This window comes from Trichococcus alkaliphilus, assembly GCF_003008695.1.
Taxonomy (GTDB): Bacteria; Bacillota; Bacilli; order Lactobacillales; family Aerococcaceae; genus Trichococcus; species Trichococcus alkaliphilus.
This window is the reverse complement of the sequence record NZ_PXZT01000001.1, coordinates 173,015-349,939: the sequence shown is the minus strand read 5'-3', so window position 1 is coordinate 349,939 and position 176,925 is coordinate 173,015. Positions and strand designations below refer to the sequence as shown.

At 46.6% G+C, this 176,925-nt stretch carries 162 protein-coding genes, 1 tRNA gene, 1 other RNA gene, 1 pseudogene, 1 riboswitch and 3 other annotated features; of the genes and pseudogenes, 148 read left to right on the top strand and 17 right to left on the bottom strand.

Annotation, left to right across the window (positions count from 1 at the left end; genetic code table 11):
* On the bottom strand, positions 1 to 959 hold a 959-nt coding region (locus tag C7R73_RS01595), incomplete at its 3' end, for an ISL3 family transposase (RefSeq protein WP_106448812.1).
* A 385-nt stretch (positions 960 to 1,344) separates the two neighbouring features.
* Here C7R73_RS01595 and C7R73_RS01590 point away from each other — a divergent pair.
* From C7R73_RS01590 to C7R73_RS01570, 5 genes are all read left to right on the top strand, one after another.
* A complete protein-coding gene (locus tag C7R73_RS01590) occupies positions 1,345 to 2,298 on the top strand; it encodes an ABC transporter permease (protein ID WP_106448811.1) in 954 nt (317 codons plus the stop codon).
* On the top strand, positions 2,295 to 3,257 hold the full coding sequence (locus C7R73_RS01585) for an iron chelate uptake ABC transporter family permease subunit (protein ID WP_106448810.1): 963 nt from the start codon (positions 2,295 to 2,297) through the stop codon (positions 3,255 to 3,257). The genes C7R73_RS01590 and C7R73_RS01585 overlap by 4 nt, the downstream gene beginning before the upstream one ends.
* A complete protein-coding gene (locus tag C7R73_RS01580; protein ID WP_106448809.1) occupies positions 3,254 to 4,015 on the top strand; it encodes an iron ABC transporter ATP-binding protein in 762 nt (253 codons plus the stop codon). The genes C7R73_RS01585 and C7R73_RS01580 overlap by 4 nt, the downstream gene beginning before the upstream one ends.
* A gap of 18 nt (positions 4,016 to 4,033) precedes the next feature.
* Positions 4,034 to 4,996, top strand: a complete 963-nt coding sequence (locus C7R73_RS01575) for a siderophore ABC transporter substrate-binding protein (protein ID WP_106448808.1) — start codon at positions 4,034 to 4,036, stop codon at positions 4,994 to 4,996.
* Between the two features lie 81 nt (positions 4,997 to 5,077).
* A complete protein-coding gene (locus C7R73_RS01570) occupies positions 5,078 to 5,710 on the top strand; it encodes a DUF1054 family protein (protein WP_161525842.1) in 633 nt (210 codons plus the stop codon).
* A 124-nt stretch (positions 5,711 to 5,834) separates the two neighbouring features.
* Here C7R73_RS01570 and rpsD read toward each other — a convergent pair whose 3' ends face one another.
* On the bottom strand, positions 5,835 to 6,446 hold the full coding sequence (gene rpsD / locus C7R73_RS01565; RefSeq protein WP_086628311.1) for a 30S ribosomal protein S4: 612 nt from the start codon (positions 6,444 to 6,446) through the stop codon (positions 5,835 to 5,837).
* A 415-nt stretch (positions 6,447 to 6,861) separates the two neighbouring features.
* On the opposite strand from rpsD, the gene C7R73_RS01560 reads away from it, so the two are divergent.
* The 21 genes from C7R73_RS01560 (at position 6,862) to C7R73_RS01460 (ending at position 27,697) form a co-directional block, all read left to right on the top strand.
* A complete protein-coding gene (locus C7R73_RS01560; protein WP_106448806.1) occupies positions 6,862 to 8,580 on the top strand; it encodes a septation ring formation regulator EzrA in 1,719 nt (572 codons plus the stop codon).
* 174 nt (positions 8,581 to 8,754) lie between these two features.
* Positions 8,755 to 9,891 (top strand): cysteine desulfurase family protein, encoded by a 1,137-nt coding sequence (locus tag C7R73_RS01555; protein WP_106448805.1) that lies wholly within the window; start codon positions 8,755 to 8,757, stop codon positions 9,889 to 9,891.
* A 29-nt stretch (positions 9,892 to 9,920) separates the two neighbouring features.
* Complete coding sequence (thiI, locus tag C7R73_RS01550; protein WP_106448804.1) at positions 9,921 to 11,135, top strand: tRNA uracil 4-sulfurtransferase ThiI; 1,215 nt, start codon at positions 9,921 to 9,923, stop codon at positions 11,133 to 11,135.
* Between the two features lie 85 nt (positions 11,136 to 11,220).
* Positions 11,221 to 11,715 (top strand): thiol peroxidase, encoded by a 495-nt coding sequence (gene tpx, locus C7R73_RS01545; RefSeq protein WP_106448803.1) that lies wholly within the window; start codon positions 11,221 to 11,223, stop codon positions 11,713 to 11,715.
* 44 nt (positions 11,716 to 11,759) lie between these two features.
* Positions 11,760 to 11,984: a binding site (T-box leader), on the top strand.
* Between the two features lie 63 nt (positions 11,985 to 12,047).
* Positions 12,048 to 14,696, top strand: coding sequence for a valine--tRNA ligase (locus tag C7R73_RS01540; protein WP_106448802.1), 2,649 nt, complete (start codon positions 12,048 to 12,050; stop codon positions 14,694 to 14,696).
* 90 nt (positions 14,697 to 14,786) lie between these two features.
* Positions 14,787 to 16,097 (top strand): bifunctional folylpolyglutamate synthase/dihydrofolate synthase, encoded by a 1,311-nt coding sequence (locus C7R73_RS01535; RefSeq protein WP_106448801.1) that lies wholly within the window; start codon positions 14,787 to 14,789, stop codon positions 16,095 to 16,097.
* Between the two features lies 1 nt (position 16,098).
* Positions 16,099 to 16,758: an HAD family hydrolase gene (locus C7R73_RS01530; RefSeq protein ID WP_106448800.1), complete on the top strand. Its 660-nt coding sequence runs from the start codon at positions 16,099 to 16,101 to the stop codon at positions 16,756 to 16,758.
* 59 nt (positions 16,759 to 16,817) lie between these two features.
* A complete protein-coding gene (radC, locus tag C7R73_RS01525; protein ID WP_192875229.1) occupies positions 16,818 to 17,507 on the top strand; it encodes a RadC family protein in 690 nt (229 codons plus the stop codon).
* Positions 17,508 to 17,697: 190 nt separating this feature from the next.
* Positions 17,698 to 17,898, top strand: coding sequence for a cold-shock protein CspD (gene cspD, locus C7R73_RS01520; protein ID WP_086628303.1), 201 nt, complete (start codon positions 17,698 to 17,700; stop codon positions 17,896 to 17,898).
* Between the two features lie 290 nt (positions 17,899 to 18,188).
* On the top strand, positions 18,189 to 19,202 hold the full coding sequence (locus tag C7R73_RS01515) for a rod shape-determining protein (protein ID WP_106448826.1): 1,014 nt from the start codon (positions 18,189 to 18,191) through the stop codon (positions 19,200 to 19,202).
* A gap of 45 nt (positions 19,203 to 19,247) precedes the next feature.
* Complete coding sequence (gene mreC, locus C7R73_RS01510) at positions 19,248 to 20,102, top strand: rod shape-determining protein MreC (protein ID WP_086941787.1); 855 nt, start codon at positions 19,248 to 19,250, stop codon at positions 20,100 to 20,102.
* Complete coding sequence (gene mreD, locus C7R73_RS01505; protein WP_106448799.1) at positions 20,102 to 20,626, top strand: rod shape-determining protein MreD; 525 nt, start codon at positions 20,102 to 20,104, stop codon at positions 20,624 to 20,626. Before mreC ends, mreD begins: the two co-directional genes overlap by 1 nt.
* A 79-nt stretch (positions 20,627 to 20,705) precedes the next feature.
* Positions 20,706 to 20,956 (top strand) — a binding site (T-box leader).
* Positions 20,957 to 21,060: 104 nt separating this feature from the next.
* On the top strand, positions 21,061 to 21,858 hold the full coding sequence (locus C7R73_RS01500; RefSeq protein WP_106448798.1) for an amino acid ABC transporter substrate-binding protein: 798 nt from the start codon (positions 21,061 to 21,063) through the stop codon (positions 21,856 to 21,858).
* Positions 21,859 to 21,888: 30 nt separating this feature from the next.
* Positions 21,889 to 22,689: an amino acid ABC transporter substrate-binding protein gene (locus C7R73_RS01495; protein WP_106448797.1), complete on the top strand. Its 801-nt coding sequence runs from the start codon at positions 21,889 to 21,891 to the stop codon at positions 22,687 to 22,689.
* Between the two features lie 32 nt (positions 22,690 to 22,721).
* A complete protein-coding gene (locus tag C7R73_RS01490; protein ID WP_086941783.1) occupies positions 22,722 to 23,357 on the top strand; it encodes an amino acid ABC transporter permease in 636 nt (211 codons plus the stop codon).
* Positions 23,358 to 23,372: 15 nt separating this feature from the next.
* Positions 23,373 to 24,053 (top strand): amino acid ABC transporter ATP-binding protein, encoded by a 681-nt coding sequence (locus C7R73_RS01485; RefSeq protein ID WP_106448796.1) that lies wholly within the window; start codon positions 23,373 to 23,375, stop codon positions 24,051 to 24,053.
* 191 nt (positions 24,054 to 24,244) lie between these two features.
* Positions 24,245 to 24,318 (top strand) — a sequence feature (ribosomal protein L21 leader region).
* 16 nt (positions 24,319 to 24,334) lie between these two features.
* Positions 24,335 to 24,643 carry a 50S ribosomal protein L21 gene (gene rplU / locus C7R73_RS01480; protein WP_086628296.1) on the top strand — a complete coding sequence of 103 codons (309 nt, stop codon included), beginning with the start codon at positions 24,335 to 24,337 and terminating at the stop codon, positions 24,641 to 24,643.
* Between the two features lie 14 nt (positions 24,644 to 24,657).
* Complete coding sequence (locus C7R73_RS01475) at positions 24,658 to 24,993, top strand: ribosomal-processing cysteine protease Prp (RefSeq protein WP_086985390.1); 336 nt, start codon at positions 24,658 to 24,660, stop codon at positions 24,991 to 24,993.
* A gap of 34 nt (positions 24,994 to 25,027) precedes the next feature.
* Positions 25,028 to 25,312, top strand: a complete 285-nt coding sequence (gene rpmA, locus C7R73_RS01470) for a 50S ribosomal protein L27 (protein WP_068560128.1) — start codon at positions 25,028 to 25,030, stop codon at positions 25,310 to 25,312.
* A gap of 130 nt (positions 25,313 to 25,442) precedes the next feature.
* A complete protein-coding gene (locus C7R73_RS01465; RefSeq protein ID WP_161525841.1) occupies positions 25,443 to 26,456 on the top strand; it encodes a class I SAM-dependent methyltransferase in 1,014 nt (337 codons plus the stop codon).
* A gap of 50 nt (positions 26,457 to 26,506) precedes the next feature.
* Positions 26,507 to 27,697 (top strand): acetate/propionate family kinase, encoded by a 1,191-nt coding sequence (locus C7R73_RS01460; RefSeq protein WP_106448794.1) that lies wholly within the window; start codon positions 26,507 to 26,509, stop codon positions 27,695 to 27,697.
* Between the two features lie 66 nt (positions 27,698 to 27,763).
* On the opposite strand, the gene C7R73_RS01455 is transcribed toward C7R73_RS01460, so the two are convergent.
* The 4 genes from C7R73_RS01455 to C7R73_RS01440 form a co-directional block, all read right to left on the bottom strand.
* Positions 27,764 to 28,231 (bottom strand): universal stress protein, encoded by a 468-nt coding sequence (locus C7R73_RS01455; protein WP_086628292.1) that lies wholly within the window; start codon positions 28,229 to 28,231, stop codon positions 27,764 to 27,766.
* Between the two features lie 98 nt (positions 28,232 to 28,329).
* The gene (locus tag C7R73_RS01450; protein WP_106448793.1) at positions 28,330 to 28,632 is read right to left on the bottom strand and encodes an Asp23/Gls24 family envelope stress response protein; all 303 of its coding nucleotides are present in this window, start codon (positions 28,630 to 28,632) and stop codon (positions 28,330 to 28,332) included.
* A 114-nt stretch (positions 28,633 to 28,746) separates the two neighbouring features.
* Positions 28,747 to 28,937, bottom strand: a non-coding RNA gene (ssrS, locus tag C7R73_RS01445) — 6S RNA.
* A gap of 104 nt (positions 28,938 to 29,041) precedes the next feature.
* Positions 29,042 to 30,313, bottom strand: coding sequence for a replication-associated recombination protein A (locus C7R73_RS01440; RefSeq protein WP_106448792.1), 1,272 nt, complete (start codon positions 30,311 to 30,313; stop codon positions 29,042 to 29,044).
* Positions 30,314 to 30,502: 189 nt separating this feature from the next.
* Here C7R73_RS01440 and gshAB point away from each other — a divergent pair, with 189 nt between their 5' ends.
* The 22 genes from gshAB to C7R73_RS01330 all read left to right on the top strand — a co-directional run bounded on the left by gshAB (position 30,503) and on the right by C7R73_RS01330 (position 55,033).
* Entirely contained in the window at positions 30,503 to 32,794 is a 2,292-nt protein-coding gene (gene gshAB, locus C7R73_RS01435) for a bifunctional glutamate--cysteine ligase GshA/glutathione synthetase GshB (protein ID WP_106448791.1), read from the top strand.
* Positions 32,795 to 32,805: 11 nt separating this feature from the next.
* Positions 32,806 to 33,897, top strand: coding sequence for a hypothetical protein (locus tag C7R73_RS01430; RefSeq protein ID WP_106448790.1), 1,092 nt, complete (start codon positions 32,806 to 32,808; stop codon positions 33,895 to 33,897).
* A gap of 30 nt (positions 33,898 to 33,927) precedes the next feature.
* A complete protein-coding gene (locus tag C7R73_RS01425) occupies positions 33,928 to 35,070 on the top strand; it encodes a cysteine desulfurase family protein (RefSeq protein ID WP_239992545.1) in 1,143 nt (380 codons plus the stop codon).
* 55 nt (positions 35,071 to 35,125) lie between these two features.
* On the top strand, positions 35,126 to 35,473 hold the full coding sequence (locus C7R73_RS01420; protein WP_106448788.1) for a cysteine desulfurase: 348 nt from the start codon (positions 35,126 to 35,128) through the stop codon (positions 35,471 to 35,473).
* A 271-nt stretch (positions 35,474 to 35,744) separates the two neighbouring features.
* Positions 35,745 to 36,521, top strand: a complete 777-nt coding sequence (locus C7R73_RS01415) for a formate/nitrite transporter family protein (RefSeq protein WP_086628425.1) — start codon at positions 35,745 to 35,747, stop codon at positions 36,519 to 36,521.
* A 265-nt stretch (positions 36,522 to 36,786) separates the two neighbouring features.
* Positions 36,787 to 37,362: a xanthine phosphoribosyltransferase gene (locus C7R73_RS01410; RefSeq protein ID WP_106448787.1), complete on the top strand. Its 576-nt coding sequence runs from the start codon at positions 36,787 to 36,789 to the stop codon at positions 37,360 to 37,362.
* Between the two features lie 150 nt (positions 37,363 to 37,512).
* Positions 37,513 to 38,805, top strand: a complete 1,293-nt coding sequence (locus tag C7R73_RS01405; protein WP_106448786.1) for an O-acetylhomoserine aminocarboxypropyltransferase/cysteine synthase family protein — start codon at positions 37,513 to 37,515, stop codon at positions 38,803 to 38,805.
* 115 nt (positions 38,806 to 38,920) lie between these two features.
* On the top strand, positions 38,921 to 39,514 hold the full coding sequence (locus C7R73_RS01400; protein WP_106448785.1) for a TraX family protein: 594 nt from the start codon (positions 38,921 to 38,923) through the stop codon (positions 39,512 to 39,514).
* Between the two features lie 137 nt (positions 39,515 to 39,651).
* Positions 39,652 to 40,776, top strand: coding sequence for a tRNA 2-thiouridine(34) synthase MnmA (mnmA, locus tag C7R73_RS01395; RefSeq protein WP_106448784.1), 1,125 nt, complete (start codon positions 39,652 to 39,654; stop codon positions 40,774 to 40,776).
* Between the two features lie 124 nt (positions 40,777 to 40,900).
* On the top strand, positions 40,901 to 43,399 hold the full coding sequence (recD2, locus tag C7R73_RS01390; protein WP_106448783.1) for an SF1B family DNA helicase RecD2: 2,499 nt from the start codon (positions 40,901 to 40,903) through the stop codon (positions 43,397 to 43,399).
* A 211-nt stretch (positions 43,400 to 43,610) separates the two neighbouring features.
* Positions 43,611 to 44,717 carry a DUF7278 family profilin-like fold-containing protein gene (locus C7R73_RS01385; protein WP_106448782.1) on the top strand — a complete coding sequence of 369 codons (1,107 nt, stop codon included), beginning with the start codon at positions 43,611 to 43,613 and terminating at the stop codon, positions 44,715 to 44,717.
* 320 nt (positions 44,718 to 45,037) lie between these two features.
* Positions 45,038 to 47,689 (top strand): alanine--tRNA ligase, encoded by a 2,652-nt coding sequence (alaS, locus tag C7R73_RS01380; protein ID WP_106448781.1) that lies wholly within the window; start codon positions 45,038 to 45,040, stop codon positions 47,687 to 47,689.
* Positions 47,690 to 47,901: 212 nt separating this feature from the next.
* Complete coding sequence (locus C7R73_RS01375; protein WP_086628278.1) at positions 47,902 to 48,171, top strand: IreB family regulatory phosphoprotein; 270 nt, start codon at positions 47,902 to 47,904, stop codon at positions 48,169 to 48,171.
* A complete protein-coding gene (ruvX, locus tag C7R73_RS01370; protein ID WP_106448780.1) occupies positions 48,168 to 48,584 on the top strand; it encodes a Holliday junction resolvase RuvX in 417 nt (138 codons plus the stop codon). Before C7R73_RS01375 ends, ruvX begins: the two co-directional genes overlap by 4 nt.
* 86 nt (positions 48,585 to 48,670) lie before the next feature.
* The gene (locus C7R73_RS01365) at positions 48,671 to 49,009 is read left to right on the top strand and encodes a DUF1292 domain-containing protein (RefSeq protein WP_106448779.1); all 339 of its coding nucleotides are present in this window, start codon (positions 48,671 to 48,673) and stop codon (positions 49,007 to 49,009) included.
* Between the two features lie 276 nt (positions 49,010 to 49,285).
* Positions 49,286 to 50,458, top strand: coding sequence for an endolytic transglycosylase MltG (gene mltG, locus C7R73_RS01360; RefSeq protein WP_106448778.1), 1,173 nt, complete (start codon positions 49,286 to 49,288; stop codon positions 50,456 to 50,458).
* Between the two features lie 42 nt (positions 50,459 to 50,500).
* Positions 50,501 to 51,130, top strand: coding sequence for a uridine kinase (gene udk / locus C7R73_RS01355; RefSeq protein ID WP_106448777.1), 630 nt, complete (start codon positions 50,501 to 50,503; stop codon positions 51,128 to 51,130).
* Between the two features lie 251 nt (positions 51,131 to 51,381).
* Complete coding sequence (gene greA / locus C7R73_RS01350; protein ID WP_106448776.1) at positions 51,382 to 51,861, top strand: transcription elongation factor GreA; 480 nt, start codon at positions 51,382 to 51,384, stop codon at positions 51,859 to 51,861.
* A 286-nt stretch (positions 51,862 to 52,147) separates the two neighbouring features.
* On the top strand, positions 52,148 to 52,882 hold the full coding sequence (gene liaF / locus C7R73_RS01345) for a cell wall-active antibiotics response protein LiaF (protein ID WP_106448775.1): 735 nt from the start codon (positions 52,148 to 52,150) through the stop codon (positions 52,880 to 52,882).
* Positions 52,879 to 53,949, top strand: coding sequence for a sensor histidine kinase (locus tag C7R73_RS01340; protein ID WP_106448774.1), 1,071 nt, complete (start codon positions 52,879 to 52,881; stop codon positions 53,947 to 53,949). Before liaF ends, C7R73_RS01340 begins: the two co-directional genes overlap by 4 nt.
* Positions 53,950 to 53,993: 44 nt before the next feature.
* Positions 53,994 to 54,626 carry a response regulator transcription factor gene (locus C7R73_RS01335; protein ID WP_106448773.1) on the top strand — a complete coding sequence of 211 codons (633 nt, stop codon included), beginning with the start codon at positions 53,994 to 53,996 and terminating at the stop codon, positions 54,624 to 54,626.
* Positions 54,627 to 54,724: 98 nt separating this feature from the next.
* Entirely contained in the window at positions 54,725 to 55,033 is a 309-nt protein-coding gene (locus tag C7R73_RS01330; RefSeq protein WP_106448772.1) for a HesB/YadR/YfhF family protein, read from the top strand.
* A 61-nt stretch (positions 55,034 to 55,094) separates the two neighbouring features.
* On the opposite strand, the gene rnjA is transcribed toward C7R73_RS01330, so the two are convergent.
* Positions 55,095 to 56,771 (bottom strand): ribonuclease J1, encoded by a 1,677-nt coding sequence (gene rnjA, locus C7R73_RS01325; RefSeq protein WP_106448771.1) that lies wholly within the window; start codon positions 56,769 to 56,771, stop codon positions 55,095 to 55,097.
* The gene (locus tag C7R73_RS01320) at positions 56,768 to 56,986 is read right to left on the bottom strand and encodes a DNA-directed RNA polymerase subunit epsilon (RefSeq protein WP_086628267.1); all 219 of its coding nucleotides are present in this window, start codon (positions 56,984 to 56,986) and stop codon (positions 56,768 to 56,770) included. The genes rnjA and C7R73_RS01320 overlap by 4 nt, the downstream gene beginning before the upstream one ends.
* 371 nt (positions 56,987 to 57,357) lie before the next feature.
* Between C7R73_RS01320 and C7R73_RS01310 the strand changes: the two genes are divergently transcribed.
* The 5 genes from C7R73_RS01310 to C7R73_RS01285 all read left to right on the top strand — a co-directional run bounded on the left by C7R73_RS01310 (position 57,358) and on the right by C7R73_RS01285 (position 62,303).
* On the top strand, positions 57,358 to 59,088 hold the full coding sequence (locus C7R73_RS01310) for an ABC transporter ATP-binding protein (protein ID WP_106448769.1): 1,731 nt from the start codon (positions 57,358 to 57,360) through the stop codon (positions 59,086 to 59,088).
* Positions 59,085 to 60,866 carry an ABC transporter ATP-binding protein gene (locus tag C7R73_RS01305; protein ID WP_106448768.1) on the top strand — a complete coding sequence of 594 codons (1,782 nt, stop codon included), beginning with the start codon at positions 59,085 to 59,087 and terminating at the stop codon, positions 60,864 to 60,866. Before C7R73_RS01310 ends, C7R73_RS01305 begins: the two co-directional genes overlap by 4 nt.
* 14 nt (positions 60,867 to 60,880) lie before the next feature.
* The gene (locus C7R73_RS01300; RefSeq protein ID WP_239992544.1) at positions 60,881 to 61,663 is read left to right on the top strand and encodes a Cof-type HAD-IIB family hydrolase; all 783 of its coding nucleotides are present in this window, start codon (positions 60,881 to 60,883) and stop codon (positions 61,661 to 61,663) included.
* 69 nt (positions 61,664 to 61,732) lie between these two features.
* Positions 61,733 to 61,805, top strand: a tRNA-Ala gene (locus C7R73_RS01295).
* 273 nt (positions 61,806 to 62,078) lie between these two features.
* A complete protein-coding gene (locus C7R73_RS01285) occupies positions 62,079 to 62,303 on the top strand; it encodes a hypothetical protein (protein WP_106448766.1) in 225 nt (74 codons plus the stop codon).
* 343 nt (positions 62,304 to 62,646) lie between these two features.
* Here C7R73_RS01285 and C7R73_RS13760 read toward each other — a convergent pair whose 3' ends face one another.
* Together C7R73_RS13760 and C7R73_RS01275 are read right to left on the bottom strand one after the other, a co-directional pair.
* A complete protein-coding gene (locus C7R73_RS13760) occupies positions 62,647 to 62,784 on the bottom strand; it encodes a hypothetical protein (protein ID WP_106448825.1) in 138 nt (45 codons plus the stop codon).
* Positions 62,785 to 63,271: 487 nt separating this feature from the next.
* The gene (locus C7R73_RS01275; RefSeq protein WP_106448765.1) at positions 63,272 to 64,183 is read right to left on the bottom strand and encodes a DNA/RNA non-specific endonuclease; all 912 of its coding nucleotides are present in this window, start codon (positions 64,181 to 64,183) and stop codon (positions 63,272 to 63,274) included.
* Positions 64,184 to 64,328: 145 nt separating this feature from the next.
* Between C7R73_RS01275 and C7R73_RS01270 the strand changes: the two genes are divergently transcribed.
* From C7R73_RS01270 to panD, 4 genes are all read left to right on the top strand, one after another.
* Positions 64,329 to 65,336 carry a hypothetical protein gene (locus C7R73_RS01270; RefSeq protein ID WP_106448764.1) on the top strand — a complete coding sequence of 336 codons (1,008 nt, stop codon included), beginning with the start codon at positions 64,329 to 64,331 and terminating at the stop codon, positions 65,334 to 65,336.
* Between the two features lie 538 nt (positions 65,337 to 65,874).
* Positions 65,875 to 66,645 (top strand): 3-methyl-2-oxobutanoate hydroxymethyltransferase, encoded by a 771-nt coding sequence (panB, locus tag C7R73_RS01265; RefSeq protein WP_414718254.1) that lies wholly within the window; start codon positions 65,875 to 65,877, stop codon positions 66,643 to 66,645.
* 15 nt (positions 66,646 to 66,660) lie between these two features.
* Entirely contained in the window at positions 66,661 to 67,503 is an 843-nt protein-coding gene (gene panC / locus C7R73_RS01260) for a pantoate--beta-alanine ligase (RefSeq protein WP_106448762.1), read from the top strand.
* Between the two features lie 15 nt (positions 67,504 to 67,518).
* On the top strand, positions 67,519 to 67,905 hold the full coding sequence (gene panD, locus C7R73_RS01255; RefSeq protein WP_086628237.1) for an aspartate 1-decarboxylase: 387 nt from the start codon (positions 67,519 to 67,521) through the stop codon (positions 67,903 to 67,905).
* A gap of 71 nt (positions 67,906 to 67,976) precedes the next feature.
* On the opposite strand, the gene C7R73_RS01250 is transcribed toward panD, so the two are convergent.
* Complete coding sequence (locus C7R73_RS01250) at positions 67,977 to 68,936, bottom strand: lactate/malate family dehydrogenase (protein WP_106448761.1); 960 nt, start codon at positions 68,934 to 68,936, stop codon at positions 67,977 to 67,979.
* Positions 68,937 to 68,939: 3 nt separating this feature from the next.
* Positions 68,940 to 69,653, bottom strand: a complete 714-nt coding sequence (locus tag C7R73_RS01245; RefSeq protein WP_161525840.1) for an HAD family hydrolase — start codon at positions 69,651 to 69,653, stop codon at positions 68,940 to 68,942.
* A gap of 199 nt (positions 69,654 to 69,852) precedes the next feature.
* Positions 69,853 to 70,007, top strand: a riboswitch (Lysine riboswitch).
* A 192-nt stretch (positions 70,008 to 70,199) separates the two neighbouring features.
* Here C7R73_RS01245 and C7R73_RS13945 point away from each other — a divergent pair.
* Positions 70,200 to 71,878, top strand: a pseudogene (locus C7R73_RS13945) (ABC transporter substrate-binding protein/permease).
* A 22-nt stretch (positions 71,879 to 71,900) separates the two neighbouring features.
* Positions 71,901 to 72,638, top strand: a complete 738-nt coding sequence (locus C7R73_RS01230; RefSeq protein WP_106448757.1) for an amino acid ABC transporter ATP-binding protein — start codon at positions 71,901 to 71,903, stop codon at positions 72,636 to 72,638.
* Between the two features lie 55 nt (positions 72,639 to 72,693).
* On the opposite strand, the gene def is transcribed toward C7R73_RS01230, so the two are convergent.
* Positions 72,694 to 73,254: a peptide deformylase gene (gene def / locus C7R73_RS01225; protein WP_106448756.1), complete on the bottom strand. Its 561-nt coding sequence runs from the start codon at positions 73,252 to 73,254 to the stop codon at positions 72,694 to 72,696.
* 220 nt (positions 73,255 to 73,474) lie between these two features.
* Here def and gdhA point away from each other — a divergent pair, with 220 nt between their 5' ends.
* The 22 genes from gdhA to holA all read left to right on the top strand — a co-directional run bounded on the left by gdhA (position 73,475) and on the right by holA (position 99,482).
* Positions 73,475 to 74,821, top strand: a complete 1,347-nt coding sequence (gdhA, locus tag C7R73_RS01220) for an NADP-specific glutamate dehydrogenase (RefSeq protein ID WP_106448755.1) — start codon at positions 73,475 to 73,477, stop codon at positions 74,819 to 74,821.
* Between the two features lie 613 nt (positions 74,822 to 75,434).
* Positions 75,435 to 76,544 carry a pyruvate dehydrogenase (acetyl-transferring) E1 component subunit alpha gene (gene pdhA, locus C7R73_RS01215; RefSeq protein WP_106448754.1) on the top strand — a complete coding sequence of 370 codons (1,110 nt, stop codon included), beginning with the start codon at positions 75,435 to 75,437 and terminating at the stop codon, positions 76,542 to 76,544.
* A gap of 2 nt (positions 76,545 to 76,546) precedes the next feature.
* Positions 76,547 to 77,524 (top strand): alpha-ketoacid dehydrogenase subunit beta, encoded by a 978-nt coding sequence (locus C7R73_RS01210; protein ID WP_106448753.1) that lies wholly within the window; start codon positions 76,547 to 76,549, stop codon positions 77,522 to 77,524.
* Between the two features lie 106 nt (positions 77,525 to 77,630).
* Positions 77,631 to 79,289: a 2-oxo acid dehydrogenase subunit E2 gene (locus C7R73_RS01205; RefSeq protein WP_106448752.1), complete on the top strand. Its 1,659-nt coding sequence runs from the start codon at positions 77,631 to 77,633 to the stop codon at positions 79,287 to 79,289.
* Positions 79,290 to 79,298: 9 nt separating this feature from the next.
* On the top strand, positions 79,299 to 80,705 hold the full coding sequence (lpdA, locus tag C7R73_RS01200; RefSeq protein WP_106448751.1) for a dihydrolipoyl dehydrogenase: 1,407 nt from the start codon (positions 79,299 to 79,301) through the stop codon (positions 80,703 to 80,705).
* A gap of 102 nt (positions 80,706 to 80,807) precedes the next feature.
* A complete protein-coding gene (locus tag C7R73_RS01195; protein ID WP_106448750.1) occupies positions 80,808 to 81,086 on the top strand; it encodes a UPF0223 family protein in 279 nt (92 codons plus the stop codon).
* Between the two features lie 48 nt (positions 81,087 to 81,134).
* Positions 81,135 to 81,908 carry an inositol monophosphatase family protein gene (locus tag C7R73_RS01190; protein WP_106448749.1) on the top strand — a complete coding sequence of 258 codons (774 nt, stop codon included), beginning with the start codon at positions 81,135 to 81,137 and terminating at the stop codon, positions 81,906 to 81,908.
* A gap of 468 nt (positions 81,909 to 82,376) precedes the next feature.
* Positions 82,377 to 85,088, top strand: coding sequence for an aconitate hydratase AcnA (acnA, locus tag C7R73_RS01185; protein WP_106448748.1), 2,712 nt, complete (start codon positions 82,377 to 82,379; stop codon positions 85,086 to 85,088).
* A gap of 53 nt (positions 85,089 to 85,141) precedes the next feature.
* Positions 85,142 to 86,290: a citrate synthase gene (locus C7R73_RS01180; protein WP_106448747.1), complete on the top strand. Its 1,149-nt coding sequence runs from the start codon at positions 85,142 to 85,144 to the stop codon at positions 86,288 to 86,290.
* Positions 86,287 to 87,561, top strand: coding sequence for an NADP-dependent isocitrate dehydrogenase (gene icd / locus C7R73_RS01175; RefSeq protein WP_106448746.1), 1,275 nt, complete (start codon positions 86,287 to 86,289; stop codon positions 87,559 to 87,561). The genes C7R73_RS01180 and icd overlap by 4 nt, the downstream gene beginning before the upstream one ends.
* A gap of 367 nt (positions 87,562 to 87,928) precedes the next feature.
* A complete protein-coding gene (gene typA, locus C7R73_RS01170; RefSeq protein ID WP_106448745.1) occupies positions 87,929 to 89,767 on the top strand; it encodes a translational GTPase TypA in 1,839 nt (612 codons plus the stop codon).
* 217 nt (positions 89,768 to 89,984) lie between these two features.
* Entirely contained in the window at positions 89,985 to 90,284 is a 300-nt protein-coding gene (locus tag C7R73_RS01165; RefSeq protein WP_086628219.1) for an Fpa/YlaN family protein, read from the top strand.
* A gap of 8 nt (positions 90,285 to 90,292) precedes the next feature.
* On the top strand, positions 90,293 to 91,462 hold the full coding sequence (ftsW, locus tag C7R73_RS01160; protein WP_106448744.1) for a putative lipid II flippase FtsW: 1,170 nt from the start codon (positions 90,293 to 90,295) through the stop codon (positions 91,460 to 91,462).
* A gap of 183 nt (positions 91,463 to 91,645) precedes the next feature.
* Complete coding sequence (locus C7R73_RS01155) at positions 91,646 to 92,689, top strand: CAP-associated domain-containing protein (protein ID WP_161525839.1); 1,044 nt, start codon at positions 91,646 to 91,648, stop codon at positions 92,687 to 92,689.
* Positions 92,690 to 92,765: 76 nt separating this feature from the next.
* Positions 92,766 to 93,209: a YlbF/YmcA family competence regulator gene (locus C7R73_RS01150; RefSeq protein ID WP_106448742.1), complete on the top strand. Its 444-nt coding sequence runs from the start codon at positions 92,766 to 92,768 to the stop codon at positions 93,207 to 93,209.
* Positions 93,210 to 93,213: 4 nt separating this feature from the next.
* Complete coding sequence (locus C7R73_RS01145) at positions 93,214 to 93,534, top strand: YlbG family protein (RefSeq protein ID WP_106448741.1); 321 nt, start codon at positions 93,214 to 93,216, stop codon at positions 93,532 to 93,534.
* Between the two features lie 43 nt (positions 93,535 to 93,577).
* The gene (gene rsmD, locus C7R73_RS01140) at positions 93,578 to 94,144 is read left to right on the top strand and encodes a 16S rRNA (guanine(966)-N(2))-methyltransferase RsmD (RefSeq protein ID WP_106448740.1); all 567 of its coding nucleotides are present in this window, start codon (positions 93,578 to 93,580) and stop codon (positions 94,142 to 94,144) included.
* Positions 94,145 to 94,148: 4 nt separating this feature from the next.
* Positions 94,149 to 94,664 carry a pantetheine-phosphate adenylyltransferase gene (coaD, locus tag C7R73_RS01135; protein WP_106448739.1) on the top strand — a complete coding sequence of 172 codons (516 nt, stop codon included), beginning with the start codon at positions 94,149 to 94,151 and terminating at the stop codon, positions 94,662 to 94,664.
* A gap of 158 nt (positions 94,665 to 94,822) precedes the next feature.
* Positions 94,823 to 95,518 (top strand): helix-hairpin-helix domain-containing protein, encoded by a 696-nt coding sequence (locus tag C7R73_RS01130; RefSeq protein WP_161525838.1) that lies wholly within the window; start codon positions 94,823 to 94,825, stop codon positions 95,516 to 95,518.
* Positions 95,519 to 95,578: 60 nt separating this feature from the next.
* On the top strand, positions 95,579 to 96,088 hold the full coding sequence (locus C7R73_RS01125; RefSeq protein ID WP_106448737.1) for a ComE operon protein 2: 510 nt from the start codon (positions 95,579 to 95,581) through the stop codon (positions 96,086 to 96,088).
* 137 nt (positions 96,089 to 96,225) lie between these two features.
* Entirely contained in the window at positions 96,226 to 98,424 is a 2,199-nt protein-coding gene (locus C7R73_RS01120; protein ID WP_161525837.1) for a DNA internalization-related competence protein ComEC/Rec2, read from the top strand.
* Positions 98,425 to 98,447: 23 nt separating this feature from the next.
* Complete coding sequence (gene holA, locus C7R73_RS01115; RefSeq protein ID WP_106448824.1) at positions 98,448 to 99,482, top strand: DNA polymerase III subunit delta; 1,035 nt, start codon at positions 98,448 to 98,450, stop codon at positions 99,480 to 99,482.
* Between the two features lie 303 nt (positions 99,483 to 99,785).
* On the opposite strand, the gene rpsT is transcribed toward holA, so the two are convergent.
* Complete coding sequence (rpsT, locus tag C7R73_RS01110; RefSeq protein WP_106448735.1) at positions 99,786 to 100,040, bottom strand: 30S ribosomal protein S20; 255 nt, start codon at positions 100,038 to 100,040, stop codon at positions 99,786 to 99,788.
* 261 nt (positions 100,041 to 100,301) lie between these two features.
* Here rpsT and uvrB point away from each other — a divergent pair, with 261 nt between their 5' ends.
* The 8 genes from uvrB (at position 100,302) to cls (ending at position 111,650) form a co-directional block, all read left to right on the top strand.
* The gene (uvrB, locus tag C7R73_RS01105; protein ID WP_106448734.1) at positions 100,302 to 102,293 is read left to right on the top strand and encodes an excinuclease ABC subunit UvrB; all 1,992 of its coding nucleotides are present in this window, start codon (positions 100,302 to 100,304) and stop codon (positions 102,291 to 102,293) included.
* Between the two features lie 138 nt (positions 102,294 to 102,431).
* Complete coding sequence (gene rpsO / locus C7R73_RS01100) at positions 102,432 to 102,701, top strand: 30S ribosomal protein S15 (RefSeq protein WP_086628176.1); 270 nt, start codon at positions 102,432 to 102,434, stop codon at positions 102,699 to 102,701.
* 223 nt (positions 102,702 to 102,924) lie between these two features.
* Positions 102,925 to 105,033: a polyribonucleotide nucleotidyltransferase gene (gene pnp / locus C7R73_RS01095; RefSeq protein WP_106448733.1), complete on the top strand. Its 2,109-nt coding sequence runs from the start codon at positions 102,925 to 102,927 to the stop codon at positions 105,031 to 105,033.
* A 480-nt stretch (positions 105,034 to 105,513) separates the two neighbouring features.
* Complete coding sequence (gene citX, locus C7R73_RS01090; protein WP_161525836.1) at positions 105,514 to 106,077, top strand: citrate lyase holo-[acyl-carrier protein] synthase; 564 nt, start codon at positions 105,514 to 105,516, stop codon at positions 106,075 to 106,077.
* 235 nt (positions 106,078 to 106,312) lie between these two features.
* Entirely contained in the window at positions 106,313 to 107,353 is a 1,041-nt protein-coding gene (locus C7R73_RS01085) for an aspartate-semialdehyde dehydrogenase (RefSeq protein WP_106448731.1), read from the top strand.
* Positions 107,354 to 107,738: 385 nt separating this feature from the next.
* Positions 107,739 to 109,418: a ribonuclease J gene (locus C7R73_RS01080; RefSeq protein WP_106448730.1), complete on the top strand. Its 1,680-nt coding sequence runs from the start codon at positions 107,739 to 107,741 to the stop codon at positions 109,416 to 109,418.
* Positions 109,419 to 109,478: 60 nt separating this feature from the next.
* Complete coding sequence (locus tag C7R73_RS01075; protein WP_161525835.1) at positions 109,479 to 110,081, top strand: energy-coupled thiamine transporter ThiT; 603 nt, start codon at positions 109,479 to 109,481, stop codon at positions 110,079 to 110,081.
* Between the two features lie 120 nt (positions 110,082 to 110,201).
* Positions 110,202 to 111,650 carry a cardiolipin synthase gene (cls, locus tag C7R73_RS01070; protein WP_106448728.1) on the top strand — a complete coding sequence of 483 codons (1,449 nt, stop codon included), beginning with the start codon at positions 110,202 to 110,204 and terminating at the stop codon, positions 111,648 to 111,650.
* 100 nt (positions 111,651 to 111,750) lie between these two features.
* On the opposite strand, the gene C7R73_RS01065 is transcribed toward cls, so the two are convergent.
* Complete coding sequence (locus tag C7R73_RS01065) at positions 111,751 to 112,095, bottom strand: hypothetical protein (protein WP_106448727.1); 345 nt, start codon at positions 112,093 to 112,095, stop codon at positions 111,751 to 111,753.
* A 535-nt stretch (positions 112,096 to 112,630) separates the two neighbouring features.
* On the opposite strand from C7R73_RS01065, the gene C7R73_RS01060 reads away from it, so the two are divergent.
* From C7R73_RS01060 to C7R73_RS00970, 19 genes are all read left to right on the top strand, one after another.
* On the top strand, positions 112,631 to 112,951 hold the full coding sequence (locus C7R73_RS01060) for a hypothetical protein (RefSeq protein ID WP_106448726.1): 321 nt from the start codon (positions 112,631 to 112,633) through the stop codon (positions 112,949 to 112,951).
* On the top strand, positions 112,938 to 114,902 hold the full coding sequence (locus C7R73_RS01055; protein WP_106448725.1) for a V-type ATP synthase subunit I: 1,965 nt from the start codon (positions 112,938 to 112,940) through the stop codon (positions 114,900 to 114,902). The genes C7R73_RS01060 and C7R73_RS01055 overlap by 14 nt, the downstream gene beginning before the upstream one ends.
* Positions 114,903 to 114,930: 28 nt before the next feature.
* Positions 114,931 to 115,407 carry a V-type ATP synthase subunit K gene (locus C7R73_RS01050; RefSeq protein WP_414718253.1) on the top strand — a complete coding sequence of 159 codons (477 nt, stop codon included), beginning with the start codon at positions 114,931 to 114,933 and terminating at the stop codon, positions 115,405 to 115,407.
* Positions 115,408 to 115,457: 50 nt separating this feature from the next.
* The gene (locus C7R73_RS01045) at positions 115,458 to 116,048 is read left to right on the top strand and encodes a V-type ATP synthase subunit E (protein WP_106448723.1); all 591 of its coding nucleotides are present in this window, start codon (positions 115,458 to 115,460) and stop codon (positions 116,046 to 116,048) included.
* Positions 116,049 to 116,060: 12 nt separating this feature from the next.
* Complete coding sequence (locus C7R73_RS01040; RefSeq protein WP_106448722.1) at positions 116,061 to 117,068, top strand: V-type ATPase subunit; 1,008 nt, start codon at positions 116,061 to 116,063, stop codon at positions 117,066 to 117,068.
* Positions 117,058 to 117,369, top strand: coding sequence for a V-type ATP synthase subunit F (locus tag C7R73_RS01035; RefSeq protein WP_086985312.1), 312 nt, complete (start codon positions 117,058 to 117,060; stop codon positions 117,367 to 117,369). Before C7R73_RS01040 ends, C7R73_RS01035 begins: the two co-directional genes overlap by 11 nt.
* A 16-nt stretch (positions 117,370 to 117,385) precedes the next feature.
* A complete protein-coding gene (locus C7R73_RS01030; protein WP_106448721.1) occupies positions 117,386 to 119,170 on the top strand; it encodes a V-type ATP synthase subunit A in 1,785 nt (594 codons plus the stop codon).
* Positions 119,163 to 120,539, top strand: coding sequence for a V-type ATP synthase subunit B (locus C7R73_RS01025; RefSeq protein ID WP_106448720.1), 1,377 nt, complete (start codon positions 119,163 to 119,165; stop codon positions 120,537 to 120,539). Before C7R73_RS01030 ends, C7R73_RS01025 begins: the two co-directional genes overlap by 8 nt.
* 6 nt (positions 120,540 to 120,545) lie before the next feature.
* Positions 120,546 to 121,181 carry a V-type ATP synthase subunit D gene (locus C7R73_RS01020; RefSeq protein ID WP_106448719.1) on the top strand — a complete coding sequence of 212 codons (636 nt, stop codon included), beginning with the start codon at positions 120,546 to 120,548 and terminating at the stop codon, positions 121,179 to 121,181.
* 204 nt (positions 121,182 to 121,385) lie between these two features.
* Positions 121,386 to 121,997 (top strand): guanylate kinase, encoded by a 612-nt coding sequence (gene gmk / locus C7R73_RS01015; protein WP_068562164.1) that lies wholly within the window; start codon positions 121,386 to 121,388, stop codon positions 121,995 to 121,997.
* Between the two features lie 6 nt (positions 121,998 to 122,003).
* A complete protein-coding gene (gene rpoZ / locus C7R73_RS01010; protein ID WP_086628158.1) occupies positions 122,004 to 122,219 on the top strand; it encodes a DNA-directed RNA polymerase subunit omega in 216 nt (71 codons plus the stop codon).
* Positions 122,220 to 122,359: 140 nt separating this feature from the next.
* Positions 122,360 to 124,765 (top strand): primosomal protein N', encoded by a 2,406-nt coding sequence (gene priA, locus C7R73_RS01005; protein WP_275658082.1) that lies wholly within the window; start codon positions 122,360 to 122,362, stop codon positions 124,763 to 124,765.
* 11 nt (positions 124,766 to 124,776) lie between these two features.
* Complete coding sequence (fmt, locus tag C7R73_RS01000) at positions 124,777 to 125,730, top strand: methionyl-tRNA formyltransferase (protein ID WP_106448718.1); 954 nt, start codon at positions 124,777 to 124,779, stop codon at positions 125,728 to 125,730.
* A complete protein-coding gene (gene rsmB, locus C7R73_RS00995) occupies positions 125,720 to 127,084 on the top strand; it encodes a 16S rRNA (cytosine(967)-C(5))-methyltransferase RsmB (RefSeq protein ID WP_106448822.1) in 1,365 nt (454 codons plus the stop codon). The genes fmt and rsmB overlap by 11 nt, the downstream gene beginning before the upstream one ends.
* A 27-nt stretch (positions 127,085 to 127,111) precedes the next feature.
* Positions 127,112 to 127,879 carry a Stp1/IreP family PP2C-type Ser/Thr phosphatase gene (locus C7R73_RS00990; RefSeq protein ID WP_106448717.1) on the top strand — a complete coding sequence of 256 codons (768 nt, stop codon included), beginning with the start codon at positions 127,112 to 127,114 and terminating at the stop codon, positions 127,877 to 127,879.
* A complete protein-coding gene (pknB, locus tag C7R73_RS00985) occupies positions 127,858 to 129,900 on the top strand; it encodes a Stk1 family PASTA domain-containing Ser/Thr kinase (protein WP_106448716.1) in 2,043 nt (680 codons plus the stop codon). Before C7R73_RS00990 ends, pknB begins: the two co-directional genes overlap by 22 nt.
* A gap of 105 nt (positions 129,901 to 130,005) precedes the next feature.
* Positions 130,006 to 130,908 carry a ribosome small subunit-dependent GTPase A gene (gene rsgA / locus C7R73_RS00980; RefSeq protein ID WP_106448715.1) on the top strand — a complete coding sequence of 301 codons (903 nt, stop codon included), beginning with the start codon at positions 130,006 to 130,008 and terminating at the stop codon, positions 130,906 to 130,908.
* A gap of 13 nt (positions 130,909 to 130,921) precedes the next feature.
* Complete coding sequence (gene rpe, locus C7R73_RS00975; protein ID WP_106448714.1) at positions 130,922 to 131,581, top strand: ribulose-phosphate 3-epimerase; 660 nt, start codon at positions 130,922 to 130,924, stop codon at positions 131,579 to 131,581.
* On the top strand, positions 131,571 to 132,233 hold the full coding sequence (locus C7R73_RS00970) for a thiamine diphosphokinase (RefSeq protein WP_161525834.1): 663 nt from the start codon (positions 131,571 to 131,573) through the stop codon (positions 132,231 to 132,233). The genes rpe and C7R73_RS00970 overlap by 11 nt, the downstream gene beginning before the upstream one ends.
* A gap of 118 nt (positions 132,234 to 132,351) precedes the next feature.
* On the opposite strand, the gene rpmB is transcribed toward C7R73_RS00970, so the two are convergent.
* Positions 132,352 to 132,540 (bottom strand): 50S ribosomal protein L28, encoded by a 189-nt coding sequence (rpmB, locus tag C7R73_RS00965; RefSeq protein WP_068562155.1) that lies wholly within the window; start codon positions 132,538 to 132,540, stop codon positions 132,352 to 132,354.
* Between the two features lie 342 nt (positions 132,541 to 132,882).
* Here rpmB and C7R73_RS00960 point away from each other — a divergent pair, with 342 nt between their 5' ends.
* From C7R73_RS00960 to C7R73_RS00765, 40 genes are all read left to right on the top strand, one after another.
* Positions 132,883 to 133,245: an Asp23/Gls24 family envelope stress response protein gene (locus tag C7R73_RS00960; RefSeq protein ID WP_086941655.1), complete on the top strand. Its 363-nt coding sequence runs from the start codon at positions 132,883 to 132,885 to the stop codon at positions 133,243 to 133,245.
* 45 nt (positions 133,246 to 133,290) lie between these two features.
* A complete protein-coding gene (locus C7R73_RS00955) occupies positions 133,291 to 134,961 on the top strand; it encodes a DAK2 domain-containing protein (RefSeq protein WP_106448712.1) in 1,671 nt (556 codons plus the stop codon).
* A 98-nt stretch (positions 134,962 to 135,059) separates the two neighbouring features.
* On the top strand, positions 135,060 to 137,120 hold the full coding sequence (gene recG, locus C7R73_RS00950; protein WP_106448711.1) for an ATP-dependent DNA helicase RecG: 2,061 nt from the start codon (positions 135,060 to 135,062) through the stop codon (positions 137,118 to 137,120).
* A 27-nt stretch (positions 137,121 to 137,147) separates the two neighbouring features.
* Positions 137,148 to 138,188 carry a phosphate acyltransferase PlsX gene (plsX, locus tag C7R73_RS00945; protein WP_106448710.1) on the top strand — a complete coding sequence of 347 codons (1,041 nt, stop codon included), beginning with the start codon at positions 137,148 to 137,150 and terminating at the stop codon, positions 138,186 to 138,188.
* 111 nt (positions 138,189 to 138,299) lie between these two features.
* A complete protein-coding gene (gene acpP, locus C7R73_RS00940; protein ID WP_106448709.1) occupies positions 138,300 to 138,539 on the top strand; it encodes an acyl carrier protein in 240 nt (79 codons plus the stop codon).
* A gap of 209 nt (positions 138,540 to 138,748) precedes the next feature.
* The gene (locus C7R73_RS00935; protein WP_106448708.1) at positions 138,749 to 139,762 is read left to right on the top strand and encodes an ABC transporter ATP-binding protein; all 1,014 of its coding nucleotides are present in this window, start codon (positions 138,749 to 138,751) and stop codon (positions 139,760 to 139,762) included.
* 1 nt (position 139,763) lies between these two features.
* Positions 139,764 to 140,705: an ATP-binding cassette domain-containing protein gene (locus C7R73_RS00930; protein ID WP_106448707.1), complete on the top strand. Its 942-nt coding sequence runs from the start codon at positions 139,764 to 139,766 to the stop codon at positions 140,703 to 140,705.
* A 2-nt stretch (positions 140,706 to 140,707) separates the two neighbouring features.
* A complete protein-coding gene (locus C7R73_RS00925; RefSeq protein ID WP_106448706.1) occupies positions 140,708 to 141,670 on the top strand; it encodes an ABC transporter permease in 963 nt (320 codons plus the stop codon).
* A gap of 156 nt (positions 141,671 to 141,826) precedes the next feature.
* Positions 141,827 to 142,663, top strand: coding sequence for an ABC transporter permease (locus tag C7R73_RS00920; protein WP_414718252.1), 837 nt, complete (start codon positions 141,827 to 141,829; stop codon positions 142,661 to 142,663).
* 15 nt (positions 142,664 to 142,678) lie between these two features.
* Positions 142,679 to 144,451, top strand: coding sequence for an oligopeptide ABC transporter substrate-binding protein (locus C7R73_RS00915; RefSeq protein ID WP_106448704.1), 1,773 nt, complete (start codon positions 142,679 to 142,681; stop codon positions 144,449 to 144,451).
* Between the two features lie 199 nt (positions 144,452 to 144,650).
* Positions 144,651 to 145,340 (top strand): ribonuclease III, encoded by a 690-nt coding sequence (gene rnc, locus C7R73_RS00910; RefSeq protein WP_106448703.1) that lies wholly within the window; start codon positions 144,651 to 144,653, stop codon positions 145,338 to 145,340.
* A 31-nt stretch (positions 145,341 to 145,371) separates the two neighbouring features.
* Positions 145,372 to 148,932 carry a chromosome segregation protein SMC gene (gene smc, locus C7R73_RS00905; RefSeq protein WP_414718251.1) on the top strand — a complete coding sequence of 1,187 codons (3,561 nt, stop codon included), beginning with the start codon at positions 145,372 to 145,374 and terminating at the stop codon, positions 148,930 to 148,932.
* A gap of 14 nt (positions 148,933 to 148,946) precedes the next feature.
* The gene (gene yidA, locus C7R73_RS00900) at positions 148,947 to 149,759 is read left to right on the top strand and encodes a sugar-phosphatase (RefSeq protein WP_106448701.1); all 813 of its coding nucleotides are present in this window, start codon (positions 148,947 to 148,949) and stop codon (positions 149,757 to 149,759) included.
* Positions 149,760 to 149,791: 32 nt separating this feature from the next.
* The gene (gene ftsY / locus C7R73_RS00895) at positions 149,792 to 150,805 is read left to right on the top strand and encodes a signal recognition particle-docking protein FtsY (RefSeq protein WP_106448700.1); all 1,014 of its coding nucleotides are present in this window, start codon (positions 149,792 to 149,794) and stop codon (positions 150,803 to 150,805) included.
* Positions 150,806 to 151,028: 223 nt separating this feature from the next.
* Complete coding sequence (locus tag C7R73_RS00890) at positions 151,029 to 151,376, top strand: putative DNA-binding protein (RefSeq protein WP_086628138.1); 348 nt, start codon at positions 151,029 to 151,031, stop codon at positions 151,374 to 151,376.
* Between the two features lie 20 nt (positions 151,377 to 151,396).
* Entirely contained in the window at positions 151,397 to 152,809 is a 1,413-nt protein-coding gene (gene ffh / locus C7R73_RS00885; RefSeq protein WP_106448699.1) for a signal recognition particle protein, read from the top strand.
* A 92-nt stretch (positions 152,810 to 152,901) separates the two neighbouring features.
* On the top strand, positions 152,902 to 153,174 hold the full coding sequence (gene rpsP / locus C7R73_RS00880) for a 30S ribosomal protein S16 (RefSeq protein ID WP_068560440.1): 273 nt from the start codon (positions 152,902 to 152,904) through the stop codon (positions 153,172 to 153,174).
* Positions 153,175 to 153,187: 13 nt separating this feature from the next.
* Positions 153,188 to 153,433 (top strand): KH domain-containing protein, encoded by a 246-nt coding sequence (locus C7R73_RS00875; protein ID WP_086628136.1) that lies wholly within the window; start codon positions 153,188 to 153,190, stop codon positions 153,431 to 153,433.
* Between the two features lie 159 nt (positions 153,434 to 153,592).
* Complete coding sequence (gene rimM, locus C7R73_RS00870; RefSeq protein ID WP_106448698.1) at positions 153,593 to 154,108, top strand: ribosome maturation factor RimM; 516 nt, start codon at positions 153,593 to 153,595, stop codon at positions 154,106 to 154,108.
* The gene (gene trmD, locus C7R73_RS00865) at positions 154,108 to 154,863 is read left to right on the top strand and encodes a tRNA (guanosine(37)-N1)-methyltransferase TrmD (RefSeq protein WP_106448697.1); all 756 of its coding nucleotides are present in this window, start codon (positions 154,108 to 154,110) and stop codon (positions 154,861 to 154,863) included. The genes rimM and trmD overlap by 1 nt, the downstream gene beginning before the upstream one ends.
* A gap of 157 nt (positions 154,864 to 155,020) precedes the next feature.
* On the top strand, positions 155,021 to 155,374 hold the full coding sequence (gene rplS / locus C7R73_RS00860; RefSeq protein ID WP_106448696.1) for a 50S ribosomal protein L19: 354 nt from the start codon (positions 155,021 to 155,023) through the stop codon (positions 155,372 to 155,374).
* A gap of 126 nt (positions 155,375 to 155,500) precedes the next feature.
* On the top strand, positions 155,501 to 155,935 hold the full coding sequence (locus tag C7R73_RS00855; RefSeq protein WP_233442740.1) for a hypothetical protein: 435 nt from the start codon (positions 155,501 to 155,503) through the stop codon (positions 155,933 to 155,935).
* 36 nt (positions 155,936 to 155,971) lie between these two features.
* Positions 155,972 to 156,781, top strand: a complete 810-nt coding sequence (locus C7R73_RS00850) for a Cof-type HAD-IIB family hydrolase (RefSeq protein ID WP_106448695.1) — start codon at positions 155,972 to 155,974, stop codon at positions 156,779 to 156,781.
* Positions 156,782 to 156,813: 32 nt separating this feature from the next.
* On the top strand, positions 156,814 to 157,572 hold the full coding sequence (locus C7R73_RS00845; RefSeq protein WP_106448694.1) for a prolyl oligopeptidase family serine peptidase: 759 nt from the start codon (positions 156,814 to 156,816) through the stop codon (positions 157,570 to 157,572).
* A gap of 64 nt (positions 157,573 to 157,636) precedes the next feature.
* Positions 157,637 to 157,981 (top strand): metal-sulfur cluster assembly factor, encoded by a 345-nt coding sequence (locus C7R73_RS00840; protein WP_192875228.1) that lies wholly within the window; start codon positions 157,637 to 157,639, stop codon positions 157,979 to 157,981.
* Positions 157,982 to 158,112: 131 nt separating this feature from the next.
* Positions 158,113 to 160,734 carry an ATP-dependent chaperone ClpB gene (gene clpB / locus C7R73_RS00835; RefSeq protein WP_106448693.1) on the top strand — a complete coding sequence of 874 codons (2,622 nt, stop codon included), beginning with the start codon at positions 158,113 to 158,115 and terminating at the stop codon, positions 160,732 to 160,734.
* A 160-nt stretch (positions 160,735 to 160,894) separates the two neighbouring features.
* The gene (locus tag C7R73_RS00830; protein ID WP_106448692.1) at positions 160,895 to 161,497 is read left to right on the top strand and encodes an NfeD family protein; all 603 of its coding nucleotides are present in this window, start codon (positions 160,895 to 160,897) and stop codon (positions 161,495 to 161,497) included.
* Positions 161,494 to 162,480: a flotillin-like protein FloA gene (gene floA / locus C7R73_RS00825; protein WP_106448691.1), complete on the top strand. Its 987-nt coding sequence runs from the start codon at positions 161,494 to 161,496 to the stop codon at positions 162,478 to 162,480. Before C7R73_RS00830 ends, floA begins: the two co-directional genes overlap by 4 nt.
* Complete coding sequence (locus tag C7R73_RS00820) at positions 162,477 to 163,130, top strand: hypothetical protein (protein ID WP_153060327.1); 654 nt, start codon at positions 162,477 to 162,479, stop codon at positions 163,128 to 163,130. Before floA ends, C7R73_RS00820 begins: the two co-directional genes overlap by 4 nt.
* Before the next feature lie 21 nt (positions 163,131 to 163,151).
* Positions 163,152 to 163,907: a sugar phosphate isomerase/epimerase family protein gene (locus C7R73_RS00815; RefSeq protein WP_106448689.1), complete on the top strand. Its 756-nt coding sequence runs from the start codon at positions 163,152 to 163,154 to the stop codon at positions 163,905 to 163,907.
* A 142-nt stretch (positions 163,908 to 164,049) separates the two neighbouring features.
* Complete coding sequence (tgt, locus tag C7R73_RS00810; RefSeq protein ID WP_106448820.1) at positions 164,050 to 165,195, top strand: tRNA guanosine(34) transglycosylase Tgt; 1,146 nt, start codon at positions 164,050 to 164,052, stop codon at positions 165,193 to 165,195.
* A 77-nt stretch (positions 165,196 to 165,272) separates the two neighbouring features.
* Complete coding sequence (yajC, locus tag C7R73_RS00805; RefSeq protein WP_106448688.1) at positions 165,273 to 165,620, top strand: preprotein translocase subunit YajC; 348 nt, start codon at positions 165,273 to 165,275, stop codon at positions 165,618 to 165,620.
* 34 nt (positions 165,621 to 165,654) lie between these two features.
* Complete coding sequence (locus C7R73_RS00800; RefSeq protein WP_106448687.1) at positions 165,655 to 165,936, top strand: post-transcriptional regulator; 282 nt, start codon at positions 165,655 to 165,657, stop codon at positions 165,934 to 165,936.
* A 558-nt stretch (positions 165,937 to 166,494) separates the two neighbouring features.
* Positions 166,495 to 169,098, top strand: a complete 2,604-nt coding sequence (gene adhE / locus C7R73_RS00795) for a bifunctional acetaldehyde-CoA/alcohol dehydrogenase (RefSeq protein ID WP_106448686.1) — start codon at positions 166,495 to 166,497, stop codon at positions 169,096 to 169,098.
* 178 nt (positions 169,099 to 169,276) lie between these two features.
* On the top strand, positions 169,277 to 169,921 hold the full coding sequence (locus C7R73_RS00790; RefSeq protein WP_106448685.1) for a metal-dependent transcriptional regulator: 645 nt from the start codon (positions 169,277 to 169,279) through the stop codon (positions 169,919 to 169,921).
* Positions 169,922 to 169,946: 25 nt separating this feature from the next.
* Positions 169,947 to 171,077, top strand: a complete 1,131-nt coding sequence (gene dinB, locus C7R73_RS00785; protein WP_106448684.1) for a DNA polymerase IV — start codon at positions 169,947 to 169,949, stop codon at positions 171,075 to 171,077.
* A 43-nt stretch (positions 171,078 to 171,120) separates the two neighbouring features.
* Positions 171,121 to 171,942 (top strand): ZIP family metal transporter, encoded by an 822-nt coding sequence (locus C7R73_RS00780; protein WP_106448683.1) that lies wholly within the window; start codon positions 171,121 to 171,123, stop codon positions 171,940 to 171,942.
* Positions 171,943 to 172,099: 157 nt separating this feature from the next.
* The gene (locus C7R73_RS00775; RefSeq protein ID WP_106448682.1) at positions 172,100 to 172,780 is read left to right on the top strand and encodes a metal-dependent hydrolase; all 681 of its coding nucleotides are present in this window, start codon (positions 172,100 to 172,102) and stop codon (positions 172,778 to 172,780) included.
* 23 nt (positions 172,781 to 172,803) lie between these two features.
* On the top strand, positions 172,804 to 174,126 hold the full coding sequence (locus tag C7R73_RS00770) for a DRTGG domain-containing protein (RefSeq protein WP_106448681.1): 1,323 nt from the start codon (positions 172,804 to 172,806) through the stop codon (positions 174,124 to 174,126).
* A gap of 11 nt (positions 174,127 to 174,137) precedes the next feature.
* Complete coding sequence (locus C7R73_RS00765; protein ID WP_106448680.1) at positions 174,138 to 175,100, top strand: DHH family phosphoesterase; 963 nt, start codon at positions 174,138 to 174,140, stop codon at positions 175,098 to 175,100.
* 65 nt (positions 175,101 to 175,165) lie between these two features.
* On the opposite strand, the gene zwf is transcribed toward C7R73_RS00765, so the two are convergent.
* The gene (gene zwf / locus C7R73_RS00760) at positions 175,166 to 176,686 is read right to left on the bottom strand and encodes a glucose-6-phosphate dehydrogenase (protein WP_106448679.1); all 1,521 of its coding nucleotides are present in this window, start codon (positions 176,684 to 176,686) and stop codon (positions 175,166 to 175,168) included.
* Between the last annotated feature and the right edge of the window lie 239 nt (positions 176,687 to 176,925).

The following is a 176,925-nucleotide window of genomic DNA, read 5'->3' as shown; positions in this document are numbered from 1 at the left end:
TCGACTACATCTTTATCGCACATGCCCTTTTTGAAGAGTCTATGGTAGCGGAAATTGGTAAAGTCCAGCTTGTCTTGGTCCATAAGCAGTAATTTCCAGTAGTTCTTCAATTTTGTATAATCGCGACGATCTTTTGATTCGGATGCCTTCCTAAGGCCATTCATCACTTGAATACGGGTTTGATTTAACGCGCGATTCACCTGCAGAATAATGTGGAACCGATCGATGATAATCTTGGCGTTAGGAAAGACTTCCTTAACTAAAATCATGTACGGAGAATAAAGATCGGTCACAACCGTCTCTACACGAGCCCGTACTTCATAAGGGAAACGGAGGAAGTATTCTCGTAATTTGAATAACCGCCTATCCGGAAGGACATCAAACAACTGATGTGTCTGCGAATCACAACAGACAAAACTCATCGCCCCAACACAATCCTTTACCGACTTGAATTCGTCGAAACAAAGATGCTTCGGCAAGTAATGATAGCCTTGTTTGAAACTGTTGTAAGAATTTTTGAAGACACGGCTGGTTGTATTCGCGGAGACATGATGAATGGCAGCGATGTCCTTTTCTGAAATGGTTTTCCTTGCGTATAGGGCAATCGAAACCTTTGTGGCCCTGGAAATAAAACAATTTTTCTCCACGATATTTGTTTGCGCGCTAAAGGTAGACGAGCATTCCCTACAAAGGAACCGCTGTTTATTCAAGTCGAGGAAGGCTGGATAGCCAGAAACCTCTGGTAAAATGATCCTGGATTTCTTGGTTCCATTTTTTACGATTGACTGCTGGTTTTCCATCCCGCAGTTAGGGCACCGTAGTGCCTCGAAGGTCAAGACGGCAGAGAAAACTTTCGCAATTTGGCCCTTGATTACGACATCCTGGCAACAATTTTCTCCGAAATGGATATTAAGGTCTTTTATATTCAACACATTTCGCATATACTTTGATATAGACAAATGAAATCACTCCTTAAAATATCTGGCTTAGTCACCTTTATTTTAACAGAGTATTTCATTTGTCCTTTTTTATGCACTTTTCACAAAAAAAGGCGTTGATGAAATTTACTTCATCAACACCATTTATTATAGAACCAAAAAATAAAGACAGACCGAAAAGACCAGTCCCACACAAGGGCTGGCCTTTTTGGTTTCTTTTTTTGGATGAACTGAAGACATGAAAACGCTCCCCTTGGAGCTACTTACTTTTTTTCATGAAAATCTCATATTTGGTATTGTGTTTTATTTCTGCATCAAGTAGAATAGCACCTATACCATTAATTGAGAATGATTCTCAATTAGAATCGTTATCAATAAGGAGTTGTTTTTGGAAGATGGTGAATAGATGTTGAAGAAATTACTGCTTGTTCTGGCGTTGGCAGGAGTGATCGTGCTTTCCCTCGGAGTGGGGACTGCTGCTTTTTCGGTGGAACAGTTTCTGGTCGGGAGCAACACGGACCGCCTGATATTGTTGTCGTCACGGCTGCCGAGGACGATTACGGTTCTTTTGGCAGGAGCGGGTTTGTCCTTATCCGGCTTGATCATGCAATCATTGACGCAGAACCGATTTGCCGCTCCCGATACAGTCGGCACGGTGGATGCGGCAAGGGTAGGCATGCTGTGCGGGATGATTTTCTTTCCGGGCTTATCGGTTGTGGGGAAGATGACTCTTTCCTTCCTTTTTGCGGCGGCGGGGACGTTCCTGTTTTTGGTTGTCGTGAATCGCTTGCCTTTCAAGAGCCAGATGACGATCCCTTTGTTGGGTCTGATGTACGGAAATATTTTGGGAGGGATCGCCAATTTTTTTGCCTTCCGCTTCAACGTTACGCAAAATCTTTCCGCCTGGATGCAAGGGGATTTTTCATTGGTCATCAAAGGACAATATGAGGGAATGTACCTTATATTCCTGTTGTTTTTGGCACTTTATTTTTTTGCCGATCATTTTACGATTGCCCGCTTCGGGAAAGACGCTGCCAAAAACCTCGGCCTGCCTTTTGAGACAGTCTTGTTCATCGGGACGCTGTTCGTATCTTTGGCTGTGGCGGTCATCCTGAGTACAGTCGGCAATCTGCCGTTCTTGGGAGTCATCATCCCGAACCTCGTCTCGTTGCGCTTCGGCGACAACATCCGCAATACACATGGCAAGGTAGCGATGTTCGGAGCGATTTTCTTGTTGCTGTGTGATGTGTTCTCGCGTCTGGTCATTCCTCCATACGAAATACCGGTGGAAACGGTATTGGGTGTTTTCGGCGGCGGCTTGTTCCTGTGGCTGTTGCTGAAGGGAGGGCGGACAGCATGAAAAACGTGTTGAAAAACCGCATCATCATGAAACGGTTGGCTGTGATTGCACTGGCTGTGGCTTTTGTTTATTTTTTTTGGAACCAAGGCAACGGTAATCTGTTCATCATGAAGTTGCGGAGCGCGAAGCTTTTGACGTTTGCGGTCATCAGCACCAGCACCGCCTTTGCAACTGTCAGCTTTCAGACTGTCGTGCACAGCAATTTTTTGACCCCCAGCATTCTTGGGGTCGAATCATTCTATCGCCTCCTGCAGACAGTGTTGATGTTTTTCAGTTTCTCGCTGTTTGGCAGCCAAATGAATGCTGAATGGCAGTTCATTTTCCTGTTGTTCCTGATGCTTGGCAGTTACTTTTTGCTGTACCGGCTTTCGTGGAACCGGAAAAATTACGATATGCAGGTCATCCTGATGATTGGGCTCGTCATGGGGACCTTCTTCAACAGCATCAGTTCTTTCATGCAAGTGCTGATGGACCCGAATGAGTACGACAAACTGCAGACAAAGCTGTATGCCAGTTTTCAGAACATCAATGATTCCGTACTTATATTGGCTGTTCCGATCGCCGTGTTTTCGATCATCAGTTTGTGGCGCAAGCGGAAGGTATTGGAAGTTTTGGGACTGGGTACACAAACGGCCAAAAATTTAGGGGTCGCCGTCGAAAAGGAGACGAAGCTTACCTTCATGCATGTCATCCTATTGATGACAGTCTCCGCGGCGCTCGTCGGACCGATGATGTTTCTCGGGTTTGTGGCGGCGAACATCGCTTATCGGCTATTCAGGACGTATTCTTTGAACTACCTGTTGCCTGGTGCGAGTCTGCTCAGTTTTGTGATGGTCGTGGCCGGACAATTCGTGGCTGAAGAAGTCTTCAAGCTGCAGACGAATTTGAGTATTCTGATCGAACTGTTCGGAGGAATCTATTTCTTTTGGTTATTATGGAAGGAAAGGAGCAAACTATGAAAATCACTAACGTCAGCAAAGCCTATGAGGATGAAAAAGTACTGGATGACATCTCTTTGGCGATTGAGAAAGGGAAAATCACGGCTTTCATCGGTCCGAATGGGGCAGGCAAAAGCACTCTCCTTTCGGTCATCAGCCGTCTGTTGACAAAGGACGAGGGGATATTGACGATACACGGGAAAGAAATCGAGGCTTGGCAATCCGATGAACTGGCGCGGGAGCTTTCGATCCTGAAACAACAGAATGCCTATCAAGTGCGCATGACGGTCCGCGAACTGGTCTCGTTCGGCAGGTTCCCCTATACGAAGGGCAGGCTGAATGATGAGGATCATGCCATGATAGATAAGGTTTTGGGCTATCTGAACCTGGTAGAATTCTCAAACCGCTATTTGGATACTTTGTCTGGGGGGCAACTCCAGCGGGCGGCCATCGCGATGATACTGGTGCAGGACACGGAGTACATCTTATTGGATGAACCGCTGAACAATCTCGACCTGAAACAGAGCATCGTGACGATGCAAACCATCCGGAATCTGGCTGATGAATTGGGTAAAACCATTCTGGTCGTCATCCACGACGTCAATTTCGCTTCCGTTTTTTCAGACAACATCATCGCCATGAAAAACGGAAAGGTGTTCCGGAGCGGCACGGTCGAGGAAGTCATCCGGACACAAGTTTTGCAGGAATTATATGAAGTGCCATTGGAAGTCATCACGACTGCGGATGGAAAAAAACATTGCACGTATCAAGCAATTTGACATAGAGGAGAATGGGAAATGAAAAAATGGCAAAAAACAATCATCAGTTTGGCTTCAATCTTCACCCTGGCGGCTTGCGGCGCCCAGGAAGGGGCTGCCGATGCGGCAGATTCAACAACAGCGACTGCGGAATCCGAAGCAACGGTGACCATCGAGGATGCACGCGGCTCCGTAGAAGTGCCCAAAGACCCCAAAAACGTGGCTGTTTTGGATTTTGGGCATTTGGATACATTGATCGCATTGGGTAAAGAGGATGCAGTCACGGGTACAGCGACCGAAAACATGCCGGCTTATCTGGCGGATAAGGCAGATCAATTCGAGAATGTAGGGACACTTAAAGAACCGAATGTGGAGGCGTTGGCGAATTTGGCGCCGGAGCTCATCATCATTTCGAACCGATTGCTGGACTTTGCGGAACAATTGGAGGAAATCGCGCCTGTGGTCGTGCTCAGTGTCGATTACACGGATTATTGGGGTTCGGTCCAGAAGAACATCACTACCTTAGGGACTATCTTTGACGAAGAGGCTGCAGCCGATGAAGCCATCGCTACCTTGAACGATGAGATTGAGGCCGTGCAAGCGAAGACAGCCGGAATCAGCGAGAAAACATTGACGTTGCTCTTGAACGATGGCAGCATGTCCGCTTTCAGCACAGGCTCACGCTTCGGCTTCATTTACGATACATTGGGCTTCACGCCTGTCGATGCAGCGATCGAGGATTCCACACATGGACAGTCCGTCGGCTATGAAGGGTTGCTGGAAATCAATCCGCAGATCTTGTTCGTCGTCGACCGCACAGCGGCAATCGGAACAGCGTCAGATGAAAATGCGGCGTTGTTGGAGAATGATTTCGTCTATCAAACGGATGCTTATAAAAATAATAAAATCATCAACTTGTCCTCTGACTTGTGGTATCTTTCCGGAGGCGGGATAGAATCGATCCACCTGATGGTCGAAGAGGTCGCAGCGGATTTCCAGTAATCATAAGCGGAATCAAAAGATTGTCCATCTGCTGTTTTTTTCTCTATAATAATGGAAGGAAATCAGAAAGAGGTGCACGGTTTGGAAGGTAATCACTTCAGTAAGGAAGACTTCGACGTTTTTGACATTCAGGGACTCGATGAGAGGATGGCAGGCATCCGTGAACGGATCCAACCCAAGTTCCGGCATTTCGCGGCAGCGGGGGTCCGTCTCATCGTTTCGGAAAAGGATGCTGAGTCGGTGCCCGTGCCCGTGCATGTCGCTAAGCATCTGCGCCGCACGAAACATGCGCCCGAGAATACTTGGTGCGCCATCGGAGGGGATTCGAGGGGCTACAAAAAGTATCCCCATTTCCAGATCGGGATTGCGAAAGAGGGAGTCAGCTTTTATCTTTGCCTGATCGATCAACCCGTCAAAGAAAAAGAGATGGCTGCTGCTTTATTGGGACGGATTCCTGACTTGGAGCAGTTACCGCGTGATTACGTAGTTTCGGTCGACCATACCGTACCGACTGTGCAGCCGATAGAGGCTGTCAATTGGCAGCCTGTCCTGGTCCGACTGCGGGATGTGAAGAAGGCTGAACTGCTGATCGGCCGCAAGTTGGCGCCAGCCGATCCGCGGTTAGCGACGGAAGCAGGCACTCTGGCAGTGTTGGAGGAAACGCTGCGTGAACTGCTGCCGATCTACCGGGCCTGTATGGAACAGTATCGCTAAACGCGTAACCCAAGACAAAGCAAAAAGGACTGAACAGCGGGATTGATCGCTGTTCAGTCCTTTTCTTTGTACAAAAAAACGGCAAATTGCTTTGCCGTTTCATTGAAGCTGATCTCCGGGGAGATTAACCTAATTTGTTGTAGTATTCTACTACGAATGACTCATCGATTTCAGCTGGCAATTCTTCGCGAACTGGCAGACGGTTCAATGAACCTTCGAATGTTTCTGTGTCGAAGGTGATGAAGTCCGGACGTCCGAACAAAGCTTCAGCAGCAGCTTTAACAACTACCAAGTTTTTAGATTTTTCGCGCAAGCCGATTACTTGGCCGACAGATACTTCGTATGAAGGGATGTCAACACGTTTGCCATCGACAGTTACGTGACCGTGGTTAACTAATTGACGTGCTTGACGACGAGTAGAAGCTAAACCTAGACGGTAAACTACGTTATCCAAACGTTGTTCCAATAAGATCATGAAGTTAACACCTTGTTTACCTTCTTTGATTTTACCAGCTTTTTTGAATAAAGTTGCGAATTGACGTTCGTTCATGCCGTACATGTGACGCAATTTTTGTTTTTCTTGCAATTGCATAGCATATTCAGATAATTTTTTACGGTTGTTAGGGCCGTGTTGACCTGGAACGTATGGACGACGCTCCAATTCTTTACCTGTTCCCAAAAGGGAGATGCCTAAACGACGAGCCTGTTTCCAACTTGGTCCTGTATAACGTGACATAATAAAATTCCTCCAATAAATGTTTGATTTTTGGAGTAAAATAAGAATGATAAGTCAGCAATGCGTGCAGTTGATCCTTCAATCTTCACCTTATGCAGCCGCAAGGGTACGCAATTGAACCATCTAAAGATGGCGATGAACTGTTGACGCGGGTGCTTCTTTCTCGCTGCATTATTTTACACAAAGGTTATTGTACCAAACAACAGAAGTTAATGCAATGAAAAGGTGATATTTGACGGACTTTGCCCAGCAGCGGAACGCTTTCACTGTTCCAAGTAAAGGAATTCAGTTCCCTTATTATTTTCTGGTTTCTGATTGGTTCTTTCTATGTTATACTAAAAAATGAGATATATTGGGCGTTTTCAATTTTAAGATCAAATAAACGAAATTGTCGGAATAGGTGGAGGATTTATTGATGGAGTTTATATACTGGTTAGTAGCGATAATATTGTTAGTGTTGATCGGGTATGGTGCGATCATGTATTTGACGAGGCAACAAGCGAATCGGATCAAGGCAATCGATGAGAAGAAACAAAAAGCGATGGCCATACCTGTGGCCGATAACCTGTTCACATTGAAAAATATGAATTTGACAGGCCAAACGAAGCGCACGTATGAAAGTTGGCAGGCTACTTGGCAGACCATCACGCGTTTTCAGTATCCTGAAATCGAGGCGGCGCTGGTCAGTGCCGAACAATACATCCAACGCATGAATTTCATCAAGGCGAAGCAAGCCATTTCGCAAGCGGATCAACTGATCGACGAAACGAAAAACAGTGTTGAGAAAGTGAACAAGGCACTCGAAAAATTATTGGAAAGTGCACAGGAAAACCGCAAAGAGTTGGAAGAAATCCAGGAACGCTACAATAAAATCCGCAAACAGCTATTGGCGCACAGCTTTACATTCGGTCCAGCCATCGAAACGTTGGAGAAGAACCTGAATTACATGGAGTTGGATTTCACAAAATTCAATTCATTGACGAACGAAGGCGACCATATGGAAGCCAAAGAAATCTTGTCGCGAATCGAGCAGGATCTGCTTATTATGGAAGAAGTCGTTGAAAAGATCCCTCAGCTGAACGAAAAAATCAAAACAGAGTATGAAGAACAAGTGAATGATATGAAAGACGGCTACCAACGCTTGTTGGATGAAAAGTACATTTTCGAAGGTGTGGATGTCTCCTTTGAGATAGCTGCTGTCGAAAAAGAAATCCAGGAAGCTAAAGATTCCATTGGCCTTGCTGATATCAATGAAGCAGGCAAGAAGATGGATAAGGTCGAACGCGATATCGAAGCGGTCTATGCCATCATGGAGAAGGAAATGGAAGCCAAGGATTTTGTGGGCCGTCATACGGCAAATCTGCAGAAGAAAATGGATCATGTCCTGCAGAGCAACCGCTATGTGCTGCTTGAAATCGACCGCGTTTCTCAGAATTATTTCTTGAACAAGAATGAATTGGGCCGCGCGCAAGAGTTCGAAGAGCAGTTGCTGAAGGAAAATGAAGCTTTGCGTTATTACGATAAGATGATGAAGGAACATGAAATTTCCTACTCGGTTGTCCGCGAATATTACGAAAAAATCAGCCAGCGCCTTTCCGAAATCGACAAGGAACAGTCTGAATTGGTCAGCAACCTCAGTGATCTGCGCAACCGCGAAAAAGAAATCAAGGACAGCATCGATCTGTACGAGTTGGATATGCGCAACATGAAGCGGACCATCGAAAAATACCATCTGCCTGGTTTGCCGAAAATCTATTTGGATCTTTTCTTCTCAGTCACGGATCGCATCGAGGATTTGGCTTCCAAGCTGAACCGCGTGAAGATCGACATGGACGAAATCGATGCCATTTCCAAGATGTGCGAAGAGGACATCGAAATGTTGGATAACCAAACGCAAGCGATCGTGGACAATGCGATGCTGACTGAATATATGATCCAGTACGCAAACCGTTTCCGTCATTCGCATGTGGAAATCGAAAATGCCATCAACAAAGCTTTGGTGCTTTTCCATCGCGAATATGACTACGAAGGTGCGTTGGAGGCTGTCAAAATCCCGCTGAATCGCGTCGAAGCAGGTGCTGCCCGCAAAGTGGAAGAATCCTACCAGGAAGAAAAAAATCGTCGCTACTATTAAATACAGAACAAACAAAACGCAAGGGTCGGGACATTGTCTCGGCCCTTTTTTGGACACTTATTTATGAGAAGGAAATAAAATTCAGCCGTATGCTTTTAATGGTCAGGCATTTTCTATATAATGGATAGGATGTCCCGATGAGAGTGCAAAGTTATTAAGGAAGTGTAGATAAAGATGATTTATTTTGACAACAGCGCAACAACAAAAATGTATGCGGAAGCTTTGGATACTTACCGGAAGGTCAACGAACAATTTTTTGGTAATCCTTCGAGTCTGCACAGATTAGGCAATGAAGCCGATGCTTTGCTTCAGCAGTCGCGCAAACAGATTGCGCACTTACTGGGTGCCCAGCCGGATGAAATTTTCTTCACGAGCGGCGGTACGGAGAGCGACAACTGGGCGATCAAAGGCACCGCGATGGAGAAGTTCGCTGCAGGGAAACACATGATCGCTTCTTCCGTTGAGCATCCTGCCGTCTCAAAGTCGTTGGAGCAACTGGAAAAGTTAGGCTTTGAAATCAGCTACTTGCCTGTCGACGCGAACGGAATCGTATCCATCAAGGAGCTCGAGAAAACCATAAGGAAAGATACGATCCTGCTGAGTGTCATGGCCATCAATAATGAAGTCGGCAGCATCCAGCCGATCGAGGCTATCGGCGAGCTGCTTGAAAATTATCCTTGGGTCCATTTCCATGTGGATGCCGTGCAGGCAGTCGGTGAATGCGAGCCGCTGATCCGACACCCACGAGTGGATCTCCTGTCGCTTTCAGCGCATAAATTCCACGGCCCCAAAGGCGTAGGCATTCTCTACAAGAAACATGGCAAGCGGATTGCACCGTTGTTGACGGGAGGCGGGCAAGAATCCGGCATGCGCAGCACGACGGAGAATGTCGGGGGAGTCGCAGCGATGGCGAAAGCCCTGCGCATGACTCTTGAAGGCAGCGAATCCAGCCGAAAACAAGAACGGCTGGTCCGGAGTAAGTTGGTTGCGGCCCTTTCGGAATATGAAGATGTCCGGATTTTTTCACCTGAAGATGGCGCCGGCCATATCCTTTGTTTTGCCATGAAAGGCGTCAGGGGAGAAGTGATGGTCCATGCTTTCGAAAGTCAGGATATCTTCATTTCAACTACCAGCGCCTGCTCAAGCCGAAAGAAAGGCACGCCCTATACGTTGGGATCGATGGGCATACCCGTTTCCTGGAGCCAGTGTGCGGTCAGGATAAGCCTTTCCGGCGAGAATACGGAGTCAGAAGCGGAAGCCTTCATTGAACATTTCCGGACGCTGCATGAACAATTCAAAAAGATACAATAGAATAACTGACAGATAGGAAGAGAACATAAATGGAAACGCACATTCAAATCCGCTTTGGCGAATTGTCGACCAAAGGGAAAAATAAAAAACGTTTTGTCCAACAGTTGGCGCAAAATGTCAGGATGGTCACAAAGGATCATCCGCAGATCAAAATCAAACCCGAGCACGATTTTATGCTGTTGGATCTGAACGGAGCTGACGAGGCCGTCATTATCGAACGCCTGCAGCATGTGTTCGGAATCCAAAACTATTCACCGGTCTATTTGGTTTCGCGTGATCTCGATGAAGTCAAACGGGTTTTGGTGGAGTTGCTTGCCAAAATGGAGACTGCCGGAAAGACATTCAAGATAGCTACGCGTCGCGCGGATCACGCCTACGAGCATGACACGACCTTCATGAATGCCGAGCTGGGAGCCACTGTGCTGGATGCTTTCCCAGGTATTTCAGTCAAGATGAAGCAACCGGACATCCTTGTGCGTGTAGACATCAAAACCAACGGCATCATGCTGAGCACGCAAACCTGTCAAGGACCTGGCGGATTGCCTGTCGGCTCCAGCGGCAGAGGCATGCTTATGCTTTCCGGAGGCATCGATTCACCGGTAGCCGGTTATCTTGCCATGAAGCGCGGCGTGAAGATTGAGGCGGTGCATTTCCACAGCCCACCTTACACAAGTCCGCAAGCGTTGCAGAAAGCCAAAGATTTGGCTGCCAAATTGACTAAATTCGGCGGTGAAATCCAGTTCATCGAAGTGCCGTTCACGGAGATCCAGGAAGAAATCAAAGAGAAAATTCCTGCGGATTATCTGATGACGATCACGCGCCGAATGATGCTGCGGATCACCGATGCCATCAGAGCCGAACGCAAAGGGCTGGCCATCTTTAATGGGGAATCTTTGGCCCAAGTCGCTTCCCAGACGCTGGAGAGCATGATTGCCATCAACGATGTCACAACGACACCGATCATTCGTCCTGTCGCAACAATGGATAAATTGGAAATCATCGATTTGGCACAGAAAATCGATACCTTTGATCTGTCGGTGCAACCTTTCGAAGACTGCTGCACGATTTTTGCGCCACCGTCACCCAAAACGAAACCACATTTGGACAAGGCCAGACGTTTTGAAGCGATCCTTGATGTGGAACCGCTCGTGGCACGCGCGGTTGCGGGTATCGTAGTATCAAGCATAACCGGCCGCGAAGATACAGCCAGCCAAGACGAAGCGCTCTTTTCGGATTTGCTGTAACCTGCCAATGCAAGAGCGTATCCTTACCATAAATCACCGCTTATCTGTATAATGAGAGTACTATCGGATAAGGGGGAATGTTTTCATGCAAGTGACATTAAAAGGTGAGATTGTTGAAGTTTTAGGGAATCAGCCCGTAGTTGGGGAGAAGGCGCCGGCATTTTCGTTGTACAACACTGAAGACGAAAAGGTATCTTTGGATGATTTGCGCGGTTCGGTTGTTCTGATCAGTGTGTTCCCGGACATCAACACAAGCGTCTGCGACAAACAAACACGCAAATTCAACGAGACGGCAGCGAATATCGAAGGCTTGACCTTGTTGTCGGTTTCGAAAAATACAAAAGAAGAATTGATCAACTGGTGCTCGGCAAATGGCATCGATATGCAGATGCTGCATGACGATGAAGGCGAGTTTGGGGAAGCTTATGGACTGAAAGTGCCCAAATTAGGCAACAAGTTGGCCCGCAGTGTATTCGTCATCGACAAAGAAGGCGTCCTTTCCTACATGGAGATCGTACCTGAAATCGCGACGGAACCAGATGAAGCAGCGGCATTGACAGCTGCAAAAAATTTACTTTAATCGCATTGAGATTTCAATCAAAAGGTGCTAAACTAGTGAAGTATAAATAAGCGTCGATCAAGAAGAGTAGCTTACCCGGAACCACACAAGAGAGAAAAGCGTTTGGTGAAAGCTTTTTTGGGGAAGGAAAGTGAAGTAGCTTGTGAGCAAGTTGTGTGAAGGTCCGTGGACTGGGTAGCGCAGCTCGGAGTATTCTCCGTTATCAAAAAGAGAGACAGGGATCCGATTCCTGTAATTTAGGTGGTACCGCGATTCATATCGTCCTGCATATTCGTATGCAGGGCGATTTTTTTTCGCAACAAATCAATGTAAAAGAGAGAGGAAGTGGCTGAATGTCTAAAACAGACGCAATGCCGACAAAGTATCAACCCCAGCAAGTAGAAGCAGGGAAATATCAAAAATGGGTGGAAGCGGGGCTGTTCAAACCTAGCGGCGACAAGAGCAAAAAACCGTATTCGATCGTAATTCCGCCTCCGAACGTAACCGGCAGACTGCACTTGGGCCATGCCTGGGATGTGACGCTGCAGGATATGTTGATCCGCCAAAAACGCATGCAAGGATTCGATACGCTGTGGTTGCCTGGGATGGACCACGCCGGCATCGCCACCCAAGCCAAGGTTGAAGCGAAATTAGCCGAGGATGGACTTACCCGCTATGACCTGGGCCGGGAAGCCTTTGTCGACAAGGTATGGGAATGGAAAGAGGATTACGCTAGCGTTATCCGCGAGCAATGGGGAAAAATGGGCATTTCCGTTGATTATGACCGCGAGCGTTTCACGCTGGATGAGGGTCTGTCGGATGCGGTCCGCAAAGTCTTCGTCGGCTTGTACGAAAAAGACTTGATCTACCGCGGCGCCTACATCATCAACTGGGATCCCAAAGCGAAAACGGCCTTATCCGACATTGAAGTCATCCATAAGGACGTTCAGGGAGCCTTCTATCACTTCCGCTATCCGATGACGGATGGCTCAGGCTACCTGGAGTTGGCGACTACCCGTCCGGAAACTATGTTGGGCGACACGGCCATCGCAGTTCATCCGGAGGATGCAAGATATCAACAGTTCATCGGCAAGACCGTGACTTTGCCGCTGGTGAATCGGGAAATTCCGGTCATCGCTGATGATTATGTCGAGATGGACTTCGGGACTGGTGTCGTTAAGATCACACCCGCTCATGACCCGAACGACTTTGAAGTCGGTTTGCGCCATGATTTGCCGCAAGTGAACGTCATGAACGATGATGCGACGATGAACGAAGCAGCCGGAAAATATGCAGGAATGGACCGTTTTGCAGCGCGCAAAGCGATCATAAAAGATATGGAAGAACTGGGCTATTTGGTCAAAATTGAAGAAATGACCCACAGCGTCGGACATTCGGAACGCACAAACGTTATTGTGGAACCGCGCATCTCGACGCAATGGTTCGTCAAAATGCAACCATTGGCTGAGCGTGCGGTCGAAAACCAATCCGCAGAAGAAAAAGTTTCCTTCTATCCTGAACGATTTGAGAATACTTTCCTGACTTGGATGGGCAACGTCCATGACTGGGTCATTTCTCGCCAATTATGGTGGGGACATCAAATCCCGGCTTGGTATCACAAAGAAACCGGCGAAATGTACGTAGGCATGGAAGCTCCGAGCGACAGCGAAAACTGGACGCAGGATGAGGATGTTCTGGATACGTGGTTCAGTTCAGCACTTTGGCCGTTCTCGACGATGGGCTGGCCGGATGAAGATGCGGAAGATTTCAAACGTTATTTCCCTACCAGCACGTTGGTTACCGGATATGACATCATCTTCTTCTGGGTAAGCCGGATGATCTTTCAGAGTCTGGAGTTCACCGAAAAGCGTCCGTTTGAGAATGTGCTGATCCATGGTCTGATCCGTGACGAGCAAGGCCGCAAAATGAGCAAATCGCTCGGAAACGGGATCGACCCGATGGATGTGGTCGAAAAATACGGGGCGGATGCCTTGCGTTGGTTCTTGGCTAACGGTTCCGCACCTGGTCAGGATGTCCGCTTCAGCTATGAAAAGATGGATGCATCCTGGAACTTCATCAACAAAATCTGGAATGCAAGCCGTTATGTGCTGCTTAATTTAGAGGATCTGACTTTCGACGCTATCGACATCTCAGGGGAAAAGACGATCGCCGATAAATGGATCCTTTCCAGCCTGAACAAGACCATCACTAAAGTGACGGACCTGTTCGAGAAATTTGAATTCGGTGAAGCAGGCCGTTTGTTGTACCGTTTCATCTGGGATGATTACTGCGACTGGTATATCGAAATGTCCAAAGAAGTTCTGCAAGGGGAAAATGAAGAGGCAAAACAGACAACCCGCAGCATCTTGGCGTATGTTTTGGATAATGTCTTGCGCTTATTGCATCCGGTCATGCCTTTCGTCACCGAAGAGATTTGGCAAAATGTACCGCATCAAGGCGATTCCATCGTGACGGCAGCCTATCCGGAAGCGGATGACAGCTATATCGATGAAGCAGCTGAAGAAGCGATGGAAAAACTGATTGAATTGATCCGCGGCGTCCGCAATGTCCGCGCAGAAATGAACACACCGTTGTCCAAGAAAGTTCCGATGCAGCTGAAAGTGAATGACGAGGCAACCGAAGCGATTTTCCGCGCCAACGAATCGTACATCTTCCGTTTCTGCAATCCGGATACGCTGGAAATCGGTCTACACATCCAGGCAGCCAGCGATGCTGTCACCGCAGTTTTCTCAGGCGGAGAGGTGTACATGCCGTTAGCCGGTCTGATCAAATTGGAGGATGAGATTTCCCGTCTCGAGAAGGAAGCGGAGAAATTGACCAAAGAAGTCGATCGGGTGGAAAGCAAATTGAATAACGAAAAATTCATCAGCAAAGCACCGCAGGCTGTAATCGACGGGGAGAAACAAAAAGAAACAGAATACCGCGAAAAATTGGCGGCCGTGGAAGAACGCATCGCTGCCCTAAAAGAACAGCTAGCTTGATAAGAGAATCGAATTGAACAGGAAGAACCCTATTAGCAAGCTCCTTTGTGGATAGGGTTCTTCTTAAATGGAAATGGAGTGAAGAGGTAGATGTTTGCAACTTATGAAGAGGCGATGGAATGGATCCATACCCGCAAAGGCATGGGCCCTAAGCCGGGGATAGTCCGGATGAAATGGTTGATGGAAAAATTGGATCACCCGGAACGTAAATTCAGATCCATCCATATTGCCGGAACAAATGGAAAAGGATCGAATGTTGCTTACTTAAGAAGTCTGTTCATGGCGGCTGGCTATACGGTGGGAACCTTCACCTCTCCGCATATTGTCAGTTTTAATGAAAGGATCGGCGTGAATGGAGCGAACATCCCTGATGAAGACGTGCTGGAGCAAGCGAACATTCTGCATGCACTCTATGAGGAAATCAGCCTGACGGATATGGGTCCGCTGACGGAATTCGAAGTTGTGACCGCCATGATGTTTTCCTATTTTGGTTCACACCCTTGCGATGTCGTATTGTTGGAAGTCGGTTTGGGCGGGCTTTACGACAGCACGAATGTTGCCGAGCCGGACTTGTCGCTCATCACAACGATAGGAAAAGACCACAGCAACATTCTCGGGAATACCCTTGGGAAAATCGCCTATCAAAAAGCCGGAATCATCAAGAAAGGGACTCCTGTCGTCATCGGAAGATTGCCTGAAGAGGCTTTGTCGGTGATGCGGAACACTGCAGAAAAAAAAGCAGCGCCTTTGTATGAATTCGGCCCGGATTTCAGTATCGTCAATTGGCATGAGGGTTCTGATTACCATGAAGTCTTTGATTTCTCATCCCCATTGGGCAGCTTTGAAAACCTTGAAATTACCTTGATGGGCGGCCATCAAGTCGATAATGCGGCTACAGCGTTGCAAGCTTTCTTGCTGTTCTGCAAAAAATACGCTTTAAGCTACTCGGAGACCACAATCAAAGCAGGGCTTTTGGGGACAGCTTGGCCAGTCCGGATGGAGATCGTTTCGCAAGAACCGTTTGTCATGCTGGATGGTGCCCATAATATCCCGGCTATGGAAGTGCTGACTGAAGCGATCAAGAAGAAGTTTTCCGATAAAGATATCACCATTCTGTTGGCGGCGTTGGCGGATAAGGACTTGGAGGAAATGGGCCAGTTGATCAAGTCGATCCCTGACAGCAAGCTGTACGTGACCAGTTTCGATTTCCCAAGGGCGGCATCTGTCAAGGAACTGTGCGAGCGGATGGACGTATCAGAAGCTGCAGCCTATGAAGATTGGCGCTTTGCGATCGATGATTTGAAGGCGAAACAATCCGAAGATGGCATGTTATTGATTACAGGCTCACTGTATTTTCTTTCCGAAGTAAGACATTATTTATTGAAGGATAAGGAGTTTTGAGATGCGTAAAAAAGCGGTCATTTTTGATATGGATGGATTGATGTTCGATACGGAAACGTTGGGCTATCAGGCACAAGGTGAATTGGCGGAAGAGCTGGCCTTGCCGATAGCGTTCGACTTCGATTATTACCTGAAACAAGTAGGGCGATCCGATAAGGATGTGATGCCTGAATTGGCATCCGACTTCGGCGACGCTGAACTGGCGGAACGATTCCTGCGGAAAATGAAGAAGAGGCAGACAGACATCGCCTCCGAGCAGGGGCTTCCGATCAAAAAAGGTCTTTATGATCTGTTGGCCTTTCTGAAGGAGGAAGGCGTGGTGTGCGTCGTTGCTTCCAGCAGCCGGAGGAGAGAAGTCAGCTTCTACCTCGAATTGGCTGATATTTCGCAGTATTTCCGCTACCAAGTCTGCGGGGATGAAGTATCCTTCGCCAAACCGGATCCGGAAATTTTCCTGAGCGCCTGGAAACCCCTTGGCATTCCGAAAGAGGACTGTCTGATCCTGGAAGATTCGCTTAACGGCATCCGTGCGGGCTATGATGCGGGCATTGAAGTGATCATGATTCCGGATCTGATCGTTCCGGATGACGAAGCGAAAGCAAAAACGATTGCCATTTTGCCGGACCTGCATGCGGTCATGGATTGGCTGAAAGAGAAATAACCTGTTCCGCTCCTTCCTGCGTATCTATTGAGTAGACGGAAGGAAAGGGGTAAAACAGGATGGTGCAAGAAACAAATCTGCTGATGGAGGTTCCGAAAGCCTCGCGCCCGCGTGAAAGATTGGATCAATTCGGAGAAAAAGCCCTGGCGACGCATGAATTATTGGCGATCATACTGCGGACGGGACCCAGGGACAGCAATGTCATGCAGTTGGCATTACGGGTGCTGAATGAGTTCGAGGATCTCCATTCCTTGAAGTTGGCCTCGCTGGAAGAGTTGACCTTGATCAACGGGATCGGCCGTACCAAAGCAATCGAGATCAAGGCCTGTGTCGAATTGGGAGTCCGCATCGCCAATGCGACGCAATTGAAGAGCGGAACGATCACCTCGACGCAAAGCGCCGGAACGCTTTTGCAGAAAGAGATGCGCGATCTCCAGCAGGAGCACGTAGTGGCGGTCTATCTGAACACAAAGAACGAAATCATCAAGAAGAAGACGATATTCATAGGCAGTCTGAACAGTTCGGTTGCGCATCCGCGCGAGATTTTCCGTGAAGCGGTAAGGTTTGCTGCTGCTCGGATCATCCTCGCGCACAATCATCCTTCCGGGAACCCCGATCCCTCGGAAGCTGATCTGGTCTTCACCCGCAGGATGGTGGAATGCGGAGAGATGATGGGGATCGAAATCCTTGACCATTTCATCATCGGGGTCGATGACTATCTCAGCCTGCGGGAATACGGCATCATTTAGTCTCTATTGCCGCCAATATTTCCGCAGACAAAAATGAAAATCTGATGGCAAAAAACTTGCAATATCGGAAAACCTGATATATCATTATATTAGTGTTTTTGTTTGGTAAAGAAAAGATTGTCTTGAACATTCCTATCGTACCAAAAGCAAGAATCACATTTTTAGTGCTTTGCACGAGGAGGAATTTTTCATGGAAAAAGGAACAGTAAAATGGTTTAACGCAGAAAAAGGTTTTGGATTTATCGAACGCGAAAGCGGAGACGACGTATTCGTACATTTCTCAGCTATCTTAGGCGACGGCTTCAAATCATTAGAAGAAGGACAAGCAGTTTCATTCGAAATCGTTGATGGAAACCGTGGACCGCAAGCTTCTAACGTAGAAAAAATCTAATTTTCCTTAACTTAAACGATCAAAGGGTCCGGGACACTGTCTCGGGCCTTTTTAAATGCCGACCTGCTGGAGGGGACGTTGTGGTTCGTGTAGATATATTGTGTCAATTAGGGTGAGTTGTTTACGTCAGCATTACTGATCGACGGCATTCCTGTCAAATAGATTAATTCTTTCTTTTGTTTGTTACATTGATGTTTTTCTTGTTCCGGTTTGTGGTAAAATAGAAAAGAATTTGTTTGTGGGAGAGTTTGTAGTCAATCAGACGGAAGGATGAGAAGTACTTGGTAAGTTTGAATTTTAAGGGTAAAAACATCGGAATTGATTTAGGTACGGCCAATACAATCGTCTTCATAGCCGGCAAGGGCATTGTGATCAGAGAACCTTCTGTCGTCGCCAAAAATATCCATACGGGGGAGATTCTGTCCGTTGGGGAAGAGGCCTTCCAGATGCTTGGCAGGACACCCGGCACCATTGTGGCATCCCGCCCGATGAAGGAAGGCGTCATTGCGGATTATGATACAACAGTCGCAATGATGAAATATTTCATCAAAAAAGCGACTGGAAATGCATTCATCAAACCATACGTGATGGTCTGCGTACCAAGTGGAGTGACGGAAGTCGAGAAACGGGCAGTTCTTGATGCTACACGGACAGCCGGCGCCAAAGAAGCTTTCATCATAGAAGAGCCTTTTGCTGCCGCGGTGGGTGCCGGACTTCCCGTGCATGCGCCTACAGGCAATATGGTGGTGGACATCGGTGGCGGGACGACGGATGTCGCGACAATTTCGCTTGGAGGAATCGTTACGAGCCGTTCCAGTACAGCCGCTGGCGATCGTATGGATGAGGCAATCATTCAGTTCATACGCAAAAAGTACGGTCTGTTGATCGGCGAGCGGACTGCCGAGAACATCAAAATAACGATCGGTTGTGCCGACATCGAAAAGGCAGCTTCCTACGGCTCCATGGAAATAAGGGGCCGGGATATGGTCAACGGCCTGCCCAAGACTTTGGAAATCTATGCCGAGGATATAGCGGTTGCGATTCATGATGTGGTCGAGAACATCATCCTTTCCGTGAGGGAAGTGCTGGAAGAGACTCCTCCCGAAATATCTGCTGACGTAATCGATCATGGCATCGTTTTGACAGGCGGCGGGGCTTTGTTGAAGAACATTGCTGAAGTCATTTCGGCGGAAGCGGAAGTTCCTGTATTTATCGCCAACGATCCATTGGATTGCGTTTCCATCGGGACAGGCGAAACATTGAAGAATATCAACGTGTACAAGCGTAAAAATTTAAGGCATTAAGATAATGAATGTAATTGAAAGTGATGTACGAAAAGAGGTGTCAATGTGAATCAGTTTTTTAACAACAAAAAATTGATTATCCTATTGATCAGTGTGATCACCTTTATCAGCTTGATAGCATATTCTCTCACCAACAACAGAGAAGATACATCGATACCGCAACAAGTAGGGAACGATGTGACGGGCTCCATTGCGAGAATATTTTCTAAGCCAGCGGAAGTAGTGGCGAATTTTGTTGATTCAGTCGATAACCTGATGAATACGTATGAAGAAAACCAATCTTTAAAAAGTAAAATTGATACCGTTTATGAGTTGCAAGTGAAAGTCTATAATCTGGAGCAAGAAAATGCACGGATGCAGGAAGAACTTGAACTAAAAAGCACTTTATCAGAATATGAACAAATCAATGCTTCTGTGGTATCCCGCAACCCTGACAGTTGGCTGAACCAGATCGTCATCGATAAAGGATCCCAGGACGGGGTAGAGGTCGACATGTCGGTGATGGCCGGAAACGGTCTGATTGGCCGTGTATCCGAAGTCAATTCCACAAGTGCGAAAGTGCTTTTGTTGACCACTTCAAACGATACGACCAACCGCGTGTCAGCTGAAATCCAAACGGAATCCGGACCTGTTCATGGCATCGTCAATGGCTATGATGAGGACACGAAGATGCTTTCCATGTCCCAGATTGCCCCGGATGCAGTGATCAATCCGGGCGACAGTGTGATCACATCAGGATTGGGCGGCGTTTCGCCAAGCGCCTTGCTGATCGGCACCGTCAAAGAAGTATCCATGGACAGCTACGGCCTCTTCAAACAAGTGACGATCGAGCCTGCCGGAGAGGTTTATAATATCCGCTTCGTGACGGTCATCAAACGGCTGAGCGGGAGTGGTGAGTGATGGTGCAGAACAGATCTTTGCATCACACTTATTTCATCCCCGTGATGCTTTACTTGCTTTTGATTTTGGATGGCTTTTTGATCAATGCCTTCCCTGGCCAGTTCGTCAGTGAAGAGTATATCCTTGTGCCGCACTTGGCGCTGTTCGGATTCGTGCTTTTTGCCTACTACTTCCCCAAACAGCCGATGCAGTTGTACGCAGTTCTGTTCGGGCTGTTGTTCGACAGTTATTACAGCGGCATTTTGGGCGTATACGCAGTGGCTTTTGCGGTGATTGTGTATTTCGTGAAGAAAATGCAGAAATATCTGACGGAAAATGTTTTCGTGTTGGCCCTGTTGTTCATCATGGCAATTGTAGCGGTAGATTCATTCGTTTTTGGCTTTTACAGCTTGATGGACATTACGCAGCTTGATTTCAGCGCTTTCGCTTCAGAACGTCTGGGACCGACCATCGTGTTGAACATTGTGCTGTTCATTGTAATTTATTACCCATTGTTTAAACTTGTGGGCTGGATGTACGACTGACCATGATGAGAAATGAATGAGATCTTTTTTAATGAAATGCTTGCATTTAACGAACGCTGTGGTATTATTGTCTTAAATTCTAAATGCAATGAAGAGAAAAAGTAACTTTTGCCTATTTCCAGAGAGTTTGCGGGTGGTGTGAGCAAACAATAGCATTCAGTGAAATCACGTCTCTGAGCAAGAATGCCGAAAAGACAGCATCCGCTGTTCTCAGTAGGTTGACTCGGTTGTGCCCGTTACAGCACTGACGTTTCGAATGGAACGTTATGAGGCGGTTTCTGTGAAGATGCCGCAAAAAAAGGTGGAACCACGACTTCAATCGTCCTTTAACTTTCAGCAGGAAGTTAAAGGGCTTTTTTTATTGGAAACGGATTGATGAGGGGCCACCACAGAATACGGTAATAAAAAGTACACATATATAGGGGGAGAAGAATATGAAAAAATTAGCATTAATGTTGTTGGCATCTACAAGTTTATTGGCTGCATGTGGTGGAGGAACTTCTGAGGATTCTTCAGCAACAGGATCGGAAGATTCAGGAATCAAAGATACATTGGTGATGGGTCTGGACGATACTTTTGCACCGATGGGCTTCAAAGATGAGAGCGGCGAAATTGTCGGCTTCGATGTCGACTTGGCGAAAGAGGTTGCTGAACGCTTGGATGTTGAGATCACTTTCCAACCGATTGATTGGGCAATGAAGGAAACTGAATTGGATTCCGGTAACATCGACATGATCTGGAATGGTTATACCATCACGGATGAGCGCAAAGAGAAAGTGCTTTTCACAGAACCTTATCTGAACAACAGCCAAATCATCGTCACAATGGCAGACAGTGATATCGAGACAAAAGCCGACTTGGCTGGGAAAGTCGTATCGACGCAACAAGGATCTGCAGCTTTCGATGCCATCAACGCCGACGAAACGGGAATTGGCGCTGAGTTTGATGGGGGCGCGGCTATTTTGTATCCTACCTTCAATGACGTGTTCAACGACCTGGAAAGCGGCCGCAGTGATGCAATCGTAGTTGATGAAGTGTTGGGCCGTTACACAATGAAGCAGAAAGGTGAGGAAAAGTATGTCGTTCTTACCGATAATTTTGGCGATGAAGAATATGGTGTGGGTCTCCGCAAGGAAGATGTCGCACTGAAAGAAGCGATTGACGGAGCGCTGAATGACATGCGTGAAGATGGAACGTACGATGAAATCTACACAACTTGGTTCGCTGAATAACATTATTGTTTGTTGAAGGAGGAAAGCCGCATGTTGGATAAGCTAAAAAAAGCTGCCTTGATCGGAACTGGTTTATTGTTGTTGGCTGGATGCAACGTCGGGACTGCTGATGACGCTTCGGACAGCTCGGAAGCTGTTGCCGAGGAAACGCTGATTGTAGGTTTGGATGACACGTTTGCGCCGATGGGATTCCGTGATGACAATAATGAAATCATCGGATTCGATGTCGATCTGGCGAAAGAGGTCGGTGAACGGATCGGAGCCGAAATGGTTTTTCAACCGATTGATTGGGCAATGAAGGAAACCGAATTGGATTCCGGTAACATCGACATGATCTGGAATGGCTATGCCATCACGCCGGAACGGGCCGAAAAAGTCCTCTTGAGCAAACCGTACATCGTGGATGCGCAATCCATCATCGTTTTGAAGGACAGCGACATCCAAACGAAAGCGGACCTGGAAGGGAAGTTGGTTTCGACACAACAATCTTCCAGTTCTGTGGATAAGATTATGGAGGATGCATCAGGGATATTTGAAAAATTGGGCGGGGATCTGGTACTTTATCCTTCCAATAATAATTCCTTCAGCGACCTGGAATCAGGCCGCGTGGATGCCATCGTTGTCGGTGAAGTCTATGGGCGTTATTACATGAAGCAGTCCGGCAAAGACATCTACCGTGTCCTGGAGGATAACTTCGGGGAAGACGAGATGGCGGTTGCCTTCAAAAAGGATAACACTGACTTGCAGGAGCGTGTCGATGCAGCTTTGGCCGACATGAAGGAAGACGGAACCTTCGATGAAATATACGACAAATGGTTCTATAGTGAATAACGAAAATAAAGGGTAAGAAAGAGGTTTATGAAATGGACTTGATACAGACGATACTGCCATCATTGCTTGACGGCTTGAAGATGACGCTTACGTTGTTCTTCATCATAGGGATCTCCAGCATTCCGTTAGGATTTCTGATTGCCGTCATCCGGGTTTACGGACCCAAATGGCTGGGTTTTCTGATCCAGATATATGTCTTCATCATGAGAGGGACGCCATTGCTGTTGCAATTGATGTTTGTTTTCTTCGGATTGCCGCTGATAGGCATTACATTGGATCGTTTTTCGGCAGCAATTTTGGCGTATATGATCAACTACGCCGCCTATTATGCGGAAATCTTCCGTGGAGGTATCACTGCTGTCCCGAAAGGACAGTTCGAGGCCATTTCGGTGTTGGGTATCGGTAAGGTCAGAGGTTTTTTCAAAATCATCATTCCGCAGGTCACCAAGATCGTGTTGCCATCTGTAGGGAATGAAGTGATTGCGCTAGTAAAAGATACATCTTTGGTTTATGTCATCGGCCTCGGGGAGCTGTTGCGCGCAGGGCAGATTGCTGCGAATACGTATGCCTCGTTAGTGCCTTTCTTGGCAGTGGGTATCGTCTATTTATCCGTTACGGCTGTCATTACGGTGCTGCTGAATAAACTTGAATCCAAAGGGAACTTTTAGGGGGGAGCGGCAATCATGTTATTAAATGCGATGAATTTAAAAAAGACTTACCATGACATAACCGTTATCGATGATTTTTCATTCCACATCGATTCCAACGAAATCGTTGTACTTGTGGGACGTTCCGGAACGGGTAAGACAACTTTGATGCGCTTACTCAACAATCTTGAAAAAGCAGACCAAGGCACCATTTCTATCGAGGATGCTGTCTTATGCAAGCAAGGATTGAAGGGCGCAGAATATGCGGACCGCAAGCAAAGGCGTCTCTACCAAAATAAAATCGGCATGGTGTTCCAGGACTACGCGTTGTTCCCGAACCTTTCTGTGCTGGACAATCTGCTTGAGGCGCCGCTTGCGCAAAAATTGGGCAGTCGTGAAGAGTTGACGGCGAAGGCAGCTGGATTATTGGAGCAAATGGGATTGGAAGACAAATTGAATGCGATGCCGTCGACGTTGTCCGGAGGCCAGAAGCAAAGGGTTGCGATCGCCCGGGCGATGATGCTGAATCCGCGCGTGCTTTGTTTTGACGAACCGACTTCTGCGCTCGATCGTGAATCTTCCGACAGCATCGGCAAGCTGATCCAGGAAATTGCAGCAGGAGGAACCGGCATCCTGATCGTTACGCATGATACCGAGTTCGGGCAACAATATGGTACCCGGATCGTATCCTCAAGTGAATTCGTCAAGAACCGTTAAGGATATTGTGAAGACTAGGACATGTCCGCAGAAAATTGGACAGTCCAAACAAGAAACAGGGCAGCTGCCCTGTTTTTTTTACCATTTTTGGTCCTCAGTGAGGTAAATGGCGCCTTATTTGACGAATGTTTTGATTTGGGTTGACTTGAGGCTTGATTTTTGATAAGCTATTAATGTTGTAAATGTGCGCACCACGGCTACAACCGCACGAATGGGAGTCATAAGACCTTAAAGGGCACTTCGTTTGGCGAGTCTAAGTAAAATAAGGAGGTGCAGAGAATATGTACGCAATTATCGTAACAGGTGGTAAACAATTAAAAGTTGAAGTTGGACAAGCGATCTACATTGAAAAATTAGATGCTGAAGCTGGTGATAAAGTAACTTTTGATGAAATCGTATTTGTAGGTGGAGAAGAAACCAAAATTGGCGCTCCATTCGTAACAGGTGCTTCTGTAGAAGGCACTGTTGAAAAACAGGGCAAAGAAAAGAAAGTAACTACTTTCAAATACAAGAGAAGAAAAGATACACACCGCAAGCAAGGTCATCGTCAACCTTATACAAAAGTAATCATTGACGCAATCAAAGCATAAGAGTGTGAATAATCATGATTGAAGTGAAATTTAAAGAAGATGATCATGGCAACCTGCTTTCTTTCGAGATTACGGGACATGCCGGGTATGGGGTAGCAGGTGAAGATATTATCTGTGCCGCTGTTTCTGTACTGGCCATCGAAACTGTGAATAGCGTTGAACGTTTAGCCGGTTACCAGATGCTTGTTGATGAAGCAAATGATGAAGGCGGGTATCTCTATGCAGAAATACTTTCCGAAAGGGAAGCGGAACAGCAATACATTACGCAGATTTTACTGAAGCATCTATTCTATTCACTGGAAGATGTCGCTCAGACATATCCAGATTATGTGACCATAAAAATGCAATAAAAACTGTACTACTTAATAAGGAGGTGCAAACCACATGTTGAAATTGAATCTACAATTGTTCGCCCACAAAAAAGGGGGCGGATCTACTACCAACGGACGTGAGTCCCAATCTAAACGTTTAGGCGCTAAACGTGCAGACGGACAAACAGTAACTGGCGGATCGATTTTGTACCGTCAACGCGGAACAAAAATCCATCCAGGTACTAACGTCGGTATCGGTGGAGATGACACTCTATTTGCAAAAGTTGACGGTGTCGTTCGTTTCGAACGTTTAGGCCGTGACAAAAAACAAGTTTCTGTATACCCTACAGCTAAATAATACTTGTACTTTTGCCGATCAACCAATTACATACACACAAAAAACCTTGCGGGGGCAAATGATTAGTCACTTCCTTCGCAGGTTTTTTTGTTTTTTACAGAACAACAAAAAGTAAGGGACGGTGAACGACTTGAAAGCAACAAATGTTGAGAGTCTTTTCGGTTTAATGGATGAAGCAATCAAATTACTTCAAACGGAAGCTGAACTATCATACATAGAAGCGTTGTCCGAAACGCTGGAAAATCTTTCCTTTGAAGGGAAAGCACAACAAGTGGAAGGTTTGCCCTCAAATGAGGCAATCGAGCGCCTGAACAGCCTCTACAAAAAGATGAATTTGGAAGCATTGGACAAAGAAATCATCCGCAAGAGCATACAACTGACTTTCATCAAAGCTACGAAAGAAGACAAGCTCCAGATGAATCATCAAATGACTCCGGACACGATTGCGTATCTGATCGCTTATTTCATCGGAGAAATAAAAAAAGATAAGACAGAAAAACTGCATGTTTCAGACTTGGCAGCAGGAACAGGGAATCTTCTCAATATCGTTCTGGCGCATTTGGCAAGCAGAGGCAATGAAGTGACTGCGGAAGCAGTTGACAACGATGACCTGTTGATCAGTGTCGCGGCCAACAGCGGATCCTTGATGGGATTGTCCGAAAAAATCCATTATACCCATTCAGACAGCCTGCAGGAACTGTTGATCGAACCCTCGGACATCATGGTGTCGGATTTTCCAATCGGATATTATCCAGTAAACGAGCGTGCAAAAAACTACAAAACAGCTTTTCCGGAAGGAAATTCTTTTGCACATTTCCTAATGTTTGAACAAAATGTGAACTATCTGAAAGAATCCGGTTGGGGGATTTTTATCGTTCCGTCCGACATTTTTGAAACAGATAAAACATCTGTATTAATGGGGTGGTTGAAGGAAAACGTTCATATACAGGCGTTTTTGAGCCTTCCGGAAGATCTGTTCCACAAAAATGGAATGAAAAAATCAATCATTATTGTTCAAAAAAATGGTGAAAAATCGATTCAAGCCGAACAAGTGCTTTTGGGGGAAATTCCAGATCTTAAAAACGCACAAAAGATGCAATCTTTCCTGGATATTTTCCACAATTGGAGCGCAAAGATGATATAATATTTATTAGAGATATAAGAAAAATCAGTCAATTTAAAGGAGAGAAAAAAATGTCAAAAATCATCGCTATCAATGCTGGTAGCTCAAGCTTGAAATTTACATTATACGCTATGCCTGATCAGGAAGTTCTTGCAAACGGAATTATCGAAAGAATCGGTTTGAACGATTCCGTCTTCACAATCAAACACGGAGAAGGCGAAAAATTCCAAGTAACGGAAGATATTGCGAACCATGAGATCGCGGTACATAACTTACTGGATCAATTATTGGCACTAAACATCATTTCAAGCTACGATGAGATCACTGGCGTCGGCCACCGTGTCGTTGCCGGCGGCGAAATCTTCAAAGATTCCGCGCTTGTGGATGATCTTGTCCTGGAACAAATCGAAGAACTGGCTGAATTGGCGCCTTTGCATAACCCAGCGAACGCTACCGGAATCCGTGCGTTCAAAAAATTGTTGCCTGAAATCACAAGTGTTGCTGTATTCGACACCTCTTTCCATACAACAATGCCGAAAGTAAATTACCTTTACAGCATCCCGATGGAGTACTATGAAAAATATGCTGCAAGAAAATACGGCGCACACGGAACCAGCCACAAATACGTAGCTGAACGCGCTGCCGAAATGTTGGGCAGACCGATCGAAGAGTTGAAGATCGTTACATGCCATATCGGTAACGGCGGTTCCATCACTGCTGTCGAAGGCGGAAAATCTATCGACACATCCATGGGCTTCACGCCATTGGCTGGTATCACGATGGGAACTCGTTCAGGAGACATCGATGCATCTTTGATTGCGTATTTGATGGGCAAACTGGGCATCACGGATATCAATGAATTCGTTGACATCCTGAACAAAAAATCAGGTCTGTTGGGACTTTCAGGCGTATCAAGCGACATGCGCGATGTTGAGACAGAAGCTGAAAAAGGCAACGAGCAAGCTCAAATTGCATTGGATATCTTCCACAATCGCATCATAAAATACATCGGACAATACGTTGCAATCATGAACGGTGTGGATGCGATCGTCTTCACTGCCGGCGTCGGAGAAAATTCTGCGCCTACCCGCAAAATCATCATCGATGGCATGTCTTGGTTCGGTTGCGAAATCGACGATGAAAAGAACAATGTCCGCGGCGTTGAAAGAATCATTTCGACTGACGATTCAAAAGTTAAAGTATTGTTGATCCCTACAGATGAAGAGCTGATGATCGCTCGCGACGTCGTACGTTTCAGCTAAAAATATTCAATCTAAATAAAAATTCCGTTATGCCAACTGTTGGCATAACGGAATTTTTTTTCTTACTTATTTTTTTGGTTTTGGTTTATTCTCTAGGTCGGTCCGGACGACCAGCACATCGCAAGGTGCGTTGCGGATGACGTACTCGGATACGGAGCCGATGAACAGTCTTTCGACGGCATTCAGGCCGGTCGCACCGATCATGATCAGATCCACGCCATATTCGGCAGGCAAATCTTTTGCGATGATGGCTTTTGGTGAACCATATTCGATGACGGTATGAACATCGGTTATGCCTTCATTCGTAGCATAGGTTTTGTATTCTTCCATCAACGTTTTGGATTGGCGAACGATTTCATCCGTGAAGCTGCCTTCAAAACCTGTAGGGGTCTGGATGGCTCTTGTATCGATAATATGAGTAATGATGATGGCTGCTTTATTCCGTTTGGCCACTTCCACTGCTTTACGGAAGGATAATTCTGATTCTCTCGATCCGTCAACCGGTATCAAAATTTTCTTATACTCTTGAAACATATTAACCACTCCTCTAAACTAGTATCGCTTACAAGTTTATTTTACTTCACTTTACATAAAAATGAAAGCGCATGCGATTCTTTCCGGGAATTTATTGGTCAGCGGCCCTGATCTTTCATCATGCCGGCCAGCCGGATGCTGAAGAGTGCTGTATACCCTGAAGCTATCAGTACGGCAAATGCATAAAGCAAGGTACTCCTGAAGAAAATCGTCAGCAGGCAGAGAAAACCGATCAACATGTACAGGGCTCCGCCATTACGGAAAAAGAGCCAGATCTGATGGCGTTGCTGTTCGGTGATCCGGTCCGGAGCCAACACGAAGACAGTGGGGCCTTTCAATGTCATGAAAAGTCCGGTCGAAACCAGCAATAATGAAAAAATGGCAATCAACAATTCTACCAAAGTGCGTCCTCCTCAAGGAAATTGCGGGATAATGGCTCAAGAAGTGCTTTCCCGTGCTTTCCAGTCTGCAAAAAAAGCTGCTCAAAGAGCAGCTCCAAAAGTATAAAACTTTATTAGAAATCCGATGGTGCCGGTGAGTTATATTCTACTAGTTTTGAACCCGCATATAAGCAGGTGGGCTCCAATATCCAGTCTCTAACTACCAAATGATAAGGCGTGTTATCCACCGGAATAAACAGGATCCCAAGGTAGTAATAAATTGTTCGGTCAACACATTGAGAATATGTCGAACACCTCAGAAATCTATATACGTATAGTAGCATACTAATCAATCGTTGGCAAGCAAAACACAAGAGTTTCAATCCGGAAACAGTACAGCAGCAACAGGTTAAACGCTGCCAAACAATCTTCAGGAATCTTTATTGAAGCGGTGTTGCAATTGGTTGGCCAAGGCTTGTTCATATTTTCCGGTCGAAGCGGGCTCGTAGTAGCGGCGATCTTTCAGCGAATCCGGCAAATATTGTTGTTTGATCCAGTGATCCGGGAAATCGTGCGGGTATTGATAGCCGATGCCGCGGCCCAACTTATTAGCACCGCTGTAATGAGCATCGCGCAGGCTATCCGGTATGTCGCCGGACTTTCCGGCGCGCACGTCGGCGAGAGCACTGTCCAAGGCCAGATAGGCCGAATTGGATTTCGGCGAAAGGGCCAGATCGACGACAGCGTTGGCCAAGGGAATGCGGGCTTCCGGCAAGCCTAATTTTTCAGCAGCCTGAACGGCCAAAACGGTCCGGGATACTGCCTGCGGATTGCCTAAGCCGATGTCTTCGTAGGCACAGACCATCAAACGTCTGCAGGCAATCAGCAATTCGCCGGCTTCCAGCAGCCTGGCCAGATAATGCATGGCCGCATCGACGTCGCTGCCGCGGATCGATTTTTGGAAGGCTGATATAACATCGTAATGGGCATCGCCGTTCTTATCGTGGACCAAAGCCTTCTTTTGGACACACTCCTCGGCGATGTCCAAGGTGATATGGATGGTGCCATCTGCATCCGGTTTGGTGGATAGGGCAGCCAATTCCAAGGCGTTCAGCGAGCCACGCACGTCGCCCATCGTGCTTCTGGCGAAATGAAGCAAGGCATCTTCGTCGATCACGATCTTTTCTTTCCCCAAACCGCGTTTTTCATCCGCAATGGCCCGTTCCAGCGCCAATATGACATCCTGAGTGGTAAGGGACTTCAATTCGAAAATTTGGGTCCGGCTCCGGATAGCGGGACTGATGCTGATGTATGGATTTTCGGTGGTGGCGCCGATCAGGATGACCTGGCCGCTTTCAAGGTGAGGCAAGAGAAAATCCTGCTTGGGTTTGTCCAACCGATGCACCTCATCCAACAAGAGGATGACCTGGCCGGAAAATTTGGCTTCCTCCACGACTATCTGCAGGTCTTTTTTTGTGTCGGTGGCGGCGTTCAATTGGCGGAAAGCCGAATGCGTCGATCCGGCGATGGCGCTCGCAATGCTGGTTTTGCCGATTCCTGGTGGGCCGTACAGTATCATGGAAGAAAGCATCTTGGCATCGACCATGCGGCGGATGATTTTATTCTCGCCGACCAGATGGCTTTGGCCGATGACTTCGTCGATGTGGACGGGACGCATACGGTATGCTAAAGGTTGTTTCATTGATCTCCGCTCCTTTTTCTCTACCCATTATATGCCATCTGATAAAAAGGAACAAACATTCGCCCGGTTATTTTTTGCGGATTTCTGAAAATTGATTGAAAAGAAAGGCAGGCAACATCTTTACTATTTACAAGCAGAAAAGCTATAATGAATACATTGAAAATTGGAAGCAGAAAGTGAGAGTATATAATGACAGATTTCAAAGAGATTATTTTAACACATAAATTATCGGCATTATTTTCGAAAGCCTCTTTTGGAATCGAAAAAGAAAGCCAACGGATAACGGGTGCAGGCACGATCGCGAAGACAAACCATCCTACAATATTCGGGAATCGCAGTTTCCATCCTTACATCCAGACTGATTTTGCGGAAAGCCAACCGGAATTGATCACACCGCCGATGCAGTCGATAGAGGAAACGCATGAATGGCTGACGGCTATCCATGATGTCGTACTGCGGTCCTTGCCGGAAGATGAATATCTGTTGCCTTGCAGCATCCCGCCGACCATGCCGGCGAGCGAAGAAATTAAAGTAGCCAAGTTGGACAGCGCGGATGATGTGGCGTACCGGGAGTACTTGGTCTCTGTTTACGGGAACAAAAAGCAGATGGTCAGCGGCATCCACTTCAACTTCGAGTTGAATCCTGCCCTCATCAAAGAACTTCATCAGCTTTCCGGGTCTGCGGGGACGCTTAAGGCGTTCCAATCGGATGTCTACTTGAAGATGGCACATAACTTCATCCGTCACCAATGGATCATGACCTATCTTATGGGAGGATCCATATCCGCCGACAGCTCCTACTTCGAAAAAGAAACACAGCACGATTTGCCTCTGGACAGGTACACAAGAAGTATCCGCAGCAGCAAGTACGGATACGTCAATAAAGCGGACGTGCATGTTTCTTTTGAATCGATTGATGCCTACGTGCAGGATATCGAAGAAATGGTGACAACCGGCAAGCTCATTGCCGAAAAAGAATTTTATTCCACTGTCCGCTTCAGAGGGGCCAACAAAGCGCGTGATTTGCTCACGAACGGAATCGCCTATCTTGAATTCAGGCTGTTCGATCTGAACCCGTTTGCTGAGTTCGGCATGCATAAAGAGGATATGTACTTCATCCATTATTTCCTGCTCTATTTATTGTGGATCGAGCAAGATGCCAGCGAAGAAGAGATGAAGATCGGGAAAGAAATGAATTACAGCACTGCTTTGGAGAATCCTTTGCAGCCATCCGCATTCCAAGTTGAAGGGCTGTCCGTCCTGGAAGGGATGCTGCAGATGCTGGAAGCGATCGGCGCAGAAGAGAAAATCAGCGCAATCGTCAAAGAAAAAATCGAAGCATTCCACAATCCTGAGAAAACAGTGGCGGGTCAGATGGTCAAAGCAGTGGACGCGGCAGAGGACAAAACGGCTTGGGCCGCATCTTTGGCCAAAAAATACAAAGAAGCTGCCTGGAAACGTCCGTATGCTTTGAGGGGCTTTGAGGACATGGAACTCTCCACGCAGATCCTGATGTTCGATGCTATCCAAAAAGGTTTGAAGATCAACATGCTTGACCGTTATGACCAATTCATCTCGCTGACCTACAAGAACCATCGCGAATACGTGAAGAACGGCAATATGACGGCAAAGGACAGCTATATCGGCCCGCTCATTATGGAAAACAAAGTCGTCACCAAAAAAATACTGGCGGAGAACGGATTCGCGGTTCCGGATAGCGGAGAATACCATTCTGTGGCTGCAGCTCTGCGCGACTATTCTATCTTTTCCGGGAAAGGCATCGTCGTCAAACCAAAGTCAACGAACTACGGTTTAGGGATTTCCATCTTCAAGAACGGCGCAACATTTGAAAACTACGAAAAAGCGGTACGCATCGCATTTGAAGAGGACGAAGATATATTGGTCGAGGATTTCTTGGCCGGAACCGAATACCGATTCTTTGTCATCGGCAATGAAACAAAAGCTGTATTGCTGCGTGTGCCCGCCAATGTGGTTGGCGATGGCAGCCACACGATCCGTCAATTGGTTGAGGAGAAGAATAAAGACAGCCTCCGCGGGAAAAATCACCGCTCCCCATTGGAACTGATAGCAACCGGTGAGCTCGAAAAATTGACGATCCAAGGCCAAGGGTATACTTTCGACAGTATCCCACCTGAAGGCACGACTGTCCGTCTGCGGGATAATTCAAACATCAGTACCGGCGGCGATTCGATTGATTTTACGGATCAGATGGACGACAGCTACAAGCAATTGGCTGTGCAGATGGCAGCCTCACTGGGGGTTGCTGTCTGTGGAGTGGATATCATCATCCCGGACCATTCAGTCCCGGCCACGAAAGTGGAACCAAACTACGGGGTGATCGAGGCGAACTTCAACCCAGCCATGCTGATCCACATTTATCCGTACCAAGGGAAAAGCCGACGTTTGACGATGGAAATCCTGCGCTTGTTGTTCCCGGAAATGCAGCTGGAGGAAGAGTAGGGGGGAACTTCATGAAAAAGTCATTTCTGAGAATTGCCAGCCATATTACAATTGCCTTCATCATGCTGTACGGATACCTGATTGCGAAGGGATTCAAAAATTGGGGGCAACTGTTGTCGTTTGATCCGATCCTCATTCCCATATTGTTGGTCGGCCTGTTCTTATCCATCTATGTGCACATCTTTCTTCATGAAGCGGGACATTTTCTGTTCGGAAAACTGAGCGGTTATCGGCTGGTCAGTTTCCAAGTCAGACGTTTCAAGTACAGCCAAGCGGATCACAGTCTGCATCATATGCAGGCTGCCTCCCCGTTGCTGGCGGGCCAATGCTTGATGGCGCCGCCGAAAGGGGACTATGCAGAATTGCCTTACCGCGGTTATCTGCTGGGTGGCATTTTGGCAAATGCTTTGACGGGGGCAGCCTTGTACAGCTCGGCTTTTTTGATGGAGCCGAAATTAGGCTCCCTGTTCGTTTTGTTCAGTTTTGTGCCTGTCTGGATGGCTTTAGCGAACCTGCTGCCGAAAGGGCAGAATGATGGAGCCGTGCTGAGGGAAGTGAGCCGATCTTTGCCCGCGCGCAAGCTCCTGTTTCAGCAATTGAAAATGGCGCGGCTTATCGAAGGCAAAGTCCCTTTTTCGGACATACCGGACGCTTATTTCGAAGGCTTAAAAGAGGCTCAGTATCAAAAAACCTTTCTGGTTGACTACTTCTACATGGTCGCGTATGTCCGCGCTTTGGGGGAACTGGAATTTGAAGAAGCCGATAGCCTGCTGCAGACTTTTTCAGCCAGTCGCCCAGTCAAAGAGTCGGTCTATTGGCCCATTTATGTGATGGAATCTTTATTTTGCGATGCGCTGTTCGGTCGGCTCACTGATGCAGAGGGAAAATACATCCAAATACAAGCTCATCCATTATTGAAAAGATACTGGTACGCAAACAACAGAATAAGAGCGGCCTATGCGTTTTTCTGTCTTGTCGATATTGAAGCAACGAAGAAATTATTGGGACAGGGTCCGGTAACTGCCCAGGATTCCTCGAAGGAAATGGAAATCAGCATCGAGCTGCGCCTGTACCGTTGGCTGAACAGTTATTTTGAACACTAGAAAGACTTGCGACAGAAAGAAGGTAACAAATTGATTTATTTCGACCATGCCGCTACGACCCCGGTGCGACCTGAAGTTGTGGCGGTCATTCAGCAATCGCTTATCGAAGATTACGGGAATCCTTCCAGCACCTATGCTCTGGGAAGACGAACAAGACAGCATATCGACGAGTCACGCAGGATTTTTGCGGCTTCCATCCAAGCAGACCCGGCTGACATCATCATCACAAGCTGCGGCTCCGAATCCAACAATACAGCGATCATACCGACTGCGTTGGCTCTGAAGGAAAAGGGCAAACACCTGATCACTTCGGCAGCGGAACACCATGCAGTCCTGCATCCGATGCATTATCTGGAAACGTTAGGCTTTGAGGTGACCTATCTGCCGGTGGACGCTGCCGGAAAAGTAACCTTGCAGTCCGTGAAGGATGCGATTCGCGAAGATACAATCCTTGTCTCATTGATGTATGCCAACAACGAGGTGGGAAGCATCAATCCGATCGCTGAAATCGGTGCATTTTTGGCCGAGCAGAACATCCTTTTCCATACCGATGCCGTTCAGGCATATGGCAGCGAGGCAATTGATGTCGGGCAACAGCACATTGACCTCCTGTCCGTTTCCGCGCATAAAATCAATGGGCCCAAAGGCATCGGATTTTTATACCGCAAAAATAGCCTGCATCTGCCTAATTTCATCCATGGCGGCAGCCAAGAGAACGACCACCGCGGCGGTACGGAAAATACGCCCTACATCAGGGGGTTTGCTGAGGCAGTCACTCTGATGGAAGCAGAACGCAAAGAAAGCAACCGCAAGAAGCGTGAGCTGGGCGATTATTTACTGAGCGGACTTGAAAAGAGCGGCATCCCATTCGAATGCAACGGCGTATATCCTGAAGGGTTACCGCACATCTTGAACATCTGGCTGCCCGGCATGCGCTCCGATAAAATGCTGATCCAGTGCGATCTCAAAGGGATCATGCTGGCGGCCGGCTCCGCCTGTACAGCCGGCAGTCTTGAACCGAGTCACGTATTGGCAGCGATGTACGGTAAGGGGAATCCACGCGCAACCGAATCCTTGCGCATTTCTTTCGGACCGGATAACACTACCGATGAAGCCGACACACTGATCGCATTGCTGGAAAGCATCCACAATAAGCAATACAAGAACGGCTGAACGAAAGAAAAAAAGTATGTTATGATAGAGAAAACGTTATCTTGGAGGACTGCATATGGCATTCGAAAAAAATGTATCTTTAAAAGGATCCGGAAAAACCTTTCGATTGAATGAAGAGGTAAAACGCTATACTTTGCGCGACAATGGTTTTGAAGAAACCAAAAACGGCAATTTCCAAATGGTCCGCGATTTGGACAGCAGCGTGCTGCATAAACAAGGGATCAAAGTGAAAATTGTCGTCGCTGCCGATCTGAAAACATTGAAAGTTTCCACAACGACGAGCAACGGATTGCAGACAGTGGATGTCTACGGCAAGGCAACCATGTCAGCTGCGAAAGAGCAGTTGGAATACATTTTGGACAGCCTGGTAGAAAACGGCGTCCTGGCTGAAGTTTCGGAGTGAGCCAAACTTATTTACGATATCTGAAAACAACGGACCGGTACTGTGAGAGTTAATCTTACGGCCGGTCTTTTTTGCATTAAATTGAAAAACGTAACTTGCTTAGATGCATGTGCACCAAAAAAACACGATGCACACTATAAGTACATTAATATAATTATATAAACCGTTATTTTTTTCATTCCAATTCCTATGAAATATGATATACTTATTCAGAATCGCACAAACAATTCGGGAGATGAAGAAAGTGGAACAAAAATATCAAGGCGCAGCCATGACTACAGTTGATAAAAGCGCCCTCAAGAAGTCACATTTATTTGAGACTTCACAAGTAAAATATTTCATCAGATGTATGCTTGCCGGTATGTTTTTGACGTTGGGTACATCAATCGCCGTTATGGTCGCTGAAAAAGCAGAACATATGCTGCCCGGTAGCGGGAAATTTTTCTACTCATTCATGTTTGCATGGTCTTTGGTAATGATCAATTACATGAACACAGAATTGGGTACATCCAATATGATGTACATGACAGCAGCCATTTACCGCAAGGTGCTGGCACCAAAAAGAGCTTTAGCAATTTTATTCGCTTGTATCCTATTCAACCTTATCGGCGGCACAATCGCTTCATTCGTCATGTCATTCACGAACATTTTCCAAGATTTACCGGCTGAGCACTTCCTTTTCCATGCAGTTGAAGGCAAGTTGCTCAAAACACCTATCCAGATGGTAGCCGAAGGTATTTTCGCAAACGTCATCGTAAATACGACTGTATTTGTGAGCGCGCATATGAAGGATGACGCCGGCAAGCTTTTCTCGACCATTTTCATCATCTTCATCTTTGCATTTTTAGGCTTTGAGCACGTAATCGCCAACTTCTCGTCCTTCAGCCTTGCGTTTTTCGCATTCGGCGGCGCTTTGCCAGGGATGACGGTCGGCAGCGTTCTGACGAACTGGTTCTTCGCTATGATCGGCAATTACATCGGCGGCGGACTGATCATCGGTTTGCTATACGCATGGATGAACAAAGATTCCGAAGTATACGTAGACTAAGCTTCACAACTGAAAACGAGAAGGGTCCGGTAGCCGGATCCTTCTCGTTTTTTCTTCTACGGATAAAAAACTGTCCGAATGAAGATTTGTTCGTTTTTCCGGGTGGATGCTTGCCCCAATCGGCGATAACGCTTACGGACGGTTGACAAAAGCGAAGATTATCTGTATTGTTTTACTGTTATTTGTTAACGGAAATAAGTCATGCTAGCCGATTGTAGCAAGCGGCTGATAGATAGAACGAAATGTGACCAAGGAGGATTTTTTTATGAAATTGCTGGAGGAACGCATACTGAAGGACGGCATCGTTTTGGGGGACAACGTGTTGAAGGTGGACAATTTCTTGAACCATCAGATCGATCCGGTATTGATGCAACAATTGGGGGATGAATTTGCAAGGTATTTTGCTGCCAAAAAAATCACCAAAATATTGACGGTGGAGACATCCGGCATCGTGCCCGCAGTATTCACAGGTTTGGCATTGGGAGTGAAAGTTGTTTTTGCAAGAAAACAAAAGAGTTTGACGATGAAAGATAATCTTTATTCGGCCACCGTGTACTCTTTCACAAAAGATGTCACCAACGAAATTACAATTTCCAAACAATATCTTGACGAGAACGATACTGTCCTCATCATCGACGACTTTTTGGCGAACGGACAAGCCACCAACGGCTTGATGGAGATCTGCAAGCAGGCTGGAGCGGAGATCGCGGGTGTCGGTATCGTCATCGAGAAATCCTTCCAAAAAGGCAGAAAAATTCTGGAAGAGCAAGGCATGGATGTCTATTCATTGGCGCGCATCAAGGCTTTTGAAAACGGTACGGTACAGTTCATCGAAGAATAGCAAGTCCGGAAGACAGACACGCTCTGTCTTTTTTTGTTCCTCAGGATCTTTCAATTTCGCCTCAACATCTCCACAAAGCCTTTTGGAATTGTGGTAAAATGTTAAATATATATGAGATTATGAGCGTTATCTTAATGAGGAGGGTCAATGATGAGAATTGAAACACAATGTTTACACGAAGGGTATCACCCAGGGAACGGTGAGCCAAGTGCGCTTCCGATTTACCAAAGCACCACGTACAGATATGACTCGACGGAGCATATCGGTAAATTATTCGACTTGACGGCTGCCGGACACATGTATTCGCGCATCTCCAATCCTACTGTTGCGGCCGTGGAAGAGAAAATTGCAGCGATGGAGGGTGGCGCAGGGGCTTTGTGCACAACTTCCGGACAGGCAGCCACCATGATCAGTTTGATGAACATCCTGAAGGAAGGCGATCATTTCATCAGCACCGCCTCCATTTATGGCGGAACCATCAATCTGTTTGCCGTGACTTTGAAGCGATTCGGAATCGAATGCACATTTGTCGATCAAGAACTGCCTAAGGAAGAAATCCAAAAAATGTTCAAACCGAACACGAAAGCTGTATTCGGCGAAACCATCGCAAACCCCGCTTTGTCCGTTCTGGACATCGAAAAATGGGCAGCGATTGCTCACAACAACAACGTGCCTTTGATAGTGGACAACACGTTCCCGACGCCGTACCTTTGCCGACCGTTCGAGTTTGGAGCAGACATCGTGGTCCATTCCACCTCTAAATACATGGATGGCCATGCTGTGCAGATGGGCGGGGTCATTGTCGACAGCGGCAATTTTGACTGGAAGAACGGCAATTTCCCAGAATTCACCGAACCGGATGAATCCTATCACGGCATCGTCTATACGGAAAGCTTCGAGAACGCTGCATACATCACTAAAGCACGGGTACAGATGATGAGGGACATGGGGGCATACCCAAGCGCCAATGCTGCCTTCTTGTTGAATCTGGGGCTTGAAACACTGCCTGTGAGGATGGACAGACATTGCAGCAATGCCTTGAAAGTCGCTGAATATTTCAAACAATCCGAAAAAGTCGAATTTGTGAATTATCCTGGCTTAGAAGGAGACAAGTACCACGAATTGGCAAATAAATATCTGCCGCTCGGAACGTGCGGCGTCATTTCGCTTTCGATCGAAGGAAGCAGAGAAAATGCCATCAAATTCATGGACAGCCTGAAGTTGGCGTCCAATGAAGTCCATGTGGCCGACATCCGGACTTGTGTGCTCCACCCGGCAAGTTCGACCCACAGACAGCTTACCGATGAACAATTGGCGGCAGCAGGCATCACACCAGGCCTGATACGCTTTTCGGTAGGGCTTGAAAACGTTGAAGACATCATCGAAGATATCGAGCAAGCTTTGGCACACCTGAATCTGGATGCTAAGCCTTATACAGTCTGATCGAAAGTTTCCCTGAAAATGAAGCAGAAATCCTTCCAAGGTTTTCTGCTTTGTTTTCTTTATTGCAAAAGTTTTTTGGCAATCCATACAATTCAAGAAGATCGGAAGTGACGGAATGGCGTACAACAACAAAACGGCACTCATCAAATGGATTGCGATCCTCACCATGACGATCGACCATATCGGCTATTATCTGTTTCCCTCACTGCTTTTTCTGCGTGTTGTCGGACGCATCGCTTTCCCTTGTTTTTTGTATACCACCGTGAAAGGGGTAAGGGAAACGCGTGATTTTCGCAAGTATCTGCTGCGACTGGTCCTTACCGGGCTGATCAGCATGCCGATAACCGCCCAAACAGGGAATGTATTCAATATCCTGTTCACCTTGGCACTTTTTGCCTTATCGATCAAAGACTACCGTTTCATCTTGCCGGCAATTTTTCTGGTCAAGTTTACGGAATACGGCTTGTATGGCTTGTTGATGGGGTGGACAATCTATGTGCTGTCGGAAAAACATGTCGCAGCGGGAATTGCCCTGTTTTTGTTGGTGAATGCTTTGCAATTCCCCTCGTTGCAGGCACTCGCTGCAGTGGCGCTCATTCCCATGCTTCTGCCGGTTGATTTCCAGATCAGACCGCTGCCGAAATGGGCCGGTTATGCCTATTATCCTATCCATCAAGTTATCCTGATGCTTATCGCCAGGCTGATGTGACGGTCGGGCTGTATGCGGACAGGCAAGAAAGCTTGAAATATGCGCCGGGATGGTGTAAACTGTTTTTTTGTATCGGGTTTAACTTATATATTGTAAGAAGTGATAAAATACACAAATCAAGTAAGGGTGTGATAGGCATGCAAGACAATTCAAAAATACGCGTGGTGGTCGGAATGAGCGGGGGCGTTGATTCTTCTGTCACAGCGTTGCTTTTGAAGGAACAAGGCTACGACGTCATCGGCATTTTCATGAAGAATTGGGATGATACGGATGAATTCGGATTCTGTACGGCAACCGAAGATTACAAGGATGTGCAAGCCGTTGCGCAGCAAATCGGTATTCCCTATTATTCCGTCAATTTCGAAAAGGAATACTGGGATAAGGTCTTCCAATATTTTCTGGACGAATATAAGAAGGGCCGGACGCCGAATCCGGATGTCATGTGCAATAAAGAAATCAAATTCAAGGCTTTCTTGGATTATGCGATGGAACTGGGGGCGGATTATGTCGCAACCGGGCACTATGCGCAAGTCGTCCGTGACGAAGATGGCACCGCTCATCTGCTCAGAGGCGTGGATGACAACAAGGACCAAACCTATTTCCTGAATCAGCTTTCCCAAGAGCAACTTTCCAAAACGATGTTTCCGCTGGGCGGAATCAAAAAGCCGGAAGTGCGCCGCATCGCTGAAGAAGCGGGTTTGGCGACAGCCAAGAAAAAAGATTCGACAGGCATCTGTTTCATCGGTGAGAAGAACTTCAAAGAATTCTTGACGAACTTTCTGCCGGCGATCCCGGGCAAAATGGTCACTTTGAGCGGCGATGTGATGGGTGAGCATGCCGGATTGATGTACTATACGATCGGGCAAAGAAAAGGATTGGGAATAGGCGGCGGCGGGGAATCCGATGATCCTTGGTTCGTAATCGGCAAGGACCTGACTACCAACACACTCTACGTGGGCCAAGGCTACCATCACGAGAACCTGTATGCCGACAGTCTGGATGCGACCGATATCCATTTCACCTCCGAAGGCAAGAAACCATCCGTCTTCACCTGCACGGCTAAATTCCGTTATCGCCAACAAGATACTGCGGTCACTGTCTACCTGAACGAAGACCAAACGACCGCCCGTGTGGAATTTGCGGAACCGGTCCGCGCCATCACACCAGGCCAAGCAGTCGTATTTTATGACGGCATGGAGTGTCTGGGTGGGGGAACAATCGACAAGGCTTATCAAGCCGAACGTACCCTGCAGTACATCTAAACAATAAGCGAGAGGCCGGTTTTTTTCTCCGGCCTCTCTTTAATTTGGTCGGGAATTGTGGTATCGTTCTTAAGGAATCTTGTAACAAGTCTGTATAGTCAAAAAAAGGGAGGGGATCATCCGGATGGATACAGAACAAGGCTATATCGTTGGAGAAATCAAAGCGATTTTCTTTGAAAACGCGAGTAATTTCTACAAAGTCATGCTGATTTCAGTCAGTGAATCGAATCTCCCGCAAAAGCATGATGAAATTGTCGTCACGGGAAGCTTCGGGCAGATAACCGAAGATACAGCCTACCGTTTTTTTGGTGAGGTCGTGGAGCATCCAAGATACGGGGTCCAATTCCAAGCCAATTCCTATCAACAGGAAAAACCAACCTCCAAGAATGGGTTGATTGCATTCTTGTCAGGGGAACGGTTCCCGGGCATCGGTAAACGGACTGCTGAAAAAATCGTCGAGACTTTTGGCGAGGAAGCGGTCGACGTCATCCTTGATGACCCGGAGGCGCTGAAAAATATCAGCGGTATGACACCCAAAAAAAGGGAAATGATGCGCGATGTCCTGATGCAGACGCAAGGGACCGAGAAGATCCTGATTGCATTGGGGAATTATGGTTTCTCCAATAATCAAGCAGCGAATATCTTCCATTTTTACCGCACCGAAACGCTGACTGTCCTTAACGAAAATCCTTACCGACTGCTCGAGGACATCGAAGGCATCGGCTTCAAGAAGGCCGATCAATTGGCGGAGGAGTTGAATTTCGCTCCGGATCACACTAGCCGGCTGAAGGGTGGCTTGTTTGCGACGTTGCAGGAACTTTGCCTCTCGAACGGGGATACATATGTCGACGGGACAGTCTTGCTTGAGCGGACGATCCACTTGCTTGAGCAAAGCCGCCGCTTCATCATCGAGGATGCGCCCGTCATTGAGGCGCTGATGGAGATGGTGATGGACATGAAAGTGGTCGAGGATCACAGCCGTTTTGCCATCCCATCCCTTTATTTCGCAGAAGAGGGCATCGCATCATCGATCGATAGGCTTCTGAAACGAAAGACGAAAATTGCTTACCCGGGAGTGGATTTGGATCTGGAAATCGAACATCTGCAATCAAACTTGCAGATCCGCTACGGTGCCTCCCAAATTGAAGCGATAAAAGCAGCTTTGCTATCACCGTTCTTCATCCTGACCGGGGGACCCGGTACCGGCAAAACGACCGTTCTGAAAGGGATCGTGCGCATGTTCTCCGAATTGAACGACCTGCCGGAAGACCCTCACGATTACAAAGACGGACTTTTCCCGATATTGCTAGCCGCTCCGACCGGACGTGCCGCAAAACGGATGCAGGAAACGACAGGCCTGCCCGGCAGCACGATTCATCGCTTGCTGGGTTTGACGGGCCAGGAAAAGGAATCCGAGGAGCTTTATACGCAAGAGCTGGAGGGCAAGCTGTTGATCATCGACGAAGTTTCGATGGTGGATACGTGGTTGATGCACAGGCTTCTGAAGTCCGTGCCACAGGGAATGCAAGTGCTGTTTGTGGGGGATAAGGACCAATTGCCGTCGGTCGGGCCGGGCCAAGTGTTGTTCGATCTTCTGAACTGCAAATCATTGCCGCAGGTCGAGCTGAATGAGATATTCAGGCAATCCGGCGATTCATCGATCATCCCGTTAGCGCACGAAATCAAGAACGGCATCCTCCCCCGCGATTTCCGGAACAATCAAGCGGACCGGTCGTTTCTGCCTTGCCAAACGCACCAGATCGAGCCGGTAATCCGGCAAGTCGTCGAAAAGGCGAAGTCAAAAGGTTTCACCGCGAAGGATATCCAGATTCTGGCCCCTATGTACAAAGGCGCTGCCGGCATTGATGCCATCAATACGATGATGCAGGAGATTTTCAATCCGAAAGGGAACAAGAAAAGACGGGAAGTCGCTTTTTTTGATGTCGTCTATCGGGTAGGCGACAAGGTGCTTCAGTTGGTGAATCAACCGGAAAACAATGTCTTCAACGGGGACATGGGTGAAATCACTGCCATCCAATTCGCCAAGGAAACGGAGGAGAAAGTCGACCAGATCACAATCCTGTTCGATACAGTCGAGGTCACCTACAATCGGAATAATTGGAACAAGTTCGTGCTGGCTTACTGTTGCTCCATCCATAAATCGCAGGGCAGCGAATTTACGATGGTCATTCTGCCGATGGTGAAACAGTACGGACGGATGTTGCGCCGTAATCTGCTTTACACAGCCATCACCAGAAGCAAAAGCAAATTGATTTTGTGCGGCGATTACGAAGCTTTCGAAACGGCTGTCGTAAGCACCGGCGACATCCGGAAAACGATGCTGCACGAGAAACTGGAACGAAACCTGAACAATGACAAGGTCTTCACTGCGGAAGAGCCCGCCGAAAGCAAGGCAACGAAGGCGCCCGGCGCCGGGAATGAAACTGTTGTATCGATCACCGAAACAACTGCAGAATCCGCAACCCAAAAGCCAGAAAACAAAGAGTCTCCAAAATTAATACCCGTCTACCATTTGACTATCGGACAGATTTCCGATGGGAGCATCGATCCGATGATCGGCATGGAAAATATAACGCCGGAAACGTTCATGAATGAAAAATAATCCGGGAGAAGTCCGCAGACAATGAAGAATTTGTCTGCGGACTTTTCTGCTGCCAGAAAATCAATCAACGCAGAATGCTTCGATCAAGGTCGCATCCGAAGTCGGTCGATTCGCGAAAGAAATAAGCTACTCGCCGCCTCAATATTCTGCTATACTGACAGTAAAGCAATTTACTGGTTTTCCAATACAGCTACAAGAAGAGAGTGGTATCATGGAACTATTTGATCAATTGATGAATCCGAACTGGAAGAACATCCCGATGGAGCACAAGCTTGTTCTGGCCAGCAGCGTTGTCCGTTATTTTGTGAATCCCCTGTTGCCTGTCGCGGATATCCGTCCGGCGTATTACCAGATGGGCGGAATCAAAACAGAGACGTTTACAGTTGACATCAACGGCGCACTGTTTGTTTTTGTGCCCGGGCACAAGGAGGCCGTCCTCGGTTGGGACAGCGGAATCAACGGCCTGGACCCATTGGACATCAGCTCCGACAGGAAAGAGATGTACCTCGCCATCGAAAATTGCCTGAAACTATCTGTTCAAGGCGCTGAGTTTTTGCATGACGATCATTGGATGAAGAAGAAAATCGAACCGATCCATTCTTTGGATGAATTGGACGAATTGGTCAACAGCCAAATGTCGCAGCTCCGGACGACAGAAATCCCGCCGTTATTGGTGGAAGTCAGTCCGACTTATGTGGGAATGACGAAAGTCGGGAATTATGCAGTCATAAACGGGAAATTTGAAGGCCAGAGCGATTGGTTCAGCATACACGAGAAAGACATTCATCAAGCCTTGATGCCGAGTGCAAACGGATCGTCGGTATTTGCGGATTTTCCGGCGCATCTGGTCCAAAATGATGCCTTCTTCCTGAGGCAGAATGAAGATTTGGATACGTACACCGTATACGCTCCTTACCAGACAACTTATGCAGAAATGCGCAAGCAATTGGAGAAAGATGGTATGGGGCTGTTGTCCAGCGATGAATGGGAATATTGCTGCGGGGCATCCACCCGCAGGCTTTTCCGTTGGGGCAATCAGTTGCATCGCAACCTGTTCGAACCGGATGAAAGCTACCTCTACAAAAAAAATATGTTCGGTCTGGAAATCGCGAACATGGGCTGGGGACCAGAACTCGTCGAAGACGGGCTGTTGGCTAAAGGCGGCTGGATTTTCATTCAAGCCGAGAATATACTTGAGAAACTCCTGCCTTACGCTACCTATTATGTAAACCATGCGGATGCTTTGAAAGCGAAGCAGCAAGAGCCATTGTCACCCGGTTATTACTGCGCAAGACGTTCCATCCGCATAGAAATGTGACCGGATCCGCTTTTCTTAAGAATTGCTTGCATGCGGACGCAATTTTGGTTATACTAGTTTTTGATTGAAGCAGAGGATATAGGAATGGATAACAAAAGAGAGTTTCCGTTTGGTGAAAGGAAACGCATCCGTTTATGCTCCCTTTGCGTGAATATAGTAGAAATACTATCGCTTCCAGCGTTAACGGATCCGAGAGGTAATGAATGATCAAAACATTTCATTGCAAACAAGGTGGTACCGCGTGATTCGTCCTTGTATGCAGTGGGGTGTTTTTTATTTTATACACTCCAAAAATAAATGAAGAGAAAAGGAAGGTAATAATGAAGAATCTGAAAAGCAGTGACATCCGCCAAATGTATCTTGATTTTTGGGCAACGAAAGGTTCAAAAGTGGAGCCGAGCGCTTCGCTGATACCGGTCAACGACCCTACCTTATTATGGATCAACTCAGGCGTAGCGACATTGAAAAAATATTTTGATGGCACGTTGATTCCTGAAAATCCGCGCATCACCAATGCTCAAAAAAGTATCCGCACAAACGATATCGAAAATGTCGGCGTGACGGCAAGACACCATACTTTATTCGAAATGTTGGGGAATTTTTCAATCGGGGACTACTTTAAAGAAGAAGCGATCCCTTGGGCTTGGGAATTCCTGACTGATGAAAAATGGTTGGCGTTCGATCCGGAGCTGCTTTACGTCACCTATTATCCGGAAGACACGGACACAAAACGCATTTGGCAGGAAAAAGTCGGTTTGGCGGAAAATCATATCGTTCCGATCGCGGACAACTTCTGGGATATCGGAGCTGGCCCGTGCGGACCGGATACGGAAATTTTTTACGATCGCGGACCAGCCTTCCAGGATTTGCCTGACGGAGACCCTGAAATGTATCCGGGCGGTGAAAATGAACGCTACCTTGAAATCTGGAACCTAGTGTTCTCCGAATTCAACCACAAGCCGGATGGCACCTATGAGCCGCTGCCGCACAAGAACGTCGATACGGGGATGGGTCTGGAACGTGTCACGAGCGTAGTCCAAAACACACCGACCAACTTCGAAACGGATCTGTTCATGCCGATCATCGAAAAAATCGAGACGCTGAGCAACGGCAAGAAGTACGGCGAAAACAAAACATTGGATATTTCCTTCAAAGTCATCGCTGATCACGTCCGCGCCGTCAGCTTTGCGATCGGGGACCGTGCCTTGCCATCAAATGAAGGCCGCGGCTACATTTTGCGTCGTTTGATCCGCCGCTCCGTCATGCATGGCCAAAAATTGGGCATCGAAAAACTGTTCCTGAACGAATTGGTTCCGGTTGTGGCAGCCATCATGGAATCTTATTATCCTGAAGTCAAAGCGGACCAAGATTTCATCATCAAAGTCATCACAAATGAAGAGCAACGTTTCCAGGAAACGATCCATGAAGGGATGGAAATCCTGAACAGCGTCTTTGAAGAGATGAACGAAAAGGGCGAAACTGCCGTAAACGGCAAGAATGCCTTCAAACTGTATGATACATACGGCTTCCCGTTGGAATTGACGAGCGAATATGCTGAAGAAAAAGGCTTCACAGTTGACACAGCAGGGTTCAACCAAGAGATGCAGGAACAACGTAACCGCGCCCGTGCAGCAAGACAAGTGGAAGACTCCTTCTCCGTGCAATCCCCGGTCTGGGCTGAAGTACTGGTTCCAAGCACGTTTTCCGGATATGCACAAACAAAAATTTCGTCCGAGCTTTCAGTGATGGTTGCGAATGACGAAATCGTCGAAAAAGCAGCTGCAGATGACCGCGTTCAGATCATTTTCCGCGAAACACCGTTCTATGCAGAAATGGGTGGACAGGTCGCGGACAAAGGAACGATCGAAACCGAAGCTGGTGAAGTGATCGCAGAAATCGAAGACGTCAAACGCGCCCCTAATGGCCAAACGATGCACATCGCGCGTGTCCTGACGGAAATCCATTCGAACGAAACCTATGTCCTGCACGTGGATGAAGCGCGCAGAAGAAGCATCACCAAGAACCATACGGCGACGCATCTGTTGCACCAAGCGCTGAAGGATGTTTTGGGGAATCATGCCAATCAAGCCGGTTCGCTTGTGAACCCGAATCAACTTCGTTTTGACTTCACCCATTTCGGGCAAGTCACAGCAGAAGAGTTGGTGCGCATGGAAGAAATCGTGAATGAAAAGATATGGGAAGCATTGCCTGTCGTAACGGTCGAAACAACCGTCGATAAAGCGAAAGAAATGGGAGCCATGGCTTTGTTCGGTGAAAAATATGGCAAAGAAGTCCGGGTCGTTGATGTTGGCGGCTACTCTGTCGAATTATGCGGCGGGGTTCATGTGCAAAATTCGCAGGACATCGGCGTCTTCAAGATTTTGTCCGAATCCGGAATCGGTGCAGGCGTTCGACGCATCGAAGCAGTGACCGGCCAGGCAGCTTATCAGTATTTCCGCACAAAAGAAGCTGAATTGAGCGAGGCGGCTCAGCTTGTGAAAGCCCAACAAACAAAAGAAGTAGCCGGTAAAATCAATCAGCTCAAGCAAGAAATGAAGGAAATGCAAGGCGAAAATGAGTCCTTGAAAGCGAAAATCATGAATGCCGAAGCCAAGGATCTCTTCGAGAACGTGGAGACCGTCAATGGTGTCACATATATCACTTATGAAACGAAGAATCAGGATATGAATGCGTTGCGTCAATTGGCTGACCAATGGCGTCAAAAAGCTGTCTCTGATCTCTTCGTGGCAGCTTCGGCTACAGACGGCAAAGTCAATATGCTGGCGGCAGTCTCCCAAGAGAAATTGGAACAAGGTCTGAAAGCCGGCGATCTGATCAAGACGCTTGCTCCATTTGCTGGAGGCAAAGGCGGCGGACGTCCGGATATGGCACAAGCAGGCGGAAATAACCCAGCAGGCATCCCTGATGCCCTGAAACACGTTGCGGCCTGGATCGCGGAAAATACAAAATAAGCATCCTTTCTTAGGGACGGGCATCCAAAAAAGATGCCCGTCCCTGTTTGTTGGGCCAATCCGAATGAAATAAAATGCGGAATATACAAACAGGAGGGATAATCAGACAAGTCGTGACGCCCATCAGCAGAGGGCAACGGCATTTCTTTGTTGTAGTTTTTAGTCATTTCTTGTAAAATGGTAATTATACTAAAGAAAACTGGGGTGTCGCTATGAGTTCGAAAGATGAAACGATGTTATTCAATTTTGATGATAATCTGAAAAAGAATATCCAAGAGACATTAGCCCTTGTTTATGACGCATTGGAAGAAAAAGGATACAACCCTATCAACCAGATTGTGGGCTACCTGCTTTCTGGCGATCCAGCTTATATCCCGCGTCATAACGATGCCAGAAACCTGATCCGCCGTCACGAACGTGATGAAATAATGGAGGAATTAGTGAAGAGCTATCTTTCTGGAACAGGCAGAATTATCCAATGAGGCTCATGGGCTTGGATGTCGGATCAAAAACGGTAGGAGTGGCCATCAGCGATCCGATGGGATGGACCGCACAGGGGATCGAAATCGTCAAAATCGACGAAGCTAATGGCGTATTTGGTCTTGAACGGATTGCCGAATTGGTTAAAGAGTATGAAGTTGAGAAATTTGTACTCGGCTTGCCAAAAAATATGGACAACAGCATTGGTTTCCGGGCGGAGGCTTCCATCGCCTATGGAAATTTGCTTGAAAAAGAGCTGGGTTTACCTGTCGATTACGTTGATGAAAGACTTACCACTGTTCAAGCAGAAAAAATGTTAATCAATGAAGGAAATGTTTCCCGCAAAAAACGGAAAAAGGTTATCGACAAACTTGCTGCTGTCATACTTCTTCAGAATTATTTGGACAGCCAGTAAAGAGAGTGGTTTTTTTGCCCTGTTTGCGTTACAATATCCTTTGTTTGAACGATGAAAAACAATAATTAGATAAAGAGGTGCATACCATGACTGAACATAATCACGATCACGATCATGACCACAATCACGACCACGATCATGACCACGAAGATAACCACGAGCACATCACAATCGTGGATGAGAACGGAAATGAAGAGTTATTCGAAATCTTATTCACTTTCGAATCAGAAGATTTCGGAAAGTCTTACGTGCTGGTTTATCCAGCAGGAGCTCCTGAAGGAGAAGAAATCGAATTGCAGGCTTATTCCTATGTTGAAACCGAAGATGGCGGAGAAGGCGATTTAGAGCCGATCGAATCGGATGAAGAATGGGACATGATCGAAGAAGTCCTGAACACATTTATGGAAGACGAAGACCTTCAATAAATTTGTAATTGACTTGCAAGGATAATAATGGAGGATCGGGACAACTATTGTCTGGGTCCTCTTTTGTTTTGCGGTTGCTGCGTTGCTTTTTCGAGCTTTTGGCATCCAGTAGGATCCGCCCTGATAAAATGATGAGAAAACTGTCCAAGATGCTCCATATGTCTATGCAAATAACGAAAAAGATTCAATTTATATAGGTTTTCGTGTATAATTACGGAAGTCGAATGGCTAATAGTCCACAAATAGCCATATACTCAAGTAAGGAGGGCCTCGTCTTTGTCACAAAATGATCAGCAAGAACCTCAAGAGCAACAAAAACTCATTCGGCCTACGTTGGAGAAAGAAGCCGTAGACAAAATGAAAATACGCAAAAAAGAACGGTCACTAGTGCGGAAAATTGTTTTTGCAATCGTAACGATAGGGATCCTGTTAGGAGTCATCGTTGGCTTTGCCGGCTACAAATATATAACAGACGCACTTCAGCCATTGGAGCCAGAAAGTACGGAAGTCGTCGAAGTGGAAATTCCGATAGGGACGTCCACAAAAGGGATCACACAACTGTTGGAAGAAGGCAACGTCATCAAAAACGCGACCATCTTCAACTACTACATCAAGACGCAAAATGTTTCTGATTTCCAAGCAGGCTTTTATGAATTATCGCCTTCCATGAGCCTGGACGACATCATTGCGACGCTTCAAGCGGGCGGAAGTCCTGTGCCGCAATCGAGCGATCACAAAATCATCATAAGAGAAGGCAATACGATCGAAGAAATCGCAGCGGAAGTAGAAGAGAAGACGGATTTCACGGCTGATGAATTTTTGGCGAAAGTGAATGAACCGGAATTCCTGACGAATGCAGCTGCACAGTACCCTGATATTTTGACTGAAGCATCCCAACGCACCGATACGCGTTATCGTTTGGAAGGATACCTCTATCCGGCGACTTATGATTATATGACCGGAAATATTTTGGATGAAGTGGTTTTACAGATGTTGCAGAAGACGAATGAAGTGCTTACGCCCTATGCAGAACAGATTGCTTCTTCAGGCCATACCCTTCATGAAATTCTGACGATTGCTTCACTTGTCGAAAAAGAAGGCGTTACTCCGGAAGATCGTGCGAACATTGCCGGCGTATTCTTTAATCGTCTGGAAATCGATATGCCGATCCAATCGGACATCAGTATTTTGTATGCGCTGAATGAGCACAAGGAATTAGTGACTTTCGAGGATCTTGAAATAGATTCGCCGTATAACCTGTACAGAAACACAGGCATGGGGCCTGGGCCATTCAATAGTCCAAGTGAAGGATCCATTCAAGCGACTCTGTCACCAGCTGACACGAACTATCTGTATTTCGTTGCGGACACAACAACAGGCATCGTTTATTTTTCCGAAACATATGAAGAACATTTGCAATTGCAAAGCCAATACGTAGACAGCGAATAAGACGAATAAAGTGAGCTGCATGAAGAGAGGAAGAATACACCAGTGAAAAAACCTATCGTTATTGGGGTGACAGGGGGATCGGGAAGCGGGAAAACCAGTGTCAGCCGGGCCATCTTAGACAAGTTTACCGATGTTTCCATTTTGCTGTTGGAACAGGATTTTTATTACAAAGATCAAAGCGATCTGCCGTTTGAGGAGCGCCTGAAAACAAACTACGATCATCCGTTTGCGTTTGATACGGATCTCTTCATCGAAGATCTTAAAAAATTGATAAAATACGAGAGTGTCGAGCAACCTGTTTACGACTACTCCAAGCACACGCGCAGCGACAAAGTGATCCATCGCGAGCCGAAAGAAGTCATAATCGTTGAGGGAATCCTGATTTTAGAGGATCAACGCCTGCGCGATCTGATGGACATCAAAGTCTATGTGGATACAGATGATGATATCCGCATCATCCGAAGAATCAAACGCGACATGGAATCGAGAGGCCGGACACTTGATTCTGTCATCCACCAATATCTGACAGTGGTCAAGCCGATGCATCAGCAATTCATCGAGCCAACCAAAAAATTTGCGGATATCATCATTCCTGAAGGTGGACAAAATCAAGTCGCAATCGATCTGATGACTACCAAAATTGCTTCAATTTTGTCTGAAAATGCAGAATAATAATAGATACCTGTAATATTTTAAAAATATAATTGCTTTTACTGGAATTAAATGGTATTTTAAATTCACTATTAATTAGGCAGCCAATAAACGATGTAGAGCCACAGGAAATGATTATTTCTCTTTGGATGACATGCTACCTGTCCCAGATCCGTTTGGCTTTCGAGGACAGCTATCAATAAAAAAAGGGAACTGTAGTCCTGTGCTGCATATTGAATATTGAATCATTACTTAAAAGGGGCATATTTCTTATGATTGAAAAAGCATATCCGATGACAGCTGAAGGTAAAGCCAAATTAGAAGCTGAACTTGAAGACTTAAAAGTGAACAAAAGAAGAGAAATCGTTGAACGCATCAAGATTGCCAGAAGCTACGGAGATCTATCCGAAAATTCGGAATATGAATCCGCAAAAGACGAACAAGCTTTCGTCGAAGGCCGCATCACAACATTGGAAAAAATGATCCGTTTTGCGGAAATCATTGAAGTACAAAACGTTGATAGCAATGTGGTTTCGATTGGACTGAAAGTGACATTCATGGAATTGCCGGATGGCGATGAAGAAACGTACACCATTGTCGGCAGTGCAGAAGCAGATCCGCTTGAAGGTAAGATTTCAAACGATTCTCCGATCGCTAAAGCCTTGTTGGGCAAGCAAATCGGAGCAGAAGTCGCCATCGGCACACCGGGCGGCGATATGAACGTGAAAATCGTCAGAATCGAACAAGCTTAAAAAAAGCATTCAAGAAGAGGATAGGACAAAAATCATTCCGAATGATTCTTGTCCTATCCTCTATTTGCTTATGTTTCTTTTTGGCTCATCGGGTATAATGACAGAGTACATGTAATCAGTTGGGCTGTACGACTTTAGTCTTAGCCTATTATCCACCCTTAGCGCACTGTCAAAGTGGTCCAGGTAATCTATAATGGAAGCAGATACTTACGTTCCTGCTTGCAGCGCCTGCAAGTCAGCGTTCAGCGGAAATGTATAAACCTCGAAGAGGAAGGAGGGGCTTAGGATGAAAAAGGGAGCCTTGAAATTATTTATGCTCATTGAAGGCCTATTGGGGTTGGCTGTCCTGTTCCAATTGGTTCAGGACACAGATTTGCTGCTGGTCTTTGTGTTCGGGCTGATATTCATCAAATTCGGCACCGGAAAAGGTGAGCGTCGTCAGATTCTAGGCTTGATCGGATGGTTTATGGTAGGCATGAGCATACTCTCCACTTTCTCGGTGTGGCTGATGTTGATTCTTTTCATACTGTTCGTTGTCATCAATGGAAAAGGCATCTGGTCTGAGTTGAAACTGGATACTTTTGTGGACGTTCCTTGGGAAGAAAAAGCGTTCCGTACAGTCAAAACGAAAGAACCGGAACAGCGGAACGGTTCCAGAAAGCGCCAGAAATGGATCGGAAACACCAGTATCGGGTCGGATGTCTATGAATGGGATGATGTCAATCTAACCGTATTCATGGGGGATACGATAATCGATTTGGGGAATACGTTGTTGCCGAAAGAGGAAAATGTCATTCTGATCCGCAAAGGATTCGGAAAGACCAGGGTAATCGTACCGTTGGGAATTGGAGTGGCTGTCCATCATTCCACCATCAAAGGCCAGCTTATGTTCAATGAAACTGAACTAGACCTGATCAACGAAACGGTCAAATTATACAGCCGGGATTACGATGAGACAAACAGAAAGATCAAGATCGTATCCAATAACCTGCTGGGTGATCTGGAGGTGATCTACCTATGAGGAGAAGCGCGGTTTTGATTCTGTTCGGCACGATACTCGGCGTCTTTGCTTTTATCGCGTCCGGCGTTTTGTTTGCCCTGAGACCTTATTTAAGTTATCAGGAACTGCTCGAGGTGGATCGTTTTTATGTGCCTGCATTCCTTTACATCATCGTATTGCTGCTTTTTGCTGCAATCGTTGTAACTTGGATTGCCCACTTTTATTTGAAAAATCAAGAAAACCGCATCAAGGACAAGTTGCATTGGCTTTATCTTGGCAATTATGAGCATACGGCATTCACAAAAAAGCGTGATAAATCATTATTTATGGATCAGTATTGCCACACGATCCATATTGAGATCGAGATGCTCAGGAAAAAGATGCTCAGCCTGTCCCGGGAAGTGCAGCATCTGAGTGCACATCCGCAGCAGTTCGGCAATGAAACAAAAGAAGAAATTCTCGAGCAGGAAAGGCACCGCATAGCGAGGGAGCTGCATGATTCCGTCAGTCAACAACTTTTTGCCGCAATGATGATGTTGTCGGCGGTCAATGAACGAGCCGATGATTTTCCTGAAAAAATACAGAAACAGATGCGTCTCATAGAAGGCATCATCAACGAATCCCAGTCGGAGATGCGAGCATTGCTCCTGCATCTTCGTCCAACCAAACTCGAAGGCAAATCCCTGAAAAAAGGGATCGAACAGTTGTTGGTGGAATTGAAGTCGAAAGTCCAAATCGCGATCAAATGGGAAATCGACGATGTCCACACGATGAGCGGCATCGAAGATCATTTTTTCCGTATTGTGCAGGAGTTGCTTTCGAACACCCTGAGGCATGCAAAGGCAAGCCATCTGGAAGTGTATCTGAAACAAACCTTGCAGGAAATCAGTCTCCGCGTTTACGACGATGGCGTTGGCTTCGATACCTCGATTGAAAAATCCGGCAGCTATGGCCTGATGAACATCAAAGAACGTGTGCAGGGGATGGGCGGGAGCTGTAAAATTATCAGTTTCCCCAAAAAAGGGACCGTGATTGAAATACGCATCCCGAACACCAATGTGAATACGAAAGATGCAAGTGCTGAATAGGATGACTGAAGTTTCAGAAAAAAGTTCCTTTAGGAGGGTTCGGTTTGATACGTGTATTGATTATCGACGATCACGAGATGGTGAGGCTAGGGTACTCGGCTTATTTATCCATCCAAGATGATATTGAAGTAATAGGGGAAGCGGAAAACGGCCTGATCGGCTATGAAATGGCCCTGGATTTGCGCCCGGACATCATTTTGATGGATCTGGTCATGGAAGTAATGGACGGCATTGCCTCGACCAAAGCGATATTGCATGAATGGCCCAAAGCGAAAATTATCATCGTTACCAGTTTCATCGATGACGAGAAGGTTTACCCGGCATTGGAAGCTGGGGCTTCCAGTTACATGCTGAAAACCTCTTCAGCGCATGAAATTGCCGACGCGATCCGTTCCACTTACCACGGCGAGTCTGTCCTGGAACCGGAAGTGACTGATAAAATGCTGGAGCGCTTCTCGAAAAGAAATATCCGGCCGTTGCATGAAGAGCTGACCGCTAGAGAGCGGGAAGTGTTGCTGCTCATCGCGCAAGGTTACTCCAATCAGGACATTGCCGACCAACTGTTCATCACACTGAAGACAGTCAAAACGCATGTGTCCAACATTTTGACAAAGTTGGAAGTGGATGACAGGACCCAAGCTACGATCTACGCATTCAAGCATCATCTGATTCAATGACTTTGAGCAAAGTGTTATAAAATGATGCTTCCTTATGATAAGATGAATACGATAGATAGCAGTGAGGGGGGCAGGCTGATCATCCGATCAGCGACTAGATGAAAATAGAAATCAGTGAACGCGCACAAAAGTGGTTTGAACAGGAAATGGGCATTTCAGGCAAAAAAGGGGTCCGTTTCCTTGGGAAAGTATACGGCAGCAGCCAAATACATGAAGGGTTCTCCGTTGGGCTTGATGTGGATGAGCCAGTTTCACCGATCGGAAAAGCCGAATACAATGGTATTTTATATTATGTCGAGGATGCGGATGATTGGTTCTTTAATGGCTATGATCTGCATGTCGGATTCGATGAAAAACAACGCGAACCGGAGTATAACTTCATCGCACAAAATAAAGAGGACAAATAAAAAGAGGGCGCTGGATTTTTGATCCAGGCCCTCTTTTTGTGTTCAGTTCAGGTTTTCAGTTTCAGACGCCCATAATGACTGGGACAATCATCGGACGACGTTTCGTTTTTTCATACAGGTAAGGCTGAATGGCGTTCGTGACGGTGTCCTTCAATTTCTTCTCGGTGACCGCGTCAGGGCCCTTCAGCAAAGAAAGAACATCTTGGCGGACGATTGCTTGTGCTTCATTAATCAGATCGCCTGATTCGCGCATATAGATGAATCCGCGGGAAAGGATGTCCGGTCCTGCCAATAAATCCTTGTTGCGGAAATCGACGGTCAACACCACGACTACTAGTCCATCTTCAGAAAGGACACGACGATCGCGCAGGACGATGTTTCCGATATCGCCGATGCCTTTTCCATCAACATATACGTCAGCTGCCGTGAAGTTGCCGGCGCGTCTTGCGGAATCCGCCGTCAAAGCGAGGATATCGCCATTGTCGGAGATGAAGCAGTTTTCCGCTGGAATGCCGACTGCCTCTGCCAATTCTGTATGAATCTTCAGCATCCGGTACTCGCCGTGGACAGGCATGAAGTATTTCGGTTTCATCAGGGTCAACATCAGTTTTTGCTCTTGCTGCCCACCGTGTCCGGAAGTGTGGACGTTGTTTACTTTGCCGTGAACTACGGCTGCCCCAGCTTCCAACAGCAGGTTGATGACGCGATTGACACTGGTTGTGTTGCCTGGTATTGGTGAACTTGAGAAAATCACAGTATCACCCGGTTGGATGGAAATCTGTCTGTGTGTACCGTTGGCGATACGGCTCAATGCAGCCATCGGTTCACCTTGGGAACCTGTACACATGATCAGCACTTTATCCGCAGGAAGACTGTTCAATTGGCGCGTTTCGATGAACAGGTCGTCCGGAGCCACGATGAAGCCCAATTCTCTGGCTGTCCGGAAGTTCGTCTCCATGCTGCGGCCGAATATAGCGATTTTTCGGTCCGTTTCGAGCGCGACTTCAGTGACTTGCTGCAATCTGTAGATATTGGACGAGAAGGAAGCAAAAATGATTCTTCCCGAAACTTTTTGAATGATGTTTTTAAGGGATTGACCAACAATTTGCTCTGATTGCGTAAATGTAGGCGTTTCTGCATTGGTGCTGTCGCTCATAAGCAACAGGACGCCTTCTTCCCCGATTTTAGCCATCTTATGGATATTCGCCGGTTTGCCGTTTGCAGGCGTGAAATCGAACTTGAAATCCCCTGTAAACACAACGTTGCCTGGAGGAGTCTTGACCACGATCCCCATGGTGTCCGGTATGCTGTGGGTTGTTCCGAAGAAGCTGATGCTGGTTTTACGGAATTTGATGATAGAATCTTCATTGATTTCGTGCAGGATGGCATCCCTGAGCAAGCCGTGCTCATCCAGTTTGTTGCGGATCATGGCGAGCGCCAGTTTGCCAGCATAGATAGGAACATTCAATTCTTTCAAAAGAAACGGGACACCACCGATGTGATCTTCGTGTCCGTGAGAAATGAACAGCCCTTTGATTTTGGATTGGTTTTGCACCAAGTAACTGTAGTCGGGTATTACATAATCAATGCCAAGCAAATCATCTTCCGGAAACATGATACCGGAATCAAGAATGATGATTTCATCCTGAAATTGTATGCCATACATATTTTTGCCGATTTCCCCTAAACCCCCGAGAGCAAATACACCGACTTCATTGTTTTTTATGTTAGGTTTCATACATTGAACTCCGTGATTTTAAAATTAGGATCTTTTTGTTCGTATTCTAAATGGCTGCCTTCCAAAGGTTGGATGAATTCAATGTTGTAGGGGGTATTTTGTTCAACTAATCTTCTGGCTATTACGATATCGGATGCCTCCACGTATAGAGATTCCGTGTTCTCTCTGGTAGGTGCATCAAATTTTGCTGGTTGGTATGTTACTTTAAATATCATATAGTTCACTCCATTTTTCTTATTTGTTTTTGATAGTACTGTACTTAAAAATTACAATCTTAGTTTGTTAACTTGGTCAATAGTTGTATTTTTTCATACAATCGGTACTGTAAGTTTACCACAATTAAGGCAGTTAGTATAGAAATGACTGGTAAAATCATTTTTGCAGAGGTGCAAGCCTTTCCAATAGTAAGGCAATTCTCTTTTGTTTTTTTTAACGAAAGCAATCAATATTTTTGTAGACTTAAACACAGTAATTGGCTAGACTGGATACAGAGGGTTTGGAAGGCTGGACAGAAAATCGAGAACGTTCTTTTTTTTTGCCCTGAAGAAACCCGACGAATCGTTTCCATTAAGGTAGGTGTATCAAAATGTCTTTAATTTGGCGTTATATCAGTCGGTATAACAAATTATTTTTATTAAATGTGTTGGGAGCTTTCGGCTTTGTGCTTGTGGAGTTGGGATTGCCCACGATGCTTGCAGGCTTGATCAACGAAACGGTTGCAGGCGGCGGAAAAGAGAATATTCTGCGCACGACTGCGGTTATGGTCGGCTTGGCCTTGGTCGGGTTTGTGGGGAGAATCATTGTCGCCTATGCAACCGGCAGAATCACTACCAACATGGTAGCGGATATGCGCAATGACATGTACCAAAATATCCAGACTTTTTCCCACGAAGAGTATGATCGCATCGGCGTTTCATCATTGGTGACGCGGGTCACCAATGATGCCTTCATCCTGATGCAATTCGCCCAGATGCTGTTGCGGATGGGGTTGATGACCTTCATCATGATGTTCGCCAGTGCGTTTATGATTGCGCGCACGAGTCCTGACTTATCGATCATCCTGTTGCCGGCTTTTCCGGCACTGCTTGTGATGATCATTGTGATCGGCAAGAAATCGCAACCATTATCCGAGGCGCAACAGCAAAATCTTGATGACATCAACGGGAATTTAAGGGAATCGCTTTCCGGCATGCGCGTCATCCGGGCCTTTGTCCAGGAAGCTTTTCAAGCTGAACGCTTTGAGGGAGTCAATAACGCCTACAGCGTGGTTTCAAAGAAACTGTTTCGCCTGATGGCCTGGAACCAGCCTGTATTTTCACATGTCATCAATCTGATCATCATCGCCATCATGTGGTTTGGTTCCGAACAGATCGAGGGAGGCAGTCTTCAATTAGGGGACATGACAGCTTTCATCGAATACAGTTTCCATGCCTTGTTCTCGTTTCTGAACTTTGCAGTCGTCTTCATGATGTACCCGCGGGCCTCGGTTTCCGCGAAGCGGATTCAGGAAGTGTTGGCCACAACCAGCAGCATTTCCCCGAACGAAGAGGGGATCACGGAAACCCTGACGCATGGTTATCTGAGTTTTGAAGCGGTCAGCTTTGCGTATCCGGGGAACACAGACACTCCGGTGATCAAGGATATTTCCTTTTCGGCTGAACCGGGACAAACGGTCGCTTTCATCGGCAGCACAGGGAGCGGCAAATCTACGTTGATTCAGTTGATTCCGCGTTTTTATGATGTCACAAAAGGGCGCATCCTCATCGATGGGCATGATGTACGCGATTATAATCTGAAAGCTTTGCGCAAGAAAATCGGCTTTATTCCGCAGAAAGCCTTGCTTTTCACCGGGACTATCTCCGAAAATCTTCGTTACGGTAAGTGGGATGCCTCGAAAAAAGAAATCGAGGAAGCCTCTGATATTTCTCAAGCGAAGGAATTCATAGCGCGCAAACCGAAGCGTTTTGATGAACATTTGGCTGAGGGCGGAAGCAATCTTTCCGGCGGGCAAAAGCAGCGGTTATCCATTGCCCGGGCAATCGTCCGCAAACCGGATATCTATATTTTCGATGACAGTTTCTCGGCCTTGGATTACAAGACGGATGCGAGCTTGCGCGCGCGGCTCAAAAAAGAGACCGGAAAAGCGACAGTCATCATTGTGGCCCAACGCGTCAGCACGATTATGCATGCAGATAAGATCATTGTAATGAATGAAGGTGAGGTCGTCGGTCAGGGGACCCACAAAGACCTGTTGCAGAATTGTGAAATCTATTATGATATTGCATCCTCGCAAATGAGCAAGGAGGAACTCGCATGAAAAAAGTGGACAAAAAAACGTTGCTCCGGGTATGGGATTACCTCAAATTTTACAAAATGAAGTTCTTCGGCTCCATCCTTTTGAGCATAGCGATGACGATACTGAACGTACTGGAGCCATTCATCATCGGATTTGCCATTACGGAAATCGGCAGAAATGTTTCGGATATGTTGAAAGGCGTGGAAGGTGCCGGCATTAATTACGATTATTTGTCGAAAGTGCTGATCATCTATTTTATTCGGGCATTGCTTTACCAAGCTACGAATCTCTATTCGCAATTGTTCATGACGGATGTCGTTCAGGATGCCATGCGTGATTTGCGCAAGGATCTGAGCGACAAATTGAACCGGCTGCCGATTGCCTACTTTGACCGCAACCAATTCGGAGACATATTGAGCAAAGTGACGAACGATGTCGATTCCATCGGCAATGCGCTGCAGCAGTCGTTGCTGCAGGTGCTGAATGCCGTTTTGGGGATCACATTCGCGCTCATCATGATGTTCGCGATCAGTTGGAAGCTGGCTCTCACTATGGTCGTGCTGATTCCATTGGCCACCATCCTTTCCAAAAAGATCACGCAGCTGTCGCAGCCGTATTTCCGTGGGCAAGCGAAATATCTCGGACAGCTGAACGGTTTTGTCCAGGAATCGCTCACCGGCTTCTCCATCATCAAGCTTTATGGCAAAGAAGAGGATGCTTTCGATAAGTTTCATTCCATCAATGAATCCCTGAAAAAGAATGGTTTTAAGGCGGCTTTCATTTCCGGATTGCTGTCACCGGCTGTGGCACTTGTCACCAATGCTTCCTATATCATCATAGCTGTGCTCGGGATTCTGCAAGCGATGGCTGGAGCGATGACGATCGGTAATGTGCAGGCTATGGTGCAGTACGTCTGGCAAGTGAACCAGCCGATTTCGACGATCACACAATTATCGGCCATCATCCAATCGGCTGCTTCTTCCATCCAACGCGTCTTCGATCTCCTTGATCAAGAAGAGGAGGTGCAAGCAGAAGTGAAAATGAGTTTGCCGAAGGAAATCCGCGGCGATGTCACTTTTGAAAATGTCTGCTTCAGCTATGACAAAGAAGATCCGCTGATCAGGAATTTCAATATCGACGTAAAAAGCGGGGAAACTGTGGCAATCGTCGGTCCGACAGGCGCCGGCAAGACTACGATGATCAATCTCTTGATGCGCTTCTATGAGGTGGATTCGGGCGCCATCAAAATAGATGGTTACGACACGAAAGAACTGACCCGTGCTGACTTGCGCTCCCAATTCGGCATGGTGCTGCAGGACGCTTGGCTCTACAAGGATACGATTACAGGGAATATCCGCTTCGGAAAACTGGATGCGACCTTCGAAGAGGTGGTGGATGCGGCGACCACAGCCAATGTCCATCATTTCATCCAGACTTTGGGTGCAGGTTACGACACGGTCATAAACCAGGAGGCCTCCAATATTTCCTTGGGGCAAAAGCAACTGCTGACAATCGCCCGCGCCTTCATCGCGGATCCTAAAATCTTAATACTTGACGAAGCGACTAGTTCCGTAGATACTAGACTGGAAGCTTTGATCCAGAAAGCGATGAAACGCATCATGCAAGGTAGGACCAGTTTTGTGATCGCGCACAGGCTTTCCACCATCCGCGATGCCGATTTGATCCTCGTCATGGACCAAGGCGAAATAATCGAACATGGCAAACACGCAGAGTTGTTGGAAAGAAAAGGATTTTATTACGATTTGTACACCAGCCAATTCAAAAACGAGTCAGAATAAGGGGAGCAGAAATTTTGAACAACAAAAAATTCATTTTCTTTGATATCGACGGAACATTGCTGAACGATGAAAAGATGCCGCTTGAGAGCACTGTCCAAGCCTTGCGCCAACTGCAGAAGAACGGGCACGAAATCGCAATCGCGACGGGGCGGAATCTGTTTCTGGCCCAAGAGGTCATTGATACGTTCCAATTGGACAATTACATCGTTTGCAACGGCGCTGCGGGTTACTTCAAGCATGAACTCAAATACGAAAACAAATTGGATCTGAATGCATTCGAAAAATTGCTGCAGATTTCCGACGAGAGCGGCCATCAGGTTGTCTACGAATCAGCGCATGCTCTGGCACGACGCCATGAATCGATCGAGAACAACGCAAGCGAAGCGATGCAGAGCATCGAGTTCGAAGTTCCTGACCATGATGAGTTTTTCTATCTGAACAATCCGCTTTATCAAGCACTTTTTTTCTATAAAGAAGAAGAGAAAGCAATCTATGAAGCCGGCGCTTTTCCGGAATTCCGCTTTGTGCGTTGGCACGATGCCGGCGTCGATGTGTTGCCGAATCCTGGTTCAAAAGCACAGACTGCCCTGTGGATGGCTGAGCATCTGGGCTTTGCGCATGAAGATACAATAGCTTTCGGTGACGGAAACAACGATTATGAACTCATTTCCAGTGTCGGCTATGGCGTCGCAATGGGGAATGCGGTCGATCCCGTCAAGGATGTCGCCAAATTTGTCACGAAAGACTGCAATTCAGGCGGAATTGCCTATGCACTTGAAAAATTAGGCTTGTTATAGGAGCGAAAATAGGGTATCATATCATTCATAAGGCGTTTTTGCCGGACGTCGTTGATACCCTGTTATTTCGGGGGCGTAGCTCAGTTGGGAGAGTGCTTGACTGGCAGTCAAGAGGTCGTGGGTTCGAGCCCCATCGTCTCCATCATATTAAATTAATAGACCCTAGAAACGTTGATACAGAGCCAATTCTGTAGATTTCTGTGGTCTGTTTTTTTATTTTGACCATGTAATTGACTATGTAACGCTAAAAATTAACGTATGCGGCAAATTTATCAGCTGTTTTGCCTTTTTCTTTTTCGGTTACATGAGCATAAATATTCATAATCACATCGTTGGGCATGTTTAGCAATGAAAGTTTTGAATAAGAACAGGTGTATAATTAATTTAAAGAGGTTAGCTAGAAGGAAGAGGTGAAATGATGAGAAAGACAAAATATTACATAACGACGAGGGCGGATCGGAAAAATTTCCTTTTGAAATACGGCGACTGGATGTTTAAGTACGTCCCGGAGAGCAAAACCTGGGAAGCATCCGATTATTGGTACGAAGAAATCATCATGAACGCTTCTACAGATTTTGAGGAAATAACCGAGGAGCGAGCGAAAAAGATAATCGCAAATGATGGCGTTTTTCAAATTTAATAACAAAAATGAGTACCTAATTTTAAAAATTAGGTACTCATTTTTGTGTTCAAAATAAAGTGGAGCAGCATCTATGGCATCCCCATATTACAGTAATAGACAAAAAGGGGAGGCGGAGGACACAGAGAGGTTTAAGCGTGTGGATATCCGCGAATGGGACTTTCCAAACTGCCACGCGCATCACGACCACGATGTAAAAACCGCAAAAAATATTCTCTCGATGGGCTTGGGACTAGCTTGGTAAAACCAGCCTAAACCGCAGTCTTGGAGCTGAAACGCTCGCTAGACAAGTTATGGGTATTCCCAGAAGATCGGTACTTCAGTGCCGATATGGTTCACCTGTTTATTTTTGCTTCTTTTTCAAATACTCCGCACGTAATTTTTCAAGTTGCTGCTTTTTATCAAATTTGGTAGGCGTCTGTTTTTCATGAAACTTCGTCACAGCTGCCTGACCTTTGTAATCCAATTGGTATTTTCCCACTTTGTTCACCTACTTTTCTTGTCCTTAATGAGAATCGCTTCATCAAATATATTATACCTTATTTTTATGAAGTAAACCCTAATACATTATTGTCGCTTAATGTTATGAATTCGCTCTACTGAAGATGCAACTGGAGCGGATAGGCAATTGCATAACCCGAGCATGATTCGGTATCAAAACGAGTACGACAACCACCGCGTACCGAGTGCGCCTATCTTTCTCAAGCGCTTCGACTGCGGGTGGGCAAATGTTTTGCTGAAAATCGATATCTGTTAAGGAAAAAAACAAGCAGTAGGTTTGTTGTTACTCATGGGATTATTTTTAGTGCGCATGCGTAGATGCGTGTTCAGGAGATCCAGCAATCAGAAAAACACCAAGAATTGATATATACACGATTAAAGCCAACGCAGGCGCCGAAAAATTCGCCGCCTGCATTGGCTTTACTTAAATCTATGTTAATCATGTTATCCACTGATATTTTAAGATATCAATCTACTCCATCCTTAGGTTCATTAAATACATACACATTCAAGTCAATTGAATTATCCGTTACACTTTTTGCCATAATATGCAGACCTTGACTCATCAATTCGTCCCCCATAAATATTGGCGTAACACGGTAACGAACAACAGAACCATGTTGAATAGCTGTCTTAACAATATCTTCTGCAGCAAAATACATAGTTGGATAATTAGCATTACGATATAGAGTGACCAGATTACGCCAGTCTTCTCCACTTCCGCCCAAAACATCTGCTAACAGATGCCCTCTATTAAGTTGTTCCGGATTGCCTTCATTCTGTTCACTTTTTTTCCATCCAGTAGGCAATATACGGCTGTCTGCATCTGTACCGGTGTCGTACATGTTAGGTGTTACCATAGCATCCATATTCGTCACACGATTCCAATCATCTAAATTCCTATACACAACCCATCCTACACCATCATACTCTAACTCTGCTGCTGTAAAGGTACTATTTCCACCATTCAATATTACTTCATCTGCCCCAGTGTATTTTGGAACGTCTACTGCTGTTAAAATAGCAGAATTTACTTGTTCAATCGGAGTTTCGATTGGGATTTCAATTGGTGTTTCAAGTGAGGGGTCAATTGATTCCACTTGGCTGGAATCCGGATTATCCGGTTCTATTGAAGTTTTCGATTCTAGTTCTTCTATCGATTCAAATAATATTTCCGAATCTATTGAACTAACCGATTCCGCTGAAATAAGCTCGTGTGATTCAGATTCTGTTTCAACTACGACTTGTGTTTCTTTTGCCGTCTTCACTACCGTGTTGTTTAATGAATCGTTGCTAATTACTACACAAAAAACAATGGCGGGCACAAGTAAAAGCCCTAGCATACCGAAAAATGGGTTTTCCCCACCTTTTTTTGACATTAACTTGTCCTCCTTTAGCTTACTATTTATATATTAACACCATTCGGAAATATTTCCCTTAGCAAAATTGCTATTTATATATATTAATATTAAAATGTGATTATAACATTTTAACATATTTGTTATATATGAAGGAGTGATAAAAATGAAAAGGATTTTTAAAGTTTTTGGCGTATTAGTTGCTTCCATCTTCATTATTGCTATTTTCCAGCTAATTTCCCCTGTACTCTTAGTACTTTCTGGATATGGTATTTGGTATTACATGAAGAAGACACCCAATCCTAAAAGAATGAAACTTGCTATTGTTGGTACGGTCATCAGTTTGTTTGGAACCTTCGCGTTAATGACATCTGGAGGAGAAAATTCCGCTTCTGAAACAACAGCAAAACAATCTCAAACAGAATCTTCTACAAAAGAAAAGACACAGAAAGAACTTGCAGAAGAAGAAAAAGCGAAAGCAGAATCTGAACAAGAAAAATTATTGAAAAGTGCTTCTGCCGCGATTAATGTAGCTGATATATGGCCATCCCGTTCTAATTTTACAACTGCTTCAAAAGCTTTTGATGAAGTAGAAGAACCCACCGATGATCTTCAAAATAAATTGAAGTCTGTTGAGGAAAAAGTGGTTCGTGAAGAGGAAAACATACAGTTAGCGGAAGAAGCAATAGCTTCAGCTGAAGCTAATTTAACTAGTGAATCAATCCAAAATGCGAAAACCTATCTAGCTGTTGTTGTTACTCGCCAAAAGGACTTTACGGATCGTATAGTCAATGTAGAAAGAACTATTGAAGAACAGGCTGCTCAAGCTGAATCTGCTAGAATTGCTGCGGAGGAATCTGCTAGAATTGCTGCGGAGGAATCTGCTAGAATTGCAGCAGAGGAATCTGCTAGAATTGCTGCAGAGGAATCTGCTAGAATTGCAGCAGAGGAATCTGCTGCTTCAAATAATCCATCAACTGTTCCATTCTCAGGAAATGGCGATGTAACTACTAATGATCCCGCCCAAGGAACCATGACAGTATATTGGACACCTGGTGGTAAATCGTACCATTATGACAGGAATTGCTATACGCTAGCGAGAAGTACAACAATTTTAGAAGGACCGGCTTCAAACTGTCCAAAAACTGACCCTTGTAACGTTTGTGTTTATTAATAGAATTTGTAAGTAGGGTATTGCAAATAAAAAGGATGGCATTCGCCACCAAATTTTCTACTCAATTTTAGGTGATTAAATCCTGAGCAACGTTACGACAATCATAACGATTTCTTCTTAAATACTATGATTGCCTATTTATGTAATAAATTGATTTATCAGCGTTCGTCTTGAATTTAACTATTTATTGTGGCTTTTTATTTGGTGGTATTATATAACCATCATCTCCATCAGATTACAAGATTAACCTTTAGAAACGTCGACAGGACACTGTTCCTTCGGCTATCTAAAGGTTGTTTTTTTGCATTTAATACCTTTTTGAATGCGTTTCAGACTATTTTCCAACCGGAGTATTTAGCTGTCATGACAGTAAATGTTTTTGGTAGGGCTTCCATTTTCAAAAAGTAGTTGACTTTATTCCCTGCAGAACGTAATGTGTGAATAATATATTATATTGGATGAAGAGAGGATGAGGATTCGGGTGAAGAAATCGGTTTTGACTTTCCGCAATGCCAAGCAGAAGAATAAGCGGCTGACGATGCTGACTGCTTATGACTATTCCACTGCCAAACTGATCGATGCATCAGGGATCGACTCGGTACTGGTGGGCGATTCGCTGGGGATGGTGATGCTGGGGTATGAAGACACTTTATCGGTAACGATGGAGGATATGATCCACCACACGAAAGCTGTCGCCAGAGGGGTAAAGGATGCGTTGGTCGTAAGCGATCTGCCGTTCATGTCCTATCAGACTTCCGTCTATGATGCGGTCTCCAATGCAGGCAGGCTGATCAAGGAAGGCCGAGCGCAGGCAGTCAAACTGGAAGGCGGCCTTGAAGTCTGCCCGCAGATCAAGGCGATCGTGGAAGCTTCGATACCGGTCATGGCGCATATCGGCCTGACGCCGCAATCCGTCAATGCTTTCGGCGGATTCAAAGTCCAAGGTAAAGATGAAGAAGCGGCGCGCAGCTTGATTGAGCAGGCGAAGGCTGTCGAAGCGGCAGGGGCTTTTGCGGTGGTGCTGGAATGCATCCCGGCCAAGCTGGCCGATCTGATCACAAAGAGCATCTCGATTCCGACGATCGGCATCGGCGCGGGGAACGGCTGTGATGGCCAAGTGTTGGTCTACCAGGACATGCTGGGGCTCTATTCCGATTTCACGCCGAAATTCGTCAAGCGCTATGCAGAAATCGGTCCGCAGATGCAAACAGCGATCGAAGGCTACATATCCGAAGTGAAAAGCGGCGCGTTTCCGGCAGCGGAGCACACCTTTGCGCTTTCCGATGCGGTCATCGAAAAATTATATTAGAGGGGTAATCACTTAATGAAGATTGCAGCTACAGTTGAAGAAATCCGCAGTGCCGTGAAGGCCTGGAAAAAGGAAGGTTTGTCGGTCGGTTTCGTGCCGACGATGGGCTATCTCCATGAAGGCCATCAAAGCTTGATGCAGAAAGCCGTCAGTGAAAACGATCGGGTGGTCGTCAGCATTTTTGTGAATCCGATGCAGTTCGGCCCATCCGAAGATTTGGAAAGCTATCCAAGGGATCTGGAAAAGGATGCCGCTTTGTGCGAAGCCAGCGGAGTGGACCTGATTTTCCATCCCGAGCCGAAGGAGATGTACCATTCCGATTTCAGCAGCTTTGTGGACATGCATGGCCTGACGGAGAGCTTGTGCGGGAAAAGCAGGCCGGCCCATTTCCGGGGCGTCTGCACAGTCGTGACAAAGCTGTTCAACATCGTACAGCCGGACCGTGCCTATTTCGGACAGAAGGACGCCCAACAGTTGGCGGTCATCCAGCAGATGGTCCGCGACCTCGATATGGACGTCACTGTCATCGGTTGCCCGATCATCCGGGAAGCGGACGGATTGGCGAAAAGTTCGCGCAACAGTTACCTGTCAGCGGATGAGCGCAAGGCAGCGTTGGTGCTTAGCCGAGCGCTCGAAGTCGCCAAGCAGTTGCTTGCGGATGGCGAGCAGGACGCTGCCAAAATCCTGAAGGCCATTTCGGAAAGGATCCAAGCCGAACCGATGGCGAAGATCGATTATGTGGAGTTGGTGGATGCGCGAACGCTGCAGCAAGTGGATAGCGTCAAGCGACCTGTATTGGTGGCTTTGGCAGTCTATATCGGGAAAACGCGTCTGATCGATAATTTTATCACGGAATAAGTGGGGGGAAAAACAATGCAACTAAATATGCTAAAAAGTAAAATACACCGTGCCGTCGTTGTCCAGGCGGAGCTTTCCTATGTGGGCAGCATCACTGTCGACAAGGATCTGCTTGATGCTGCAGGGCTGATCGAATATGAGAAGGTCCAGATCGTCGACATCGACAACGGGGCCCGGTTCGAAACTTACGTCATCGCAGGCGAACGCGGCTCGGGCATGATTTGCTTGAATGGTGCAGCCGCACGATGCGTTCAGGTGTCCGACAAAATCATCATCATGGCTTACTGCATGATGGATGAACAGGAAGCGAAGGAACACAAACCGCTTGTGGTGTTTGTGGATGAGCAGAATGCCATCACAACAGTAACAAGATATGAAGAGCATGGCAGACTCAGCATGTAGGCTGTCCATATAGGAACAAAAAGAAGCGCAACCGCATCGAGCCAATCGGCCCTGATGCGGTTGCGCTTTTCCTATCTCACGGATTGCAGCGTAAATTGAATATCTTTAATGGAGAGTTGCATTTTTTCGTATTCCGCATCATCCAGCGGCAAGGGGATCTGTTTTTCCAAGCCGTTCTTGCCGATGATGCAAGGCATACTGAAGGCTGCTTCGCCATGGCAGTTGTAAAAGCCAGTGACAGTTGCGGTAACAGGGAAGATGCTTTTCTCGTCCAGCATGACCGAGCGGGCCAAGGCTGCCGCCACTTCCCCGATGCCTGAATTGGTCCAGCCTTTCCAGTTGAAGACATCAGATGCCGTGTGAACCACTTCTTGGCTGACGAATTTTTGGTCCAATGGTGCCGCAGGGTTTAATAAAGCATCGCATTCGGAAATGGTGAGTGCACCCACAGTCGTGCTGCTGAAAGCGGGGAAGGCGGTGCTGCCGTGTTCGCCCATGATGTAGCCGCTGACGTTTTTGGGATCGACTTGATAATGGGAAGCGACAATCTGACGGTAGCGGAAAGTATCCAAAGTCGTTCCGGTGCCGAAAATTTTGCCTTTCGGATAGTCGAACTCATTCTCGGCGATATAGGTGATCGTATCGATCGGATTCGTTATCAGGATGATGATGGCGTCCTTTGTGTGCTTGGTGATGCCAGCCATGATCTTGCGTATTTCAATGGCATTCTCCTTGCCCATCAACGCTCTTGGGGGCATCTCCTCACCCGGGCGCGGCTTCTCACTGACGCCCGCGGAAATGATGATGACGTCGGCATCGGCGCAGTCCGCATAGACGCCGGCATATATTTTACTGTTTGTCCGGTAGCTGGCGGCCAACGCATGGCGGTGGTCCAGGGCTTCGCCTCTTGCCGTTTCCTCGGTGCTGTCGATCAGGACGATGTCAGAAAATAAATTGAGGTGGCTGCAGTCGGTCAATACTTGCGAACCGACATGGCCGACCCCGATGATGGCTAATTTTGTTTGGATCATAAGTCACATTTCCTTTCGTTTTGAGATGTTGTCATGAATGGCTTGGTGCATTTCCGCTACAGAATAGAAGGGTGGCTCCAGCACCATCTTTTCATCCTCCGGTTTCCGGCGATGGTTGAACCACAACGATGTCCACTTGGCAGCCTGACCGCCGATGATGTCCGTTTCGTAGGTATCCCCGATGAATAGCAACTCGTCAGGACTGGCCTTCAAAGCCTCCTGCACATGCGTGAACGCCTCGGCATGGGGTTTTGGGAAACCAATTTTTTCGGAAATGAAGATGCGCGCTGGCGGCACCCATTTCTCCAGACCCAAGGCGTTAATTTTTTTCATCTGGTGCTTTTCAGGACCGTTTGTGAAAACCGCGATCGGAATGTTCCGACTTTTCAGCTCATTCAACAGCTGCTCGATCCCTGGGCTTAACGTGATTTCTCCTTGCCTTTTTTGATAGGTTTCCTGGAAGTGCAACGCTTCTTCGCTAGTAAGGGGATGACCCAAGTCGGCGAATGTATGCTGCGTGCGCATGATATGGGATTCGGCCAGCGTCAGATCTCCATTGGCGAAAAGGTCGAAAGCGACATCGCAATGCTCGCGGAAAAGCGCGAAAGTGGCTTCGTCGCTGTGGCTGTTCTCAAAGCGGTAATTTTCCAATACTTGGAAAAATGGACTTGCTGTGTCATATAAAGTATCATCCAAATCGAATAAGATAGTAAACATTATTAAGGTAGTTCCTCCTTTTGTCGTTGCAGTCAGTATAGCATCCGAAACCGGTTTTTTGAAACGGAAAAAATAGGGACGGCCAGCCGTGGTGCCCGTCGACGAGAGTAGTGCATCGGATGGCGGAGCAAAGCGCTTTTTGTTGCAAATTAAAAATCCGTACAGTATAATAACATACAATAATGTCATACGATCATACAATAATGGAAGAGGCTGCGAACATCAAGAGTAAAATGCCCGTTTGAAAGGGGTGTTCGCCGAAATACAGCGTTTGCTGTGTTGGGGTCAGGGTTAAGAATCCTGACACTGTCAGAACGATTTGCCCAAAATCGTTTGTGGAGTACTTTCGGTATTGCGGGCAGAAGGAAGCTGGATTATAGGGCCTTTTGCTTTATAGTCTATTTTTTTGCACAAAAACGGACTGAATCAGCATTGTTATGACGCTCTATGGGTCGAAAGGTGGACAAAAAAGCAGCCGGATAAGAAGGGGTATTTTATAATTTTTTTAGCATAATAAAGGACTATATACATTAGGAGGAAATAGAGATGACAGTAAAAACATGGAAAAAGACATTGGCGGCATTGACAGGTTTGTTTATTTTGGCGGGATGCGGAAACGGAGCAACTGATGATTCATCCACGGCTGATGGTTCAGCGGATTCTGAAACATTCACGGTCGGAATGGAAGCGGGCTATCCTCCTTTCAACTGGACCCAAAATGACGACAGCAACGGCGCGGTGAAAATCGACGGCGCTGACGGTTACGCCAACGGCTATGACGTTCAGATGGCACAAAAAGTAGCAGATGGTTTAGGCAAAGAACTGGTCATCGTCAAGACAGAATGGGACGGCTTGGTGCCGGCATTAGTTTCATCCAAAATCGATGCTATCGTTGCAGGTATGTCGCCGACAGAGGAACGCAAAGAAGCAATCGATTTCTCGGATTCCTACTATACGACTGAACTTGTAATTGTCGTCAAAGCGGATGGCGCTTATGCAGATGCAACAGCTTTAGCTGATTTCGCGGACGCAAAAGTCACCGCACAGTTGAACACGTTGCACTATGGTGTCATTGATCAGATTGAAGGCGTGCAAAAGCAACCGGCAATGGACAGTTTCACTTCCATGCGCGTAGCTTTGGAGTCAGGCACAATCGATGCTTACGTATCGGAACGTCCGGAAGCCATCAGCGCTTCAGCAGCCAATTCCGCGTTCAAAATGATCTCATTGGATGAAGCGGATACGTTTGAATTGTCAGCGGCTGATTCAGAAATCGCAATCGGGTTGATCAAAGGAAGCGAATTGAAAGATCAGATCAATGAGATCCTAAGCGGCATCACCGAAGAAGAACGCATCCAAATGATGGATGAAGCAATCCAAAACCAACCATCAGCTGAATAATCAAGGCGGACGGAACATCAAAAAGGGGCATACATTAAATGGAGTTTAGTTGGGTTATCCGCATCATCGAAGAAAACTGGAGACAGTTTTTATCAGGTGCATGGACAACATTATATATAGCTTTAATCGGAACCATCATCGGACTGGGAATCGGTCTTATGATCGGCGTCATCCGTACGATCCCGGTTGCGGAATCGGGATGGAAAAAACACGTCTACAACGTGGTGAATTTTTTGCTGTCATGCTACATCGAAATTTTCCGCGGCACGCCGATGATCGTGCAAGCCATGGTCATTTATTATGGAGCGGCTTTGGCGTTTGATATCGATATGAACCGCATCTTCGCAGCGCTGCTGATTGTATCGGTCAATACGGGCGCTTATATGTCGGAGATTGTCCGCGGTGGGATCATTTCCATCGACAAAGGGCAATTCGAAGCCGCTCAAGCGATCGGGATGAATCATCTGCAGACGATGCGCAACGTCGTCATGCCGCAAGTGATCCGGAATATCCTGCCGGCGACAGGGAACGAATTCGTCATCAATATCAAAGATACGTCCGTATTGAACGTCATCTCCGTTTCGGAATTGTTCTTTACGACCAAATCGATTTCCGGGAATAACTTCCGTTACTTCGAATCATTCTTCGTGGCTTCAATCATTTACTTCGTCATGACCTTCACGGTGACGCGCATCCTGCGTGCCATCGAAAGAAAAATGCAAGGCCCTGATAATTATCAGATGATGGGTGCAGGACAAGACCAATTGACTACACCCGAATTAATGGCTCGCAAAAAACAAGCAGGAAGAGACAGAGCAAATTAATTGCCACAGGAGGAATCATTTGATGGAAAAAGTAATTGACGTACAGCATCTGAAGAAGAACTTCGGCCAACATGAAGTGCTGAAGGACATCGATTTCAGCGTTAATAAAGGAGAAGTTGTGTGCATCATCGGTTCATCGGGCTCCGGTAAATCGACTCTGTTGCGCTGCATCAATTTGCTGGAAAAACCTACAGCAGGAGAAATCATCTACAACGGCGAGAACGTATTGGACTCGAAGCACGATATCTTCAAGTACCGCAGCAAATTGGGTATGGTGTTCCAGCAGTTCAATCTGTTCAACAACTTGGACGTGCTGCATAATTGCACGGTAGGGCCTGTGAAAATCCTGAAAAAATCCCAGCAGGAAGCCGAAAAGATCGCCATGGGCTATCTGGAACAGGTTGGGATGGGGAACTTCATAAACGCCAAACCGGATCAATTGTCAGGCGGCCAAAAACAACGCGTCGCTATCGCCCGCGCTTTGACGATGGAGCCGGATGCTCTGTTGTTCGATGAGCCGACATCGGCTTTGGACCCGGAGATGGTGGGGGAAGTATTGAAGGTCATGAAGGATCTTGCCAACAGCGGCTTGACGATGATTGTCGTGACGCATGAAATGGAGTTCGCGAGGGAAGTTTCCGATCGCGTCATCTTCATGGATCAAGGCGTCATTCTGGAGCAGGGATCCCCTGATCATATCTTCTATCATCCAACCGAGGCTCGCACGAAGCAATTCCTGGAAAGATATCTTACAAAATAAAAATAAAGAAGAACGGAACTGCAGCAGCTGCAGTTCCGTTCTTCTTTTTCATTTCCTATTCAATGATGATAACGTCGTCCGCAACGGCAAAGGGTGCTTGTTCATTGATGTGGTCGTAGAACATGACTCCGTTGAGATGGTCGATTTCGTGCTGGACCACAATGGCTGTATAGCCTTTGTAGCGGGCTTTGTGTGTCACTCCTTCAGCATCCTGGTAAGATACCGTAATACGGCTGTGTCTGACGACAAACCCCGGTACTTCGCGATCCACTGAAAGGCAACCTTCGCCACCTTTAAGGCAGGCACTTTCGATCGAGTGGCTGACGATTTTAGGGTTGAACATCACTTTAGCCAATTCCGGAGGATCATCTTCATACTCCCCTGGTATCAGTAGCGCAACGATGCGCTTGGATACGTCGATTTGTGGAGCTGCCAAACCGACACCTGCGCGCAAGTTGAGTTGCTCGGCGATTTCTTCGTCCTGACTGTTCGAAAGGAACTCCATCATTTCTGCGGCGATTTTCCGATCCTCCGCGGATAAAGGGAAAGTGACCAAGTCAGCCGACCTCCGCAATGTAGGATGACCTTCCCGGATGATGTTATCCATAGTGATCATGCATGCATTCCTCCTTTTGCTGGTTTTTATATTGAAATGATTGGGCTAGCAAACTACAAAACACTTCTCGTTACATAGTACACGTTTCGAAAAAAAAAAGCTAGACCGATCTTTTCCCTTGTAATAAACAAGGGGTATGTGTAAAATAGAAAAATGAAAAAATGATTACACGACGGTGTGAGGTTTTTTTAATTCTATAGCGAAAGAAGAGATGATTTTTATGACAATTGCTAAAGATTATATTGAAAAAGTCTATAAGAAGGTTGAAGATAGAGGCCCGCATCAAAAAGAATTCTTACAAGCGGTAAGGGAGTTGTTCGACACGATCGAACCAGCTTTGGAGAAGAATCCGCATTACATAAAATGGAACATCCTTGAAAGAATGGTAGAACCTGAACGCATCGTTTCCTTCCGTGTTCCTTGGATGGATGACAAAGGGGACGTTCAAGTCAGCAAAGGTTTCCGTGTCCAATTCAATTCAGCAATCGGACCATACAAAGGCGGTTTGCGTTTCCACCCGACCGTCAACGAAAGCATCCTGAAATTTTTAGGTTTCGAACAAATCTTCAAAAACAGCCTGACCGGATTACCGATCGGCGGCGGTAAAGGTGGATCTGATTTCGATCCTAAGGGCAAAACGGATGCTGAAGTGATGCGTTTCTGCCAATCATTCATGACTGAACTGCAAAGACACATCGGCCCTACTTTGGACGTTCCTGCTGGCGATATCGGTGTCGGCGGACGCGAAATCGGCTACATGTATGGTCAATATAAACGCTTGAACGGCGCTGAGACAGGTGTTCTGACCGGCAAACCGGTCGTCATGAACGGAAGTTTGGCGCGTACAGAAGCGACAGGATACGGTTTGGTCTACTACACACAAGAAATGCTGAAAGCGAACGGTAAATCGTTTGCCGGCCAAAAAGTGGTAGTATCCGGAAGTGGAAATGTTGCAATCTATGCTATCCAAAAAGTTCATGAATTTGGTGGTACGGTTGTGGCGTGTTCCGATTCAAATGGATTTATCTACGATGAATCAGGCATCGATGTCGCTTTGCTTCAGGACATCAAAGAAGTTCGTCGCGAAAGATTGACTGAATATGCTGCTGAAAAAGCGACTGCGGTATATAAAGATGGCAGTGTCTGGGACTTCGATCTGAACTATGACATTGCTTTGCCTAGCGCAACGCAAAATGAAATCGACAAGGAACAAGCTGAAAGATTAGTCAAAGCTGGCGTTTACTGTGTCAGCGAAGGCGCGAACATGCCGAGCACTTTGGAAGCTGTGGAAATCTATGCAGACAATAACATTTTTTATGGCCCGGCTAAAGCAGCCAATGCAGGCGGAGTAGCGACTTCCGCGCTGGAAATGGCTCAGAACAGTGCCCATAGTCATTGGACATTCGAAGAAGTCGACGGCAAGCTGCAGGAGATTATGACAAACATCTTTAAGACAGCTGAAAAAACAGCTGAAGAATACGGCATACCAGGCAACTATTTGGCGGGTGCCAACATCGCAGCGTTTGTGCAAGTTGCCGATGCTATGATTTATCAAGGTTTAGTTTAAAATAAGTTTCAGCATAAATGTTTATAAAAAGGTTATTTCTTAATTGAAATGACCTTTTTTCTTTGTTTTTGAGCGGAATATACATGCGTTTTAATCCTATTTTCATAGTGGCGAGATTGTGATTTCGTGAATGAATGGAAAGGCGGGCCATAAGCCGCAAAAAAATAGCAAACTGGTTATGAAAAACTGCTGAAACTGGTTATCCAAAAAAGGGTAGTTAGAATAAAATGGCTGTTATACTTATGAAAGCCTATTCCATCAATGATTCATAATTATAATAGAAACAGTTTTCGCGGAATTTTAGTACAGAGTCCTTGTGTCTGATTGCGACAATCTGTAAACATACGTAATAATAATGAATCAATAAAAAAACATAGAGACAAAAAGAATGCTCGTTAAATAATGAACAAAACCCCGATGTTAAACGCTTACAATTAAGTAGCGATAGATATTTTGTGCACAAAAATCGAAAACTTTCCTTTTGCCTTGCATATATCTCGGATGCGTGGTAAATTATTCATGTAACAACTGTGAATTGATACAGTTGAAATCATCTGTATAAACCTCATCGACAGAGATGAAATATCAAGGGAATAGAGAGGAAAGTGTTAGCATGGCTACAAAACAAACAAAAATCGACATTGACGCATTATTAAGCAGCACGAACACAGATTTTCGCATGGTCCAAATCATGGACGAAGAAGGGAATATTGTAAACCCTGACCTTATGCCAGATCTTTCTGATGAACAATTGGTTCAATTCATGACAGATATGGTATGGTCCAGAATTTTACATGAACGTTCAACTGCGTTGAATCGTCAAGGCAGATTAGGTTTCTATGCACCGACAGCCGGCCAGGAAGCGAGCCAATTAGGAAGTATAGCAGCAATCGACAAGGAAGATGTCTTGTTGCCTGGTTACCGCGATGTTCCTCAACTGGTCAAACACGGTTTGCCGTTGACCCAAGCTTTCCTTTGGTCAAGAGGCCACGTGGATGGCAATAAATACGCTGACGACATCAAAGCTTTACCACCGCAAATCATCATCGGCGCACAATACGTGCAAGCTGCCGGTGTAGCGTTGGGCTTGAAGAAACGCAACAAGAAAAATGTAGCTATCACTTACACTGGTGACGGTGGAAGCTCACAAGGGGATTTCTATGAAGGAATCAACTTTGCTGGATCCTACAAAGCACCTGCTATCTTCTTCATCCAAAATAACGGATGGGCGATTTCAACACCTCGCCACGTTCAGACAGCTGCTCAAACATTGGCACAGAAAGCTATGGCTGCCGGAATTCCTGGTATCCAAGTCGATGGAATGGACATCTTGGCTGTATACGCCATAACCAAAAAAGCAAGAGAATATGCTGTTGCCGGAAATGGCCCTGTATTGATCGAAACAATCTGCTACCGCTTTGGTCCACACACTTTGTCAGGTGATGATCCAACACGTTACCGTGACACTGCTGAATTGGAAGGCTGGCAAGCAAAAGACCCATTGATCCGCATGCGCAAATTTTTGACGGCAAAAGGTTTATGGTCTGAAGAAAAAGAAAATGAAGTAATCGAATCAGTTAAAGAAGAAATCAAAGATGCCATCAAGGAAGCTGACCAAGCTCCTAAACAAAAAGTATCTGACTTCTTGAAGAGTATGTTCGAAGAACCGAACCAAACTATGGCAGAACAAATCGCGTACTATGAAGCAAAGGAGACTAAATAATCATGGCACAATTAACTATGATCCAAGCCATCACTGATGCGCTTGCAATTGAACTTGCAAACGATCCAAACGTTTTGATCTTCGGAGAAGACGTTGGTAAAAACGGCGGTGTATTCCGTGCGACACAAGGACTTCAAGAGAAATTCGGCGAAGACCGCGTGTTTGATACTCCTTTAGCTGAATCCGGTATCGGTGGTTTGGCATTCGGTTTGGCGTTGGAAGGTTTCCGTCCCGTTGCGGAAATCCAATTCTTCGGTTTTGTATTTGAAGTAATGGATACTGTTGTAGCGCAAGCTGCACGTACACGTTACCGCATGGCAGGCACGCGTAATCTGCCAATCGTTTTCCGCTCTCCTTTCGGTGGCGGTGTGCATACACCTGAATTGCACTCGGATAACTTGGAAGGCTTGATGGCTCAATCACCAGGTTTGAAAGTGGTTATCCCTTCGAACCCATACGATGCAAAAGGTTTGCTGATTTCAGCTATCCGTGATAACGATCCCGTTGTCTTCTTGGAGCACATGAAATTGTACCGTTCATTCCGTGATGAAGTTCCTGAAGAAGCGTACACTGTTCCTATCGGCAAAGCTGCCATTACAAAAGAAGGATCTGACGTGTCCGTCATCACTTATGGCGCAATGGTCCGCGAAGCTATCAAAGCTGCAGAAACACTTGAAAAAGAAGGCATTTCGGTTGAAGTAATCGATTTGCGTACGGTTGCTCCACTTGATGTCGAAACGATCATTGCCTCTGTACAAAAAACAGGCCGTGTCGTAGTAGTCCAAGAAGCACAGCGTCAAGCTGGTGTGGGCGCAATGGTCATGTCCGAAATTTCTGAACGTGCAGTGTTATCGTTAGATGCTCCTATCGGACGTGTAGCTGCTCCGGATACTGTCTTCCCGTTCGGTCAAGCAGAAAACATTTGGTTACCGAATGCTACTGATATCGAGAACAAAGTTAGAGAAACTTATCATTTCTAAAAGCTGAAAGCTTGAACAAATACAATTCCATATCCCAGAGAATTGTATTTGTTCGCTTTTGTGCGTCGGAAATCCAAAAATAGACAAATGAAGGGAAGTTAAGAAAATGTCTTTTAAATTTAAGTTGCCTGCTCTAGGCGAAGGTATCATGGAAGGTGAAATCGTTTCTTGGTCAATCAAAGAAGGCGACACCATCAATGAAGATGACACATTATTAGAAGTACAAAATGATAAATCAGTCGAAGAAATCCCGTCCCCAGTAACCGGGAAAGTCTTGAAGATCGTTGCGCCAGTAGGCACGGTTGCAGTCATCGGTGATGTATTGGTGGAAATCGATGCTCCGGGTTATGAAAATGAAGGCTCTGAAGCTCCTGCACCGGCAACAGCTTCAGCGGCATCAACGCCAGCAGCACCAGCACCAGCAGCTTCAACAGGAGGACTGTTCCAATTCAAATTGCCTGCTTTAGGCGAGGGCATTATGGAAGGCGAAATCGTTTCTTGGCCTATCAAAGAAGGCGATATGATCAATGAAGACGATACATTGGTTGAAGTGCAGAACGACAAATCTGTTGAAGAGATTCCATCTCCTGTAACAGGTAGAGTAGTCCGCATTGTAACGCCAGTAGGCACAGTAGCAGTCATTGGCGATGTATTGGTGGAAATCGATGCACCAGGCCAAAACGGCCCGGCTGCAGCAGCACCAGCACCAAAAACAGCCGCAGCACCTGCAGCAGCTTCAAATGCACCTGCGTCATCAGGCGTGGTTGCAGCAGCAGCAAATCCTGACAAACAAGTTTTGGCTATGCCATCCGTCCGTCAATACGCACGCGAAAAAGGCATCGATATCACTGCAGTTGCACCGACAGGAAAAGGCGGACGTGTACTGAAGGAAGATATCGATAACTTCAGCGGAGTGGCTCCAGTGGCAGCAAAAGCTGTGACTCCAGCAGTCCAAGCTCAAGCTTCGGCACAAGCTGCAGTCCAAGCAGCTCCAGTAGCAGCAGCGGCTCAAACAGCACAAGTTGCAGCACCAGCTCAACCATTTTCTTCAAATATGGGCGAAGCGGAAACACGCCAAAAAATGTCTCCAACAAGAAAAGCGATTGCGAAAGCAATGGTCAACAGCAAGCATACAGCTCCTCACGTAACCTTGTTTGATGAAGTAGAAGTGTCCAAATTATGGGATCACCGTAAGAAATTCAAAGATGTTGCTGCAGCACAAGGAACAAAACTTACTTTCTTGCCGTATGTCGTTAAGGCATTGGCAGCGACTGTACGCGACTTCCCTATCTTGAATGCATCCATCGACGATGCAGCCCAAGAAATCGTGTTGAAGAACTACATCAACATCGGTATCGCTACAGACACCGATAACGGTCTCTACGTACCGAACGTTAAAAATGCTGATTCTAAAGGCATGTTCAAAATTGCCGATGAAATCAACAACATGGCTGCACAAGCCCATGACGGCAAACTGGCAGCTGCGGATATGAGAAACGGCTCTGTAACTATCAGCAACATCGGTTCTGTTGGCGGCGGATTCTTCACGCCAGTCATCAACTACCCTGAAGTGGCCATCCTAGGTGTTGGAACGATCGCTCAACAAGCTATCGTCAATGCAGAAGGCGAATTGGCAGTCGGTCGCGTTATGAAACTTTCATTGAGTTTCGACCACCGTATCGTTGACGGCGCAACTGCTCAAAAAGCAATGAACAACATTAAGAGATTATTGGCTGATCCAGAATTATTATTGATGGAAGGGTGAGAATAGACAATGGTAGTAGGCGATTTCGCAGTTGAATTAGATACAGTTGTTGTTGGAGCGGGACCTGGTGGCTATGTAGCTGCCATCCGCGCTGCACAATTAGGACAAAAAGTAGCAATCATCGAAAGAGAATGGATCGGAGGCGTTTGTTTGAACGTCGGTTGTATCCCTTCAAAAGCATTGATTTCTGCTGGTCATCATTATCAAGAAGCTTTGGATTCCTCGGTTTTCGGTATCACGACTGAAAATGTGAAACTGGACTTCTCGAAAACACAAGAATGGAAAGACAACAAAGTCGTCAAAACATTGACGTCTGGTGTTGAGTACCTATTGAAGAAAAACAAAGTTGAAATTATCCGTGGGAATGCATTCTTCAATGATGGAGAAACATTGCGTGTCTTCACTGAAGATGCAGCACAAACGTATACTTTCAAAAATGCAATCATCGCTACTGGTAGCCGTCCGATCGAAATCAAAGGTTTCAAATTTGGCGGACGCGTTATCGATTCCACTGGCGGATTGAATTTGACTGAAGTTCCTAAGAAATTAGTCATCGTCGGTGGCGGTGTCATCGGTACTGAACTGGGCGGAGCATACGCTAACCTAGGCTCTGAAGTGACTATTCTTGAAGGTTCTCCACAAATTTTGCCGACATTCGAAAAAGATATGGTTAAATTCGTTGAAAAATCATTCCAAGAAAAAGGTGTTACAGTCGTCACGAAAGCAATGGCTAAAGAAGCCATCGACAACGGAGACAGCGTAACCGTCAAATATGAAGCAAACGGTAAAGAAGAAGTTATCGAAGCTGACTACGTAATGGTTACTGTCGGTCGCCGTCCGAATACAGATGACTTGGGTCTTGAAGTAGTCGGAGTTGAAATGACTGACCGTGGTTTGGTTAAGGTCGATAATCAAGGCCGTACAAATGTAAAACACATTTTTGCGATCGGTGATATCGTTCCGGGTGCTGCTTTGGCTCATAAAGCCAGCTATGAAGCTAAAATTGCGGCTGAAGCGATTGCCGGACATCCTTCTGCAGTTGATTACCGTGCTATGCCAGGGGTTGCCTTTACGGATCCTGAATTAGCTACGATTGGCTTCACTGCTGCTGAAGCAAAAGACAAAGGTCTGGATGTAAAAGCATCCAAATTCCCACTGTCAGGTAACGGACGCGCATTGTCACTGAACCAGACAGAAGGCTTTGTCCGTTTGGTTACGACAAAAGAAGATAACGTTCTGGTCGGTGCGCAAGTTGCCGGTGTGAACGCCAGCGAAGTCATCGCTGAGCTTGGATTGGCGATTGAAGCTGGAATGAACGCAGAAGATATCGCGTTGACGATCCACGGTCATCCATCATTATCCGAAACAATCATGGACGCAGCCGAATTGGCTTTGGGCATGCCGATCCACATTTAATTCCAAAATTGTCACAAGTAGAGAGAATCCGGGTCCGGATTCTCTTTATTTTTTTTGTCATGTATAATATAGTAGAAACAGGAATCAGATGGAGGGAATAAGATGCAACATTACGACTATCCGTTCGAAGTGGAGTGGTCCAAAGAGGAGATCGTCAAAGTCATCTCTTTATGGAATGCTGTCGAACGTGCTTATGAAACTGGGATCAGCAAAGAAGACTTTATGCAAGCATACCGTGAATTTAAGACGGTGCTGCCTTCAGTCGGTCAGGAAAAGAAATACGGCAATCAGTTCGAGAAAGAATCTGGTTATTCTTTGTACAAAGTGCTGCAAGAAATAAAGAAAAGCGAAAAGAATAAAATCTTTCTAGGGGAGCGTTAAATGACTGGATAAGTCGCAGATAGAGGAGCGGCAGAAGGGAGGCGCCGGATGGATCAGATCGATAGAAGACACAGCCTGATCAAGGCTTGGCTGCATGAAGCTGCAGACTTGCTGCGGGAATCGTTCAACAAGGAACTTGAAATTAAGGAAAAGACATCGCGAACTGATCTGGTTACAAACATGGATCGGGAAATCGAGGTGTTCCTGTATGAAAAAATCACTGCGCATTTCCCCGATGAGCGGATTTTGGGAGAAGAAAGCGTAGGACATGATATACAGGATCTGGATGGAATTGTCTGGATTATCGATCCGATTGATGGCACCCTCAATTTCATCAAGCAGAGAGCGAATTTTGCCATCATGATCGGTATCTATGAAGATGGTGTCGGTCATTTGGGATATATTTATGATGTCGTAAGGGACGAGCTTTATTTTGCGGTTCGCGGCAACGGGGCGTATTGCAATGATCGGAGGCTGCCGATGGCGGAGGAGCTGCCTTTATCGGAAGGGTTGGTCGCAATCAGCAACCGATTGGTGGTCGCAGATGCAGATGAAGCACGCAGAATCGCAAAAAACAGCAGTGGGTTGCGCGTGAACGGCTCCGCCGGGTTGGAAACGGCCTGGGTTGCTTCCGGCAAATTGATAGCTTATATCGCTCCTTCCTTGGCCCCATGGGACATCGCTGCCGGGTTGGTCATAGCCGAAGAGGTGGGCTTGGTCTATAGACAAGTTACGGGAGAAAAAATAAACCTGCTGCAGTATAATGCGGTGATTGTCGCCAACAGATGTGCTTTCCAGGAAATCCGGAACGAATGGCAATGAGTGTTGGAACCTCATTAAGATTAAAATAAAGTGGACAAGATACAGAATGATGTATTTTGTTCACTTTTTTTTGGTTCACGAATGATGTCAGGATTCATGACATCAAAAGGCATGGTTTAAACGATTTTATTCACTTGTGTTGAAAAATGAAATTACTTTTCTCAGAAAGAGAATTAGATTAAAAATAGTAAATGTGAGAAAAAATCAAAAAATGATAAATAAATGAGTATATAAGAGCCTTTTTAATGAAGGTTCATGAGGGCGAATCTCATTTTAGGAGTGATCGGAAGCAACTCTCTCATTTTTTCTAATGAAAAACCTTACAAACTCATGTAAGGTTTTTCCGATTGTTCGCGCGTCCTTGCGGTATTTTTTTTATTTAAAACATTTACATTTGATTAAATTATGGTTATAATTTTCGTATTAAGTGAGTTGAATGTGAAACAGATGATAAATGGGGGTTATACAATGTCAGAATTTAATCAAAATGCCATAGCTTCTTTTAGTTTAAATGGTCATCAGTATGAGTACTATAAATTAAAAACATTAGAAAACAATGAAAAAATAAAAATCGCTAAAATGCCTTACTCGATCCGAGTTCTGCTCGAGTCATTGTTACGTCAAGTGGGAGAAAGCGGCATCAAGGAAGAACATGTTGTCACTTTATCTAACTGGAGTGCAACTGAAACGAACGAGGGCGAAATACCTTTCAAACCTTCCCGCGTTATCCTGCAAGATTTCACAGGAGTGCCGGCAGTCGTTGACTTGGCTTCCTTGAGAAAAACAGTCCATGATTTAGGCGGAGATCCAGCAATCATCAATCCGGAAGTGCCTGTCGATCTGGTCATTGATCACTCCGTACAAGTAGATAACTTCGGATCTCCGCAAGCATTGTTGGCTAACATGCGGATGGAATTCTTACGCAATCAGGAACGTTACCAATTTTTGAGCTGGGCGCAAAAAGCGTTCGACAACTATCGCGCTGTACCGCCTGCTACTGGTATCGTCCACCAAGTCAATATTGAATATTTGGCATCAGTCGTCACAGAAAAAGCAATCGATGAAAACAGAAGCTTAGTTTTCCCTGACACTTTGGTGGGAACGGATTCCCATACGACGATGGCGAATGCGCTTGGCGTATTGGGCTGGGGAGTCGGCGGAATCGAAGCGGAAGCCAGCATGCTTGGCGAGCCTTCCTTCTTCCCTGTTCCTGAAGTCGTAGGTGTGCGCTTCATCAATTCATTGCAGGAAGCAGCTACCGCAACCGACTTGGCATTGAAAGTCACCCAGAAATTGCGTGAAATGAAAGTAGTCGGAAAATTTGTTGAATTCTTCGGTCCTGGATTATCTTCCATGACGTTGGCGGATCGTGCGACTATCGCCAACATGGCGCCTGAATATGGTGCGACCTGCGGCTTCTTCCCGGTTGACGATGAAGTGCTTAACTACTTGACGTTGACAGGCAGAGATGAAAAACATGTTTCTATAGTAGAAGAATACGTTAAGGCAAACGATCTTTACTACCGTGTGGAAGATCCGGAACCGGAATATACCACAGTCGTTGAAATCGACTTGAGCACAATCGAGGCTAATGTTGCAGGACCGAAACGTCCTCAAGACTTGGTGCCGGTATCGAAATTGAAAGAAGATTTCCAAAGATCCTTGGTTGCGCCGAAAGGCAATGCCGGATTTGGATTATCCGAAGATGAAACAGAAAAAGTAGTTTCGCTGATCCTCGATGGAGAAGAAGTGAAGATGAAAACAGGAGACATTGCGATCGCGGCCATCACCAGCTGCACGAACACATCGAATCCATACGTAATGTTGAGCGCCGGATTATTGGCGAAACGAGCTGTAGAGTTGGGACTGAACGTTCCGAAATACGTCAAGACTTCGTTGGCACCCGGATCAAAAGTAGTCACTGCTTATTTGGATAATGCCGGATTACTGCCTTATTTGGAAGAACTGGGCTTCAATACTGTCGGATACGGCTGTACGACCTGCATCGGAAATTCAGGACCGCTTTTGCCTGAAGTGGAAGAAGCAATCAAAAACAACGACTTATTGGTTTCAAGCGCATTGAGCGGAAACCGTAACTTTGAAGGACGGATCCACGCATTGGTCAAAGCCAACTACTTGGCATCGCCGCCATTGGTAGTCGCTTATGCGTTGGCAGGTACGATGAACATCGATCTGAAAACTGAGCCGATCGGTAACGGCAAAGACGGTCAACCTGTCTACTTAGCGGATCTGTGGCCGGAAAGACACGCTGTCGAAGCGATGATCCGTGATTTTGTGACACCTGAGATATTCAAAGAGGAATATCTGCATGTGTTTGATGACAATGCTGAATGGAATGCGATCGAAACGAATGATGACGCTTTGTACCAGTGGGAAGAGGGATCGACTTACATCGCAAATCCGCCATTCTTCGAGAATTTATCGCCTGAACCGAAACCAATCGTATCTTTGAACGGGCTATCGGTATTGGGTAAATTCGGTGACTCGGTTACGACCGATCACATTTCCCCTGCAGGAAGCATCGACATCAGCACACCAGCTGGACAATATCTGTCTTCTAAAGGCGTGGGCGTCCGTGATTTCAACTCATACGGCGCAAGACGCGGAAATCATGAAGTGATGATGCGCGGTACGTTGGCGAATATGCGTATCCGCAATCAACTGGTATCCGGCAAAGACGGCGGCTTCACGATTTACTGGCCGACCGGCGAAGAGATGAGTATCTTTGATGCATCAGAAAAATACCGTCAAAACGGAACCGGATTAGTGATTTTTGCAGGTGACGATTATGGGATGGGTTCATCCCGAGATTGGGCTGCCAAAGGTGTCAAACTACTTGGGGTCGAAGCAGTCATCGCCAAGAGCTATGAAAGAATCCACCGTTCGAATCTTGTGATGATGGGCGTATTGCCTTTGCAATACCAAACAGGCCAAGATGCAGAAAGTTTGGGACTGGACGGATCGGAAAAAATCACGATTGATTTGAACGATAGTGTCGGCATCCATGCAGAAATTCCGGTGACGGCAGTCAAATCGGATGGCCAAGAAATCAAATTCACGACCATTGCCCGTTTTGATTCTGAAGTGGATATGACTTACTACCGTAACGGAGGCATCCTGCCGATGGTGATCCGTAAAAAAATGGGGCTTGCTTATTAAGCAGCAAGCCATCCAATTTGCTGAAGAGAGGTTTTTGAGAGGAGAGAAAAATCATGGAAGTACATAAAGGATTAGCAGACGTTGTCGTATCAGAAACCTCCCTAAGCGCAATTGTTGAGGGACAATTATCCTATTCAGGATATAATATCGACGAATTAGTGGAAAAAGATGCATCGTTTGAGGAAATCATCTTTTTGTTGTGGAATTCAAGAATGCCTAGCCGGGAAGAATTTGCGCAGTTGAAGCAAGATCTTCACACGCATATGGCCTTATCTGAAAGTGTCATTGCTTGCCTGAAAATTCAGTGCCGCCAGAATCTGCACCCGATGAGTGTATTGCGCACGACAGTCTCATTATTGGGCGTATTCGATCCGTATGCGGAAGATATGGACGAACGTTCTGTCTATATACAAGCAATCTCGATACAAGCAAAAATTCCGACGATTGTAGCCGCATTCGCCCGATTACGCAAAGGTTTGGATCCGATCGCGCCACGCGAGGACCTATCGTTCGGAGCCAATTTCCTGTATATGTTGACAGGAGAAGAGGCGAATCCGGATTTGGTCAGAGCGTATAATCATTGTTTGGTACTCCATGCCGATCACGATCTTAACGCATCAACCTTCACCGCACGCGTTGCAGCTTCTACGCTGACTGATGTCTATTCTTGTATCACAGGTGCTATCGGAGCTCTGAAGGGCCCCTTGCACGGTGGCGCAAATGAGCGCGTATTCGATATGCTCTCCGAAATTGCTGAATCAGACACAAGAGATGTTCCAGGCTACTTGAAATCAAAATTGGACAATAAAGAAAAAATCATGGGATTCGGTCACCGTGTCTACAAAACGGAAGATCCCCGCAAGAAACATTTGAAACGCATGGCTAAGGAATTGACCCAGGAATTCGGAAAAGAAGATTTATATGATCTTTCCTGCGAAGTAGAGGACTATCTATTGAAGGAAAAAGGCTTGATTCCGAATGTGGATTTCTACTCTGCAACTGTTTATCACTGCTTCGGGATCGAACATGACCTCTTCACGTTATTGTTTTCAATGAGCCGTGTTTCCGGGTGGTTAGGGCATGTTTTTGAGCAAAAGCGTGAAGCTACCTTGATCCGTCCGCGTTCAAAATACGTGGGAGCCGTTAACCTGACTTACATCCCTTTGTCCGAAAAAGAAACTATTGGAGGTACTGCACAATGACAGTTGGCGAAAAAATTGTTATGAACGAAACAGGTTTGCACACACCAGATTTCCCGATCATCCCTTTCATCGAAGGGGATGGCATCGGCCCAGAAATTTGGCAAGCATCCAAAAAAGTATTTGAAGCCGCAGTTGAAAAAGCCTACGGCGATTCCCGTAAAATCGTCTGGAAAGAAGTGCTTGCAGGAGGGAAGGCTTTTGATTTGACTGGTTCCTGGTTACCTGACGAGACCATGGACGTCATCCGTGAGCATTTAGTGGCCATCAAAGGGCCACTGACGACACCAATCGGCGGAGGCATCCGTTCCTTGAATGTCGCTTTGCGCCAGACATTGGACTTGTTCGTCTGCCTTCGCCCTGTCCGTTATTTCGAAGGCGTGCCGACACCACTGAAAGAACCTGAAAAAACCGATATGGTCATCTTCCGCGAAAATACCGAAGATTGCTACGCAGGGATCGAGTTCGAAGCGCAAAGCGAAGAGGCGAAACGAATCATCGAGATTCTGCAGACCCAATTCGGCGTAGACAAAATCCGCTTCCCTGAGACATCAGCAATCGGCGTCAAGCCGGTTTCGATCGAAGGATCGGAACGCTTGATTCGCAGCGCCATCCAGTATGCATTGGCAAATGGACGCACTTCCGTGACGTTGGTCCATAAAGGCAACATCATGAAATTCACAGAGGGCGGCTTCAAAAAATGGGGCTATGCTTTAGCCGAACGGGAATTTGGCGACAAAGTCTTCACTTGGGCCCAATACGATGCCGTAAAAGCTGCAGACGGCAGAGCGGCAGCGGATAAAGCTTATGAAGAAGCTGTTGCGGCAGGCAAGTTGATCATCAAGGACCGGATCGCTGACATCTTCCTGCAGGAGATTTTGATGAACCCTGAGAACTATGACGTCATCGCCACATTGAACCTGAACGGCGACTATATTTCTGATGCGTTAGCTGCCCAAGTGGGCGGAATCGGGATTGCGCCGGGGGCTAACATCAATGAGGACACTGGGCATGCCATTTTCGAAGCAACACACGGTACAGCACCGGAATACGCCGGTTTGGATGAATTGAACCCTTCGTCGGTGTTGTTGTCTGGCGCCATGATGTTTGATTACCTCGGCTGGAACGAAGTCAGTGCCTTGATTACCCGTGGTATCGAAAAGACGATTGCCAACAAAACGGTAACACGCGATTTCTATTATCTGATGAAGGACGAAGCTGCCCAAAAAGTCAGCTGCTCTGGATTTGCGGAACTGGTCATCAAAAACATGTAGGACCCAATAAAAAAAAGAGGCATAATCATTCTGGATTATGTCTCTTTTTGCGGATAAATCCATAAAGAAGGCAGGGCCCTGAATCCGTGCTGGCCAGGGGCATCCAAGGCGGAGTGTCATCCGAAAGAAAAACTTTTTCAAGAAAGCCGTTACATTGAACTTTTTTCTTTCCAAATGGTTCAGGAGGTGATAGACTGGACAAGTTGATAGTTGTCTTCATGAGTTTTCAGCGGGTTTTCACCTATTCCGCAAACGAAAACTGATGGGAAGTTCAAATTCAGAATTGTGATCGACTATATAATGGCAGTAGCAGTTGGCATATCAAACAGCAGTGAAAAACAAGTAAAATTTTGGAGGAAAACAACAAATGGAATTTAGAAAAGATATTCGTAATGTTGCAATCATCGCCCACGTTGACCATGGTAAAACAACATTAGTAGATGAATTGTTGAAACAATCGGATACATTGAACGCTAGAACTGAGCTTATGGAACGTGCAATGGACTCCAACGATCTTGAAAAAGAACGCGGAATCACGATCTTGGCGAAAAATACAGCTGTACAATACAAAGGTACGCGCATCAACATCATGGATACACCAGGCCACGCGGATTTCGGTGGAGAAGTTGAACGTATCATGCGTATGGTTGATGGTGTAGTGCTTGTTGTCGATGCTTACGAAGGTACGATGCCGCAAACGCGTTTCGTATTGAAAAAAGCTTTGGAGCAAAAACTGATTCCTATCGTCGTAGTAAACAAAATCGACAAACCGACTGCCAGACCAGCTGAAGTTGTTGATGAAGTTCTGGAATTATTCATCGAATTGGGCGCTGATGACGAACAATTGGAATTCCCGGTTGTCTATGCTTCTGCAATGCATGGTACTTCAAGCATGTCAGATGATCCAACTGAACAAGAAGATACAATGGATAACGTTTTTGATGCAATCATCGAACACATTCCAGCTCCAATCGACAACTCTGCTGAACCATTGCAATTCCAAGTAGCTTTACTTGACTACAGTGACTTTGTTGGCCGTATCGGTATCGGACGCGTATTCCGTGGCACAATCAAAGTTGGGGACCAAGTATCCTTACTTAAATTGGATGGCACATCCAAGAATTTCCGTGTATCAAAACTGTTCGGCTACTTTGGTTTGGACCGTATCGAAATCGAAGAAGCAAAAGCGGGCGATTTGATTGCCATTTCCGGTATGGAAGATATCTTTGTTGGTGAAACAGTGACTCCAGTTGATCACCGTGAAGCTTTGCCGGTTCTGCATATCGACGAGCCTACATTGCAAATGACTTTCCTAACAAACAACTCTCCTTTCGCAGGACGTGAAGGTAAATGGGTCACTTCCCGTAAAATCGAAGAGCGTTTGATGAAACAATTGCACACTGACGTATCTTTGCGTGTTGATCCTACCGACTCTCCTGATGCTTGGATCGTTTCCGGACGTGGCGAATTGCATTTGTCCATCCTGATCGAAAACATGCGTCGCGAAGGCTACGAATTGCAAGTATCCCGTCCAGAAGTTATCATCAGAGAAGTTGATGGCGTAAGATGCGAGCCGTTTGAACGTGTTCAGATCGACACCCCTGAAGAATATATGGGTTCCGTAATCGAAACGATCAGCCAACGCAAAGCTGAAATGCAAGATATGCAAAACAGCGGCAATGGTCAAGTCCGTATCATCTTCCTTGTTCCATCACGTGGACTGATCGGTTACTCTACTGAATTCTTATCCATCACACGCGGTTATGGCATCATGGCTCATACGTTCGAAGCGTACTTGCCAGAATTGCCAGGCAAAATCGGCGGACGCAGCAAAGGCGCGCTTGTCTCTACTGAAACAGGCAAAACAACAACTTACGGCATCATGGGCGTAGAGGACCGTGGAACGATCTTCATCGAACCTGGTGTGGAAATCTACGAAGGTATGATTGTCGGCGAAAATGCCCGCGACACCGACATCGCTGTTAACATCACAAGAGCGAAACAAATGACGAATATCCGTTCTGCAAATAAAGATTCTACAAACGTAATCAAACGTCCACGCACATTGACGTTGGAAGAATCGCTTGAATTTATGGGAGAAGATGAATATTGCGAAGTGACGCCTGAAAGTGTACGTCTGCGTAAACAAATCTTAGACAAAAATGAGCGCGAAAAATCTGCTAAACGCAAGAAAAAAGCAGAATAATCCGAAAGCAAGTTCTGGAAAAGGGTCCTTGGCAATCATTGCCTCGGGCCTTTTTCTCTTCATTACTCTGGAATCCGCTGGGGGATGAATGGCGGTAGGCGTCGGCCTCTTTGTTTGGTATAATGGACTGGAAAGACCATACAATTTTTGTATCAACCGCAAGGAATGCGGAGTAATTCAAGATAGAATGAAGTAACTTTTGAGGGGAGGAATTAAAATGGATAGCATCAACAAAACGACTGCTTTGGAAATCTTGATGCAGGATGCTGAAAAGATCTACAAATTAATCAATAGCCAAAAAGAACACCTCTGCTTTGCGAACTGTCCAGCCTTTGAGGATGTGGTGGATACGCAAATGTACGGATTCTCCCGTGAAGTCGAGTATGCTGTGAAATTGGGAATCATCTCGAAAGAAGAGGGACACAAGATATTGAGTGATTTGGAGGCTTCCTTGAACGCCATGTACACGAACTATTTTGATCAATCGAAAAACGATTCCGCCGACAAAGGGGTTTAGTTGTCTATATGATTAAAAATGCAATCAAGAAAAAGTTCTCCTATATGGATTGGCGTCTTCTGATCCCATACATCATCCTGTCGGGTTTCGGGATACTGATGGTCTACAGTTCCAGCAGTTACCGCGCCATGACGGATTACAATAATTCGGAACACTTCTTTTACAGGCAAATGTTATTCGCCGTCCTGGGTCTGTTCGGTGCGCTGTTCGTTTCATTTCTCTCAAAACGTCTGTTCAAAAATGAAAAGCTGCTGATGTTGGTTTTGTATATTCTTTTCGGTATCTTGGCTTACCTTTTGCTTTGGCCGGGTACGGCAACGAAAGGGGCGCGCGGCTGGATCTACTTTGGAACAATCGGATTCCAACCCGCCGAGTTCATGAAATTGAACCTGATCCTTTACTTGTCCTGGTTCATTTCCAAACACCAGTCCCGCATCAATGATGTTTTTTACGATACGATGAAGAAACCGCTCCTGATTACGGCTGCAGCAGTGATAATGGTCTTCTTGCAGCCCGATCTCGGCGGGGCTGCCATCATTGCTTTCATCTGCCTTGTGCTGTTCCTTCACAGTGGAGTCAAGGTCAAATATGGGGTAATGGTTTTTGGTGCAATCGGAGCGATCTATGGTCTGATCATCGTCGTGGTGAAAACATTCGGAAGCAGCATCCCATTCTTCCAGTCTTATCAGATGGAAAGAATCACATCGTTCATCGATCCGTTTGCTGACATACAGGATTCCGGGTACCAAGTGGTGAATTCGTACTACGCTTTAAGCAGGGGCGGCCTTTTCGGTGTAGGCATCGGTGAAAGCATCCAGAAGTCTGGTTATCTGCCGGAACCCCACACCGATTTCATCTTGTCCATCGTTGGGGAAGAATTGGGTCTGATGGGGGTTGCATTCGTTTTGGTGCTGTTTTTCTATATGGTCTATCGTATTTTTAAGGATGCGATCAAAATCAAAGATCCGTTTGCCCAACTGGTCTGTATCGGAATCGGCACTATGTTCCTGGTTCAGGGAGTCATCAATGTTGGGGGTGCGACCGGAATGATGCCATTGACCGGAGTCACCTTTCCGTTCGTCAGCTACGGAGGATCCAGTTTGTTGGTATCCGCCGTTTCCATCGGACTGGTCAACAATATGTACATCAACGATCAGATTTCCAAACAACCAAAATAAGCAGGAAAAAGAGCCGGGAATCCGGCTCTTTTTTTGAATGGGTACCTCGATTCCGCAACCAGCGGATGCCTCGGAGCATCAGCTGCCGGAAAGCTTTTCGTATCGAACAAAAATAGAGTATAATAGGATTTATCGTGGTATTCTATGCCATCTTACGTTCAGAAATCACAAGGAGGGATAGGGATGAAATTTTCCATCAAAGTATTATCACTTTTCATTTTGTTCACTTTCATAGCCTATGCGCTCCCTCTCTATGTGGACAATGGGGAACGAACCACGCCGCCTGCAAGCATCGTGAGGAACGAGCAAGCATCCATTGATGAAAATGAAGGGTATCCTTTGCCGGTTACGGGCTATGAATCCTATATCGGTCAGCCCATTGCCGCCTACACGGCTAGGCACGGGGAGCCGATTCGCGTCGGCAAAGCCTACGGAGACAGTGAGTGGTGGGTATTCGGGACAAATGCTGCGGACTATATCCAAATAGGCGTCAAGGATGATATCATCCTTTCCCTGTATATTTTGGGGAACAAAATCGAAACGGGCATGTACACAATCGGCATGACGCAGGAGAATGTACTCGATGAGGGTTACCTGGCACGTAATTTCCAGCTTACGGTCGGCGATACGCCGTATGAACTGGCATTGTCCAAAAAACAACAAAAATTGACGCCGTTGATTCAGTTCGAGAATGACAGCTTTGTGATTTTGCTGTTTGATGACGTGACAGAAACGGTTTATGGGATGTACTTCCTTTCGAATGAGGCGCTGCTGGATTTGGAATATTATTCCGTCGTCTCAGACGAATCCTATGAAGTCGGACGTGCCGACTGGGAACGAAGCGTCGCTGCGGATGAGGAAAATGTTCTGCAAATCAAAAGCATGTTGGGCGTACTGCGGGAACGCAGGGGTTTGGCGATGTTCCAGGAATCCGAAGAGTTGCTTTCGGCTGCGGGCGAACTTATGCCGAGTGAGGCAGGAGTCAACGATTTTACGGCAGCCTTCACTTTATCGGATCAGCGCATCGCGAAGAAATTAGCGGAAGTTTCCCCGGATACGCGGACGGCCTTTGTTTTTGATGACGAAGGCTACAGTGTTCCTGCGCTTTTCCTGAAGTTGCTGCAAGTGGATAACGTGATCTTTGCTGACTATCTGACGCACTACGCCGTCGCGGCCAACGAGCATTACCAATTGATCCTTTTGAGCGAACAGCCGATAGGTCCATAAAAAACGGTTGAGTCGCCCGTCGTTTCAAGCTATACTACAAAGTAGACATCATCAACACACGAGGCAGGGGAATAAGATGATCATCAATGAAGCGTACTTTGCGTTGGAAGACCAAACATTCCGGCTTGTGGAAGCAATCTGCAGCGGAGAAACTATGTCATCTTATAAGGAAGCAAAGCTCCTTCTGGCAAAAAATGAAGAAGCCAACGCTAAGATAAGGGCATTCAATGAAGCGAAAGAGGCATACGAGCGGGTCGAGGCCTACCCTGATTTTGCACCGGATTATGCGGAAATCAAACAACGCGTTTACCAGGCGAAGCGGATCATGGACTTGGATGAATCCGTCTATCGCTTTCGGACAGCGGAACGTGAATTACAAGTGCTTTTGGACAAGGTTTCCGAGCGCTTGGCGCATGCCATTTCACCGAATATATTGGTTTCTGCAGGGGACCCATTTTTTCAATCAGGGGATTCAAACATGCCTGCAGCTTGTCAGATACATATTTCCAGTAGGGGGTAAACATATGAGCTTAGAAGTGACCAAAAGGCAGGGCATCGTCGTCTGGGTCTATACCTTGAGACAGATCAAAAATTTGAAGAGATACGGTTATATTCATTATGTTTCCAACAGAATGAAGTATGTCTTATTGTACGTCGACCAAGAAGAGGCACAGGCTACGGCAGAAAAATTGAACAGTCTGCATTTTGTCAGGAAAGTGGAATTGTCGCATCGTCCTGAAATCGACATGACCCTGAAGAATGCTCTTCCTGACAGGAAAGATCGCAGTAATCCTGAATCGGAATACAACGTGTCCGCTTTTGAAACGAAGACTTATTCTTTTTAGAATACATTCTGAAATAAAAAAATTTATTTGTAGGTGAGGACAGATGCGAGTTATCGCAGGAGAATACAAAGGGCGCAGATTGACAAGCGTTCCTGGCAGCAATACACGACCAACAACGGATAAAGTCAAGGAGTCCTTGTTCAATATCATCGGTCCGTTCTTTGATGGCGGAATCAGTCTGGATATGTTTGCAGGCAGCGGCGGCTTATCGATCGAAGCGGTTTCCCGCGGGATCGACAGAGCGGTGTTGTTCGAAAAAAACCGAAAAGCGCTTGATACGATCAAGGAAAACATCGCGGTCACGAAGGAAGCGGAGAAATTCACTATTTATGCAGGGGATGCGCGAAAAAATCTGCGCGTCTTCGCCTCGGAAAATCCGAACACGCAATTTTCTTTGGTCTTTCTTGATCCGCCTTATGCTGAAGAAAAGACAGTGGCTGACATCACTGAAATGATTGCCTTACAGCTGGTCAACGAGGAAACCGTATTTGTCTGTGAAATGGCAAAGGAGAACACGTTGCCTGAACAGATCGGCCCATACGGAAAATGGAAGCGTGCCGTTTATGGGACTATCGCTATCGAAATGTTCGACTACTATCAGGAAGGTTGATTCCATGAAAAAAACAGCGCTATTTGCGGGGAGTTTTGACCCTTTGACGAACGGGCATATCGATACGATTTCTCGTGCCGCTATTGTTTTCGACGAAATCGTTGTTGCAGTGTCGACCAACACATCCAAGCAATCTTTATTTGACGGTGACCAGAGAATTCAGTTGGTTGCCGAAGCTTTACGTGACTTTCCACAGATCCGTGTCATCCGACATACCGGTGGGCTTACGATCGAAATGGCAAGGGATGTTGGTGCCTGCGCGCTTTTGCGCGGGGTCCGAAACGTAAAGGACTTCGAGTATGAACACAGCATTGCCTCGATGAACAAGCTGCAGGCCCCGGATCTGGAGACGGTGATCCTGTTGTCTTCGGAAAACTATCGTTATCTCAGTTCCAGTCTGATCAAGGAAGTCGCGATGTTCGGCGGGGATGTATCCACCTTGGTGCCGGCCAACATCAACGCCGCTATCGTTCAGAAATTCAAGGACAGCGCGTTGAAGGGTAAAAAAATATCGGAATGAATCGAGCATTTGCATAAGGTTGGGAGAGGGGCCATTGGTTCTTTTCCCGACCTTTTTATTTTATTGATTTTGATGACCAGGTGGATATTTTTTTGGACAGCTGAATGTTTCTGTGCCTTTTCGCGTATGTTGTCAATGGATGCGAAAGGAGGGCTAGATTGGATGCTATTCGGGAATGGCTTGATTGCCATAAACAGGAAGTGATCAGATTTGCTGTTTTGTTTATGTTTCTCGCCGTATGTTTCTTTGGCTTGGGCAGATTGATATACGGCAATACGGCAGAAACCGGCACAGGGGAGCTGCAGTTGGATGAAACCTATCTGGCGGCAAGCTCTGCTGAGTCAAATCAGTCGCCAGAGCAGCCGGAAGAGTCGGAGCCGGTCCAGGAAATCATCATCGTCGACATCAAAGGTGCCGTAAAAAATCCGGGTGTATACAAAGCTGAGGCTGATATGCGCGTCATTGACGTAATTGATTTGGCGGGTGGTTTGAGTGAAGCGGCTGATGCCGACACAGTGAATCTGTCCCAGCGCGTGACGGATCAGATGGTGATCTATATCCCTGCAATCGGGGAAGAAGCGGAGCGGCCGATTGCGGCGGTGCCGGAAAATCCGCTGGCCGAACAAGAGAACGGAAATGGGGTGTCTGGGACCGAAAAAGTGGATATCAATACGGCAGATGCGGTATTGCTGCAGACATTGAATGGCATTGGTGAAAAAAAAGCTGCGCTCATCATCGCGTACCGCGAGGAGAACGGCTCTTTCCAGACGATCGAGGAAATAATGGAAGTTTCAGGAATCAGTGAAAAAACCTTCGAGGGGTTTGAAAATCTAATCACGGTCGGAGCAAAATAAAATTGAATCAAGGGAGCGGCTCTTGTATACTTAATTTTATATATGGATGGAGGTTACTGCATGGAAAGAATTCCTTGGAATCAATATTTTATGGCACAAAGCGTGCTGCTCTCGCTGAGGAGCACTTGCAAACGCTTGGAGGTTGGTGCCACAATCGTCAGAGACAAACGCATCATAGCCGGAGGATACAACGGAAGTGTTTCCGGCGATGTCCACTGCATCGATGAGGGCTGCTATGTTGTGAATGGGCACTGTGTCCGCACCATCCATGCGGAAATGAATGCGATCCTGCAGTGCGCCAAATTCGGCGCCCAGACCCAGGATGCGGAAATATATGTGACGCATTTTCCTTGCCTGCAATGCACGAAAATGATTTTGCAGGCCGGAATCAAGAAAATCTACTATTTGGAAGACTATCATAATGACTCCTACGCTGTCCATCTTTTGGATGCAATGGACATTCCGTATGAACAAGTCCCTCTCGATCCGGATTATTTTTCTCAATTACTGAAACGAAAAGAACAATCAGATGATGGCTCTGCTGCTTGTTGCGGTCATCATGACGACTGACCATTAAAGGCTATCTGCTTTTGCCTGCCTTGCTCGTCTTCCCGATAACCATTATTGGGTTTGACGGAACCAACGTTTTTGCATGGATACTGCTAGTTGCCATTTTTGCGCGCCTTTTCTTTATGCGAGCCAAGGTTTTGAACATCATTGCTGCCGCGGTAGTGACCGCAAGTTTTTTTAGCTTGCTGGTCCACCATTGGTCAAGTGCATCTGCGTTCTCTGCTCAGGAAGCAGAATCGATCAGAACAGCTACGCTGCAGTTGAATCCGAACGACATACGGATCAACGGCGATTTGTTGACAGGGGAAGCCCTGCTGCAATCGGAAGGCAAGGAAGAAACAGTTTATTTCTATTACACGATCGAAACTGAAGAAGAGAAGGTCAACTGGGAACAACAGCGATTTCCCCAGCGGGTCTTTGCCACAGTCCAGCTGGAGGAGCCGGAAGCTGAGCGGAATCTGTACCAATTTGATTTTGAAGATTATCTGAATGCGAAAAGCATCCATTGGGTCGTCACGATCGAAGCGCTGCAGCTCCGGAGCGAGGGTCGTTCTTTCTGGTCCTGGCCCAGCTACATCAGGAGATCCATCATTTTGATGTTGGAAAAGTTGCCTGCTGTCCAGACGACCGACTACATTCAAACCATGTTATTCAATCAGTCGCATGCTATCGCGGGGGATACTTTGGATGCCTATCGTGGGATCGGTTTATTGCATCTTTTTTCCATCTCCGGAATGCATATCCAGCTGTTGCTGTCCCAGATGCGCTTTATCCTGCTGCGGATGAAAGTCAGCCATGAGACCACGGATAAGCTGTTGGTTGTGTGTTTGATCGCTTATGGTGTGTTGACTGGGTGGGGAATTGGTGTCTTCCGGGCTATCTGTACGCATTTTATCCTTTTGATGGGGAAAATCACCGGCCATCGGGTTGAAGCGAAAGATGCCTTCGCGCTTACGGTGATGATCGCTGTTTTTTACAATCCGCTACTGATCTATTCAGCAAGTTTCCAATTGAGCTATCTTTTGGCGGGGGTATTGTATTTTGTTGCTCCAGTCAGTGCGGAATGGAGAATGAATGGGTTATTGAAGGATATCTGCTTGACGGCCCTGATGACATTGGCATCCTTTCCTGTCGTCGCCTATCATTTTTTTGAAGTCTCGTGGCTCGGGATCTTTGTGAATGTGATCTTTTCGTTCTTTTTTTCTTGGTTGCTTTTTCCGCTGTTTTGGTTGTTGTTCTTTGCAGTACTTTTTTTTCCGGAAACCCCGTTGCTGGGTTTGCTTTGCGCCGTGTCCGATAAGTTGCTCACCTTGCTGGAAAACTTCGCTGGAGCAGCCGCGGATTTGGATTTTGCGTCATTGGTTACAGGAAGACCGCCCGCCTTTTATTTTGCGCTGGTCTGGATCGCCTTGATTCTGATCTTGCTGAGTGTTGAAAAGAAACAAAGGGATATCCGGGTGCTCTGTTTCCTGATGGCTGCTGTCGGTTTGTTTTCCTTCGCCCATCAGCTCGAGCCTTCCGGGAAAGTCGTCATGCTTGATGTGGGGCAGGGGGATGCCATTCTGATCATAACGCGCTTTCATCGTCGGGCCGTGCTGATAGACACGGGAGGAATGCTGACTTTTGAAAAAGAAGGCTGGCAAGTCCGGGAAACAGCGACTACAGCCGGAGAAAAGCTTGTGTCGATCATAAAAGCCGAAGGAGTGAAAAAATTGGACAGGGTCTTTCTGACGCATGCCGATCAGGATCATGTCGGTTCGTTGCGGGAACTCGCCGAAGGTTTGCCGATCGATGCGGTTTATTTCCCAAAAGGAGCGGAAGGGAATGCGGCGTTCGCCGCAGTGCTCCTTGAACTGCAAAGTCAACACCAAGTGGGTCTATTCCCTTTATTGGGCAAGGTTGATCTAGAGATTGATGCTGATTATGTTTTTCATATTCTGGCACCTTTAGCGCCGGGCGAAGGCGGAAATGAGGATTCATTGGTCATCCAAACAAGCATAGGCGGTTTGGATTGGCTGTTCACGGGCGATCTTGGAGAAGAAGGGGAAGATTTGCTGATGCGTACTTATCCTGATTTGAAGACCGATATCCTGAAAATAGGCCACCACGGGAGCGCAACATCCAGTTCGGAAAGCTTCTTGGATCATGTCCAACCTGAATTGGCCTTGATATCCGCTGGGAAACAGAACCGGTATGGTCATCCGGATGCGGAAATACTGGAACGGCTGGAATTGCGGAATGTACCTATATTTCGTACGGATCTACAGGGCGCTGTCCATTTCCTGTACGGTTCAGGGGAAACAGAATGGCGAACCATTTTGGAGAACAAAAAATAAAAATGATGAATGGTGGTCCAAACGTGAATTATACAACGGAGATGTCCAAAATAAAAAAAGGTCAGCTTCAACCGGTCTATTTATTTTTGGGCAAAGAAGATTTTTTTATAGAAGAAGCGAAGCAGCTGTTGCTGCGCACGGTGGTTGACGAAGCCGACAAGGATTTGAATGTCGGCATATTCAATATGGATGGGACGTTGTTGGATCGGGCTCTTGAAGATGCGGAGTCGCTGCCTTTTTTTGGGGAAAGGCGTTTGGTCATCATCGAAAACCCGCTATTTTTGACGGCCGAAAAGCCTAAAAATGGGCTGGAGCATGATCTTGGTTGGCTGGAGGGTTATCTGGAGAACCCGTCGCCCTCAACAATTCTGGCTATTTTTGCGCCTTACGAAAAATTGGACAGCAGAAAAAAAATATCGAAACTCCTGGCTAAGAAGGCCGTCACTGTGGATGTTTCTCCTTTAGCGGAAAAAGAAGCCCGCAAATTTTTGGGGGATATGATAAAAAATGAAGGCTATCAGATGGACCGCGACGCACTAGAGCTATTTTACGAGCGGATCGAAAATCAACTGTCGCGGGGAATGAGGGAGCTGCCTAAGCTGTTTCTCGCCGGATCTGAAGACAAGAAACTCACGACACAGATGGTGATCGACTTGATTCCGCGAAATTTGGAACAAAATATTTTTGAATTGGTGACGCAGGTTCTGAACAAGAACACGTATCTGGCCATCCAAATTTATCGGGATCTGTTGCTCCAAAAAGAGGAACCGATCAAAATAAACGCTATCCTTTTAGGGCAATTCCGGCTGTTGCTGCAAGTGAAGCTGCTCTCAAAAAATGGGTATCAACAAACCGACATCACCAAAGTATTGAAGATCCATCCTTATCGTGTGAAACTTGCTTTCCAACAAGTGAGGAACCTTTCCGAAAAGGTCTTGGCTGATGCTTTTCAGGGATTGGTCGAGACGGAATACAACATGAAGACAGGTCAAGGGCTGAAGGAAATACAATTTGAGTTGTTTCTGATCCGTTACGCAAACGCAATGCCCAAACAATAAAATCAAAGGAGAAAAGCGGAACGGGTTCGGTCAGCCCTGAAAGAAATTTAGGAAATCGTGCCGACTGAGCATCGTAGAGCGCAATAGGTACGATTTATCTAATTTCAGAAGGGCTAACCCGTGAAGCTGGACATCATTTTGTATGCGTGAAATAAGTTGCAAATCAGTTTAACACCTACGGTGATACGCTTCTTAGTTTGATAAGTTATACAAATTACTTTACATACGAAAAAGGCCGAAGACGGACCAGTTGGACTGGTCTGTCTTCGGCCTTACGTTTTGAAGTCTCTTAAATCAAAAAAATTATTTTGCTAATTTTTTAGTTAAACGAGAAATGTCGCGAGACGCTTTGTTTTGATGAATTAAGTTTTTAGAAGCTGCTGAATCGATAGATTTAACTGCTGCCTTCAATAATTCTTCGCTATTTTCAGCGCCTTCTGCTACTGCAGCTTCAAATTTCTTGATAGTTGAACGCATAGCACTCTTTTGAGCGTTGTTTTGTAGGTTAGCTTTTTCGCTAGTGCGAACACGTTTGATTGCTGAATCGATATTTGGCATTGGGTTCACCCCTCTTTCCTTATTTCTATAACTATTAGGCTGTTTTGCCAACATGCCATATTATACATAATTTTTGAGGGTTGTGCAATAAAAAATGCAAGAGATTCCCTTTTTAATCCCAACGACCCTGAATTTCGAGTCACATATTTTAAAATTCTTGGGTAAAAATCACGCCAGGGATGCCAAAATCTCCAAAGTGTACGAAAGTATGTTTGGGTGGTAAAATAGTTGTAACAGTAAGTGAAGAGGTGAATTGTCCATATGAAAGATCATTTTGAATTAGTTTCCCCGTACCAGCCCAGCGGTGATCAGCCGGAAGCCATCAAAGAGCTCGTCGATGGGTTGAATCTGGGCAGACGGGCGCAAACATTGTTGGGCGCGACTGGGACCGGTAAGACTTTTACGGTAGCGAACGTCATCCAGGCAGTAAACAAGCCGACGCTCGTCATTGCACACAACAAAACGTTGGCTGGGCAATTGTATGGCGAGTTGAAGGAATTTTTCCCGAACAACGCCGTCGAATATTTTGTGAGTTACTATGATTATTATCAACCCGAAGCGTATGTTCCCTCCAGCGACACTTATATAGAGAAAGAATCCAGCGTAAACGATGAAATCGACAAACTGCGTCATTCCGCAACCAGTTCCTTGCTGGAAAGGCGTGACGTTATTGTTGTGGCTTCCGTATCCTGCATCTATGGTCTGGTGAATCCCTTGGACTATAAAGAGCATACCTTATCGTTGCGGCAAGGGATGGAGATGGAACGGAATGAACTACTGCGCAGGCTGGTGGAAATGCAGTTTGAACGCAATGATATCGATTTTCGGCGTGGCTCGTTCCGTGTGCGCGGAGATGTGGTCGAAATTTTTCTGGCATCACGCGATAACGAGGCCATCCGTGTCGAATTTTTTGGGGATGAGATCGATCGGATCCGGGAAGTCGATGTGCTGACCGGAGAAATCAAGAACGACGTCGAACATTTTCCTATTTTCCCGGCCACTCACTTCGTGGCAAATGAAGAAAAGACCTTGCATGCAGTCGACATGATCCGGGCAGAACTGAAGGATCGCCTGAAGGTGCTGCGTGAAGAAAACAAACTGCTGGAGGCCCAACGCTTGGAACAGCGCACCAACTATGACATGGAAATGTTGATGGAAATGGGCTACTGCAACGGAATCGAAAACTATTCCAGACATATGGATGGACGCGCTCCTGGAGAGCCGCCATACACACTCCTTGATTTTTTTCCGGATGATTATTTGACAGTCATCGACGAGTCGCACATCACGATGTCGCAAATACGCGGCATGTACAACGGGGACCGTTCTCGGAAAGAACAGCTGGTGGCGTATGGCTTCCGTCTGCCGAGCACCTTGGATAATCGCCCGTTGATGTTGAAGGAATTCGAGGAACGGGTCAACCAGATTCTTTATATTTCAGCGACACCGGGCCCTTACGAATATGAACAAAGCCCTTATGTTGCCCAACAGATCATCCGTCCGACCGGCTTGTTGGATCCGATTGTGGAAGTTCGCCCGATCAAAGGCCAGATTGATGATCTGATCAGTGAAATCAATTTGCGTGTCGAACGCAATGAACGGGTATTCATCACTACATTGACGAAGAAGATGTCGGAAGACTTGACGGATTATCTGAAGGAAGTCGGCATCAAAGTCAATTATCTGCACAGCGAAATCAAAACGATGGAGCGGGCGGAAATCATCCGCAATCTTCGATTGGGAGAATTTGATGTATTGATCGGCATCAATCTATTGCGGGAAGGGTTGGATGTTCCCGAGGTTTCGCTTGTCGCCATCTTGGATGCCGACAAAGAAGGCTTCCTGCGGAGCGAGCGCTCGCTTGTCCAGACGATCGGAAGAGCAGCCCGCAATGAGAACGGGAAAGTCATCATGTATGCGGACCGCATAACGGATTCCATGGAGCGGGCCATATTTGAAACGAACAGGCGCCGTGCGACGCAGGAAGCCTACAACATTAAGCATGGCATCACACCGACTACAATCATCAAAGAAGTCCGTGACCGCATCAGCATCTCGCATACACCTGAAGATACAGACGGGGACGTCAGCATTTTGAGCGTCTATAAGGCGATGACGATGGAACAACGCCGCGAAGCGCTCGATCAACTGGATAGGGAAATGAGGGAAGCCGCCAAAGCCCTCAATTTCGAAAAAGCGGCAGAAATCCGTGACATGGTATTGGAGCTGAAAGCCGAATACAAAGGTTTATAAAAAAGTGATTTTTACTTGCAATCGGTAAGGAATTAGGATAAACTGTTCCATGTATTATATATACGACCTTCAACTTGGTTAAACGAATCACCAACGTTTTACTCAGTTAAAGGTAACTTTATGAAAGAGGTGAAAAAAATGGCAATTTCAAAAGAACTTAAAAATGAAATCATCAAAGAATACGCTATTCACGAAGGAGATACTGGATCCCCTGAAGTGCAAATCGCAGTTCTTACGTATGAAATCAACCACTTGAACGAGCACGCACGCGTTCACAAAAAAGACCACCATTCTTACCGTGGTTTAATGAAAAAAGTTGGACACCGTCGTAACTTGTTGGCTTACTTGCGTAACAAAGACGTTCCCCGCTACCGTGAACTAATCCAAAAATTAGGCTTACGTCGTTAATTTCGTGGCTAAGATATATTAAGCGAGATTCCACTGTGAATCTCGCTTATTTTTTGGGATTTTTTGGACAATGAGTGCAAAAATGCTGGGCAATCAGCTATAATGGAATGAGGCTCCCGCTCTACAGACCGCTACTATACAAATGTGAGCTTATAGTCATCAGTAGGTTGACATTTGTTTAGTAGTTGGTAGATGGGAAGCATCGCAAAAGGAGAATGATAACATGTCAGAAAAAAAAGTGTTCCAAATGGACTGGGCAGGTCGTTTGCTGCAAGTCGAAATCGGCCAATTGGCTAAGCAAGCCAACGGTGCGGTATTGGTGAGATACGGAGATACCGTTGTGTTGACGGCTGCTGTAGGTTCAAGAGAACCAAAAGATACCGATTTCTTCCCATTGACTGTGAACTATGAAGAAAAAATGTATTCAGTCGGTAAAATACCTGGAGGATTCATCAAGCGTGAAGGCCGCCCAAGTGAAAACGCAACGTTGACGGCTCGTTTGATCGACCGTCCGATCCGCCCGATGTTCCCTGAAGGATTCCGCAACGAAGTACAGATCACAAACGTTGTCATGTCCGTTGAACAGGATTGCGCACCTGAAATGGCTGCAATGTTCGGTTCCTCTTTGGCTTTGGCGATTTCCGACATTCCGTTCTATGGACCGATCGCTGGTGTCAATGTTGGCCGCGTGGATGGCGAATATGTTTTGAATCCAACCGCTCCACAGAATGAAGCATCCGATATCGAATTGACCGTTGCCGGTTCGAAAATTGCCATCAACATGGTTGAGAGCAGTGCTGCAATGGTTAATGAAGAAGATATGCTTGGGGCATTGATGTTCGGCCACAAAGCGATCCAGGAATTATGCGATTTCCAAGATAAAATCGTAGCCGAAATCGGCAAGGAAAAAATGACAGTCAAACTTTTATCTTTGAATCCTGAACTTGTAGCTGAAGTTACCGCTGCTTATGGCGAAAAAATGACGGCAGCCATCATGACAGAAGAGAAATTGGCTCGTGAAGCTGCTATTGAAGATGTGAAAGCAGAAGCAATCGTGTTCTTCAACGAAAAGTATCTGGATGACGCCAACTTTGCAAAAATCTCCAAAGAAGTCCGCCAAATCGTGGAAGACATGGAAAAAGACGAAGTGCGCCGTTTGATCACAGTCGATAAAATCCGTCCTGACGGCCGTAAAATCGACGAAATCCGTTCATTGGCTTCAGAAATCGGTTTGTTGCCGCGCGTACACGGTTCCGGCTTGTTCACGCGTGGACAGACGCAAGCATTGTCCACTTGTACATTGGCTCCGCTGGGCGAACATCAGATCATCGATGGCTTGGGCCTGGTTGACAGTAAACGATTCATCCACCATTACAACTTCCCGCAATTCTCGGTCGGCAGCACCGGCAGAGCAGGAAGCCCTGGACGCCGCGAAATCGGCCATGGTGCTTTGGGGGAACGCGCATTGAAACAAGTCATCCCGACTGAAGCCGAGTTCCCTTACACAATCCGTTTGGTATCGGAAGTATTGGAATCCAACGGGTCCTCTTCACAAGCAAGCATCTGCGCTAGCACGCTGGCAATGATGGATGCGGGTGTACCGATCAAAGCACCAGTAGCGGGTATCGCGATGGGCTTAGTGATGGAAGGCGAAAATTACACAGTCTTGACGGACATCCAAGGACTTGAAGACCACTTGGGCGACATGGACTTCAAAGTTGCCGGAACAAGCGAAGGCATCACTGCCTTGCAGATGGACATCAAAATCCAAGGGATCACAGAACAAATCCTGACTGAAGCATTGATGCAAGCGAAAAAAGCACGGATGGAAATCCTTGCTGAGCTGACAAGCACGATTGCAGCTCCTCGCGAAGAATTGTCCCAATACGCTCCGAAGATCGAAATGATGCAAATCAAACCTGATAAGATCAAAGTCGTCATCGGTAAGGGTGGAGATACGATCAACAGCATCATCGAAGAAACCGGCGTGAAGATCGACATCGATCAAGACGGTAACGTGAGCATCGCTTCAGCTGACACTGCAATGATTGCCCGCGCTAAACAAATCATCGAAGAGTTGACACACGAAGTGAAGGTCGGCGAAATATACGAAGGTACTGTAAAACGCATCGAAAAATTCGGCGCATTCGTCGGAATCACAAAAGGCAAAGACGGTATGGTCCATATCTCCGAATTGGCTAACGAACGTGTCAAAGAAGTCGAAGATGTCCTGGCTATCGGCGACAAAGTCAAAGTCAAGGTCATCGAAGTCGATAGACAAGGCAGAATCAATCTTTCCCGTAAAGCACTATTGACTAAAGAAGAAAAATAATCTGCTTTTAACAGCATAATACTGTCCGCAAAGAACAGGCATAACCTTCACAAAAAGGCGATGTCTGTTCTTTTTGCTGGTGGTAGCTAAGGTCCGCGCCCGTAAGAAAGCTTGCCAAAATTATTCTAATAATCCTGACAAATAGAGTAATATTGATTAATAATAGATTTTAATATTAAATCAATGAATTTTTTCCATAAAAGCGTTATTATAGTGTAAAGAGAAACAAATTTTTACGGCTACATTTTATGAATATATTTTCCGATTATATCGTCCTTGTTAATGTAAGCGCTTTAAATGTTTTTGTGGTTTCATTATTCATTTGTGTGCAATCAGCAACAACGTCAAATAATGGCTCCAATTTCGCCTCCAGGACTCTTTTGCAGCAAAGTTGTGGACATTGCGAAGCTTCCATGTAAGCTTTTGTAACAAATAATGGTATTATCAGAGAACAAAATAAAACAGTAAAGGATGAGTGCAATGGTGCCAGAATCTATTTTCTCGCAAGGTCAAATGCCGACGCTCAAGGAAGTGTTAGCCTCAAGGGAACAACGTGCCTTTTTTGAAGAGGAAATCAGCAAAACGAACGCAAACCAGACGTTGATTTCCCTTAAATGCAATATTCCTGGACCAGTCAAATATAATGCCATCGTAAGGCAGATTTCTGAAATCGGCATCCAAGAAGTCAAAAATGCGATCCAAACAAATAAATGGAAAGTCACCTATGAAAAGTTGATGGATTTGGATACAGGTCCGGAATACTTTGTTGTCGTCGATACCTATCCGACTGCCGTGAAGCAAGCCGCCATAATGATAGAAGACGGTAGTTTGCTCGGCCAGCTGTTCACGATCAGCGTGTTTTATCTGGAAGAAGGCAAGATGATCGAGGTGCAGCGAATGGAAATAGGCTATGAACCGAGAACGTGCATGATTTGTGGGGATGAAGCATTCGAATGCGAAAATGCGAATGTGCACAGCAGGGAAGAAATCCAGAAAAAAATCGAATCCATTCTGCAGGAGGACGGAAGAGTCCGTTTGGATTAATAAACCTGATTCTTTATTGCATCCAGAAAATCAGCAAAACCATCGGCAACAACAAAATAGTCTACATTAAGCATTCCAAACAGAGAGCCCGGGCGGGTTTTCTGCTTGGAATGTTTTTTCCGATAATCAAAAAATAGATTAAAAAATTCTAATAAAGTATGGTAAAATGCTTAAGTGAAGGATATCCAAATCCTAAAAAAATAGATAGTACAGAAAATGAATGAGTGAGGGATCAATGATGAAAGAGTATAATGTTGCCATTGTAGGTGCTACGGGTGCTGTTGGAGAAAAAATGCTGGGCTTGTTGGAGGATGCTTCTTTTCCGATAAAAAGTTTGAAATTGTTGGCTTCTAAACGGTCTGTAGGCAAAGTGAAGACTTTCCGCGGACAGGAACTGCAGATTGAAGAAACGACTGATGACTCATTTGAAGGCATCGATATTGCCTTATTCAGCGCTGGGGGCGGCATCACGAAACAATTCTCCCCCGCAGCCATCAAAGCTGGAGCCATAGTCATCGACAATACGAGTGCTTTTCGTATGGATCCGGAAACGCCATTGGTTGTTCCTGAAGTGAATCCGGAAGACTTGCGCAAACACAAAGGGTTGATCGCTAACCCGAACTGCTCCACTATTCAGATGGTGGTGGCTTTGCAACCGATCCGCGAAAAATTTGGTCTGGATCGCGTCATCGTTTCCACGTACCAAGCGGTAAGCGGAGCCGGACTGCATGCTTTGGAAGAATTGAAAGCTCAAACCCAAGCTGTCCTGAACGGTGAAGAGCCGGTTGCGAATATTTTACCTTGTGGCGGCGATAAGAAGCATTTCCCGATCGCGTTCAACGCATTACCGCAAATCGATGTGTTCAGCGAAGGCGGCTACACGTATGAAGAGTGGAAAATGATCAATGAAACCAAAAAAATCATGGGCGACCAGGACATCAAAGTCTCTGCAACCTGTGTGCGTATCCCTGTAATGTCCGGACACTCGGAATCCGTCTATTTTGAAGTGGACGACAAAAACGTTTCTGTCGCAGATATCTGGGAAGTGTTGAAGGATGCTCCAGGAGTTGTGCTTCAGGATGACACAGCTAATCAAGTTTATCCTACCGCCCGTGAATCAGTCGGAAAGAATGAAACATTTGTCGGACGTATCCGTAAGGATGTGGATGTCGACAATGGTTTCCATATGTGGGTTGTTTCCGATAACCTGTTGAAGGGCGCTGCTTGGAACTCTGTGCAGATCGCTGAAAAAATGATCGAAATGGGCCTGCTTTAGAATTTTTGAATACACGGATAAGCAAGTCCGCGTCAAATTGAATAATCGGATATGACAGTACCTGTCAAAGGATGGACCGGGAATGGTGTTTGCTGAAAACATCGTTCCTGGTCCGTTCCTTTTGGCAGGTCTTTTTTGCACTTTCAGAAAACCGGAACAGAAACTGAAGCAAATGCTACAATTTTGCCGATAATCATGTATAATATAACAGAGAGGATATCGGTCACGTTTAGCCGGATGCGAAGAAAACGCATTCGCTTGTAGACCCTGAAGGCAGTTCGGCAAAGCAGCAGTGCTGATTTTCAGGGACGAAAATACGGAGAAAGGCATTCAAACGATCAGTATAGATAACAGCATAGAAAGCTGAAAAATAAGAGGTGGTACAATGAGTAAAGTAAGAATAATTTCTCTCGGAGGTGTGAGAGAAAGCGGTAAAAACATGTATTTGGTGGAAGTGGACGATTTAATTTTTGTATTGGATTGCGGTCTGCTCTATCCGGAAAACGAATTGTTGGGAATTGATGTTGTCATCCCTGATTTCACTTACCTGGAGGAAAACAAAAATAAGATAGCAGGTATTTTCCTGACGCATGGCCATGCGGATGCTGTAGGAGCATTGCCTTATTTATTGCAGAATATCGATGCACCCGTGTTCGGTACAGGTTTGACGATCGCGTTGGCTAAACTGGCTGTTGAGTCAACCGGATTGGCTACAGGCTTTGAGGATTACCACGTCATCGATGAGAACACTGAAATTGAATTTGAGAATACCAGCGTCCGGTTCTTCAGAACCACGCATACCATCCCTGATTCTGTAGGGATCTGTGTGAAGACGGAAGAAGGCAGTGTCGTCTATACTGGTGACTTCAAGTTTGATCAAAGCGCATCCCCGATGTATCGGACCGATTACGGCAAAATTACGGATATCGGCGAAGGCAAAGTATTGGCGCTATTGAGCGATTCCGGAGATGCCGAATCAACTACAGAAAATGTCAGCGACCGTAAGATTGAGGAAGAGATGCTCGACACCTTCATCAATGCTGAGGGACGCATTATCGTGTCTTGTGTCGCAAGCAATATTTTGCGCATTCAGCAAGTTTTTGATGTCGCTCTCCAAGCTAACCGTAAAATCTTTTTGACAGGTCCGACTTTGGTTGAGACTGTCGATGTCGCCATGAAACTAGGAAAACTAGTCTTGCCGACTCCTGATCTGCTTGTGAATGTCAAAAACATCAATGATTACCGTGATGGTCAAGTCTTGGTTCTGGAAACCGGCAACAGCGGGGAACCTTTGGAAGCATTGCAGCGGATGTCCAAAGGCAGACACAAGCAAGTGAATCTTAAAGAGGGCGATTTGGTTTACATCACGACTACGCCTTCCACAGCTATGGAAACAACAGTCGCAAAAACCAAGAATTTGATCTATCGCGCCGGTGCCTCCGTGCGGGAGATATCCGGAACATACAAAGCATCCGGACATGCTTCGCCGAACGATCTGAAATTGATGATCAACCTGCTTAGACCTACGTATTTCGTGCCTGTCCAAGGCGAGTACCGGATGCAGGCTGCACATGCCCAGTTGGCGAATGAAGTCGGCATCCCGTTCAAAAACATATTCATCCCCGGCAAAGGAGACGTCATCGAATATGCAAAAGGACGTATGCATATGACGGGACAAGTCCCAGCCGGAAATGTACTGATCGATGGGATCGGGGTTGGCGATATCGGCAATATTGTCTTGCGCGACCGCAAACTGTTGTCGGAAGACGGCATCTTCGTTGTCGTTGTGACGATCTCCAGAAGATTGAACAAAATTTTGTCGGGTCCGGAAATCGTTTCGCGCGGATTCGTCTACATGAAAGCGAGCGAAGAGCTTGTCAAGGAAAGTTCGAATATCGTCCGGGAAGTAGTGGAAGACAATCTGCATACGAAAGATTTTGATTGGGCCAAGTTAAAACAAGAGATACGTGATTCGTTGAGCCGTTATCTTTTTGAAAAGACGAAGCGCAAACCGGTCATTTTACCGATCATCATGGAAGCATCCAATTATCAGAAGAAGAGCTGATGCCCGTTTGCCGGAAAGGCAATGAAACGGCTCGTTGTTGAAAAGGAGAGATTCATCTTTATGGGTTCTAATAGTACGAAGGCTTGGATCGAGGCAGCTCTGTTTGCTGTCCTCGCAATCGCCTTGGCATTTGTGGCCATGCCATTTGGAGAATACACCATTGTTTTAGCTTTGTTACCATTGCTTTTCGTTTCCCTCCGCAGAGGAATCTTGCTTGGACTGGTTTCAGGAACACTGACCGGCCTCGCTTTGTTTGCGCTGAAAGGAGAGGGGACGGATGTTGCCGCAGATATCCTGACCCAAGCGGCACCGTTCGTTTTCGTGGGCATCGCTGGTTTTTTCGCGAAATTCACGCAACGCACATTGAACAATAAACGTTTCCCGAATGCAGCCTTGAATGTAGTGACGGCATCCTTTTTCGGAACGCTTGTCTATTTTGTTTGGGCGCTGATTTCGGACATATTCCTCAGCGAGGAAGCAGTTCCTGCTGGTGTTTCTGCCTTTGCACATTTTCTTCCGGGGCAGGCGCTATCATTTGCGGCAACTTTTGCCGTAAGCGCAGTCGTTCTGGTGTTAATTGCGAAATTCGCTCCTAAAGCATACATTCCAAAAGGCAGCCGTTTCCTGAGCAGAAAAGAAAAATCGAAACTATTAAATGATTAAAAAATAGAAGACGAAGGACGGATTTTAATTATCCGGACTTCGTCTTTCTGTTTTTGTGGGCTCGTGTGCTATCATTAGTGGGTAACATGTTTTGTCATTATGTTGATTTGGAGTGGTTATATGAGTATTTGGTCAATGATATTTACGGCAGTCATCATTTTAAATACAATCGGTGCGATCATCACCGTCTTTAAAGAAAAAAGAGACGTCGCTGCCACTTGGGCATGGTTGCTGACTTTAAACCTGCTGCCGGTGGCGGGTTTCATCATCTATCTCTTTATAGGGAAAAAGATGTCAAAAGAAAACATCTATGATATGCGCACGCAAAAAAGCTTGGGGATGTCCCAGTTGGCGAAGGTTCAGATTGAGATGCTGGAGGATGAAGATCTGGCGCAAGGTTTGGTCGAAACCGATTATGCACAAAAAACAGCTATCCTGTTCCTGGAAAGTGATGAATCCATTTTGACTAAGGGGAACAAACTAGAAATATTCAAGACCGGTGAAGGTGTCTTTGATGCGCTCGTTCAGGACATTTACAAAGCTGAAGATCATGTGCATATGCTTTATTACACTTTTCGCTCAGACGAGTTGGGTAAACGCATTCTGGCGGCTTTGGAAGACAGGGCAGCAGCCGGTGTGGAGGTTCTGGTCGTTTACGACGCGATGGGTTGCAGAGGGAATGATGCAAAATTTTTCAATAACCTTGAAAAATTAGGCGGAAAGACGGAAGTTTTTTTTGGGTCAAAAATACCTTTCGTCAATTTGCGGATGAATTATCGTAATCACCGCAAAATAATGGTGGTGGACGCCAAAGTTGCTTACCTTGGCGGTTTCAATATCGGCGACGAGTATCTGGGGAAAGGGGAACTCGGTGAATGGCGGGACACGCATATGAAGATAGAAGGCAATGCGGTCCTGACGCTTCAAAGCCGTTTCTTCATGGATTGGAATGCAGTTGCCAAAGAAAAGAATCGCAAAGATTATGCCGAGGCCTATTTCCCGATTGCCGATAAAAAAGGCGATACAGCCATGCAGATTGTGGCAAGCGGGCCGGATGACGAAGATCAGACCATCAAAATGGGTTTCCTGAAGATGATCAGCCAAGCCAAAGAATCGATCTACATACAGACGCCTTATTTTATACCTGACGAGAGTCTGCACGAAATGCTCAAAATCGCGGCCTTATCCGGTGTAAGCGTCAAAATCATGATCCCTTCGAAGCCGGATCATCCTTTCGTCTATCGGGCAACGGAATATTTTGCCAAAGACATCATAGAGTACGGTGCTGAAGTCTATATGTACCAGAACGGTTTCCTGCATTCAAAGGTGATGGTGGTCGACGATGAAATTGTATCGTTAGGCACGGCAAATATGGATGTACGCAGCTTCAAACTGAATTTTGAGATCAATGCCTTTATTTATGATCGTGAAGTGGCTGCAGAATTGATCGCGAATTTTGAAGAAGATCAGGAAAAGTGCATACGCGCAACCCATGATTACTTCGCGAAACAATCGAAGGGCCGGAAATTCAAGCAGGCTTTTTCCAGATTGCTGTCGCCGATACTTTAGGGAATTGAAATGAAAAAAGGAGTACAAGTCACCCCGTCTTTAGCGGCATGCCTTGTACTCCTCTTTTTTTGTCAATGAATATTCCATCAGCTGATGGGAATCAACCAAGTTGGATGGCCAATATTTGGCTGATGTTCAGCAAGTAAGTCACTTTTTTGTCGGCGGTTGTGAACATGACTTGTCTTTTCGGGGTTACGCAGGAATTGAAGGTGCCCCAGACCAGTGTTCTTGTATATGATTTCGGTCCCTGTTTTTCTTCGATCACAACATAAACAGGGGTGTGATTTTCAAAGGCTTGATTAGCGAAACGGACAACCTGATGAATCGGCATCACTTTATCCAGGATGGCTTCATTGATGGATTGGACGGATGATAGTGGGCGCAGGTATGATTTTTTGGTAGGAGTTTCATTATTATTGGATACCGGATAGATGTAGTTTTGCATGTTGGTTCCTCCGAACGTGTGTTTGTCTTGTATCCCTATTATAAGAACATCTGTTCTTTTTTGCAAGCTATTTATTTTGCGCTCAAGAAAATTTCAGGACAGCAGGCTTGCAACTCAGCCTGCTGTTTTGTTGTTTCGACCGCAAATGGCCCAAAAATTCCTCTTTATCAAGTAAAGTAGAGGCATCGAAAGAATGTGTTAGCCACATATTATTTTTGAAGGAGGAAAAAAGATACTGACATTACTTCGAGGAATCACCGTAAAAAAAGGCCATAAAAGAGACTCCCCAAGGATGGCTTGCATTCATGCATGCTTCTTGGGGAGTTTTGTTCACAAAATGTTCATTTTAATATTTTGAAAGAATTTAAGAAAGTTTCTTCCTATTAATGAAACTGCGGTGGTTGCTGAAAACGCTGAAAATGGCGTTCAATTAGATTTGAACGGCCTTTACATTAACTGTATAATGAAATTACTGATTGGAAAAAAGATTTTTTTCCGAAGGAGAATCAAATGAGGGACGGAGGTGGAATGAAAGATGCAAATATTTGATGAAGTAAAAAAGATTGAGCAGGAAGCAACGGATCTGGAATTGGATTATCAGAACAAACTGCGCAAACTGGAACAGAACACGCAAGATAAAATAGGCGAAATGAAAAGGAATATCGAAAAAGAATTAGCTACTTTTCAATCCGAAGAACTTGCGAAAAAATCAGAGCAACTGGCAATTCTCAAGAACGCTTCCGCAGAAAGTGAAAAATCGGAAATCGAGAAGTTGCAGACTCGGTTCGAAGCGAAAGAAGAAGAACTTGTGAATGCCGTAATTGGGGAGGTGATGAGGAAATATGGCAATCGCTAAAATGAAAAAAATTACTCTCATTTCTTTTCACGAAAAAAAAGAGCAGCTGTTGACGGCTATCCAGACATTGCAAAGCTTAGAAGTCATCGATTTGCCTGCTGCAAAAGAAAATTTGCAATCCTTGTCGCCTAAAGAACGAGAGTCAATTGAACAAAGCATCAAGAAGACCGAAAGTTATCTGGAAAATGTTACGGAAGCCTTATCTTTCTTGAAGTCGTATCTGAAAAAAGAGTCTTTGGTCAAGCAGTATACAACCCCGAGACAATCCTTGTCTTTGGAAGAACTGGAAAAGGCTGTGAGTGAATTTTCTTCGGACAATGTCATGGATAAAGTTTTGGGTCTGAAAGCCGAACAGAAGAAACTCGAAGATGCCAAGAAACATCTGTATGAACAAGAGGACTTTCTGCTTTTATGGAAAAAATTGTCATTCAATCCGAGGGACACAGCAGCATTTGAACATATCGCGGTCAAAGTGGGCACGATTCCTCAGACGCTCTCCAACGATTACATCACCAATGTGACTTCCAATCCCTTGGTCTATACGGAAGAAATCTTCCAAAACAAAGATTCATTTGGAGCGGTGATTTTCTATGATCCATCACAAATAAAGGATGTAAACGCTTTGTTGGACAGCAACCATTTCCAACCATTAGCCTATGAGTTTGATTTGCCTCCTGCAGAGGCATTGACAGATGTTCAGAGCCGGATTCAAGATAACCATGAAGCGCGCACGCAGTTGCTGACTGACCTTTCCGACATGAAAGCGGAAGAGTGGCAGTTAATGCTACTGTCCGAGTTTTATTATGCAAAATTGCAGCGGATCAAAAGCCAGCAATTGCTGGTCAATGAGAAACATCTCTTCGTCATCCAAGGCTGGCTTGAGGAAGACAAAGTCAAAGAAATCAGGCAGGCATTGACTGAGACTGTGTCGGAAAATGAATACGCATTGACGGTTGATGATGTTGATGGTTCGGATGTTTCAGAAATTCCAACCGTTTTGAAGAACAATAAGTGGATCACTCCTTTCGAAAATATCACTGCCATGTACAGTTTGCCGAAATATGATGAAATTGATCCAACGCCACTATTGACACCTTTCTATCTTTTGTTCTTTGGAATGATGATTGCGGATGTCGGATACGGTTTGTTGCTCCTTATCGGAACATTACTGGCATTGAAGTTCTTGAACTTCAACAAAAACATGCGCACCAATCTGCTCTTCTTTCACATCCTGTCTTATCCATCCATTTTGTGGGGACTGGTCTACGGCTCTTTCTTCGGACTGGAATTGCCGTTTGTGCTCTTGTCAACGAGCAACGACGCCAATACGATTCTGTTGATATCGGTTGTGTTCGGTGTCGTTCAGATTATGTTCGGTCTGGGAATCAAGACATATTTATCCTTGCGCGACAAAGATCCGCTAGGTGCGATTTCCGGAAGCATCGGCTGGCTGGGGATTTTTGTGGGCCTCATCTTCATCCTGTTCGGGAAGATGCTATTCCCGAGCCAAGTGCTTGTGACAGTCGGAGCAGCCGTCGCCATCACTAGCGCGGTCGCAATCGTGCTTGCTACAGCTATGGCATCGGAAAACAAAGCGTTGGGTGCAGGCGCCGGGTTATATAATCTTTATGGAATCACAAGCTATATCGGCGACATAGTTAGTTATACCCGCCTGATGGCCTTAGGCGTATCCGGGGGCAGTATAGCGGTAGCCTTTAATATGATCATCGATTTTATGCCAATATGGGCAAGATTTACTATCGGTGCAGTATTGTTTGTTTTGTTGCACACCATCAACTTCGGTTTGTCCATGCTGAGTGCCTATGTGCACGGAGCTCGTCTTGCTTTTGTCGAATTTTTCGGCAAGTTTTACGAGGGCGGCGGGAGAGCGTTGAAGCCGTTGAAGACAGAAGAGAAATACATTGACTTAAAAAATAAAAAAGAAGCTTAACTATCGGAGGAATTATAAAATGGAAAATATGACATGGTTACAATATTTCATCGACAATAACGGAGGTATGATGTTCGCGGCTTTAGGCGTCGCTTTAGCGGTCGGAATGGCTGGAACGGGTTCGGCAAAAGGAGTCGGTATGTGTGGTGAAGCCGCTGCTGCATTGATCAAGGAACAACCGGAGAAATTCGGTAAATCATTGATCCTGCAACTATTGCCAGGTACGCAAGGGTTGTACGGTTTCGTTATCGGATTCCTGATTTATCTGCAAATGGCTCCTGAAATGACTGTTGCACAAGGATTGTACTATCTGATGGCCGGTCTTCCGATCGCAATCACTGGTTTGACTTCAGGTATCGCGCAAGGCCGTGTATCTACAGCAGGTCTGCAGATCTTGGCTAAGCGAGAAGAGCACAACACAAAAGGGATCATCTATGCTGCCATGGTTGAAACGTATGCGATCCTAGGATTCGTTACATCATTCTTGTTGGTATTGAACGCTTAATTCTCAAAAGCTCCAGAAGAATGAAAGAAATAGTAAGGAGATGAGAAAGCGTGAAAGATCTACAATCCTTGTCTGAACAGATCCTGAATAAGACAAAAGCAAAAGGACAAAGCAAGCTGGAGGATGCTGAAAAAATTTCTGTCGCAAAGATAGAAGAGAGCAGATTGACTCTGGTTGAACAACAAAAGGCGCGCAAAGCTGCCATTTTGAAAAAAGTTGCCAACGATTTTGATCGTGAGCAACAAACATTGAAGAATAAAGAGCGCAATGCTGTTTTGAAAGAGAAACAGGTCATCCTGAAATCGGTCTTCCAGCAAGCTTTAGAAAAAATGAACACGTGGGATGAAACCCATTTTGCGCAATTCCTGAACGGGGTGCTTGCTCAGGCTGGCGATTCGAAAGCCTACAGCATTGTTCCGGGCGCAAAATCGGTCGCTCACTTTAAGGGGAAAGAGCTGCAGCAGCTGTTGGTCAAATACCCCGCTGTCAAGATTTCTGAGGAGTCCATTCCGAATAAAGCCGGATTCATCCTTCAGGAAGGCGGAGTCGACTACAACTATTGCTTCGATGATCTGATCGAAGATGTAAAGAACGACTTTGCAGCGGAACTGGCGATTTTAGCATTCCAAGACGAAAAGTAAAGGAGGGGCACTATGCAAGAGATTGATTACAAAGGCGTCAATACGACACTTCGCACCTACGAATTAAAACTATTGGCGGAAGCGGATTACGATCGGATGCTGAAAGCCTCTTCTTTAAAAGATGCCTTGGATGTTCTGAAAGGTACCGGTTATGAGTTTGACGAGAAAGAAACACTGGTGAATAAAAATTTCGAAGGTTTTCTCATGAAACACCTGGCGGAAGTCTATCAGGACTTGTTCAGCATCACGCCGGTTGCTGAAATTGTGGAATTATTCGCGTTGCGCTATACCTATCACAACCTTAAAGTGTTGTTGAAACAACGTTTTTCGGGTGAAAATCTGGAGCAACTGTTGATTCCTATCGGCAAATATTCCATAGCCAGTCTGAAGAAATTGGTCGAAACCGGCGACGGCAACGATGAACATCCGATTCTGATAGAGGGGGTTCAAGAGGCGATCCGCGATTTCGATGAAGGTCATCGCATCGAAGCGGCCACTATCTTTATGGACACTTACTATTTCAGACATCTGCGCTCCATCGGCGATAAAATCCAACATCCGAGCATCACGAAAATGGTGGATGGCATGATTGACCTCTATAATCTTTCGACCATGATCCGAAGCCTGAAACAAAGTAAGCCCCGCGGTTTTCTCTATACGGTCCTATCCAGTTCAGGTTCGATTTCGAAACGTGATTTGATCGAAGAATCAATCAACGGACCAAGCGCGGTCATGCGCAAGCATTATTTCAGCAAAGAATACGGCACGCGCTTATCTAATATGATTTCTGAGACAACAAATGAAGTGGACACACAGAAGCTGGATAAACTCGTGGATGAACTGACCCATGAATTGGTTGCGGAAGGCTTGTACCAACCATTTGGTCCGATTCCCTTGCTGGGTTACTTGTTTGCCAAAGAGAAGGAAGTCACCAATATCCGCTTGATTTTGGTGGGCAAAGACAATCAGATAGATGAACAAATATTGAGAGAGAGGATGCGACCTGTATATGGCTCATAATATTGCAGTTGTGGGAGATAAAGATTCCATCCTACCTTTTAAGATTTTGGGCTTCGCAGTATTTGCATGCCATAATGCCCAGACTGCCCGTGAAACGGTAGATCGCCTGGCGATGGAGAATTATGGAATCATTTATCTGACGGAAGAAATGGCAAAAGAAATACCTGATACAGTGAGCAGGTATGACAGCAGCGTCCAACCAGCCATCATCCTGATTCCGAACCATAAAGGGACGTTGAATATCGGGAAAAGCCGCATTCAGGAGAATGTGGAAAAAGCAGTTGGACAGAATATCTTATAATTTGGAGGGGACTTTTTTGAAAAATGGAAATATAATAAAAGTTTCCGGACCTTTAGTTATGGCGGAAGGAATGGAAGAAGCGAACATCCAAGATATTTGCCGCGTCGGCGAATTAGGATTGATCGGCGAAATCATCGAGATGCGTAATGATGTCGCATCCATTCAAGTTTACGAGGAGACTTCCGGTATTGGTCCTGGAGAACCGGTAATCACAACAGGGGAGGCTTTGTCGGTCGAATTGGGACCAGGCATCCTGTCGCAGATGTTTGACGGGATCCAGCGTCCTTTGCATACGTTCCGTGAAATCACCCAAAGTAACTATTTGGTGCGTGGGACGGATATCCCACCATTGAAGAGAGAAAACGTATGGGAATTCAAAGCCACGAAGAAAGTCGGCGATCATGTCATAGCCGGTGATATTGTCGGTACCGTGCAGGAGACGAAAGTCATCGAGCACCGGATCATGGTTCCTTACGGCATCTCAGGTAAGCTGACTGCCATCCAGGATGGCAGCTACACTTTGGATGACACGGCATATGTCATCGAAACGGAAGATGGCCCGAAAGAATTGACTATGCTGCAAAGATGGCCAGTCCGTCGCGGACGTCCATTCAAGCAAAAAATGAACCCGCACACGCCGATGGTTACCGGCCAACGGGTCATCGATACGTTCTTCCCGATCACAAAAGGTGGAGCAGCCGCTGTTCCGGGACCTTTCGGAGCAGGGAAAACCGTCGTACAGCACCAAATCGCAAAATACAGTGATGTGGACATCGTAATTTATGTCGGTTGCGGCGAACGCGGTAATGAAATGACTGACGTATTGAATGAATTTCCGGAATTGATCGATCCGAACACGGGTGAATCATTGATGGAGCGTACGATCCTTATCGCCAACACCTCCAACATGCCGGTTGCGGCGCGTGAAGCGTCGATCTATACAGGCATCACGATCGCGGAATATTTCCGTGACATGGGTTACAGTGTAGCGATCATGGCTGACTCGACATCCCGTTGGGCAGAAGCTTTGCGCGAAATGTCGGGCCGTCTGGAAGAGATGCCTGGTGACGAAGGCTATCCAGCCTACCTAGGAAGCCGTGTAGCAGAGTATTATGAACGGGCAGGACGAGTGCTGGCTTTGGGTTCGGAAGATCGTGAAGGAAGCATTACGGCCATTGGAGCGGTATCGCCTCCTGGTGGTGACACCTCTGAACCGGTAACCCAAAATACATTGCGCGTCGTTAAAGTTTTCTGGGCGCTGGATGCCACGTTGGCACAAAAAAGACATTTCCCATCCATGAACTGGCTGACTTCCTATTCCCTTTACAATACCGAAGTCGGGGAATATCTGAACAATGCCTTACAGACAAAATGGTCAGAGATGGTTCAACATGCGATGAACCTTCTGCAGGAAGAATCGGAATTGGAAGAAATCGTCCGTTTGGTCGGTATCGAATCCTTGTCCGAAAAAGACCGCATGACAATGGCGGTCGCGGAATCGCTGCGTGAGGACTATCTGCAGCAGAACGCTTTCGACGATGTCGATACTTACACTTCCCGCAACAAGCAATTGGCGATGCTGGATATGATACTGGACTTCGAAACAGAAGCACGCGAAGCGATGCGTTTAGGCGCTTACTTCAACGAAATCATTGAAGGCACAGTTGAATTGCGCGACCGGATCGCAAGAAGTAAATACATCAGGGAAGAAGACCTTGCCGAAATGAAAAACATCAAGGCGGACATGAAGAAAAGATTGCATGAAATCGTTGCGGAAGGAGGGATGACGCACCATGCTTAAGGAATATAAAACAGTAACCGAAGTTGTAGGCCCGTTGATGATTGTAGAGGAGATCGAAGGAGTCAAATTCGACGAATTGGTTGAAATCCAAATGCAAAACGGCGAAATCCGCCATGGTCAAGTTTTGGAAGTCAGCAAAGATAAAGCGATGGTGCAGATCTTTGAAGGCCCAAGCGGGATCAACATCAAAGACACCAAAGTCCGCTTCCGAGGAAAACCTCTTTCCATAGCTGTTTCTGAGGATATGGTAGGCCGTGTGTTCGATGGGATGGGCAATCCGATTGATGGGGGCCCGGAAATCATCCCGGAAATGAACTTGGATGTGAATGGACAGGCAATCAACCCTGTAGCGCGTGACTACCCGGATGAGTTCATCCAAACGGGTATTTCCGCCATCGACCATCTGAACACACTCGTAAGAGGGCAGAAACTTCCTGTATTCTCCGGCTCAGGTTTGCCGCACAAAGAATTGGCTGCTCAAATCGCCCGTCAAGCGACGGTTTTGAACAGCGATGAAAAATTTGCGGTTGTATTTGCAGCCATGGGGATCACTTTTGAAGAAAAAGAATATTTTATGGAAGATTTCCGCAAGACAGGGGCGATCGATCGCTCAGTTATGTTCATCAACTTGGCGAACGACCCAGCTATCGAACGGATTGCAACACCGAAAATGGCTTTGACTGTCGCGGAATATTTGGCCTACGAAAAGGACATGCATGTCCTTGTCATCATGACTGACATGACCAACTATTGTGAAGCTTTGCGTGAAATTTCGGCAGCCCGCCGTGAAGTGCCTGGTCGCCGTGGTTATCCAGGGTATTTGTACACGAACCTTGCCGCATTGTATGAGCGTGCAGGTCGGATCATCGGCAAAAAAGGCTCAGTGACCCAAATCCCGATTCTTTCCATGCCGGAGGATGACATTACGCATCCGATCCCGGATTTGACCGGGTACATCACGGAAGGCCAGATCATCCTTTCGCGTGAGTTGAACAACTCCGGCTTCAAGCCGCCGATCAACGTGCTGCCTTCCCTTTCCCGTCTGAAGGACAAAGGCACCGGTGAAGGCAAGACAAGAAAAGACCATGCTCCGACCATGAACCAGTTGTTTGCGGCTTACGCAAAAGGAAAACAGGCAAAAGAATTGGCCGTCATCCTAGGGGAGTCCGCCTTGTCCAAAACAGACAAACTGTATGTGCAGTTCACGAAACGTTTCGAAGAAGAATACATCAATCAAGGATTCTATACGAACCGCACGATCGAAGAGACTTTGGCTTTGGGTTGGGAACTGTTGTCCATCCTGCCGGTTACTGAACTGAAGAGAATCAAGAGCGATATGATCGATGAGTTTATGCCGAAGGGAGAGTGATCGTTCATGGCTAGATTGAATGTGAAGCCAACCCGGATGGAACTGTCCAACCTGAAATCGCGTCTGGTGCTATCCATCCGCGGCCATAAACTGCTGAAGGATAAGCAAGATGAACTGATGCGTCAATTCATCTTGCTTATCCGCGAAAACAATATCCTGAGGGATGAAGTCGAAAAAGAACTGACTGCTTCCATGCGATCTTTCGTGGTAGCGAAGTCGCTTCTGAATGAGGCTTTCATCGAAGAATTGTTCGCTGTTCCCGCTACGGCAGTGGTATTGGACATCCAAGAAAAAAATATCATGAGTGTTGTCGTACCCCAAATGAATTTTTCGATAGCAGCTGAGGACGAAAAATCAACGGATTTGCAGTACGGCTACGTGAACTCAAACGGAGAATTGGATGATGCGATCAAAAAGATCGAAGATATCCTTCCGAAATTGCTTAAATTATCGGAAATCGAAAAAACGTGCCAACTTCTTGCCGATGAGATCGAAAAGACAAGAAGGCGCGTAAATGCATTGGAATACAAAATGATTCCCCAGTTGCAGGAGACGATCCGTTACATCCAGATGAAACTCGAGGAAAACGAGCGATCCAGCATCGTCAGAATGATGAAAGTCAAAGACATGGGCGCTTCATGATGCCGCAAGAACAAGACAGGGATATCCTTGTCTTGTTCTTTTTTGTCTTTCCGTTGCTGAAAACGGTAACTAACAAAATGTTGGCGGAAGACTCCAGTAAAGGTTTTAACCTTGACGAAATTGTGTTAAACTATGAAATAATAAACAGAAGGCCGCATTAGGCTGTACGCTGCTGTAAAAATATAATTGGATGGTGGGCATTAAATGACAGAAAAAGGATTGTTGATTGTCTTATCCGGACCTTCAGGAGTAGGCAAAGGGACTGTGAGACAAGCAATTTTTTCTCGTGGTGAACGGGAGTTCATATATTCAATTTCCGCTACGACCCGCAAAGCGCGCGAAGGGGAAGTGGATGGCAAAGATTATTTCTTCAAAGAAAGAGAAGAATTCGAGAGAATGATCGCCGATAATGAACTGTTGGAATATACCGAGTATGTTGGTAATTACTATGGTACGCCAATCGACTATGTAAGAAGAACGTTGGACACGGGAAAAGATATTTTTCTGGAGATCGAAGTTCAAGGTGCCATGCAAGTGAAGGAACGGATGCCTGAAGGGATATTCATCTTCTTGACGCCTCCTGATATGACGGAACTGGAATCACGGATCGTAAATCGCGGTACGGACGAGTCTCCGATCATCAAGCAAAGAATGGAAAAGGCTATTGAAGAGCTGAGTTTGATGCGTTATTATGATTATGCGGTAGAAAACGACACAGTAGAGAATGCGGTACAGAAAGTGCTTGGCATCATCCAAAGCGAACACTTGAAAGTTTCACGGATTCTGGATACCATCTGTGCGGATGAAAGGGAGTAAAATATTATGATGTTATATCCTTCGATCGATAAATTGTTGGAGCAAGTGGATTCAAAATATTCAATGGTCATTCTTTCAAGCAAAAGAGCGCACCAATTACACGATCGCTCCGAGCCTTTATTGGACACTTACCAGTCATTCAAGAATGTTGGACGTGCACTGGAAGAGGTAGTTGCCGGCGAATTGGAAATCGATCCGAAATCCATCATCCCTGAAAGATAACAGAATAGGAATGAAAAAAGACTACTGTTTTTGAACTTCAAAATCAGTAGTTTTATTTTTTTGATGCCAAAAACTGCTACAAGACTTTATCGGCATAATTTAGTATTATAATGGTTAGAATATGAAGGGGAGGGCTTTATTTGCAAATTGCAAAAGTGATTGTAGATATACCTGCAATGCAGACCAATCGTCCCTTTGATTATGCGATCCCTCCTGCTATGGAGCATAAATTAGGCAAGGGCATGCGCGTTGAGGTGCCTTTCAACAAGCGCATCATCCAAGGATTCATAACGGAAATTTCTGACCACACCGATTTTGAAGGGGAACTGAAAGAAATCATCCAACCCTTGGATATCGAGCCGGCATTGACCGAAGAACTGCTTCTGTTGGGCGAGGAAATGGCGGAAACCGTTTATGCCTATCGGATCCATTGTTACCAGACGATGTTGCCGCCTTTGATGAAGGCGAAGTACGAAAAAGAAATAGAGATTGTCGATGAATTGGATGAGGAGACCTTCTACGGACTTTTTCAAGGGAAAAGCAAAATGAGTTGGGAAAACGCCGTCGACCGCGGCATTTTGCCGCAACTGATCGAATTGAAGCGAGCCGGGAAAATTGAAGTCAATTACATCCTCAAAAACCAGGCGAAGGCAAAAACGGTGCAGGTCTATTATTCCGATCTGGAAATGGACAGTCTGGAAGACGCATACCGCAGCCTGAAAAAAACGGCCAAGCAACAGCAAGCCCTGTTGGCGGCAATCATGTCCATGAACGGAACCCCGTTGACGTCCAAGGAATACAAGGATCAATTCGACATCGGTTCAAGCACAATCCGGACCGGGGTGGAAAAGGGCTGGCTCAAAGTAGCTGACCGGGAAATACTCCGGGATCCCTTTAAGGATAGACAGTTCAAAAAAACCGAAGCGATGCCCCTGTCGGACGAACAGACGGCAGCATTCCGGACGATGGGTGCCAGCATCAAGGAAGAACGGCATGAGATTTTTCTGCTCCAAGGCGTTACGGGAAGCGGCAAGACCGAAGTCTACCTTCAATTGATCGCTGAAGTGATCAAACAAGGCAAGACCGCCTTGATGCTTGTCCCTGAAATCGCTTTGACTCCGCAGATGGTCAACCACTTCAAGAGCCGCTTCGGCAACCGCGTGGCAGTGATGCACAGTGCCTTGTCATCGGGAGAGAAATACGACGAGTGGCGCAAAATCCACCGCGGCGATGCCGATGTCGTAGTTGGCGCGCGTTCTTCCATTTTTGCCCCGGTTGAGAATCTCGGCATCATCATTATGGATGAAGAACACGAGAGTACGTACAAGCAAGACGAAAATCCGAAGTATCATGCCCGGAACATAGCAATCTGGCGCGGGCAGCATAACCATTGCCCGGTTGTTCTGGGCAGCGCCACGCCTTCGCTGGAGTCGCGGGCCAGAGCGCAAAAAAAGGTTTACACATTGGTCGAATTGAAGGGACGCTTCAATCAACGCGCGCTGCCCCAAGTCGAGATTGTCGATATGCGTGATGAGTTCAAAGCGAACAACCGCAGCAGCTTTTCCATGATGCTGCAGGAAAAGATCACGGATCGTCTGCAGAAGAAACAGCAGATTGTGCTGATGCTGAACAAAAGAGGCTATTCCTCTTTCATCATGTGCCGGGATTGCGGTTTCGTCCTCGAGTGCCCGAACTGCGACATCAGTCTGACTTTGCATATGGACAGCAAAACGATGAAGTGCCATTACTGCGGCCATGAAGAAGAAATCCCCAACACCTGTCCGAAATGCAAGGGCCACAATTTCCGCTATTACGGTACGGGAACCCAAAAAATCGAGGAAGAACTGCAGGCGCTCTTCCCTGATGCGCGCATTTTGCGCATGGATGTGGACACCACCCGCAAGAAAGGCGGCCATGAGGCTATCCTGTCGGCATTCGGAAGAGGAGAGGCCGACATCTTGCTGGGCACGCAGATGATCGCAAAAGGATTGGACTTTCCGAACATCACTTTGGTCGGCGTCATCAATGCGGATACTTCATTGGGACTGCCGGATTTCCGGTCTTCGGAAAGGACGTTCCAGCTGCTGACCCAAGTCAGCGGACGCGCGGGTCGCGCGGAGTTGTCCGGTGAGGTGGTCGTGCAATCCTATAATCCGGATCATTACGCCATCCTTTTTGCCCAACAACACAATTACGAAGGCTTTTACCGTACCGAGATGTCGCTCCGGCATAAAGCGGGTTATCCGCCGTATTTTTACACCGCGCTCATCACCGTAAGCAACCCGGACGAAAAGAAAGCGCAGAAGAAAATTTATGAAATCCATGAAATCCTTCAAAAAAAGCTTGAGCCTGACACAATCATGCTCGGGCCATCCAAAGGGTCCATCGCGAGAGTGAACAACCGCTATTATTTTCAGATATTAGTGAAATACAAACAGGAAACCAAACTACATCCGGCGTTGAAACAGATTTTGGATGAGTCACAAAAAGAAAATGCACGCGGTCTCTATATTTCGATCGATTCAGAGCCGGTCAATTTCTTCTAGGAGGTAAACAAATGAAAAAAATCATTTTTATGGGCACTCCGGAATTTTCAGTGCCCATTTTAGAGGCTTTATTGAAGCATGGTTATGATGTGATCGCAGTTGTCACACAACCGGACCGCCCAGTAGGCAGAAAGAAAATATTGACGCCTTCCCCGGTGAAGGAAGCTGCACTGAAGCATGGTCTTCCGGTCTATCAGCCGGAAAAAATTTCCGGTTCACCTGAAATGGATGAGCTGATTGCCTTGAAGCCGGATCTGATTGTGACAGCGGCCTATGGGCAATTTCTGCCGGTCAAGCTGCTGAACGCTCCGCGTTTCCGCTCCATCAATGTGCATGCTTCTTTGTTGCCGAAATATCGCGGCGGCGCTCCGGTACATTACGCCATCATCAATGGGGAAAAAGAAACAGGTGTCTCCATCATGTTCATGGAGAAAAAAATGGATGCCGGGGCTGTGTTGGCGCAGAAAGCCATACCCATCACCGAGGCAGATGATGTCGGGACGATGTTTCTGAAGTTGAGCGAACTGGGCAAAAATCTTTTGATCGATACATTGCCTGATTTTTTCCAAGGCAAACTCGTGCCGCAAGAACAGGATGAATCCGCAGCCACCTTTTCGCCGAACATCAAGCGCGAAGAGGAACGCATCGATTGGTCCAAAACGGCCGCACAAGTGGCCTGCCAAGTCCGGGGCATGCGTCCATGGCCAGTGGCGCATACGCTTTTGGATGGGCAAAGGATCAAAGTATGGGGTGGACAGGCTGTCGAACCCACTACGAACGATGAACCCGGAACAGTGTTTGCAACAGACAAGGAAGCTCTGTATGTGGCTTGCGGGGAAGGCACCGTCTTCAAAATGACGGAACTGCAACCTGCCGGGAAAAAACGCATGTCAGCGGCGGACTATTTGCGGGGAAGCTCTTGCGAAATCCATGAAGGTACAAGGTTTGAAGCGGATGGACAATAAACTTAAAAATAAAATCAAGCACACAGTCCGTTATCTGGCTGTCGATATATTGGAAAGCGTAGAGAATGAAGGCGCGTATTCCAATCTGCTGCTGAATAAAGTCATCCAATCCGAAAAGTTGTCGCCGAAAGATGCCGGCTTATTGACTGAGATTGTCTATGGCGTCATCCAGCGGAAAATGACTTTGGATTATGGCCTTTCGGCATACATCAAAGATCCCAAAAAACAACTTTCTTGGGTCACTAATTTATTGCGTGTCTCCGCCTATCAGATGGTCTATTTGACGAAGGTTCCGGATCATGCCGTCCTTTTCGATGCGGTTGAGATAGCTAAAGCTAAGGGCCATGCGGGCATCGCCAGTTATGTGAACGGCGTGCTGCGGAATGTGCAGCGGAATGGGCTGCGCGATTGGAAATCGATCAGCAATGCCAAGAAACGCATCAGCGTAGGGGCCAGCTTGCCGAAATGGCTCGTCACCTATTTCATTGAAAAAATCGGTATCGAGGAGACCGAAAAAATGGCTTTTTCCTTATTGGAAGATCCATTCGTATCGGTCAGATTGCAGTCGCAGGCAATGTCCCGGGAAGAAGCTCTTGAACTGTTGCAAACAGATGGTTATGATGTGGTTCCAAGTCCGGTTTCACCTTCGGGTATCCGGATCCGCGGCGGAAAAATCGTTGACTCCCCGTTATTCAAAGAGGGCGTCCTTACGATTCAGGACGAATCAAGTCAATTGGTCGCACCGGTCGGAGAGCTGGAAAAGGATTTTCTGGTTTTGGACAGCTGTGCTGCACCGGGTGGGAAGACGACGCACATGGCAAGTTATCTCTCGGCTTCGGAAAACGGCAAAGTCATCGCCTTAGATATGTATGAGCACAAGATAAGCTTGATCGACCAAAATGCCGAGCGTCTGCATGTAGCCGATCGCATCGAAACCCGGGTGATGGATGCAAAAGAAGCAGGCAAAGCATTTGCACCGGAATCCTTTGATGCCATCTTCGTCGATGCCCCTTGTTCGGGGTTGGGGTTGATGCGCAGAAAGCCGGAAATCAAATATGTGAAAAATGCGCAGGACTTTTTGGACTTGCATCAAGAACAACTTCGGATACTGGACTCTGTAAGTTCGTTGCTAAAAAAAGGTGGACGTTTGGTGTACAGTACATGTACACTAACTAAAGAAGAGAATCAAATGACTGTCCAGTCATTCATTGGAAATCATGCCGAATTTGCAATCGTCCCGATACAATCCGATTATTTGGATAAAAAATCTTTCACTCCTGAAGGATTTGTGCAGATATATCCGCATGATTACGGAACTGATGGATTCTTCATCAGCTGTATGGTAAAAAGGTAAATGATAAGAAAGAATTGAGGGGAAAGAATGCAGATAGCCTTCAAAAGTGATAGAGGCAAAAATAGAGCAATCAATCAAGATTATGTGGGTTATTTCGTGAATGAAGCCCAGCAGCCGCTCATGATCGTATGCGATGGCATGGGTGGCCATAAGGCTGGTGACGTCGCCAGCGAAATGGGGGTATCCCATCTGGGTGCAGCCTGGAAAGGATCCCGCTTCACGAACAGCGAAGAATTGTCCCGTTGGCTGATCGCCAACATCCAGCGCGTCAATGATCTGGTTTTTCAAAAATCATTGGATTACAGCGACCTGGATGGAATGGGTACGACTTTGGTGGCGGCAGCCGTTGTGGGCAAGGAAATCATTATTGCCAATATCGGCGACAGTCGGGCTTATGTCTATAGAAATTATAAACTCCGTCAAATCACGGAAGACCATTCCTTGGTGAATGAATTCATCAAATCAGGGGAAATAACCCCGGAAGAAGCGCAGCATCATCCAAGAAAGAATATTTTGACGCGCTCCTTGGGCGTTTCCCGGAAACTGGATATCGATATCATGGCCATGCCACTTGTGCAGGGGGATCTGTTGTTGCTTTGCTCCGATGGTTTGACCAATATGATGGATGATGAAGAAATCGCCCAAATTCTGAAGGATTGGCTTCCTCTTGAAGAAAAAGTCCTTTCATTGGTCGATAAAGCGAATGAGGCTGGCGGCCTGGACAATATCACAGCCCTTTTGGCTGATTTTACGGATAGAGAGGGGGAACCGCTGTGGAGGCAGGAAAGAAATTAGGCGGCCGCTATAAAATCGTCCGGCATATCGGAAGCGGCGGGATGGCGAACGTTTACCTGGGCCATGATCTGATTCTGGATCGTCCGGTCGCCATCAAAGTATTGCGCTTTGACTTCCGCAACAACAAGGATGCCCTGCGCCGTTTCCAACGTGAAGCCCTCTCAGCCACGCAATTGATCCATCCCAACATCGTAGGTGTATATGATGTGGATGAAGAAGATGAATTGCAATACATCGTGATGGAATTCATCGATGGCACGGATCTGAAAAAATACATCGACATTCAAGGCAGGGTTTCGCCGGAGAAGTCGATCCATATCATGCACCAAGTTTTGTCGGCTGTGGCATTGGCCCACAAAAACCGGATCATCCATAGGGACATCAAGCCACAGAATATTCTGATCGATAATCAGGATCGCATCAAAATTACCGATTTCGGCATTGCGGTTGCGCTTTCGGAAACATCGATCACCCAGACGAATACGCTGTTGGGCTCCGTTCATTATTTGTCTCCGGAGCAAGCCAGAGGCAGTATGGCCACTTCAAAATCCGACATCTACGCTTTAGGGGTTGTCCTGTATGAATTGCTCAGCGGGAAGGTTCCTTTCGATGGGGAGTCGGCTGTCAGCGTCGCCTTGAAGCATTTTCAGGAACCGATGCCTTTCATCCGGGAAAACCATCCGGAGATTCCTCAAAGTTTGGAAAATGTCATTCTGAAGGCCACGGCGAAAGAACCGTTGGACCGTTACGCTACCTGTGAAGAAATGATGGCGGATCTCGATACTTGCCTGAATGAGGAACGCTTGCACGAAGCACCTTTTATGCCGGTATCGCTGTTGCAGGAAACTAAAGTACTCACCCCTCTATCCGCTGAAGTAGTGGCCAAAGCGGACAGCGGGAACACGATCGTTTCGCCGCCACCGAGCGTTAAAGCTGAACCGATCCACGAATACGAGTCAGGGCGAGAGGCAGCTGGAGGAAAGAAAAAACGCAAGAACTGGACATTCGTTCTCTTCGGCGTGTTGCTGCTGGGTCTGATCGCCAGCTTTTTCTTCTTCTTTTACAATAACCAGGAAGCGGATGCGCTGACTGTTCCGGATGTGTCCAATATGGATCAAGCCAGCGCGCGGCTCGCACTGGAAGACGCAGGATTGGTTTTAGGTGATATAACGGAAGAATACAGCGATGAAGTCGAAGAAGATGCTGTCATTGAAACGTCACCAAAAATCGGGGCAACCGTTGAAGCCGGTGCTGAAATCGACCTGGTCATCAGTCTGGGTGAGGAATTGTTCACGCTTCTCGACTATGAAGGCCAAGAATATGAAAGTGTTCTGGAAGACTTGCGCAAAGAAGGCTTTACGATCGAAAGGACACACGAATTCAGCAGCGAAGTCGCTTCAGGCAATATCATCAGCCAAAGCTTAGAGCCTGGCGCGGAAGTTAGACCAAGCGAAACTACGCTGTCGTTTCTTGTGAGCGACGGAAATGAATCCTATACGATGCGCGATCTATCGGGATATACGCGAAAAAGCGTCGAGGATTATGCAGGGCAATACGGGCTCTCATTGACGGTCACTGAAGCGTACTCAGACACGATTGCAGCAGGTCTGGTCGTAAGCCAAAGTCTGGCAGGCGGATCCGCTTTTGTATCCGGTGATGCCTTGAGTGTGGTGATTTCGATAGGTCCTGAAGAGCCGCAAGTTGTTTCCTTCAGCCGCACCATTACGATTCCTTATCTCGCAGCAGCCGTATCGGAACCCGCTTCCGAGAGCAGCAACAGTCAAGGCAGTGAAAATGCGGCCAGCAATGCGGCCAGCAGCAGTTCTTCCAATGAGCCGAACCATATCGTCATCTACATAGAGGACGAGGATCATGCCCTCAGTGACGTATTCCGTGAGTTCGATATAGCGGCGGATGAGGTCGTGACGTTGAATTTCCGTATTCTGGAAGGCAGCTCTGCTTCCTACCGGATCGAAAGGGATGGCGAAGTCATCAACGAAGCTTCTGAACTAACACAATAGAAACAAATAGGCTACAAAAAATGACAAACATCAAAATGGTTTGTCATTTTTTTGTAGAACAGTGTAGAATAGAGAGAAAGAACTAAACTAGGAGGCGTTGTCGATTTGCAAAAAGGACAAGTCAGGAAAGCAATAAGCGGATTTTATTATGTGTATGTGGACGGTCAAACGTATCAGACGAGAGGAAGAGGGAACTTCCGCGTGAAAAACATGGCTCCGCTTATTGGGGATTTTGTCGATTTCGAAAGTGACAACTTGACGGAGGGCGTTCTGCTGGACATCTACCCAAGGAAAAATGAATTGATTCGCCCGACTGTGGCGAATGTCGATTTTGGCGTTATCGTGATGTCGGCGATCGAACCCGATTTTTCTTCCTATCTGGTGGATCGTTTCCTGGTTTACCTGGAAGCAAACAACATCAGTCCCATCATCTACGTCACGAAAATTGATCTGTTGGATGAAAAAGCCAAGACGGACATGCTTCAATATAAAACCTATTATGAATCGATCGGATACAAAATGATCTTATCGGATTATCCTGAAGGAGCCTCGTCTTTGGAGGAGCTGGTCAGGACCATGGGCAAAGGGATGGCGGTGTTTATGGGCCAATCCGGCGCCGGGAAATCCACTTTGTTGAATCAACTGATGCCCGAATTGGATTTGCTGACAGGCGAAATCTCGACCGCTTTGGGCAGGGGCCGCCATACGACGCGGCATGTCGAGTTGCATCCGGTTGGGGAGGCTCTGATTGCCGATACCCCTGGTTTCAGTACAATTGACTTGATCGACATTGAAGCGGTCGATCTGCCTTCCTTTTTCCCGGACTTTGAAGCGCTGCGTGATCAATGCCGATTCGGCGGCTGCATGCACATCAACGAGCCGAATTGCAGGGTGAAAGAGGCAGTTGCCTCCGGGGAGGTTGCCCCGTACAGATACGAACACTATCTGCAATTCCATGAGGAAATCGTCGGACGCAAACCGATGTACATAAAAAAAAATAAGAGATAAGGTGTGTGTGAAAATGAAAATTGCTCCATCCATATTAAGTGCTGATTTCGCGAATTTAGAGCGGGACGTTAAGTTGGTCGAACAAGCTGGTGCCGATTATATCCACATCGATGCCATGGACGGCCAATTCGTTGCCAATTTGACGTTGGGCCCAAATGTTGTGCAGGCAATCCGTCCGCACACAAAATTACCGTTGGATTGCCATTTGATGGTAAACACACCTGAAAATCTGATCCCGGCTTTCGCCAGGGCCGGCGCGGATATCATCACGATTCACGCGGAGGCTACTGCCCACATCCATGGCGCGATTCAGATGATCAAAAATGAAAACATCGCAGCCGGCGTCGTCATCAATCCGGGAACAAGCGTAGACGTCATCAAACCCGTTTTGGGCGATGTCGATATGGTGCTCGTCATGACCGTCAACCCGGGGTTCGGGGGCCAAGGCTTCATCGAAAGCACTTTGGACAAAATCCAAGAGCTGGCTACCTTGCGCGAAAAGCATGGCTATCATTACGAAATTGAAGTCGATGGCGGCATTACCCATGAGACGATCGTCAAGTGCATTCAGGCAGGTGCGGATGTATTCGTAGCTGGTTCTTACATTTATGACGATGAAAATCCAGCAGCGGCCATCAGCCGATTGAAGGATGCTTGCCATAATGCGGTCTGAGAAAGTGGTGATTGTGGTCGGCGGCGACCAGACGGATGTCGCCGCCTTGGTCCACCGTTTTTCGGAAAGTCATCGGTTGATCGGTGCAGACCGCGGAGCGTTGACGCTTGCCCAGCTGTGCACACATTTCGATGCGGCCATCGGGGATTTTGATTCCGTCACCCCGCAAGAAATGGAAGAAATCAAAAAGAAAAGCCGCGTCTGCCGCATCCTTCCTGCGCAAAAAGATGAAACGGATACCGAGGCGGCCATTGCCTATGCGCTTGAAACGTTTAATCCGGAAGAAATCATTCTTTTGGGTGCCTTCGGAGGGCGTTTGGACCATCTGATGAGCAATCTGTGGTTGGCGTTCCATCCGGTCGTGAAAGGGATGGCAGGCAGAATCAGTCTAATGGATCGGCATAATACCTTGCGGTTTTATATGCCCGGCAGTTATGTGCTGGAAAAAGAAACGAGCAAAAAATATTTGTCGTTCATTGGCATGACCCCCATCAAGAAATTGACCCTGACGGGAGTTGTCTATCCTTTGAGCGGAAAAGATTATGATTACCCGATAGCTTTGGTCAGCAATGAGTTTGAAGAGGCCGAGATGCATTTTTCTTTTGAATCCGGTGTTCTGGCCGTCATCCAAAGTGCTGACAAACGCAAATAAAGCAAAGAGGCTGCGCTTTTGCCGCGGCCTCTTTCCTTTACTTTGCACATAATAGATTTTCTGAATAAAAAAAAGATGAGCTGGAATCATGGCATGGTCCCTGGGCTCATCTATATTTTTATACTCTTTCAACTTTACCAGATTTCAAAGCTCGAGCTGAAACCCATACTTTTTTAGGTTTTCCATCGACTAAGATACGAACTTTTTGTAAGTTTGGTTTGAAAGTACGTTTTGTGTAGTTCATAGCGTGGGAACGGTTATTACCTGAACGGCTTTTACGTCCTGTTACGAAACATTCTTTTGACATTTTCTTTCCTCCTTTGCTGTTACAGAAGCAAAGCTTCTTTCCAATTCATACACTTGATTAATTTATCATAATTCAAAAGTGAATGCAACTGTTTTAAAGGAAAAATACTTGACAGCTGTTTTTTTTATCCTGCCCTCATCAAATATCCGCATTTGACTATCCTCACAGAGCAAGGAACGGGAGCTGGGAAAACCCCGGAAATATTTCGGAAAAAAGTCAGAATTGCCGTAAATCGATCGGAAATAAGAAATTTAATCGCAAAAAGTTATTTCTTTTGTATAAAATATGCTATCATAATTTGTAATTAACGATTGTGTGCATACATTAAGGAGGCTATTATAAATGGCAGTTAAAATCCAAACACAATATGGGATGGTTGACTTATCGAACGACGTGATCGCTACGGTAGTAGGCGGCGCCGCGACGGATAATTATGGAGTTGTCGGCATGGCCAGCAAAAATCAAATCAGAGATAATATCAGTGAAATATTGAAAAAAGAGAACTATTCACGCGGTGCCGTGATTCGACAAGAAGAAAATGGAGTAGCTGTTGATGTTTATATCATTGTACTCTACGGAACAAAAATTTCTGAAATTTGCCGGAATGTTCAAACACAAGTCAAATATAATCTTGAAATGATGTTGGGCTTTTCCGCAAATACAGTGAATGTGTTCGTCCAAGGCGTAAGAGTATTAAAGGACTAAAGATTACAGATCACCATGTTTTATATGGTGAAGGAGGACTATAAGGTGAAGAAAACTCAACTAACAGCGGAAGACTTTAAGGCGATGGTCGCAATCGGCGCCGAACGTCTTAGTGAGAATGCAGAATATGTGAATTCTTTGAACGTGTTCCCCGTTCCGGATGGAGACACGGGCACAAACATGAATTTATCATTCACATCCGGAGCTGAACGGGTCAGGCTGTCGGATGCTACAAAAATAGATCAATTAGGATCGGACTTGGCTAAAGGCTTATTGATGGGGGCGAGAGGGAACTCAGGCGTCATATTATCCCAGCTGTTCCGTGGCTTTTCGAAGGCGATCGAAGGGAAAGCAATCTTGAATACGGCTGATTTTGCTGAGGCTTTTTCCCACGGCGTCGAGACAGCCTATAAAGCGGTCATGAAACCTGTGGAAGGCACCATTTTGACGGTTGCGCGCGAATCCGCCAAAGCCGGTGTGAAAAAAGCCGAACATACGGATGACATCATCGAATTGATGGGAACGGTCCTTAAAGTCGCGCAGATCGCGTTGGATAAGACACCGGATCTCTTGCCGGTATTGAAAGAGGTAGGCGTCGTCGACAGCGGCGGGCAAGGCCTTGTGTACATTTATGAAGGGTTCATGGAATCCTTGACCGGCGAAAAAGTGCCGTCCGCCGAAAAGGTCATCTCACAAGCGGATGTAACCGAAATCGCTCACCAGGAAAATTATCATAACGTTTCGCACTCCATTGCGACAGAAGATATTGAATTCGGTTATTGTACAGAAATCATGGTCAAATTAGGTGAAGGCGAAACCGTGACGGACACCTTTGACTACGATACATTCCGTAATCATCTGAACGAAATCGGAGATTCCCTATTGGTCGTCGCGGATGACGAAATCGTGAAGGTCCATGTGCATACCGAGTATCCAGGGGAAGTCATGAACTACGGACAAAAATTCGGCTCACTGATGAAAATCAAAGTGGACAATATGCGCATGCAACATGATGCAGTCCTTGAAAAAGCCGATGCGCCTTCCAAGAAACTTGAAAAAGTTCCTTACGGTGTGATAGCTGTTGCTGCCGGCAAAGGTGTGCATGCCCTGTTCAAGAGCATGGGCGTATCCACGATCATCAATGGCGGCCAGACGATGAATCCAAGCACGGAAGACATCCTTAAGGCAATCGAAAGCACAAACGCCGAAAAAACAATCATTTTGCCGAACAACAAAAATATTTTCATGGCTGCAGATCAGGCAGCTGAAGTATCCGAAGCGGATGTGGTTGTAGTGGCTTCGAAGACGATCTCACAAGGCCTGACAGCTATGCTTGCCTTCAATGAATCAGAGGACTTGGAAACCAATAAAGCCAACATGACTGCTGAACTGGAAAATGTTGTCAGCGGACAGATCACGAGTGCCGTGCGCGACACAGTCATAGACGGATTGACCATCACCAAGGACGACTTCATGGGGATCGTCGACGGGAAAATCTTGACGGCCGACAAGGACAGAAAAGCCGCAACGATAGAAACCCTGAAAAAAATGATCACGGATGACAGCGAAATCGTCACCATCATCTTCGGGGAAGACAGCGATGAGAACGAAAGCAAAGAGATTGCAGCGGTCATCGAAGCTGAATATGACTTTTTGGAAGTGGAAGTGCAAGAAGGAAATCAACCGGTATACAGTTATCTTCTTTCTGTAGAATAATCTGAAAAAGCTGAACGAGTTTCTCTGTTCGGCTTTTCTTTTTCAAAAACGGTTGGTCAAAGAAACTGTCCTGCTCCCGGAAGAAAGGAGGCGAACGGATGGAAGCGGAAGACAATAAGCAATTGGATATTTATGAACCAGTCGGGGAATTGCCCCATGTAGGACCGAAGAGAGTTGAGGCGCTGCATTCATTGGGCATCGATACAATCTATGATCTGATCACACATTTTCCTTTCCGTTATGAGGACATAAAAGTCAAAACATTGGACGAAATCGAGGATTCGGACAAAGTGACGCTGAAAGGACAAGTCGTGACGGCTCCGGTCGTCCACCATTACGGTTTTAAAAAAAGCAGGCTATCATTCAAATTAGCCATCGAGGATGCCATCATTTCGGTAACATTCTTCAATCAGCCTTACCTGAAACAAAAAATCATGCTTGAGGATGAGGTTGCGATCTTCGGTAAATGGGAACGCGCACGCCAAACTTTGGCAGGGATGAAGATCCTCGGCAGTTCGAATGGACAGGATGATTATGCCGCCATTTATCATGTCAACAAGACGATCAAGCAGCAGACCATCCTGAATCTGATCAAACAGGCGATAGAGCTGTATGCTCCGGTCATTCCCGAGATACTTCCGCAGCATCTGCTGCAGACGTATCACCTGATGAGCCATAGGGAAGCCATCCGGGCGATGCACTTTCCCAAAAATGATGAAGAATCGGAGCAAGCGAGACGGCAAATCATCTATCAGGAGTTTTTCCTTTACCAAGTGCGCCTGCAAATGCTGCAGCTGAGCCGCAAAACGAACAACCGAGGCATTCCGATCCTTTATGATGTGGACAAGCTGAAGGGATTCATAGCAACTTTGCCGTTTGAACTCACGGATGGGCAAAAGAAGGTCGTCAACGAAATATGCCGGGATCTGCGCAAACCTTATGAAATGAACCGTTTGTTGCAAGGGGACGTCGGCAGCGGCAAAACGATCGTAGCGGTGATCGCCCTGATGGCTACCGTCCTGGGCGGGTACCAAGGGGCTTTCATGGTTCCCACTGAGATTTTGGCGGAACAGCATTATCGCACCTTGCAGAGCCTGTTCGAGTACACCGATGTCTCCATTGCCCTGCTTACCGGCAGCACGAAGGCAAAAGACCGAAAAGAATTGTTGAACCGGCTTGCAGGAGGGGACTTGCATATCCTTATCGGGACGCACGCACTGATCCAAGAGGATGTCGTTTTTGCCGACCTGGGCTTGGTCATCACCGATGAGCAGCACCGCTTCGGTGTCCAACAAAGGCACAAGCTGAACGAAAAAGGGAACAACCCGAATGTTTTGTACATGACTGCCACGCCGATCCCGAGAACGTTGGCGATAACCACGATGGGCGAAATGGATGTTTCGGTGCTTGACCAGATGCCTGACGGCAGAAAACCGATCAAAACGATCTGGAATAAATCGGACAAGATCGAAAATGTACTTGAGTTCATCCGGAAACAGATGGATAATGGACAACAGGCGTACATCATCACGCCTCTGATCGAGAAATCCGAGTCGCTGGATGTCAAGAATGCAGAAGATGTGCATCAAGCCGTGACGGCCTATTACAAAGGGAAATATCAAATCGGTCTGTTGCACGGCCGTCTCAAGTCCGAAGAAAAAGATCAGATCATGCGCCGTTTCCAAAACAACGAGCTGCAGGTCCTTGTATCGACGACAGTCATCGAGGTCGGCCTGAACGTGCCGAATGCAACAGTGATGGTCATCCAAGATGCCGACCGATTCGGATTATCCCAGCTCCACCAATTGCGCGGTCGAGTGGGCCGGGGAGACAAAGAGTCCTATTGTGTGCTGGTTGCCGATCCGAAAACCGATAACGGCAAGGAACGCATGCGCATCATGGTGGAGTCGACAGACGGTTTCTACCTGAGCCAACGGGATTTGGAACTGCGCGGACCGGGTGATCTTTTCGGAAACAAACAATCCGGCTTGCCCGATTTCAAATCCGGAGATATCGTGCGGGATGCCGTCATCTTGGATATTGCGCACAATGACGCTATCCAAATCACACGCGAACAAGACTTTGAAAGCAACCCAGCCTACGAAAGTTTGCGGGAAGCAGTCGAACGCGAAAAAGAGAAGTTAAAGAGATTACAGTGAAACTAACAAAAGTGAGGTATACAATCTATGAAAATCGCTGTCGATGCGATGGGCGGGGATTTTGCGCCCCAAGCAATAGTAGAGGGCATTTTAATGGCTGCCAAAGAATTTAATGATTTAGAGTTTTTGCTTTTTGGCGACGAAGCCAAAATACGCAAGGCTTTAGGGGATCAATATGCCGAAAACGGGAAAATCACAATCGTTCATACGACCGAAAAGATCGAGAGCGACGACGAACCCGTCAAAGCGATCCGCAGAAAAAAACAAGCTTCGATGGTGCTTGCTGCTCAAGCAGTCAAGAACAAAGAAGCCGACGCTTTATTCTCGGCAGGGAATACCGGTGCGCTTTTGGCAGCCGGATTATTGATCATCGGCCGGATCAAAGGGATCGACAGACCCGGCTTGATGCCGATTCTGCCAGTCATCGGCAAAGAAAATGAACAGTTCCTGTTGATGGATGCAGGCGCAAACGCCGACTGCAAACCGGAAAACATCTACCAGTTCGGCCTTTTGGGCTCGTATTATGCCAAGTTTGTGCAAGGCATCGAAAACCCAAGGATCGCTTTGTTGAACAATGGTTCCGAAGCAACGAAGGGCAGCGAACTGTCCAAAAAAGCCTATGTGTTGTTGGAAGAGGACTCCGAACTCAATTTCACAGGCAATATCGAAGCACGGGAAATTTTGCTCGGCGATGCGGATGTCGTCGTGACGGATGGCTTCACCGGTAATGCTGTCCTGAAAACGATGGAAGGGACGGCAATGTCATTGCTGAAGTTGATCAAAACCCAATTGCTTTCAGGCGGTTTGAAGACAAAAATCGGCGGAATGCTGATCAAGGATTCCTTTTCGGAAATCAAAGATACGATGGATTATTCGAAGCATGGGGGTGCCGTGCTGTTCGGATTGCGGGCGCCGGTCGTCAAGACGCATGGATCTGCGGATAAAGTCGCTGTCTACCACACAGTGAAGCAAATCCGTAAAATCATCAGTTCCCACGTCATCGATGATGTCGTGAAGCACTTTGATGAAATGAATGCCCAGCCCGTAAACAAAACTGAGCAGGAATAAAAAAATATAGACAAAAGATTAGCGTATGGGTAAAATAGATGTGAGCCTTTACAAAATATTTTCAGTAAATGTGATGTAATTGGTTATGGAACGATAATGGAGGTGTAACGCTTGGCAGATACAACTACTTTTGAGCGAGTAGCCAAGATGGTTATTGAACGATTCGGTGTCGATGAAGCAAAGGTTACGAGAGAGTTGACTTTCCACAACGACCTTGGAGCGGATTCATTGGATATTGTTGAACTCGTTATGGAACTGGAAGATGTCTTTGCTGTACAGATTTCCGATGAAGATGCTGAGAGGATAATCACAGTAGGAGATGCAGTCGACTACATCGATTCTCAAAAATAAGGATCGCAATAATTTAACGACAGAAGCAACGTTGACGGTTTTCAAATGCCAATGTTGCTTTTTTTTCAGGCCAAGAGGGCTGATTATGGCAAAAATATGAAATGCATTAAAAGTGAATGGAATAGCGGTTGTTTTTGCATGTGCTTAAACGTATAATGTTAGGAGATATTTCATCAAGTTTGTTATATAAGCATGAGAGGAGGTGCACGATGAGACTTGGAAGACCTTTGTTGGAGATAAACGCATTGCACACCGCATTCCGGATGCAGGATAACTATTACGATGCAGTCGACGATGTTTCCTTCAGTCTGGAAAAAAGTGAAATTTTGGGGATTGTCGGAGAGTCCGGCTGCGGGAAAAGTACCCTCGCAACAACGATCGTCGGACTCCATAATAAGGCGAACACGCGGATTTCGGGAGAGATCATCTATCAGAACTTGAATCTCATCGATCTGAATGAGACGCTCTATAACCGCATAAGAGGAAACGATATCGGGATGGTTTTTCAAGATCCTCTTTCGGCCCTCAATCCTTTGATGACGGTAAGTGAGCAGATAGAAGAAGTGCTGCTTTATCATACCAGGATGACAAAAGAGGAACGTGCGCTGCGTGTGGGCGAATTGTTGCTCCAAGTTAAGCTGGAGGATCCGGAAGGAACAGCCGCACGCTACCCGCATGAGCTGTCCGGCGATGCGCGTCAGCGGGTCGGCATTGCCATTGCTGTTGCCTGTAATCCGCCGATCATCATCGCGGATGAACCGACGACCTCTTTGGATGTAACTGTTCAAGCTCAAATATTGGATCTTTTGAGCGAAGTGAGGGACGAGACGGGTGCCGGGATCATCCTGATCACCCATGATTTAGGTGTCGTAGCCGAAATTGCGGATAGAGTAGCCGTCATGTACGCAGGACAAATTGTCGAAACAGCCGGGGTCGTTGAACTGTTCACGGATCCGAAGCATCCTTATACCCGTTCTTTGTTGCGTTCGATGCCGCAAGCGAATGGCGCGCTCGAATCGGATTCCGGGGAACTCTATGTGATTCAAGGGGATGTCCCTTCCCTGCAGCAGTTGCCTAAACAGGGCTGTCGTTTTTCCGGACGGATTCCATGGATCCCATTTTCCGCACATGAACAATCACCCAAAATGCACGAGATTTCTAAAGGGCATTTTGTCAGGTGCACGTGCCATGAGTCCTTCCGTTTTGAAGGGGAGAGTGAATAAGATGGGGCTTTTGGAAATCAAAGATTTGAAGGTTCACTACCCGCTCAAGAGCGGCTTCTTATCCAGCAAAAAGAGCCTTGCAGCCGTCGACGGCATCAGCCTGTCCCTGGAAGAAGGGAAAAATTACGGTCTGGTGGGCGAATCAGGGTCCGGAAAATCAACTGTCGGAAGAGCGATCGTTGGATTGGAGCGGATCACTGCCGGCCAAATCATTTATGAAGGAACTGACGTAACCGCTGCGATAGGCAAGCGGAAATCAGCCCACAAACGCAATGTCCAGATGATTTTTCAAGATTCGGGTGCGAGTCTGAATCCGAAAAAACAAATTGGACAGATCATTTCCGAACCTTTGCGCAATTTTGAGCAGCTTTCCCAGCAGGAAGAGAAAAAACGCGTGCTGGAACTGCTGGAAATGGTAGGGTTACCGGAAGATGCGCTGCGGAAGTATCCTCACGAATTCACCGGTGGACAGAGGCAACGCATTGCATTGGCACGGGCGGTTGCACTGCGGCCAAAATTTGTCATAGCTGATGAACCCGTTTCGGTATTGGACCTTTCCGTTCAGGCGCAAGTGCTGAATTACATGAAACGCATCCAAGAACAATACAAACTCAGCTATCTGTTCATTTCCCATGACCTAGGCGTTGTGAAGCAGATGTGCGATGAATTGGCCATCATGTACCGAGGAAGGTTCGTGGAATACGGAGACAGGCAGGACATCTATCTCAACCCGCAGCACATCTACACGAAAAGGCTTCTTTCCGCAATTCCGAACTTGGATCCAGGCAACCGGGAGTTGCATAAGCGTTTGCGGCGGGAAATAGAATCAGAATACAAACAAAGCATGGAGAGTTATCTGGCAAAGGACGGTCGTGTTGGGGATTTGATCCCGTTGTCGGAAACGCATCGAATTGCCGGTAAACAATCGAAAGGAGAGCGTTAACGATGTGGAACAGAATTCTGAGACGCTTCTTCTTTATCATTCCGCAACTATTGGCGTTCAGTTTATTGGTGTTTGCACTGACGCAATTGATGCCTGGAGATCCGCTGACTGGGCTGATCATTCCCGGGATGAATCAGAGCAGCATTGACGCGATCCAAGCGAGCGCGGTCCTGGATGGGCCTTGGTACATTCGGTATCTGGAATGGATCGCAAATATGCTCAGAGGGGATTTCGGCCTCAGTTACACTTACCGGATGCCTGTGGGTATTCTTGTGGGTGCAAGGCTTGGCAACACACTCTGGTTGGCTATGGCCTCCCTCTTGTTGTCTTATCTGATCGCTGTTCCGCTAGGCATTTATGCAGGGCGTTTTAACGGTTCATTGGGTGATAAAGTTATTCGTTTTTTGAACAGCATCAGTTTTGCCTTGCCGATCTTCATTGTTGCCTTGTTGCTGGTTTGGCTTTTTGGCTTTCAACTGGAATTGTTTCCGACGCGGGGGATGCCCTTGTTGCCGGAAACGAAGAGCGTGTTGGCCTCTCTTTGGAATAGGCTCCAACACTTAGCGTTGCCGGCGCTGGCTTTTGGCCTCTCGGCATCCGCTGGCAACATCCAACGTTTAAGGTCGGGTATCATCGAGGCAAAGCAAGAAGATTATGTACTGACAGCCCGCTCAAAAGGCGTTCCGGAGAGCATGGTGTATCGGAGGCACATCTTCAGGAACGCGAGTATGCCGGTAACTTCTCTGTTGGGCTATGACATTACCGGTTTCATTGGGAGCAGCATTTTTATCGAATTCATCTTCTCCTACCCGGGAATCGGTCGATTGTTCATCAGTTCTTTAGAATCACGCGATTTCAGTGTCATCGTTGCCTTGTTGCTTATTTATGGGCTGGCTGCTTTGATTGGCACATTAGTGTCTGACATCATTTTGACAATTGTGGATCCGCGCGTCCGGGTGAGGTAGCAAGAGGAAAGGGGGGATATGTTGAATACGGAGGAAGAAAAGAAAGCAGGCAGAATAGAAGAGTTGAAAACGGAGCTTGCCTCCGTTGCGGCGGGCGAGAACCGTTTGAGCCACGAAGTGAATGAGGAAACAAAAACTGTTGTCGATTTCCGCGGCATGCTTGGAGAATTCCGAAAAGACAAGTTGGCGGTCATTGCTTTGGGTACGCTAGTTTTGCTCTTGTTGCTGGTCTTTGTGGGCTCCCTTTTTTTTGATGCGAGCCAAGTCATGCAGGTGGACTTGTTGAACAGGTATGCTTCGCCGGGCAAAAACCATATTTTGGGGACGGATGAAGCGGGACGGGATGTGCTGGGCCAGCTGTTGCTGGGAGCGCGCACCTCGCTGCTGACTGGCACAGCCGTGACAGTCTTGACCGGATTCATAGGAATCGGCTTGGGTCTGCTGTCCGGCTATTACGGTGGATTCCTGGATGGCTTGCTTATGGGCTCCATTGAATCCATCATGGTTCTTCCGGCAAGTGTGTTGATTCTCGTGCTGGTATCCATCGTATCGGAATACAATCTCTTTACGTTCATAGTGCTTATGAGCGCATTCAGCTGGGCAGGGAAATCAAAGGTTTTTCGTAACCGAACGCGTGCGGAGGCCAAACATGACTATGTGCGGGCATCCAGAACTGCAGGGACAAACGACTTGCTGATCATGTTCCGCGAAATCCTGCCTAATTTAAGTTCACTGGTCATCATCAATACGACTATGTCTTTGGCAAGGAATATCGGGATGGAGACAAGTTTGAGTTTTCTGGGCTTAGGCTTGCCTCCCGGCGTGCCTAGTATAGGCAATTTGCTGCGCTATGCCATTTCTCCCGCAGTTTTTGAGAACTATGTATGGGTATGGTTACCAGCATCCACACTCATCTTTGCATTGTTGTTGTGCATCATTTATGTCGGACAGGCATTGCGGCGTGCGGCAGATGCTAAACAAATGCAAGCATAATAAGGAGGCTGAGCTATGCTGAATAAAATGATCGTTCCCTTCTTGTTTGCTACGCTGCTGGCCGGCTGTGGAAACAAGGAGGTTCTATTGGAAACGAACGGGGACTTGCCTGGTTCATCAGCTGTCATACAGGAATTCGACACGGTCATGAACAGCGATGCCCCCGCCATCGCCGGCGGAGTGTTGAAATATGCTCTGGTCGCCGAATCCTCCTTCCAGGGTGTCTTCAACCCTGTTTTTTCAGAGGATGCGTATGATGAGGAACTCATGGGTTTTTCACATGAATCCATTTTTTCGTATGATGAGGAGTTTCAGCTTACGCAAGATGGCATGGCCACTTTTGTTCTCAATGAAAATTTAAAAACAGTGTCGATCACTATGCGGGATAACCTGAAGTGGTCGGACGGAGCGGCACTTACGGTCGACGATATCCTTTATGCCTATGAGGTGATCGGGCATCCGGACTATTCCGGTTCCCTTTATGGAGAGGTCTTTGCGAATGTTGTGGGCATGACCGAATACCATGAAGGCACAACTGATTCGATTGTCGGTATCGAAGTTTTGGATGATACGCACCTCACCATCGCTTTCGAAGAATTGAATCCGTCCCTTTTGCAAGCGGGAGGAGCCTTATGGAGCCAACCGCTGCCAAGGCACCAACTGGAACGTGTCCCTGTAGCTGATATGATGAGTTCGTCCCAATTGCGGGAACAACCTGTAGGGACGGGCCCGTTCCGGGTCAAGTCGATCATTCCAGGCGAGTCGGTTCTTTTCGAAGCCAATGAATATTATTGGAAAGGGAAACCGAAGTTGGATAATATCCTTGTTGAAGTAGTCGGTTCGGCAACGATCGTATCCGAAATGGAAGCGGGAAATTACGATGTCGCTGTCATGCCGGCAAGTTCTTACGAAAGCTACAAAGATTTCGACAATATAACCTTGCTGGGCAGAGAAGAATTGGCGACAACTTACATCGGGTTCAAGTTGGGATCCCAAGACGTTGAATCAGGCGACAACGCCCTTAATCTGAGTTCGAAAATGGCGGATGCGGCATTGCGGCAAGCGATGGCATATGCGCTGGACAACGAATTTGTCGCTGCGGTCCTTTTCGACGGGTTGCGGCAGCCGGCAAACGCTATGGTTCCTCCAGCGTTCGAAGGATTCAGTGATGATGAGGCGGTTGGCTTCAGTTACGATCCTGTGAAGGCCTCAAGTCTGCTGGATGAGGCTGGCTATCGGGACAGGGACGGCGATGGTTTTCGGGAAACACCGGACGGAGAGCCGCTCGAAATCAACTTTGCGGCTGTTGCAGGGGGAGACGGGACGGAAACGGTAGTGGCCTACTATATCCAGCAATGGAAAGAGATCGGTTTGGATGTCTCGCTCGCCACAGGAAGATTGATTGAATATCAGAAGTTCCATGACATGCTTGCATCCGACAGTCCGGCCATTGATGTCTATCAGGCAACCTGGGGGACAGGCATGGATCCCAATCCGACCGAAATGTTCGGTCGTACCAGTGCTCTCAACTACACCCGTTGGGCCAACGAAGAGAATGATTCTTTGTTGGATCAGATCAACGCTGCGGTTGCCTTGGACGAAAATGCGAGGACGGGGATCTATCAAGAATGGCAAGCGTTGCTGTTCGAGGAAGCGCCTGTCATCCCCACTTTCTGGCGTACGCAGATTTTTGCCGTCAATAACCGCGTCAAGAACTTCAACATCCGCTATGGTGCAACCAGAGGCTGGGAAACAATCGAACTGACATCAGAAGAACCAGTCCGGTAAGACGAGTTCCGTTTATTTACCAGAAATGAGGAAGAGGCCCGGACTTTTGTCCAGGCCTCTTTTCGCATGAACAGCGGCAGACTGTTCGTTAACTAAATTTGCGTGCTTATGGCACGCATTTGTCGTATAATGAAAAAGGACTTTATTTTCAAAAGTACCTTGACAGCAAGGAGTCCATTCAAGGGAAGGAGGGAACGAATTGGAAAAAATAGTCAAACAAATAGCAACTGATTTCTCGATTGTTTTCAAGAATGAGAAACTTTTGCATGAAGCATTTACCCATTCATCTTATGTGAATGAGCATCGTCATCTGGCATTGCAGGACAATGAGCGATTGGAATTTTTGGGCGACGCGGTCTTGGAAGTCGTCATCTCCGATTATTTGTTTCATACCTATGATACGTGGCATGAAGGCAAAATGACCCGTCTGCGGGCGCAGATCGTCTGCGAACCAAGCCTGTCCGCTTTCGCGAAGGACTGTCATTTCGACTCCTATATCCGTTTGGGTAAAGGGGAAGAGAATATGGGCGGAAGGCAGCGTCCGGCTTTGCTGTGTGATGTATTCGAAGCGTTCATCGGGGCCGTTTACCTTGACCAAGGGATCGAAGCCGCCAGAAAATTCATTGACCAAGTCATGATCACGAAGTTAAACGAGGATGCTTTTTCACATGTGATGGATTACAAGACCAGCCTCCAGGAAGAACTGCAAAAGAATGGGGACGTGGATATCCAATATATCCTCCTGAACGAAGACGGTCCTGCGCATGCAAAGCAGTTTGATGTGGAAGTGCGGGCTTTCGGAAAAGTGTTAGGCCAGGGACAAGGACCAAGCAAAAAAGCCGCCGAACAGAAAGCGGCACAGAACGCTCTGGAATCTCTAATAAAATGAAAAGCAAGTTTCACCGGAAAGGATGTTTTCTTTGCATCTTGAAAGAATAGAAATGTCGGGTTTCAAATCATTCGCCGACAAAACCGTAATCGAATTTGATGAAGGTGTGACAGCAGTAGTAGGGCCGAACGGAAGTGGGAAGAGCAACCTTTCGGAAGCTGTCCGCTGGGTGTTGGGGGAACAATCCGCAAAAAATCTGCGCGGGAAAAAAATGGACGACATCGTTTTTGCCGGATCGCAGACACGCAAACCTGTCAACATTGCCGAGGTTACCCTCATCCTGAACAACGAGGACGGATTCCTGCCGCTGGAATTCAGCGAAGTGAGCATCACCAGGAGATACAACCGCAATGGCGACAGTGATTGTTTCATCAACAAAAAACCATGCAGATTGAAAGACATAACAGAATTACTGATGGATTCGGGCATCGGAAAAGACTCTTTTTCCATGATTTCGCAAGGGAAAGTGGAACAGATTTTTCAGAACAAACCCGAGGACAGAAGGATCATCCTTGAAGAGGCTGCCGGGGTAGCCAGATACAAAAACCGCAAAACGAGCGCCGAACGGAAGCTGTCCCAAACGGAAGAGCATCTGAATCGGATCGAGGACATCCTGCACGAAATCAACAGCCAACTCGCTCCGCTGGAAATCCAACGGAAAACGGCTTTGGCATACAAGGATAAAAAAGCGTCATTAAGCGAGATCGAAATCGCTTTGACCGCTTCCGAAATCGAGCGGCTGAATGCGCAGTGGCAAATGAGCAAACGCGAGCTGGCCGAGTATGACCGGAAAATCAGCACGGAAGAACGCTCTCTTGCCAGCACCCAGACTGCTTTGCAGGAACTGAAACAAAAGTTGGATGCGTGCGATGAACAGTTGGAAACACTGCAGACCGGCTATGTCACTGTCATCCAGAAATTGGAACAGTTGGAAGGCCAAAAGCAAGTTTTCCAGCAACGGGCGATGTACTCGTCAAAAAATCAAGAAGAGCAAGCCCAGATCATCGCTGAAAAAGAGGCGCTGATCAAGACGGAAAAAGCCAATCTGGCGGCCTTGCGTACTGAGCTTGCGGCGAAAGTGGAAGCGAGGAAGGAACTTTCGGAAAAAAGAGCGAGCCTTTCCGAAAAAGAAGCCCAGCTGACGCAAAATAAGGCGGAACTTGTCCAGCAACTCCGGAACGATTATATCAACAGGCTGCAGGAACAATCCAGCAACCGGAACACAACCGTCCATCTCAAAAAAGAAATGACGCTCGCAACCGAACAGGAGCACCGTTTCCTTTCGAAAGGCGACGAACTCAGGAAGAATCTGCGCCAATTAAAGGCCAAACAGCAATCTTTGAATGAGGAATACGTCCTGTTTGTTGAAGAGAATGCCAATCTGGAATCGGAACTGCAGGACTGCAAACAAAATAGCTTCCAGCTCGTCTCCAAACTCCAACAACTGAACGCGGAGCTGGATACCGTAACCCGGAATCTGCAGCAGGCGGAAGCCCGGCGCGAAAGCCAGCAGGAGTTGGACGACAGTTATGCCAGTTATTATCAAGGCGTAAAGGAAATGCTAAGGAGAAGGGAAAGCGTTCCGGGTATCCGTGGTCCCGTCGCCGAATTGATCCAAGTTCCCGAAAAATACACCTTAGCCATAGAAATCGCTCTGGGAGCCACGATGCAACACATCGTGGTGGCCGATGAACGCACGGCATCCCAATGCATCGGCATTCTGAAAGCCCAACACTTGGGACGCGCCACTTTCCTTCCGATGACAGTCATCCAAGGCAAGACTTTGCCCGCGGCTGTGCGGACGACATTGGCGAACAGCCCCGGATATATCGGCATCGCGAATGAGCTGATCGATCATGAGGAGATGTACAAGGCGATCGTCAGCAGTTTGTTAGGGACAACGATCGTAGCGTCAAATATCCAGGAAGGGTTGCAGATTTCCAAGAAATTGCAGAGCCGTTACCGGATCGTGACCCTTGAAGGGGATGTCATCCATGCCGGCGGATCGATGACGGGTGGCGCGACAAGGCGTCAACAAGAGGCATCCTTATTGGCCCGTAAGAACAATCTGAACAAGCTGACCGACTATGTGCAACAGTTGTCCGTCCAATACAATCAGCTGAAGCGCGAGCAAGAGAAATGGTCGCTACAGCAACAAAGTCTGCAGGAGGAACTGGATGGCAAGCGCCAAAAAGCGACCATCAAACAGTTCGAACTGCAGCAAAGGGAAGCTTCCCTGCAGCAAGTGACAGCTGAAATCGCAACAAAAGAAAAAGAATCGGCCGCACATGAATATGAAAAGCGCATGTTCTTTGAAGAGAAAGAGGACAGACAAACGCGACTGGCACAAGCCCAACAAAATTTGCTCGTCCTCAACAGCGAAATCGACCAGCTTCAGAAGGATATAGCGGAATCCAGCCTGGATGAAGAGGAGCGCTTGAAACTGCTGCAGGACGTCCAGTCAAACCGCCAGCAAGCAGACCAAGAGCTTGCGGTCCTGCAGGAGCAGGAAAAGCAATTGCGGCGTGACGTGAAACTGTCGACCGAGCGCATCCAAACGGAGCAGGAAGCCATCAGCTCGCTGAAAGGCAAACAAGATCAAGTCGCCAAGCTGGCCGATACGGAGACGCTGACCATCCAAGAAATCACGACGCAGCTGAAGTCCACGACTGCAGAAAAAGCTGGATTCGATGCAGATTTGAGACAGCTACGGGAGCAAAAAAAGCAAACCGAACAAAACCGTACCGCTCAGGAAACCGAGCAGAGCGAAAAAAATAAAAATCTCCAAAAATTGTGGAGTGAGCACGCCAAGCTGGAAACGAATGCCGGGCGCTATGAAATCGCCATCGACCATCACCTTGCGCATTTAAGCGAGGAGTACGGGCTCAGCTTTGAAGCCGCGAAACAGGACCATCAGTTGACCCAAGAGCCCGAAGAGGCAGCACGCCAAGTGAAACAATTGAAAAAAGACATCGAAGAGCTGGGTCCGATCAATATGGGCGCGATCGAGGAATATGATCGCATTTCCGAAAGGTTCACTTTCCTTTCGGAACAGCAGACGGATCTGCTGTCTGCCCGTGGGAACCTTCTGAACACGATGAACGAAATGGATGATGAAGTCCGCTTGCGTTTCAAGGAGACTTTCATCCAGATCAAAAAGCAATTCGAAAAAACCTTCCCGAAATTATTCGGTGGCGGAAAAGCGACGTTGGAGCTGACGGATCCGAATGACCTGTTGGAGACCGGCATTGAAATTGTCGCGCAGCCGCCAGGCAAAAAACTCCAGCAGCTCAGCCTGCTCTCCGGCGGGGAAAAAGCATTCACGGCAATTGCGCTCCTGTTCGCCATCATCGAGGTCAAACCGGTGCCGTTCTGTATTTTGGATGAAGTGGAGGCTGCTTTGGATGAAGCGAATGTATCCCGTTTCGGGAAATACCTGGCAGCATCAACCGAATTGACCCAGTTCATCGTGATCACCCACCGCAAAGGCACGATGGAAGAAGCGGATGCATTGTACGGTGTGACCATGCAGGATTCCGGCGTATCCCGCCTGGCATCAGTCAAATTTGAAGATTACGAAGACATAGGTTAAGGGGATGAAGATAAATGATTAAATTGATAGCACTCGACTTGGATGGCACCTTGCTGAATCCTGACAAAAAAATCAGCGATGCGAATAAACAGGCAATCCACCGCGCCCGGGAAGCCGGCGTGAAGATTGTCCTTTGTACAGGACGCCCGCTCATGGGCATCAAGGATTATGTTGATGAACTGGACCTTCTTCAAGCGGAAGATTACTCGATCACCTATAACGGCGGTTTGGTCCAAAAAAACAAAACATCGGAAATCATTTCCCAAAAAGTGTTGAACTACGGTCAGATCGTGGAACTCTATAATCTGAGCAAAGATCTGAACATCCCGATGAACATGCTGGATCTGGAGTCTGTATACGAACCGGAGTATCCGCAAGGCCGAGAGTCCTTGTACAAGAGCCTGCAAAGCTCGAGCTTGCCGTTCGTTGAAAAAAAGATCGAAGACTTTCAGGAACAGCATGCGTTCAATAAAGTTGTTTTTTGTATCGCGCCTGCTGTTTTGGATGAAGCGATCGCCAAAATACCGGCGGACTTCTACAGCAAATATTCGATGATGAAATCACGTCCGCTTCTGTTTGAAGTCATGCATCCCGAAGTCGACAAAGGCAACGGTATCGCGGCTTTATGCGCTCATCTGGGCATCACTGCCGATGAGGTCATGGCTTGCGGAGATGAAGAGAACGATTTGGCGATGCTGGATTTTGCGGGCGTAAGCGTCGCGATGGGCAACGCCCCCGATAAGATCAAGGAACGGGCGAGCTTCGTCACGAAGACAAACGGAGAAGATGGCGTCGCACACGCAATCGAAACATTCGTCTTTGCGTAAAAACAGGCTGCCATAAGAGAGGAAGTGTTCAAATGGGATTATTTGACCGAATAAAACGCGCATTTACAGGTGAAGATGTCGTTCAGACACCGGTAACCGAAGAAAATAAGATCGTCATCGACAAATTCGACAAAGGCATGGAGAAGACGCGCAAAAGCTTTTCGGATAAGATGAATGAACTTTTCGCCGGCTTCAGAGAGGTGGATGAAGATTTTTTTGACGACTTGGAGGAAACGCTGATATCCGCAGATGTCGGTTTTGATATGACGTTGGCACTTTCGGATGTGCTGCGTGATGAAGTCAAGATGAAGAACGTGCGCACCGGAGAACAAGTGAAGAATGTCATCATCGAAAAAATGGTCGAAATCTACGAAAAAGGACAGACGGAATTGCCTACCATCAAAATAAATGAAGACGGGCCGACCGTCATCCTGTTTGTAGGCGTAAACGGAGTGGGGAAAACGACGACCATCGGTAAGTACGCTTATCAGTTGAAAAAACAAGGCAACAGCGTCTTGTTGGCTGCCGGAGATACTTTCCGAGCCGGCGCAATCGAACAGCTCGAAGTTTGGGGCGAACGTGTCGGTGTGCCGGTCGTTACAAGCGATGCAAAAAGCGATCCCGCTTCCGTCGTTTACGATGCGTTGAAGCAAGCCAAAGAAGAAAAATACGATTATCTGCTGATCGATACAGCAGGACGACTGCAGAACAAAGTGAACCTGATGAAGGAATTGGAGAAGATCAATCGGATCATCGCCAGGGAAATACCCGGCGGCGCAACCGAAACGTTGTTGGTGCTTGATGCCACGACGGGTCAGAACGCTTTGATACAGGCCAAGCAATTCAAGGAGACGACGGATGTCACCGGCTTGATCCTGACGAAGTTGGATGGCACGGCGAAAGGCGGCGTCATCCTGGCGATCCGCCAGGAAATGGATATACCCGTCAAATTCGTCGGTTTGGGTGAGGGCTTGGATGATCTGCAGGTGTTCGATCCGGAACAGTACATCTACGGACTGGTGAAAGACCTGCTTGAGAAAAAATAACGAAGCGGTTTGTTCATCCCAATAAGGAACGCTTCATAAGCAAAAGGCGACAGAAGCATGGTCAGGCCGGCAATCCCGATGTGATTGCCGGCCTGACCTTACTTTTTGTTGCGGCAACACCGCTTCAGTGCAATTTATGGTTGACTAAGCTCAGCAAAATCGGTAATCTAGTGAAGTGTAAAGTTTTTTTCTTGACAATCCGTACGAGAAGGAAGGTATTCTGATGGAGCTGGAAAAAACCAATAATATGAATACTCTTTATGAATTCTATAATGTTCTGTTGACGAACAAACAGAAAGGCTATCTTTCTTTGTATTATGGCGATGACTATTCGTTGGGTGAAATCGCTGAAGAATTCGCGATCAGCCGGCAGGCAGTGTACGATAATATCAAGCGCACCGAAAAAATTTTGATGGATTATGAACAGAAATTGAAATTGGCGCAAAACTATAGCCTCCGAAACAAAAAATTGGACGAATTGGCGAATTATGCCGAAGAAAAATATCCCGCAGACAGAACTTTACAGAGCTTGATCAACAATCTGGAAGAACTGGATGACAAAGACGAATAAACAGTAAGGAAGTGGCAAATATGGCATTTGAAGGGTTATCCGAGCGTCTCCAAGGCGCGATGACCAAAATCGGCAAAAAAGGTAAAATTACGGAAGCCGATCTGAAGGAAATGATGCGTGAAGTACGTCTGGCTTTGCTGGAAGCTGACGTGAATTTTAAAGTCGTAAAAGAATTCGTCAAAAAAGTGAATGAACGAGCTTTAGGTTCGGATGTGCTCGAGTCGCTTTCACCGACACAACAAGTCATCAAAATCGTCAACGAAGAACTGACGGAATTGATGGGCGGGCAGCAGGAGCCATTCCAATTCTCTGCCAAGCCACCGACTGTCGTAATGCTGGTCGGCCTGCAGGGTGCCGGTAAGACCACCACGGCCGGGAAACTGGCCAATTACATGAAGAAAAAAGAAAACAAACGCCCGATGCTGGTCGCAGCCGACGTCTATCGTCCTGCAGCAATCAATCAGTTGCAGACCTTGGGCAAACAATTGGATTTCCCGGTGTACGCATTGGGTACCGAAGCAAATCCGGTCGATATAGCGAAGCAAGCCGTTGAACAAGCCAAACTCGATGGACGCGATCTGGTCATCATCGATACGGCGGGACGACTGCACGTGGATGAAGTATTGATGACAGAGTTGAAGAACATCAAAGCTGCCGTCAATCCTACAGAAATCCTGTTTACGGTAGATGCGATGACAGGACAGGATGCCGTCAATGTGGCGCAATCCTTCAATGAACAGCTCGGCATAACCGGTGTCATCCTTACCAAATTGGACGGGGACACACGCGGCGGGGCTGCGCTATCCATCCGTTCCGTAACCGGTAAGCCAATCAAATTTACGGGTCAAGGCGAAAAACTGGAAGACTTTGAACCGTTCTACCCTGAACGCATGGCTTCCAGAATACTGGGCATGGGCGATCTGATGACGTTGATCGAACGTGCGCAACAAGATTTTGATGAGACAAAAGCGGCAGAAATGGCCGAAAAAATCCGCGAGAATACCTTCAACTTCAATGATTTCATCGAGCAGATGGATCAAGTCACCAACATGGGGCCGCTTGAAGACCTCCTGAAGATGATTCCGGGCATGAGCAACGTTCCGGGACTGGACAAAATGAAGATCGATCCCAAAGATGTGGCCCACATGAAGGCGATCGTGCTTTCAATGACGCCCGCTGAACGCGAAAACCCTGAGCTTCTGTCGCAGAGCAGACGCAGACGAATCTCGAAAGGTTCCGCAAGATCATTGGCGGAAGTCAACCGTCTGATCAAGCAGTTCAACGAATCCAGGGAAATGATGAACAAGATGTCCAAAGGCAATTTTGCAGGTATGGAAGGTCTCCTTGGACAAGGCCCGAAAGGCAAAATGGGCAAAATGGCCATGCAGCAAATGGCCAGACGGATGAACAAAAAGAAGAAAAAGAAAAAATAATTTCAAGTGTAAAGAGAAAACACTTTACAAGCAAATGGAAAACTGGTAATATATAAAAATGTGAGATATAGATATATGGAGGTGTTATATAAATGGCAGTTAAAATTCGTTTAAAACGTATGGGTTCTAAAAGAAACCCGTTTTACCGCGTCGTTGTAGCTGATTCACGTTCTCCACGTGATGGACGTTTCATCGAAAAAGTAGGTACATACAATCCAGTTGTTGAACCAGCTGAAGTTAAATTTGACGAAGAGTTAGTTTTGAAATGGTTAGCTGAGGGTGCACAACCTTCTGATACAGTTCGTAACTTACTTTCTCAACAAGGTATTATGAAAAAATTCCACGACTCTAAGTTAGCTAAATAAAAGGGTGGTTTAAATGCCTGAAATTTCAGATTTAATCCTGGCAATTGTCAAACCTTTGATCGTCCACGATGATAAGATGTCCATCGAAATCAAAGAGACAAGTGAGTTCATGGAATATCACTTGCATCTTGATGCCGAGGATGTCGGCCGTGTGATCGGGAAACAGGGACGTGTCGCCAGAGCGATCCGTACAATTGTATACAGTGTCAGAACCAAAGGCACAAAACGTGTCCGCCTTGTGATCGAAGGGGCCGAATAATCCGCTTCAATTGCGGATCCGGTCTTTTCCGTTCGGTGGATGCCTAACTTAATAGCGAATAGATAGAAGCGGATGATGATACAATTGTAGCACTTATCCCTTCTATTTTATTATGTACAGAAACTTTGACAGTACGATTTATGTAAGGAGAGGTGAAAAATGGAAAAATTTTATGATGTCGGAAAAGTTGTGAATACGCAAGGGCTTAAAGGTGAAGTGCGTGTCATTTCCAGCACTGATTTTGCGGATGAACGCTACAAAAAAGGGGCTACGCTCTACTTGTTCCGCGAAAACAGTGAGCCAATCACTCTAAAGGTAGCCAGCCACCGCGTGCACAAGAATTTCAATATGCTGACATTCGAGGGATATAACCGGATCGAAGAGGTTGAGCCGTTCAGAGGGGGAATCCTACGGGTTTCGGAAACACAGTTGGAGGACCTTTCGGATCATGAGTTCTATTATCATGAGATCATCGGATTGTCCGTCGTCAGTGATGCCGGCGAAGAATTGGGTATTATCAAAGAAATTTTGCCGCTTGGGGCGAATGATGTGTGGGTTGTATCCAAACCAGGCCGAAAAGATTTATTGGTTCCGTATATCGCTTCCGTAGTGGAAAAGGTATCTTTGGAAGATAAACAGGTCACAATCCACATTCTAGAAGGAATGATGGACTGATGAAGATAGATGTATTGACGTTGTTTCCGGCGATGTTCGAAGGTCCTTTGTCCGAGTCGATCATCGGAAAGGCGATCGAGGGTGGTCGTGTTTCGATCACTTGCACGAACTTCCGCGATTATTCCGAAAATAAACACAATTCCGTCGATGATTATCCTTTCGGCGGCGGGGCAGGCATGTTGCTGCGGGCGCAGCCGATCGTGGACGCGCTGACGGACATCGATGTCCAGTCTCCCGAAACCCAAAAAAGGATTGTCCTTTTGGATCCATCCGGAAAAACCTTCAATCAGGAACTGGCGGAAGAGTTTGCCGAAGAAGAGCACATTGTCTTCATCTGCGGCCATTACGAGGGCTTCGATGAACGCATCAAGCAACATGTGACGGATGAAGTTTCGATCGGTGATTATGTTCTGACGGGCGGCGAATTGGGTGCGATGGTCATGATCGATGCGACGGTCCGGCTGTTGCCGGCAGTATTGGGCAATGAACAATCGAACAAGACCGATTCTTTCTCGACCGGCTTGCTCGAGCATCCCCAATATACGCGACCGCGCGATTTCCGGGGGGATGTCGTCCCTGAAGTGCTTTTCAGCGGCAACCACCAGAAAATCGCCGATTGGCAAGAAAAAGAATCTTTGCGCAAAACCTGGCTGAGACGTCCGGAAATGTTGGAAAAGATCACTTTGTCGAAGAAACAGCAAGCCTGGTTAGCGGAGATACTGCTTGAAGAAAAGGCTGATAATCAAGCGCAATAGCGCACTTGAAAATTCAAACAATGTAAACGAAAAATACTTTACACGTCAAAATTATTGTGGTAGAATTCTACAGGTGAGCAGAGAGACTGCTCCATAATACGATATTCCGCTGTGCTGAATGATTGTGTATGAATGTCGGTTGGAAGGAGAAAAAAACATGAGTCAATTACCATTGATTGAAGCAATCACACAAGGACAATTACGTAGCGATATCCCTACATTCCGTCCTGGAGACACTGTCCGCGTCCACGCTCGCGTAGTCGAAGGAACAAGAGAACGTATCCAATTATTCGAGGGCGTAGTCATCAAACGTCGCGGATTCGGAATCAGCGAAACTTATACAGTACGTAAAATTTCCAACGGTGTCGGTGTGGAACGTACATTCCCATTGCACACACCACGTGTAGCTCAAATCGAAGTTGTTCGCTTCGGTAAAGTGCGTCGTGCAAAACTTTATTACTTGCGCGCATTACACGGAAAAGCTGCTCGTATCAGAGAAAAACGTCGTTAATATTCCGCATGACATATGGAAAGGTCTGGACTTCGGTTCCGGACCTTTTTTGTATACCGCGATAAGCGTATTTATTGGGGAAAATGTGCTATACTTGTAGCACCATATATGAAAAGAGTGATAGTTTTGACGATATTAGCAGCGCTTGATCAAAAATTCCAAGAAAAAGGCATGCCACTGAAAAGTCATCCCATCCAAAATGGTCAGTATTTGTATCAAGGGAAATTCAATCTTGATAAAGAACATTCTTTGCCGTTTGGTGTAGTCATCGCCAAAGATGAGGCCGAAAGTGATTTTCAGATCAGCTACAGAAAATTGGCTTACCTGAACAATTATGCTGATAAAGTGAACCTGTTGGAACTGATCAATGAATTGAACCAAACCAAGACTTTTTATTACACACTTTGCCTGGCGGGGGATGGCGAAATTTTCCTTCGACTTTTGGGCCGCTCAACAACGGATGTCAAACCACTATATGAAATGCTCGTGATCGGATCGAATATCGCAAAGGTCATGACAGCAGAATTAAAAAGCAAATTTCCGTCGCTTGGGATCGAATGAGTATTCGTCTCTGAGGCGGAAACCGCAGGAGGAACTATGAAACAAAAATTAATCGCTTTAGATTTGGATGGAACCACACTCAACAATCAGTCGTTGTTGAGCGATCGGACCAAAAATGTGCTGGCAACTCTGCAAAAGGATAATCATCTGGTCATGATTGCAACTGGCCGCCCTTACAGGAACAGCAAAGAATTTTATGAGACACTCAAGATGACCACTCCGTTGGTGAACTTCAACGGTGCCTTATGCCATAATCCCCATGACAGCAATTGGAGTAATTATTACCATAAGACACTCAACAAAGATTTTGCGATGGATCTGATCGAACAACGCGAAGAGATGGGAATCGATTTTATCTGCATAGAAGGCAAAAACAAGCTTTTCGCATCCACCGCAACGCTGCCGTCAAACGAATATTTCCCGAAGAATTTGCTGGCGACGCAGATCACTTCGAAGGATACGCTGTCGGAAAATCCTACTTCCATGAATGTGTTTTCGGACGAACGGAAGTTAGAAGCCATCCGTGACCGGATTTTGGCGCGTTATGGGAATTCCATCGAAATCCGTACGTGGGGTGGCACGATGCCCTGTCTTGAAATCGTCTCCGCCGGCGTCCAAAAAGCGCTTGGCGTTGAAGTGGTCGCGAATAACTACGGCATCAAGCGGGAAGATATTCTTGCCTTCGGTGACGAGGACAACGATATGGAAATGATCCGCTATGCTGGTCACGGCGTCGTCATGCAGAATGGGATCACGGCATTAAAGAATATTGCCGACGATGTAACGATGCATACGAATCATGAGGACGGCTTGGCAATCTATCTGGAAAAATATTTTTGCCTATAGCAGTCGATCAGAGCTGAAAAAGAGGGATCCAATTGATCGTAATCGAAAGAAAAATCATAAATAATATACCGATTCTGGAAATCGTTGAAGAAGACAAGAAAACCGAGGCCATTCCGCTCGCATTCTTTTATCATGGCATCACGAACCAAAAGGAGCGAGGCTTGGAGCCAGGCTATGCATTAGCCAACAACGGCATGCGTGTGATCATCCCCGATGCCTATCGTCATGGAGAACGCAAAGATGAAGCCTATGCTGGCGAACCGGCGGCAGAGTTTTGGTCGGTAGTCCTGCAAAACATCAAGGAACTTCCTGACCTTGTGGAAGCCTATGTCGAAGCTGGCTTGGCAAAAAGAGACAAGGTTTCGGTCACGGGTCTTTCAATGGGCGGCATCACGACTTGCATCGCCTTGACGCAATACCCTTGGATCCATTCGGCAGCCTGTCTGATGGGCAGTCCGGATCCGATCGGTTTGTCCCATTGGGCATTGAAGTCCCGCTGGGTGGAAGGCTTGCCGCCGATTGATGACGAGAAAGTCAAAGCCTTGATGGCGCCTTTTGAAAGCCTGAGCCTCAAAGAAAATCCGGAATCGCTCGTGGACACGCCGTTTTACATCTGGCACGGAACGGCCGACGAAAGCGTCCCGTACGAACAGATGGCTCAGTTCGTCAACTCCATCAGCGAGGAAGCTTTTGCGGATAACATTTGCTTCCGGTCCACGGAAGGCGCAGGGCATCGGGTTCCTTACGCTATTTTTGAGGAAATGGCTGCATTTTTGGGGAACGTATATTAGCATTGAATTTCTATGCACAAACTGTTATCATCAAATTAATCCAGAAAGGGTAGAGGTGTATGCAATGACTGAAGAGATAAATCCCCAATATTCGCAAGAAGAATTGGAAAGCATAAAAGAACGCGTCCTGGCGGCGCTTGAGCAAGTGATAGATCCGGAATTAGGGATAGATATCGTCAATTTAGGTTTGATCTATGAAGTGGAATTGGAACAGGATGGCTTCTGCCTGATCAAAATGACACTCACAACGATGGGCTGCCCATTGGCGGATGTCATCACCGATGAAATTCACCGTGCTTTGAAAGGCGTTCCTGAAGTAACCGAAACGCAAGTGAAATTGGTGTGGTATCCTGCCTGGACGACAGACAGAATGTCCCGATATGCACGCATCGCGCTAGGAATCCGATGATGAGAAGAACAACAAAGGAAATCACCTTTGTTGTTCTTTTTTTTCGAGTTATCATTTGACCAATTCTGACCATAGTCGTATACTTGTCCTATAAAGCATAATGACAGTAGGTTTTTTGAGGAGGTCCTAGCATGGAAATGGAAAAAATGACGACAGCCCTGCAGCAGGCAATCGCAGAAGCGCAACGTATCGCCATGGTGCGCAAGCACCAGACCATCGATGTCGCCCATCTGTGGAAAATATTTCTGCAGCCGGATAGTTTTGCGCGCAATTTTTATATCGATTCAGGGGTGGCAATCGATGCATTTGAATCAGCCGTTGATAAGGAACTGGATAAATCAGTGGTGATTGAAGGCACTTCCGTCCAGTACGGGCAAACATTCAGCCAGAATCTGTACAATCTCTTTCTGGAAGCAGACCGCAAGCGGTCAGAATTGAAGGATGATTTCATCTCCACGGATACGGTGCTTTTGAGCTTGATGACACTAAAAAATCATCCTTTGACCAAATTCCTGGGAAACCAAGGCCTGACGGAAAAAATGATCGCCGAAAAAATCAAGGAAATGAGAGGGGGAGAACGCGTGACTTCGCAAAATCAGGAAGATCAATATGAAGCATTGGAAAAGTACGGCGTAGACCTTGTGCAGGCGGTAAGGAGCGGAAAACAAGATCCGGTCATCGGCCGGGACGAAGAAATCAGGGATGTTATCCGCATTTTGTCGCGCAAAACAAAAAATAACCCAATCCTGATCGGTGAACCGGGCGTCGGCAAGACCGCCATCGTGGAAGGCTTGGCCCAGCGGATCGTGAAAAAAGACGTGCCGGATAACCTAAAGGACAAAACGATCTTTTCGTTGGATATGGGCTCATTGATTGCGGGAGCCAAGTACCGCGGAGAATTCGAAGAACGCCTGAAAGCGGTATTGAAAGAAGTGAAGAAAAGCGACGGCCGCATCATCCTTTTCATTGATGAGATCCATACGATCGTCGGGGCAGGGAAAACCGAGGGGAGCATGGATGCCGGCAATCTGCTGAAACCTATGCTGGCCAGAGGCGAATTGCACTGCATCGGAGCGACCACTCTGGATGAATACCGCCAAAATCTGGAGAAGGACAAGGCGTTGGAGCGAAGATTCCAGAAGGTATTGGTGAAAGAACCGACAGTTGCCGATACGATCAGCATCTTGAGGGGATTGAAGGAACGGTATGAGATCCACCACAGCGTCAACATCCATGACAATGCCCTCGTTGCGGCAGCGACCTTATCCGATCGATACATCACTGACCGGTTTCTGCCGGATAAAGCAATTGACCTTGTCGATGAGGCGTGTGCGAACATAAAAGTGGAAATGAATTCGATGCCCACCGAGTTGGATCAAGTGAGTCGCAAACTGATGCAACTGGAGATCGAAGAGGCGGCCCTGAAGAAGGAATCCGACGATCAGAGCAAGAAAAGATTGGCGACGCTGCAAGTCGAGTTGGCCGATCTGCGCGAAGAATCAAACGAATTGCGCATGAAATGGGGCAACGAAAAGGAAGAGGTCGAAAAACTGCGTGCCAAACGGGAGGACCTGGAGGACGCGCGCAGGCAGTTGGAGGATGCGGAAGCAGACTATGACCTGGAACGGGCAGCAGTTTTGCGCCACGGCAGCATACCGCAGATTGAAAAGGAATTGGCGGCTCTCGAAAAAGAGAATGCAACCCGCAGGAATAAAGAAGGCAATCTTGTCCAGGAATCAGTGACCGAGAACGAAATCGCAACAGTTGTGGGACGGATGACCGGCATCCCGGTGACGAAGCTGGTTGAGGGTGAAAGGGACAAACTCCTGAAATTGGAGGAAACGCTGCATAAACGGGTCATCGGCCAGGAGGAAGCGGTGGAAAGCGTCACGAATGCCGTTCTGCGTTCGCGTGCCGGTCTGCAGTCGCCTAACCGGCCGATCGGATCCTTCTTGTTTCTGGGGCCTACAGGGGTCGGGAAAACGGAATTGGCGAAGGCCTTGGCAGAAAATCTTTTCGACTCCGATGAACATATGGTCCGTCTCGATATGAGCGAATACATGGAAAAATTTTCGGTTTCCAGGCTCATCGGAGCACCACCGGGATATGTCGGATATGAGGAAGGCGGCCAGTTGACGGAAGCAGTCCGCCGAAGCCCCTATACGATCATTCTCTTGGATGAAATCGAGAAGGCGCACCCGGATGTCTTCAACATTTTGCTGCAAGTATTGGATGATGGGCGCTTGACTGATTCGAAGGGGCGCGTGGTCGATTTCAAAAACACTGTCTTGATCATGACCAGCAACATCGGGTCTCAGCACTTGCTGGAAGGCGTCCAATCTGATGGAACCATCCCGGAAGTTGTGGCGAATGAGGTAATGAAGCTATTGAAAGAGTCGTTCAAGCCTGAATTTTTGAACAGGATCGATGATACCATCCTCTTTACGCCGTTAAGCAAAGCGGATGTCAAAAAGATCATCGTCAAAATGATCAAGGAACTATCCGGCCGGCTGGCGGACAAACAGATCCAGCTCTCCGTTTCTGATGAAGTTGCAGCCTGGATAGCGGATAATGCTTACGATCCGATTTACGGCGCTCGGCCGCTCAGGAGATTCATCTCAGCTGAGATCGAGAATCCATTGGCGCGCGCCATCATAAAGGGCAATATCCATGAAAATCAGGCGGTGACGGTGATGTTGGTGGAGGACCAGGTTGGGTTCCAGACAGTCGATCTTGATGAATTTCAACAATAATTTGACAAGTCAGTATACACAGAGGAAGTCCTGAAAGGGATTTCCTTTTGTTATTTTTGTATTTGCGGTAAAATGATAATATAAATTTTCTTATTTTTATCTTCAAGAGTATGACCGTTTGTTGTTTTTAATCGGAACAAAGCCAAAGGAGGCGTTCATTTTGCTGTTTTTGGTCATTGGGTTTCTGTGTCTGGTTTTTATGCTGTTCACTTCGAGGTATTATGTCTTCGGAGCTGCGGCCATCCTGAGTTTTTTGTTGTATTTTCTGTATTTCGGAAGCGGGAACTGGCTGACTTTGCTGCTGTTCTTGTTCGGGATCATGTTGTTGGTGGTTGAATTGTTCATACCCGATTTCGGGCTGGTGGGGATCGCGGGTTTCCTGATGGTCGTAGCCGGCCTGTTTTTGAACAATGAACGTATTTTGGAAAGTGTGCTGGATGTCAGCTTGGCGATCATCATTTCTGGTGTGGCGACGTCGGTGCTGTTGAAAAAAGGCTATAAATTCCTGCCGGACCGCAGCAAATTGATTTTGGATACTTCCCTGAATCGGGAGCGCGGGTATTCGTCCAGCAAAGACTATTCCGAATTCTTGGGAATGATCGGCATAGCTACGACGACGTTGCGGCCGGCCGGCAAAGTCGCTATCGGAGGTGTGGTGCTCGACGTAGTCAGTGACGGGAAGATTATATTTGAAGGAAAACAGGTTCAGGTTATCCAGGTTGAAGGGGTCAAAATTACAGTCAAGGAGTTGGATGGAGAATGACAGAAGGATTGATAGGAATCATCTTTATTGCATTGTTTGTCGTACTGTTTTTATCTTTGTTTTTCCGCTTTGTGCCGGTTGGTCTATGGATCACGGCTTACTTTTCGGGAGTGAAAGTCAAAATTTCAAATCTGGTCGGCATGCGATTGCGCCGGGTAATACCCTCTATGATCGTGCAACCGATGATAAAAGCCACAAAAGCGGGACTGATAATTGATATAAATGAACTGGAGGCACATCATCTTGCTGGGGGTGATGTCAATATGGTCATCGACGCGCTGATTGCGGCGCAGCGTGCCGATATTGATTTAGGTTTTGAAAAAGCGGCAGCCATCGATTTAGCCGGCCGTAATGTATTGGAAGCAGTGAAAATGAGCGTTAACCCAAAAGTCATCGAAACACCGATCATCGCGGGTGTCGCTATGAACGGGATTGAAGTAAAAGCCAAAGCAAAAGTAACGGTACGTGCCAACATAGAACGGTTGGTCGGTGGTGCTGGCGAAGAAACGATCATCGCCCGTGTCGGCGAGGGGATCGTCACAACCGTCGGCTCTGCCAAGATGCACACTTCCGTCCTGGAAAATCCGGACTCCATTTCCCAAACAATCCTGAAAAAAGGACTGGATTCGGGTACCGCCTTTGAGATACTGTCCATCGATATCGCCGATGTTGATGTCGGCCGTAACGTGGGCGCCAAACTGCAGGCCGAACAAGCGGAGGCGGATAAGCGTGTGGCCCAAGCGAAAGCGGAAGAGCGCCGTGCTTTTGCGGTCGCAGAAGAACAGGAAATGATCGCTGAGGTGCAAAGGATGCGGGCGAGAGTGGTCGAAGCCGAAGCGCAGGTGCCGTTGGCGTTGGCTGAAGCGCTGCGCAACGGAAATCTAGGCGTGATGAATTATTATAAAATGAAAAATATCATAGCGGATACTGAAATGAGGAGCAGCATTTCGGAGTTTCCGACAGATAGAAGCGAACCGGAATGACTAGCCTAGCCTTTCTATTGCCGATCCTGTTGCCGATCCTTTTCCTGGTGTTCTTTCTCTCTGTGCTCGTATCGATAGTCAAGAGAATTAATCGGCTATCGGAGAACGCCAGACTTCGAGTGGGCACAGCCCAAGCAGCTGCCCTGCAGCAGACATTTCGCCAGTCGTTGGACGGTGCCGGAAATGAGAATGCGAAACAACTGATCAAAAAACTGGCTACATTGAAGCCTGAACAGGTCTATGGATTTTTCCAAGATCGCTTGCCTGAAAAATATCTGAGGGAAGTCAGCCGGATTTTGACCAACAGAAATTGGCGGAGGGAAATCCTGATTTTCGTTAACCGCGAGAATTTATGGCAGTTGCTGTTGCGCGCGAATCCGCCAAAAACAGGCAGCGACCAAAAGGACACGGAACCTGCGGATGAAACGGTTGAAGTACCGGTGTTTACGGACTATAATATGGATCCTGCCGTGGGGTTGGCCGATGACTTCACCGTCTTTTCTGAAGACAAAAAGGAATTGAAGACTGCCAAAAGAATGGAGAAATCCACCATTCATAACAAGAAAAAATATTCCGGCAATCAAAAAGCATTGATGCGAGCCATCATTGCCAAAGAAATACTCGATAGGCCGGACTTTGACCGCAAATAGGAAACTGAAGGAGACAGATGGATGCCCAGAGAGATTGGATTGAACACTTTAGCGTACATGCACAAAGCTACGGACAATAAAGTGGAACAAAAAGAAATATTGAAGGAAATCAAGGAAATGGGCTTCCCGATAGTGGAAGTCAGAAGAGAATACATCCTGTCCGGCAAAACGGAAATGAAGGAAATAGCCCAGCAAGCCTCGGAGTCTGGCTTGAAGGTGTTCTATTCCGTTCCGGCAGAACTGTTTACAGCAGGTGTGTTGAATGGACAACTAGGCAGTTATTTTGAGGAAGCCGCCCTATTGAACGCAGTCCAGCTGAAACTGACCTTAGGGGAATTTCGGGGATTCACAGCTAAGTTGGCTGAAGAATTACGCGAATTGTTGACGGCCTATTCCATCCATTTGACTATCGAAAATGACCAGAGCACAGAGAAGGGTAGCCCGGCTGTCCTGATGGGTTTCATTGCTGAAGTCCGCAAAGCCTCATTGGACATCGGGTTGACTTTTGACACGGGCAATTTCGTTTACATCGAAAGTGATCCCTTCGCAGCGGCAGAGCAAATGCGCGAAGCGGTAACCTACATCCACATCAAGAACGTTGCCATTACTGACAAAGGAATTGTTTTATCCGGGCTGGAATCAGGGGTAGTGGATATGCGCCGTCTTTTGTCGTTGTTCCCGGACTCTGTGCCCGCCAGCATCGAATATCCGTGCGGCGTTGGGGACGAAGTAACAAAAACCATCAGCGCTGATCACAAAAAGATCCAATCTTGGTGAACATGCTTTTGACTATATCCTTATGAATCAGAAATGCAATCCGAAGCATCCGGATTGCATTTTTTTAGTAGCGAATACAAGAAAATAGTGTGCGACTGTGGTATACTGATTGCCGGATATCTATAAGAAAGAAGTGAATACATTGACTGAACCAGCGATTCGTTATCGTCTTATCAAAAAAGAAAAACATACAGGTGCGCGTTTGGGAGAAATCATCACCCCCCACGGCACTTTTCAGACTCCCATGTTCATGCCGGTAGGTACTTTGGCCACTGTGAAGACGATGGCTCCTGAAGAACTGAAGGCGATGGGCTCTCAGATCATTCTGAGCAATACTTATCACCTATGGCTCAGACCGGGCTCAGACTTGGTTGAAGAGGCAGGAGGCCTGCATAAATTCATGAATTGGGACAGAGGGATCTTGACCGATTCAGGCGGCTTCCAGGTCTTTTCTTTAAGCCAGAACAGACAGATCACCGAGGCCGGCGTACATTTCCGCAATCATCTGAACGGTTCGAAAATGTTCCTGTCACCGGAAAAAGCGATCCATATCGAAAATCAACTGGGTGCCGACATCATCATGAGTTTTGATGAATGCCCTCCTTACAGCGAAAGCTATGATTACATCAAAGCATCTGTCGAAAGAACGACCAGATGGGCAGAGCGTGGCCTTGAAGCCCACAAAAAGCCCGATCAACAAGGCTTGTTCGGAATCATCCAAGGGGCAGGCTACAAGGATTTAAGGCTGCAGAGCGCCAAAGAACTGATTTCCTTGGATTTTCCAGGTTATTCGATCGGCGGACTATCGGTCGGAGAAACGAAGGAAGAAATGAATGGCGTGTTGGATTACTTGACGCCAGTCATGCCTGAGGACAAACCAAGGTATCTGATGGGCGTAGGTGCGCCGGATTCCTTGATCGACGGCGTCATCCGCGGAATCGATATGTTCGACTGCGTCTTGCCTACCCGTATAGCGCGGAACGGCACTTGCATGACAAGCAGCGGCCGTTTGGTCATCAAAAATGCGAAATACGAACGGGATTTCCGTCCATTGGATGAAAAATGCGATTGCTACACCTGCAAAAACTATACACGTGCGTACATTCGTCATTTAATCAAAGCTGATGAAACATTTGGCTTGCGCTTGACCTCGTATCATAATCTCCATTTCTTGATAAACCTGATGAACAATGTGCGCCAAGCCATCATGGATGACAATCTGTTGGAATTCAGGGAAGCGTTCGTGGAAGAATATGGCTTCAACGTTGAAAATCCGAAGAAGTTTTAGGTTTTGGGTGGTAGTCTATCCTAAAGTTTGGTAAAGTGGATGATAGATAAAAATAATCCACAGATGGAGGAAAATGTATGGATACAGTAATCATGATTGCCTTTTATGGGGTGCTGTTCGGCGTAATGTATTTCATCCTGATCAGACCACAAAAGAAACAAGCGCAAAAAACGCAAGATATGCTGAGTCAAATCAAGCCAGGGGATAAAGTAGTCACCATCGGCGGCCTGCACGGAATTGTCGAAGAAATCAATTCCGCTGATAACACAGTCGTATTGGATTGTGAAGGGATCTTCCTGACTTTTGAAAAACGTTCTATTTCACGTATTTCAAAGGTTGCCACAATCACAACTGATGATGCGATTGTCGAAGATTATTCAGCAACCGAATCAGAGCAAGAACAAGAAGATAAAAGCGAAGAGTAAAGCGATTTGATTCATCGGAAAGGAGGGACGGCATTTGCCGAATATATCAGAGAAGCAATATGATCAATTGGAGCCTTGGTTCAAACTGAAAGCAACTGAGTTCAATCAACTGGGCTACGAGAACATCCAAGTCGACGATATCTATCGCTATTTCAAGGAATTTTCTTGGAAGCATACAGTCCCTCCGCATTATTACCAACAGATCCGGGATATCATGAAGACGACGGTAAACCACTACTTCGACTTTGTTGCTTTGGAAGCCCAAGTCTATAAGGTGTCCTCATTGGATGAAATGAATTTTGATGATTTCCTATGAAACGTTACACGCGAAAAGTACAATACTTCAGAGTATTGTGCTTTTTTTGTAAAAGTAAATCTGAGTTTGCGGTGCAAGCAGTGCCGTGATAATCCATTTTTGAAATGTCGTCATTTAACCGGGACAATTTTAGCCCTGGAAATCGAGCGAAATATTCTTATCGCGTGAATATTCAAAGTTAATCGCTGATTCAGTCGGATTCGACAATTAGTAAGCGGATTTATGCAGATTGATCAGCGTGATAATGCGGAAATCAATCGAAGAGGGACGTTGGACGACCATATATATTTCCGCCATAAAAAATATTCCAAAAAAACTTTTTAAAGGCACTGATTCCGAACAATGATAATAATTTCACAATCAAAAGGTTGAGAAACAGAATGTTTCCAATAACTATTTGTGAAAACAAACAGTGACAAAAAGCTCGGCTGAACACGCTTACAGGGCCTGTATGGGAAATAAGTGAAGAATATCACATTTATTCGCTTTACAAACGAAATTCCATGAAATATAATAAGCATGTGAAAAGGATAACATACATTTTTAGGAGGATCTCACATGAGTAAAGAAAAAGTAGTTTTAGAGGAGAAAAAACCCATGATGACTGCAAAAGAAGAAATCAGCAACTACACTGGAAAAGCCCAAAAAGCTTTGACTCTATTTGAAGATTATACCCAAGAACAAGTCGACCACATCGTCCACGAAATGGCATTAGCTGCAATGGAGCAACATATGCCACTTGCAAAAATGGCAGTTGAAGAAACAGGCCGAGGCGTTTATGAAGATAAATGTATCAAAAACATGTATGCCGCTGAAAACATTTGGCATTCAATCAGAAAAAATAAAACAGTCGGAATCATCGAAGACAATAAAGTTGATCAAATCATGAAGGTTGCCGCTCCTGTAGGCGTTGTTGCCGGTATCATCCCAACAACCAACCCAACTTCGACAACAATCTTCAAAGCGATGATCTGTATGAAAACAAGAAACCCGATCATCTTCTCTTTCCACCCAAGCGCAGAAAAATGTTCGGCTGCAACTGCAAAAGTTGTTTACGATGCTGCCATCAAAGCAGGCGCACCTGCTGACTGTATCCAATGGGTAGAAGGCGTATCAATGGAAAAAACAGCTGAATTGATCAACCATCCAGAAGTTGCTGTCGTATTGGCTACAGGTGGAGCTGCAATGGTTAAAGCTGCTTATTCTACTGGTAAACCAGCATTGGGAGTTGGTCCTGGTAACGTTCCGGCTTACATCGAAAAATCAGCAAACGTTAAACGCGCTGTAAACGACATCATCGTTTCAAAAACGTTCGACAACGGTATGATCTGTGCTTCAGAACAAGCTGCAATCGTCGACAGCGAAATCTATGATGAAGTCAAAAAAGAATTCCAATTGCACAATGTATACTTCGCTAAACCTGAAGAAATCCAACAATTGGAAGACGTCGTGATGAATGACGCCAAAACTGGCGTGAGACCGAATGTTGTCGGCATGCACGCTCGTAAAATCGCTGAATTGGCTGGATTGAACGTTCCTGCAAACACTAAATTGTTGATCGCTGAATTACCGGGCGTCGGAGCAGAATACCCAATGTCAAGAGAAAAATTATCTCCAGTATTGGCTATGATGAAATCAGACAGCACAGAGCATGGCTTCGAACTATGCAAACAAATGCTGGATTTGGGTGGTTTGGGTCACTCGGCTGCACTGCATACTCGCCGCAATGATTTGATTGAGCAATTCGGAAAAGAAATGAAAGCTTGCCGCGTTCTGATCAACTCTCCATCTTCTCAAGCTGGTATCGGTGACTTGTACAACAATAATATCGCTTCATTAACTTTGGGTTGCGGATCTTACGGCAGAAACTCAGTTTCTCATAACGTTTCTGCATTAGATTTATTGAACGTGAAAACTGTTGCTAAAAGGAGAAATAATATGCAGTGGATTAAATTGCCAGAGAAGGTTTACTTCGAAGAAAATTCAGTTAGATACTTACGTGACATGAAAGATGTCGAAAGAGTCTTCATCGTCTGCGACGACGGCATGGTCAAATTCGGCTATGTGGATGTAGTCATCGAACAATTGAAACAACGCAACAACAAAGTATCTTACGCAATCTTCTCAGATGTTGAACCTAACCCGACAACAAACACTGTAAACCGTGGTACTGAAAAAATGCGCGACTTCAAACCGGATACAATCATCGCAATCGGCGGAGGTTCCCCTATGGATGCTGCCAAAGCTATGTGGTTGTTCTATGAGCACCCAGAAAGCGACTTCTTCGGCGCTAAACAAAAATTCTTGGATATCCGCAAACGTACTTACAAGATCAAGGACATGGAAAAAGCGAAACTTGTCTGCATCCCTACCACATCAGGTACTGGTTCGGAAGTAACGCCATTCGCGGTTATCACAGACAGCGAAACACACATCAAGTACCCATTGGCTGACTACGCATTGACTCCGGATGTTGCCATCGTGGATCCACAATTCGTATACAGTGTTCCTAAATCTGTAACTGCAGATACTGGTATGGACGTATTGACGCATGCCATCGAATCTTTTGTTTCCGTATTGGCAAACGACTACACTAAAGGTTTGAGCTTGCAAGCCATCAAACTGGTATTCGAAAACTTGAGAAATTCATACAACTACGGCGACCAAGAATCACGCGAAAAAATGCACAACGCTTCAACAATCGCTGGTATGGCCTTCGCGAATGCGTTCCTGGGTATTTCCCACTCGATCGCACACAAAATCGGCGGACAATGGGATCTGATCCACGGCCGTACGAACGCTATCCTGTTGCCGCATATCGTCCGCTACAATGCGCTCGATCCGCAAAAACATGCATTGTGGGCTAAATACGAGTACTTCCGTGCAGACGAAGACTACGCTGAAATCGCTCGTTACCTAGGCTTCAAAGGCAACACGACTGCTGAATTGGTAGAAGCTTTGGCTACTGAAATCACTAAATTAGGTCAAGATATCGGCATCAAGATGAACTTCAAGGATCAAGGCATCACTGATGAAATGCTTGATCGCGATGCGGACCGCTTAGCTGAATTGGCATTCGAAGACCAATGTACGACTGCTAACCCTAAACAACCGTTAATCTCAGAATTGAAAGAAATCATCTACGCAGCCTACAAAGGTTAATAGTTGATAAGGAAAAGCCGGGACAAGTTCCCGGCTTTTTTTGTTGTTCAAAAAAATTTTTACGATCCAATAACAGACGAAGACTACGGTAAAATGTGGGTTTTAGGCTTGTAATCAAGCGAATTTGCCGTATAATATAAAATATAGTTTAGGTTAACCTAAAAAGAGGAGGGAGCGCATGACGCCGCACAAAGAGGATTATCTGAAAGTAATCATGGAATTGGGTGGAGACAAACAGCTTGTCAATAATAAACAGATCGGGCAGGCTTTATCAGTATCTGCCGCTTCTGTCACCGAAATGTCCGTCAAATTGCTTAAGGACGGCCTGATCAGCCACATCCCGTACCAAGGGGTGCAGATCACCGACAAAGGCCAATTGATCGCAAATAAACTGATCCGGAAACATCGACTTTGGGAAGTGTTCCTCTCGGAAAAATTGGATTTCAACTGGGACGAAGTACATGAAGAGGCGGAACTGTTGGAGCATGTCTCATCGGATCGATTGATCGATAGGCTGGATGCCTATCTAGGTTTTCCCAAATATGATCCGCATGGGGGCGTGATCCCCGACAAAGAGGGCCGGATCGAAGTTCATGAGAGCAAACCATTGATCGAGCTGGAAATCGGCAGCCGCTTCATCATCCGGGAAGTTGATGACGATCAGGAATTTCTGGCTTATCTGCTTAACAAGGACGTAAAGTTGAGCGTCCCATATCTGTTGACAAACGTGGAGCCGTACGAAGGCCCATATACTTTTGAGTCCCAGAATCATCAGTCTTACCAAATCAGTTTCAAAGCGGCAAGCAAAATTCACGTTCAATAAAGCAGTTCAAAACAAGGAGAACAGTATGCAGATTGGGATCTTGACATTTAAGGAACCCGAAAATGATAAAAGCAGAAAAATCATCCACGTGGATATGGATGCCTTCTACGCTTCAATCGAGGAAAGGGATCATCCGGAACATCGCGGCAAACCTATCGTCATTGCGAATCATCCGAGAGATACCGGGCGCAAAGGGGTCGTGACTACAGCCAATTATGCCGCCAGGAAATTCGGCATCCATTCGGCGATGAGTGCGCAGAAGGCTTTTGAAATCTGCCCGGAAGCCATCTTCATTGCTCCGCGGATGAGCCATTACAAGACCGTTTCCCAACAGATCAGGGGAATATTCGCGCGCTACACCGATTTGATAGAACCGTTGTCGTTGGATGAAGCCTATCTGGATGTCACCAAGAACAAACAGAATCTGTCGAGTGCGACAATGATTGCCCGAAGAATCCAAAGGGAAGTCTGGCAGGAAACGGGTCTGACTTGCTCGGCCGGTGTTTCCTACAATAAGTTCATTGCAAAGATTGCTTCCGACTTCCAGAAACCGGCTGGCATGACTGTGATCACACCAAATGATGCAGCCCGCTTTTTGCGGGGACTGCCAATCGAAAAGTTTTATGGCGTCGGCAAGAAGACCGTCGAAAAGATGAAACTGTTGGGCATCCATTCCGGAGAGGATCTCTATCTTTTTGATCAAAGTGAATTGCTTTCGCAATTCGGGAAGCACGGATATATCCTCTATCAACGGGTCAGAGGCATCGACAACCGAGCGGTGGAGCCCGAGCGGGAAAGGAAATCGATTGGGAAAGAACACACCTTTACCCTTTTCCTGACGGATGAGGAACAGGTCAGGGTGGAACTGAAACAAATCGCTCTGGCTGTCCAAGGAGCGCTGCACACCAACAAGTTGCACGGTCGGTCGATTGTGCTGAAGATCCGCTACGCCGATTTCGATACCATAACGCGCAGAAAAACCCGGGTCGATCATTTTTCCCAAGCGGAGGATATTTTCCGTCATGCTTGGGAACTTTGGTTGGACAACGGCAAGATCGAACGGCACGTGCGTTTATTGGGGATAACCGTAACACAGCTTGACCCGATCCACTACGAGAACATTCAGTTGCCATTATGGGACACGACGCATCTGTAACAGAAATCATTCATTATTCCATTATAAAGGGGAGATAAAAATCATGTTAGAGTCATTCAGTCAATTAAATCCAATTATGCAAGCATTCATAGCGGGATTGTTCACTTGGGGTTGTACCATCATAGGTGCCTCATTTGTATTTTTCTTCAAATCCGTCAATCGCAAAGTTCTTGACGTCATGAGCGGCTTCGCTGCCGGGGTCATGATAGCGGCATCATTTTGGTCATTATTGGCTCCATCCATTTCCCATGCCGAAGAGAACGGCTACGGCGTCTTGTCGTGGGTTCCGGCATCGATCGGTTTTTTGTTGGGTGGCGTGTTCCTGCGCATGACGGATAAAATCGTTCCCCATCTGCACTTGGGTGAACCGATGGAACACAGGGAAGGTCCGCAGACACAAGCTTCCCGCAACTTGTTGTTGTTCCTTGCGATCACGATCCATAACATTCCCGAAGGCTTGGCTGTCGGAGTCGGTTTTGGAGCGGTCGCAGCCGGCATATCCGAGGATAATACGCTATTGAGTGCCATCGGTCTGGCTATAGGTATCGGCATCCAGAACATTCCTGAAGGATCAGCCTTGTCCATGCCGATACGGGCTGATGGGAACAGCAGGCTGAAGGCTTTCAATTACGGCCAGCTTTCTGCCATCGTTGAGCCGATCGCAGCCGTCATCGGGGCAGCCGCCGTCATTTCGATGAGTGCGATTCTACCATACGCGCTCGCATTCGCTGCCGGTGCCATGATCTTTGTTGTCGTCGAGGAACTGATACCGGAGTCGCAAACGAACGGCAACAGCGACATTGCCACGATGGGTCTTATGGTCGGCTTCACAGTCATGATGATCCTTGACGTCGCTTTAGGATGATGAATAGTCAGTTAAAAGGCCTTCTGTGCGGAAGGCCTTTTAATGTATGCAGAACAAAATATTATCGCTCGCTTTTCGTTGTACTAATAAACTGTTTCATGATACGATGGACACTGAATAATACAGTTTTTTGTCACAGAGAAAGGTGAGGAACCGCATGAGGATATCTTTTCACGGGCAATCCTGCTTATGCATTGAAACAGCGGAACAAAAGCATCTGCTGATCGATCCATTCATAACAGGAAACCCATTGAGCGACTTGGATCCGGAAACGGTTCCTTGTGATGTGATCTTGTTGACACATGGACACGGCGATCATGTCGGTGATACAGAAAGGATCGCGCGCAGAACAAATCCGCTGATCATATCGACGGTTGAACTAACTGGCTATTTTGCCTCGAAGGGATTCCGTACACATGGCATGCAACCGGGTGGTGGTCACCAGTTCGACTTCGGATATGTGAAACTGACACAGGCTATCCATGGGTCGGCAATGACTGTCGATGGCCTGCCTTATACATTGGGGTTGGCAACCGGCATCCTCCTGAACGCTGAAGGGAAAACGATCTATCATGCTGGCGATACAGCGCTGTTTTCCGATATGAAATTGATAGGGGAAGATTATCCGATTGATGTGGCATTTCTGCCGATCGGGGACAACTACACAATGGGGCCAAAAGATGCCGCCAAAGCGGTTACGTTTTTGGAACCCCGAATTGCAGTTCCAATCCACTACAACACGTTTCCGTTGATCAAGCAGGATCCGAATGATTTTCTATCCCTGCTGGATGATGGCGTCGGACTCATCATGCAACCGGGAGATTTCATTTCATTATAATAGAGAAAGCAAGGGAGTACACTATGGCAACGAAACACGAGCAAATCATTCAATACATCGAAACGCTGCCGGTCGGGGAAAAACTTTCCGTCCGCACGATAGCAAAGAATTTGAACATGTCTGAAGGCACAGCTTACCGAGCCATCAAGGATGCAGAGAACATCGGATTGGTTTCAACCATCGAGCGTGTAGGCACCATCAGGATCGAACGCAAGTCGAAAGAAAACATCGAAACGCTGACTTTCGGTCAGATCTGCAAAATCATCGATGGGGATATTTTGGGCGGCAAGAAAGGCCTGGACAAGACTTTGAGCAAATTCATCATCGGCGCGATGCAACGCGAAGCGATGGAGCGATACATTTCACCCGGATCACTTATGATCGTCGGTAACCGGAATGACATCCAGGAATTCGCATTGGAGAAAGGCGCAGCAGTCCTGATTACGGGGGGATTCGATACGGATGAGAGCATCGTCCATTTGGCGGATCAGGTCGAAATGCCGATACTGCGCACGACCTATGACACCTTTACCGTAGCGACAATGATCAACCGTGCCATGACGGATCAACTGATCAAAAAGGAAATTATGCTGGTGGAGGACATCTACACCCCGATTGATGAGACGAAATTTCTCTCATTGGACGACACCGTTTTCCAATACCGCAATCTCAATACCGAAACCACCCACTCGCGTTTCCCAATCGTCAATCATAATATGCGTCTTGTGGGCATCATCACGGCGAAGGACATCCTTGGAAAAGCAGATACTCTTTCGCTGGAACGGGTAATGACCCGGGATCCGATAGTCGCAAAAACGCACATGAGTGTGGCGAGCGTAGCGCACCGGATGATCTGGGATGGCTTGGAAGTGATGCCTGTCGTGAAAGATAACCTGCAGCTGCTAGGCATCATTTCGCGTCAGGATGTCATGAAGGCCATGCAGCTTGCGCAGCGGCAGCCGCAAGTCGGCAACACGATTGAGGACCAAGTCGTAGAAAACCTATCCTTGACCAGCTCGGAAGAAGGCGACAGCCTACCTGCTTATCGCTTCCGGATCACACCGCAAATGACGAACAGTCTCGGGACTGTGTCGTTCGGAGTGCTGAGCGAGGTGTTAGCGAGCACTACCAAAAAAATCTTGTATACCTTACAGAAACGGAATGCTGTCATCGAGCAGATGGACATCTATCAATTGAAGATGATCCAGATAGACAGCGTCATCGAGATACGTTCAAAAATATTGGAATTGGGCAGAAGATCATCCAAATTGGATGTCGAGGTCTATTTAGAAAATTCACTGGTCAGCAAAGCAATCGTCATTTGCCAACTGATGGAAAAATCGTAGGAGGTCAGCAAGTGGAAAATCCGATTTATGCAGACATAGTCAGTAAAATTCAAGAGTACGCAACCATCATCATCCACCGGCACCTGCGTCCGGATCCGGATGCTTTGGGTTCGCAGAACGGCCTTGCCAGCCTGATCAAGCAAGCCTATCCTGAGAAAAAAGTATTCGTTGCCGGCGAAAATGAAGACAGCCTTTCCTACCTCGGCAGCATGGACAGCATTCCGGATGAGGCCTATGAAGGTGCCTTGGTGATTGTCACGGACACAGCGAATCAGCCAAGAGTCAGCGACAAACGTTTTGTTAAAGGTGATTATCTGATCAAAATCGATCACCATCCGAATGAAGACCCCTACGGAGATATTTGCCTTGTGGAGACGCATGCCAGCAGCTGCAGCGAAATCATCGCAAAGATTTCCTTTTCAACTGAGGATACGCTGCCGATGAATGATGCAGCGGCGAGGCTTTTATATGCCGGCATCGTCGGCGATACGGGCAGATTCCTCTATCCGGCGACTACGGCAGTGACTATGGAGATTGCCTCGAAATTGATGCAGTTTGATTTTTCCGCTTCGGACATCAGTCAAATGATGAACACAAATTCTTTGAAAACGGCCAATTTATCAGGGTTCGTCCTGCAGAGTTTGACGATCAATGACGTCGGGGTCGCCAGCATCATCCTCTCCCAAGAAATCCTTGGGAAATTCGGCGCAATCGACAGCGACACCGCACCGGTTGTCCCTTTGCCGGGCACAGTAGAGGGCGTTTTATGCTGGGGAATTTTTGTGGAGCAACCGAACGGTACCTATCGTTGCCGATTGCGCTCAAAAGGTCCGATCATCAATGAAGTAGCCAAACGGCATGGCGGAGGCGGCCACCCGCTTGCGAGCGGAGCGAATGCTAAGGATGAGGCGGAAATAAACGACATCATTTTGGAATTGGAAGAATTGGCGATCGAATGGCAGAATACGCATTGATGTAGCAGATTTGAACCGAAAAAGGCCGGACAAAAGCGAAACGACGCTTTTGTCCGGCCTTTAGTTTATTCGTTTTCCTGTTTTTCTTTATAACTTTGACTCCAGTTGAATTCAGTCCAGTGGAATCCGTCCTGCTCAAGCAAAGCTTCGCTTTCTTTTGGTCCCATCGAGTGGCTCTCATACGCGAAAAGGGTATCCGTGCAATCTTCTTGGGCGTCCCAAACTTTGCGGATTTCATCAACGAAGTGCCAAGATTGTGCGACTTCATCCCAGTGGGAAAAGTTTGTCGGATCGCCGTTCAGGCAATCCAATAAGAGGCGTTCATAGGCTTCAGGGCTGTTTGCCTGCGTTTCCTCATCATAGATGTGGTGCATGCGAATATTTTTCATCTCAGTTCCTTGGCCGACCCGTTTGGCGTTCAGGCGTAAGGAGAAGCCTTCCAGCGGAGAAACATGGATGGTCAATACGTTTGGTTCAGCAATTTCGTCGACGCCTTCTGTAGGGAAGATATTCATCGATACGTGTTTGAACTGGATATGGATGTATGTTTCTTTTGAAGCCATTTGTTTGCCGGTCCGGATGTAGAAAGGAACGCCTTTCCAACGGAAATTATCGACTAATATTTTGCCGGCAACAAAGGTTTCGGTTGATGAAGCAGGATTGACGTTAGGTTCTTCCCGGTAGGCTTGCAACGCTTTTGCCGGGTTTCCGGCGTACTGGGCCCGGATAAAGTTGCGGTTGACCTCTTCGGGTGTGTTGTACAGACGCAGGGAACGAAGTGCTTTAATTTTCTCGGAACGGACATCTTCGCCTTGCAAAGACAGCGGCGGTTCCATAACCAACAAGGCAACGATTTGAAGGATATGATTTTGCACCATATCGCGCAAAGCGCCATTGTTGTCGTAATAAGCACCGCGTTCCTCAACGCCTACAGTCTCGGAGAGGGTGATCTGAACATTGTCGATGTACTTGTTGTTCCACAACGATTCGAAAATCATATTGGAGAATCGTACGGCAGAGATGTTCTGCACCATTTCTTTGCCCAAATAATGATCGATACGGAAGATTTGGTTCTCGTCAAACGATTTGCGCAGCTTAGTGTTCAGCGCATCTGCGGATTCGAAATCGCGCCCGAAAGGCTTCTCGATGATCAAACGGTTGAAGCCGTCTTCTGTGATCAGTTTTTGTTCCTTCAGTTTTTCGGCAATGATGCCGAAAAACTCAGGAGACATAGCCAGATAGAAAATGCGGTTTCCTGACAGCGAATACTTGGCGTCCAAGGACTCGGACAAGACCTTCAATTTGACGTAGTGTTCCGAGTCGTTGACGTTGTGGGCGATGTAATAGAAATGGGCTGCAAAAGAAACAGCGTCTGCCTTATCCTCAGTCAAATCTTTGATGGAATCCAAGACCACATCACGGAAATGTTCATCGGACCAATCCCGTCGCGCTGTTCCGATAACGGCAAAATTATCTTTGATGAATCCTTTTTTGTATAAGCGAAATAATGATGGATACAGTTTTCGGTGAGCCAAATCACCTGTTGCTCCGAAAATAGTGAACAGAGCAGTATTTTGGGTAATCATTACATGCCCCCCTTTTATTGTGATTAGATTCTATTCATTATATCATTATACTATTATCATTTACTGTTGGCAATGAAAGAAAGCGTCTGTTTTCATGTTAACTGTATCTTTGCCGGGGTGCTTTCGTCAGTGTGTATAAACATATTGCGAATAAATTTACGCGCTTGGTTTTCAAATTCTTATTTGAAATTAAGGTTTAAACCTTGCGCATGTGTTATAATGGTAAGGCATAAAATACG

What these genes read in the sequence shown, in the direction of transcription:
- C7R73_RS01590 (WP_106448811.1), top strand. Translation starts at nt 1,345, where the DNA reads ATGTTGAAGAAATTACTGCTTGTTCTGGCGTTGGCAGGAGTGATCGTG.
- C7R73_RS01585 (WP_106448810.1), top strand. Translation starts at nt 2,295, where the DNA reads ATGAAAAACGTGTTGAAAAACCGCATCATCATGAAACGGTTGGCTGTG.
- C7R73_RS01580 (WP_106448809.1), top strand. Translation starts at nt 3,254, where the DNA reads ATGAAAATCACTAACGTCAGCAAAGCCTATGAGGATGAAAAAGTACTG.
- C7R73_RS01575 (WP_106448808.1), top strand. Translation starts at nt 4,034, where the DNA reads ATGAAAAAATGGCAAAAAACAATCATCAGTTTGGCTTCAATCTTCACC.
- rpsD (WP_086628311.1), bottom strand. Translation starts at nt 6,446, where the DNA reads ATGTCACGTTATACAGGACCAAGTTGGAAACAGGCTCGTCGTTTAGGC.
- C7R73_RS01560 (WP_106448806.1), top strand. Translation starts at nt 6,862, where the DNA reads ATGGAGTTTATATACTGGTTAGTAGCGATAATATTGTTAGTGTTGATC.
- C7R73_RS01555 (WP_106448805.1), top strand. Translation starts at nt 8,755, where the DNA reads ATGATTTATTTTGACAACAGCGCAACAACAAAAATGTATGCGGAAGCT.
- thiI (WP_106448804.1), top strand. Translation starts at nt 9,921, where the DNA reads ATGGAAACGCACATTCAAATCCGCTTTGGCGAATTGTCGACCAAAGGG.
- tpx (WP_106448803.1), top strand. Translation starts at nt 11,221, where the DNA reads ATGCAAGTGACATTAAAAGGTGAGATTGTTGAAGTTTTAGGGAATCAG.
- C7R73_RS01540 (WP_106448802.1), top strand. Translation starts at nt 12,048, where the DNA reads ATGTCTAAAACAGACGCAATGCCGACAAAGTATCAACCCCAGCAAGTA.
- C7R73_RS01535 (WP_106448801.1), top strand. Translation starts at nt 14,787, where the DNA reads ATGTTTGCAACTTATGAAGAGGCGATGGAATGGATCCATACCCGCAAA.
- C7R73_RS01530 (WP_106448800.1), top strand. Translation starts at nt 16,099, where the DNA reads ATGCGTAAAAAAGCGGTCATTTTTGATATGGATGGATTGATGTTCGAT.
- radC (WP_192875229.1), top strand. Translation starts at nt 16,818, where the DNA reads ATGGTGCAAGAAACAAATCTGCTGATGGAGGTTCCGAAAGCCTCGCGC.
- cspD (WP_086628303.1), top strand. Translation starts at nt 17,698, where the DNA reads ATGGAAAAAGGAACAGTAAAATGGTTTAACGCAGAAAAAGGTTTTGGA.
- mreD (WP_106448799.1), top strand. Translation starts at nt 20,102, where the DNA reads ATGGTGCAGAACAGATCTTTGCATCACACTTATTTCATCCCCGTGATG.
- C7R73_RS01500 (WP_106448798.1), top strand. Translation starts at nt 21,061, where the DNA reads ATGAAAAAATTAGCATTAATGTTGTTGGCATCTACAAGTTTATTGGCT.
- C7R73_RS01495 (WP_106448797.1), top strand. Translation starts at nt 21,889, where the DNA reads ATGTTGGATAAGCTAAAAAAAGCTGCCTTGATCGGAACTGGTTTATTG.
- C7R73_RS01490 (WP_086941783.1), top strand. Translation starts at nt 22,722, where the DNA reads ATGGACTTGATACAGACGATACTGCCATCATTGCTTGACGGCTTGAAG.
- C7R73_RS01485 (WP_106448796.1), top strand. Translation starts at nt 23,373, where the DNA reads ATGTTATTAAATGCGATGAATTTAAAAAAGACTTACCATGACATAACC.
- rplU (WP_086628296.1), top strand. Translation starts at nt 24,335, where the DNA reads ATGTACGCAATTATCGTAACAGGTGGTAAACAATTAAAAGTTGAAGTT.
- C7R73_RS01475 (WP_086985390.1), top strand. Translation starts at nt 24,658, where the DNA reads ATGATTGAAGTGAAATTTAAAGAAGATGATCATGGCAACCTGCTTTCT.
- rpmA (WP_068560128.1), top strand. Translation starts at nt 25,028, where the DNA reads ATGTTGAAATTGAATCTACAATTGTTCGCCCACAAAAAAGGGGGCGGA.
- C7R73_RS01460 (WP_106448794.1), top strand. Translation starts at nt 26,507, where the DNA reads ATGTCAAAAATCATCGCTATCAATGCTGGTAGCTCAAGCTTGAAATTT.
- C7R73_RS01455 (WP_086628292.1), bottom strand. Translation starts at nt 28,231, where the DNA reads ATGTTTCAAGAGTATAAGAAAATTTTGATACCGGTTGACGGATCGAGA.
- C7R73_RS01440 (WP_106448792.1), bottom strand. Translation starts at nt 30,313, where the DNA reads ATGAAACAACCTTTAGCATACCGTATGCGTCCCGTCCACATCGACGAA.
- gshAB (WP_106448791.1), top strand. Translation starts at nt 30,503, where the DNA reads ATGACAGATTTCAAAGAGATTATTTTAACACATAAATTATCGGCATTA.
- C7R73_RS01430 (WP_106448790.1), top strand. Translation starts at nt 32,806, where the DNA reads ATGAAAAAGTCATTTCTGAGAATTGCCAGCCATATTACAATTGCCTTC.
- C7R73_RS01420 (WP_106448788.1), top strand. Translation starts at nt 35,126, where the DNA reads ATGGCATTCGAAAAAAATGTATCTTTAAAAGGATCCGGAAAAACCTTT.
- C7R73_RS01415 (WP_086628425.1), top strand. Translation starts at nt 35,745, where the DNA reads ATGACTACAGTTGATAAAAGCGCCCTCAAGAAGTCACATTTATTTGAG.
- C7R73_RS01410 (WP_106448787.1), top strand. Translation starts at nt 36,787, where the DNA reads ATGAAATTGCTGGAGGAACGCATACTGAAGGACGGCATCGTTTTGGGG.
- C7R73_RS01405 (WP_106448786.1), top strand. Translation starts at nt 37,513, where the DNA reads ATGAGAATTGAAACACAATGTTTACACGAAGGGTATCACCCAGGGAAC.
- C7R73_RS01400 (WP_106448785.1), top strand. Translation starts at nt 38,921, where the DNA reads ATGGCGTACAACAACAAAACGGCACTCATCAAATGGATTGCGATCCTC.
- mnmA (WP_106448784.1), top strand. Translation starts at nt 39,652, where the DNA reads ATGCAAGACAATTCAAAAATACGCGTGGTGGTCGGAATGAGCGGGGGC.
- recD2 (WP_106448783.1), top strand. Translation starts at nt 40,901, where the DNA reads ATGGATACAGAACAAGGCTATATCGTTGGAGAAATCAAAGCGATTTTC.
- C7R73_RS01385 (WP_106448782.1), top strand. Translation starts at nt 43,611, where the DNA reads ATGGAACTATTTGATCAATTGATGAATCCGAACTGGAAGAACATCCCG.
- alaS (WP_106448781.1), top strand. Translation starts at nt 45,038, where the DNA reads ATGAAGAATCTGAAAAGCAGTGACATCCGCCAAATGTATCTTGATTTT.
- C7R73_RS01375 (WP_086628278.1), top strand. Translation starts at nt 47,902, where the DNA reads ATGAGTTCGAAAGATGAAACGATGTTATTCAATTTTGATGATAATCTG.
- ruvX (WP_106448780.1), top strand. Translation starts at nt 48,168, where the DNA reads ATGAGGCTCATGGGCTTGGATGTCGGATCAAAAACGGTAGGAGTGGCC.
- C7R73_RS01365 (WP_106448779.1), top strand. Translation starts at nt 48,671, where the DNA reads ATGACTGAACATAATCACGATCACGATCATGACCACAATCACGACCAC.
- greA (WP_106448776.1), top strand. Translation starts at nt 51,382, where the DNA reads ATGATTGAAAAAGCATATCCGATGACAGCTGAAGGTAAAGCCAAATTA.
- liaF (WP_106448775.1), top strand. Translation starts at nt 52,148, where the DNA reads ATGAAAAAGGGAGCCTTGAAATTATTTATGCTCATTGAAGGCCTATTG.
- C7R73_RS01340 (WP_106448774.1), top strand. Translation starts at nt 52,879, where the DNA reads ATGAGGAGAAGCGCGGTTTTGATTCTGTTCGGCACGATACTCGGCGTC.
- C7R73_RS01330 (WP_106448772.1), top strand. Translation starts at nt 54,725, where the DNA reads ATGAAAATAGAAATCAGTGAACGCGCACAAAAGTGGTTTGAACAGGAA.
- rnjA (WP_106448771.1), bottom strand. Translation starts at nt 56,771, where the DNA reads ATGAAACCTAACATAAAAAACAATGAAGTCGGTGTATTTGCTCTCGGG.
- C7R73_RS01320 (WP_086628267.1), bottom strand. Translation starts at nt 56,986, where the DNA reads ATGATATTTAAAGTAACATACCAACCAGCAAAATTTGATGCACCTACC.
- C7R73_RS01310 (WP_106448769.1), top strand. Translation starts at nt 57,358, where the DNA reads ATGTCTTTAATTTGGCGTTATATCAGTCGGTATAACAAATTATTTTTA.
- C7R73_RS01305 (WP_106448768.1), top strand. Translation starts at nt 59,085, where the DNA reads ATGAAAAAAGTGGACAAAAAAACGTTGCTCCGGGTATGGGATTACCTC.
- C7R73_RS01285 (WP_106448766.1), top strand. Translation starts at nt 62,079, where the DNA reads ATGATGAGAAAGACAAAATATTACATAACGACGAGGGCGGATCGGAAA.
- C7R73_RS01275 (WP_106448765.1), bottom strand. Translation starts at nt 64,183, where the DNA reads ATGTCAAAAAAAGGTGGGGAAAACCCATTTTTCGGTATGCTAGGGCTT.
- C7R73_RS01270 (WP_106448764.1), top strand. Translation starts at nt 64,329, where the DNA reads ATGAAAAGGATTTTTAAAGTTTTTGGCGTATTAGTTGCTTCCATCTTC.
- panB (WP_414718254.1), top strand. Translation starts at nt 65,875, where the DNA reads ATGCTGACTGCTTATGACTATTCCACTGCCAAACTGATCGATGCATCA.
- panC (WP_106448762.1), top strand. Translation starts at nt 66,661, where the DNA reads ATGAAGATTGCAGCTACAGTTGAAGAAATCCGCAGTGCCGTGAAGGCC.
- panD (WP_086628237.1), top strand. Translation starts at nt 67,519, where the DNA reads ATGCAACTAAATATGCTAAAAAGTAAAATACACCGTGCCGTCGTTGTC.
- C7R73_RS01250 (WP_106448761.1), bottom strand. Translation starts at nt 68,936, where the DNA reads ATGATCCAAACAAAATTAGCCATCATCGGGGTCGGCCATGTCGGTTCG.
- C7R73_RS01245 (WP_161525840.1), bottom strand. Translation starts at nt 69,653, where the DNA reads ATGTTTACTATCTTATTCGATTTGGATGATACTTTATATGACACAGCA.
- C7R73_RS01230 (WP_106448757.1), top strand. Translation starts at nt 71,901, where the DNA reads ATGGAAAAAGTAATTGACGTACAGCATCTGAAGAAGAACTTCGGCCAA.
- def (WP_106448756.1), bottom strand. Translation starts at nt 73,254, where the DNA reads ATGATCACTATGGATAACATCATCCGGGAAGGTCATCCTACATTGCGG.
- gdhA (WP_106448755.1), top strand. Translation starts at nt 73,475, where the DNA reads ATGACAATTGCTAAAGATTATATTGAAAAAGTCTATAAGAAGGTTGAA.
- pdhA (WP_106448754.1), top strand. Translation starts at nt 75,435, where the DNA reads ATGGCTACAAAACAAACAAAAATCGACATTGACGCATTATTAAGCAGC.
- C7R73_RS01210 (WP_106448753.1), top strand. Translation starts at nt 76,547, where the DNA reads ATGGCACAATTAACTATGATCCAAGCCATCACTGATGCGCTTGCAATT.
- C7R73_RS01205 (WP_106448752.1), top strand. Translation starts at nt 77,631, where the DNA reads ATGTCTTTTAAATTTAAGTTGCCTGCTCTAGGCGAAGGTATCATGGAA.
- lpdA (WP_106448751.1), top strand. Translation starts at nt 79,299, where the DNA reads ATGGTAGTAGGCGATTTCGCAGTTGAATTAGATACAGTTGTTGTTGGA.
- C7R73_RS01195 (WP_106448750.1), top strand. Translation starts at nt 80,808, where the DNA reads ATGCAACATTACGACTATCCGTTCGAAGTGGAGTGGTCCAAAGAGGAG.
- C7R73_RS01190 (WP_106448749.1), top strand. Translation starts at nt 81,135, where the DNA reads ATGGATCAGATCGATAGAAGACACAGCCTGATCAAGGCTTGGCTGCAT.
- acnA (WP_106448748.1), top strand. Translation starts at nt 82,377, where the DNA reads ATGTCAGAATTTAATCAAAATGCCATAGCTTCTTTTAGTTTAAATGGT.
- C7R73_RS01180 (WP_106448747.1), top strand. Translation starts at nt 85,142, where the DNA reads ATGGAAGTACATAAAGGATTAGCAGACGTTGTCGTATCAGAAACCTCC.
- icd (WP_106448746.1), top strand. Translation starts at nt 86,287, where the DNA reads ATGACAGTTGGCGAAAAAATTGTTATGAACGAAACAGGTTTGCACACA.
- typA (WP_106448745.1), top strand. Translation starts at nt 87,929, where the DNA reads ATGGAATTTAGAAAAGATATTCGTAATGTTGCAATCATCGCCCACGTT.
- C7R73_RS01165 (WP_086628219.1), top strand. Translation starts at nt 89,985, where the DNA reads ATGGATAGCATCAACAAAACGACTGCTTTGGAAATCTTGATGCAGGAT.
- ftsW (WP_106448744.1), top strand. Translation starts at nt 90,293, where the DNA reads ATGATTAAAAATGCAATCAAGAAAAAGTTCTCCTATATGGATTGGCGT.
- C7R73_RS01155 (WP_161525839.1), top strand. Translation starts at nt 91,646, where the DNA reads ATGAAATTTTCCATCAAAGTATTATCACTTTTCATTTTGTTCACTTTC.
- C7R73_RS01150 (WP_106448742.1), top strand. Translation starts at nt 92,766, where the DNA reads ATGATCATCAATGAAGCGTACTTTGCGTTGGAAGACCAAACATTCCGG.
- C7R73_RS01145 (WP_106448741.1), top strand. Translation starts at nt 93,214, where the DNA reads ATGAGCTTAGAAGTGACCAAAAGGCAGGGCATCGTCGTCTGGGTCTAT.
- rsmD (WP_106448740.1), top strand. Translation starts at nt 93,578, where the DNA reads ATGCGAGTTATCGCAGGAGAATACAAAGGGCGCAGATTGACAAGCGTT.
- coaD (WP_106448739.1), top strand. Translation starts at nt 94,149, where the DNA reads ATGAAAAAAACAGCGCTATTTGCGGGGAGTTTTGACCCTTTGACGAAC.
- C7R73_RS01125 (WP_106448737.1), top strand. Translation starts at nt 95,579, where the DNA reads ATGGAAAGAATTCCTTGGAATCAATATTTTATGGCACAAAGCGTGCTG.
- rpsT (WP_106448735.1), bottom strand. Translation starts at nt 100,040, where the DNA reads ATGCCAAATATCGATTCAGCAATCAAACGTGTTCGCACTAGCGAAAAA.
- uvrB (WP_106448734.1), top strand. Translation starts at nt 100,302, where the DNA reads ATGAAAGATCATTTTGAATTAGTTTCCCCGTACCAGCCCAGCGGTGAT.
- rpsO (WP_086628176.1), top strand. Translation starts at nt 102,432, where the DNA reads ATGGCAATTTCAAAAGAACTTAAAAATGAAATCATCAAAGAATACGCT.
- pnp (WP_106448733.1), top strand. Translation starts at nt 102,925, where the DNA reads ATGTCAGAAAAAAAAGTGTTCCAAATGGACTGGGCAGGTCGTTTGCTG.
- citX (WP_161525836.1), top strand. Translation starts at nt 105,514, where the DNA reads ATGGTGCCAGAATCTATTTTCTCGCAAGGTCAAATGCCGACGCTCAAG.
- C7R73_RS01085 (WP_106448731.1), top strand. Translation starts at nt 106,313, where the DNA reads ATGATGAAAGAGTATAATGTTGCCATTGTAGGTGCTACGGGTGCTGTT.
- C7R73_RS01080 (WP_106448730.1), top strand. Translation starts at nt 107,739, where the DNA reads ATGAGTAAAGTAAGAATAATTTCTCTCGGAGGTGTGAGAGAAAGCGGT.
- C7R73_RS01075 (WP_161525835.1), top strand. Translation starts at nt 109,479, where the DNA reads ATGGGTTCTAATAGTACGAAGGCTTGGATCGAGGCAGCTCTGTTTGCT.
- cls (WP_106448728.1), top strand. Translation starts at nt 110,202, where the DNA reads ATGAGTATTTGGTCAATGATATTTACGGCAGTCATCATTTTAAATACA.
- C7R73_RS01065 (WP_106448727.1), bottom strand. Translation starts at nt 112,095, where the DNA reads ATGCAAAACTACATCTATCCGGTATCCAATAATAATGAAACTCCTACC.
- C7R73_RS01060 (WP_106448726.1), top strand. Translation starts at nt 112,631, where the DNA reads ATGCAAATATTTGATGAAGTAAAAAAGATTGAGCAGGAAGCAACGGAT.
- C7R73_RS01055 (WP_106448725.1), top strand. Translation starts at nt 112,938, where the DNA reads ATGGCAATCGCTAAAATGAAAAAAATTACTCTCATTTCTTTTCACGAA.
- C7R73_RS01050 (WP_414718253.1), top strand. Translation starts at nt 114,931, where the DNA reads ATGACATGGTTACAATATTTCATCGACAATAACGGAGGTATGATGTTC.
- C7R73_RS01040 (WP_106448722.1), top strand. Translation starts at nt 116,061, where the DNA reads ATGCAAGAGATTGATTACAAAGGCGTCAATACGACACTTCGCACCTAC.
- C7R73_RS01035 (WP_086985312.1), top strand. Translation starts at nt 117,058, where the DNA reads ATGGCTCATAATATTGCAGTTGTGGGAGATAAAGATTCCATCCTACCT.
- C7R73_RS01025 (WP_106448720.1), top strand. Translation starts at nt 119,163, where the DNA reads ATGCTTAAGGAATATAAAACAGTAACCGAAGTTGTAGGCCCGTTGATG.
- C7R73_RS01020 (WP_106448719.1), top strand. Translation starts at nt 120,546, where the DNA reads ATGGCTAGATTGAATGTGAAGCCAACCCGGATGGAACTGTCCAACCTG.
- gmk (WP_068562164.1), top strand. Translation starts at nt 121,386, where the DNA reads ATGACAGAAAAAGGATTGTTGATTGTCTTATCCGGACCTTCAGGAGTA.
- rpoZ (WP_086628158.1), top strand. Translation starts at nt 122,004, where the DNA reads ATGATGTTATATCCTTCGATCGATAAATTGTTGGAGCAAGTGGATTCA.
- fmt (WP_106448718.1), top strand. Translation starts at nt 124,777, where the DNA reads ATGAAAAAAATCATTTTTATGGGCACTCCGGAATTTTCAGTGCCCATT.
- rsmB (WP_106448822.1), top strand. Translation starts at nt 125,720, where the DNA reads ATGGACAATAAACTTAAAAATAAAATCAAGCACACAGTCCGTTATCTG.
- C7R73_RS00990 (WP_106448717.1), top strand. Translation starts at nt 127,112, where the DNA reads ATGCAGATAGCCTTCAAAAGTGATAGAGGCAAAAATAGAGCAATCAAT.
- rpe (WP_106448714.1), top strand. Translation starts at nt 130,922, where the DNA reads ATGAAAATTGCTCCATCCATATTAAGTGCTGATTTCGCGAATTTAGAG.
- C7R73_RS00970 (WP_161525834.1), top strand. Translation starts at nt 131,571, where the DNA reads ATGCGGTCTGAGAAAGTGGTGATTGTGGTCGGCGGCGACCAGACGGAT.
- rpmB (WP_068562155.1), bottom strand. Translation starts at nt 132,540, where the DNA reads ATGTCAAAAGAATGTTTCGTAACAGGACGTAAAAGCCGTTCAGGTAAT.
- C7R73_RS00960 (WP_086941655.1), top strand. Translation starts at nt 132,883, where the DNA reads ATGGCAGTTAAAATCCAAACACAATATGGGATGGTTGACTTATCGAAC.
- recG (WP_106448711.1), top strand. Translation starts at nt 135,060, where the DNA reads ATGGAAGCGGAAGACAATAAGCAATTGGATATTTATGAACCAGTCGGG.
- plsX (WP_106448710.1), top strand. Translation starts at nt 137,148, where the DNA reads ATGAAAATCGCTGTCGATGCGATGGGCGGGGATTTTGCGCCCCAAGCA.
- C7R73_RS00935 (WP_106448708.1), top strand. Translation starts at nt 138,749, where the DNA reads ATGAGACTTGGAAGACCTTTGTTGGAGATAAACGCATTGCACACCGCA.
- C7R73_RS00930 (WP_106448707.1), top strand. Translation starts at nt 139,764, where the DNA reads ATGGGGCTTTTGGAAATCAAAGATTTGAAGGTTCACTACCCGCTCAAG.
- C7R73_RS00925 (WP_106448706.1), top strand. Translation starts at nt 140,708, where the DNA reads ATGTGGAACAGAATTCTGAGACGCTTCTTCTTTATCATTCCGCAACTA.
- C7R73_RS00920 (WP_414718252.1), top strand. Translation starts at nt 141,827, where the DNA reads ATGCTTGGAGAATTCCGAAAAGACAAGTTGGCGGTCATTGCTTTGGGT.
- C7R73_RS00915 (WP_106448704.1), top strand. Translation starts at nt 142,679, where the DNA reads ATGCTGAATAAAATGATCGTTCCCTTCTTGTTTGCTACGCTGCTGGCC.
- yidA (WP_106448701.1), top strand. Translation starts at nt 148,947, where the DNA reads ATGATTAAATTGATAGCACTCGACTTGGATGGCACCTTGCTGAATCCT.
- ftsY (WP_106448700.1), top strand. Translation starts at nt 149,792, where the DNA reads ATGGGATTATTTGACCGAATAAAACGCGCATTTACAGGTGAAGATGTC.
- C7R73_RS00890 (WP_086628138.1), top strand. Translation starts at nt 151,029, where the DNA reads ATGGAGCTGGAAAAAACCAATAATATGAATACTCTTTATGAATTCTAT.
- ffh (WP_106448699.1), top strand. Translation starts at nt 151,397, where the DNA reads ATGGCATTTGAAGGGTTATCCGAGCGTCTCCAAGGCGCGATGACCAAA.
- rpsP (WP_068560440.1), top strand. Translation starts at nt 152,902, where the DNA reads ATGGCAGTTAAAATTCGTTTAAAACGTATGGGTTCTAAAAGAAACCCG.
- C7R73_RS00875 (WP_086628136.1), top strand. Translation starts at nt 153,188, where the DNA reads ATGCCTGAAATTTCAGATTTAATCCTGGCAATTGTCAAACCTTTGATC.
- rimM (WP_106448698.1), top strand. Translation starts at nt 153,593, where the DNA reads ATGGAAAAATTTTATGATGTCGGAAAAGTTGTGAATACGCAAGGGCTT.
- trmD (WP_106448697.1), top strand. Translation starts at nt 154,108, where the DNA reads ATGAAGATAGATGTATTGACGTTGTTTCCGGCGATGTTCGAAGGTCCT.
- rplS (WP_106448696.1), top strand. Translation starts at nt 155,021, where the DNA reads ATGAGTCAATTACCATTGATTGAAGCAATCACACAAGGACAATTACGT.
- C7R73_RS00850 (WP_106448695.1), top strand. Translation starts at nt 155,972, where the DNA reads ATGAAACAAAAATTAATCGCTTTAGATTTGGATGGAACCACACTCAAC.
- C7R73_RS00840 (WP_192875228.1), top strand. Translation starts at nt 157,637, where the DNA reads ATGACTGAAGAGATAAATCCCCAATATTCGCAAGAAGAATTGGAAAGC.
- clpB (WP_106448693.1), top strand. Translation starts at nt 158,113, where the DNA reads ATGGAAATGGAAAAAATGACGACAGCCCTGCAGCAGGCAATCGCAGAA.
- floA (WP_106448691.1), top strand. Translation starts at nt 161,494, where the DNA reads ATGACAGAAGGATTGATAGGAATCATCTTTATTGCATTGTTTGTCGTA.
- C7R73_RS00820 (WP_153060327.1), top strand. Translation starts at nt 162,477, where the DNA reads ATGACTAGCCTAGCCTTTCTATTGCCGATCCTGTTGCCGATCCTTTTC.
- C7R73_RS00815 (WP_106448689.1), top strand. Translation starts at nt 163,152, where the DNA reads ATGCCCAGAGAGATTGGATTGAACACTTTAGCGTACATGCACAAAGCT.
- yajC (WP_106448688.1), top strand. Translation starts at nt 165,273, where the DNA reads ATGGATACAGTAATCATGATTGCCTTTTATGGGGTGCTGTTCGGCGTA.
- adhE (WP_106448686.1), top strand. Translation starts at nt 166,495, where the DNA reads ATGAGTAAAGAAAAAGTAGTTTTAGAGGAGAAAAAACCCATGATGACT.
- C7R73_RS00790 (WP_106448685.1), top strand. Translation starts at nt 169,277, where the DNA reads ATGACGCCGCACAAAGAGGATTATCTGAAAGTAATCATGGAATTGGGT.
- dinB (WP_106448684.1), top strand. Translation starts at nt 169,947, where the DNA reads ATGCAGATTGGGATCTTGACATTTAAGGAACCCGAAAATGATAAAAGC.
- C7R73_RS00780 (WP_106448683.1), top strand. Translation starts at nt 171,121, where the DNA reads ATGTTAGAGTCATTCAGTCAATTAAATCCAATTATGCAAGCATTCATA.
- C7R73_RS00775 (WP_106448682.1), top strand. Translation starts at nt 172,100, where the DNA reads ATGAGGATATCTTTTCACGGGCAATCCTGCTTATGCATTGAAACAGCG.
- C7R73_RS00770 (WP_106448681.1), top strand. Translation starts at nt 172,804, where the DNA reads ATGGCAACGAAACACGAGCAAATCATTCAATACATCGAAACGCTGCCG.
- zwf (WP_106448679.1), bottom strand. Translation starts at nt 176,686, where the DNA reads ATGATTACCCAAAATACTGCTCTGTTCACTATTTTCGGAGCAACAGGT.